209 protein-coding genes, 4 tRNA genes and 2 pseudogenes (2 of these 215 cut by a window edge) are annotated in these 230,686 nt (G+C 61.9%); 78 read left to right on the forward strand and 137 right to left on the reverse strand.

All coding sequences use genetic code 11. From position 1 onward, the window contains the following. Positions 1-843, forward strand: partial view of a Y-family DNA polymerase gene (locus HU736_RS08680; RefSeq protein ID WP_186699420.1) — the 3' portion only. Its footprint begins 438 nt before the window's first position; the window shows 843 of its 1,281 coding nt (coding positions 439-1,281); its start codon lies off the left edge, out of view; the stop codon is at positions 841-843. A gap of 2 nt (positions 844-845) precedes the next feature. Here HU736_RS08680 and HU736_RS08685 read toward each other — a convergent pair whose 3' ends face one another. Beyond that, positions 846-1,277, reverse strand: coding sequence for a LexA family protein (locus HU736_RS08685; protein WP_186699422.1), 432 nt, complete (start codon positions 1,275-1,277; stop codon positions 846-848). Positions 1,278-1,379: 102 nt separating this feature from the next. Between HU736_RS08685 and HU736_RS08690 the strand changes: the two genes are divergently transcribed. Then, positions 1,380-2,087 (forward strand): SOS response-associated peptidase family protein, encoded by a 708-nt coding sequence (locus HU736_RS08690; protein WP_186699424.1) that lies wholly within the window; start codon positions 1,380-1,382, stop codon positions 2,085-2,087. A gap of 41 nt (positions 2,088-2,128) precedes the next feature. Here the strand turns inward: HU736_RS08690 and HU736_RS08695 are convergent, their stop codons facing one another. The 8 genes from HU736_RS08695 to HU736_RS08730 all read right to left on the reverse strand — a co-directional run bounded on the left by HU736_RS08695 (position 2,129) and on the right by HU736_RS08730 (position 9,788). Further along, entirely contained in the window at positions 2,129-2,338 is a 210-nt protein-coding gene (locus tag HU736_RS08695) for a formate dehydrogenase subunit delta (protein WP_103438003.1), read from the reverse strand. Then, positions 2,335-5,220: a formate dehydrogenase subunit alpha gene (gene fdhF / locus HU736_RS08700; RefSeq protein WP_186699426.1), complete on the reverse strand. Its 2,886-nt coding sequence runs from the start codon at positions 5,218-5,220 to the stop codon at positions 2,335-2,337. Before fdhF ends, HU736_RS08695 begins: the two co-directional genes overlap by 4 nt. Beyond that, complete coding sequence (locus HU736_RS08705; RefSeq protein ID WP_186699428.1) at positions 5,217-6,770, reverse strand: formate dehydrogenase beta subunit; 1,554 nt, start codon at positions 6,768-6,770, stop codon at positions 5,217-5,219. The genes fdhF and HU736_RS08705 overlap by 4 nt, the downstream gene beginning before the upstream one ends. After that, entirely contained in the window at positions 6,764-7,249 is a 486-nt protein-coding gene (locus tag HU736_RS08710) for a formate dehydrogenase subunit gamma (RefSeq protein WP_103438819.1), read from the reverse strand. Before HU736_RS08710 ends, HU736_RS08705 begins: the two co-directional genes overlap by 7 nt. A gap of 485 nt (positions 7,250-7,734) precedes the next feature. Beyond that, positions 7,735-8,031 (reverse strand): DUF3077 domain-containing protein, encoded by a 297-nt coding sequence (locus HU736_RS08715; RefSeq protein ID WP_186699430.1) that lies wholly within the window; start codon positions 8,029-8,031, stop codon positions 7,735-7,737. Positions 8,032-8,055: 24 nt separating this feature from the next. Continuing rightward, on the reverse strand, positions 8,056-8,310 hold the full coding sequence (locus HU736_RS08720) for a hypothetical protein (RefSeq protein WP_186699432.1): 255 nt from the start codon (positions 8,308-8,310) through the stop codon (positions 8,056-8,058). 543 nt (positions 8,311-8,853) lie between these two features. Continuing rightward, positions 8,854-9,558 carry a hypothetical protein gene (locus HU736_RS08725; RefSeq protein ID WP_225912994.1) on the reverse strand — a complete coding sequence of 235 codons (705 nt, stop codon included), beginning with the start codon at positions 9,556-9,558 and terminating at the stop codon, positions 8,854-8,856. Continuing rightward, entirely contained in the window at positions 9,498-9,788 is a 291-nt protein-coding gene (locus HU736_RS08730) for a hypothetical protein (RefSeq protein WP_103438008.1), read from the reverse strand. Before HU736_RS08730 ends, HU736_RS08725 begins: the two co-directional genes overlap by 61 nt. Before the next feature lie 349 nt (positions 9,789-10,137). Here HU736_RS08730 and HU736_RS08735 point away from each other — a divergent pair, with 349 nt between their 5' ends. From HU736_RS08735 to HU736_RS08745, 3 genes are all read left to right on the forward strand, one after another. Further along, positions 10,138-10,701 carry a type 1 glutamine amidotransferase domain-containing protein gene (locus tag HU736_RS08735; protein ID WP_186699434.1) on the forward strand — a complete coding sequence of 188 codons (564 nt, stop codon included), beginning with the start codon at positions 10,138-10,140 and terminating at the stop codon, positions 10,699-10,701. Positions 10,702-11,446: 745 nt separating this feature from the next. Further along, positions 11,447-12,475: a ParA family protein gene (locus HU736_RS08740; protein WP_186699437.1), complete on the forward strand. Its 1,029-nt coding sequence runs from the start codon at positions 11,447-11,449 to the stop codon at positions 12,473-12,475. Between the two features lie 2 nt (positions 12,476-12,477). Beyond that, a complete protein-coding gene (locus HU736_RS08745) occupies positions 12,478-13,086 on the forward strand; it encodes a HEPN domain-containing protein (RefSeq protein ID WP_186699439.1) in 609 nt (202 codons plus the stop codon). A 144-nt stretch (positions 13,087-13,230) separates the two neighbouring features. On the opposite strand, the gene umuC is transcribed toward HU736_RS08745, so the two are convergent. Beyond that, entirely contained in the window at positions 13,231-14,505 is a 1,275-nt protein-coding gene (umuC, locus tag HU736_RS08750) for a translesion error-prone DNA polymerase V subunit UmuC (protein WP_186699441.1), read from the reverse strand. Then, entirely contained in the window at positions 14,495-14,923 is a 429-nt protein-coding gene (locus HU736_RS08755) for a LexA family protein (RefSeq protein WP_181107966.1), read from the reverse strand. The genes umuC and HU736_RS08755 overlap by 11 nt, the downstream gene beginning before the upstream one ends. Before the next feature lie 104 nt (positions 14,924-15,027). On the opposite strand from HU736_RS08755, the gene HU736_RS08760 reads away from it, so the two are divergent. Further along, on the forward strand, positions 15,028-15,732 hold the full coding sequence (locus tag HU736_RS08760) for an SOS response-associated peptidase family protein (RefSeq protein ID WP_186699443.1): 705 nt from the start codon (positions 15,028-15,030) through the stop codon (positions 15,730-15,732). Here the strand turns inward: HU736_RS08760 and HU736_RS08765 are convergent. The 30 genes and pseudogenes from HU736_RS08765 to HU736_RS08905 all read right to left on the reverse strand — a co-directional run bounded on the left by HU736_RS08765 (position 15,724) and on the right by HU736_RS08905 (position 41,335). Then, entirely contained in the window at positions 15,724-16,518 is a 795-nt protein-coding gene (locus tag HU736_RS08765; protein WP_186699445.1) for a DNA adenine methylase, read from the reverse strand. The two genes, HU736_RS08760 and HU736_RS08765, sit on opposite strands and share 9 nt — an antisense overlap. 156 nt (positions 16,519-16,674) lie before the next feature. Continuing rightward, a complete protein-coding gene (locus HU736_RS08770) occupies positions 16,675-18,375 on the reverse strand; it encodes a P-loop NTPase fold protein (protein WP_186699447.1) in 1,701 nt (566 codons plus the stop codon). A 13-nt stretch (positions 18,376-18,388) separates the two neighbouring features. Beyond that, entirely contained in the window at positions 18,389-18,907 is a 519-nt protein-coding gene (locus HU736_RS08775) for a lysis system i-spanin subunit Rz (RefSeq protein ID WP_186699449.1), read from the reverse strand. Continuing rightward, the gene (locus tag HU736_RS08780) at positions 18,904-19,455 is read right to left on the reverse strand and encodes a glycoside hydrolase family 19 protein (RefSeq protein ID WP_186699451.1); all 552 of its coding nucleotides are present in this window, start codon (positions 19,453-19,455) and stop codon (positions 18,904-18,906) included. Before HU736_RS08780 ends, HU736_RS08775 begins: the two co-directional genes overlap by 4 nt. Before the next feature lie 41 nt (positions 19,456-19,496). Beyond that, positions 19,497-20,543 carry a phage late control D family protein gene (locus HU736_RS08785; protein WP_186699453.1) on the reverse strand — a complete coding sequence of 349 codons (1,047 nt, stop codon included), beginning with the start codon at positions 20,541-20,543 and terminating at the stop codon, positions 19,497-19,499. Between the two features lie 62 nt (positions 20,544-20,605). Then, on the reverse strand, positions 20,606-20,812 hold the full coding sequence (locus HU736_RS08790; protein ID WP_181107960.1) for a tail protein X: 207 nt from the start codon (positions 20,810-20,812) through the stop codon (positions 20,606-20,608). Next, on the reverse strand, positions 20,787-21,632 hold the full coding sequence (locus HU736_RS08795) for a phage tail protein (RefSeq protein ID WP_186699456.1): 846 nt from the start codon (positions 21,630-21,632) through the stop codon (positions 20,787-20,789). The genes HU736_RS08790 and HU736_RS08795 overlap by 26 nt, the downstream gene beginning before the upstream one ends. 9 nt (positions 21,633-21,641) lie before the next feature. Next, entirely contained in the window at positions 21,642-24,599 is a 2,958-nt protein-coding gene (locus HU736_RS08800) for a phage tail tape measure protein (protein ID WP_186699458.1), read from the reverse strand. Between the two features lie 130 nt (positions 24,600-24,729). Next, complete coding sequence (locus tag HU736_RS08805) at positions 24,730-25,029, reverse strand: phage tail assembly protein (RefSeq protein ID WP_186699461.1); 300 nt, start codon at positions 25,027-25,029, stop codon at positions 24,730-24,732. A 33-nt stretch (positions 25,030-25,062) separates the two neighbouring features. After that, entirely contained in the window at positions 25,063-25,572 is a 510-nt protein-coding gene (locus HU736_RS08810) for a phage major tail tube protein (protein ID WP_186699463.1), read from the reverse strand. Between the two features lie 12 nt (positions 25,573-25,584). After that, entirely contained in the window at positions 25,585-26,751 is a 1,167-nt protein-coding gene (locus HU736_RS08815; RefSeq protein ID WP_186699464.1) for a phage tail sheath subtilisin-like domain-containing protein, read from the reverse strand. An 84-nt stretch (positions 26,752-26,835) separates the two neighbouring features. Further along, the gene (locus HU736_RS21835) at positions 26,836-27,234 is read right to left on the reverse strand and encodes a phage tail assembly chaperone (RefSeq protein ID WP_225912995.1); all 399 of its coding nucleotides are present in this window, start codon (positions 27,232-27,234) and stop codon (positions 26,836-26,838) included. Between the two features lie 10 nt (positions 27,235-27,244). Next, on the reverse strand, positions 27,245-28,468 hold the full coding sequence (locus HU736_RS22040; RefSeq protein ID WP_367615294.1) for a glycine-rich domain-containing protein: 1,224 nt from the start codon (positions 28,466-28,468) through the stop codon (positions 27,245-27,247). 90 nt (positions 28,469-28,558) lie between these two features. Beyond that, positions 28,559-29,773: pseudogene (locus HU736_RS08825) on the reverse strand (phage tail protein); the annotation flags it as partial. Next, entirely contained in the window at positions 29,766-30,374 is a 609-nt protein-coding gene (locus HU736_RS08830) for a phage tail protein I (protein WP_186699466.1), read from the reverse strand. The pseudogene HU736_RS08825 and the gene HU736_RS08830, both read right to left, overlap by 8 nt. Then, a complete protein-coding gene (locus HU736_RS08835; RefSeq protein WP_186699468.1) occupies positions 30,371-31,255 on the reverse strand; it encodes a baseplate assembly protein in 885 nt (294 codons plus the stop codon). The genes HU736_RS08830 and HU736_RS08835 overlap by 4 nt, the downstream gene beginning before the upstream one ends. Then, positions 31,252-31,578 (reverse strand): GPW/gp25 family protein, encoded by a 327-nt coding sequence (locus HU736_RS08840; protein ID WP_186699470.1) that lies wholly within the window; start codon positions 31,576-31,578, stop codon positions 31,252-31,254. The genes HU736_RS08835 and HU736_RS08840 overlap by 4 nt, the downstream gene beginning before the upstream one ends. 4 nt (positions 31,579-31,582) lie before the next feature. Then, entirely contained in the window at positions 31,583-31,786 is a 204-nt protein-coding gene (locus HU736_RS08845; protein ID WP_186699472.1) for a hypothetical protein, read from the reverse strand. A gap of 41 nt (positions 31,787-31,827) precedes the next feature. Then, positions 31,828-32,430, reverse strand: a complete 603-nt coding sequence (locus tag HU736_RS08850) for a phage baseplate assembly protein V (RefSeq protein ID WP_186699474.1) — start codon at positions 32,428-32,430, stop codon at positions 31,828-31,830. Continuing rightward, entirely contained in the window at positions 32,427-32,960 is a 534-nt protein-coding gene (locus HU736_RS08855; RefSeq protein ID WP_186699476.1) for a hypothetical protein, read from the reverse strand. The genes HU736_RS08850 and HU736_RS08855 overlap by 4 nt, the downstream gene beginning before the upstream one ends. Beyond that, positions 32,953-33,615 (reverse strand): hypothetical protein, encoded by a 663-nt coding sequence (locus HU736_RS08860; RefSeq protein WP_186699478.1) that lies wholly within the window; start codon positions 33,613-33,615, stop codon positions 32,953-32,955. The genes HU736_RS08855 and HU736_RS08860 overlap by 8 nt, the downstream gene beginning before the upstream one ends. Beyond that, positions 33,612-33,926, reverse strand: coding sequence for a head-tail joining protein (locus HU736_RS08865; protein WP_186699480.1), 315 nt, complete (start codon positions 33,924-33,926; stop codon positions 33,612-33,614). Before HU736_RS08865 ends, HU736_RS08860 begins: the two co-directional genes overlap by 4 nt. A 2-nt stretch (positions 33,927-33,928) precedes the next feature. After that, positions 33,929-34,924 carry a major capsid protein gene (locus HU736_RS08870; protein WP_186699482.1) on the reverse strand — a complete coding sequence of 332 codons (996 nt, stop codon included), beginning with the start codon at positions 34,922-34,924 and terminating at the stop codon, positions 33,929-33,931. A 62-nt stretch (positions 34,925-34,986) separates the two neighbouring features. Further along, positions 34,987-35,334: a head decoration protein gene (locus tag HU736_RS08875; RefSeq protein ID WP_186699484.1), complete on the reverse strand. Its 348-nt coding sequence runs from the start codon at positions 35,332-35,334 to the stop codon at positions 34,987-34,989. Between the two features lie 2 nt (positions 35,335-35,336). Beyond that, positions 35,337-36,494 (reverse strand): head maturation protease, ClpP-related, encoded by a 1,158-nt coding sequence (locus tag HU736_RS08880; RefSeq protein WP_186699486.1) that lies wholly within the window; start codon positions 36,492-36,494, stop codon positions 35,337-35,339. Then, positions 36,491-37,981, reverse strand: coding sequence for a phage portal protein (locus tag HU736_RS08885; RefSeq protein WP_186699488.1), 1,491 nt, complete (start codon positions 37,979-37,981; stop codon positions 36,491-36,493). The genes HU736_RS08880 and HU736_RS08885 overlap by 4 nt, the downstream gene beginning before the upstream one ends. After that, complete coding sequence (locus HU736_RS08890) at positions 37,978-38,184, reverse strand: phage head-tail joining protein (protein WP_181107941.1); 207 nt, start codon at positions 38,182-38,184, stop codon at positions 37,978-37,980. Before HU736_RS08890 ends, HU736_RS08885 begins: the two co-directional genes overlap by 4 nt. 1 nt (position 38,185) lies before the next feature. Continuing rightward, entirely contained in the window at positions 38,186-40,228 is a 2,043-nt protein-coding gene (locus tag HU736_RS08895; protein WP_186699490.1) for a phage terminase large subunit family protein, read from the reverse strand. A 4-nt stretch (positions 40,229-40,232) separates the two neighbouring features. Continuing rightward, positions 40,233-40,814, reverse strand: coding sequence for a terminase small subunit (locus HU736_RS08900; protein ID WP_186699492.1), 582 nt, complete (start codon positions 40,812-40,814; stop codon positions 40,233-40,235). A gap of 173 nt (positions 40,815-40,987) precedes the next feature. Further along, entirely contained in the window at positions 40,988-41,335 is a 348-nt protein-coding gene (locus HU736_RS08905) for a phage holin family protein (RefSeq protein WP_186699494.1), read from the reverse strand. 52 nt (positions 41,336-41,387) lie between these two features. On the opposite strand from HU736_RS08905, the gene HU736_RS08910 reads away from it, so the two are divergent. Next, the gene (locus HU736_RS08910; protein ID WP_186699496.1) at positions 41,388-41,750 is read left to right on the forward strand and encodes a hypothetical protein; all 363 of its coding nucleotides are present in this window, start codon (positions 41,388-41,390) and stop codon (positions 41,748-41,750) included. 127 nt (positions 41,751-41,877) lie between these two features. Here HU736_RS08910 and HU736_RS08915 read toward each other — a convergent pair whose 3' ends face one another. The 5 genes from HU736_RS08915 to HU736_RS08935 all read right to left on the reverse strand — a co-directional run bounded on the left by HU736_RS08915 (position 41,878) and on the right by HU736_RS08935 (position 46,474). Further along, a complete protein-coding gene (locus HU736_RS08915) occupies positions 41,878-42,339 on the reverse strand; it encodes a hypothetical protein (RefSeq protein WP_186699498.1) in 462 nt (153 codons plus the stop codon). 328 nt (positions 42,340-42,667) lie between these two features. Then, positions 42,668-45,433: a bifunctional DNA primase/polymerase gene (locus HU736_RS08920; RefSeq protein WP_186699500.1), complete on the reverse strand. Its 2,766-nt coding sequence runs from the start codon at positions 45,431-45,433 to the stop codon at positions 42,668-42,670. Then, positions 45,430-45,642, reverse strand: a complete 213-nt coding sequence (locus HU736_RS08925) for a TraR/DksA C4-type zinc finger protein (RefSeq protein WP_186699503.1) — start codon at positions 45,640-45,642, stop codon at positions 45,430-45,432. The genes HU736_RS08920 and HU736_RS08925 overlap by 4 nt, the downstream gene beginning before the upstream one ends. Further along, entirely contained in the window at positions 45,635-46,123 is a 489-nt protein-coding gene (locus tag HU736_RS08930) for a phage regulatory CII family protein (protein ID WP_186699504.1), read from the reverse strand. The genes HU736_RS08925 and HU736_RS08930 overlap by 8 nt, the downstream gene beginning before the upstream one ends. Before the next feature lie 126 nt (positions 46,124-46,249). Then, a complete protein-coding gene (locus tag HU736_RS08935; protein WP_186699506.1) occupies positions 46,250-46,474 on the reverse strand; it encodes a transcriptional regulator in 225 nt (74 codons plus the stop codon). A 97-nt stretch (positions 46,475-46,571) separates the two neighbouring features. On the opposite strand from HU736_RS08935, the gene HU736_RS08940 reads away from it, so the two are divergent. The 9 genes from HU736_RS08940 to HU736_RS08980 all read left to right on the forward strand — a co-directional run bounded on the left by HU736_RS08940 (position 46,572) and on the right by HU736_RS08980 (position 51,930). Further along, a complete protein-coding gene (locus tag HU736_RS08940) occupies positions 46,572-47,276 on the forward strand; it encodes an XRE family transcriptional regulator (protein WP_186699508.1) in 705 nt (234 codons plus the stop codon). Between the two features lie 136 nt (positions 47,277-47,412). Continuing rightward, positions 47,413-47,577, forward strand: a complete 165-nt coding sequence (locus HU736_RS08945; RefSeq protein ID WP_186699510.1) for a hypothetical protein — start codon at positions 47,413-47,415, stop codon at positions 47,575-47,577. After that, complete coding sequence (locus tag HU736_RS08950) at positions 47,574-48,083, forward strand: hypothetical protein (RefSeq protein WP_186699512.1); 510 nt, start codon at positions 47,574-47,576, stop codon at positions 48,081-48,083. Before HU736_RS08945 ends, HU736_RS08950 begins: the two co-directional genes overlap by 4 nt. Next, positions 48,080-48,316: a pyocin activator PrtN family protein gene (locus HU736_RS08955; RefSeq protein ID WP_186699514.1), complete on the forward strand. Its 237-nt coding sequence runs from the start codon at positions 48,080-48,082 to the stop codon at positions 48,314-48,316. Before HU736_RS08950 ends, HU736_RS08955 begins: the two co-directional genes overlap by 4 nt. An 84-nt stretch (positions 48,317-48,400) precedes the next feature. Next, a complete protein-coding gene (locus tag HU736_RS08960; protein WP_186699516.1) occupies positions 48,401-48,847 on the forward strand; it encodes a hypothetical protein in 447 nt (148 codons plus the stop codon). Next, entirely contained in the window at positions 48,844-50,523 is a 1,680-nt protein-coding gene (locus HU736_RS08965) for a DNA cytosine methyltransferase (protein ID WP_186699518.1), read from the forward strand. The genes HU736_RS08960 and HU736_RS08965 overlap by 4 nt, the downstream gene beginning before the upstream one ends. A gap of 207 nt (positions 50,524-50,730) precedes the next feature. Then, the gene (locus HU736_RS08970) at positions 50,731-51,009 is read left to right on the forward strand and encodes a hypothetical protein (RefSeq protein WP_186699520.1); all 279 of its coding nucleotides are present in this window, start codon (positions 50,731-50,733) and stop codon (positions 51,007-51,009) included. Positions 51,010-51,190: 181 nt separating this feature from the next. Continuing rightward, a complete protein-coding gene (locus HU736_RS08975) occupies positions 51,191-51,658 on the forward strand; it encodes a hypothetical protein (RefSeq protein WP_186699522.1) in 468 nt (155 codons plus the stop codon). Beyond that, a complete protein-coding gene (locus HU736_RS08980) occupies positions 51,655-51,930 on the forward strand; it encodes a pyocin activator PrtN family protein (protein ID WP_186699524.1) in 276 nt (91 codons plus the stop codon). The genes HU736_RS08975 and HU736_RS08980 overlap by 4 nt, the downstream gene beginning before the upstream one ends. 218 nt (positions 51,931-52,148) lie before the next feature. Here HU736_RS08980 and HU736_RS08985 read toward each other — a convergent pair whose 3' ends face one another. Both HU736_RS08985 and HU736_RS08990 read right to left on the reverse strand, forming a co-directional pair. Next, the gene (locus HU736_RS08985) at positions 52,149-53,231 is read right to left on the reverse strand and encodes a hypothetical protein (protein WP_186699526.1); all 1,083 of its coding nucleotides are present in this window, start codon (positions 53,229-53,231) and stop codon (positions 52,149-52,151) included. Between the two features lie 215 nt (positions 53,232-53,446). Then, positions 53,447-54,604: a site-specific integrase gene (locus tag HU736_RS08990; protein ID WP_186699528.1), complete on the reverse strand. Its 1,158-nt coding sequence runs from the start codon at positions 54,602-54,604 to the stop codon at positions 53,447-53,449. A 57-nt stretch (positions 54,605-54,661) separates the two neighbouring features. Between HU736_RS08990 and dusA the strand changes: the two genes are divergently transcribed. From dusA to HU736_RS09005, 3 genes are all read left to right on the forward strand, one after another. Next, positions 54,662-55,681 (forward strand): tRNA dihydrouridine(20/20a) synthase DusA, encoded by a 1,020-nt coding sequence (gene dusA / locus HU736_RS08995; RefSeq protein ID WP_186699530.1) that lies wholly within the window; start codon positions 54,662-54,664, stop codon positions 55,679-55,681. A 244-nt stretch (positions 55,682-55,925) separates the two neighbouring features. Next, the gene (tal, locus tag HU736_RS09000) at positions 55,926-56,852 is read left to right on the forward strand and encodes a transaldolase (RefSeq protein ID WP_101321150.1); all 927 of its coding nucleotides are present in this window, start codon (positions 55,926-55,928) and stop codon (positions 56,850-56,852) included. A gap of 102 nt (positions 56,853-56,954) precedes the next feature. Then, positions 56,955-58,832, forward strand: a complete 1,878-nt coding sequence (locus HU736_RS09005) for an alkaline phosphatase D family protein (protein WP_186699532.1) — start codon at positions 56,955-56,957, stop codon at positions 58,830-58,832. Between the two features lie 34 nt (positions 58,833-58,866). Here the strand turns inward: HU736_RS09005 and rssC are convergent, their stop codons facing one another. From rssC to HU736_RS09020, 3 genes are all read right to left on the reverse strand, one after another. After that, the gene (gene rssC, locus HU736_RS09010) at positions 58,867-59,349 is read right to left on the reverse strand and encodes an anti-sigma factor antagonist RssC (protein ID WP_101321154.1); all 483 of its coding nucleotides are present in this window, start codon (positions 59,347-59,349) and stop codon (positions 58,867-58,869) included. Further along, on the reverse strand, positions 59,346-60,530 hold the full coding sequence (rssB, locus tag HU736_RS09015) for a two-component system response regulator RssB (protein ID WP_186699535.1): 1,185 nt from the start codon (positions 60,528-60,530) through the stop codon (positions 59,346-59,348). Before rssB ends, rssC begins: the two co-directional genes overlap by 4 nt. A gap of 319 nt (positions 60,531-60,849) precedes the next feature. Then, positions 60,850-61,557 carry an MlaA family lipoprotein gene (locus tag HU736_RS09020; RefSeq protein WP_101321158.1) on the reverse strand — a complete coding sequence of 236 codons (708 nt, stop codon included), beginning with the start codon at positions 61,555-61,557 and terminating at the stop codon, positions 60,850-60,852. 190 nt (positions 61,558-61,747) lie between these two features. Here HU736_RS09020 and pcrP point away from each other — a divergent pair, with 190 nt between their 5' ends. Together pcrP and HU736_RS09030 are read left to right on the forward strand one after the other, a co-directional pair. Beyond that, positions 61,748-62,305, forward strand: coding sequence for an HAD superfamily inactivated hydrolase PcrP (gene pcrP / locus HU736_RS09025; protein ID WP_186699537.1), 558 nt, complete (start codon positions 61,748-61,750; stop codon positions 62,303-62,305). A gap of 122 nt (positions 62,306-62,427) precedes the next feature. Further along, complete coding sequence (locus tag HU736_RS09030) at positions 62,428-62,691, forward strand: DUF4404 family protein (RefSeq protein WP_101321164.1); 264 nt, start codon at positions 62,428-62,430, stop codon at positions 62,689-62,691. A gap of 46 nt (positions 62,692-62,737) precedes the next feature. Here HU736_RS09030 and queF read toward each other — a convergent pair whose 3' ends face one another. Next, positions 62,738-63,568: an NADPH-dependent 7-cyano-7-deazaguanine reductase QueF gene (gene queF, locus HU736_RS09035; RefSeq protein WP_186699539.1), complete on the reverse strand. Its 831-nt coding sequence runs from the start codon at positions 63,566-63,568 to the stop codon at positions 62,738-62,740. A gap of 66 nt (positions 63,569-63,634) precedes the next feature. After that, positions 63,635-64,126 (reverse strand): cupredoxin domain-containing protein, encoded by a 492-nt coding sequence (locus HU736_RS09040; RefSeq protein ID WP_186699542.1) that lies wholly within the window; start codon positions 64,124-64,126, stop codon positions 63,635-63,637. A 151-nt stretch (positions 64,127-64,277) separates the two neighbouring features. Here HU736_RS09040 and HU736_RS09045 point away from each other — a divergent pair, with 151 nt between their 5' ends. Next, positions 64,278-64,958 carry a heavy metal response regulator transcription factor gene (locus tag HU736_RS09045; RefSeq protein ID WP_103438017.1) on the forward strand — a complete coding sequence of 227 codons (681 nt, stop codon included), beginning with the start codon at positions 64,278-64,280 and terminating at the stop codon, positions 64,956-64,958. Next, positions 64,955-66,358, forward strand: a complete 1,404-nt coding sequence (locus HU736_RS09050) for a heavy metal sensor histidine kinase (protein WP_202883894.1) — start codon at positions 64,955-64,957, stop codon at positions 66,356-66,358. The genes HU736_RS09045 and HU736_RS09050 overlap by 4 nt, the downstream gene beginning before the upstream one ends. Here the strand turns inward: HU736_RS09050 and HU736_RS09055 are convergent. The 3 genes from HU736_RS09055 to HU736_RS09065 all read right to left on the reverse strand — a co-directional run bounded on the left by HU736_RS09055 (position 66,336) and on the right by HU736_RS09065 (position 69,583). Further along, positions 66,336-67,580: a lipoprotein-releasing ABC transporter permease subunit gene (locus tag HU736_RS09055; protein WP_186699546.1), complete on the reverse strand. Its 1,245-nt coding sequence runs from the start codon at positions 67,578-67,580 to the stop codon at positions 66,336-66,338. The two genes, HU736_RS09050 and HU736_RS09055, sit on opposite strands and share 23 nt — an antisense overlap. 61 nt (positions 67,581-67,641) lie before the next feature. Continuing rightward, entirely contained in the window at positions 67,642-68,325 is a 684-nt protein-coding gene (lolD, locus tag HU736_RS09060) for a lipoprotein-releasing ABC transporter ATP-binding protein LolD (RefSeq protein WP_178080783.1), read from the reverse strand. A gap of 7 nt (positions 68,326-68,332) precedes the next feature. Beyond that, positions 68,333-69,583, reverse strand: a complete 1,251-nt coding sequence (locus HU736_RS09065) for a lipoprotein-releasing ABC transporter permease subunit (RefSeq protein WP_101321174.1) — start codon at positions 69,581-69,583, stop codon at positions 68,333-68,335. Positions 69,584-69,676: 93 nt separating this feature from the next. On the opposite strand from HU736_RS09065, the gene HU736_RS09070 reads away from it, so the two are divergent. Further along, positions 69,677-70,261, forward strand: a complete 585-nt coding sequence (locus HU736_RS09070) for a PilZ domain-containing protein (RefSeq protein ID WP_101321176.1) — start codon at positions 69,677-69,679, stop codon at positions 70,259-70,261. A 31-nt stretch (positions 70,262-70,292) separates the two neighbouring features. After that, the gene (locus HU736_RS09075) at positions 70,293-71,009 is read left to right on the forward strand and encodes a glycerophosphodiester phosphodiesterase (RefSeq protein WP_103438019.1); all 717 of its coding nucleotides are present in this window, start codon (positions 70,293-70,295) and stop codon (positions 71,007-71,009) included. Positions 71,010-71,057: 48 nt separating this feature from the next. On the opposite strand, the gene sthA is transcribed toward HU736_RS09075, so the two are convergent. Continuing rightward, positions 71,058-72,452: a Si-specific NAD(P)(+) transhydrogenase gene (sthA, locus tag HU736_RS09080; RefSeq protein WP_101321180.1), complete on the reverse strand. Its 1,395-nt coding sequence runs from the start codon at positions 72,450-72,452 to the stop codon at positions 71,058-71,060. 349 nt (positions 72,453-72,801) lie between these two features. After that, entirely contained in the window at positions 72,802-74,265 is a 1,464-nt protein-coding gene (locus tag HU736_RS09085; RefSeq protein WP_186699548.1) for a glyceraldehyde-3-phosphate dehydrogenase, read from the reverse strand. A gap of 168 nt (positions 74,266-74,433) precedes the next feature. On the opposite strand from HU736_RS09085, the gene mfd reads away from it, so the two are divergent. Genes mfd through HU736_RS09100 form a run of 3 tightly spaced genes read left to right on the forward strand, consistent with a single transcriptional unit; the run spans position 74,434 to position 81,770 of the window. Then, entirely contained in the window at positions 74,434-77,883 is a 3,450-nt protein-coding gene (mfd, locus tag HU736_RS09090; protein WP_103438021.1) for a transcription-repair coupling factor, read from the forward strand. A 10-nt stretch (positions 77,884-77,893) separates the two neighbouring features. Continuing rightward, the gene (locus tag HU736_RS09095) at positions 77,894-78,466 is read left to right on the forward strand and encodes a CsiV family protein (RefSeq protein WP_103438022.1); all 573 of its coding nucleotides are present in this window, start codon (positions 77,894-77,896) and stop codon (positions 78,464-78,466) included. A 4-nt stretch (positions 78,467-78,470) separates the two neighbouring features. Beyond that, positions 78,471-81,770, forward strand: a complete 3,300-nt coding sequence (locus HU736_RS09100; protein ID WP_186699550.1) for a DEAD/DEAH box helicase — start codon at positions 78,471-78,473, stop codon at positions 81,768-81,770. Between the two features lie 43 nt (positions 81,771-81,813). On the opposite strand, the gene nagZ is transcribed toward HU736_RS09100, so the two are convergent. Both nagZ and HU736_RS09110 read right to left on the reverse strand, forming a co-directional pair. Then, the gene (gene nagZ / locus HU736_RS09105; RefSeq protein WP_178080835.1) at positions 81,814-82,812 is read right to left on the reverse strand and encodes a beta-N-acetylhexosaminidase; all 999 of its coding nucleotides are present in this window, start codon (positions 82,810-82,812) and stop codon (positions 81,814-81,816) included. Positions 82,813-82,893: 81 nt separating this feature from the next. Then, positions 82,894-83,607 (reverse strand): TetR/AcrR family transcriptional regulator, encoded by a 714-nt coding sequence (locus HU736_RS09110; RefSeq protein WP_101321193.1) that lies wholly within the window; start codon positions 83,605-83,607, stop codon positions 82,894-82,896. Between the two features lie 235 nt (positions 83,608-83,842). Here HU736_RS09110 and lexA point away from each other — a divergent pair, with 235 nt between their 5' ends. Further along, positions 83,843-84,451, forward strand: a complete 609-nt coding sequence (gene lexA, locus HU736_RS09115) for a transcriptional repressor LexA (protein ID WP_101321195.1) — start codon at positions 83,843-83,845, stop codon at positions 84,449-84,451. A 13-nt stretch (positions 84,452-84,464) separates the two neighbouring features. Next, positions 84,465-84,944: an SOS-induced cell division inhibitor SulA gene (gene sulA, locus HU736_RS09120; protein WP_103438024.1), complete on the forward strand. Its 480-nt coding sequence runs from the start codon at positions 84,465-84,467 to the stop codon at positions 84,942-84,944. A 51-nt stretch (positions 84,945-84,995) separates the two neighbouring features. Here sulA and HU736_RS09125 read toward each other — a convergent pair whose 3' ends face one another. The 7 genes from HU736_RS09125 to HU736_RS09155 form a co-directional block, all read right to left on the reverse strand. Beyond that, positions 84,996-85,229 carry a hypothetical protein gene (locus HU736_RS09125; RefSeq protein WP_101321200.1) on the reverse strand — a complete coding sequence of 78 codons (234 nt, stop codon included), beginning with the start codon at positions 85,227-85,229 and terminating at the stop codon, positions 84,996-84,998. A gap of 50 nt (positions 85,230-85,279) precedes the next feature. Beyond that, positions 85,280-85,801 carry a DUF6586 family protein gene (locus HU736_RS09130; protein ID WP_186699552.1) on the reverse strand — a complete coding sequence of 174 codons (522 nt, stop codon included), beginning with the start codon at positions 85,799-85,801 and terminating at the stop codon, positions 85,280-85,282. A gap of 173 nt (positions 85,802-85,974) precedes the next feature. Beyond that, positions 85,975-88,587 carry a type I DNA topoisomerase gene (topA, locus tag HU736_RS09135; RefSeq protein ID WP_186699554.1) on the reverse strand — a complete coding sequence of 871 codons (2,613 nt, stop codon included), beginning with the start codon at positions 88,585-88,587 and terminating at the stop codon, positions 85,975-85,977. Between the two features lie 101 nt (positions 88,588-88,688). Beyond that, the gene (locus HU736_RS09140) at positions 88,689-88,940 is read right to left on the reverse strand and encodes a DUF1653 domain-containing protein (protein WP_103438027.1); all 252 of its coding nucleotides are present in this window, start codon (positions 88,938-88,940) and stop codon (positions 88,689-88,691) included. A gap of 77 nt (positions 88,941-89,017) precedes the next feature. Further along, positions 89,018-90,193, reverse strand: a complete 1,176-nt coding sequence (gene fadA / locus HU736_RS09145; RefSeq protein WP_101321208.1) for an acetyl-CoA C-acyltransferase FadA — start codon at positions 90,191-90,193, stop codon at positions 89,018-89,020. Positions 90,194-90,224: 31 nt separating this feature from the next. Further along, positions 90,225-92,372: a fatty acid oxidation complex subunit alpha FadB gene (gene fadB / locus HU736_RS09150; protein ID WP_186699556.1), complete on the reverse strand. Its 2,148-nt coding sequence runs from the start codon at positions 92,370-92,372 to the stop codon at positions 90,225-90,227. Between the two features lie 501 nt (positions 92,373-92,873). Then, complete coding sequence (locus HU736_RS09155) at positions 92,874-93,311, reverse strand: hypothetical protein (protein ID WP_186699558.1); 438 nt, start codon at positions 93,309-93,311, stop codon at positions 92,874-92,876. A 109-nt stretch (positions 93,312-93,420) separates the two neighbouring features. On the opposite strand from HU736_RS09155, the gene HU736_RS09160 reads away from it, so the two are divergent. Further along, positions 93,421-93,861 carry a universal stress protein gene (locus HU736_RS09160; protein ID WP_101321214.1) on the forward strand — a complete coding sequence of 147 codons (441 nt, stop codon included), beginning with the start codon at positions 93,421-93,423 and terminating at the stop codon, positions 93,859-93,861. A 50-nt stretch (positions 93,862-93,911) separates the two neighbouring features. Here the strand turns inward: HU736_RS09160 and HU736_RS09165 are convergent, their stop codons facing one another. Further along, positions 93,912-95,837 carry an ATP-binding cassette domain-containing protein gene (locus HU736_RS09165; protein ID WP_101321216.1) on the reverse strand — a complete coding sequence of 642 codons (1,926 nt, stop codon included), beginning with the start codon at positions 95,835-95,837 and terminating at the stop codon, positions 93,912-93,914. Positions 95,838-96,053: 216 nt separating this feature from the next. On the opposite strand from HU736_RS09165, the gene HU736_RS09170 reads away from it, so the two are divergent. Continuing rightward, on the forward strand, positions 96,054-97,982 hold the full coding sequence (locus HU736_RS09170) for a transglycosylase SLT domain-containing protein (protein ID WP_186699560.1): 1,929 nt from the start codon (positions 96,054-96,056) through the stop codon (positions 97,980-97,982). A 58-nt stretch (positions 97,983-98,040) separates the two neighbouring features. On the opposite strand, the gene HU736_RS09175 is transcribed toward HU736_RS09170, so the two are convergent. Together HU736_RS09175 and HU736_RS09180 are read right to left on the reverse strand one after the other, a co-directional pair. Continuing rightward, entirely contained in the window at positions 98,041-98,844 is an 804-nt protein-coding gene (locus tag HU736_RS09175) for an MOSC domain-containing protein (RefSeq protein WP_186699562.1), read from the reverse strand. 63 nt (positions 98,845-98,907) lie between these two features. Then, positions 98,908-99,843 (reverse strand): chemotaxis protein CheV, encoded by a 936-nt coding sequence (locus HU736_RS09180; protein WP_101321223.1) that lies wholly within the window; start codon positions 99,841-99,843, stop codon positions 98,908-98,910. Positions 99,844-100,187: 344 nt separating this feature from the next. Here HU736_RS09180 and HU736_RS09185 point away from each other — a divergent pair, with 344 nt between their 5' ends. The 3 genes from HU736_RS09185 to HU736_RS09195 all read left to right on the forward strand — a co-directional run bounded on the left by HU736_RS09185 (position 100,188) and on the right by HU736_RS09195 (position 102,549). Continuing rightward, complete coding sequence (locus HU736_RS09185) at positions 100,188-100,628, forward strand: histidine kinase (RefSeq protein ID WP_103438032.1); 441 nt, start codon at positions 100,188-100,190, stop codon at positions 100,626-100,628. A gap of 375 nt (positions 100,629-101,003) precedes the next feature. Continuing rightward, positions 101,004-101,900, forward strand: a complete 897-nt coding sequence (locus tag HU736_RS09190; protein ID WP_103438033.1) for a sensor histidine kinase — start codon at positions 101,004-101,006, stop codon at positions 101,898-101,900. Continuing rightward, on the forward strand, positions 101,890-102,549 hold the full coding sequence (locus HU736_RS09195; RefSeq protein WP_103438034.1) for a response regulator: 660 nt from the start codon (positions 101,890-101,892) through the stop codon (positions 102,547-102,549). The genes HU736_RS09190 and HU736_RS09195 overlap by 11 nt, the downstream gene beginning before the upstream one ends. On the opposite strand, the gene yegS is transcribed toward HU736_RS09195, so the two are convergent. Then, the gene (yegS, locus tag HU736_RS09200; RefSeq protein WP_186699565.1) at positions 102,533-103,420 is read right to left on the reverse strand and encodes a lipid kinase YegS; all 888 of its coding nucleotides are present in this window, start codon (positions 103,418-103,420) and stop codon (positions 102,533-102,535) included. The two genes, HU736_RS09195 and yegS, sit on opposite strands and share 17 nt — an antisense overlap. Before the next feature lie 291 nt (positions 103,421-103,711). Here yegS and HU736_RS09205 point away from each other — a divergent pair, with 291 nt between their 5' ends. Continuing rightward, positions 103,712-105,166, forward strand: a complete 1,455-nt coding sequence (locus HU736_RS09205; RefSeq protein WP_186699567.1) for a mannose-1-phosphate guanylyltransferase/mannose-6-phosphate isomerase — start codon at positions 103,712-103,714, stop codon at positions 105,164-105,166. 57 nt (positions 105,167-105,223) lie between these two features. Next, on the forward strand, positions 105,224-106,471 hold the full coding sequence (locus tag HU736_RS09210) for a glycosyltransferase family 4 protein (protein ID WP_186699569.1): 1,248 nt from the start codon (positions 105,224-105,226) through the stop codon (positions 106,469-106,471). On the opposite strand, the gene HU736_RS09215 is transcribed toward HU736_RS09210, so the two are convergent. Together HU736_RS09215 and moaB are read right to left on the reverse strand one after the other, a co-directional pair. Then, a complete protein-coding gene (locus HU736_RS09215; RefSeq protein ID WP_103438038.1) occupies positions 106,460-107,647 on the reverse strand; it encodes a molybdopterin molybdotransferase MoeA in 1,188 nt (395 codons plus the stop codon). The two genes, HU736_RS09210 and HU736_RS09215, sit on opposite strands and share 12 nt — an antisense overlap. A gap of 22 nt (positions 107,648-107,669) precedes the next feature. Beyond that, entirely contained in the window at positions 107,670-108,209 is a 540-nt protein-coding gene (moaB, locus tag HU736_RS09220; RefSeq protein WP_103438039.1) for a molybdenum cofactor biosynthesis protein B, read from the reverse strand. A gap of 182 nt (positions 108,210-108,391) precedes the next feature. Between moaB and HU736_RS09225 the strand changes: the two genes are divergently transcribed. Next, positions 108,392-108,613, forward strand: a complete 222-nt coding sequence (locus HU736_RS09225; protein WP_103438040.1) for a YgdI/YgdR family lipoprotein — start codon at positions 108,392-108,394, stop codon at positions 108,611-108,613. A gap of 76 nt (positions 108,614-108,689) precedes the next feature. On the opposite strand, the gene HU736_RS22165 is transcribed toward HU736_RS09225, so the two are convergent. The 3 genes and pseudogenes from HU736_RS22165 to HU736_RS09235 all read right to left on the reverse strand — a co-directional run bounded on the left by HU736_RS22165 (position 108,690) and on the right by HU736_RS09235 (position 112,262). After that, the gene (locus HU736_RS22165) at positions 108,690-109,457 is read right to left on the reverse strand and encodes a methyl-accepting chemotaxis protein (RefSeq protein ID WP_371411615.1); all 768 of its coding nucleotides are present in this window, start codon (positions 109,455-109,457) and stop codon (positions 108,690-108,692) included. A 165-nt stretch (positions 109,458-109,622) separates the two neighbouring features. Beyond that, a pseudogene (locus tag HU736_RS22170) lies at positions 109,623-110,366 on the reverse strand (methyl-accepting chemotaxis protein); the annotation flags it as partial. A 132-nt stretch (positions 110,367-110,498) separates the two neighbouring features. Beyond that, entirely contained in the window at positions 110,499-112,262 is a 1,764-nt protein-coding gene (locus HU736_RS09235) for an ABC transporter transmembrane domain-containing protein (protein WP_186699573.1), read from the reverse strand. A 266-nt stretch (positions 112,263-112,528) separates the two neighbouring features. On the opposite strand from HU736_RS09235, the gene HU736_RS09240 reads away from it, so the two are divergent. Then, entirely contained in the window at positions 112,529-112,696 is a 168-nt protein-coding gene (locus HU736_RS09240; protein ID WP_181003811.1) for a PA1571 family protein, read from the forward strand. Between the two features lie 96 nt (positions 112,697-112,792). Here the strand turns inward: HU736_RS09240 and pdxB are convergent, their stop codons facing one another. The 5 genes from pdxB to HU736_RS09265 all read right to left on the reverse strand — a co-directional run bounded on the left by pdxB (position 112,793) and on the right by HU736_RS09265 (position 117,825). Next, positions 112,793-113,935, reverse strand: coding sequence for a 4-phosphoerythronate dehydrogenase PdxB (gene pdxB, locus HU736_RS09245; RefSeq protein WP_186699575.1), 1,143 nt, complete (start codon positions 113,933-113,935; stop codon positions 112,793-112,795). A 60-nt stretch (positions 113,936-113,995) separates the two neighbouring features. Beyond that, a complete protein-coding gene (gene tusA, locus HU736_RS09250) occupies positions 113,996-114,238 on the reverse strand; it encodes a sulfurtransferase TusA (RefSeq protein ID WP_101321253.1) in 243 nt (80 codons plus the stop codon). Between the two features lie 75 nt (positions 114,239-114,313). Further along, positions 114,314-115,717 (reverse strand): aspartate aminotransferase family protein, encoded by a 1,404-nt coding sequence (locus tag HU736_RS09255; protein ID WP_103438044.1) that lies wholly within the window; start codon positions 115,715-115,717, stop codon positions 114,314-114,316. A gap of 114 nt (positions 115,718-115,831) precedes the next feature. Continuing rightward, complete coding sequence (locus tag HU736_RS09260) at positions 115,832-117,154, reverse strand: ATP-binding protein (RefSeq protein WP_103438045.1); 1,323 nt, start codon at positions 117,152-117,154, stop codon at positions 115,832-115,834. Then, complete coding sequence (locus tag HU736_RS09265; protein ID WP_101321259.1) at positions 117,151-117,825, reverse strand: response regulator; 675 nt, start codon at positions 117,823-117,825, stop codon at positions 117,151-117,153. The genes HU736_RS09260 and HU736_RS09265 overlap by 4 nt, the downstream gene beginning before the upstream one ends. 182 nt (positions 117,826-118,007) lie before the next feature. On the opposite strand from HU736_RS09265, the gene dsbD reads away from it, so the two are divergent. The 3 genes from dsbD to dsbG are packed head-to-tail and all read left to right on the forward strand — an operon-like array spanning position 118,008 to position 121,316. Continuing rightward, positions 118,008-119,720 carry a protein-disulfide reductase DsbD gene (gene dsbD, locus HU736_RS09270; protein WP_186699581.1) on the forward strand — a complete coding sequence of 571 codons (1,713 nt, stop codon included), beginning with the start codon at positions 118,008-118,010 and terminating at the stop codon, positions 119,718-119,720. Further along, positions 119,720-120,556: a TlpA family protein disulfide reductase gene (locus tag HU736_RS09275; protein WP_103438046.1), complete on the forward strand. Its 837-nt coding sequence runs from the start codon at positions 119,720-119,722 to the stop codon at positions 120,554-120,556. Before dsbD ends, HU736_RS09275 begins: the two co-directional genes overlap by 1 nt. Before the next feature lies 1 nt (position 120,557). Next, entirely contained in the window at positions 120,558-121,316 is a 759-nt protein-coding gene (dsbG, locus tag HU736_RS09280) for a thiol:disulfide interchange protein DsbG (RefSeq protein WP_186699583.1), read from the forward strand. A gap of 13 nt (positions 121,317-121,329) precedes the next feature. On the opposite strand, the gene rlmM is transcribed toward dsbG, so the two are convergent. Beyond that, complete coding sequence (gene rlmM, locus HU736_RS09285) at positions 121,330-122,406, reverse strand: 23S rRNA (cytidine(2498)-2'-O)-methyltransferase RlmM (RefSeq protein ID WP_186699585.1); 1,077 nt, start codon at positions 122,404-122,406, stop codon at positions 121,330-121,332. A gap of 242 nt (positions 122,407-122,648) precedes the next feature. Between rlmM and acnA the strand changes: the two genes are divergently transcribed. Continuing rightward, the gene (gene acnA, locus HU736_RS09290; RefSeq protein WP_186699603.1) at positions 122,649-125,390 is read left to right on the forward strand and encodes an aconitate hydratase AcnA; all 2,742 of its coding nucleotides are present in this window, start codon (positions 122,649-122,651) and stop codon (positions 125,388-125,390) included. 119 nt (positions 125,391-125,509) lie between these two features. Next, positions 125,510-127,075 (forward strand): methyl-accepting chemotaxis protein, encoded by a 1,566-nt coding sequence (locus HU736_RS09295; protein WP_186699605.1) that lies wholly within the window; start codon positions 125,510-125,512, stop codon positions 127,073-127,075. A gap of 47 nt (positions 127,076-127,122) precedes the next feature. On the opposite strand, the gene HU736_RS09300 is transcribed toward HU736_RS09295, so the two are convergent. The 5 genes from HU736_RS09300 to HU736_RS09320 form a co-directional block, all read right to left on the reverse strand. After that, a complete protein-coding gene (locus tag HU736_RS09300) occupies positions 127,123-128,007 on the reverse strand; it encodes a pseudouridine synthase (RefSeq protein ID WP_103438051.1) in 885 nt (294 codons plus the stop codon). A gap of 50 nt (positions 128,008-128,057) precedes the next feature. Beyond that, complete coding sequence (locus HU736_RS09305) at positions 128,058-128,363, reverse strand: transcriptional regulator (protein ID WP_103438052.1); 306 nt, start codon at positions 128,361-128,363, stop codon at positions 128,058-128,060. 72 nt (positions 128,364-128,435) lie between these two features. Continuing rightward, the gene (locus HU736_RS09310) at positions 128,436-128,867 is read right to left on the reverse strand and encodes a D-Ala-D-Ala carboxypeptidase family metallohydrolase (RefSeq protein ID WP_186699607.1); all 432 of its coding nucleotides are present in this window, start codon (positions 128,865-128,867) and stop codon (positions 128,436-128,438) included. Positions 128,868-128,977: 110 nt separating this feature from the next. Beyond that, positions 128,978-129,214, reverse strand: coding sequence for a glutaredoxin family protein (locus tag HU736_RS09315; protein ID WP_101321279.1), 237 nt, complete (start codon positions 129,212-129,214; stop codon positions 128,978-128,980). Between the two features lie 56 nt (positions 129,215-129,270). Continuing rightward, positions 129,271-130,479 carry an ammonium transporter gene (locus HU736_RS09320; protein WP_186699609.1) on the reverse strand — a complete coding sequence of 403 codons (1,209 nt, stop codon included), beginning with the start codon at positions 130,477-130,479 and terminating at the stop codon, positions 129,271-129,273. A gap of 313 nt (positions 130,480-130,792) precedes the next feature. Here HU736_RS09320 and HU736_RS09325 point away from each other — a divergent pair, with 313 nt between their 5' ends. The 6 genes from HU736_RS09325 (at position 130,793) to HU736_RS09350 (ending at position 137,769) form a co-directional block, all read left to right on the forward strand. Further along, positions 130,793-131,107, forward strand: coding sequence for an ElaB/YgaM/YqjD family protein (locus HU736_RS09325; RefSeq protein ID WP_186699612.1), 315 nt, complete (start codon positions 130,793-130,795; stop codon positions 131,105-131,107). Positions 131,108-131,116: 9 nt separating this feature from the next. After that, positions 131,117-131,488 carry a phage holin family protein gene (locus HU736_RS09330; protein ID WP_186699614.1) on the forward strand — a complete coding sequence of 124 codons (372 nt, stop codon included), beginning with the start codon at positions 131,117-131,119 and terminating at the stop codon, positions 131,486-131,488. Further along, positions 131,485-131,814 (forward strand): hypothetical protein, encoded by a 330-nt coding sequence (locus HU736_RS09335; protein WP_101321288.1) that lies wholly within the window; start codon positions 131,485-131,487, stop codon positions 131,812-131,814. Before HU736_RS09330 ends, HU736_RS09335 begins: the two co-directional genes overlap by 4 nt. A gap of 77 nt (positions 131,815-131,891) precedes the next feature. Continuing rightward, positions 131,892-133,223: a deoxyguanosinetriphosphate triphosphohydrolase gene (locus HU736_RS09340; protein WP_103438058.1), complete on the forward strand. Its 1,332-nt coding sequence runs from the start codon at positions 131,892-131,894 to the stop codon at positions 133,221-133,223. 314 nt (positions 133,224-133,537) lie between these two features. Next, the gene (locus HU736_RS09345) at positions 133,538-134,158 is read left to right on the forward strand and encodes a response regulator transcription factor (RefSeq protein WP_186699616.1); all 621 of its coding nucleotides are present in this window, start codon (positions 133,538-133,540) and stop codon (positions 134,156-134,158) included. An 8-nt stretch (positions 134,159-134,166) separates the two neighbouring features. Beyond that, positions 134,167-137,769, forward strand: a complete 3,603-nt coding sequence (locus HU736_RS09350) for a response regulator (protein WP_437180457.1) — start codon at positions 134,167-134,169, stop codon at positions 137,767-137,769. A 51-nt stretch (positions 137,770-137,820) separates the two neighbouring features. On the opposite strand, the gene HU736_RS09355 is transcribed toward HU736_RS09350, so the two are convergent. Beyond that, entirely contained in the window at positions 137,821-138,165 is a 345-nt protein-coding gene (locus tag HU736_RS09355; protein WP_101321297.1) for a YggL family protein, read from the reverse strand. 184 nt (positions 138,166-138,349) lie between these two features. Here HU736_RS09355 and dacB point away from each other — a divergent pair, with 184 nt between their 5' ends. Then, positions 138,350-139,810 carry a D-alanyl-D-alanine carboxypeptidase/D-alanyl-D-alanine endopeptidase gene (gene dacB / locus HU736_RS09360; RefSeq protein WP_186699620.1) on the forward strand — a complete coding sequence of 487 codons (1,461 nt, stop codon included), beginning with the start codon at positions 138,350-138,352 and terminating at the stop codon, positions 139,808-139,810. A gap of 65 nt (positions 139,811-139,875) precedes the next feature. Here dacB and HU736_RS09365 read toward each other — a convergent pair whose 3' ends face one another. Both HU736_RS09365 and rlmKL read right to left on the reverse strand, forming a co-directional pair. Beyond that, positions 139,876-142,233: a diguanylate cyclase gene (locus tag HU736_RS09365; protein ID WP_186699623.1), complete on the reverse strand. Its 2,358-nt coding sequence runs from the start codon at positions 142,231-142,233 to the stop codon at positions 139,876-139,878. Positions 142,234-142,334: 101 nt separating this feature from the next. Further along, positions 142,335-144,536, reverse strand: coding sequence for a bifunctional 23S rRNA (guanine(2069)-N(7))-methyltransferase RlmK/23S rRNA (guanine(2445)-N(2))-methyltransferase RlmL (gene rlmKL, locus HU736_RS09370; protein WP_103438063.1), 2,202 nt, complete (start codon positions 144,534-144,536; stop codon positions 142,335-142,337). Positions 144,537-145,082: 546 nt separating this feature from the next. On the opposite strand from rlmKL, the gene rmf reads away from it, so the two are divergent. Then, positions 145,083-145,298 carry a ribosome modulation factor gene (gene rmf, locus HU736_RS09375; RefSeq protein ID WP_101321305.1) on the forward strand — a complete coding sequence of 72 codons (216 nt, stop codon included), beginning with the start codon at positions 145,083-145,085 and terminating at the stop codon, positions 145,296-145,298. 97 nt (positions 145,299-145,395) lie between these two features. On the opposite strand, the gene HU736_RS09380 is transcribed toward rmf, so the two are convergent. Continuing rightward, positions 145,396-146,421 carry a quinone-dependent dihydroorotate dehydrogenase gene (locus tag HU736_RS09380; RefSeq protein ID WP_101321307.1) on the reverse strand — a complete coding sequence of 342 codons (1,026 nt, stop codon included), beginning with the start codon at positions 146,419-146,421 and terminating at the stop codon, positions 145,396-145,398. Positions 146,422-146,559: 138 nt separating this feature from the next. On the opposite strand from HU736_RS09380, the gene HU736_RS09385 reads away from it, so the two are divergent. The 5 genes from HU736_RS09385 (at position 146,560) to cobA (ending at position 152,221) form a co-directional block, all read left to right on the forward strand. Continuing rightward, positions 146,560-147,774 (forward strand): CmpA/NrtA family ABC transporter substrate-binding protein, encoded by a 1,215-nt coding sequence (locus HU736_RS09385; RefSeq protein ID WP_186699625.1) that lies wholly within the window; start codon positions 146,560-146,562, stop codon positions 147,772-147,774. A gap of 11 nt (positions 147,775-147,785) precedes the next feature. Further along, positions 147,786-148,361 (forward strand): ANTAR domain-containing response regulator, encoded by a 576-nt coding sequence (locus HU736_RS09390; protein ID WP_103438824.1) that lies wholly within the window; start codon positions 147,786-147,788, stop codon positions 148,359-148,361. A gap of 192 nt (positions 148,362-148,553) precedes the next feature. Beyond that, positions 148,554-149,765 (forward strand): nitrate/nitrite transporter, encoded by a 1,212-nt coding sequence (locus HU736_RS09395; RefSeq protein ID WP_101321311.1) that lies wholly within the window; start codon positions 148,554-148,556, stop codon positions 149,763-149,765. A 9-nt stretch (positions 149,766-149,774) separates the two neighbouring features. Beyond that, on the forward strand, positions 149,775-151,445 hold the full coding sequence (locus HU736_RS09400; RefSeq protein ID WP_186699627.1) for a bifunctional protein-serine/threonine kinase/phosphatase: 1,671 nt from the start codon (positions 149,775-149,777) through the stop codon (positions 151,443-151,445). A 26-nt stretch (positions 151,446-151,471) separates the two neighbouring features. Beyond that, positions 151,472-152,221: a uroporphyrinogen-III C-methyltransferase gene (gene cobA / locus HU736_RS09405; protein WP_186699629.1), complete on the forward strand. Its 750-nt coding sequence runs from the start codon at positions 151,472-151,474 to the stop codon at positions 152,219-152,221. A 75-nt stretch (positions 152,222-152,296) separates the two neighbouring features. Here the strand turns inward: cobA and HU736_RS09410 are convergent, their stop codons facing one another. From HU736_RS09410 to ppsA, 8 genes are all read right to left on the reverse strand, one after another. Beyond that, the gene (locus tag HU736_RS09410) at positions 152,297-153,331 is read right to left on the reverse strand and encodes an OmpA family protein (protein WP_103438067.1); all 1,035 of its coding nucleotides are present in this window, start codon (positions 153,329-153,331) and stop codon (positions 152,297-152,299) included. A 110-nt stretch (positions 153,332-153,441) separates the two neighbouring features. Further along, the gene (gene sigX / locus HU736_RS09415; protein ID WP_101321319.1) at positions 153,442-154,008 is read right to left on the reverse strand and encodes an RNA polymerase sigma factor SigX; all 567 of its coding nucleotides are present in this window, start codon (positions 154,006-154,008) and stop codon (positions 153,442-153,444) included. A gap of 113 nt (positions 154,009-154,121) precedes the next feature. Continuing rightward, on the reverse strand, positions 154,122-154,946 hold the full coding sequence (locus HU736_RS09420; protein ID WP_101321321.1) for a mechanosensitive ion channel family protein: 825 nt from the start codon (positions 154,944-154,946) through the stop codon (positions 154,122-154,124). 2 nt (positions 154,947-154,948) lie between these two features. Next, positions 154,949-155,200, reverse strand: coding sequence for a CrfX protein (locus HU736_RS09425; protein WP_101321323.1), 252 nt, complete (start codon positions 155,198-155,200; stop codon positions 154,949-154,951). An 89-nt stretch (positions 155,201-155,289) separates the two neighbouring features. After that, positions 155,290-156,285, reverse strand: coding sequence for a divalent cation transporter CmaX (gene cmaX / locus HU736_RS09430; RefSeq protein WP_103438068.1), 996 nt, complete (start codon positions 156,283-156,285; stop codon positions 155,290-155,292). Positions 156,286-156,312: 27 nt separating this feature from the next. Continuing rightward, positions 156,313-156,804, reverse strand: coding sequence for a ribonuclease E activity regulator RraA (gene rraA, locus HU736_RS09435; protein WP_101321327.1), 492 nt, complete (start codon positions 156,802-156,804; stop codon positions 156,313-156,315). 47 nt (positions 156,805-156,851) lie between these two features. Then, a complete protein-coding gene (locus tag HU736_RS09440; RefSeq protein WP_186699631.1) occupies positions 156,852-157,871 on the reverse strand; it encodes an alpha/beta fold hydrolase in 1,020 nt (339 codons plus the stop codon). A 96-nt stretch (positions 157,872-157,967) separates the two neighbouring features. Further along, a complete protein-coding gene (gene ppsA / locus HU736_RS09445) occupies positions 157,968-160,343 on the reverse strand; it encodes a phosphoenolpyruvate synthase (RefSeq protein WP_101321331.1) in 2,376 nt (791 codons plus the stop codon). A 176-nt stretch (positions 160,344-160,519) separates the two neighbouring features. Here ppsA and ppsR point away from each other — a divergent pair, with 176 nt between their 5' ends. Both ppsR and HU736_RS09455 read left to right on the forward strand, forming a co-directional pair. Next, complete coding sequence (gene ppsR / locus HU736_RS09450) at positions 160,520-161,338, forward strand: posphoenolpyruvate synthetase regulatory kinase/phosphorylase PpsR (RefSeq protein WP_103438071.1); 819 nt, start codon at positions 160,520-160,522, stop codon at positions 161,336-161,338. 645 nt (positions 161,339-161,983) lie between these two features. Beyond that, complete coding sequence (locus HU736_RS09455) at positions 161,984-162,955, forward strand: IS110 family RNA-guided transposase (protein ID WP_217862381.1); 972 nt, start codon at positions 161,984-161,986, stop codon at positions 162,953-162,955. A 438-nt stretch (positions 162,956-163,393) separates the two neighbouring features. Here the strand turns inward: HU736_RS09455 and HU736_RS09460 are convergent, their stop codons facing one another. Then, positions 163,394-168,259 carry an NAD-glutamate dehydrogenase gene (locus HU736_RS09460; RefSeq protein WP_103438072.1) on the reverse strand — a complete coding sequence of 1,622 codons (4,866 nt, stop codon included), beginning with the start codon at positions 168,257-168,259 and terminating at the stop codon, positions 163,394-163,396. Between the two features lie 326 nt (positions 168,260-168,585). Here HU736_RS09460 and HU736_RS09465 point away from each other — a divergent pair, with 326 nt between their 5' ends. The 13 genes from HU736_RS09465 (at position 168,586) to HU736_RS09525 (ending at position 184,960) form a co-directional block, all read left to right on the forward strand. After that, positions 168,586-168,939 carry a hypothetical protein gene (locus tag HU736_RS09465; protein WP_101321337.1) on the forward strand — a complete coding sequence of 118 codons (354 nt, stop codon included), beginning with the start codon at positions 168,586-168,588 and terminating at the stop codon, positions 168,937-168,939. Between the two features lie 82 nt (positions 168,940-169,021). Then, positions 169,022-169,732: a FadR/GntR family transcriptional regulator gene (locus HU736_RS09470; protein ID WP_103438073.1), complete on the forward strand. Its 711-nt coding sequence runs from the start codon at positions 169,022-169,024 to the stop codon at positions 169,730-169,732. A 100-nt stretch (positions 169,733-169,832) separates the two neighbouring features. Beyond that, complete coding sequence (gene lhgO / locus HU736_RS09475; RefSeq protein ID WP_186700174.1) at positions 169,833-171,026, forward strand: L-2-hydroxyglutarate oxidase; 1,194 nt, start codon at positions 169,833-169,835, stop codon at positions 171,024-171,026. A 38-nt stretch (positions 171,027-171,064) separates the two neighbouring features. Beyond that, positions 171,065-172,393, forward strand: coding sequence for an MFS transporter (locus tag HU736_RS09480; protein WP_101321344.1), 1,329 nt, complete (start codon positions 171,065-171,067; stop codon positions 172,391-172,393). A 196-nt stretch (positions 172,394-172,589) separates the two neighbouring features. Further along, positions 172,590-173,549, forward strand: coding sequence for an AAA family ATPase (locus HU736_RS09485; protein WP_101321346.1), 960 nt, complete (start codon positions 172,590-172,592; stop codon positions 173,547-173,549). Between the two features lie 4 nt (positions 173,550-173,553). Beyond that, positions 173,554-174,498: a DUF58 domain-containing protein gene (locus HU736_RS09490; RefSeq protein WP_186700172.1), complete on the forward strand. Its 945-nt coding sequence runs from the start codon at positions 173,554-173,556 to the stop codon at positions 174,496-174,498. Beyond that, positions 174,495-174,989 (forward strand): DUF4381 domain-containing protein, encoded by a 495-nt coding sequence (locus HU736_RS09495; protein ID WP_103438076.1) that lies wholly within the window; start codon positions 174,495-174,497, stop codon positions 174,987-174,989. Before HU736_RS09490 ends, HU736_RS09495 begins: the two co-directional genes overlap by 4 nt. Then, positions 174,982-176,058, forward strand: coding sequence for a vWA domain-containing protein (locus HU736_RS09500; protein WP_103438077.1), 1,077 nt, complete (start codon positions 174,982-174,984; stop codon positions 176,056-176,058). The genes HU736_RS09495 and HU736_RS09500 overlap by 8 nt, the downstream gene beginning before the upstream one ends. Beyond that, on the forward strand, positions 176,055-177,779 hold the full coding sequence (locus HU736_RS09505; protein ID WP_186700169.1) for a vWA domain-containing protein: 1,725 nt from the start codon (positions 176,055-176,057) through the stop codon (positions 177,777-177,779). The genes HU736_RS09500 and HU736_RS09505 overlap by 4 nt, the downstream gene beginning before the upstream one ends. Beyond that, positions 177,776-179,413, forward strand: a complete 1,638-nt coding sequence (locus tag HU736_RS09510) for a BatD family protein (protein WP_186700166.1) — start codon at positions 177,776-177,778, stop codon at positions 179,411-179,413. Before HU736_RS09505 ends, HU736_RS09510 begins: the two co-directional genes overlap by 4 nt. 77 nt (positions 179,414-179,490) lie before the next feature. Beyond that, the gene (locus tag HU736_RS09515) at positions 179,491-180,729 is read left to right on the forward strand and encodes an exonuclease SbcCD subunit D C-terminal domain-containing protein (protein ID WP_186700164.1); all 1,239 of its coding nucleotides are present in this window, start codon (positions 179,491-179,493) and stop codon (positions 180,727-180,729) included. After that, positions 180,726-184,370 carry an AAA family ATPase gene (locus tag HU736_RS09520; protein WP_186700161.1) on the forward strand — a complete coding sequence of 1,215 codons (3,645 nt, stop codon included), beginning with the start codon at positions 180,726-180,728 and terminating at the stop codon, positions 184,368-184,370. Before HU736_RS09515 ends, HU736_RS09520 begins: the two co-directional genes overlap by 4 nt. Further along, on the forward strand, positions 184,367-184,960 hold the full coding sequence (locus tag HU736_RS09525) for a glutathione S-transferase (protein WP_103438082.1): 594 nt from the start codon (positions 184,367-184,369) through the stop codon (positions 184,958-184,960). The genes HU736_RS09520 and HU736_RS09525 overlap by 4 nt, the downstream gene beginning before the upstream one ends. Before the next feature lies 1 nt (position 184,961). Here the strand turns inward: HU736_RS09525 and HU736_RS09530 are convergent, their stop codons facing one another. The 10 genes from HU736_RS09530 to HU736_RS09575 all read right to left on the reverse strand — a co-directional run bounded on the left by HU736_RS09530 (position 184,962) and on the right by HU736_RS09575 (position 196,619). After that, a complete protein-coding gene (locus tag HU736_RS09530; protein ID WP_437180458.1) occupies positions 184,962-186,098 on the reverse strand; it encodes a lactonase family protein in 1,137 nt (378 codons plus the stop codon). Beyond that, complete coding sequence (locus HU736_RS09535; RefSeq protein WP_186700157.1) at positions 186,064-186,384, reverse strand: DUF5629 family protein; 321 nt, start codon at positions 186,382-186,384, stop codon at positions 186,064-186,066. Before HU736_RS09535 ends, HU736_RS09530 begins: the two co-directional genes overlap by 35 nt. A gap of 86 nt (positions 186,385-186,470) precedes the next feature. After that, positions 186,471-188,846 (reverse strand): efflux RND transporter permease subunit, encoded by a 2,376-nt coding sequence (locus tag HU736_RS09540; RefSeq protein ID WP_103438825.1) that lies wholly within the window; start codon positions 188,844-188,846, stop codon positions 186,471-186,473. A 20-nt stretch (positions 188,847-188,866) separates the two neighbouring features. After that, the gene (locus tag HU736_RS09545) at positions 188,867-189,877 is read right to left on the reverse strand and encodes a WD40/YVTN/BNR-like repeat-containing protein (protein ID WP_186700154.1); all 1,011 of its coding nucleotides are present in this window, start codon (positions 189,875-189,877) and stop codon (positions 188,867-188,869) included. A 240-nt stretch (positions 189,878-190,117) separates the two neighbouring features. Then, positions 190,118-192,775 (reverse strand): aminopeptidase N, encoded by a 2,658-nt coding sequence (gene pepN / locus HU736_RS09550; protein WP_186700152.1) that lies wholly within the window; start codon positions 192,773-192,775, stop codon positions 190,118-190,120. 12 nt (positions 192,776-192,787) lie between these two features. Then, complete coding sequence (locus tag HU736_RS09555) at positions 192,788-193,618, reverse strand: DUF2797 domain-containing protein (protein ID WP_103438087.1); 831 nt, start codon at positions 193,616-193,618, stop codon at positions 192,788-192,790. Beyond that, positions 193,615-193,875 carry a YeaC family protein gene (locus HU736_RS09560; protein ID WP_101321377.1) on the reverse strand — a complete coding sequence of 87 codons (261 nt, stop codon included), beginning with the start codon at positions 193,873-193,875 and terminating at the stop codon, positions 193,615-193,617. The genes HU736_RS09555 and HU736_RS09560 overlap by 4 nt, the downstream gene beginning before the upstream one ends. A gap of 13 nt (positions 193,876-193,888) precedes the next feature. Next, entirely contained in the window at positions 193,889-194,761 is an 873-nt protein-coding gene (locus HU736_RS09565; protein WP_186700150.1) for a rhomboid family intramembrane serine protease, read from the reverse strand. Then, a complete protein-coding gene (locus HU736_RS09570; RefSeq protein ID WP_103438089.1) occupies positions 194,758-195,729 on the reverse strand; it encodes a metallophosphoesterase in 972 nt (323 codons plus the stop codon). Before HU736_RS09570 ends, HU736_RS09565 begins: the two co-directional genes overlap by 4 nt. Then, a complete protein-coding gene (locus HU736_RS09575; protein ID WP_101321383.1) occupies positions 195,729-196,619 on the reverse strand; it encodes an NAD(+) kinase in 891 nt (296 codons plus the stop codon). Before HU736_RS09575 ends, HU736_RS09570 begins: the two co-directional genes overlap by 1 nt. Before the next feature lie 56 nt (positions 196,620-196,675). Between HU736_RS09575 and HU736_RS09580 the strand changes: the two genes are divergently transcribed. Together HU736_RS09580 and HU736_RS09585 are read left to right on the forward strand one after the other, a co-directional pair. Continuing rightward, positions 196,676-197,665 carry a DUF1853 family protein gene (locus HU736_RS09580; protein ID WP_186700148.1) on the forward strand — a complete coding sequence of 330 codons (990 nt, stop codon included), beginning with the start codon at positions 196,676-196,678 and terminating at the stop codon, positions 197,663-197,665. Positions 197,666-197,812: 147 nt separating this feature from the next. Continuing rightward, complete coding sequence (locus HU736_RS09585; RefSeq protein ID WP_103438091.1) at positions 197,813-198,358, forward strand: cytochrome b; 546 nt, start codon at positions 197,813-197,815, stop codon at positions 198,356-198,358. On the opposite strand, the gene HU736_RS09590 is transcribed toward HU736_RS09585, so the two are convergent. Further along, positions 198,349-199,248, reverse strand: a complete 900-nt coding sequence (locus HU736_RS09590; RefSeq protein ID WP_103438092.1) for a 1-aminocyclopropane-1-carboxylate deaminase/D-cysteine desulfhydrase — start codon at positions 199,246-199,248, stop codon at positions 198,349-198,351. The genes HU736_RS09585 and HU736_RS09590 overlap by 10 nt on opposite strands. A gap of 54 nt (positions 199,249-199,302) precedes the next feature. Then, positions 199,303-201,330: an oxidoreductase gene (locus HU736_RS09595; RefSeq protein ID WP_103438093.1), complete on the reverse strand. Its 2,028-nt coding sequence runs from the start codon at positions 201,328-201,330 to the stop codon at positions 199,303-199,305. A 191-nt stretch (positions 201,331-201,521) separates the two neighbouring features. Between HU736_RS09595 and HU736_RS09600 the strand changes: the two genes are divergently transcribed. After that, on the forward strand, positions 201,522-202,655 hold the full coding sequence (locus tag HU736_RS09600; RefSeq protein ID WP_186700145.1) for a nitrilase-related carbon-nitrogen hydrolase: 1,134 nt from the start codon (positions 201,522-201,524) through the stop codon (positions 202,653-202,655). 4 nt (positions 202,656-202,659) lie between these two features. After that, on the forward strand, positions 202,660-203,700 hold the full coding sequence (locus HU736_RS09605) for an AraC family transcriptional regulator (RefSeq protein WP_103438094.1): 1,041 nt from the start codon (positions 202,660-202,662) through the stop codon (positions 203,698-203,700). 252 nt (positions 203,701-203,952) lie between these two features. Here HU736_RS09605 and HU736_RS09610 read toward each other — a convergent pair whose 3' ends face one another. The 20 genes from HU736_RS09610 to leuC all read right to left on the reverse strand — a co-directional run bounded on the left by HU736_RS09610 (position 203,953) and on the right by leuC (position 223,105). Next, a complete protein-coding gene (locus HU736_RS09610; protein ID WP_186700144.1) occupies positions 203,953-204,804 on the reverse strand; it encodes a DUF2242 domain-containing protein in 852 nt (283 codons plus the stop codon). Between the two features lie 222 nt (positions 204,805-205,026). Beyond that, positions 205,027-205,103 (reverse strand) — tRNA-Asp (locus HU736_RS09615). Between the two features lie 141 nt (positions 205,104-205,244). Beyond that, positions 205,245-205,321, reverse strand: a tRNA-Asp gene (locus tag HU736_RS09620). A gap of 97 nt (positions 205,322-205,418) precedes the next feature. Beyond that, positions 205,419-205,495: transfer RNA gene (locus HU736_RS09625), tRNA-Asp, on the reverse strand. Positions 205,496-205,573: 78 nt separating this feature from the next. Beyond that, positions 205,574-205,649 (reverse strand) — tRNA-Val (locus tag HU736_RS09630). A 137-nt stretch (positions 205,650-205,786) separates the two neighbouring features. Then, a complete protein-coding gene (locus HU736_RS09635) occupies positions 205,787-206,560 on the reverse strand; it encodes an SDR family oxidoreductase (protein WP_103438095.1) in 774 nt (257 codons plus the stop codon). Continuing rightward, positions 206,557-207,768 (reverse strand): O-succinylhomoserine sulfhydrylase, encoded by a 1,212-nt coding sequence (locus HU736_RS09640; RefSeq protein ID WP_186700142.1) that lies wholly within the window; start codon positions 207,766-207,768, stop codon positions 206,557-206,559. The genes HU736_RS09635 and HU736_RS09640 overlap by 4 nt, the downstream gene beginning before the upstream one ends. Before the next feature lie 14 nt (positions 207,769-207,782). After that, positions 207,783-209,288 carry an amidophosphoribosyltransferase gene (purF, locus tag HU736_RS09645; RefSeq protein ID WP_101321405.1) on the reverse strand — a complete coding sequence of 502 codons (1,506 nt, stop codon included), beginning with the start codon at positions 209,286-209,288 and terminating at the stop codon, positions 207,783-207,785. Between the two features lie 42 nt (positions 209,289-209,330). Further along, entirely contained in the window at positions 209,331-209,885 is a 555-nt protein-coding gene (locus HU736_RS09650) for a CvpA family protein (RefSeq protein ID WP_101321407.1), read from the reverse strand. A gap of 120 nt (positions 209,886-210,005) precedes the next feature. Continuing rightward, the gene (locus tag HU736_RS09655) at positions 210,006-210,656 is read right to left on the reverse strand and encodes an SPOR domain-containing protein (protein WP_186700140.1); all 651 of its coding nucleotides are present in this window, start codon (positions 210,654-210,656) and stop codon (positions 210,006-210,008) included. Beyond that, positions 210,640-211,947, reverse strand: coding sequence for a bifunctional tetrahydrofolate synthase/dihydrofolate synthase (folC, locus tag HU736_RS09660; protein WP_103438098.1), 1,308 nt, complete (start codon positions 211,945-211,947; stop codon positions 210,640-210,642). Before folC ends, HU736_RS09655 begins: the two co-directional genes overlap by 17 nt. Further along, positions 211,947-212,846, reverse strand: coding sequence for an acetyl-CoA carboxylase, carboxyltransferase subunit beta (gene accD / locus HU736_RS09665; protein WP_103438099.1), 900 nt, complete (start codon positions 212,844-212,846; stop codon positions 211,947-211,949). The genes folC and accD overlap by 1 nt, the downstream gene beginning before the upstream one ends. Positions 212,847-213,084: 238 nt before the next feature. Next, positions 213,085-213,705, reverse strand: a complete 621-nt coding sequence (locus HU736_RS09670) for a phosphoribosylanthranilate isomerase (RefSeq protein ID WP_103438100.1) — start codon at positions 213,703-213,705, stop codon at positions 213,085-213,087. Between the two features lie 59 nt (positions 213,706-213,764). Continuing rightward, positions 213,765-214,619 (reverse strand): tRNA pseudouridine(38-40) synthase TruA, encoded by an 855-nt coding sequence (truA, locus tag HU736_RS09675; RefSeq protein WP_103438101.1) that lies wholly within the window; start codon positions 214,617-214,619, stop codon positions 213,765-213,767. Between the two features lie 119 nt (positions 214,620-214,738). Beyond that, positions 214,739-217,477, reverse strand: coding sequence for a motility hub landmark protein FimV (locus HU736_RS09680; RefSeq protein WP_186700138.1), 2,739 nt, complete (start codon positions 217,475-217,477; stop codon positions 214,739-214,741). A gap of 71 nt (positions 217,478-217,548) precedes the next feature. Continuing rightward, positions 217,549-218,553 (reverse strand): aspartate-semialdehyde dehydrogenase, encoded by a 1,005-nt coding sequence (locus tag HU736_RS09685; protein WP_186700136.1) that lies wholly within the window; start codon positions 218,551-218,553, stop codon positions 217,549-217,551. Positions 218,554-218,692: 139 nt separating this feature from the next. Next, on the reverse strand, positions 218,693-219,805 hold the full coding sequence (gene asd, locus HU736_RS09690; RefSeq protein WP_103438104.1) for an aspartate-semialdehyde dehydrogenase: 1,113 nt from the start codon (positions 219,803-219,805) through the stop codon (positions 218,693-218,695). A 64-nt stretch (positions 219,806-219,869) separates the two neighbouring features. Further along, positions 219,870-220,952, reverse strand: a complete 1,083-nt coding sequence (gene leuB / locus HU736_RS09695) for a 3-isopropylmalate dehydrogenase (protein ID WP_150572950.1) — start codon at positions 220,950-220,952, stop codon at positions 219,870-219,872. A gap of 78 nt (positions 220,953-221,030) precedes the next feature. Further along, positions 221,031-221,675, reverse strand: a complete 645-nt coding sequence (gene leuD, locus HU736_RS09700) for a 3-isopropylmalate dehydratase small subunit (protein ID WP_103438106.1) — start codon at positions 221,673-221,675, stop codon at positions 221,031-221,033. Continuing rightward, a complete protein-coding gene (gene leuC / locus HU736_RS09705; RefSeq protein ID WP_103438107.1) occupies positions 221,672-223,105 on the reverse strand; it encodes a 3-isopropylmalate dehydratase large subunit in 1,434 nt (477 codons plus the stop codon). The genes leuD and leuC overlap by 4 nt, the downstream gene beginning before the upstream one ends. 130 nt (positions 223,106-223,235) lie before the next feature. Here leuC and HU736_RS09710 point away from each other — a divergent pair, with 130 nt between their 5' ends. Together HU736_RS09710 and HU736_RS09715 are read left to right on the forward strand one after the other, a co-directional pair. Next, a complete protein-coding gene (locus tag HU736_RS09710) occupies positions 223,236-224,114 on the forward strand; it encodes a LysR family transcriptional regulator (RefSeq protein WP_186700134.1) in 879 nt (292 codons plus the stop codon). 61 nt (positions 224,115-224,175) lie between these two features. Beyond that, positions 224,176-227,472, forward strand: a complete 3,297-nt coding sequence (locus HU736_RS09715) for a PAS domain S-box protein (protein WP_186700133.1) — start codon at positions 224,176-224,178, stop codon at positions 227,470-227,472. A 49-nt stretch (positions 227,473-227,521) separates the two neighbouring features. Here the strand turns inward: HU736_RS09715 and HU736_RS09720 are convergent, their stop codons facing one another. From HU736_RS09720 to HU736_RS09740, 5 genes are all read right to left on the reverse strand, one after another. Continuing rightward, positions 227,522-227,965 (reverse strand): Hsp20 family protein, encoded by a 444-nt coding sequence (locus HU736_RS09720; RefSeq protein WP_101321435.1) that lies wholly within the window; start codon positions 227,963-227,965, stop codon positions 227,522-227,524. 127 nt (positions 227,966-228,092) lie between these two features. Beyond that, the gene (locus tag HU736_RS09725) at positions 228,093-229,067 is read right to left on the reverse strand and encodes a tRNA dihydrouridine synthase (RefSeq protein ID WP_186700131.1); all 975 of its coding nucleotides are present in this window, start codon (positions 229,065-229,067) and stop codon (positions 228,093-228,095) included. Between the two features lie 49 nt (positions 229,068-229,116). Further along, positions 229,117-229,551 (reverse strand): acyl-CoA thioesterase, encoded by a 435-nt coding sequence (locus tag HU736_RS09730; RefSeq protein WP_186700129.1) that lies wholly within the window; start codon positions 229,549-229,551, stop codon positions 229,117-229,119. Positions 229,552-229,594: 43 nt separating this feature from the next. Then, on the reverse strand, positions 229,595-230,428 hold the full coding sequence (locus tag HU736_RS09735) for an alpha/beta hydrolase (protein WP_186700196.1): 834 nt from the start codon (positions 230,426-230,428) through the stop codon (positions 229,595-229,597). Positions 230,429-230,450: 22 nt separating this feature from the next. After that, positions 230,451-230,686: the 3' portion of a TetR/AcrR family transcriptional regulator gene (locus HU736_RS09740; RefSeq protein ID WP_103438111.1), read on the reverse strand. Its footprint extends 304 nt past the window's final position; only the last 236 of its 540 coding nucleotides appear in the window; its start codon lies off the right edge, out of view; its stop codon occupies positions 230,451-230,453.

The following is a 230,686-nucleotide window of genomic DNA, read 5'->3' on the forward strand; positions in this document are numbered from 1 at the left end:
AAGACCCTGGCCAAGCTGGCCAATCACGCGGCCAAGCGCTGGACCGCGCAAACCGGCGGGGTCTACGACATGCGCGACCCGGTACGGCGCGACTGGGTGCTGAAAAAGTGCCAGGCCTCAGACGTCTGGGGTATCGGCCCGCGCATGGCGGCGCACCTGACCGCGCTGAACATCCGCAGCGCCTGGGACCTGGCCCAGGCCGACCCGTGGAGCCTGCGCAAGCAGTTCAGCGTGGTAGTTGAAAAAACCGCCCGCGAATTGTCCGGCACGCCCTGCCTGGAACTGCAGGCGCAGGAGCCGCCGCGCCAGGAAATCTGCTGCAGCCGCATGTTCGGCGAGCGGGTCAGCGAGTTGCAACCGATCAGGCAGGCGGTGGCGACCTACGTCATGCGCGCCACCCAGAAACTGCGCGCGCAACGCTCGCTGGCGCGCAAGCTGCGGGTGAGCATCCGCACCGGCATGTTCAACCCCGAAGAAGCCAAGTACGCCAGCGGCGTAGTGGTGCAACTGCCCTACCCCACCGACGACGTACGGCTGCTTACGCGCATGGCGCTGGAGGCCGTAGACACGATCTTTCGTCTAGGCTTTCGCTACAGTAAGGCCGAGGTGTTGTTGATGGACCTGTGCCAACCGGGAGAGTTTTCAGATGACCTGTTCGCCCCCAGACAATCGCCGACTTGTGATCGCCTGATGCAGGTGATGGATGACATAAACGGGCGCTGGGGCGCGGGCACCATGCGCGCGGCCAGTGTGCCAGCGGCACCGGATTGGGAGATGCGCCGAGAGTTGATGAGCCAGAGTTTCACCACCCAATTCAATGCACTCTGGCGTGCCCGATCTTGAACTCAAGCCTTGGGATCGTGGCTGCGCACGCTGAAGGTGACCACGCCCCAGATCGCCAGCTCGTCGCCCTCGAGGATATACCGCGGGGCAAAGCGCGGGTTGTCCGAGCGCAGCACCACCTGCCGGCCGACCCTGTGCAGCCGCTTGCACAATGGCTCGCCATTGACGGCGGCGATCACCACATGGCCGTGCTGGGCTTCGATCGAGCGATCGACCAGCACCAGGTCGCCATCGAAGATGCCCGCGTCCTGCATGCTGTCGCCGTCTATTCTCACCAGGTACATATGCGGCGCGCGCAGGTTGAACAGCTCGTCCAGCGAGATCGGCTGCTCCATGTGGTCCGCCGCAGGCGAGGGAAAGCCTGCCGGCACGCTGAACAGATAGCGTGACAGCGCGCCTGCGCTGGCTGCGATGGGGCCAAGGATGGTAGTCATGGGGCACGCCTTGCAATTAAACTGTACGGATATACAGTTAATCGGGCGCCACGGCTTTGGTCAATTTCGGCGTAGGAAATTTCGACAAGTGGGAGACCTGCAATGTGCGGACGCTTTGTTCAGTCGCAAGGCCTGGCCGATTATCTGCGCGAGCTGGACGCCGAGCAGGATGTCATCAGTGGCTACGACAACGTGCCGATCGACCGCTACAACGTCGCCCCGGGCAGCCGTGTACTGATCCTGCACAACGCCGCCGAAGGCCTGCGCATCGACCCGTGTCATTGGGGCTGGGCGCCGTTCTGGGCCACCGGCAAACGCCCAGCGCCGATCAATGCACGGGTCGAGACGGTGACTACCGGCAAGTTCTTTCAACCGCTGTGGCCGCAAGGCCGGGCACTGGTGATGGCCGATGGTTGGTATGAATGGGTGGTCGACCCGGCCGACCCCAAGCGCAAGCAGCCGTATTTCATCCGTTTGAAAAGCCAGGCGCCTATTTTCATGGCAGCGTTGGCGCAGGTGCAAGCCGGGCTTGAGCCGAACGAGGGCGATGGCTTCGTGATCATCACCGCGGCCAGTGATGAGGGCATGCTCGATATCCACGACCGCCGCCCGCTGGTGCTGGCGCCGGAACAGGCACGTGCCTGGCTCGACCCGCAATTGCCCGCTGAGCAGGCTGAACGGCTGGCCCGTGAGCAGTGCTTGCCGGTGGCTGATTTCGAGTGGTTTGCGGTCAGCAAAGACGTAGGCAACATGCGCAATGAAGGTGCCCAGTTGCTGGTGCTGGAAACAGTGCAAGGAACGCTGTTCTAGGCAGAAGGCAGCGGCTGGACGCCGCTGCCTGCCTCCTCTGGTCAACCCTCCGCGAGGGCCTCACGCACCAGACCGTCCACGCCCTCGTCGGGATGTGCCTGCATCCACTCGACGATCTGTTTGCGCATCAGCGGGGTCCAGAAGCTGTGAATATGCTGGCGTACCCCCTGCACCGCCAGCGTCCGGTTGGGCTCGCTGTCAAAGTAATGGGCGATCTGGTTGGCCATTTTGACCAGACTGTCGACACTCATCGGCGTACCTCGGCAGTTTCCTGTTGCTCGCTGTTGCGCCGCTCCTGCAGCAGGCGCCGTTGTTCGTCACTGAACGCCTGATAACGCTGCTGCCATTGCGACGGCTGCGATACACGCACCACCTCCACCGCCGTAACCTTGTACTCGGGGCAGTTGGTGGCCCAGTCGGAGTTGTCGGTGGTGATGACGTTGGCGCCCGACTCGGGGAAGTGGAAGGTGGTGTACACCACCCCCGGCGCAACCCGGGTACTGACCTGAGCACGCAGCACCGTCTGCCCGGCGCGGCTGCCAATACCGACCCAATCGCCCTCGACAATGCCGCGGCTTTCGGCATCGCTTGGGTGAATCTCAAGCCGGTCCTGGGCATGCCAGGCGACGTTTTCGGTACGCCGTGTCTGCGCGCCGACGTTGTACTGGCTGAGGATGCGGCCAGTGGTCAGCAGCAGCGGGTAACGGCTGTTGACCTTCTCGTCGGTGGGCACGTAGCCAGTCAGCATGAAGCGGCCCTTGCCGCGCACGAACTGGTCGATGTGCATGGTCGGCGTGCCGTCTGGCGCCGCTTCGTTGCACGGCCATTGCAGGCTGCCATGGCGCTCCAGTTCGCTGTAGCTGACGCGGTGGAAGCTCGGCGTCAGCCGGGCGATCTCGTCCATGATCTCTGACGGATGACGGTAGTTCATCGGGTAGCCGAGGGCATTGGCCAGGGCCATGGTGCCTTCCCAGTCGGCCTTGCCGGCCAACGGCTGCATGACCTTGCGCACCCGCGAAATACGCCGTTCGGCGTTGGTGAAGGTGCCATCTTTTTCAAGGAACGAACTGCCCGGCAGGAACACGTGAGCAAACTTGGCCGTCTCGTTGAGGAAGATATCCTGCACCACCACACATTCCATCGCCCGCAGCGCGGCCGTCACGTGCTGGGTGTTGGGATCGCTCTGGGCGATGTCTTCGCCTTGGCAGTACAGCGCCTTGAAGCTGCCATCCAGCGCCGCCTCGAACATGTTGGGGATGCGCAGGCCTGGGTCAGGCTGCAGGGTCACACCCCAGGCCTGCTCGAACTCGGCACGCACGGTGGCATTGGAGATGTGCCGATAACCGGGCAGCTCATGCGGGAACGAGCCCATGTCACACGAGCCCTGGACGTTGTTCTGCCCACGCAGTGGGTTCACCCCTACCCCTTCACGGCCGATGTTGCCAGTGGCCATAGCCAGGTTGGCGATGCCCATCACTGCGGTGCTGCCTTGGCTGTGCTCGGTCACGCCGAGGCCGTAGTAGATGGCCGCGTTGCCAGCGCCGGCATACAGCCGGGCTGCCGCACGGATCTGCTCGGCCGGTACGCCACAGGTCGGGCCAAGGGCTTCGGGGGCGTTCTCCGGCAGGCTGACAAAGTCGCGCCAGCGAGCGAACTCCGGCCCTTCACAGCGGGCATCGATAAAGCCCTGATCAAGTAGCCCTTCGGTAACGATCACATGGGCAAGTGCGTTGAGCATGGCCACGTTGGTGCCGGGGCGCAGTTGCAGGTGCAGCTCGGCGCGGGCATGCGGCGAGTCGACCAGATCGATCCGCCGAGGGTCGATGACGATTAGTTTGGCGCCTTCACGCAGGCGGCGTTTGAGCTGCGAGCCAAACACCGGGTGCGCGTCGGTTGGGTTGGCACCGATCACCAGGATCACGTCGGCCTGCATCACCGAGTCAAAGCTCTGGGTGCCAGCGGATTCGCCCAAGGTCTGTTTGAGGCCATAACCGGTCGGCGAATGGCAGACACGTGCACAGGTGTCGACGTTGTTGTTGCCGAACGCCGTGCGCACGAGTTTCTGCACCAGATAGGCTTCTTCGTTGGTGCAGCGGCTGGAGGTGATGCCGCCGATCGAGTCGCGCCCGTACTTGAGCTGAATGCGGCGCAGCTCGCTGGCTGCGTAGGTGACCGCCTCGTCCCAGCTGACCTCTTGCCACGGGTCGTCAATGTGCTTGCGAATCATTGGTTTGGTGATGCGGTCCGGGTGGGTCGCGTAACCCCAGGCGAAGCGGCCTTTGACACAGGCATGGCCATGGTTGGCACCGCCGTTCTTGTCCGGGACCATGCGCACCAGTTGGTCGCCTTTCATCTCGGCGCGGAATGAGCAGCCCACGCCGCAATAGGCGCAAGTGGTGATCAACGCACGTTCTGGCTGGCCAAGTTCGACCAGGCTTTTTTCAGTCAGGGTTGCGGTTGGGCAGGCCTGCACGCAGGCGCCGCACGACACGCACTCGGAGGTGAGGAAGTCGCTACCGCCAGCCGCCGCTACTCGCGAGTCGAAACCGCGACCGGTAATGGTCAGAGCAAAGGTGCCCTGAATGTCTTCACAGGCGCGCACACAGCGGCTGCAGACAATGCACTTGCTCGGTTCGTAATTGAAATATGGGTTGGACAGGTCCTTGGCGTCGGCAAGGTGGTTGGCGCCTTCATAGCCATAACGCACCTCACGCAGGCCAACCTGGCCGGCCACGGTCTGCAACTCGCAGTTGCCGTTGGCCGAGCAGGTCAGGCAGTCCAGCGGGTGATCGGAGATGTATAGCTCCATCACATTGCGGCGCAGGTCGGCCAGGCGTGGCGTCTGCGTGCGCACCACCATGCCCTCGGTGACCGGTGTGGTGCACGACGCCGGGTAACCGCGCATGCCGTCGACTTCAACCATGCACATGCGGCACGAGCCAAAGGCTTCGAGGGTATCGGTGGCACACAGTTTGGGGATGTTGGTGCCGAGCAACGCGGCGGCGCGCATCACTGAGGTGCCAGCGGGCACGCTGATGGCGCGGCCGTCGATATTCAGGCTGACCTGTACCTGGCTTTCACGCGCGGGGGTGCCGAGGTCGGCATCACTGGCGGGGTCGAAATAATTGATCATTGGGCGGCCTCCGGGCTGGCCAGACCGAAGTCGGCAGGGAAGTGCTTGAGGGCGCTGGCCACGGGATATGAAGTCATCCCGCCCATGGCGCATAGCGAGCCGTATTGCATGGTGTCGCACAGGTCGTGCAGCAGGTTGGCCTGGTCGGCGCGGTAGGCCGGGTCGCTGCTGGCGATCAAGCGGTCGACCACCTCCATGCCGCGGGTCGAACCGATTCGGCACGGGGTGCACTTGCCGCAGGATTCTTCAGCGCAGAACTGCAAGGCAAAGCGCGCCATATTGGCCATGTTCAGGGTGTCATCAGCGACGACCACACCGCCGTGGCCGATCATCGCGCCAAGCGCGGCGAACGCTTCGTAGTCCAGCGGCGTATCGAACTGGCTCGGCGGCACCCAAGCGCCCAATGGCCCGCCGACCTGAGCGGCTTTCAGCGGACGCCCGCTGGAAGTACCACCGCCGTAGCCTTCGACCAGCTCGCGCAAGGTCAAGCCAAATGCACGTTCGACCAGGCCGCCATAGCGCACATTACCCGCCAGCTGGAACGGCAAGGTGCCCAGCGAACGGCCCATGCCGAAGTCGCGATAGAACTGCGCGCCCTTGGCCATGATGATCGGCACCGAGGCCAGGGTGAGCACGTTGTGCACCAGCGTCGGCTGGCCGAACAGGCCTTCGAGCGCCGGCAGTGGCGGCTTGGCGCGGACGATGCCGCGCTTGCCTTCGAGAGATTCGAGCAGCGCGGTTTCTTCACCGCAGATATACGCGCCAGCGCCGACCCGCACCTCCAGGTCGAACGCCACACCGCTGCCGGTGGTATCCAGATAGCCCGCCTCACGGGCCAGCAACACCGCCTCGTTGAGCGCGTGGACGGCATCCGGATATTCCGAACGCACGTAGATGTAGCCCTTGCTGGCACCCACCGCCAGCCCGGCGATGATCATGCCTTCGATCAGCAGAAACGGATCACCCTCCATCAGCATGCGGTCGGCAAACGTCCCCGAGTCGCCCTCGTCGGCGTTGCATACCACGTACTTCTGCACCGCCGGAGCATCGCGCACCGTGCGCCATTTGATCCCCGCCGGAAACGCCGCGCCGCCCCGCCCGCGCAGGCCGGAATCGAGCACTGCCGCGACCACCTCTGCCTGCTCCAGCAACGCAGCTTTGGCCAGGCCTTCGAAGCCGCCGTGGTTGCGGTAATCGTCCAGCGACAGCGGCCGGGTGATACCGGCACGGGCGAACAGCAAACGCTGCTGACTGCTCAGATACGGGATCTGCTCGACCAGGCCCAGCGCCAACGGATGCTCAGCCGGCGCCGCCGTCAACGCATCGAACAGGCCCGCGACATCTTCGGCAGCCACCGGCCCAAAGCCCTGCCGGCCCTCAGCGGTTTCCACCTCAAGCAACGGTTCCAGCCAGTACAGCCCGCGCGAGCTGGTGCGGTGAATCTGTACCTCGACCTGCCGCCGTTGCGCCTCGGCGCTGAGCGCGTCGGCCAACTGATCGGCGCCCACTGCACGCGCCACCGAGTCGCAGGGAACAAAGAGCTTCAGCATGGCTTCACCTCCTGCAGGCAGCCGCTTACCAGTGCGCTCAAGCGCTCCGGCGTCAGCCGCGCATGCACCTGGCCATCCAGTTCCAGCGCTGGCGAACAGGCGCAGGCCCCCAGGCAATACACCGGTCGCAGGCTCACTGCGCCGTCGGCACTGGTGCCGTGATCATCCAGCCCCAACTGCTCGCGCAACTGCGCCGCCAGCGTCTCGGCGCCACGGCTCTTGCAGGATTCGGCCCGGCACAGGCGCAGGATATGCCGCGCTGGCGGCGCGGTACGGAAGTCATGGTAGAAGGTGATCACCCCGCGCACCTCAGCCTGGCTGAGGTTCAGTGCATGGGCGATATCCGGCACGGCGGCATCGGGGATATACCCAACGCCGGCCTGGATCGCATGCAGGATCGGCAACAGCGCGCCGGGGGTTTCACGGTGGTGATCCAGCACACGCTGGATCACGGGCAGGTCAAGCGTCTCATCAGACATACAGCGGACCTCGGCGTCGCGAGCGCAGGCAATACCTGCGCCCGACGTGTTCTGCTGCGGCGCACCGGCCACGTCACGGTTGCGTGGTCGCCGGGCACCTCCTTGCCCACGGCCGCGCATCTACGTGCACTGGCGTCGAGGGCATCCTGACAGCATGGCACTCCTGCCAGTACAGGGATGTGCGCCAGCGACCAGACGTATCCTGAAACCGACCTTATGACTGACAGCGCAACGCCAGCCCAACACGGTAGGTGTAGGAGCGGCCTCGTGTCGCGAAAGGGGCGCGTAGCGCGAGATCTTCACCCTGCGCAAAGACGACACCATCCCCCGCACGTCGGCCTAACACTTTCAGGAAAGCGACTCGATGCCCCAGGTGGATCCCGAGCTGTTCGACCGCGGCCAGCCTACCCGCACGACTGAACCTAGCGAACCTGTCTTTCTCCCTGACAAAAACCTTGAAAGGTTGCCCCGCAAACCGGCTTCACTCAGGCCGCTAAAAGTTTCTTGCTAATGCCCATATGCGCATCGTCCATCAGCGCTTTAGCCATTTCACCAAGAAAGTAGGAGGCCCAAATCAGTGCAGGCTCATTGTCCATAACGCCAATAAACGAGGCCCTACGAGCGCTATCCATCAACACCGATGCCTGCGCCAAGGCGTGGTCACAACAGTTACCCGCCTCTACCCGAAACAGCCGCTTGCCCATAATGGCGCCTTCCAGGCAAGTCGCTGAGCCGACTGTCAGGCCCAGCCTGCCGATGCGGTCTAGCGGTTCTTTGTCCATGTGTAATCCTCCGGCTTGGCTGATTCAGTGCAACGTCGGCTTGCTCGGCTCATCGAAGCGCTGTACCTGCGTGAGAGCCGTATCCACCAAAGCTCGGGCGGTTTCGAGCTCATGCATGATGGTCAGCATCATGATCGAGCCGGGCGTGCGCGGCAGGAGCAAGGCAGATTGATGGGCCACCGTCAGTGCGCACAGGACGTAATCTGCGGCTTGGATCAGGGTGTCTTCGAGGGCGTGGAGGGAGTTGGGATGGCGTGGGTCGGGGACGATTTTAATCATATCGACTTCTCCTGCGTGGGGAAAGCCAGACACCTGTCCTTTGCAGAGGATGGGTGGCGGCTACGTACAGGCTGCAAAGCCGGGGCAGAAGAAGGAAACCCGGTAGGTCCGAAAACCTCCCATACGCAGCCACCATAAAGCGCAACCGCCAGCATGAATTCATGCAGACAGCCTGGTGGTAACTCCTTCCTCTCTGGCTCGGGTTTGCAGACCCGTTCGCTGATTTCGCAGCGACAGGGCGAGACTAGGAGGTTGGAGATACCACCGCAATGGCGAAAAAGCGGTAATAGGATGATTCGGAAATGGACTACAGGGAAGAGCGAAAATCTGATTAATTCACGTAGGACCCAGACCGAAGATGAAACGAAATAAGACGAGAGTTCATCTGAGGCCCAGCCTGTCGATGAAAGTTGATGGTCCTTATCAAGGAAGGATTGATGGGTGGCAGCTACATACAGGTCTGCAAGACCGGAAGATGAGAGAACCGGCAGATCCGAAGACCTCCCGTAGGTAGCCGCCATTGACTGAGCGACATCAGCACCGTCAAACCGCGAGATACACGAGCTTGCGCAATTCCCCAATTACCTGCGGGTTTCGTACCTCGTGAACATCCGCCCAAATCCGCGCAATCACTGATTTGAGCAGCTCAGTCTGGCTCATCTGCGTGCGTTGCAGCAGCGCCAGAAAATCCTCGGCAATATGCGGGTTGATCTTCATCGACAGCCGACGCGTTGCCGCCGGAGCCGCCAGCGCCCGTTGACGCAGTTGCTCATCCAGCGCCAGAACAAACGCCTCATGAGCAGCCTGCAGCCCGGCGGCATCGTCAGCCTGCGCCAGCGCCTGAAAGTAATAGCCCAGAAAGAACTTGCGCAGATTCACCCCTGCATCGCTGCTCACCTCATGCATCGCCGCATCCAGCACATCCAGGTAAAACGCAGGCAAGCGCGCCTCGATAGACTTGAGCTGCTGCTTGCGCGCTTCACGGATAGCCGGCGTGGATTGCGGCGGGATCGCCACGACCGTTTCGCATCCGCTGCAGACACCCACAAGAATATCTCGCGCCTGGCCCTGGCCGTCGCTGAATGGCACGTCGCGACGCCCGTAAACAAACGCCACCAGCGCTTGGCAGTGCTCGCACAGCGCCCTGCCCGTGTCGCCTTCAAAATAGATCTGCATGATCTGGATACTCACTGATGAACGCTGAGGAACCAGGTGTCTGGCTCGATGAAATAAAACTTGATGTACCAACCGTGCCGCCTCAGCACATGAACGATGACCTCGGGGGCCATGTGGTGCGCGGTGCAGCTATGGTGAGCGCCGCTGCATGAACGGATCACCTCGATGACTGCACGTGCCGACACGGCCCCCATTGCCAGCAGATTTTTGATCGTGATGTCACCCCGCGCCGCATGCAGATAGTTGCCCGACTCGAGCGCCGCAATTAACGCGCGCTTTGCCGCTTTGAAACCGTTATCCATAGTCATCCTTGACTGGTACGAAAATCATCGTACATTTCTGCAGTTTGGTCCAGTCCGCCTGTAGAGCGGAGCGACCAATGGTCGTCCACCGCAAAAACAGATGCGCACACCTTGGAATGACTATGGCAGGCCCGCGTGCCAGAGCCCTTGCCGTACCGTTACCAGCCTTTACCCGGTTTGCACAATGTGTCCGGCTACTGATCGCCACCGCCCCATTCAGGCGCACCCGGTACCCGCGTGAATCCAGCTGAACTTTCGAAACCACCCTGCCCTCCCATTTTTACGTGTCGGGCAAAAGCATCGACCGAACCATTTCCATCACCTTGATCGAGAGGACCGAGAGACCACCATGAGTAATCAACTGGCAGGTAGAAAGGTACTGTTCATCACCGCAAACACCGGCATTGAACGCGATGAGCTGGTCAAACCGCTGGAAGCGCTGAAGGCTCACGGAGCTGAAGTCACCCACGGGTCGAGCGAAGGCGGCACCACCCAGACGTTCGTTGGCGACACCGAGAAAGACCGCACCGTCGAGTCCCAGACCTCCCTGGCTGGGCTCAAGGCGGCAGACTTCGATGCGCTTGTGATTCCAGGCGGCACGGTCAATGCCGATACGCTGCGATTGGACGAGAACGCTCAGCGCCTGGTGAAGGAGTTCGCCGATGCGGGCAAGGTAATCGCTGCGATCTGCCATGGCCCTTGGGTGTTGATCAATGCCGGGGTTATTCCGGGCAAGACCCTCACCTCGTACCCCAGCGTTAGGCTTGACCTTGAAAATGCCGGGGCTGAAGGTTGGGTTGATGCTGAGGTGAAGCAATGTAAAGCCAATGGCTGGACCTTGATTACCTCGCGGACGCCGAAGGACATTCCTGCCTTCAATGACGCTATCGCTGCGGCGATTGAAGGGAAATAAGGTACGCACAGATGGCAGCCCGCGCGGGTTGCCATCAATCCCTGCTCGTTTTCCCGCCATAGACGGCTGATAAAGTCATATGGCACTCGTCCGATCGGATGCATGCTCCAGCGCCCGTTGAACTGCCAAGGGCGCAAATGCCATTTTTCGTAATCACTTCACCTCTAGTCGCCTCGTTCGAGCCCTGTCAGGGTGATCGCGGGCGAAACTGCGGGCTTCTTGGTAGACTACGGCATCCTTCCAGGCTGGTAAGGGCGATGCAGCTAACCGATCCGTCAGCCTTATTATTTGCTCTCATTGTTGCCATCTCGACGGAGCCGGCGCGCCCAGCAGTGGAACCGCTCTCTCCGCTGTCATAACAAGGCGCCTACTCGTAGAAATGGTACGGACATGCGTAGACCAGAATGCCCCTAGAATCAGCCTCAAACCCACAAACCACGCGCTCTGAGCCGTCCCGCCGGTTCAGCGTTGCACCGATGATGGATTGGGACCATCTTCCCTGATCAACCCGTAAACACTGCCCTAAAAAGATCCACGCACTCTTCTTGTACCAATTTTGTACCATCCACACGTCCTCCGCCCGAGGTTTTTCCTCTAAATCTTTCCCAGCTTTTTTGCCTTTTACCTCAGACACAGAAGTCAATCTCACTGTCTATTGCTTATCACGATAGCATTCTGCTATACATTGTCGTTAGATTTTCCACTGCTAAGCCGGCCTTAGCACTTTTTCTATTAAGGGATTAAAATGGCTAAACGACTTGTATTGTTCAACCACAAGGGCGGCGTGAGCAAGACCACCACTGTCTATAACATTGGATGGATGCTTGCAGAGCAAGGGTACAAAGTCCTGCTAGTAGATGCCGACCCACAATGCAATCTATCAAGCCTAATACTCGGCGACGACTTTGACGAGTACTATATCAATGACGCCACCCGCGACCAAAATATCAAAGATGGTGTAGCACCTGCCTTTAAAGGCAAACCAACCCCTATTCAAGCGATAACATGCAAAAGTCCAGAGAGGCAACCCAACCTTAAGCTTCTTGCTGGGCACGCCACTTTATCCGAATATGACGCATCGCTTACCTTTGCACAAAACTCTAACGCACTGGCTACTCTTCAAAACCTACCAGGCGCATTCAACGAGTTAATTCAAAAAGTTGAAGCGGCAAACGATATCGACTATACAATCATTGACCTTAACCCAGGTCTAAGCGCTATCAATCAGAATCTATTTCTGAACGCAGACTTTTTCCTTATCCCAACAAACCCCGACCCCTTCTCGATTATGGCGCTTGAGACGCTACAAACGATCTTCCCGAGATGGGCATCGTGGAAGGTCCAAAACGAACAGGCCTTCCAAGACTCTGCCTATCCATTACGGCCTGGACTTCCCAAATTTTTAGGCACTTCCATCCAGCGCTTTAATGTCAGGAAGGGTCGACCAGCTGCGCCATACAGAGACAACATTGCAGAGATCAACGCCGTTACTCGGGACCGACTGTTCCCAACGCTTGAGGCTGCAGGCCTTACCCTTAAACCCACCGATTACCCACAACACCTTACTAATGACGGTTTCTGCTTAGGTCACATCCAAGATTTTGGCTCATTATTGCAACGTTCGCATATTGCAGGTGTTCCTGTATTTATCTTAAACAAAGAAGAATTGGCTGACACCGGCGTTGTGCTGGACAACGCAATGGCTAAACGAGATCAACTACATCAACAGTTCGTCCAGATCGCGCAAACTCTAGTTACATTGATGAACAATTAAATATGCGAAATGCTCAACTTGTTTTTCAAAAAAATATCAAACAAGCGAACGATCTAGGTGTAATTTACGACCACCTCACTGAGCTAGTTCATATTCGCGAGCCATTCGACGATTTATTGCGCTATCAGCTTGTCTACTCAGTGAGTGCATTTGACAAGCTAATACACGACTTAATCAGAATAGGGATGGTGCAGATCTTTGAAGGATCAAGACCCACCACACCTAAATATGCTAACGAAGGCATCGCACTTCAGCACCTAACGGACTTATCGCCCGGTGCAATACCTCCGCCAGGCGCTAAATTCGAAGAGCTAGTCCGAGAGAAACTCAGCATACTGTCGTTCCAAGACCCGACAAAAGTCGCTGAGGGCTTGAGCTTTATATGGAAAGAAACTCAAAAATGGCAAGTACTAGGGAACAAAGTCGGACTCACCGACAAAGATGCAAAGCTCAACCTTAAACTTATAGTGACCAGACGAAACGCTATAGTCCATGAGGCAGACCTTGATCCGATAACCAGCTTCAAACAGCCTATTACGAGAAACGAAGCCGCTGATGCTGCTGCTTACCTGCTCAATCTTGGGAACGCCATCTGCGACTTAGTCACATAAAGCAACAACCTGCCCCCCCCCAAAAAAAAGGCGCCCCTCTTCGGAAATGAGGTGTGGGCGTTTTTCAATATATATGGCTACCCTCACCGTCATCCACTGGGGCCGTGGACTGCCCTCGAGATGTATCAGCAGTTAACCGCTGACTCAACCTCTCACCGTCCAAAGTTGATCGATACGCGTGGTATACGATTGACTCATCATTTCCCGGCGCATCCCCCAATCGGGGGTGCGGGGGACAGTTGCTGCATGCAAGGTGCCTCTTCCATACTTGCCGTTGATCTCGTCCAGTACTGACATTAAGCGGTCGCTCGCCACCGGCTGCGTGACCGCAAATAGATCATCGCTGAATTCGCCAGGCTGTCGCAGATCCAGCAGAAGCACCTCTGCCTTGCTGTACCGAAAACCGGGCCTGTAGATCCGCGCAACTGCCTCCGTAGCAGCTCGCGTGAGTAGCAGCGTGTCGTTGGTAGGGTATGGCAGCTCAACCAAAACGCCCTGGGCATAGCGGGCTTCATCGGGATTGAACATGCCGGTGCGGATACTCACTCGAATGCGCTTGCACACTGATCCCTGAGCACGCAGCTTCTCCGCCGCTCGCCCTGCGTAGGTGGCCACCGCCTGCTTTATCGGAGCGATCTCGGTCAAACGCTTGCCGAACATCCGGCTGCAGCAGATCTCCTGCTTTGGCGGGTCAGCCTCCTCAAGCTCGAGGCAAGGTGTGCCGGCGAGCTCCCTGGCTGTCTTCTCGACCACAACACTGAACTTTTGGCGCAGCGTCCATGGATCAGCTTTGGCAAGATCCATTGCAGTGCGGATCCCCATAGCCTCAAGGTGTGCGGTCATCCGCTTGCCGATTCCCCACACCTCTTTGACCTCGGTATTGCGCAGCACCCAGTCGCGCTTGAACGGATCGCAGATATCAACCACCCCTCCGGTTTCCGCCTGCAGGCGCTTAGCGGTGTGATTGGCCAGCTTTGCCAACGTCTTTGTGCGTGCGATACCAACCCCTACAGGAATGCCGGTGCACCTAAGGATCTTGGCCCGCATGTCACGGCCGAACTGGGTCAGATTGCCAGGGATGCCGGTGAGATCTGCGAATGACTCATCGATCGAATACACCTCAGCTCCCGGAACCATCGCCTCGATCAGTGACATCACGCGCTCGCTGATGTCGCCATACAGGGCGTAGTTCGAGGAGAAAGCCACAATGCCATGCCGCCGCAGCTTTTCCTTGGCCTGGAAGAAAGGCTCACCCATTTTGACAAACGGCTTTGCATCGTAGGATCTGGCGATCACACAGCCGTCGTTATTGCTCAGGACGACTATCGGCGTCTTGGCCAGGTCAGGCCGGAATACGCGCTCGCAGCTCGCATAAAACGAGTTGCAGTCGATGAGGGCGAACACCTGATCATTGCGCATGGTCGCGCACGCTGTAGCGAACCACGCCCCAGATCATCAGGTCATCGCCCTCCATGACGTGGCGGGGCGGATAGGCTGGATTCTCCGACTGCAGGATCAGCGCGCCGTCACGGCGGTACAACCTTTTGCAGACAGGCTCAGCATTGATTGCAGCAATCACGATGTCTCCGTGTTCGGCTTCATTGCTACGGTCCACGATCAGGAGATCACCGGAATGGATCCCGGCGCCCTGCATGCTGTCACCCTCGACCTGCACCAGGTAGACGTGAGGGGCACGGAGGTCGAATAGCTCATCGAGGGAAATATGCCGCTCAAGGTGGTCCGCTGCTGGTGAGGGAAACCCCGCTGGCACGCGGAAGGAGTAGACGGGCAACAACGCAGGTCCGCCCGTGGGCGTCCCAAGAAAGGTGATGGTCATGGCAGGTCAGTCCAACTCAAACTGTATATTCATACAGTAAACTAGTAGGACTGATTCCGGTCAATACCAATACGATGAGAAGCCGATCAACGTCGAGGTGGGTTATGTGCGGACGGTACTCGATCTACGAGTCAATGGATCACTATCTCCAGCAGCTATCGCTGGATCTTGTGGTGATCAACGGCTACGACCATGAGCGGATCAACCGCTACAACGTGGCGCCGTCAACTCGCGTCGAGTTGATTCGCCCGAGCGAGGGCGGCGTCTGCGTTGACCGAGTGAAATGGGGATGGTCGCCCTTTTGGGCGAAGGGGAAGCGCCTCGACCCCATCAATGCGCGGGCCGAGACTGTGGTGACGGGAAAGTTTTTCAAATCGCTTTGGCCGGGTGGCCGGGCGTTGGCGCCTGCTAATGGGTGGTTTGAATGGATCCCAGACCCAAGTGACTCGAAGCGCAAGCAGCCCTACTACATCACTGCGGCAAACGATGAACCGTTGTACTTTGCGGCGCTGGCTGAGGTTCACCCCGGTCTAGAACCCGATGACCGAGATGGCTTTGTGATCATCACTGCTGCAGCTGATCAGGGTCTGCTCGATATCCATGACCGTAAGCCGCTCGTGCTGACGCCTGAGCTTGCACGCGAGTGGATCGCCCAAGGCACCACAGCTGAACGGGCCGAGGAGATCGTGCAGACCGGCTGCCGACCTGCTACGGACTTCAGGTGGTACCCAGTGAGCAAGCAGGTAGGGAATGTCCGCAACCAGGGCGAAGAGCTTATAGAGGAAGTCCCGGTGCGGTCGCTAGAATAGCTGCCCCAGTCCTGCCGGTTGCCAATTCATAATCACCAGCTCGCCTGTAACTTCAGCTTTTCCCTGCCGCTGGTTGGCCGTGGTATAGCGGATGTCGACGCACTCGAAGTGGAAGCCGTCAAAAGCTCGCCGGATGTCTGGGTGATCGTTGATGCTAACCATCACCCTACCCTTGCAACGGCGCATGAAGTCGGCCATGCGCTCGTATTCCACGAACGGAAAATCCACGCCATAGCCTGCGGTTTGCCAGTACGGCGGGTCCATGTAGAAGAACGTGTGCGCTCGATCATAGCGCTCGGCGCAGTCGAGCCAAGGCAGATTCTCGACGTAAGTCCCGGCGAGGCGCTGCCACGCGGCAGACAGGTTCTCCTCGATACGCAACAGGTTGATGGCCGGGCCGGTGGTGGCGGTGCCGAACGTCTGCCCAGTGACCTTGCCGCCGAATGCATGCTGCTGCAGGTAGAAGAAACGGGCAGCGCGCTGGATGTCGGTCAGCGTCTCAGGTCGGGTCATCTTCTGCCACTCGAAGATCTGCCGCGAACTGAGCGCCCACTTGAACTGGCGCACGAACTCCTCCAGATGGTTCTGCACAACACGGTACAGGGTGACCAGGTCACCGTTCAGATCGTTCAGCACTTCCACGGGCGCTGCCTGGGGGCGCATGAAGAACAACGCGGCGCCGCCGGCGAAGACTTCGACGTAGCATTCGTGAGGGGGAAAAAGAGGGATCAAGCGGTCGGCCAGGCGGCGTTTGCCACCCATCCAGGGAATGATTGGAGAGGTCATGGGTTCGCAAGTCTTTACTGTATGGATAGACAGGTGTTAGGCTCGCCGCGCTTTGTGCACGGAGCGAGAGCCTCGGCTGGACTTGCAGGAAGGGTCTGCGGGTTCGGCGGGCCGGCTGGGGTGTAGACGCACCCTCGCCGGCTCGCTCTTTTCAATTCAAAGAATGTTCTGGTAACTCTCGTACTGCTCATCCATCGTCATCAACGGCGCAAGTCGATGCTCATTTAATCGAGATTTAGATCTAATCATCCGAAGCGCCTCGTATGCATTCATAAATATTCCTTTTGCAGAACCAGGGACAGCGTCATCGAAGATATTAGACGAACCGCTAGCCGAGAGTAACAATTTAACTACCGCCTTAAAATCCGTGGTAGTGGGCGAAGTCAAGTAATCTAAAAAATCTGCCGAACTACTATTACACAATACGGCAACGGATGCGGCAGTCGATCTTTTAGTCAACAGATGCTCTAAAGCCACTTTCAAAGACATTGTCGAACCGAAGCCAGCGAAATAGTTATCCAGGGCGGCCCGAATCCGTTCATCTCTAGGTTCATCCCACAAGTCCTCCCGATCAGCCAGAGTACGAACACGGTTTAAATTCTCAAAAAACCGTATTATAAGAGCATTAGCCTCATCATTCATACCCATATCACGATATAGATGGACCACCCCATCTAAACGCTCGACAGACATATGCTCAAAGTAACTATCAAGAGCTAGCCTGAAGCTCTCGAAAATCGTTTCTTGGGTTTTAGAAAAGTTATTATGGTAGTCCATCCACGCCATACGATATTCGTATTCGGCATCAGCGATTCCAGCCTGATGCTCGGCAGCAGCAGCAATATTTGATATCAGTTCAGAGTCAACATATCCTTGACGCACTAAACTTATGACCGCCCTATCCAAATCAGACGTGAAGAAATACCCATAGTTCCGCAAGGTTTGAACCTGAGCCTGCTTAGCCTCGAGCTCTTCCAGTTCAGAGCCCGTGGCGCCACCAAGCGGCGTTTCTACTGTTCCCTCGAAATGCTCAAGCTCCTCCAATGTAATTGGACTCAATTCCCCGCCGTACCGGGCAAGTACCGCCAAGGCGATTGTGCTGCTAATATCCGACCATAACCGTGCGTTCTGAACCTTGACAGCATCGCGCAGATAATCGTAGTAAAACTTAATCTTCCGAATCAACCTTACATTCGTCAAACCTAGCTTAACCACCCTATCAATAATATCTTTCTGCTCGGCCCCATCACCAAACACAACCCTAACACTCTCCGCACTAGCCGGTTGATACTCCACCTCATATGAAAATACTTTTTCGCGATACTCAGAAAACTCCGAACCCTCACCCCCTAACTCATCCTCATTCAAAATGAGGATAACTTTACAGTTCCGCTTCTCTACAAGCATGGAAATAAGCCCTAAAACTTCGGCATCGGACAGCCCTTTGCTTTTTCTCTCAAAATCATCAATACATATCAGTGCATCATGAATCGCAGCTGCTTGGTAGGTATCAACAATTGCACCTGCTCCTTTAACTCCCGACAATAGCTTGGTATTGCGACGCAGGAAACCTGCAATACTTTCTAACCGATCCTCAACGGATCTCACACCACCTGAATCGGCGGCATGTTCCTTCTTTAGGAGATTTTCATATATCGTACGCTTCAACTCTTTGAGACTGCTCAAGCCAAATAAAGAGACATATGAATAATAAGTTGCACCCAGACTTTCTTTTTTCCTCTTAAGCACCCCTTCCCAAAGAAACGTCTTACCTACTCCCCACTTACCTTTAAGAACAATTGCAGACCGCTCTGAAGATACGGCAAAGTTCTCTAGTGCTTCCTTGACAACGGACATGCTGTGACCCCATTTATCTTTGTAAAGCTTTAATATAGTTCTGACACGCTTGTAACGCGATCAGTCCTCGATCGCCTTCGTCGGTGATGGCGATAATTCGTTGAGCATGCGCTGGGTCAAGGTAGGCTCGTACGGCTCCATGTACCACGCTTCCGGCGCTGGTGGCGGTTGGCACCCCAGAGCCACCACCCTCGGCTGTGGTTGCGGCGAGGATGACTGACAGCCGTAGATCAGCAGTAGCGAGCCTGTCACGCAGGCGAGCTTGAGTAGTTTGAGCATCGCTCATCTCCTTCCAGTGGTTGCCCGCAATGGACTTCAAACGATCTTCCAGACCGCGACGATGCTCCTGTTCTTCAGCCTGCCATTTAATGACCGCCGCAGCTGCGCCTTCACGCTCGAGCCGATACTCGCCAGCCTGGTCAGCCAGCGCTTTTTCGTAGTGGTTGTCCTGCCAAAGCCATGCACCACGAGCGCCGAGGTATGCGCCAAGCGACAGCGCGAGGACTGCTAAACGCCAACCCAGCGCGCTCACCGCAGCACCTCAAGCGCTCGCTTGTAGAGGGCCGATCGATCATCCAGGCCATTGATACCCCCGTTGATCCGCTTGGTGATGGTCAGGAAATCGCCCTTGTCGGCAAGGGTGTTCAGACCGGCTCGTTGCCAGAACCAACCTGCAGATAGCGCCGCATACACGGGCTGCTCCAAAAGCTCCGGGGTGTTCAGCAAACGACTGTCGCCGAACAGCGCCTCGCTGCAGGCTTCATAGTTGGCGCGCCCGGTTACTTGGATGAGCCCCCGGCCGCGATACCGCTGCCCATCACCGTCCGGCTCCGGCGTGTTGCCGAGGCGTTGAGCCAGACGCCCGATGTCGTACTTGGCTAGGTAGACATCATTGCCAAGCTCACGCACATGACGTAGCTGGCCGGATTCGTGGCCAAGCTGGGCGATGAAAGCAGCCATGCGCAACCGGGTGACGATGGCGTATTTACCCATGGTGGCATTGAGTCCAGGAATAAAAACGCCGGCTTTTGCGCCGGCGTTGGGGAGGATCTGCAGCAGTTGCTTCTCGGTGATAGCCATTACGGTTTGTCCTTGAACAGGTTGATTTAAAGGTCATGGGGTTACAGAGGCTCGATCCTGAGCGGCTGCTTGGCTTTCTTCGTTTTCTTGCCGGCGGCTTTCGCCTTGCCCTTCTTGCCGCCGTTGCACTCGACGGTCGTAGTCCAGCCGGACTGGGTGAAGACCTGCTCTACGCTTTCCACCAGGTACTCACCATCAAGCCCAACCTTGAAGGCCTGGGCGTTGATCTGTCGTTCTGCAAACAGGTCAGTTCGCCCGGCCATTTCAAGCCGCACGGCGGCGGTGCTGCGGTTGAATGCAGACAGCCGGGCCTTGGCGGCCTGCTTGGCGGCCGATTCGTTGGGGTAGATATGGCGGTCGGTGTGGACGGCCGGCAGGCCATCGGGCGATTCATCGTTGCCCAGCTCCACGACTTTCATGGCGCCGGTTTTGGGGTCTTGGTGCTTGGTCTTGACCGCCTGCTGCGTGCCTCGATCACCGAGCCGGAACGAATACCGGCTAACGTCCGCCCGGTTGATGGTCACGGCCGACAGCGTCTTGCCGCTTGCGCCTTGGTTGCCGTTCCTGGGCATGACCAACAACTTGCCGTCGCCCACCTTGGCCGTGCAGTCGTACTGCTTGGCCAGCCGGGTGATGAAATTGAAATCGGATTCGTTGTTCTGGTCGATGCGCGCCACCTTGGTCTGCACCGAACACACCGGGGTCCAGCCGTTACGCGCGGCTACGTCACGCACGATCTGGGCGAGCGGAACGTTTTCCCAACTGCCGCTGCGCGTGGTCTTGCCGCTGCCGCGCATATCGCTGGCCTTGCCGCGAATGGTGATGGTGTCCGGAGGGCCGGTCACTTCGACTTCATCGACGGTGTAACGGCCGAGGCGCGCCAGAGCCTGGCCGTCATAGCCCAGATAGACCTCGATCCCGCCGCCACGCTTGGGCAGGCTCACCTGCTGGGCGCGGTCGTCAATGCGCAACTCGAACTCGTCCGACTCCATGCCGGGCTTGTCCGTGGTGCGCAGCAACAGCAGGCGATCATTGATCAGCGCGGTAATGTCCTTGCCGTCCGCGACGATGCGAAACATCGGTTTCATGCGTGTGCTCCAGAAATAAAAAACCCCGCACTCGGCGGGGTTTCGTTACGCGTAACGCGGGATCAATCCCACAGCATGATTGACTCGGTTTGCGGCGCCGGCAGATCCGGAAAGTGGATCAGGACGCCCGCCCGGTACGGCTGCGGCTCGTCGGCCAGACCTTGGTTGGCCTCCAGCACCGTCTCGACCGTGCCGAGCAAGTGGCCGTAGACGTTGTGACAGAGAGTGTCCAGCAGATCCCCGTCAGACGTTCTGCATGTCATCGCCATACTTCACGAACTCCAGCGAGAACCCTTGTTTGCGCGGGATACCGCCGGGCAGCAGCGCCCCTTGGTCTTCGTCCACGTTCGTTAAGCACCAGTTGCCCAGCACCTCGCCATAGCCTGTGATCAGGCTGAGCGGCTGCAGGCGGCGGCCGATGGTGCGTAGCGTGTTCAGCTGGCCGATACCGCCCTTGAAGCCTGGGTAGATCGCGCCCTTGATCGTCAGCTTGTCTTCACCCTGGCCGACCGCCTGCTGCGCAATGTCCCGCGTCAGCCGCTCTTGGCCAGCCCACCGAAAGCCCGTCTGCCGGCGCAGCTCGTCAAAGCCGGCCGTGTCCATGTTGAAGTAATACGGCTCAAGCTTGGGATCGAGCGGCTGCATGATCAGCAGATGCGGGAACGGCTTCACCGCCTCGGCCGCCGGGGTGGCCTCAACGCCCAGGGCGCCGGTCGGCACGATGTTGCCCAGTGACGGGCTGATCTTGCCGGCGATGCGGTTGATCGCCGCCCCCGCCCGCGCGGCCTGCTCTTTGACGGCGCCGATTCGCTCCTGCACCTGACTGGCTGCAGTCACCACCCGGCTATAGGTCGCCGCCACCTGGCCAACAGCGGACTGGGCGGCGTTGATCGCCCGCATGGTCCGCTGCAGCTTGGCGCCGATGGCAGGCCCGATAAACGGGATGCCTTCCAGCTCCGAGGCCGCCCCTGTCATATCACTGACCGCCCCGTTGAGCGGCCCCAACATGCCGTCGAGGCTAGTCCGGCCAGCCTCCCCGGCCGCGATCAGTGACGACAGCGTCGACCCCATTAACTCCATGTAGGCCATATCGCCCCCTTACAGGTGTGCAGCATCATATAGTTGAGTTGAGGCCATGCGGGCGCCCTGCTCGCGCTGGAACGCCTCCCACTGGGCGCGCATGTGCGGCTCCAGCTCGCGGGCCAGCTGCGCAGGGTCTTTAACATCCCCCTGCACCGTGATTGTGCTGGTCGGCGAGAACGTGAAGGCTTGGTCAACCTTCGGCGCTTCACCCTTCGGCGCTGCCGCCTTGGCCAGCTCCGGGGCGCTCGCTGCAGGTGCTGCCGTTGCCGCCATATCCCGCACGACGTTGCCCGTTGGCGGCGCGAGGCCGGCACCAGGGAAGCGCACGCGATTGGCCGTCAGTGCGGGCACAAGGAACGGATCTTTCGAGTTGGGATCACGCGGATCATACGAAACAGCCGGCGCTGCAGGCGTTCCGGGCGCCGCCGCCGGCGGCTTGGCCAACGCGGCCCCAGGGAACCGAACCTTATCGGCCGTCAGTGCCGGCACGAGGAACGGGTCTTTTGAGTCAGGGTCACGCGGGTCATACGAAATCGCCGGCGCCGGCGGCACTGCAGTCGCGGCCAGTGAGACAGGCACAGGCGGCGGCAAAGACGCTGCCGGCGATACAGGCTCGGCGGGCGGATCTTCTTGCTTGACCGCCGGCGCCGGTTCCTCGGGCTTTTCCTCATCCTCGCCGAACCACTTCTTACCGAGGAACCCGCCCAGCGACTCGCCACCCATACCGCCGATGGCCGCACCAATGGCGCCGCCGATCACAGTACCGATCACCGGTACCACCGAACCAAGCGCCGCACCCATCGCGCCGCCGGCCATAGCCCCGGCCAAGCCGCCAGCGGCCCCGCCGTAGCCTTCGGCCTTCTCGTCCTGAGTTGTAGCATTCATCGCGGTATCAATCGCGCCCATGCCCGCGTCAATCACGTTGCCGCCCGGCAGGCGCTTGGCCAGCCGTGTGACGTTGCGAATGCTGCTGACGGTCTTGCCCAGGCCGGCCAGCTCGCCCGCACCTTCGGCCAGCGCCTTCGGCGCAATAGGTACGCTTGGCGCCTTGGCGGCCGGTCGAGTCGCCTTGGCCGCCGTCCGTGGCGCGGCGCGAGACGTTGCACCCTGCCGCCGGGCGCGGCGACGACTGCGGCGACTCCCTGCGCGCTCTCCGGCGCCCGTAGCAGCGCCGCCAACACCCCCACCCAATGCGCTGGCATTGACCACAAAGACGCGCTGCGGCTCGCTGCTGAGGCCTGAGCCGCCGTCATTGGCCGCCGCGCCGCCAAATACCTTGCCCAACGCACTCAGGCCGGTATCCACAACACGATTGCCCGTCTTGGGCAGCGCATCGCCGGTACTGCCTGCATTGCGCCCTCGGGTGCGCCCCATGATCGAGCCGCGCGCCACGTTGAAGACGCCGATACCGATCTTGGCTGCGCTAAACGTGGTGATCAGCGCCGCGACAGCGGCGGTCACGCCGGCAGCGCCCATTACCATGCCTGGGAACTTGTCCGACAGGCCGGCGATGCCCTTCGCCACCCACGTCAGGCCTTTGGCGGCCGCGTCCGTGGCGGGCCGGATGGCATCGCCAATGCTGCGCATCGAGTCATCGACCGATTGCGACAGCTCGGACCACTGCTGCGCCGATGTTTCGCGGCGCTCAGCCAGGTTCTTGTCCAGAATCCCCGACGAATTCTTGGAGTCGTTTTTAAGCTGCTCATACAGGTCTTTGTTTTGCGAGTAGGCCGTAAGCGCGGCCTTGACCTGCATGTCTGCAAACAGGTCGCCGGTGCGCAGGGATTTCTCCAGCGCATCGAGCGCCGCCTTGGCCTTCTCCGGGTCGACTTCGCTGCTGATCGTGGCCTTGGCGTCCTTGATCTTTTGCGCCTTCGCCGGGTCCGTGGCTTCCACATATTTCATCGCCAGGGCCATCGACGACTCAATGCTGCTCATGCCCTTTTGAATGCCGGTATTCAGCGAGCCTTGGTAGTCGATACCAACATCCGCATAGGCCTTGACCACATCCCCAGAACCGATTTTCTCTACCCAGTTCTTGAAGTTGTTGGCCGCTTCGTCCGAGCTGCCCGCCGTTTTCATCTGCACTTGCAGCATGGAACCAAGCGACGTCACCGCATCCAAGCCGGTGCTGCCGTTCTTTTCCATGCTGGCCAGCAGTTGCGGGAACCAGCGCGCCATGTCGCTGGCCTCGAAGCTGCCCGCCTGGCCTTGGTAGGCGATAGCCTCCAAAGCCTGCTGCATCACCTTCGGGTCGTTGATCTTGGCGTTCTGCTGCAGGGCCATGATCATGCTGGCCGTGTCGACGCCGGACGCGCCCTGACCAATCGCAAACTTGGCCGCTGTCGGCGCGTAGGCCATGGCCTTGTCCAGCTCCATGCCGGCACCAACCAACTGGTTGATCAGGTCCGCCACGTCATTGCGGGCCATGCCGGTGCTGTCGGCCGTGCCGATCACCGTCCGGCTTAGCTGCACTTCCTGCGGCGTGTTGACCGCATCCGCCTTGATCGCGATATCACGAATGATCGCCTGATAATCCGCGCTGATCTTGGTCGGGATCGCGGTAAGGCCAACGCCGACCGCCGCCTTGCCGAGGTTGGACGTTAGCGAGGCCTTGCCCGCGCTGATCTGCTGATGACCTTTAACCTGCAGATCGGCCGCCTTGGCCTCGCGCGCAAGGCGCTTGTACTCCTGACCGAGCCGACCGACCTCGACGCCCTGCTTGCGCAAGGCCGTCAAATTGCCCTCCAGCTTGCGCAGCAGCTTGTCGGCGCCGGCGGCGCCGGTGTCGTGCGCCCGCTTCCATTCCTCGCGCAGCTTGACCGTTTCGCCGATGGTGCTTTTCAGCACCTTGGCCTTGTTGCCTTTCTTCTCCAGCTTGCCAATACGGTCCTCGACCGTGTTGAACGCGGCGCCGACCGACGATGCGACGGCGCCCCCGATCACCAGCGATAACGCCAGCTTGCTTGCCATACGCTACCCCTCAACGGCTCAATCCGTGAGCCACCAGACCACATCCTCCCAAGGCATGGCCGCTATCTCAGCGGCCGAGAAACCCAGCTCAACAGCCAGCCGCTTGGCCAGCTGCTTTTGCAACTTGGGGTTAAAGCTCGTCGTCCTGCACCAGGCGAAAATAGCCAGTCTGCAGGCGGGTGTAATCTTTCAGGGCCATGCCTTCCAGTTCCTTGACGTTGACCTCGGCCAGGCTGGCAAACAGGTTGAGTTCTCGCTGCTCTTCGTCGCCGGCACCGGCCTGCGCGCTGCGGATATCGCGCACGGTCGGCGCGCGCAGCGACAGCTTGTCGACTTGAATGCCATTGGCCTCGATGGCCTTGGTCAGGGTGACGGTCACGCGGTCGCCGGTAACGATCAGCCAGGACGGGGTTTTGGTTGCTTGTGCCATGGGGAAAATCCTTATTTCAAAAAGGAGAGGGGGTTACAGGCCGAGGGCGGTGCGCTGTGCGGCGAGCTGGTCAACGCCGTTGATGACGCGCTTCATGCCCAGGGCGTCGATTTCGTAGATGACCCGGCCGTCGATTTCCAGCTTGTAATAGGTCAAGGCCACGTTGTGCTTGATCTCGGCCTTGTCGCCGGCCTTCCAATCGCCCATATCAACCTCTTTGAGGCTGCCGCGCAGGGTGACGACTGCGGGGGTAATTTTGCCCTTGAGGCCTTTGAAGGCGCCCCGGAACGTGCCGTTGAAGCCGGTACCGTCGGCCAGACCGAAGAACTTGAGCGACTCGCGGCGCACGCCGGTGGTGACAAAGCCGGCCTCTTGTTTCTCCATGCCTTGGTCCATTTCGACTGGCATGTCCATACCGCCTGGGCGGTGCTCTTCCATTTTCAGGGTGAGCTTGGGCAGGGTCAGGCTGGGCACGTCGCCCTGAAAGCTGACGCCATCGACAAACAAATTCATGTTGGTCAGGGTTTCGGGAATCATTGCCATGTGGTGCGCTCCTTAAGCGGCGGCCGACAGAACTTCTGTCAGCCATTGATTGGTGACTTCGACGCGGAAATTAGGGTTCTCAGCGGGCGGCACATCGGTAAAGCGGATGTTCCAATAAACCTTGCCCTGCTCCAGCTGGCTGGCCGTGTTCAACTCGGTGTCCGCGTAGACCTCGAAATTGATAATCGCGCCTTGGTTCTTGAGGTCGCGCATGAACGCCTGCAGGCCTTCGGTCACGTCCTTGACATAGGTTGCGGTGATCGAGCGGTCGACCGCCCACTTGTGCCCGTACAGGATCGCGTCCATGACGATATCCATCGTGCGCACACGGGTGACGAACGCCCATTTCGCATCGGCCGACAAGGTGCGGTTGCCCCACAGGCGGTAGCCGTCGTCGCGGATGATCGTCGCGATGTTGGCGTTATTGAGCAGGTTGGCCCGGCAGGTTTCGTCACCGTCGAGGAATTCAATCGGGCGACTGGTACCGGTGATCCCGACGAACTCCTTGTTCGACGGCGAGGCCCAAAAGCCGTACTCCGAGTCAGTCCAGGCGAACAGGCCGGCCACATAGGCCGAGCCAGGCGCGTCGACCGTAGCGTTTGCAGTGGTGTCCCAATACTGCACACCCGGATCGACCATGTAAGCGCGCTTGGCACCGAACTCGCCGGCGTAGGCCATGACGGCCTCGTCGGTGGTGTTGGGGCCGTCGATGATGGCGATTGCGCGCAGCTTGTCAGCCAACGCCACCAGGGCGGTACCGACCGCCTGGGTCGCGCTGTGCTTGGGCGTCACCAACAGTCGCGGCTGGGCGTTGAACCGGCTCTTACCATCAAGCAGCGCCTGCAAGCCGGTGCGCTTTCCGTCCAGCAGCGTGCCGCCGATGATCGCTGAGGTTTGCTCGGCCGCGTCCTCAAGCTTGGCCACGCCGCACGCGACAATGACCGCCTTGGCGCGGGTGTAGATCGCTTGGCAGGCCTTGGTGATCGCCGAGTCAGGACCGAACGCGGCGATGGCCTCGCGCTCGCTGGTGATCAGCACCAGGTCATTCGGCTGCGCACTGTAGGTCGGCGCCGGGGTAAAGGTGTCGACCAAGCCAATGATCGAGGACGAAGGCAGGGCGATGGTGCGCGCGCCGGTGTCGACGTTCGTTACGGTAACGCCGTGAAAGAAGCCAGACATAGACTCTCCAGATATGAAAAGGCCCCGCGTCAGCGAGGCCATAGGGATACAGCGGAAAAGAAAACGCCCCGTCAGTGCGGGGCGTCATAGGGCGTAAGTGTCAATCCAGCCCGGCAACGGCGGACGCTGCAGCGGATCAGGAAAGAACTCTGAAACAGGCCAGTCGCGCAGCTTCTGCAGGTAGGCCAGAAACTCGTCAAACCGCTCAGTGCTAAGGGTTGTTGGACGCCCCAGATCCTGCTCGTCCCGGTGACGATCACGAAGCCACTGACGGGCGGCAAGCTCGCCGTCTCGCCATTGCCGTTCGGCGCTCTTACGCTGCTCCAGCGTCTCCACCTTCTCGGCAAAAACGCCATTCTCGAAAACCCAGCCGGCCCGCGTCGGCGCCGGACAAGGCCGCCACTTGAGGTCGGGGTGAAAGCGCCCCTCAGGATCAACGTCGGTCGTCTCAAGCACCTGACCGTCTTGTATCAATGCCCACATGATCCGGCTCCTAGTAAGTGATGAATACGCAGCCGTCTGCGCCTGGCTGAGACTGGTTACTGGTGCGGCCACCGCCGCCCATGCCAGGCTGGCTTGGTGTGGTTGAGTTACTTGTGGCAAAGATGCTCTCACCACCCCCGCCAGCGCCGCCCAAGGCGTAAGTACCAGGAGCATTGCGCAGCGCCGGGCTACCGGAACCCATCGACATGTTTATGTCTCCGCCAGCCCCATAGCCGCCGGCTGCGCCGCTCCCCGAACTACCGCCCGCACCGCCCGTAGCAGAACAGAACGTCCCGAAGGCCGATGCAGTGCCGGCATTACCCGAAGCCCCTGCAGCGGATACCGCTGCGCCGCCGGCGCCGACAGTAATGGTGATCACGGAGCCGGGCACGACATTACAAAGGCGCTTGCTGATACCCCCACCGCCGCCACCGCCAGACCCAACTTCTTGGGTACCGAAACCGCCGCTACCACCAGCGCCCCGAACCTCTACATCAACTTTGTACACGCCAGCGGGCACAGTCCATTGATAGACCCCTGCCGACCTGTAATAAACCTTCGCCCGGTAAGGCAAGTGCCTATCCGTGACCACAAGCTCCCAAGCAGACCAGACGCCCGCCGTGTTCTTTGTGCGTGTAAACGACAATGGGTTGATGCTGCCGATCAACGAATCCCAACGCTGCGAAGCCATTTTGCTGCTGCCACGCTCGATATGCTCAAGCGTGCCATTCGGGATCTGCCCAACCCCTACCAGTGCCGGATACTCGGGCTTTGTGCCCGTAGTGCCGGCACTGATCATATAGAGGCCACTGACAGTGATAGCATCAATATCGCCCGCGAAATTTACCGCCGAAGCACCCCAGCCAAACGCGCCTACTGTGAGCATCGCCCCTGGGGTTACGTCCAAGGGAGTGGCCTGCTTCGGTGTGTTCAGGCTTGTCCAGAGCTGCGCCCAGTCACTCCAAACGCCAGCAGTATTGCGAGTGCGAATAAAGGTAAGCGGTACGACCGTGGTTACAAGAGAATCCCAGATCTGGGTGGCCATATTGCCACTCCAGCGCTCAAGGTGAAGGACGTTACCGTTCGGAATCGCCCCCACCCCCAGGCCTTCTGGAAAAACCGGCTTGGTGCCAATGGTGGTGCCGGTCACCATGTACGAGCCACCCTCAACGATATTGTTGATGTTGGCGGCCACGTTCTCGCCACTAGCCGCACCCCACCCATAACGCGCCATCGCCGCCCGTACAAATGCCGTGCTCGCTGCAGACGTATCGTTGTCGGTTGCTGCAGCTGTCGGCACCTTGGGATCGCCAGTAAAGACTGGGCTTGCCAATGGAGCCTTGAGCGCTAACGCGTTGGTGACGGTCGTAGCGAAATTCGGATCGTTACCCAGCGCCGCCGCCAGTTCGTTCAACGTATCCAGCGCGCCGGGTGAGGACGCTATCAGGGCGGCAATTGCGGACTGTACAAATGCCGCAGTGGCCAATTGGGCGGTATTGGTACCGGCAGCCGGCGTCGGCGCCGTTGGCACGCCGGTCAGGGCCGGGCTGGCCAGTGCCGCCTTGAGGGACAACGCTTGGTCAATCTGGGTCTTCGTGTACACATCGGTCAGGCCGTAGCCGGCAACCGTGGTCGGGTTGCTCGCAGCGGTTACGCGCCCGTAGGCGTCGACCGTCACGCTGCGATAAGTACCAGCGGCCACACCAGTGCGGCCAAAAGCCATTTCAAACACCAGCGCCGTGACGCCAAGGGTAATGGCGGCATCAGTCACCAGTTGCCAGGCGCTGTCACCATTGACCGTGCCCCGCTCAACTAGGACCAGTATGCCCGGCGTTACCTTGGTACTTGTGTCAGCGTCGGTGCAGCGCGTCCAGGCGCCGCCGGCGACAACCAGGTACAGGCCGTTATCCTTGGCGGCAGCCTGATTTTTCACCAGCACCCGCGCCCCAGCCGTGAGCGGCACGCCGTCGACCGTCTGCAGGCCGCTCAGTGTGATCGCGGCGGTGGTAGCAGCAAGAACAGAGTATTTGAAGTCCTGCCGGGCCAGTTCCTCTGTCACCCATTCCCGCGTGGCCAGCACAACGCTTGGGTCAATCTTTAGCTGCACGTTGCTGGCACTCTTGACCAGCAGATTCAGGCGCAGTACCTGCGTGCGCCCAGACCCCTGACTCATCAGCGGCTTGAAGGTAGGCGGGCAGTTGGCCACCGCCACCATGTCGCCGTCCGCATCGTAAAGAGCGATTTCGCGAATCCACTTACCGCCCACGTCGGCGGGAATGATCTGCTCAGCGATGATCACCGCCGCGTTGTTGGGGTCGACCTTCAACTGGTTCAGCGGCGCGCGGCGCCACTCGCTCAGCAGCGCCCTTTGACTTGAGTTCGGCATGGGCAGCGGCGGATTGTCCAAGCCGGCAGGGTTGCCGTCACCCACCCCCATCTGCGAAAAGGTCCAAGCAATGCCCAGGGCATCCGCATTGGCCTGCTTGGCGGCCCCGACGTCAGTCAGGATCGCGTAGAACTGCGAGGTCTGGTCAACCATAGTTAACGTCCAGATAGTCAATAGTGTGATCACGACCGCCACGCCCAATCTCGCCACTGACATCGAGGTCAACAGCTTGCGGCGGGTATATGTCGAGTTCTTCGCCGTCATAGACGGCCGTGGCCAGGCAAAAGCTGCCCGTGGCTTCCAAGCTGATGGCCAGGCCGACCATGTGCCGGCTGACTGGCCGGGCGTCATCGATCAGCGCGGTAAGCTCTTGATAGGTTTCCTCGCTGATGCCCTCATCAGCCACGCCGACCTTTAACGCGAAGGTGCCCGGCACCCCTTCGGGCACCGTCTGCCACCACTCCACAATCTCGATCAGGTAGCCGAACGGCTCCACCACGCGGCGCAGCGCGCCGATGGTTCCCTTGCGAGAGTGGACGAGGTACGCCGAGCGGATCACCGAGCGCTTGACCGCCTCCGGCCACTCGTCATCCCAACGATCCACCGACCACGCCCAAGCGAGCTGGTACAGCAGATGCGCTGGGCAGGTGTCGGGGTTGTACAAGGTGCGCAGGGTGATCTTGGTCCGGTCGATTGCAACCGAGCCGAGGGCGCGCTCCAGCGGCGTGCTGTTATTGGGCAGCAGCGCCGTCATGGCAGGACACCCCGCGTTACGGTAACGGCGGTGCACCAGGCGGCTTGTGCCTTGGTTGGGCGGATATCCACCCAGTCGTTAATTTCCACGCGCTTGACGCCGGCAACGTGCAACTGGGCGTCAATGGCCGACCGAGACACCTCCACACCGAGCCGCTTGCGCGGGTTCTTCCAGGCTTCCAGACGACTCTTGGCCTCAGACAGCACTGCCTCACCCTCCGGACCGTTGCCGGCGAGGTAAACCACGGCATTGATCTGGTAAGGCAGGATCTGCGCGCTACGCACGTTGACCCGATCCGCGACCGGGCGCACGTCGTCGTCGTTGACGGCAGCGGCGACCGTGGCCAGCAGCTCGGCGTCGGCACTGCCGTTTCCATCCAGGCTTAAGACTGTCAGGTCGACCACCGCAGGCGACGGGCTTTCGGCCGTGGCATCAGCCACCAACCCCGACGCGTTACGGGCGTGCAGGATGTAGCTGTTTCGGGGGCCGGCCGTGGTCAGGCCTTCATAGACCAGCTGCACCCGCTCGCGCAGGGCGTCGTCTTCCTCCAGCACCTCGGGCACCGGCGGTACCGCGGTCAAATCCTCGGCCTGCACCACCAGGCGACCAAGCTCGACGTTGGCCGCCAGATGATCCAGATCCGCACCCTTGGCGTAGGCCAGCAACAGCGCTTTGGCGGCGTCATTGACCCGCGCCCGGTCTTGCACGCGAAGATAGGCGATCAGCTCCAGCAGCTTGACCACCGGCTCACTCTCAAGCGGCGCCGTCCAGTTGTCGCCCAGGTACTCGCGAAACTGGACCAGCAGCCCCTCATAAGTGGCTTCGATATCGAGGCTTTCCAGCACCTGCGGCGCCGGCAGCGCCGCCAAGTCAATTGTCATGCGCTCACCTCAATGACGCTGCTGTCGCCCAGGTATGCCCCGGTCAACTGCATAGTGATTCTCCCATCCACAACGGCCGTCACCCGGACCCGCTCCAAACTAAAGCGCGGCTCCCAGCGGCCAAGGGCGCGAGCGACCTCGGCCTGTACAGCGCTTTTCCAACCGTCGTTTACCGGCAGGTCGACGTAACGACGCAGGCGACTGCCGTAGTCCGGGCGTATCCGGCGGCTGCCGATCGGCGTCGTCAGAATGTCTTCAATGGACTGCCGCAGATGGTCCAGGCCTGACAGCGGCGCCCCTGTGCGGCGATCCATTCCGATCATGGGGTTACGCCTCCAGGCGCTGGAAATCCTTGCGGGCGTCCAGATAGGCCTGTGCCTCGGTGTCGGCGCCGTCGACCTCGATCCGGGCGCGGATCACTTTCAGCTCGCGGCCGCCGTCCATGAACAGCGAGCGCGAGGCGTTGACCTTGTCGCAATAGACGACCGTCGCCAGCGCACCAGGCGCAGCGGTTTCTTTCTTGGTAGCCATGGTTTCCCCAGGTATGAAAAAGCCCGCTCAATGGCGGGCTGTCAGTGTTTGTGGTTTGCCGAGTTACCGCCGGCGTCCATGATCTTGCCGGCGCCGGCGATATCGCCCGTTACGGATAACGGCCCGACAATTTTTACGGCACCTTCAAGCGTGATGTTCGCGGCCTTGGCCGTGATGGCGGTCGCCTCGGCGGTCAACGTAACCGTCTTGGCCGTGATTGCATCGTCGGTCAGTGTGGCCGACGTACCGCCCACCTTGACCAACACGGTGCCCGTAGGCAGCGTGATGGTGTAGCTCTTGGCCTGCCAGTCGTAGACCAGCGAGCCGCCATCATCAAACCGCCAGACCTCCACATGATCGCGGCTGTCCGGCTGGCTGCCGGCGTTGCCGTACAGGCCCGGTATGAACGTGCCCTGCGCGGGGTCGCCGCTGGGACTGACCAGCGCGCCCTGCTCGTTCAAGCTGGGCGCCCGCCAGTGGCGCGCCTTGCCAGCGGCCTGGCTGTGCCAGCGCACCCAGGCACTAGTCCAGCCATCGCCATCGGACACACGCACGCGGGCGGCCTCCAGATCCACCGCGACCACGCGGCACGCCATCACCGTGCAAGCCAGCATGCGGTCATGCTGGGCGCTTGTGTAGCTCATCCCATGGCCTCCGGTGGATCATAGGCCCCTTCGCTGCCGGAACCCGTGTCGGGGTGAAACCCAAACACAAGCGTGCCGGGAGGCTGTATTGGCCAAGGCCACTCCTCCTCGCCGAGGTAAATGATCTGAGTCCACTCGACCACCCACACGGCGTAAGCATCCAGTTCGGGGCGCGTCCAGTCTCGTTCTGCACGAATGAACTGTGAGGGCTCGACCGCCAGCCCCCACGTTTGGATCCGCAGGAGTACGGCCAACTGCGCCGCGACGAACGCGGCAATATGCAAGCAGTTTTCTTCCTCGGCCCCGACGATCACACGCGCTTCAAAGCGAGCATCAACCGCTGTTTCCCCCGTGCCCGGATCCTTGTCGGCATCTTCAAACCCCGCCAGCTCAAGGATCACCGCAGGCGGCGTGACCACCTGAATCCCGGCAGGCATTGTTCCCACATACGCGAGGCCCGGAATTGCCTCGCTGATGTGCTGCTCAATGGCGGCGTAAATCTGGCTGAGAGGGATTGAGTCCTCATCCATTGCCTGTTCTCCCCAGGTACTTGTGCAGCTCATAGTTCAGCTCCTGCTCCATCACTTCCAGCAGGCGTTGGTGAGCGCGATTGGTCCAGGTCTCGAAGTGAGGACGGACGTTGTCCAGGGTGATCTTGGCCTTGGCTAACGGGAAGCGGCTGACGTTTTCCGAGACCCACCCTGACCGTGCACCACCCGCGCCCGACACCTGGCTGTCGGGGTAATCGCTCGCGTCAAAATGCTTGCTGGCTGTGCGGATCCAGATATCAGCCTTGCCACCGTACACTCGCTTGAAAAAAGCGCCTTCGTAGCGACGGCCGGCTACCGTTACCCCAGAGCGCCCTTGCCTTGCGCGACCAGCGCGACTGGCCTCGATGGGGTTGATGCCAAACCAAAGCCTGCCCTGCCCGTTGCCAGCGACGGGAAACGCTTTGAGCCGCTGCCTTACCGCTGCGATGGCGATACGCTCCTGACGGCCCACTTCCCGAGCCATGTGAGTGCGAAGCCAGCGCAGCGTTTTGTTGATCGCCCTGCGCTGGGCTGCAGCCATCGCCTTGGGTACGAGCCGGGCGAAGTCAGCGAAACGCTTGATGTCTACCGCGCTGGCTTGCAGCGTGATCAGCCCGGAGCTGGCCGATTGCTTGTGATAGCTACCCACGCTCATGGCGATTTCCTCAGCACCAGAGTGACCAGACCGTCACCGCCTGGCTCGATGTTGGTGATGGTGTAGTTCCCCCCGCCATCCTCAGCCGGCATATCGATGACCACCTTCTGCTTGACCTCGACACCCGCGTTGTCAGCGACGCGGATGACCAGGTGCGGCTCACGCAGGGCGGTGCGGATCTGGCCGAGCTTGGGCTGCAGCCAGGGCGCCGAGAACATGCCAATCACGTCGCGCCCCTCGATCTGCGCCGCATCGCCGAGCACCTCGAAAACCGTGTCGTCCACATCAGCAAGCAGCTCGCGGAAGCTCACGATCAGAGCTTCAGGTGGATGATCGCGCGGGGGCGCGTGACCATGTGCAATGGGTTGGACTGAGCTTCGCCCGCAACGCCTTTCTTGAACGGCAGGACTTCAACCTGGCCGTAGTACGGCAGGCCTTCGGTGTTCACCGTATCCATGTAGTCTGCCGGCGCAAACCGCGAGATGCAGAGGCCAGGCACGCCTTCGGGCACCAACCGAGCTTCGTCGTCCGGGATGAAAGAGGTGCCGTTGACCTTGCCGCGATACCGCTCCCACAGGATCCCGCCGAACTCGAATGCCTCCCGGCCGTCTGCGCGTAGTGCCGAGGCGTACTGGCTTCCTTCGTAGGTCTTGGCGACGCTGCGGTGATCGATCAGCGCGCGCCAGAAGTTCTTGCCACAGAACGCACGTGCCCCGCTGGTGGTGGTGGCCCCGAGTGCTTCTTCCTGCGCGTCCAGCGCCTCGACGCATTTCACGCGAACCTTAGTTTCAGCGTTCGCCAGCTCCATCTGCACCACCACGGGCTGCAGGCCGAACCGTTCAAAGATGTTCAACAGGATGGTCGTGCCGTCAGCATCAAGCACATGACCGCTCAAAGCTCCCATGCGGTGAAACTCGTGCGTCGCGTCGAGCTGCCGTCGGGCTTTGGCCAAACGCTTGTTTACAACATCCTGCACCGCCTGCAGCTCGGTTTGTGAGCCGAACGCGCGGATGCCTTGAATCTCATCAGCACGAATGGTGAACGTCTCGGGCAGATGCACCGTGTTGAACGGCAGCAGGATCCGCTTGCTGCCATTGACGATGTGGCCAGTGGTACCGCGCTCACCTGCCGGGACCAGCGCCAGGGTGTCGCCGTCTTTTTCAACCTGGACGGTCACGGTGTTGACGCCCTCTTCTTCAAACAGCCCCAGCTCAGCCAGTCGGCCTGGCACAAAGGGCTGCTCGTTGATCGCGGCGGTCAGCGCGGGCACGGTAAAGGCGTTTTCTTCAAAAATCTCGATGGCAGCCATGAAGGCCCTCCAGTAATGCAAAACCCCGCACAGCGGCGGGGTTTGGTTGGGTTCTGCTCGCCTCAGCGAACGATGATGAAGTGGCTGGCCAGCGCCTTCTCGGCATCCAGATCCAGTCCGGTGAGCAGTGACGCGGTAACCTCTGCCAAGCGCACAACGGCGCGTCCTCGGCGCTCCTCATCGGAGGCCGGGACGCCGGCAAACAAAATGCACTTGGCGGCCTCGCTGCCATCCTCGGCGTTCGGATCGTAGGCAGTCAGCAGCCCACTCGCGGTGATCTGGCCGAGGACCTGCCCAGCCGGCAGTGCCACACCAGCCGCCAATGCGATGGCCTCGCGCGAGATCTTGCCGGCTCCCTCGGACAGGAGAAATTCACCGGCATGCACCGGTTCTACATAGGTCTTGCTCATGTTCAGGCTCCTTTGCCAGGGTGTTGTCGAGTCGCCTGCCGCCGAGCGGCGTAGGTACTTGTGGGTGTGGGGATCTTGGCCTGGACCGGCTCAATCTCGTCGTCAGCAGGCGGCAGGCTGTTGTCGATCTCGAAGCCCTTGCCAGAGCCAACCAGCTTGTCGAACAACCTCGCACGTACCGCACCGGCGTCCAGCCCGGCCTGCACGAACTCAGCAGTCATTTCAGGAAGGCGAGCAGCGACACATAGGTCTCGCACCGATTTGGCACGGGTCAACGCAGCCTGCACGGTCGCTTCATCTGCCAGCTTGGTGGACGCAATCAACGGCGCGACCAAGTTGCTAATGCCGGCAGTGGCGCAGGCCTTGGTGATCATCAGGGCCAATGCCGTTGAATCGGCCTCTGTCGGCGCAGGCGGATCATCAACTGCCGGCGGATCGTCTTGAACCAAAGGCTCGGCCTGGCTGGCAGTGAGCTGATCGAGCAGCGCTTGCGGCGTCTGCCGATATCGCGCCATGGCAGCCCCCTGCCCCAGGCAGGCTTGAACCTTGACGCCATTGCCGATCTCGTCAGCCAGCCCCAGGGCGAGTGACTCCTGAGCCGTGAGCCAGGTCTCGTCGTTGACCATGCGCCGCAGTTCAGCATCATCGATGTCCGGCGCTTTGGCCTTGTAGGCCGCAATGATCGCCTCGAAGGTCTGGTCGAGCACATCCGCCACCCGGCGAAGATCCTCGGCATCCCCACCCGCCAACGTCCATGGGTTGTGGATCATGAACATCGCGTTCGAGGCCATGACGATCCGATGCGCACCGCAGGCCGCTACGCTGCCGGCGCTCGCGGCCAGCGCGTCGATCCGGGCAGTGCATCGCTCACCCAGCCGGCTGAGCGCGTTATGAATGGCGAGGCCGTCGAAGAGGTCACCGCCGATGGTGTTGAAGGCGACGACAACTGGCGAAGCTCCATCGTCAGCGGCTTTAAGATCCTGAATGAACTGGCTGGCCGTGATGCCCCAGGTGCCAATCTCGCCGTAGATGAAGATCTCGATGGTTTTTGATTCAGACTCGCCGTCAGCCGTGGCATTGATCTTGTACCAGCTCTCGTCCTCCACCTGCAGGGCGGTTTTGGCCTTGTTGAAGATGCGAAACGGCATCAACTTTTTCATTTCGTTTCCTTTTGATCGGACTCGTCGGCATCGTCATCAATCGCGGACAAGGTGCTGTAGTTGAGGCCCAGTGCCTGTGCACGGGCGATGTCGGCGGCGTTCTCTTCGTCTACGATTTCAGCGTCGGTGCCCGCGCGCAGACACATCTCGCTGCGTGAGGTGAAGCCGGCTTTGACTTCGAGCATGCGGGCTTGAACATCCTGTACTGGCTGGATGTAAGCCCAGCCCTGCGGTACCCATCGCGTGCGCAGGTATTCGCGGCGCCGTTGGGTGTAGTCATCCAGATCGAGGGCGCCTGACAGAACAGCCATGTCCATCCAGGCACGCCGCACCGGGCGGCACAGCTGGTGGACGTACACCGAAAACTGGAGCTGCTCGAGCCGGCGGCGGAACTCGTTCAGCACAACCCTGATCACCCGGTCGTTGACCCCGCGCATATCGCCCGTCATCAGCTCGTAAGGCAGGCCCGCGCCCGCCGCTGCAGCGGTGAGCTGCTGCCGCATGAAGTCGGGGTAGTTGTTGCCGCCGTCCGGCGGGTCCGAGAACTCGACCTGCTCACCCGGCAGCAGCTCCTGCATCGTGCCCGGCTCCAGCCCTACCATCGGCGTGAAGCCGTCGCGGTCGTAGCTGACTGGTGCCCCGGTCACCATGTCGATCTGCGGCGGGCCTTCCGGTGCGGGCTTGCGGATGAAGCCTGCGAACAGATTGGCCACCTCTTGCCGAAACAGGACCGCATCGTCGTAACTGTCCAGGCTGCGCAACCGCTTCAATACCGGCGCCAACCGGGGAACGCCACGCAATTGACCTGGTTCAAGTGACTCGAAGATGTGCAGCATCTGCTCGGCAGGCACACGCACCAGGGCGTTGTACCCAGCATTGAGCGAGGTCTTGTCACTGGGATGGTTGCGATAGCACCAGTAAGCCACGCGCCGCCCGAGGCTGTTGATCTCAATGCCGGCACGGATCACATTGCCGGATCGGGTCACTTCAAACTTATCGTGTGGCACGAACTCGGGCGAGAGACATTGCAGCTGCAGCGGCACCGCCAGGTCATCTTCGAGACGCCGAGGACGCAGCCGCACGAAACACTCGCCCGACTGCTCGACCGTTCGCGCCACCAACGCCTGCTGGCCGTAAAAGTCGGTCAGCTCATCGGCGTCGGACTCGTCTACCCAGTCCTCCCACAGCACCTGCATGACCTTGCGCAGCGCCTTGTCGATGAGCCTCGGCTGCGGCGTGATGCCTGTACCGATGAGGTTGCTGACCCGCTTGTCGATGACATTGGCTGCATATGGATCATTGCGCACAGCCGCTCGCGAACGCGAGCGCAGGTTGCGCAGGGCCGGCATGATCAGACTGTTAGGCCCCGTGTCCGGTGCATCCCAGTTAGATGAGCGCCGTCCCTCGGCAGCGCCTTCGTAGCTGGCCTTGATCCGCTCGGGAACCAGTACGCCAGAACGCGTAAGGGAAATGTAACGGCCGCTCACAGGCCCTTACCTCCGTGGTAAAGCCGGACAACGCGGGAACGCGGCCCCGCAGCTTTGGCCAGTTCGGTACGGATCAGGTCACGTGCCTTGATCAGCTCGTCGACCGACCGATACTCAACCGTGCGGTCGCTGTATCGAACGACCTTTTCGCCGCGCGCAATCGCACGCTCGACAGCGGCGAGGTGTGCTTGTGTGTATGCCATGTCAGCGTCTCTTCAGGTAGCCGCTACTCGAGCTGCGGCGTTGCATTGGTTTCGGTGCCGGTCGCGGCGGCGGTGGAGGCGGCGAAGCAGGCCGGGCTGGCGGCGGCGTGGTGTCACGTGGGGTGGCCGAGTCGGATGGATCATCGTCATCGTCATGGTCATCTGCCTCGGTGACTGGCGGCTGCACAGCCACCGGTTCATCGAACAATCCAGCCTGTGCCAGGGCCTGCCGAAGCTTGTCCCAGTCGTGCTCGCCGTAGCGATGCAAGTTGAGGTAATAGGCCATGGCGAGGTTGTACACCATCAGGTCAAGCGCTTCGTTTCGGTCTGCCTTGCCCTTCACCCACTCAATCCGCTTGTAACCTTTGACGTAGCGAGCAACCTTGCGCTCGGCGACGCACTGCTGAAAGAACTCATCGGGAAGGTCCTTGGCAAAGTGCACCGCACCTGGTCCAGCCTCGAAGCTGTAGCGGTTGTAGATCCAATCCTTGGCGGTGTCGGTGCCGATCATCCACAGCTCGGCGCCATGGCGTTCGGTCTGACCTTTCCAGGTCACATCCACCAGCGAGGGGCGCTGGGCAATAACCGGTCGCCCCGGTTTGCTCGCGCCCTTGATCGCGAAGATGTTGCGCCAACGTCGCACTCGGCAGAACTGATAAACCTCATGGGTGTGGTGACCACCAGAGTCGATGCCCGTTGCCAGAATGCCGAGGCCAACGCCGCAGGGATGGCGGTACCGCACCTTCAGCCGCTCATCAAGCAAAGCCCAGGTGCGGTCGTCGGCTGGGTCGCCGGGGATGACCTGGTGATCGACCACCCACCGTTCCATACCGACGCCCCAGCCGATCACCATCAGCTCGAGGCGGTTGGCCTGCACATCGACAGCGGCAGTCAGCACCAGCACGCCGACGGTCAACGAACCGAGGACATAGTTCTCCTGAAGCGCGCGGGCTTGCAGTACATCGGCCTTGGTCTGCTCGACCGCACTGTCCCAGACCTTGGCCAAGCGGGTGTTATAGAACACCTGCATGGGTTCGAGATCGCCTCGATCCTGCGCCCGCTTGGCTTTCTGAAACTGCTTGGCCAGCGCGGACCATGAGGTCCAGCCCAACGGCGCATACAGGGCGTTGAGGTGAAAGCCGACTGTTTCGCCGTCGCCTTGGGCGTGGCCACGCCACTCGCCTTTGGCCAGCATCTCACCCTTGTGGTGTTCTTCGATCAGCACGTCGCATTCAGGACCGGCGCACTGGTAGTGAACGGTAGCGAAGTCAGCCGAATACAGAAGGCGCTCCCACTCCAGCGTTTGCATGTGCCCGCAGGACGGACACGGCACGTAGAAGTGTCGCTGATCGCTGGCCTGGAACAGGTCATCGATCCGGGACGCGCCCTTGATGGTCGGCGAGCTGGAGAAGTAAAACTTGGCGTTGCGGCCGAAGGTACTGCCACGGGTCTCCGCCAGTTCGATGGGGTCGCCCTCCTCGTCCACGTCGACATCCCAACGATCCACCTCGTCGCCGTAGACGTAGCGCGCGGACAGCTCTGCCAGGTTGGAGGCCGAGCCAGCCGTGGTCGCATAAAGGGTACCGCCCTCAAACTCCTTGGTGTCCATGGTGTTGCGTGCATCGCGCGAGCGGGACGTGGCGACACGTTCGCGCAGCACTGGGGTCGCGGCAATGGTTTTGCCCATCCGACCAGAAACACGCTTGGCCAGGGTAAGGCTCGGCAGCAGTGTCAGGATGTTGGATGGCGACATGTGGATCAGCGCGCCGATCCAGTTGAGCGCGATCTGCGTTTTCATCAGCTGCGATGCAACCATCGTCACCACCCGTTTGCACGGATGGGCAGGTGACAGGCAGCGCATGGGTTCACGGGCGTATGGGGTCCGGGCAGTGCGGTATTGACCTGGCTCGGCTGCACCGGTGTCACGCGGGATCCGCATGTACTCGTCAGCCCACTCATCCACCCACAACTCTGGGTCGGGCTGTAGCCCACGGCAATACCCAGCGCGGTACACCTTCGCACCGTCTGCGTATCCGGTGGGCATAGGCTCAGCTCTGTGTCATAGCTTGCTCAAGGTCGGCACCGTTCAATCGGATCGCGTCTTCAAAGACACGCCGGAAGGCGCCAGTGAGATGTTTTTCTATCTGCCAAGGATCGGTCATCGCGGCCAACTCGGCGGCGAGCTGGGGAGCGAGACCAAACATCAGGTCTCTGACCATCCGGCCTGCGGAATAGGCCGCGTCCTCAACGGACTTACGGTCCACCAAATTGCCTTGAGTCTTGTGAAATTCAGACTCGGCTAACTGAGCCAGGTAGTACTCGCGGTGGGCTTTGGATCGCTGAAAATTGAAACCACTGCCCGGAGCCAGATCCGGTTGCTGCACCGCAGGTGTGTCGGCCGTCGGTTGGAGCTGGCTACGGACATCCCGATCAATTCGGTTTTCTTCGTGCCGAGCTGCGACAGCCGCTTTGCTCGGATCAGCCGATTCAGCTAGCAGCAACTCTGTTGCTTTCACATCCACCTTGCCGTCGACGGTGAGTACAAGGCGGTCCTGTTTAGTTAGCTTTGAAACGTAGGATTTCGACCATCCATTGCGGGCGGCGAACTCCGACTTGGTCAGGTAAAGCATGTCGATTCTTCCAGTTTACCCAATGATTTCAGGGGGGTTAACCAGTTCACCGCAGTTCACTAAGCTGGTGAACCAGCTGCTAACACAGAAGCGCGGGTTTCCCGTCCCGTAACCCGGCCATATCGCCAGGGTCCCCTGCCTTTTCCGAAGTGATCGGCACCGATTCTTAGCGGTCATCTCCCATTCTCACCGTTCTGTGGTGGTACTTCGCAAAGACCCAGCCGCTTGGCTGCCCATCGTTCGTATAAACCGATAGCGACATCTGCACCGGCCATCGCTGTTAAGCATCCGATGGCTCCAGCAGACCAAATAGACATACCCGCCGAGTAGAGGAGCAAGATGGTCGACAATCCACAAACGACGCATGCTCCTGACCGTAGGACGATCCGACGAACTAAGGACCAACCACTTACACCTGCTTTATCTGCTCGCCACATTTCTCCAGACACACCACCGACAAGGGACATGATAATTACCATCCAAATAGGCATCTCGATTAACGTCTGTTGCTCATGGGTCATGAATCGCTCCAAGATGTCGATTGAGATCAATCGCACAAGTTAAAGGGGCTGTATGGAATACTTTAATAACATCCTCGCCACAGTGGGATCTGTGGCTGCAATTCTCAGCGGATGGGTCACGTGGATCAGGACCACCGCAGATGAGCGCGAAAAGCTCAAACAGACGCTAATTTCTCTGTGCTCTAACTCAGTCAAGAGTCTGACCGTGGGAGTGGCGTTCGGCGCGGGGCTAGTGAACTGGTGGGAGGTTTATCAATTTGGACAGATGGAATCTGCACCTTCACGCAAAGACATCCTCGTTCTCCTCATGACTGGATGGAATGGGATGTTTTATACGTTCGCCGCCTTACTTGTGGCAGCGCTGTGGGCGAAACAGGCACGGGACAAAAAATACCCTATTCACTCACAGACCTAACAGAGTGAAGCCCCGGTATTCGGGGCTTTTTGAGGAAGGGACCAAGCGCACTTTTCATATCGTGGCGCCTTTTTACCGGCTAACTGCAAAACCGAACAGAGGCTATTTTCGGTTCGCCGCCACGACGCTACTTCGGCGCACCCTCGGCGCAGCCACGGCGCATTCCGACCCGACGAACGGTATTGCTTCGATACGGCCCGGAACGCGCAATGATGATCCTGACCACCTGCAGGTGCAGCGCATCAAGCCAGTTCCAGTAGGTGCGCTCAGCATCCTCCGCCAAGCCCACTTCCCTCATCTGCTCGCGAATGGGAGCACCATGCAGGTAGCGAAATCTGGCCAACCGTGCCAATACCTCACCCCGATCATCACGGCGCTCCAGCTCAGCAACCGCAGCGTCGACTTCGGCGGCGGCGCGATCCATACCTAAACCACCTGCCGGGATACTGGACCCAGTAGCACCGCCGCGAGGGGCAGCGCCTTTCCACTGCATGATCGTGCCCATCTGGCTACCCACGCCGGCCTCCAGGCCAAAGCGTGCCCGCTGCTCGGCCCAATGGCGCATGAGGTCATCAACATCCTTTTTCATGAGTCAAATACCCCGCAAACCGCAACCCAACACATATTCAGCCAACCCAACACAAACCCAACACAATTAAAAACCAATGAAATCAATGTATTAATAAAAAGTGTGTTGAGTGTGTTGGGTTTGTTGGGTATTTCAGTCCTCGCATAGAGTTTTTTTCTGGCAGTGATGGAGGGTTGAGAATTCACGCGCATGCGCGCGCGCGCGAAAAAACCCAACACACCCAACACACATTGCCGCCAAGCCAGTGATTCCGGGACTTCTGGATGTGTTGAGTTGGCCAACCGAACCCGACACAAACCCAACACACCCAACACACTTATTGATGTAGTCATGCTGCAAGCACCCTTTTCACATGGTCCCAGCCATCCACGTTCCACCCAGCCAGCTTTGCCCTGGCGCGCCACTCGACGACGTTCTTGCCCAGCTCGGCCGACTTCATGGATGGGGGCAGGGAAGGATCGCCATCGCTCGGAAAAAAGAACGCAGCGAACCGCCTTTGATTGCCATCAGTCCACGGGATGGCCCGCGTCTTCTCAACCTTGGCACTCACCATCAACGAGAATTTTGTTTGGCTCATAGCATTCTCCCGATTGTGCGAGCACCACTCGATGAACATCGCGTAGATGTCCGTGGTCAGGGCGCAGCCCCACAGGCCGTTGCCAAGCTCGCCAGCGCGCCACAGGTAGAAGAAGGTCTGCCAGGCTGTGCGGCTCAGCTCCACCAGTCGTTGCCGCGCCTCAGTCTTGGGTGGTCGAGTGCGCTGGTTGAACTCGCCTAGGTCAACTTCCAACAACCAGCCGTACAGCGCCGCAACGCCGCCATTGGCCAGCTCTTTACTGATCGCCTTCTGCCGGTCAGGCGGCAGCGTCTCCAAAGGCCACATGACCAGCATGCGGCGGTCGTCTTCGCTGATCGGCCAGGGCATGATCTCGTTGCTGAGGAACGCCGAGTTCATGTGGTTGGCTTCTTCCCAGCCGTTGATGAACTTCGATTCCATACGCACCGTCTTGCCGGTGATCATGTGCTTGATCTTGCCCACCTGGTTGTAGCGCTGGTCGCGACTGACCACTTCCTCAAAGACCGCCCACAGCTTCCTGCTCTGCCAGGCGTTGAAGTTGCCCTCAAGCTGCGTCTGTCCGACCGTCGCACCGTACTGGCCGTAGAGCTCCCCGATAACATCGGCAAACATCAGGCTTTTGCCCGAGCCTTCCATCGTGGAATGGAACAGCACCGCGGTATCCATCTTCGCGCCCATGTTCTGCAACGGGTAGGCCAGCCACTTGATCAGCCAGTCCAGCGCCTCGGCATCGTGGTTGCACAAAAAGCTGATCAGCCAGCGCAGGTTCTCGCACGCCCCGTCGTTGCGAACAGGCTCGAGCGGCAAACCCTCAAACGTGTTGATGTACACGGCTGGGTCTTTGGTCATGGTCGGGTCGAAGACGATATGGTCGACATCTACCACACGTCGGTCCTGGCTGTTCAACCACCACTTGTACTCATCGCCCAAGGCCATCTTCACCGCGCCCTCGGGAATCCGCCGCTTCTTTTCCCGGTCCCACACATCCTTGGTGCCGTCGATGTAGACATACCGCTCGATGGGGTCCAGCTTGAGCGCCCCGCCCTTTTTCGCTGCCAGGCGCTTTACCTGCTCCAGCTCTTTGACCTGATCGAGGGACACCAGCTTTTTGTCGGTGCGATCAATCCACTGCTTCGCCAGAGGCTTGCCCACCAGCGCTTCAAACCCGGCCCGCTTCATCGACTGCGCCTTGTCGAGGTCCCACACGTTGGTTGAGCCTTCAACCAACGCGAACCGCCGCAGCGCAGCTTTCAACACCAATCCATCCGCCCCCTCACCCCCTGAGGCCGAGGAGCCGGCCGAGCTGGCCGCTGCTTCGTCCGATGGGGTACGGGGAAGCTCATCGACTTCACCAGCCGGGTCCGTCGCCGCGTCTGCTGGCTCATCGATTGATGGGTCATGGGGAAGCTCACCTTGCGGCGGCGGTGTGGGTGGCCGCGACTTCGCATCGATGCCGAGAATCCGCGCCGCCTCTCGGGTAGCCACCCGGCGATCACCGTCATGCACCAAGATGCAGTAGACGTCGAATGCGTCATTCTTGTGGCCGTTGCCCAGCGGATCAGAGCTGTGGTGCGAGTACAACTTGCCATCGCTGATGGTGACGCCAGGCAGGCCACTGCTGCTCTGCGGGGAGAGCCACTTGCCATCGATCCGCTGATACCCATGCGCCTCGATCAATGTGGCAATGTCGTGCCGGCGATTGAATTCCGGGATCACCTCGGGCAACGGCTGCCCGGATCGGACCAGCATGGGCTTTGAGCGCTCAGGTGCACGAGCTGCAGGCACGACTGGCTGAGGTCGCCACGGGCAAACCGCGTCGGCCTGCTGCTTGAACGCATCCCACCCCTGCCAAATGGCCAGGAGTTCAGCGGGTAATTCCGGGAGGCCTTCTGCTGAGGGTGGATTGCGCCAAGTGTAAGGTTTGCCAGTGTCGGGGTGAATCGAAGGTGGTAGGACGTCCTGCACCAGACCGCCGCGCAGCTCGAAGACGGTGATTTTCTTGAACGGCTCTGCCGCCATGCGAAACGCCGCCTCTCGGGCGGCATCACCATCATCCTTAGCTGCTTTGACCTGGACCATCAAACCTTTGTAGATCTTGCCGTCAGGGTCATTCTGGTTAGGCCACACCAACGAGTGGCGACTCAGTTCAACGCCTGCCGGCACCCTGAACAGGATGCGAAAGCGCAGAGGGTTGCCCACTGCCGTCGGATACGCAGCCGCGAGGGCGTCAACGTCCAGACCCAGCGTCTGCTGCAGGGCCAACCGAGTCAGCGGGACATCATCAACATCCAGCGAACAGACCCGGCTCGGCCCCAGCACAACGCCCAGGTTATGGCTCGGGTGCTGCTGCCAGAAGCCCTCGGCCTCGGCGGCGTCAGTGAAGTAGCCACCCGGCTTGTTCCAACCGCTGCCTTTGGGTGCCTTCTCGCCCGGTTCAATAGGTACCAGCGCGAGACCGAAAGCGTCGACATAGCGCCGCGCCCACTCGGCCATTGTTGGTGTAGGGCGGTCGGTCATCTGCGCCGCTCCCTCAGCTCTTGGCAACTGATACAGGTTTCGCAGCCTTGGACGAGTTGCTGACGCAGCAGCGGGATAGCATCGTCGCAGTCCTCGCAGAACTGAGCGCTGGCTTTGATCGGGCGTTGGGTATGGCGCTGCAGAGCCATCTGCAGGAAGTACTCGGATTGCTCAGCGGCCATGTCGAGCGGATCAGGAACGTTAGCCATTGACCTGATCCTCCATGGCATTGCGGGCACCCGCAGTAATCGCGAGTACCTGCCGGATCACGTCCAGGCCGCACGCTTCCAGTCTCTGGACTTCGTGCCGCTCCCATACGTTGTCCGCTGCGCCTTCATGCATGCTGCTGACGAACTGAGCGGCTTCCTCGAGTAGATGAGCAACCGCCTTCAACTGCTCGTTGGTCGCGGGTACGGGCTGCGGACGGTACCAGACCACCCCTGCCGCCCTGCCCAACGCATCCAGCACACGCTTGTCAGAGGTCCACTGCAACACTTCTTCAAGCTCGTCTGGGTTCAACCAGCGCCGCTCTTCATCATGCTTGAGCTTCTTTTGTAGGGCATCCAAGTCCATGCCCATGTCAAACGCCAGAGTGGTGATGCCGCCTCTGTATTCGCGCCCTGCGCGGTAAAGCGCATGGCGCAGGGAAAGGGCCGGACCTGAGTCCGGTAAAGTGTCGATGCGACTCATAAACCGTTAAACCTCGATTAACGGTGTAGTCACGGGACAGGGTAAGACCTATCCTACAACCACGACCGTACTGTGCTGTGCGTCGTCGTAGCTGGACTGGGGAGGTGAGAGGCCCCAGTCCAGCACCTATTGTTTCCCCTGTCTCAAATACGCCCAGTCGATGTCTGGTCGAAGCGTTTCACAACGAATCACCCCTCCCGTTTCTCGATCCAGACAAACAGCAAGACCTGCGCTAGCGCGTCGGTTGCCGTAAGCCACCTGTTTCAGTTGGCCAACCGACGTTCCACAGCGATGCGCGAAAGCCTCTAGCCCCTCCTTGTTCATCGTTTTCAAGCATTCGCTAAGCGTCATAGACACCTCCAATGGCGGCAAGATTAGCAATTGCTAATTATCAACGCAATAGCATCTTGTAATTTACTGTTTGCTAACGGAAAGCAATCATCACCGCATGGATATCAACGAAAGGCGTATCGCCTCCCTCCGCAAGATCATGGGTGCCTTGAGCCAAAAGGAATTCGCCGAGGCGCATGACCTGGACGCGTCGTACCTATCACAACTGTTGAACGGCCATCGGAAGCTGGGGGAAAAGGCTGCGTTGAATCTGGAGCTCAAGATCGGGCTCCCGGCAGGGACGCTGACATCTCCTCCCTCGGAGGAGTCCTCAACTAAAGCCCCAGACAACGTGGTTCGCCTGCCAACCCGATTGGCCAAGGACAAGAATTACGTGTTGATTCCGCATCTCGACATTGCGGCGTCAATGGGGTCAGGCAAGGTAGCCCCCAGCATGTACATTGAAGTCATCCGCGACATGACGGTTCATCTCGACTGGCTCAGGTTGCAGGGCCTGACGTTTTCCAAGCTCGATAACCTCGCGATCATTACCGGTGACGGCGATAGCATGTCGGCGACATTCGCGGATGGTGATGCGCTGCTGGTGGATCGCGGGATTACCGAAGTCAAGACAGACGCGATCTACGTCTTCACATTGGACGGTGATCTGTACATCAAACGCCTCCAGCGACTGACTGGCGGCCAGCTTCGAATGATCTCGGACAACCCCATTTACCCGCCAATTGTCATTGATGAGTCGATGATCGATCGTATGCACATTCAAGCGCGGGTTCTGCTCGCCTGGAACGCCAAGAAGCTGTAATTCCCTTCGCGCTGTGCTCTACCGGCTCTGGCTGGGGAACAGCCACGCCCAAATGAATTAGCATTTGCTATTGATCATGCAATTAGCTTTTGCTAATTTAGCTCCGTGTCACCCTCTCACTCAAAGGACACGGAACATGAAATCAGCACAGTACAAAGAGCCGGGAGTGGTCTTGATCCACCCCACGACCTGCAGCAGTCTGACCAAGATCCGGGCGTTTCAGCAGAACACCGGCCTGCAGGTTGTCGTCTCCAACACAGGAAAAGCACATGCCATTCCATGCTCCGGGGGTGCGGTATGAGCGACTACAACATTTCACTCCGTCAGGTGATGCTGCTTCAGAACACCCTCGAACATGGCGGTACGGCCAGCTGCCAACTGCGCCGGCCCGAGACATGCTTAGAAGCCAACATCAGTGTGGAAAACGACGAGGAGACTCACCACATCAAGGTGAGCCTCGGGCCGCTTGCCAGCTCGATCACACTGGCCCGCGATCCATCGACCAAATATCAGTCCTTACGTGACTTCCTGCAGGACTTGGCCAATGGCCGAGCCGAGTCGGGATCTCTATCAGAAGAAGCTATCGCCCTGATCGAAGCGCAGGAGTCGGTGGACGAGGTGATCCAAGCTGGCCAGATCGCCTACGTCATCAATACCACCAACCCTAGGCTCCCCTATGGCGCCGTTGTCACCAATGACGATGGAGAGGTCTGCGCGGCCGCGACCGGATCAAGCAAGGAACACCTCGCTGAGAATGTTCGCGCGAAGCTCTGGATTTACCAGGAGGGGTTCGAGGAGTGCGCATGAACACGCTGGAACAACTGCGTGCTCAGTGGACGACGCCCTGCCCGACGCTCACCGCAGTGAGGGAGCAGTACTTCCCCCATATCAGATCGGATCGCCGGTTCAGGGAGCTGATCCAGAAAGGCGTAATCGACCTACCGCTGAAGAAGCTGCACAACTCGGCGAAGGCTCAGCACGTGATTTACCTGCATCACCTCGCTGACTACCTCGACGCACAAGCGCAGCATTCAGCCTGATCCAGGCGCCCCCGGCCAACAGGGGGAAATTCGCCCGCCGACGCCCTCTCACACAGCGTTGCCGGGCTTAACGGAGCACAGCACATGCAACCGCACCAGTACGCACTCGCCGCCGGGGTTATCTGGCTGGTGACCCTGACCATTCTCCCCTTCCTTATCGCCACGGCACGCCGCCGCGCTTACGCCCTTGGCTTCGAGGCAGGAAAGGTGTACAGCGACCAAACCCTGAACCTGCAGCTTAAGGAGGCGAGGCAGTCGCTGGAGCTATTACGCGCAGACAATACACACGTAGCGAAGCACGCCAAGAATCCTGCAGACGCCCAGGTACTCCAGGTCAATCACCGACAAACACTGCTGGAGATCGCGGAAACCCTGCGTGTAGCTGCAGAGACGTGGAGCGCCTTCAAAACGGGTAAGAAACTTGAGCGTGACGCCATCCGACTACGTGGAAAGGCGCTGGTCATTGCGACTGCACTGAGTCCCGCCGGCACGGCCATGAAGCTCGTGCAGCGACAGGAGACAGTGGCATGAGTCCTCGCAAGCACTTGCTCAAGCATTTCCATATGTGCTGTGGCCTAGGCGGTGGCGCCAAGGGGTTCAACCGCTCCAAGCCCATCGTCGGCAACCTGCAGGCTGACTGGCAGTGCATTGGGGGCGTCGACGTTGATCCAGCCGGGCTGGCTGACTTCGAACGCTTGTCCGGTGTGAAGGGCACGCTGATCGATCTGTTCACCCGCGACCAGTACATCCGGTTCCACGGCAAGGAGCCGCCCCCGGGTTGGCGGGAGGCCACGCCGGAGGACATCCGACGTGCTGCCGGCGGACAGCGCCCCGATGCCGTTTTCATCAGCTCTCCATGCAAGGGAGCAAGCGGCCTGCTGTCCGAGACGATGAGCCTGACCCCGAAGTATCAGGCACTGAACGAGCTGACACTACGCTGCATCTGGCTGTTCTGCGAAGCCTGGGCAGATGACCCGGTACCACTGCTGGTTTTCGAGAACGTCCCACGCCTCGCCACCCGTGGCCGCCACCTGCTCGACCAGATCAACAGCCTGCTGTCCAGCTTTGGCTACGCAGTTGCTGAGACCACCCACGACTGCGGTCGGATCGGTAATCTGGCACAGAGCCGTAAGCGCTTCCTATTGGTCGGCCGCCATGTCGAGAAGGTCCCGGCTTTCCTCTACGAACCTGAGCAGAAGTCTCTACGGGCTGTGGGGGACATCCTCGGCCGCATGCCGCTCGCCGGAGATATTGAGGCCGCAGGCCCAATGCACCGAGTACCTGCACTGCAGTGGAAGACCTGGGTACGCCTCGCGCTCGTCGAAGCGGGCAAGGACTGGCGAAGCCTGAACGACCTCGCAATCGAGGACGGCTACCTGCGCGACCTGATCATCGTGCCGGAGTATCACCGGGGCGTCTTGGGCGTGAATCAATGGCAGGATTCGTGTGGTGTTGTCGCCGGCGCGAGTCGGCCAATGAACGGATCGTTCTCAGTAGCCGATCCCCGCGCCAAGACTGGCGCACTTCAGTATCAGCAGTACGGCGTACGGCGCTGGCAGGACACCAGCGGCGCAGTGATCGGGGTCAAGAGCCCAGGACAAGGCACGTTCAGCGTTGCCGACCCACGACGCAGCGGTGCAGGCTTCGGCAAGTACCAGGTCACGCCTTATGGCAGCGCCGCAGGCACCGTCATCGCCGGGAGTACCACAGGTCAAGGCGCATTTGCAGTGCAAGATCCTCGGCCAGGCATGCGGCGCACCAAGGGTGACGCATACCTTACAGGCGGTCATTACGGCGTGGTGCCGTGGGGCGGCCCAGCCGGGGCCGTGTCTGCAAGCGCTATGCATGACAATGGTCGCTGGAGCGTAGCCGACCCGCGCCTGCCCGCAGCGAATGACCGCCTGACCTGCGTCATCGAGTCGCTGGACGGAACATGGCACCGTCCTTTCACCACCTTCGAGCTTGCCGCCATCCAGAGCCTCGTTGAACCCGAGGAGCAACTGGAGCTGGACGGCTTGAGCGACCAAGCATGGCGCGAACGGATCGGCAATGCCGTCCCACCAGCTGCTGCCGAGGCCGTAGCCGATGTGATGGGCACCACCCTGCTGCTGGTCGCCCAGGGCGAAACCTTCGTGTTGAGCAGCATGCCGATTTGGGTGCGCCCAGTTGCCGTTGGCCTGAGCGTGGCTCAGCGGGAGGCCGCATGAGCATGCATCCCCACAATTGGTACGCATCCGAGGGTTATGACGGCGGGCTGCATCACTGCAGAAAATGCAGTCGAGACCACCAAGGCCCCCGCCCCAAAAACCACGACTGCCCAGTGTCGGACGCCGAACAGAGCGCCGCCGCGTGGCTAGGCCCGGCCGGGCTTTACCGCACTCGCCTAGAAGCCGTTCAAAACGGCGAGCAATGCCTTGAGCCCGTATCTGCAGACCAACTCTTTGCATACGCGCGAGCCCTTGTCCAAATGCAGATCGAGGGACGCCGCGATGTGTAAACCAGAACGCATTTGGCAGCTCATCAGCCTGGTATTGGCCGGCGCCATGATCGCGACGCTGATCCAATTGCGCCACGCCACCACAGCCACTCGGTCGGCCACTGGCACGTTACCGACTGTTAACAAAATGTCCGGCTACGAGCATCTGGCGCTGAGCCCGAACGCGCGCCGCGCCCATGAGAGGTACTCGCTGTGAACATCACACCGACCTATCACCCGGCAACCCGATTGCCTAAAGGCTTCCAGCCGCTGGTAAGGCCAGCAATGTCCGCAATTTGCGATGTATGTGGCAAGTCACGTACCCGCCGTGGCGGCCACGATAAATGCTCCAAGATCCGCCAAGCAGCTGGCTTCATCATCAGCCGGAGGACCACGGCATGACCATCGACCTCTCGAAATTGAAGGCGCTCGCCACTGCCGCCGCCGCGAACCAGTACGACGCCGTGGCACTGAACGATTACGGCATCGCTGTGCCGCCAGAGACGGTGCTAGGCCTGATCGCCGAAATCGAGCGCCACCGCCTGGTGAACGCCGAGGGCTGTAAGCCCGACAGCAACATCCAGCTATCCGGCCTCCCCTGCGCCGGCGTAGCGTCTTGCCACAGCCTCGACAAAGCGGAGGGCTGCAAGCCCGACCTCACCAATCAGCCCTTCAAGAGCATCAATTCTGACGATGTACAGCAGCTGATTCAGGTGATCGAAACCCTGGTCCCGTACGCAGAAGCCGAGGCATCCAATACATACTGCGAAGAAAATGCAGAAAAAGGCTGGACCTTGGCTGAGGATGCGCGCGCACTGCTGGATGAGATCAACAGCAAAAATGGTGGAGGAGTGAGGTCAGCATGAACACGGCCTTCGTACTGATGGCGCAATACAACGGTCTGGCAATCATCTCGCTCGAGCAAGTGTGCGCCGATTACTTCACGCACCTAACTCCGCTGGTGTTCCAACGAAAAGTGCTGGCAGGCGAGATAAAGCTGCCCATCACCCGACTTGAACCGAGCCAGAAGAGCGCTCGAGGCATCCACATTGCCGATCTGGCTCTCTATTTAGATCAACAGCGGGAAGCTGCACGCAAAGAGTGTGCGCAACTGAATCGAACGCTTCGGGCAGGCTAACAGGGAAACTGCAGCGCTCTCGATACACGTTTTACCTAGCCAACTGCTCCCATTGCACTCAGATCCGGCCAGTCAACTTCGGTTCTCTCCTTAATGCGTCGATGGTCGCCTACAATAGGCGGCCATCGGTCAAAAACAGACGACCGTAAATAATTGTACTCGACCCAGCCATTACTAGGACTAATACCTTTATGACACCCGATTGGGTTGCCAGCTTTCTATCTGCTAGATTTTTCATTGCTTGTGTTTTCGATGAAGTCAGGTACAAGCCTTTCGCTGAAGCCAGCAATAAGTGCCAACACTAGCAGCCGACTATTACTTTCATTCATAAAATTCAGAAACAAGCCTGCCTTGCATGCGATTAAAGCAATAACGCCGAATGCACAACCGAGCCCAACTCGAACTAGCCCTTGAAGAACTACCGTTCCATTGTGCTCATAGAGACTGACTTGCAGTTTTTGTGCGCGCTGAAGCACTGATATTACTGCGCCACACACCCCACCAAACAAACCAATTAAGAACAAATTAAGATTGAGCGTAAGGGCGGTCGAGTAAAAGTAGTAAATTACTCCTGAACCCAGCATGACAACGAGCGATGCAATCGCAACAAAAAGCACGAGATAATAAGCCGCAACACTATTTGCCGCCTTTGCAATGTACATAGAAACCGGATTGAAAATCTGACAGGTATCGACATCATCACCTTTTAATTTGGATCTCAAGCCAACGGTTAGGCATGTTGCAAGTTTTAAGTTTAAGAAGTCAGTTTTTTTCGAATGAACCGCGACCGCCCCCCACGCTCGCAACTTATAAAACTCGTCAAGGATATCCGAGTTGTAGAGCTGTAAATTCCTCACCCGATGCTTCACTTGCTTATCATGATCAATATATACAGTGAAGTCATTATTCGTAGCGATTATTAATTCCGGCCTTGGAAGAACATCTATGCGCGAGGACAACCTATCAAGCTCCGCATCGACGCTTAATTGGTCTGCCTCACTTAAGCAGCTAGTAGCAAAAATTCTCGACAAGACTGCGACGACATTACTCCTCAGGGAATCAATATAGATATTTCCAAACTCATCAAAAGATCTAGCCCTGAGCAGCTCAAGCTGACTTAATTTTGCGACCATAGCGCTATTGTTATTAGCCGACAAGTACTGCAAGCAACCACCACCTTCAAAAATAATATAATTACTACCATTTAGCACGAGCGCATCGACGATTTGTCCATCTACAGAGTCACCAACACGAACCGTAGTGAAGTCCGAGATATTGTTGCACGATAGTAATCTCGACAAGTGAAGCCCCTCATGATATTCAGCTTATATTTTATGGGTTTATAGTATTTCTATTGGAAAATTCGCTTTTAACCTGCCTGGTCGCTAAGGTCTGAGCGCAGCCCTTAACCACTGGTCGCTTCGCATCGTAACCAGCCGGTGCGCCACTCAACCCGGATGTGGAGGAATCGTACAAGCAATCTTAAGAGAGGGAATCCTGCGCACTCCCCTGTCAATTACGATATCCGAGCGCCGAGTGTAACTGGCGCGCGGGTAATCTGCTCTAACCACCTCCAGCCCTTATACCGATCATCGCGACCACGGAGATGGGTATAACGCCGCAATGAGTTCCAGTCACGATGCCCGGAAACACTCGAGACTCTGGGGATATCCCAATCCATTTCGAACAACCTGCTCACACCTTCATGGCGCAGATCATGAAAGTGTAAATCCTCCACACCAACCACCTTGCACGCCCTGGACCAGGCCGTACCAATTGAATCGGTGTTGTAGGGGAAGATCTCAGCGCACTGACGAGGCATGCTTTGAACAATCGCCCACGCCTCATCTGGCAGATGGCACCAAACATCGTTGCCAATCTTCTGCCCTGGATTTTTCATGTCACGCACTTTCACCGCCTGGCGATGCTCATCTAGATCCTCCCACCTGATGCGGGCGATCTCGTCCATACGGCGTGTAGAGAAGATCGCAAATGCCACGACTTTCGGCATGTGAATCACAGTGGGACGACGTGCAAGCATCTCGAAGAAATGCTCGAGCACCTTATCCAACTCTTCAAGGGTAGGCCGGCGATCCCGCTCCCGACTTTTCATATTGTAGCCGAGCCGCTTCAGTACCAACCGTGCGTCAGGCATGGCTTGAGGGTTGATCTCGTACTCCCAGGCCGCCCTGGCCAGCGACAATACTGAGCCAAGGTGAGCCAGATCATTGCCGGCTGTCTGCGGCTTGATTCCCCCGCCTTCAGTGCTCATACGCCACAGGGCGTAGTCCACCAACACCTGCTGAGAGATATCGGAGTCGACCACCTCGCCGAGGTAACTGTTCTTGATGGCCAGCAGGGTCTGCCGCTTCGTCTTACCCAGCGGCCGGGCTTTCTCGGCTTCAATCAGATAGCGATCAATCATGTCTTTTATGGCGTGACCACAACGATTGGCCCGTTCTATGGCACCAGGTACTGATAGCTCAGTCTCTCGTCGCTTTACCCAGGCCACCGCTGCCTGTTTACGTACGAAGGTCTGGCTCTCTTGGTAGACTGTGACCTTGTCGCGGTTGATGCGAATCTGAGCGGTGTAGCTGGTGGTGCCATCGGCTTTCTTGCGCGGTCTGATCGTTGCCATAGGAAATTGGTACACGTCGTTGGTCAGTTGGTACATTGTACCAAGCGCTTGGTAAAAACGCCTTAAAACCCCCGAAAATCGGTACGAAACACGTTGAACGCAAACACTGACAAAACAGCCTCAAAGCCACAAACCACGCGTCCTGAGCCGTCCCGCCGGTTCAGCGTCGCACCGATGATGGACTGGACCGACCGCCACTGCCGGTACTTCCTGCGCCTGCTCTCCCAGCACACCCTGCTCTACACCGAAATGGTCACCACCGGCGCTCTGCTGCACAACGACGCCGACCGTTTCCTACGCCATGACGTCTCCGAGCACCCGCTCGCCTTGCAGCTCGGCGGCAGCAACCCGACCGACCTGGCCGCATGCGCAAAACTCGCGCAGGCAGCAGGCTACGATGAGGTCAACCTCAACGTCGGCTGCCCAAGCGACCGGGTGCAGAACAACATGATCGGCGCCTGCCTGATGGCCCATCCGGCGTTGGTCGCCGATTGCGTCAAGGCAATGCGCGATGCGGTTTCGACGCCGATCACGGTCAAGCACCGGATCGGCATCAACGGCCGCGATAGCTACGCCGAGCTGTGCGACTTCGTTGGCCAGGTGCGTGACGCCGGCTGCCGCAGCTTTACCGTACACGCGCGGATCGCGATTCTCGAGGGCCTCTCGCCCAAGGAAAACCGCGATATCCCGCCGCTGCGCTATGACGTTGCCGCGCAGCTCAAGGCTGACTTCCCCGACCTGGAAATCATCCTCAACGGCGGCATCAAGACGCTGGATGAATGCCGCACTCATCTGCAGACGTTCGATGGTGTGATGCTCGGCCGCGAGGCCTATCACAACCCGTACTTGCTGGCCGAGGTCGACCAACAGTTGTTTGGCAGCACCGCGCCGGTAGTCACCCGCAGCGAGGCGATGGTGCGCCTGCGGCCTTACATCGTCGCGCACATCGAAAGCGGCGGCGCGATGCATCACATCACTCGGCATATTCTCGGCCTCGGCCAGGGCTTCCCGGGAGCGCGGCGGTTCCGTCAGTTGCTGTCTGCAGACATCCACAAGACCGACCAACCGCTGGCGGTGCTGGATCAGGCGGCCGAGCTGCTGCAGGGCCGTTGAACCGTCGGGCGGGAATGGATGGAACCCTGAGCACGGCTACGACTCGAATGTGCACACTTTCTTCAGCGCTGGGGCTGCGGTTCGCCGTCGGCCCCTGAGCTAACCCGCCGTCCCTCGTGTTTAGCCCTGCCTGATCAAGGTTTCGCGCTATTTCACGAGGGGCATGCTCGGCCTGCCCTGACGCCCCTTGAGCGCTGCTCCGGGCTCGGGTAATGTCGAGCCATTGCACAGGACAGAGCACGCCATGACTTCCAAGCTGGAACAACTCAAGCAGTTCACCACCGTGGTCGCCGACACTGGCGATCTGGATGCCATCACCCGGCTGCAGCCGGAAGATGCCACCACCAACCCTTCGCTATTGCTCAAGGCTGCTGGTATTGCTGGCTATGCCGACTTGCTCAAGCAGGTGAAGGCGGATGCCAAAGGCGATGTTGGCCTTGCCTGTGACAAGTTCTCGGTGGCGGTAGGTAGCGGGATCCTTAAAGTCATCCCGGGGCGGATTTCGACCGAGGTCGATGCGCGCTTGTCGTTTGACGAAGATGCGCTGCTGGCCAAGGCGCGCCAACTGATTGCGCTGTATGACGCAGCCGGTGTTGGCCGTGATCGGGTGCTGATCAAGCTGGCGTCGACCTGGGAAGGTATCCGTGCTGCCGAGAAGCTGGAGAAGGAAGGCATCCAGACCAACCTGACCCTGCTGTTCTCCTTCGCTCAGGCGCAGGCCTGTGCCGACGCTGGGGTATTCCTGATTTCGCCATTCGTTGGGCGTATCTACGACTGGTACAAGAAGAGCACCGGCAAAGAATATGTCGGCGCTGACGATCCGGGCGTGCAGTCGGTAACCCGTATCTACGACTACTACAAAACCAACGGCTACAACACCGTGGTGATGGGCGCGAGCTTCCGCAATATCGGCCAAATCGAGCATCTGGCCGGCTGCGACCGGCTGACCATCAGCCCTGAGCTGCTGCAGCAGTTGAGCGAAGACCACGGCGAGCTGCCGCGCATCCTCAAGCCTGGCAATGCCGGTGAAGCCAAGCAGCAGCTGAACGAAAGCCAGTTCCGCTGGGCGATGAACGAGGACGCCATGGCCACCGAGAAGCTGGCCGAGGGTATTCGCCAGTTCGCCCGCGATCAGGAGAAGCTGGAAGCGCTGATGGCCGACAAGGCTTGATACAAATCTGCGCGTAAGCAACAGGCGGGAAATGCCGAGCATTTTCCGCCGTTTTTTTGCCTGTGAGATAATCCCCGGCTTGACCGAGCTGTTGAGTTGTCGATGACGCCCTCCCCCGAATCGTTACCCCTTGTCCTCGCTGGCCCGGTACTGCGCCGTCTGGAGCCTCAGCGCCTGGCGATCTGGCTGGTTGGATCGCAACCGCTGCAGCTGGACTTCGTCCTTGAACACCCCGGTGTCACTGCTCAAATTAATTGCCAGACCGTGCCCATCGGCAGGTCGGCTTTTATCCACCTGCTGGATATCCGTTTCGACACCGCGCTGCCGTTTGACGTGACCCTCGAATACGACTTGCTGCTCGATTCGGGCGAAGGCATTGCCAGCTGGGCGCCGCACCTGCTCTACCCGGGCGCCAGCCGACCGAGCCTGGTGCTGCGTGAGCGCATCGACCAACTGCTGCATGGCTCCTGCCGCAAGCCTCATCACCCGGCGGCCGATGGCCTGCTCTGCGCCGACCGTTTGCTGCAAGCGAACCCAAATCCGGAGCAGCGGCCTGCGGTACTGATGATGACCGGCGACCAGGTTTACGCCGACGATGTCGCCGGGCCGATGCTGCGTGCGATTCACAGTTTGATCGAGCGCTTGGGGTTGTTCGAGGAAAGCCTGGAAGGTGCGCTGGTCGCTGACAGCGCCGAGCTCTACGGCCACCCTGCCTGTTATTACCACCGCGCCGATCTGCTGCCCGCACAGGAAGGTAACGAGACCCTGCGTGAGCGCTTCTTTGGCGGCAAGCGCAAGCCGATTTTCTCCTCCAGCAACGCTGACAACCATCTGGTGACCTTCGCCGAGGTGATGGCGATGTACCTGCTGGTGTGGTCACCAACGCCTTGGAGCCTGGTGCAGATGGACATGCCGGCGGGGCTGACCGACAAGCGCCAGGCGCGCTATCAGGAAGAGCTGCCGCTGATCGAGGGCTTTGCCGCAGGGCTCGGTCAGGTCGCTCGGGTCATGGCGCACTTGCCGTGCCTGATGATTTTCGATGACCACGACATCACCGATGACTGGAACCTGTCGGCGCAGTGGGAAGAGACCGCTTATGGCCATCCGTTCTCGCGGCGGATCATCGGCAACGCCCTGCTCGGCTACCTGCTCTGCCAGGGCTGGGGCAACGACCCGGACAGTTGCACGCCACTGCTGGAACAGTACTGCAGCCTGGCCGAGCAACATCTGGCCAAGCAAGCGCAGGATGCACTGATTGGCGAGCTGCTGCGCTTTCAGGGCTGGCAGTTCAGCCTGCCGACCACCCCGCCGCTAGTGGTGCTGGACACCCGCACCCGGCGCTGGCGTAGCGAGAACAGCCTGAGCAAGCCTTCTGGCCTGCTCGACTGGGAAGCGCTGTGCGAGCTGCAGCAGGCATTGCTTGACCACCCTTCGGCGATCATCGTGTCACCGGCGCCGATCTTCGGCGTCAAGCTGATCGAGGCGGTGCAGCGGGTGTTCAGCTGGCTGGGTTATCCGCTGCTGGTCGACGCTGAAAACTGGATGGCGCACCGCGGCGCGGCGCAGGTCATCCTGAATATCTTCCGCCACTCGCGCACCCCGGGGCATTACGTGGTGCTGTCAGGCGACGTGCATTATTCGTTTGTCTATGAAGTGATGATCCGCCATCGCCAGCACAACCCGCACCTGTGGCAGGTCACCAGCAGCGGCATCAAGAACCAATTTCCGCAGCGTTTGCTGGATGTGCTCGATCGGCTCAACCGCTGGCTGTATTCGCCGCGCTCGCCCCTGAACTGGTTTACCAAACGGCGCCTGATGGAAGTCGCACCACGCCTGCCGAGCCGCAGCAAGGCCGGCGAGCGGGTGTGGAACAGCGCGGGGCTGGGGCAGGTATTTTTCACCGCTGACGGCCAGCCGGAGCGAGTGTTCCAGCTCAATGCGGATGGCTCAGAGGCTAATGAGTTCTTGCGCGATCAGTGAGCGGCTGCGCTGATCAGTTCACCGCAGTCGAGGCTCAGGAGCGCTCGAGCGCGCTGACCAGGTCATGGAAGGCTTCACGATTGGAGTCGTTCAGGCCCATGAGGATGCGGTGTGCCTCAAGCACCTTGGAGCGTACAACCTCTTCGCTCTGGTCTTGCGACGGCAGGTCGGTCAGGCACTCTGGGCAGGGGATCGGCCGACCCACAATGTTGAACACCTGATCGAAGCCCATCGACTGCAGCAAGCGCGAGATATCCGGATTGGTGGTGACCACGGTCGGCAACAGACCCACCTTCTGCCGGGACAGAATGGACAATTTGGCCAACAGCCCAAGGGTGGTGCTGTCGATGCTTTCGGTTTCGGTCAGATCGATGACGATGGCCGAGAAATTCAGCGCAGTGAAGATTTTCTCGATCGTCGCATCCAAAGCCGAACACAAGGTCAGGCGTACTTCACCGACAAACTTCAGTACAAAGGTACCGCTTTGCTCGGCGAACTGGATTCTACCGGTACTCATTGAAGGTTCCTGCTTAACACCAATAGGGCGATATCATCCGGCATCTCCCCAAGCGTAGCCAATCCGAAACGTTGGCGCAGCCCATCCAGGCTACCCCCTGCTGCTTTGACGACCTCCGGCAACGCAGCCTCTTTATCTTTGAGCGTGTTACCGGGCAAAAGGTCCAGAATACCGTCCGACATCAGGCTGAGGCTGAACTGCGCGGGCAACTCGACCACCAGATCCTGATAGGTGGCCTCTTCGAACAACCCCACCGGCAAGCCGCGGCCTTCGAGGTAGCGCGTGTGCTCCGGGGTATACAGCACCGGCATTGGCAGGTGGCCGCCGACGGCGTAGGTCAAAAGGCCGGTGTCTTCGTCGATGACGCCACCGACCATGGTCACATGCTTGCCCAGCTTGCAGTTGATCAGGCCACGGTTGATGTGACTGAGCACTTCCGAAGGCTTGAAATCGCGCATCTTGCCGCCACGCTTGAATTCGAACATCAGGCGGGTGGTCATGAATTTCAGCAGTACGGTCACGAACGCCGATGAAGCACCATGGCCGGATACATCGGCCAGGTAGAACGCGATACGCCGCTCATCCACGCGGAAGTAGTCGGCAAAGTCGCCCGACAGGTACAGCGACGGGATGATCTGGTGCTCGAAGGAGAACTCGCCGGCTACCCACGGGCTCTCGGGCAGCATGTTCATCTGCACCTGGCGCCCTGCGGTCTGGTCTTCCTGCAGCAGGTGCAGGCTGGCCTCGAGCTCGCGATTGGCGGTTTCCAGTTTGTCGCGATAGCGCTGGTTTTCGACCAGCAGGCGCGAGCGGTCAAGCGCACGGTGCACCGAGTGCTCCAGCACTGCCAGGTCCTCGAGCGGCTTTATCAGGTAATCGTCGGCGCCCAGGCGCAGAGCCTCGACAGCGTCGCTCATGACACCGGCACCCGACACCACGATCACCGGCAACTGCGGGGCCACTTCGCTGATCCGACGGATCAACTCAAGGCCGCCCATCTGCGGCATGCGCAGATCGCAGATCACGAGATCGGGCTGGTGTTGTTCGAAGACCTGAAGCCCCTGCTGGCCATTGCCGGCCTGGAGGACGCTAAAGCCGCTGTCTTCGAGATACGCGGCGAGGCTCGCACGGACCACGTCGTCGTCATCGATAATCAGCAGCGTTGCACTGGTTTTCTGCATGTGGGCGAACGGCGCCGGATTAGGTTTGCGTAGGATCGTCGCAATTGCGCCTATCACTACTGGAATACTGTTTGGCTGCTCTACCTATAGAGTTGTAGGACAAGAACTCTTGTCCGGCAACAGCAGAGGTGCCCTGTCAGGCGCAGACGGTACTCCCATCCGCCGGGGGTTTCAAGCATGCGCGAGTCGGCTTGATTACACAGCGTTTGGCAAATTGCTGGTAGTTATAAGAAATGTGTTTGAGGTAACCCGATGGATGGTTGCAAGGCCCGTTGCGGGCCCAGCTTTGGGGCTGCTTTGCAGCCCCAGCTACCCGGATTCAGAAGTCGTCTTCGACTTCGCCATCCTTGACCTTGAACTCGCGGTTCTGCAGGTAGGCGTTGCGGATGAACACGTACTTGTCGCCACTGATCAGCTTTTCAGCCGAGAGCAGGCTGGCACGGGTGTCAACCAGGTCTACCCCCAGCGTAGTGTTGCGGGTCGGTACATGATCGATGTAGCGGTACGGCTTGGTGTAGCTGTCCGGGTACTTGGCCAGGCCGTCACGCACGGTGCTCGGGCCGAGCAGCGGAATGACCACGTAAGGGCCACTGGCGACGCCCCAGTAACCGAGGGTCTGACCGAAGTCTTCGTCGTTGCGCTGCAGGCCCATGCGGGTACCCACATCGAACAAGCCGCCAATACCGAAGGTGGTGTTGACGATCAAGCGGGCGGTGTCTACGCCAGCAGCGTGGGGCTTGAGCTGCAGAATATTGTTGGCCAGGTTGGTGACATCGCCGATGTTGCGGAAGACGTTGTGAATGCCGTCTTCGACGAACTGCGGGGTGATCGCCTGGTAGCCTTGGGCCAACGGCTTGAATGCATAGGTGTCGATCGTATCGTTGAACCGGAAGATCGGCCGGTTGACCGCCTCCCAGGGATCTTCTTCGGTAGCTGCCTGCGTAGCAGCCACGGGCGCCAGCAACAGACTGGCGCAGACACAGGCCTGGGTGATTCGCTCGATCACACTGGCGCCGATCCTATGCATAGATGTTTCTCCATCAAGATTCACGGTCGCAGATGCGCGTTTGCTCTGCTGAGTTTGGGCGACAGTATAAAGCGTCGACGGCTGATAAACAGCTTTGCTGAGTATTGCTCAACATTTTGTCAGTAACTGTTGCTACGTCATCTACATGTAACAGTCGCTACTTAGTCTGACTATTTTCAGGGAAGTTGCCATGCACGACGCACCCGCCTTCACCGCTGTGCTTTTCGGGCTGCGTGGCTGCCTGGTGGAAACCGCCAATGACGTGTCTGCGCCAGCGCCTGGCGCGCTGGCCATGCTGGCTGACCTGCATAGCCAGCAGGTGCCTTGCATCTGGCTGGATGAGCCCGGCACCGGCGGGTCATTGACCAGGGTGCTGCCGAGCTGGCTGCCGGGGCATTCGACCCCTTCCCTGCCCTGGCCGGCACCGAATGCCTGCTGGCAGGCGCTGATGCAGCTCAACAGCGCGAAGCTCGATGGCAGCGTGCTGGTCAGCGGTGATCCGCGCTTGCTTGAATCTGCGCTCAAAGCCGGTTTGTGGACTATCGGCCTGGCGGCATGCAGCCCCCGCTGCGAGGCCTCGGCGAAGCGCTGGCAGGCGATGACCGCCCAAGCCCAGCAAGCGAATCGCGGCAAGGCCACCCTGGAGCTGTTCAGGCTCGGCGCGCATTCGGTGATCGATCATCTGGAAGCGCTACAACCGTGCCTGGCGGATATCGCCCAACGCCGCCGCAAAGGTGAAAAACCCTGATACAGGCGGCTTGATGCGGATCATGCAAAGCCGTGGCGAGTGGATTACGCTTGAGGCATGCGCGAACCTTTGCCCAATGGCCGAGGTCCATGCTTTGCCAAGTCATAGAGGGAGAACACCTGATGCCTGCCCGCGAATTGCAAGAGCAGCTCGATAGCCTGCGCGATCAACTGGATCGCAACCCGCCGCTCACGCTGGAAGAGCGCGACAACCTGCACAGCCTGATGCAACAGATCGAGGCGCAGATCAAACTGGAAGAAGCCACCCAGGACACCAACCTGGTCGACGGCGTCAACCTCGCCGTCGAGCGCTTCGAGGTGGCCCACCCCGACCTCACCGCCACGCTGCGCAACATCGCCAACAGCTTGCACAGCATGGGCATCTGAATCAGGCGGGGCCGACGCGGCACTCAGATGCCCCGTCGGCCAACTATTACTGCCGAACCAGACGCAGGTTTTGCGGGCTGATCGGCCCGTTGCTGCGGTACGGGTTGATATCCAGCCCACCGCGACGCACATACCGCGCGTACACCGTCAGGTGCTCAGGCTGCAGCAAGCGCTTGAGGTCCAGATAGATCCGCTCGACACACTGCTCATGGAAGTCAGCGTGCTGGCGGAAGCTCACCAGATACGTCAGCAAGCTGGCGTGATCCAGCGCCAGGCCCTTGTACTTGACTACCACCGTGCCCCAGTCAGGCTGGCCGGTCACCGGGCAATTGGACTTGAGCAGGTGGCTGTGCACCGTCTCTTCCACTACTTGGGTTGAATCGCACTGCAACAGTTGCGGCTGCGGTTGCTCGTAGTTGCTGATCGCGACATCGAGTTCGTCAATGCACACCCCAGGCAATGCCACTACACCTTCATCCTGCACTTCTGCCAGGCTGCGCACGCGCACCGTCACCGGCGCGCCCGCAGCGGCAGACAAGTCTTTCTCCAGGCAAGCCTGCAGCTCAGCGCTGCTGGCAAAGGCCGTCTGGTTAAGCGAGTTGAGGTACAGCTTGAACGACTTCGATTCGATGATATTCGGTGACTGTGCCGGGATGGCGAACTCACCGATGGCCACCACCGGCTTGCCGGACGGCAACAGCCAGGACAGCTCAAAGCAGTTCCAGTAATCAACGCCCTGCCACGGCAGGGCGTCGCCACTGACACCAAGCTCGTCCCACTTGGCCAGGCGCGGAATCGGGAACAGCAGCGACGGGGTGTAGGTTGAAATGTATTCACTGGATTTACCCAGCGGAGAGTCTTCGGCAGCGGGATGCATGGTCAGGACCTGGAAAAAACGGATGCGCCCAGTTTACCGGTTTTGCAGCCCGCCTTGGGTCCGAACTCACTCGATGGTCAGCGGCCCGACCATCCCGGCCTGATAATGCCCCGGCACGTTGCAGGCAAACTCGATCGGCGCAGCGCTACGGAAGGTCCAGGTCAGCTCGCCGCGCTGGCCGGGCTGCAGCAGCACGGTGTTGCCGCTGTCGTGGCCGTGTTCACCATGGCCCATCTGGCTGTGATTCATGCCCCCGCTGAACAGTTTGCCCTGCATCGCCACCATCTGTTTCTGATGCTCTGCGTGCATGGCCTTGTCGCCCAGATTGAACTCGTGGGGCAACTGGCCCTGGTTGATCAGCACAAAACGCACGGTCTCGCCGGCCTTGACCTGCAAACTGCTGGGCTCAAAGGCGATGTCCTTGAGCACCACCTCAACCGTGCGAGTGGCCTTGGCCGCTGGCGCTGGCTCACCGAAAGCGAAGCTGGTGTGCTCGGCGTCAGCCCAGCCCGACGTGCTGAACAGCGCGAAGGCAGCAGCGATGAACAGGTGTTTCATATCTACTCCGATAATGACGGCAATGTCGTGCCACTCTGCGCTGGCGCAGCTGGCAACTGGCTGACCGCAAGATTACAACTTTGTCAGCTTGGCTTGAGAGCGGGTTCGTCACGTATCATTTCCACTACTCCCTGACCGACGCAAAAACCTGATGAAACTGCTGATCGTCGAAGACCAGGTCAAGACTGGCCAATACCTGCAACAAGGCCTCACCGAGGCCGGCTTTGCCTGCGAGCTCAGCGCCGACGGCGAAACCGGGCTGCACCTGGCGCTGACCGGCGATCATGCACTGCTGATTCTTGATGTGATGCTGCCAGGCCGCAGCGGTTGGGAGATTCTGCAGGCGGTACGCCAGGCAGGGCTCGCCACCCCAGTATTGTTCCTCACCGCCCGCGACGCCGTGGAGGACCGCGTGCATGGCCTGGAACTGGGCGCAGACGACTATCTGGTCAAGCCGTTCGCCTTCTCCGAGCTGCTGGCCCGCGTGCGCAGCTTGCTGCGCCGAGGCGCCGCCGGGGTGCAGGACACCACCCTGGCCTTGGCGGACCTGCGCCTGGACTTGATCCGCCGCCGCGCCGAGCGTGCCGGCCAACGCGTCGACCTTACCGCCAAGGAGTTCGCCCTGCTGGAATTGCTATTGCGCCGCCAGGGCGAGGTGCTGCCCAAGTCGTTGATTGCCTCGCAGGTATGGGACATGAACTTCGACAGCGACACCAACGTCATCGAAGTGGCCATCCGCAGGCTGCGGCTGAAGATCGACGACGGTCACGCCAGCAAGCTGATACACACGGTGCGTGGCATGGGTTATGTACTCGAAGAGCGCCAGGACTGATGCGCCGGATATCCCTCGGCAGCCGCCTCGCTCTGCTGTTTGCTGCCTGTACCGCGGCGGTTTCGCTTGGCGCCGGCGTGCTCTTCACCCAAGCCAGCGAGCAGCATTTCATCGAGTTGGATGAGCAACTGCTCGACACTCGCCTGACGCAGTTACGCGAGCAACTTACCGGTCTCCAGACACGGCAGCAGGTGGTCGACAGGCTCCCCGAGCTACGGAGCCAATTCAACCTCCAGACCGATGTCGCACTGCGCATCAGCAGCGGCACGGGCCAAGCCTGGTTCGAAAGCCGGCAAGGTTTGCCCGATGCCAACCAGTCTGCACAACTGAAGACACTGCAGGCCGGCGGCGTCGACTATCGCGGCTTGTCGGCGCCATTGATCGAGCATGATCCACAGTCACCGCAACTGACCGTGTTGCTCGACATCACCCATCACCAACATTTCTTGCAGAGCATGCAGCGCTTGATCTGGCTAACGGTGGGCCTGTCGGCACTAGCCACGGCATTGCTCGGCGCCTGGGCGGTACGCCGCGGCTTGCGCCCGTTGCGCCAGATCGGCGCGGTGGCGGCGAGCGTCAACGCTCGTTCGCTGACCACACGCCTGCCAGTGGCGCAGATGCCCGAGGAGTTGGCTCAGCTGGCAGAAAGCATGAATGCCATGCTGCAGCGGCTGGACGATGCGTTTCAACGGCTGTCGGCGTTCTCCGCAGACATCGCCCATGAACTGCGCACGCCGTTGTCGAACCTGCTGACCCACACTCAGGTGACGCTAACCCGCCCACGCAGCCTGGACGAATACCGCGAGGCCTTGCATGGCAACCTGGAGGAGCTGCAATGGATGGCGCAGCTGGTCAACGACATGCTCTACCTGGCCAAGGCTGAGCACGGCCTGCTGGTGCCTGAACAGCAGGTGCTGGACCTTGCCTCGGAAGTGGATGCACTGCTGGAGTATTACGCGCCACTGGCTGAGGACGCTGGAGTGACCCTGCTCCGCGAAGGTGAGCTGGTGATCGAGGGCGATCGGCAGATGTTGCGGCGGGCGTTTTCCAACTTGCTGGAAAATGCGCTGCGGTTTGCTGGAGCAGGTGGCGTGGTGAAGGTGGGTTTACAAGCTGGAGGCCAAGTTACGGTCGCCAATACCGGTGCGGCGATTGAAGCAGCGGCTGCGCAGCGCTTGTTTGATCGATTCTACCGCGGGGATTCGGCACGGGCCGAAGGAGGCGCTGAGCACGCCGGGCTGGGCCTGGCAATTACCCGTTCGATCGTCCTCGCCCATGGTGGCGGGATTCAGGTGGAGTGCGAAGCAGGATGGACGCGGTTTGTGATTGATTTCGGCAAGGGGCCGCACAGCGGCCCCAAAGATACCAGCGCCGGTCTCACTCGTAACGCAACGCCATAGCCGGCTCGATCTGCGAAGCCCGGTAAGCCGGATACACGGTCGCCAGGAAGCTCATCACCAAGCCCGCCGTACAGATCATCAGCACATCCCCCCACTGCAACTGCGAGGGCAAGCTGCTGATGAAATACACATCGGAGGTGAAGATGTGCTGGCCGCTGACCCGCTCCAGCCAGCCAACGATCTGACTCACGTTGATCGCCGCAATTACCCCCAGCACCCCGCCAATCAGCGTGCCGACCACACCGATCAAGCTGCCCTGAACCATGAACGTGCCCATGATCTGCATCGGCGTGGCGCCAATGGTGCGCAGGATGGCGATATCCGCGCCCTTGTCGTTCACCACCATCACCAAGGTGGCGATGATATTGAACGCCGCCACCGCGATGATCATCATCAGCAGCAAGCCGATCATGGTCTTTTCCATCTTCATGGCGCTGAACAGGCTGCCCTGGGTGTGCGACCAGTCATCGGCGTGATAGGCATCGCCCAACTGCCCGGCAATGGCCTTGGACACCTGCGGCGCCGCGTACAAGTCCTGCAATTTGAGCCGCACGCCCTGCACGCTGCCCGGCGCCCAGCGCTGCATCTCGGCGGCGTCGGCCACGTTGATATAAGCCTGCGAGCCATCCAGCTCGGCACCAACCTTGAAGATGCCGACCACGGTCAGGCGCTGCATGCGTGGCGTGATACCACCCGGGGCCTTGCTGATTTCCGGCACGATCAAAGTCAGCTTGTCACCGGTGTTGAGCCGGAAGCGCCGCGCCGTCAGCTCGCCGATCACCACCCCGTATTCACCCGGGACCAGATCCTGCAAAGCGCCCTGGACGATATGCTGGCCGACGATCGACACCTTGCCCTCTTCGGCCGGCTCGATCCCGCTGACCTGAATCGGCTGCATCGCACCTTTGTACGAGAGCATGCCTTCCATTTCGGTGACCGGCGCCGCAGCGACCACTGCCGGGTTCTTCAGCGCTGCGTCAGCCACGCTGCGCCAGTCGCTCAGCGGCTGCACGCCAAGGATGCTCGCATGCGGCACCAGGCCAAGAATGCGTGAGCTCATTTCGCGCTGGAAGCCGTTCATCACCGACAGCACCACGATCATGGCCAGCACGCCCAGGGACAAGCCGATCATCGAAGTCATCGAGATGAACGAGATGAAGTGATTGCGGCGCTTGGCACGGGTGTAGCGAGCACCGATGAACAAGGGCAAGGGTCTGAACATGTACGAGAACACCCAATGAACAAAAGTTGCGGGGTGGATCATTCCACCCCGGGCAGTCGACTCAGATCGCCACCAGGTGGCCATCTTCCAGCTTGAGCACGCGATCCATCTGCCGCGCCAGGCTCAGGTCGTGGGTCACCACCAGGAACGCAGTGCGCGATGAGCTGGAAAGCTCTTGCATCAGTTCCTGAATGCCCTGCGCAGTGTGATGGTCGAGGTTGCCGGTCGGCTCATCGAGCATCACCAGCCCCGGCCGATTGACCAGAGCGCGGGCGATCGCCACACGCTGGCGCTCACCACCGGACAGCTCGGCCGGTTTGTGGCTCAGGCGATGGCCGAGGCCAACCCGCTTGAGCAAGGCCTCGGCACGCTCGCGCGCTTCCGGGATCGGCGTGCGCCCGATCAGCAGCGGCATGCACACGTTTTCCAGCGCCGTGAACTCGGCCAGCAGGTGGTGAAACTGATACACGAAGCCCAGCGCTCGGTTGCGCAGCAGGCCACGGGCGCGCTCGCCCAGTGCCGACAACTCTTCGCCAGCCAGCCACACGCTGCCCTGGCTCGGCGTGTCGAGGCCGCCCAGCAAGTTGAGCAAGGTACTCTTGCCGGAACCGGAGCTGCCGACAATCGCCACCCGCTCACCCGGCAGCAGTTCAAGCTGCAGATTGGCCAGCACCTGCACCGACTCCGGGCCCTCGTCGTAGGACTTGCCCAGGTTGCGGCAACTCAGAACGGCTTTATCACTCATGCGCGACTCACTCATAACGTAGCGCCTCTGCAGGCTGGGTGCGCGCCGCACGCCAGGCCGGATACAGGGTGGCGAGGAAACTCAGGATCAATGCCGCGCCGCAGACCATCCACACGTCCTGGGCGATGATCTGCGAAGGCAGGTAGTCGATGAAGTACACATCGGCGTTGAGGAACTTGTGCCCGATCAGCTTCTCGATGCCGGCAATCGCCGCGCTGACATTGAGCGCAGCGAGAATGCCGACTACCGCACCAATCAAGGTGCCGACCACGCCGATCACCGTACCCTGGACCATGAAGATGGCCATGATCTGCCCGGGCGTAGCGCCCAGGGTGCGCAGAATGGCGATGTCGCCGCGCTTGTCATTGACCACCATCACCAGGGTAGAAATGATGTTGAACGCCGCCACCGCCACGATCAGCAGCAGGAGCAGACCAATCATCGCCTTCTCCATGCGGATGGCCTGATACAGGTTGCCGTGGGTGCGGGTCCAGTCACGCGAGTAGAACTCCTGCTCGCCCAACTGCTGGGCGATGCTCCAGGCCACGCGCGGGGCTTCGAACAGGTCGTCGAATTTCAGCCGCAGGCCCTGCACCTGATCCGCTTTCCAGCGGTGCAGGCGCGACAGGTCGGCAATGTTGGTCAAGCCCAGGAAGCCGTCGATCTCGCCCGCACCGACATGAAAAGTGCCGACCACGGTGAAGCGCTTCATGCGCGGGAACATGCCCGCCGGCGTGACGCTTACCTCTGGTGCCACGAAGGTCAGTTTGTCACCGACTTTGACGCCCAGTTTGGCCGCGGCCTTGTCGCCGATCATGATGCCCCACTCGCCGGGCGCCAGCTTGTCGATGCTGCCTTCGCGGATAAAGTTGTCGATGATCGACACCTCCCGCTCACGCGCAGGATCAATACCGTTGAGCAGCACCTTGCTGACCTTGCCATCGAAGGTCAGCAGACCCTGCATCTGGGTGAAGGGCGCGACCGCCACGACTTGTGGATTCTGCTTTACTTGTTGAGCAAGGGCAGGCCAATCATTGATCGGCTGGCCGCTCTCAAGCGTGGCGTGAGGGATCATGCCAAGCACGCGGGTACGCATCTCGTGGTCAAAGCCATTCATCACCGAGAGCACCACGATCATCACCACCACGCCCAGGGCGAGGCCGATCATCGAGGTCAGGGAAATGAACGAGACGAAATGGTTGCGGCGTTTGGCACGGGTGTAGCGAGTACCAATAAATACGAAAAGAGGTCTGAACATGTCGGGGCTTGTTCGGATGAAAGGGAACGTCCTTGTGGCGAGGCGCCTACGGCGGCTTTACACTCGGACCACCGCCGTAACCTTGGGTTCGCCATGACGACAATAGACGATGAAGATCGCCGCGAATACTACCGCATCGAAGACAGGATCGCACTGGAAATCACCCCGCTTAGCGCGGCTGAGGCCCTGGAGCCAGAACTGTTGCAGGATGATTCGCCGCTGTTCAACCTGCTCAGCGAACTGCATCTGTCCGACTTCGAATCGCAACATCTGCTGCGCCAGTTGAGCGACAAGGACCGCACCCTGGCAGCGTTTTTACGGGCCCAGAACAAACGCCTCGACCTGCTCAGCGCAGTGGTCGCGCACAGCCTGCTTGGCGAGATCGGCGCACCACATCGGGTGATCCTCTCCGAGGGCGGCATCGAGTTCAGCCAGACCAGCGCGATCGCCGCCGGCACCCGAGTCAAGGTCAAGATGGTGTTGATGCCCCGCGCCCATGGTTTGCTGCTGCGCGGCCGGGTTACCCACTGCGACGCCCGCCCCGGCGGCGACTATGAAGTCGGCACCGAATTCACCGACATGACCGACGCCCAGCGCCAGTTGTTGGCGCGGTATATCCTGCAGCGCCAGCAACAGCAACGTCGGCAGGCGCTGGAACAGAACGACCCCGCCTCCTGAGCTCCGCTCTTATTGATTTGAAGGAACGAACGTGACCCTGATCTACGGCCATCGCGGCGCCAAGGGCGAAGCACCTGAAAACACCCTGACCAGCTTCCGTCAGTGCCTGGAGCACGGCGTCAATCGCTGTGAACTGGACCTGCACCTGTCGGCCGACAACCAGCTGATGGTGATCCACGACCCAACGCTCAAGCGCACCACCGGCCGCCGCGGCAAGGTAGTCGAACACAGCGCAGCTGACCTGAACACCTATGACGCCCGTGCCGGCGGCCCCGGCCATGTACAGCCCTGCCCTATTCCACGGCTTGAAGAGCTGTTCGAGAAATGCGCATTCGAGCACTGGCAGCTTGAGGTCAAAAGCGCTTCGCGCACTCGCGCCGCCAGTACCGTGCTGGCCATCCGTGAGCTGGCGCAGCAATATGGCCTGCTCGACAAGGTCACCATCACCTCAAGCTCGCGCGAAGTGCTCAGCGCTGCGGTTGAGCTGGTGCCGGATGTGTCGCGTGGGCTGGTAGCAGAATATGCCTGGCTCGACCCACTGAAGGTCGCGCAGAACTACAACTGCCAGATGCTCGCCCTGAACTGGACGCTATGCACCCCCGAGCGCCTGATCAAGGCACAGCGCCAGGGTTTGCACGTGTCGGTATGGACGGTCAACGAGCCGGCGCTGATGCGCCGACTCGCCGACTTTGGCGCTGACAGCCTGATTACAGACTTTCCCGGTTTGGCCAAGACCACCCTTGGGTAGGATTGAAACCGAGCTCCCCGACCGGCTCAGGCCACCGGTCGGAGCCGCTCAAAAAAGCCGGTTGAGGCCGTCGTAGGCCGCTACGCGATAGGCTTCGGCCATGGTCGGGTAGTTGAAGGTGGTGTTGACGAAGTACTTCAGGGTATTGCGCTCACCCGGCTGATCCATGATCGCCTGGCCGATGTGCACGATCTCCGAAGCCTGGTAACCAAAGCAGTGTACGCCAAGGATCTGCAAGGTCTCGCGATGGAACAGGATCTTCAGCATGCCTTGCGGCTCACCGGCGATCTGCGCACGCGCCATGCTCTTGAAGAATGCCTTGCCGACTTCGTACGGCACCTTGGCCTGGGTCAGTTCCTGCTCGTTTTTGCCGATCGAGCTGATCTCGGGAATGGTGTAGATCCCGGTCGGCACGTCGTTGACGAAGCGCCAGCTGCCATTGTCGACAATGCTGCCCGCTGCCGAGCGGCCCTGGTCGTGGGCGGCACTGGCCAGGCTCGGCCAGCCGATCACGTCACCGGCGCCATAAATGTTCGGCACGGTGCTGCGGTAGGCTTCGTCGACTTCGATCTGACCACGGCTGTTGACCTTGATGCCGATGTTTTCCAGGCCCAGCTTGTCGGTGTTGCCGGTACGGCCGTTGCACCAGAGCAAGGCGTCGGCCTTGATCTTCTTGCCCGATTTCAAATGCAGGATCACGCCGTTGTCGAGGCCTTCGACCCGCTCGTAGTCCTCGTTATGACGCACGGTGATGTTGTTGTTGCTGAAGTGGTAGCTCAGTGCCTGGGAGATTTCCGAATCGAGGAAGCTCAGCAGCTGCCCACGGTTGTCGACCAGCTCGACCAGTACACCCAGGCCACTGAAGATCGAGGCGTACTCGCAGCCGATCACGCCAGCACCGTAGACAATCAGTTTGCGCGGGGTGTGGCTGAGGCTGAGGATGGTGTCGCTGTCATATACACGCGGGTGGTTGAAGTCGATATCAGCCGGGCGGTACGGGCGCGAACCGGTGGCGATGATGATGTGCTTGGCCACCAGCTTTTCGACCACGCCATTGGCGCAGACCACTTCGACCGTTTGCTCGTCGGCAAAGCTGCCGGTACCGACAAATACATCGACGCGGTTACGGGCGTAGTAACCGGTGCGCGAAGCGACTTGCTTGGAGATCACCTTCTCGGCGCTCTTGAGCACGTCCGGGAACGAGAACCAGCGCGGCTCGCCAATGGCACGGAACATCGGGTTGGTGTTGAACTGCATGATCTGCCGCACCGAGTGACGCAGTGCCTTGGACGGGATGGTGCCCAGGTGGGTGCAGTTGCCGCCAACCTGGCGACGGCTATCGACCATCGCCACCTTGCGCCCTGCTTTGGCGGCGTTCATTGCCGCACCTTCTCCGGCCGGGCCGGAACCCAGCACCACTACGTCGTAGTTGTAGACAGCCATGCGTACTCCTTCAAAACTGGCCCGCCGGCCGGTTGGCCGCGGGGCGCGATCATGTCGCCGCGGCGCCATGGAAAAATTCGGGTGCAGTCTAATCAAGCGTCAACGCCGCGCACATTAACCCTTGGTCGCGTCGTAGGCGAATTTTGCCTTCACTACATATCGTGCAAGGCAAGCCTGCGCTAGCCGGCCATTGCCTTTCAAATGCCGATCAGTTAAGCCAATTGGGGCCGCTCTGCGGCCCTTCGCGGGTGAACCCGCTCCCACAGATAGGCCAATCCTGTGGGAGCGGGCTTGCCCGCGAAGGGCTGCAAAGCAGCCCCAAAATCAGCAATACAACGCTATCGGCGGATCAGCGCGGGAAGGCTGGCGGGTTGACCCCGGCCATGTCTTCCATCACGCGCACTACCTGGCAGCTGTAACCGAATTCGTTGTCGTACCAGACGTACAGGACAACACGGTTTTCGTTGCAGATGGTCGCTTCGGCATCAACCACACCGGCGTGGCGCGAGCCAACGAAGTCGGTCGAAACCACTTCCTGCGAGTTGACGTAGTCGATCTGCTTGTGCAGCTCGGAGTGCATGGCGACCTGGCGCAGGTACTCGTTGATCTCTTCGCGGCTGGTGCCGTTTTCGAGGTTCAGGTTGAGGATGGCCATGGACACGTTCGGCGTCGGTACACGGATCGCGTTGCCGGTCAGTTTGCCCTTGAGCACAGGCAGCGCCTTTGCAGCAGCGGTGGCGGCACCGGTTTCGGTGATGACCATGTTCAGCGGCGCGGCGCGGCCACGACGGCTGCCCTTGTGGAAGTTGTCGATCAGGTTCTGGTCGTTGGTGAACGAGTGAACGGTTTCGACGTGGCCATTGATGATGCCGAACTTGTCGTTGACTGCCTTGAGCACCGGCACGATGGCGTTGGTGGTGCAGGAAGCCGCGGAGATGATCTTGTCATCGGCGCTGATTTCACCGTGGTTGATGCCGTGCACGATGTTCTTCAGCGCGCCTTTGCCAGGTGCGGTGAGGATTACGCGGGAAGCGCCTGGGCATGCCAGGTGCTGGCCGAGGCCGTCGGCGTCACGCCATACACCGGTGTTGTCGACGATCAGCGCATCTTTGATGCCGTACTGGGTGTAGTCGACTTCGCTCGGGCTCTTGGCGTAGATAACCTGGATCAGGTTGCCGTTGGCGGTGATGGTGTTGTTGGCTTCGTCGATGGTGATGGTGCCATCGAACGGGCCGTGCACCGAGTCACGACGCAGCAGGCTGGCGCGTTTGACCAGGTCGTTTTCAGCACCCTTGCGGACAACGATGGCGCGCAGACGCAGGCCGTCGCCACCACCGGTTTTTTCGATCAGGATGCGTGCCAGCAGACGGCCGATGCGACCGAAGCCGTACAGCACAACGTCGGTGCCCTTGCGCGCCGAAACGTTTTGCTGACCAACCACGTCGGCCAGTTCTTCGCGGACGAACTGCTCGGCGCTGCGGCCATTGCCTTCAAGCTTGAACTTGTTGGCCAGCTTGCCCAGGTCGACCGAAGCGGCGCCCAGTTTCAGCTCGCTCATCGCCTTGAGCAAAGGGAACGTCTCGTGGACAGACAGTTCGGTCTCGTCGGTCTGACGATGACGCGCAAAGCGGTGCGCCTTGAGGATCGAGATCACCGAACGGTTGATCAGACTACGGCCATAGATCGAGCTCACCACATTGTTGTTGCGGTAGAGCTGACCGATAAGCGGGATCATGGCTTCAGCCAAAGCTTCACGATCAATCCACTCACCAAGACACTGGTCGGGCTTCTGAGTCACGGGAACCTTCCACATGTAGGGGTAGAAAAAAGGGGCTACATTATGACGCCCCACGGCGTATCGAGCAATGAGCGCCTGTCGTTAACGCTGCACACCGCTGCTTGAGCCCTCGCGAGCCTGACAGCTGGCACCGGCGTCGGTACAATCGACCTCTTTGCCGCAACGCTTGGAGTGCATTCTCCCGTGTCAGTTCTGCGCTTACCGCAATTGTCGGCCCAGGCCGGCAAACAAACCTGGGGCAACTTGCCCGGTGCCGCCCTCAGCCTGGCCATCGCCGAGGCCGCCAGTGGCGCCCGGCGCTTCACCCTGCTGCTGACCGCCGACAGCCAGGCCGCCGACCGTCTCGAGCAGGAGCTGCGCTTCTTTGCCCCGGACCTGCCGGTGCTGCCGTTCCCCGACTGGGAAACCCTGCCATACGATCTGTTCTCGCCGCACCAGGACATCATCTCGCAGCGTATCGCCAGCCTGTACCGGCTGCCGGAACTGGACCACGGCATTCTCGTGGTGCCGATCACCACCGCCCTGCACCGCCTGGCGCCAACGCGCTTTCTGCTCGGCAGCAGCCTGGTCCTCGACATCGGCCAGACCATTGATGTCGAGCAGATGCGCAGCCGCCTCGAAGCCAGCGGCTATCGCTGCGTCGACACGGTCTACGAGCATGGCGAATTTGCCGTGCGCGGCGCGCTGATCGACCTGTTCCCGATGGGTAGCAAACTGCCGTTTCGGATCGACCTGTTCGACAACGAAATCGAGACCCTGCGCACCTTCGATCCAGAGACCCAGCGCTCGATCGACAAGGTCGAATCGGTACGCCTGCTGCCGGCACGCGAATTCCCGATGCAGAAGGAAGAAGTCACCCGCTTCAAGGCACGTTTCCGCGAGCGCTTCGACGTGGATTTTCGCCGCAGCGCGATCTTCCAGGACCTCGCCAGCGGGATCATCCCCGCCGGCATCGAGTACTACCTGCCGCTGTTCTTTGAAGAAACCGCGACGCTGTTCGACTACCTTCCAGCTGACACCCAGGTGTTCTCGATGCCCGGCGTCGAGCAGGCTGCCGAGCATTTCTGGAACGACGTGCGCGGGCGTTATGAAGACCGCCGCGGCGACCTGACCCGACCACTGCTGCCGCCGGCTGAACTATTCATGCCAGTGGAAGACTGCTTCGCCCGCCTCAAACAGTGGCCGCGCGTGGTGGTCAGCAGTGACGACCTCGAACCCGGCGCTGGCCGGCAGAGCTTCCCGGCGCGCGAGCTGCCCAACCTGGCCATCGAAGCCAAGGCCAATCAACCGCTGGCGGCGCTGTCGACGTTTCTTGAGCAGTTCCCGGGCCGGGTGCTGTTCACTGCCGAATCTGCCGGCCGCCGCGAAGTGCTGCTGGAGCTGCTCGAGCGGCTCAAGCTGCGCCCGCAGACCGTTGACGGCTGGACCGATTTCATCACCGGCAAAGAGCGCCTGGCGATCACCATCGCGCCGCTCGACTACGGCCTGCTGCTGGACGACCCGGCACTGGCATTGATCGCCGAAAGCCCGTTGTTCGGCCAGCGCGTGATGCAGCGCCGACGCCGCGAGAAGCGCGGCGAGGCGGCCAACGATGCGGTGATCAAAAACCTCACCGAACTGCGCGAAGGCGCACCGGTGGTGCATATCGATCACGGGGTCGGCCGCTATCTGGGCCTGGCCACACTGGAAATCGACGGCCAGGCCGCCGAATTCCTCACCCTTGAGTACGCCGAGAACGCCAAGCTGTACGTGCCGGTCGCCAACCTGCACCTGATCGCCCGCTACACCGGCAGCGATGACGCCCTGGCGCCGCTGCACCGGCTCGGCTCGGAAACCTGGCAGAAGGCCAAGCGCAAGGCTGCCGAGCAGGTCCGCGACGTGGCTGCCGAACTGCTCGACATCTATGCCCGTCGCGCCGCACGCAAGGGCTATGCCTTTGCCGACCCTGCAGCCGATTACGCCACCTTCAGCGCCGGCTTCCCGTTCGAGGAAACACCCGACCAGCAGAACGCCATCGACGCGGTGCGCGAGGACATGCTCGCTGCCAAGCCGATGGACCGTCTGGTCTGCGGCGACGTCGGCTTCGGCAAGACCGAAGTGGCCATGCGCGCGGCATTCATCGCCGTGCACAGCGGCCGCCAGGTGGCCGTGCTGGTACCGACCACCCTGCTCGCCCAGCAGCACTACAACAGCTTCCGCGACCGCTTTGCCGACTGGCCGGTAACCGTCGAGGTGATGAGCCGCTTCAAGTCGGCCAAGGATATCGCCGCTGCCGCCGCCAATCTGGCCGAGGGCAAGATCGACATCCTGATCGGCACGCACAAGCTGCTGCAGGATGACGTGCGCTTCAAAGACCTCGGTCTGGTAGTGATCGACGAAGAGCACCGCTTTGGCGTGCGGCAAAAAGAGCAGCTCAAGGCCCTGCGCAGCGAAGTCGACATCCTCACCCTGACCGCCACGCCGATCCCGCGCACCCTGAACATGGCCGTGGCCGGCATGCGCGACCTGTCGATCATCGCCACCCCGCCGGCGCGCCGGTTGTCGGTGCGCACCTTCGTCATGGAGCAGAACAACAGCACGGTGAAGGAAGCTTTACTGCGCGAACTGCTGCGTGGCGGCCAGGTGTATTACCTGCACAACGACGTCAAGACCATCGAGAAGTGCGCCGCCGACCTCGCCGAACTGGTACCTGAAGCGCGCATCGGCATCGGCCACGGGCAGATGCGCGAGCGCGAGCTGGAACAGGTCATGAGCGACTTCTATCACAAGCGCTTCAACGTGCTGATCGCCTCGACCATCATCGAAACCGGTATCGACGTGCCCAGTGCCAACACCATCGTCATCGAGCGCGCCGACAAGTTTGGCCTGGCCCAGTTGCACCAGCTGCGCGGCCGGGTTGGCCGTAGCCACCACCAGGCCTATGCCTACCTGCTCACCCCTGCCCGGCAGAAGGTCAGCAGCGACGCCGAAAAACGTCTGGAGGCGATTGCCAATACCCAGGACCTCGGTGCCGGCTTCGTGCTGGCCACCAACGACCTGGAAATCCGCGGCGCCGGCGAGTTGCTTGGCGATGGCCAGAGCGGCCAGATACAGGCGGTCGGCTTCACTCTGTACATGGAGATGCTCGAACGCGCAGTCAAGGCGATCCGCAAGGGCAATCAGCCAAACCTGGAACAACCACTTGGCGGCGGCCCGGAAATCAACCTGCGCCTGCCGGCGTTGATCCCGGAAGACTACCTGCCCGATGTGCATGCGCGGCTGATCCTGTACAAGCGCATCGCTTCGGCGGCCGACGAAGAAGGCCTAAAGGACCTGCAGGTCGAGATGATCGACCGCTTCGGCCTGTTGCCGGAGCCGACCAAGAACCTGATCCGCATCACCCTGCTCAAGCTGCAGGCAGAAAAACTCGGCATCAAGAAAGTCGACGGCGGCCCCAACGGCGGCAAGATCGAATTCGAAGCCGAGACCCCGGTCGACCCGCTGACCCTGATCAAGCTGATCCAGGGCCAGCCCAAACGCTACAAGTTCGAAGGCGCTACCCAGTTCCGCTTCCTGGTGCCGATGGAACGCCCGGAAGAACGCTTCAATACAGTGGAGGCGCTGTTCGAGCGCCTCACCCCACAGCCTGCTTGAAGGAAGTTACATGCGTGCCATTCGTTGCCTGACCTTGCTGTTGACGCTGTGTGCGCCGACGGCGTTTGCTGATGGCTTGTATCAGGTGGAAATGCTGCTGGTGCGGCAAAACGATGTACCGGCGGTGACCAGCCAGTTCGCCCCGGAAGACTGGCGCGCCGGCGCGCCGCGCCTGAGCAAGGAAGCCGAACGGCCACCGGTGCTGACCGACGAAGCGACCCGCCTGGAGGCCACGCCGAGCTACACCGTGCTGCTGCACAAGGCCTGGCAGCAACAGCTCGGCAGCGAGCCCAGCAGCATTGCTCTGGGCGCTGGCGAGGAGCAGTTCGGTCACTTCCCGATCGAGGGCAACCTGAGCCTGGCCGACGGCCGCTTCATCGCTGTGCAGGCGAGCTTCTGGGTCAACCAGCTCGATGGCAACGGTAACGTGCTGCGCAGCGAGCACTTCCAGCAGAGCAATCGCAACATGAAAAGCGGCCAGCTGACCTTCCTCGACGGTGGCCACCTGGCACTTCTGCTCAAGGTCGCACCCGTCGGCGCGCGCAAACTGCCGGAGATGACTCCGGAGATGATGGAGCAGTGACACCGTGACCTCCGACGCAGTCGCCCTGGTGCGCAGCAACATCAGCTGGAAACGCGCCTTCTCCGCTGCGGTTTTGCAACGCGGCCAGCGCTACGCCGAAGAAGACCGGGTACAGATCCTCGACCATGACGACAGGCGGATCGAAGCCACCTGTCGCGGCAGCGGCAGCGGCATCTATACCCAGCGCATTTTCATCACTGCGGCAGCTGGCCAGTGCCATGTGCGCGGCCACTGTTCATGCCCGGTCAGAGAGAACTGCAAGCACTGTGCTGCGGTGCTGTTCGCCCTGCTCGACAGCAGCGCGCCGGCTGAAAGCGACGCCCTGCCCCATCATTTACAGCACTGGCTGCAAGGGATGCAGCAACCGGCCACAGTCAGCCTCGGCGCAGATGACAAACGCGGGCGGATGGTCTGCTATCAGCTGGTGCTCCATGAAGACCGCAGCTGCAGCCTGCGCGTGCGCAAAGGCACCGACGATGAGCGTGGCCTGCGCTTCAGCCGGGTGCAGTCGCTGTATGACTTTTTGTATGACACGCCACGCTTCGTCACAGCTGAAGACCTGCGCATCCTGCGCCAGTTGAATGGACAGAACATCCCTTACGGCCAGGACCGCGGCTACGCACTCAAAGGCCAGGAAGGCGGCGAATTGCTGCAGCGCGCACTGGACACCGGCCGCGTCCTGTACAGCGACGACCGGCCACTGCTGCGCCAGGGCCCGGAGCGCGAGGCCGAGTTCCGCTGGGTGCGCCAGAGCGACGCCACCTATTGCGGCAGCTGGTTCAGCGGCGAGGAGAAGCTGTTCGTGCTGGCACTGGCGCCGCTGTTCTGGCTGGATGTACGCGCCGGTGAAATTGGCCGTGTCAGCCATTCACTCGCCCCGCATATAGCCCTGCAACTGTCACTGGCACCACCGGTACCCGAGCATCTGGTAGTGCCGCTGAGTCACAAGCTCAACGCCCTCAACCATCAAGTGCCGACCCCGACCGAGGTCAAGCAGCAACTGCTCGAAGATATCCAGCCGACCCCGCGCCTGACCCTGGGCAGTCTCGAGTTCAGCGCTTACACGCCCAAGACCGGGCGCATGCAGCGGCAGATGCAACACCGCGCCGCGCTGGCGTTCGACTACGACGGCGTGCTGGCAATCGGCAACGACGACAAGCCCCTGACCCGCCTGGTTGGCGCCACCAGCCAGCGCATCCGTCGTCAGCCACAGGCCGAGCAAGCCATGCGCAAGACCCTGCGCGAGCTGGGCTTCAAGCTGGCCACCCGGCAAAGCAAAGCGTTGCCCGACAGTGCCGGCGACATGCATCAGCTTGCCGACGACGAAGCGTGGCTGACATTTGCCCGCGACGGCTTGCCGCGACTGCGTGAGGCCGGCTGGCACATCGATGTGCACCGCGACTTTGCCTTCAACTTGCAGGAGGTCGAAGACTGGTACGCCAGCGTCGACGAAGCGCCGGGGCATGAATGGTTCGATCTTGAGCTGGGCATCGTTGTCGATGGCCAACGTCACAGCCTGCTGCCAATCGTGCTGCAACTGCTGCGCAGCAATCCGGAAATGCTGCGCCCCAGCGAACTGGCCCGGCGCGGTGACGATGAGCACTTGCTGCTGGACCTCAACCGCGGCCGCCTCGATAGCCCGCCGCTGCGCGTCGCCCTGCCCTATGGCCGGATCAAGGTCGTGATGGCGACGCTGGGCGAGCTGTATCTGCACGAACACGCAGGCGGCCCGGCGCTGCGCCTGGACCGCGCCGATGCTGCGCGCCTGAGCGACATGGAACACATGCCGCTGCTGTGGGAAGGCGGCGAGCACGTGCGCGGCCTCGGCCGGCGCCTGCGCGATGCACGGGATATCCAGGTCGAGCCGCCGCTCGCGCTCAACGCCACCCTGCGCCCGTATCAGCAGCAGGGCCTGAACTGGCTACAGGCGTTGCGCGAGATCGGCACGGGCGGGATTCTGGGCGACGACATGGGCCTGGGCAAGACTCTGCAGACCCTCGCCCATCTGCTGCTGGAGAAACAACATGGTCGCCTGTTGCAGCCAGCCTTGGCGGTGATGCCGACCAGCTTGATCCCCAACTGGATCGACGAAGCCCAGCGCTTTGCCCCCGACCTGCGCGTGCTGGCCCTGCATGGGCCGGCGCGCAGCAAGCACTTCGCCAGCCTTGACCAATACGACCTGGTCCTGACCACCTACGCGCTGGTGCCGCGCGATATAGAGCAGCTGCGCGGGCAGCACTGGCACACGCTGGTGCTGGATGAAGCGCAGAACATCAAGACCAGTACCAGCAAGGCCGCCGTCGCCGTCTGCGAGCTGCAGGCAGGCCAGCGCCTGTGCCTGACCGGTACGCCGATGGAAAACAACCTCGGCGAGCTGTGGTCGCTGTTTCACTTCCTCATGCCCGGCTGGCTGGGCGACAGCAAACGCTTCAATCAGGAATACCGCACCCCCATCGAGCGCCACGGCGATCAGGACCGCCTGGCCCACCTGGCTGGGCGCATTCGCCCGTTCCTGCTGCGTCGTACCAAAGAGCAGGTGGCCAAGGAGCTGCCAGCCAAGACCGAGATGGTGCACTGGGTCGAGCTCAGCGACGCCCAGCGCGACACCTACGAGGCGGTGCGGGTGGCGATGGACAAGAAGGTCCGCGACGAACTTGCCCGTAACGGCGCAGCGCGCAGCCAGATCGTGATTCTCGACGCCCTGCTGAAGCTGCGCCAGGTGTGCTGCGACCTGCGCCTGGTCAAGAGTGTCGAGAGCAAGGGTAATCAAGCCGACAAGGGCAAGCTGGGCAGCCTGCTGCAGATGCTCGAAGAGTTGCTCAGCGAAGGCCGCCGGGTCCTGTTGTTTTCCCAGTTCACCTCGATGCTGGCACTGATCGAGCAGGAGCTGATCAAGCGCGACATCCGCTACAGCCTGCTGACCGGCGACACTCGAGATCGGCGCGCACCGGTGCAGCAGTTCCAGCAGGGTGACAGCGAAGTGTTCCTGATCAGCCTCAAGGCCGGCGGCACCGGGCTCAACCTGACCGCTGCGGATACGGTGATCCACTATGACCCATGGTGGAACCCGGCAAGCGAAAACCAGGCGACCGACCGTGCCTACCGGATTGGCCAGGACAAACCAGTGTTCGTCTACAAGCTGATCACTCGCGGCACCGTCGAAGAGAAGATTCAGTTGCTGCAGCAAGAGAAGGCAGCACTCGCCGCCGGCCTGCTCGATGGCGGCCAGAGCGGCCAGTGGCGTCTGGGTGATGAAGAGATTGAAGCGCTGTTCGCGCCGCTGCCGGGCAAGCGCAGCCGTTAGGTGAGCCGGGCTGACCTGTCACCTAGGTCAGCTCGGCATTTGTTCAGTCGATCAACTGTGCTTCTTTCAAAGCGCCAAGCGCCTCCAGCCAGCGTGGCTGCTGGCGATAATCGGTGCTGGCAAAACCCTGCCCGCGCATGCCGGCAACCCGTGGCGAAGGCTTGACCTTGAGCCGCTGCGCTGCACTCAAAGCCAGCTCTGCCGCGGCGCGGTCATTACACACCAGGCCCATGTCACAGCCGGCGCTCAAAGCCGCTTCGATCCGGTTGGCGGCATCGCCGACCACATGCGCACCGGCCATCGACAGGTCGTCACTGAAGATAACCCCGGTAAAGCCCAGCTCGCCACGCAGAATGTCCTGCAACCAGCGACGCGAAAAGCCAGCAGGCTGATTGTCGATCTGCGGGTAGATCACATGCGCGGGCATGACCGCAGCCAACTGACCGCGCAGACGGGTGAACGGCACCAGGTCAGCCTGGCGCAACTGCTCGAGGCTGCGCTCGTCGGTGGGGATGGCCACGTGCGAGTCGGCCTCGGCCCAACCATGCCCCGGGAAGTGTTTGCCGCACGCAGCCATGCCGGCTGAGTTCATGCCGCGGATGAACGCGCCGGCCAGTTGCGTGGCCCGCTCCGGATCGCCTTCGAAGGCGCGGCTGCCAACCACTGCGCTGCGCTGATGATCAAGGTCGAGCACCGGCGCAAAGCTCAGGTCCAGACCGACCGCCAGCACTTCAGTGGCCATCAACCAGCCACATTGCTCGGCCAGGTACTCGGCATTGCGGTTGTCGGCTATCGCGCGCATGGCCGGCAGGCGCACAAAGCCCTGACGCAAGCGCTGCACGCGCCCGCCCTCCTGATCGACAGCCAGAATCAGGTCAGGCCGGATCGCCCGAATCGACGCACACAACTCTCGCACCTGACGCGGGCTGTCGATATTGCGGGCGAAGATGATCAGGCCAGCTACTTCAGGCTGGCGCAGCAACTGCCGGTCCTCGGCAGTCAGCCAGGTACCGGCGATGTCGATCATCAGGGAGCCTTGCAGGCTGGCAGTCATGAAAAGTCCTTCAGGGAATGTCGTGCGGTGAATTATCTGCGAAGCCTGTGCCCGCGCGCCAGTGCCGGCTCAGGCTTTGGCAGGCGTGCCAGCAGGGCTGGTCTTGCTGCGCGGGCGCAGTTGCGCGGCAGCCATGGCCTGGTCGGTGACGCCGCTGTCGGCACGCATACCGGCTGCGAGGAACGGCACCATCAGGCGCATGACCTGCTCGATCGAGGTGTTGATACCGAAGTCGGTTTCGGCGATAGCGCGCAAGGCCTTGATCCCGGACATGCTGAACGCCGCCGCGCCAAGCATGAAGTGCACCCGCCAGAACAGCTCGATCGGCGGGATTCGCGGCGCGGCATCATTGACCAGCAGCATGTAGCGGCGGAACACCTTGCCGTACATGTCTTCAAGGTAGCGGCGCAGGTGGCCCTGGCTCTGGCTGAACGCCAGGCCGAGCAGGCGCATGAAGATCGACAGATCATTATTGCTGCGCGGCTGCACCACCAGCGCTTGCTCAACGAGCATCTCCAGCAGTTCTTCAAGGCTCGGCTTGAGTTCCGGGCGGCCCTGGCGACGCTCGAGTTCACGCTCAAGGCTTGCGCAGAACGGCCCGAGGAAGCGCGAGAAGACCGCCTGGATCAGCGCCTTTTTCGAGCCGAAGTGGTAGTTCACCGCTGCGAGGTTGACGCCAGCCTTGCTGGTGATCAGGCGCAACGAGGTTTCCGCGAACCCCCTTTCCGCGAATAGCTGCTCGGCAGCATCGAGAATGCGTTCAACGGTTTCCGATTGGGCCATGACTACTCGCTACTCCGGGGTGGGGGCCTGACAAACAGTTGTTTGAAACATACGTTTCAGGCTTCTATCTGTCAAGGTTGGCTGACTCACCGGTCGCCATTAAAACACAGCCTCGCGTACAGAGCTTCAGGCCACGCCGTGCGTCAGCCCGAGCATCTTCTGCGGCAAGATGCTTGCAGCCAGCCTTCTACTGTATATAATCCCAGTCACTGTATAAAAAGACAGAGCGATCGCCATGTTGAAACTGACGCCACGCCAAGCCGAAATCCTGGCTTTCATCAAACGCTGCCTCGACGACAACGGCTATCCGCCGACCCGCGCGGAGATCGCCCAGGAGCTGGGCTTCAAGTCGCCCAACGCCGCTGAAGAACACCTCAAGGCCCTGGCGCGCAAAGGCGCCATCGAGATGACCCCGGGCGCATCCCGCGGTATCCGCATCCCTGGCCACGAAGCCAAGGCCGAAGAGAGCGGTTTGCCGATCATTGGCCGCGTCGCTGCCGGTGCGCCGATCCTGGCTGAACAGCATATCGAGCAGTCGTGCAACATCAACCCGACTTTCTTTCACCCGCCCGCTGACTACTTGCTGCGCGTACACGGCATGAGCATGAAGGACGTCGGTATCTTCGACGGCGACCTGCTGGCCGTGCATACCTGCCGCGAAGCACGCAATGGCCAGATCGTGGTCGCGCGCATTGGCGACGAAGTCACCGTCAAGCGCTTCAAGCGTGAAGGCAACAAGGTCTGGTTGATGGCCGAGAACCCCGAATTTGCCCCGATCGAAGTCGACCTCAAGCAACAGGACTTGGTGATCGAGGGCTTGAGCGTCGGCGTCATTCGTCGCTGATCCAGGAGGCGTCATGCAGCAAGCAATCCACGTACCGCAGTCAATTCAGTTGCCATTATTCGAAGCGTTTCTGGCCGAACCGGTGTTGCCTGGCCTCAAGGCCAGCGCCCAGGCACGGCAAAAAAACAGCGACCCCGAGCGGTTCAGCGAACTGTCCCTGCGCGGTACGCCGGGACATTGCCAAAGCCTGCTGGCGCCGGTACTGCGCGACCTGAGCGAAGAAGTGGATGCGCGCTGGCTGACGCTGATCGCCCCGCCGACCAGCCTGACCCAGGCCTGGCTGCGCGATGCCGGGCTTAACCGCGAGCGCATTCTGCTGCTGCACCCCAGCAGCAACAAAAGCGCCTTGCAGCTCACCTGCGAAGCCCTGCGCATGGGCCACAGCCATACCGTAGTCAGCTGGCTGGGTAGCCTCAATGTCACCCTGCGTCAGCAGTTGATCCGCGCCGCCACGGTCGGAAACGCACAAAGCCTGAACATCCGCCTCGGCTGATGTTCAGGCTTCGCCTGTTCTCATCGTGATCGTATAGGGGTCTGGCACTACTCAGTGCAGAACGCGCGGCCCTTCGTCACGCTCCAACTCGCCTTCCACCAGCTTGCCAGCCATCTGCACGCCGACGCTGAGCATGGCCTTGGCCACTTCGACGTGTTGACCCTGCAAAAACACCTTGGCGTCCTCGGAGAAATCCAGGGTTACCAATGAGCCTTCATCTTCGGCGCGACGCAGCTCGATCCGGCCATCAGGCAACTCTACAATTTCAAGAAAGGACGTCGACATAAAAGGCTGTTCTCCACGAAAGGGGAACATTGTACCAGCCAAGTGCCTGCTCAGCACTCACTCAACGCGTCACGAAAGCGCCTGGCCAGGTCTTTCAAATTGCTCCGCCACTGCTCGAGCTCTGCGCGCGAAAGCGCAGGCTGCTCGGGCTCGTCGAGGTTGATGGCCTGAATCAACGGCTGGGTGACGTCAGTTTTAGCAGTTTTTTTCGCGACAGGTGGTCGGAACAAATCTGCATAAGCGGTCAACATCTGCGCCAGCCAGGTTTGTCGACTGTCTGCCAGTTCGATGAGCTCGGCCAACTCCGGGATGGCAATGCCGGCCAGCACTTCGGCGTCCAGTAGCTGTTCAGCGCGAGCAGCGCCCGCCTGAGGCAGGCGGTAGAAGCCGGCGATTTCGTGACATAACCCAAGCAGCGCACCGTACAGGTGAAACTGCACCGCTTCGCGCTCGGCCTGCACCAGCCCCTGGGCGTTCATGGCCTGGCTTTGCTCAGCCTTGGCCATGGACTCCAGCGCGAGGCCGGCGAAGAACAGTTTCTGGTTGGTGCGGGTATAGAGTTCCTGGGCCATGGCGGTTGGCCTCCTGAGGGCAGCGTGGCGATCAGCAAGTTTCAGCTATCGCCGGGCACTCTCGCAAGCACAAAAGCCGCAAGCGCAAAAGCAGCGCGGGGCAAGCCTGCTGCTGCGCCTCACCCTGAGGACACAACAGCGGGCTTGCCCCGCGCAGGTGCTGCGGCGCCGGATCAGCGCTTGTCTTCGACCTTCCAGGCCTTGCCGTCGTAGAACGCCTTCCAACCGGTCGGCTTGCCGTCAACTTCGGACTGCACGTACTGCTCCTTGGTCTTGCGGCTGTAGCGGATCACGGTCGGGCGGCCGTCCGGATCCTTGGCAGGCGCTTCACAGAGGAAGTGGTACTTGGGATCGATCTCATCCTTGTGCGGGATGATTTCTTTCACCAATGGCGCGCGAGTTTCGCGGTTTTTCGGGAACTGGCTGGCCGCCAGGAACAAGCCCGAGGCACCGTCACGCAGCACGTAAGTGTCGTCGACCTTCTCGCACTTGAGCTCCGGCATTTCCACCTTGTCCATCTTCGGTGGCGCTGCTTCGCCGTTCTTGAGCAGCTTGCGAGTATTTTTGCAGGCCGGGTTGGTGCAACCGAAGAACTTGCCGAAACGGCCGGTCTTGAGCTGCATCTCGCTGCCACACTTGTCACACTCAAGGCTCGGGCCTTCGTAGCCCTTGATCCGGTAGCTGCCCTGCTCGATTTCGTAGCCAACGCAATCCGGGTTGTTACCGCAGATGTGCAGCTTGTGCTTCTCGTCCAGCAGGTAGGCGTCCATCGCCGTGGCGCAGATCGGGCAACGGTGCTTGCCGAGCAGCACGCGCGATTCGGACTCCCCCTCGTCGTCGGCCGCAATTTCGTCGCCGGGGACCAGATTGACGGTCGCCTTGCAGCGCTCTTTCGGCGGCAGGGTGTAACCCGAGCAGCCGAGGAACACGCCGGTAGAGGCGGTACGAATCATCATCGGCCGGCCACATTCCTTACAGGCGATGTTGGTCATGGTCGGCTGGTTGGCGCGCATGCCGTTCTCGGCAGACTCAGCGGTTTGCAGCTTTTTGCTGAAATCGCCATAGAACTCGTCGAGTACGTTTTTCCAGTCACGTTCGCCCTGGGCGACGTCGTCGAGGTTCTCTTCCATGCCGGCGGTGAAGCCGTAGTCCATCAGGTCGGAGAAGCTCTCGGACAACCGCTCGGTAACGATGTCGCCCATCTTCTCGGAGTAGAAGCGGCGGTTGTGCAGGGTGACGTAGCCGCGGTCCTGGATGGTGGAAATGATCGCTGCATAGGTCGACGGGCGACCGATACCGCGTTTTTCCATTTCCTTGACCAGGCTGGCTTCGGTGAAGCGTGCCGGCGGTTTGGTGAAGTGCTGGCTTGGATCAAGTTTGATCAACTTGAGCACTTCGCCCTGGCTCATGTCAGGCAGCACGTCATCTTCGCCTGGCTTGCTCTGCTGCGGCAGGACGCGGGTATAACCGTCGAACTTGAGGATGCGGCCCTTGGCGCGCAGCTCGAAGTCACCGGCCTTGACCGTGACGCTGGTCGACAGGTACTGCGCGGGCGGCATCTGGCAGGCCAGGAACTGGCGCCAGATCAGCTCGTACAGGCGCTCGGCATCGCGCTCCATGCCAGTCAGCTTGCTTGGATGGGTCGCCACATCGGACGGACGAATCGCTTCGTGCGCCTCCTGTGCGCCGGCCTTGCTGCCGTAGACGATCGGCGCTTCCGGCAGGTACTGCTTGCCGAACTCGCGCTCGATGTAGCTGCGGGCCATTTCTACGGCATCGGCCGAGAGGTTGGTCGAGTCAGTACGCATGTAAGTGATGTAGCCGGCTTCGTACAGACGCTGGGCCATCATCATGGTCTTCTTCACGCCGTAGCCGAGGCGATTGCTCGCCGCTTGCTGCAGGGTCGAAGTGATGAACGGCGCCGACGGCTTGCTGCTGGTCGGCCGGTCTTCACGCTTGGCGACGGTGTAGCTCGACGACTTGAGCTGATCCAGGGCAGCCATGGCCTGGGCTTCGTTGAGCGGCTTGAAGGCTTCACCCTTCTCGCGCGCTACTTCAAAGCGGACCTTGGCGTCCTTGGCGGTGCCGAGGTCGGCGTGTACTTCCCAGTACTCTTCAGGGTTGAACGCACGAATCTCGCGCTCACGCTCGACCACCAGCTTGACCGCTACCGACTGCACACGGCCGGCAGACAGGCCACGGGCAATCTTCGACCACAGCAGTGGCGAGACCATATAGCCCACCACGCGGTCGAGGAAGCGCCGCGCCTGCTGGGCGTTGACCCGGTTGATGTCCAGCTCACCTGGCTGCGAGAACGCCTCCTGGATGGCCTTTTTGGTGATCTCGTTGAACACCACGCGCTTGTAGCGGGTGTCATCACCACCGATGGCTTCACGCAGGTGCCAGGCGATTGCCTCCCCTTCGCGGTCCAAGTCGGTCGCGAGATAGATGGTGTCGGCATCTTTGGCCAGGCGGCGCAGCTCTTCGATGACCTTTTCCTTGCCGGGCAAGATCTCGTACTTGGCTTTCCAGCCAGCGTCCGGATCGACACCCATGCGCGAGACCAACTGGCGGCGAGCCTTTTCTTTCGGCGTCAGTACCGGTGCCTCAGCCGCAGCTGCCTTGCCACGTTTGGCCGCCGGCTCCTTATTGGCGCTGGCCGAACCGCTGGTGGGAAGGTCACGGATGTGGCCGATACTCGACTTCACCACGTACTGGTTGCCCAGGTACTTGTTGATGGTCTTGGCCTTGGCCGGGGATTCCACAATGACCAGCGATTTGCCCATGGATCGGTGTATTCCTGAATCTGAAAATTAAAAATCGCGTCAGGTGCCGCACGCGGCACCGCTATATATAGTGGCTACAGGGTCAGGTCAAGCGCGCTCGACTAACCGCTGGCCTGTTCGGACGGGCCAAAAGGCCCCTCCTCGGCCGTGACCAGAGCAAAGCGCGGGACCTGCTCGCCGTCAACTTCGACCGATTCTACAAACATTGCCAGGGGTCGCACCCACAGCCCGTAATCACCATACAGGCATTGGTAGAACACCATCCACTCTTCGCTTTCAGAATGGCGGGCTGCGCCGAACACACGATACTCAGGCCCTTTGTAATGCCGGTACACGCCTGGCTGTATGTGCATGTTGCTGACCCTCGTGATAAATCCTGTAAAAAACAAAAACCGGGGCACATGGCCCCGGCTGCTGTCTTGCGCCGCGATCAGACGCGTTCGAAGACAGTGGTGATGCCTTGGCCCAGGCCGACACACATGGTGGCGACGCCGAGGGTACCGCCATTCTGCTTCATGACGTTGAGCAAGGTGCCGGAAATTCGCGCACCAGAGCAACCAAACGGATGACCCAGGGCAATGGCGCCGCCGTGCAGGTTAACCTTCTCATTCATCTTGTCGAGCACTTTCAAATCTTTCAGCACCGGCAGGGCCTGTGCAGCGAAGGCTTCGTTGAGCTCGATGAAGTCTATATCGGCCATGCTCAGGCCGGCACGCTTGAGCGCTTTCTGCGTCGAAGGCACCGGGCCGTAACCCATGATCGCCGGGTCGACACCGGCCACCGCCATCGAGCGAAGCACCGCCAGCGGCTGGATGCCCAGGTCCATGGCGCGCTGACCGGACATGACGATCATGCACGAAGCGCCATCGGTAATCTGCGACGAGGTACCGGCAGTGACGGTACCACCTTTGGGGTTGAACGCAGGCTTTAGTGAGGCCAGGCCTTCTAGGGTGGTTTCCGGACGAATGGTTTCATCGAAGTCAAAGACCTTGAGGAAGCCGTTCTCGTCATAGCCCTGCATCGGGATGATCTCGTCCTTGAACTTGCCCTCGACCGTGGCCTTGTGCGCCAACTGGTGCGAACGCACAGCGAAAGCATCCTGTTGTTCGCGGCTGATGCCGTGCATTTTGCCGAGCATCTCTGCAGTCAGGCCCATCATCCCGGAGGCCTTGGCAGCGTGCAAGGACATGTGCGGGTTGGGGTCGACACCGTGCATCATGCTGACGTGACCCATGTGTTCGACACCGCCGATGACGAATACGTCACCGTTGCCGGTCATGATCGCCTGGGCAGCCGTGTGCAGTGCGCTCATCGACGAGCCGCACAGGCGGCTGACGGTCTGCGCCGCCGAGGTGTGCGGAATCTGGGTCATCAGCGAGGCCATGCGGGCAATGTTCCAGCCCTGCTCCAGGGTCTGGTTGACGCAGCCCCAGATCACGTCCTCGACTTCTTTCGGGTCGACCTTGTCGTTGCGCTCGAGCAACTTGCTGATCAGGTGCGCCGACATGTCTTCGGCGCGGGTGTTGCGGTGCATGCCACCCTTGGAACGACCCATCGGGGTCCGACCGAAGTCGACAATCACCACGTCTCTTGGATTCAGGCTCATATCAATACTCTCGCTCTAACTCGTTGGGCGCTCAGTTGAAGAAACGCTGGCCGGTCTTGGCCATTTCGCGCAGCTTCGCGGTGGGGTGGTACAGCGGCCCCAGGTCGGCGTACTGGTCAGCCAGGGCGACGAACTCGGCAACCCCGATCGAGTCGATGTAGCGCAATGCACCACCGCGGAAGGGAGGGAAGCCGATGCCGTAGACCAGGCCCATGTCGGCCTCGGCTGCGGTTTCGACAATGCCGTCTTCCAGGCAGCGGACGGTTTCCAGGCACAGCGGGATCATCATCCAGTTGATGATGTCCTCGTCACTGACTTCACGCTGTTCGAAGACAATCGGCTTGAGCACTTCGAGCACGCTCTCGTCGGCAACCTTTTTCGGCTTGCCGCGCTTGTCGGTCTCGTACGCATAGAAACCCTTGCCGTTCTTCTGGCCCAGGCGCTTGGCCTCGTACAAGGCGTCGATGGCGGTGCGGCGATCGTCCTTCATGCGGTCCGGGAAGCCTTCAGCCATGACGTCGCGGCCGTGGTGGCCGGTGTCGATGCCGACCACGTCCATCAGGTACGCAGGACCCATCGGCCAGCCGAATTTCTCCATGACCTTGTCGATGCGCACGAAGTCGACACCGGCGCTGACCAGGCGAGCAAAGCCGCCGAAATACGGGAACAGTACGCGGTTGACCAAGAAGCCTGGGCAGTCATTGACCACGATCGGGTTCTTGCCCATTTTCTTGGCATAGGCAACGGTGGTGGCCACGGCCACTTCGCTGGACTTCTCGCCACGGATCACTTCCACCAGCGGCATCATGTGCACCGGGTTGAAGAAGTGCATGCCGACGAAGTTCTCCGGACGCTTGAGGGCCTTGGCCAACAAGTTGATGGAGATGGTCGAGGTATTGGAGGCGAGAATCGCGTCCTCTTTGACCTGGCCTTCGACTTCGGCCAGAACGGCTTGCTTGACCTTGGGGTTCTCGACTACAGCTTCGACCACGATGTCGACATTGGCGAAGTCGCCGTAGGACAAGGTCGGGCGAATCGCATTGAGCGCCTCGGCCATTTTCGCCGGGGTCAGGCGACCCTTCTCGACACGATTGCCGAGCAGCTTGGAAGCTTCGTTCAGGCCCAGCTGGATGGCATCCTCGCGGATATCCTTCATCAGGATCGGGGTGCCTTTGACCGCCGACTGGTAGGCGATACCACCGCCCATGATGCCAGCGCCGAGTACGGCAGCCTGCTTCACGTCATTGGCGATCTGGTCGTGCGCCTTGGCCTTGCGCTTGAGCTCCTGGTCATTCAGGAACAAGCCGATCAGGCTGGCAGCGACGGGCGTCTTGGCCAGTTTGGCAAAGCCTGCAGCTTCCACTTCCAGCGCTTTGTCACGACCGAAGTTGGCGGCTTTCTGGATGGTCTTGATCGCTTCGACCGGCGCCGGGTAGTTAGGCCCGGCCTGGCCGGCAACAAAACCTTTGGCGGTTTCGAAGGCCATCATCTGCTCGATGGCGTTGAGCTTGAGTTTTTCCAACTTGGGCTGGCGCTTGGCCTTGTAGTCCAGTTCACCGCTGATGGCGCGCTTGATCAGGTCCAGCGCTGCAGCCTGCAGCAGCTCCGGGGTGACCACGGCATCGACGACGCCAACCTTGAGGGCGTCTTCGGCGCGGTTTTCCTTGCCCGAGGCAATCCACTCGATGGCATTGTCCGAGCCGATCAGGCGCGGCAGGCGCACGGTACCGCCAAAGCCTGGGTAGATGCCCAGTTTGACTTCCGGCAGGCCGATCTTGGCGGTGTTGGACATCACCCGGTAATCAGCTGCCAGGCACATTTCCAGGCCGCCACCCAGCGCGATGCCGTTGATCGCGGCAACAGTAGGTACGCCGAGGTCTTCGAAATCACTGAAGATGCGGTTGGCCTCCAGGTTGCCAGCGACCAGCTCGGCCTCGGGCAACTTGAAGTTGTCGACAAACTCGGTGATGTCGGCGCCGACGATGAACACATCCTTGCCACTGCTGACGATGACGCCCTTGACCGAGGCGTCGCTCTTGATGGCGGCCACGGCCTGACGCAGATCGTCCAGGGTCAGGCGGTTGAACTTGTTGACGGACTCACCCTTGAGGTCGAACTTCAGTTCGACGATGCCGCTTTCAAGAGCCTTAACCGTGATGGCTTTACCTTCGTAAATCATCAACTGATCTCCACGATATGGAAGCTAAACTGTACACGCCGGACGCTGGCTAAACCCTGTCACAACAGCGGCTTGGTCAGGCACACCCGTCAGCGCGATAGTCGGGATTGGCATGAACGGCGCAACATACAAACGCTCAATTCATACGCCCGTTTGATTTGGGTACGCACACATTCTCCGAAAAGGTCGGCGTTGTCAAATCCTCCCTGAAGAGGTGAAAACGCGACTTTCCGGTCATTTTGTAGTGACTAGGTATCAACCTTGATGACAGTGATCGCCAGCCATTCATGCCAGCGATAAAGCCTTGGCGGGCAACAGAAGCTGCGGCAGGCACCCGGCAAAAACTACGCAGCAGGCTATAGTCAGTCTCTCAAGCAAAGTATCCCGGCCTGCCTGGCCTTTCTGCGGCAGCAGAACGCATCGCGGGGCACACCTGCCGATCCGCCACCTGAGCATGGGTGGCGGATCGGCAGGTATGCCCCGCGATGTCGTTATGAAGGGTTAAGCGAGGTCTTCGAGGGTTTGCGCAATGTTCTGCAACACAGATTCATCACCGCGCTCGCCCCAGTACAAGGCAACCATTTGCGTGGTGGCTTCAATCATGTAGACATTGCCAGGCAACGCCGCCAAGGCCTTGGCCAGACACGGATCTTCGCAAGGTTCACGCCACTTGTTCCACCACACCCCAGGGCTGACCTGCCAATACGCCCAGCAGTCATCCCGGCCCTTGCGCCGCGGCCGGTGGTACTGCGGGCACGGGCTTGGTGGCTGCTGCTCGAGCCAGTGCGGCCACTGCTGTGGCGCCAGCTGCATGGCCAGACCAATGCGCCTGCCGGCCAGGCGCAGGCTCATCTGCTCGCTCTGTTTACGTGATGGACGCAGCCAGGCAAGTGGGCTGAGAATCAGCGCAAGGATTGACACCACCAGCCATACCGTCATATCTGTAGATCCCATAAAGCGTTGCAAATGAGCTGGTTAGCCAGGTTTCACGGTAAACCGCCACAAAGCGACCATACTTCTACTATCGCGATTGTCAGGAGCACCTCCAATGTCCTACGAACATCTTCTGGTTGCTGTCGACCTCACCGAAGAATGCGATCCGGTGATCAAACGCGCCAAGGCAATCGCTTCGGCGAGCGGCGCCAAGGTATCGCTGGTGCATATCGTCGAACCGATGGCCATGGCCTTTGGCGGCGACGTACCGATGGACCTGTCGCAGCTGCAGCAGCAGCAGTTCGACCAGGCCAAGGAACGCATGGATCGCCTGTTCAACAAGTATCCGGATATCAACCGCGGTGACTCGCACCTGGTCTACGGCCAGCCGCGCCAGGAAATCCACCAGTTGGCCAAGGATCAGAAGTGCGACCTGATCGTGGTCGGCAGCCACGGACGCCACGGCCTGGCACTGCTGCTAGGCTCCACCGCCAACGATGTGCTGCACGGCGCGCCGTGTGATGTGCTGGCAGTACGCCTGCTGAAGAAAGACTGAAAAATGCACTGACGCCATCGCGGGCAACCCCCGCGATGGCTGATGGCCGCTTAGCCTTCCAGCTCTGCCCAGCGCTCGACCAGGACATCCAGCTCGCCCTGTAGCTTCTCGAGCTTGGCCAGCACCTCGGACGTCTCGCCGATCGGGCGCTGGTAGAAGTTCGCCGAAGCCACTTCTTCCTGAAGCTTGGCCATGGCTTTCTCGATCACGTCGATCTGCCCTGGCAACGCCTCCAGCTCACGCTGCAGCTTGTAGCTGAGCTTCTTCTTGCTCGCCTCTACCGGTGCAGCAGCAACTGGCGCGGCCACATCGGCAGCCTTTTCGACCACGGCGCTGTTGAGCTCGGACTTGCCACCCTTGCTTTCGGTGACGCCCAGCAGCTTCGGCGAGCCGCCCTGACGGATCCAGTCTTCGTAGCCGCCGACGTATTCCTGAACCTTGCCGCCGCCTTCGAACACCAGCGTACTGGTCACCACGTTATCGAGGAAGGCCCGGTCATGGCTGACCATCAGCACGGTGCCCTTGTAGTTGCACAGGACTTCTTCGAGCAGCTCAAGGGTTTCCACATCGAGGTCGTTGGTCGGTTCGTCCAACACCAGCAGGTTGGCTGGCTTGCTGAACAGCTTGGCCAGCAGCAAACGCGCACGCTCACCTCCGGACAAGGCCTTGACCGGCGTCCGGGCACGCTGCGGGCTGAACAGGAAGTCGCCCAGGTAGCTCAGCACGTGACGGTTCTGGCCGTCGATTTCGATGAAGTCGCGCCCCTCGGCGAGGTTCTCGATCACAGTCTTTTCCAGGTCGAGCTGGTGGCGCATCTGGTCAAAATAGGCCACTTCCAGCTTGGTGCCGCTCTCGACCTTGCCCGACGTCGGCTGCAAGTCACCCAGCATCAGTTTGAGCAGGGTGGTCTTGCCGGTACCGTTGGCGCCGAGCAGGCCAATCCGATCCTGACGCTGCAGGACCATGGAGAAGTCCTTGACCAGCATCGGCCCGTTCGGGTGCGAGAAGCTGACGTTCTCCAGCAGCATCACTTGCTTGCCGGATTTTTCCGCGGTGTCGATCTGGATGTTGGCCTTGCCCTGACGCTCACGGCGCTCACCACGCTCGACGCGCAGCTCCTTGAGCGCACGGACGCGGCCTTCGTTACGGGTGCGGCGGGCCTTGATGCCCTGGCGAATCCACACTTCTTCCTGGGCCAGGCGCTTGTCGAACAGCGCGTTGGCGGTCTCTTCGGCCGCCAGCGCGGCCTCCTTGTGCACCAGGAAGCTGGCGTAGTCGCCGTTCCAGTCGATCAGCCCACCGCGGTCCAGTTCAAGGATGCGGTTGGCCAGGTTTTGCAGGAAGGAGCGGTCGTGGGTGATGAACAGCACCGCTCCGCCAAAGCCGCTCAAGGCCTCTTCCAGCCAGGCAATCGCACCGATGTCCAGGTGGTTGGTTGGCTCATCGAGCAGCAGCAGGTCAGGCTCGGAAACCAGCGCCTGGGCCAACAGCACACGGCGACGCCAGCCACCGGAGAGCTCGGCCAGGGTCTTGTCGGCAGGTAGTTGCAAGCGGCTCAGGGTGCTGTCGACCACTTGCTGCAAACGCCAGCCATCGCGCGCTTCGAGCTCGTGCTGGACGTGCATGAGCTTGTCCAGATCTTCGTCGTTATGGATGTTCTGGCTCAGGTGGTGATACTGCGCGAGCAGCTCGCCTACGCCGTCCAGGCCAGCCGCGACCACGTCGAACACGGTCCGCTCGTCGGCCACCGGCAGTTCCTGCGGCAGCTCGCCGATTTTCAGCGCGGGTGCGCGCCAGACCGAGCCGTCATCAGGCTTTTGCTCGCCCTTGATCAGGCGCAGCATGCTCGACTTGCCGGTACCGTTGCGGCCGATGATGCACACCCGCTCACCTCGGGCGATCTGCCAGGAAACCTTGTCCAGCAGCGGCATCGCGCCGAATGCAAGGGACACATCGCTTAATTTGAGCAGGGTCATGATCATCTCCAAAAACTGGGCGCGTATTCTACCTGACTTGACCCTCGCCAGCACTACGTCAGCGTGTGTATCAAGGCTTTGCGATATCCGGTCGCCGATAACACCCCGATACAACCGCAGTGCTTTCGCCGGTAGCCGGCAACCGGCTAAGCTAACGCCATACAACAGTGCTGGCACCGCCGTCACTTTCCCATGGTTCAACTGCCCGGACGTATCATGCGCAGCCGCCTGTTACAGATTGCTTCATGCCTGCTGCTGACTGCCGCCACCGCGAGTGCGGCACAGGCCATCGACCTTAGCCAGCAGCGTCAGTACTACGACGAAGCCAAACGCGCCCTGGCCAAGGGCGACAAAGGTCCCTACCTGCGCTACTCGCAGGCCCTCAGTGACTATCCGCTGACCCCGTATCTGGCGTACGACGAACTCACAGCTCGCCTGAAGAGCGCCAGCAACGAAGAGATCGAGGGCTTTCTGGCCCAGCACGGCGACCTGCCGCAAGCCAACTGGATGAAACTGCGCTGGTTGCGCTGGTTGTCCGAGCGCGGCGAGTGGGCCACCTTCGCCAAGTACTACGACCCCAAGCTCAACTTCACCGAGCTGGACTGCATCAACGGCCAATACCAGCTCAGCACCGGCAAACGCGCCGAAGGCTTTGCCAGCGCTGCGAAGCTGTGGAACGTGGGCAAGTCGCAACCTGCTGCGTGTGACACGCTGTTTGCGATGTGGGCGGCCGAAGGTCAGCTCACCGAAGCCAGACGCTGGGAGCGAGCCAAACTGGCAGCACAGGCGCGCAACTACCCATTGGCGAACAATCTGGTCAAGACCCTGACCACCCTCGCCCCCCAGGGCCAATTGCTGATCGATGTGGCGCAGAAGCCCGAGCTGCTCAACCAGCCGTCGCGTTTCACCCCGGTCAACGAGGCAATGTCCGACGTGGTCAGCCTAGGCCTGCGCCGGCTGGCACGCCAGGACCCAGAGCGGGCCATGGCGCTGCTCGATGACTATGCCCAGCGCATGCATTTCTCGCGCGACGAAAAGGTTGCCATCGCCCGCGAGATCGGCCTGACCCTGGCTCGCCGTTACGACCCGCGCGCGCTCGACCTGATGACCCGTTACGATCCGGAGCTGCGGGACAACACCGTCAGCGAATGGCGCCTGCGCCTGCTGCTGCGCCTGGGCCGCTGGGAAGATGCCTACGAGCTGACCAAGCGCCTGCCGCAGGAGTTGGCCACCAGCAGCCGCTGGCGCTATTGGCAGGCGCGCAGCCTGGAACTGGCGCAGCCGAACAACGCGCAGATCCCGTTGCTGTACAAAGCGGTCGCGCGTGAACGTGACTTCTATGGCTTCCTGGCCGCAGACCGGGTGCAGACGCCCTACCAGCTGAACAACAAACCGCTGATGCTCAGCCCGCAGCTGGTCAACAAGGTGCGCAACACCCCGGGCGTGCGCCGCGCACTGGAATTCCATGCCCGCGGCCAGATCGTCGAGGGCCGCCGCGAGTGGTACCACGTCAGCCGCCACTTCAACCGCGACGAAATGGTCGCCCAGGCCCGGCTGGCCTACGACCTGCGCTGGTACTTCCCGGCGATTCGCACCATCAGCCAGGCGCAGTACTGGGACGACCTGGATATTCGCTTCCCGATGGCGCACCGCGACACCCTGGTGCGCGAAGCCAAGATCCGCGGCCTCCACTCCAGCTGGGTGTTTGCCATCACCCGCCAGGAAAGCGCGTTCATGGAAGACGCCCGCTCGCCGGTGGGCGCCAGCGGCCTGATGCAGCTGATGCCAGCCACCGCCAAGGAGACTGCACGCAAGTTCAGCATCCCGTTGGCGTCACCGGCTCAGGTACTCAACCCGGACAAGAACATCCAGCTCGGCGCCGCCTATCTGAGCCAGGTACATGGTCAATTCAACGGCAATCGGGTGCTGGCATCGGCCGCCTACAATGCCGGGCCAGGGCGCGTGAGGCAGTGGCTCAAAGGCGCCAAGCACTTGAGCTTTGATGTCTGGGTCGAGTCGATCCCGTTCGATGAAACCCGCCAGTATGTGCAGAACGTGCTGTCGTACTCGGTGATCTACGGGCAAAAGCTCAATTCACCGCAGCCGCTGGTGGACTGGCACGAGCGTTACTTCGACGACATGTAATCGAGCCACCCAAGCTCAAGCCCGCCGCCATCGGCTGCAGCGGGCTTGAGCTGGCGGCTTACTCCAGCACTTCTACCGGCATGCCCACGGCAATCTCACCCGCCCCATCCACCGCCAGATTCTGCCCGAACAGCACATCGCCATCACGCTCACGAAACGTCTTCAGGGTGACCAGCGGTTCGCGGTCAGCACTGCGCTCGCCCGTGTGCGGGTCAAGGGTAGTGAATATGCAACGAACGCTCGGTTTGAGGATGCGATAAGTCAGCACACCGATGCGGATCCGCTTCCAGCCGTCTTCGGCAAACGCTGCGCTGCCCTGCACCACCAGATTGGGTCTGAAGCGCAGCATCTCCATCGGCCGGCCAACCCGCCGGCTCAGCTCATCCAGTGAACCCTGGCCGATCAACAACAACGGAAAGCCATCCGGAAATGCCGCACGGTCGCTGTTCAAGCCATAGCCGCTGGGCAGGTAACGCGCGCGCGGCTCGGGGCAATACACCAGTCGCACCGGCTTGCCGAGCAGTTGGCTCAACCACTGCGCAGCAGCGTCGCCTGCGTCTGGCACGCGCAAGGTGTCGCGCCAGATGGTCACACCGCGCAAGTCTTCGTCGTCCGCCGGCACGGCGACCAGCAGCGGCGCCTGCCCTGGCGTCTCCAGCAGCAGATCGCCACTGGCAGCGACCGTGGCACTGAGCTGACTCAGCAGTGGCCAGGCGCGCTGGGTCAGGAAGCGTCCGTTGTCCTCCTCTACCACCAGCCAGCGGCGGTCGCCTTCCAGGCCGAGCAGACCTACCGGCGAGGCCTGCAGGCTTTGCGCCCGACACGACTTCACCGGATACCGATACAACTCACTTACAAACATCCCTGCCCGCCTCATGCCAGTGCAAAAACGCCTAGCTTATACCCAGCAGGACGCGCGCAGGTATCAGGCCGGCGCGTGATCAAGCATCAGGCGCTGCCGCACCACCTCTACCAGACGGTCTGGCTGGAATTTGGACAGGAAGTTGTCACAGCCGACTTTTTTCACCATCGACTCGTTGAAGCTACCCGACAACGAGGTATGCAACACTACGTACAGGCCACGCAGACGCGGATCGCTACGGATCTCGGTGGTCAGGCGGTAGCCGTCCATTTCCGGCATTTCAGCGTCGGTGAAAATCATCAGCAGTTTTTCACACAGGTCTTCACCGGCATCTGCCCAGGCCTTGAGCATGCGCAAGGCCTTCAGGCCATCGCTGGCCACATGCAGTTTGACGCCCAGTTGCGACAAGGTATCGCGCAACTGCGCCAGGGCCACGGTGGAATCGTCTACCAGCAATATTTCGCGGCCACGCGCCTTGGCCAGTACCGGATCGGCAAGCTTGTCGCCGGATACCTTGGCGTTGTATGGCACGATTTCGGCCAGCACCTTCTCGACGTCGATGATCTCGACCAACTGTTCTTCGACCTTGGTGATCGCCGTCAGATAATGCTGGCGACCGGCACTGGTCGGCGGCGGCATGATGGCTTCCCAGTTCATGTTGACGATGCGATCGACACCTCCAACCAGAAACGCCTGCACCGAGCGATTGTACTCGGTGACGATGATGGTGCTGTCCGGACCTGGCTGCAGAGGGCGCATGCCAATCGCCTGGGACAGGTCGATCACCGGCAAGGTCTGCCCGCGCAGGTTGACCACCCCACACACATAAGCGTGACGCTGCGGCATCAAGGTCAACTTGGGCAGCTGCAGCACTTCCTGCACCTTGAACACGTTGATGGCGAATAACTGACGGCCCGCCAGACGGAACATCAGGATTTCCAGGCGGTTCTCACCTACCAGTTGCGTACGTTGGTCTACAGTGTCGAGAATGCCAGCCATTGGAAGCCCCCAGGCGCGTATCGGGAAAATGTAATCATCTGCTCTGTATCGGCGGGTCAACCGGCAGCTTGACCCTCGTCAGCAAATCCAGATCAGGCGATTGATATCATTTTACCATCATGCTTTACTGCTTCGACACTTTCAGCAACACCTGTTACGGCGGGGTAACCAGCAACGCCACTCAGGGTTTCCCCTATGCCGCAATCAGGCCTAACCTGATGTTCGCGATATCCATTAGCCATTAATGTGACGCCATTCTCATTGCATGAATGGAGTCAGGCTTTTGCTAGCAATCGTTTCGGTGTTGCCCAGCCCGCTCCAGCCCACCGTGCTGGAGGCTCAGGATGGATAGCTGCGTGCCGCCCGGCGCCGAGCTGCCGGAATTCCTGCGGGATGCACAGCGCTTGTTGAGCCAGGCGCAGGAGTGCCTGCTACACCTGCAACTGATCGACAATGATCCAGATGCCTGCCGGTGCCTCAACGACACCCTTACCAGGCTGGCCAAGCGCGCCGAGCAACTGGGCCTTGACGAGGTCGCCCATTACAGCTCCGCGCTGCACCATCTGCTCGCACCTGCCTGCGGCCAGCGACACCTGCACAGCACAGCACTGCCGGCAGTCGAAGCCTGCCTGAACCTGCTGGACTGGCAACTGGAGCTGATCGATGCCCAAACCGGACAACTGAACCTGGACCGCAGCGAGCAGGCAGTGCTTCTGGATGATCTGGCCAGCGCCCTGCAAGGGTCAGCCAGGTCGCCATCCGAATCACCGCCAAACGTACAGTAAGTTCGGCATTCGTCTGCAACTAACTCAATCACGCTGCATTTATCAGCCAGACACTTGGCAAGTTTCGACTGGCCGCTTGAGTAATAGTTGTTAGTTGCAGTACTCGATTATGCACGCACTTGCCAATGCTGGCTTTTTGATAGTTAGGCCAGACCCGGCCAGATCGTTTCGAGCCCGTGAATACGGCGGTTTGAGACCCCTGAGCAAGGCGACCAAACACAACTTAAGTGATACCATGCGCGCCAATGAATGCAGCCCATGCAGATAGCCGTCAATTGAACAGATGCTTTTAATTGATTGTGAGCAGGACGCCAAAGCCGCTGACTAGACACGTGCAAGGCCTCCAATAGCATTAACTCAGTGGCTTTCCAATTTATGTTCCCACGTTTGAATCTTACCCCGCGCCACTGCTCTCGCAACGCCGTGGCTCGCTGGACGACCGCGGCGCTATGCGTGGCGTCACTGAGCGCTAACGTGGCACTGCACGTAAAAGCCGTGCCGATGCCGATCGGCCTGATCCTGCTGCAGATGGCGGCCCTGCTTGGCGCCGCCTGGCAATGGCACCAGTGGGCCCGCTCGATCAGCCTGCGCCCCGCAGAACTGGCCGAGCGCATGCTCAAGGTCCAGGAGAACGAACGCCAGCGTCTGAGCCGCGAATTGCATGATGATATCGGCCAATTGCTCACAGCAGCGAAGCTACAGTTGGACTGGCTCCAGCGGCGCCTGCCAAGCGAGCTGCTGAGCCATGCCAGCAGCTTGCGCAGCACCCTGGATGAGGCCTTGAACAGCGTGCGTGATGTTGCCGCCCTGCTTAATCCGCGCCAGCTGGCCAGCCTCGGCTTGGAAGCCAGCCTGCGCGAGCACCTGCTGCGCACGCTGAACGATAGCGAGGTGCAGTGGAGCCTGGAGTGCAAACAGCGCCTGACCGGGATCAACGACGACATCAGCATGGCTGCGTTTCGCATCACCCAGGAGGCTGTCACCAACATGCTGCGCCACGCCGGCGCGCGCAATCTGCGGGTACTGTTGCAGCGCACCGCTGCGGGGCTGGCCTTGACCATCGAGGATGACGGCTGCGGTTTCATCCCCAACAGCGATCCGGCTGCGGCCGGTCAGCGCGGCATGGCCGGCATGCATGAACGCGCCCGGGCGTTGCACGGTAGCCTGAGCGTTTACAGCCAACCGGGACGGGGCGCCCGGATCGAGGCCATGCTGCCGTGGCCAGCCCGCACCCAAGAACGCGCCAGGACCTTTGCCAGCCATGACCTGTAGATTACTTCTGGTCGATGACCATTCGCTCATTCGCGCGGGTGTGCGCGCGCTCGTGGCGGACATCGCTGGCTATACGGTGGTTGGTGAAGCGGATGACGGCGGCCAGCTCAACGCGCTTGTCGCACAGCTGCAGCCGGACATCGTCCTGCTGGATATCTCCATGCGCTCCACCAGCGGCCTGGACGCACTGACCCAACTGCGTGCCAGCGGGCATCCCTGTAAAGTACTGATTCTGTCGATGCACACTGATCCGGAGCTGATCATGCGTGCGCTCGAATGCGGTGCGCATGGCTACTTGCTCAAAGACACCAGCGCTGTTGAACTGGAGCAGGCGCTGAGCGCCTTGCGTGGGGATGAACGCTATCTCAGCCCAGCGATCGCTCACACAGTGATCAACCAGGCCTTACTGCGCGCGCAGAACAGCCGCCAAAGCATCAACGACCGACTTAACCTCACTGCACGCCAGCTGGAAATCCTGCGCTTGATCGTACGCGGCAAATCAACTCGGGAAATAGCCGGCGGCCTGGGCCTGTCGATCAAGACCGTGGAGACCCATCGCTCTCAGATCATGAAGCGCCTGCAGATTTACGACGTCGCAGGCCTGGTGCTGTTCGCCGTGCGCGAGAAGATCATCAGCCTGGACGACTGAGCAGCGGTGAATCGGCTGGCAGGTGCACACGCAGTGCTGCCGGGACCGCTTCGAAGCGCAGACTTTCGCCGTGCATCGGCTCACCATCCAGGTTGATATCCAACCCCTGCGCACTTTTTACCTCGACCCACGGCAGGCGAGCACGCACGTACAAGCCCTCACCACCGATCAGCTCTTTCAGCGCACCGACCACCTCCTGCGGTGCGGGCAAGATGCCGATATCGAGCAGACCGTCGTCAGCCAGCGCCTCGGGGCACAGCTCATGCCCACCTCCGGCCTGGCGGCCATTGCCGATACCCAACGCCAGCACCTCGCCTTGCCAGTGAAAATCCGGCCCGGTCAGCTCGACTGCAGCGGCCTGCAGCTCAGTGAAGCGTGACAGCCCGGTGAACAGGTAAGCCGCAGCACCGAGAACCTTCTTCAGGTCCTCAGAGGTGTTGGCGGTAACCTGGCTACCGAAGCCGCCGGTGGCCATGTTCAGAAACAACTGATCACCGGCCCGCCCCAGGTCGATGGCGCGTGCGGGCTGGTCCAGCAAGGCCAGCGCCTGGGCTGGTTCCAGCGGTATTCCGGCCGCTTTGGCGAAGTCATTGGCAGTGCCCAGTGGCAACAGCACCAGGCTGGCCTCTGTCGCGGCCAGGCCCATGGCTTCGGCGATATCGCGAAGGGTGCCATCACCACCACCGGCGATGATGTGGCTGTACTCTGCTGCCAGGGCTTCAGTGACCAGCCGCTGGGCGTCGCCGCCCTCCCAGGTCAGGCGCACATCGATCTGCCAGCCTTGCTCGCGCATGATGCCCACAGCGGCTCTGACATCCTCGTTCATGGCTTGCTTGCCATGCAGCACCAACATCGCCTTGCGCTCGCTCATCCGTTCCACTCCGCAAAAATACCTATCCCAATCTCGACCATGGCCGAGGGCAAAGTGCTGCATACAAAGAGCGCTTGCGTCAGAAAATAAACGGGTTTAACACAAATGCCATTGAAAGCCGGGGCGAGCAAGCGCATCATCGACAAATAATTGGCCATCACGGATGAGGTCACTAATAAATGTCGGTTTTTTGACTTATTGCCTCGCCGTACATCTGACAGATCGCCTGATTCTATGGCGAAGTCCCTTTGATCGCGCTGCCCCCAGCGCCCCCGCTTCGAGGCTGTGATAATGAGCGTTCTGATCCCTTGCATCATTGCTGGCGGTGCCGGCACCCGATTGTGGCCGGTTTCCCGTGAAGCCATGCCCAAACCGTTCATGCGCCTGGCCGATGGTGAAAGCCTGCTGCAGAAGACCTTCGTGCGTGCCAGCGCCCTGCCGGGTGTCGAGCGCGTGCTGACCGTGACCAACCGCGACGTGCTGTTCCGCACCCAAGATGAATACAACCGGGTCAACAGCTTCAATGTCGCGCTGGACTTCATCCTCGAGCCATGTGGGCGCAACACTGCGCCGGCCATCGCTGCCGCTGCGCTGCACTGCGCCAAGCAGTACGGTGAGGATAGTCTGCTGCTGATCTTGCCGGCAGATCATTTGATCGAAGACATCCCAGCCTTCGAACAAGCGGTCGCCCAAGCGGCGCAGCTGGCCCATGACGGCTGGTTGAGCACCTTCGGCCTGGTGCCCAGCCGTGCTGAGACCGGCTTTGGCTATATCGAGCAAGGCGAGACATTGGGTGAGCGCGCGTACAAGGTCGCACGCTTTGTCGAAAAACCGGACGCCGCGACCGCTCAGGGCTACCTGGACGGCGGCCGCCATCTGTGGAACGCCGGCATGTTCTGCCTGCGCGTCGACGCCGTGCTGCGCGAGTTGCAGACCCACGCGCCCGAGGTGCTGGAAACCGTCGCCCATTGCCTTGAGCAGAGCGTCAGCAAACAAGGTGAGCGTGCCCTTCAGGTAGAACTGGACCCGGACACGTTCGTTCTGGCGCCGGACATCTCCATCGACTACGCGTTGATGGAGCGTTCCAGCCAGGTTGCAGTGGTACCGTGCGAGCTGGGCTGGAGCGATATCGGCAGCTGGGAAGCAGTACGCGAACTGCGCCAGACCGACGCTCAGGGCAACTACGCCAACGGCGAGACCGTACTGCATGATGTGAGCAACTGCTACATCGACTCGCCGCGGCGCCTGGTCGGCGGGGTGGGCCTGGACAACCTGATCGTCATCGACACCCCCGATGCGCTGCTGATCGCCGATGCGGCGCGCAGCCAGGAAGTCAAGATCATCGCCCAGCAGCTCAAGCGCCAGGGCCACGAAGCCTATCGCCTGCACCGGACCGTGACCCGGCCATGGGGCACCTACACCATCCTCGAGGAAGGTGCGCGGTTCAAGATCAAGCGAATCATGGTCCGCCCCGGCGAATCGCTGTCGCTGCAAATGCACCATCACCGCAGCGAGCACTGGATCATCGTCAGCGGCATGGCCTGCGTGACCAACGGTGACGAAGAGTTTCTGCTCGACACCAACGAGTCGACGTTCATCAAGCCAGGCCGTACCCACCGCCTGACCAACCCAGGGGTGATCGACCTGGTGATGATCGAGGTGCAGAGCGGCGAGTATCTGGGCGAAGATGACATCGTCCGCTTTACTGATATATACGGACGCGTCCCGGAAACAGCCATCGGCTGATACCGTGCGGGCGCGCCTTGCCATCCATGACCCAACCGTCAGCGAGGATTTGGGGCGATGCGCATACTTTGGACCTTGCCCTACCTGCCCTGGCCAACCACCAGTGGCAGCAAGACCCGGCAATACCACCTGCTGCGCGAACTAGCGCAGCGTGGTCACCGGATTACCTTGTTGGTGCAGTCCAAGGTGCCCCTCGGCGACGCCGCCCGCACTGCCCTTGAACCGCTGCTCGAGCGGCTGATCGTGCTGCCCAGGCGCGCGCTGCACAGCCCGCTCAACCTGCTTGCCTCACCGATCATCGATTACCCCATGCGGGCGATCATCCATGGCCTGGCACCTGCCCTGCGTCATCAATTCGAACAACTGCTGGACGAACCCTGGGATGTGATCCAGATCGAGCACAGCTACAGTTTTCAGCCTTTCGAAAAAGCCCTGCAGGCCCGCGGCCTGCCCTACATGCTCAGCGAACACACGCTCGAGTCGGTGATGGGCGCAGCCTGTCACGACCGTCTGCCGCTGTGGCTGCGGCCTCTGAACGCCTTCGACCGCTGGCGCTACCGGCGCTGGGAGCAGCGGGTGCTGCGCCAGCCCACAGAGGTGGTAGCAGTAAGCCCGCACGATGCCGAGCTGATCAGCCAGATCAGCGGCAGGCCGGTCGATGTCGTGGTCAACGGCGTTGATTGCGACTACTTCGAACAGGTGCGCCCCGCCACGCACAGTCAGCGCCTGCTGTTTGTCGGCAATTTCGAGTACGGCGCCAACCTCGAGGCTATCGAGTGGGCGCTGGAAGAAATCCTGCCGCAGGTCTGGCAGAGCAACCCCGCCGTGCGCCTGGCGATTGCCGGGCATGCCCTGCCAGCGAGCTGGAAGCTGCACTGGAACGACCCGCGCATCGAATGGATCGGCTACCGCCCCGACCTGCGCGAACTGCAGCGCCGCTCCGCGCTGTTTTTTGCCCCGCTACGGTATGCCGGCGGCTCCAAAGTGAAGATTCTCGAAGCCATGGCGGCCGGCCTGCCGGTGATCACTACCAGCAAGGGTGTGTCGGGACTGGCGGTCAACAACGGCGAGCATTATCTGGGCAGCGATGACAGCGGACAGTTGGCGTTGCAGATCACCCAGTTGCTCAATCAGCCGTGGCGGATGTGTCAGCTCGGCGAAAGCGGCCGCCAGTTCACCCGCCAGCGGCATGACTGGAGCGTCGTCGCGCAGCAGCTGGAGAACGTACACACGCGCTTGACCCAGACGCTGCCAAGCACCGCCCCAGCGCCAACGGCGGTGATTCTGAGGCGCTCAGCCAAGTAGTTCGCTTAGGGGAATGAAATTGACGTTGTCGCCCTGTTGCGGGGTGCTGCCTTCGCGCACTTCGACCAGACCTTCAGCCCACGCCGCGCTGCGCAGCACACCCGAACTCTGGTTCTTGTAAATGCGCACGCGGCCGTCTTCGATACGGGCGCGCAGGTACTCGCGGCGCGTCCCGGCCTTGGGCCAATCGAACCCGGCCGGCACGCTGAACTGCAGCGGTGTGACAGTTGCCACGCCCTGGCGACGCAATAGATAAGGTCGCGTCAGCAGGCCAAAGGTGACCAGGGTCGAGGCCGGGTTGCCAGGCAAGCCGATCACCGGCACACCGCGATAATGGCCAAAGGTAAGCGGTTTGCCGGGTTTGATCGCCAGCTTCCACAGCGCCAGCTCGCCGGCTTCACGCAGGGCGATGCCGAGATAATCAGCCTCGCCTACCGAAACCCCGCCTGTCGAAAGAATCAGATCAACGTCAGCCAACCGCGCCAGGCAGTCGCGGGTCAGTTGCAGGTCGTCAGCCAGGATACCGGCATCAACCACTTCGCAGCCCAGCCGCTGCAGCCAACTGGCGAGCAGGCGACGATTACTGTTGTAGATCTGCCCCGGCCCCAGGGGCAAACCCGGCTCGACCAGTTCGTCACCGGTCGACAGCAGCGCCACGCGCACCTTGCGCACCACTTCAAGGCGCGCATGGCCAAGCGTCGCCGCCAGGCCAAGTTCAATCGGCCCAAGCCGAGTGCCAGCGCTCATGACCTGCTCGCCAACGCGGGTTTCCTGGCCCTGCGGGCGAATATTCTGGCCCACCCGCAACGGCTCGCTGAAGGTTACCCGGCCGTCATCCAGCACTTGGGCGTTTTCCTGCATTTCGACACAGTCGGCGCCCTCGGGTAGCGGCGCGCCGGTGAAAATCCGCGCACAGGACCCGGCCTGGAGCGGCTGCGGCGCATGCCCTGCAAAGATCCGCTGGCTGACCGCCAGCGGCTCGCCGTGCCAGTCGGCCAGGCGCAGGGCGTAGCCGTCCATGGCGCTGTTCGGCCAGGGCGGCAGGTCCAGGGCGGCCACCAGCTCGGTGGCCAGCACGCGACCTTCAGCGTCCGCCAAGGCAACCCACTCGGTGTCCTTGATTGGCGCAGCTTCGGCCAAGGCCAGCAGACGTTGCAGGGCCTCTTCGACCGGCATCAATGGCCGGCTCGGGGCGGGTTCAACCACGGCTGTCACAGGCCGCTGCCTGCTTCAGATGAGGGACAAAGTTGCACGGGCGATGACGCGCGTCGAGCTGTTCGGCAAGAATGCCGTCCCAGCCGGTGCGCACGGCATTGGTCGAACCCGGCAGGCAGCACACCAGCGTGCCATTGGCCAGACCAGCCAAGGCCCGGGACTGGACGGTCGAGGTGCCGATGTCGGCAAGCGATATCTGCCGGAACAATTCGCCAAAGCCATCGACCTGTTTATCCAGCAGGCAGGCGACCGCCTCGGGCGTGCTGTCACGGCCGGTGAAGCCGGTACCGCCGGTGATCAACACCACCTGCACCTGGTCGTCAGCAATCCAAGTCGCAACCTGAGCGCGAATCCTGTACAGGTCATCCTTGAGCAGCACCCGCGCGGCCAATTGGTGACCAGCCTCGGTGAGACGGTCGACAAACACCTGGCCAGAGGTGTCGGTTTCAAAAGTGCGGGTATCGCTGACCGTGAGCACGGCAATGTTCAGCGGCACGAACGGGGTGTCTGCCTTGGCTTTCATAGGGGCTCCAGCGCAGGGAAGGAAGAAGATGGCGCCTGTTATATCACAGCCCGCACAGCGCCGAACGCGACGCTTGTTCTCGGTCAATGTCAGCCTGCTGTGACTATGCTGCACTGGCTGAGGAACTTGCGCGGACACACCGCGTCATAAAACCATCAAGCACCATCGACAGGAGAGACACGATGATTCAACGGACCCTTCCCGCCTTTATTCTTGCACTTGGCCTCGGCGCCCTCGCTGGCTGTGCCTCGCCAACGGTCATCACCTTGAACGACGGCCGCGAAATTCAAGCGGTAGACACCCCAAGCTATGACGAAGATGCCGGCTTCTACGAATTCGAGCAGCTCGACGGCAAGCGCGCCCGGATCAACAAAGACCAGATCCGCACGGTCAAAGAGCTCTGATCTGAGCTTGGTATCCAAGGCCGCCCGCGCACCCTGTGCAGGGGCGGCCTTTTGTCACTTGGATCTGTAACCTGGATCACACCCCCAGTTGCGCCGTGACCTGGCCCAACTGCCCGGACAACCCATGCAAGCGCTGCCCAGCCTGCTCGGTATGCTCGACCGCCTGCTGATTGGCCGTGGCGATGCGAGTGATTTCGATCAAGTTGCGCGAGATGTCCTCGGCCACGCTGGTCTGTTCCTCGGCTGCCGTTGCAATCTGCCGATTCATATCGCGAATCGCCTCGACCGCCTGGGTAATCCGCTGCAGCATCTGCCCCGCATGCTGGACTTGTTCGGCGCCCTCCTCGCTGCGCCGCTGGCCGCTCTCGATAGCCTTGACCGCCTCCACCGCTCCTGACTGCACCGCGTCGATGATCTGATTGATCTCGGCAATCGAAGCCGCCGTGCGCTGGGCCAGGCTGCGTACTTCATCGGCCACCACGGCAAATCCGCGCCCGGCCTCTCCGGCACGAGCCGCTTCAATCGCGGCGTTGAGTGCCAGCAGGTTGGTCTGTTCGGCGATCCCGCGGATGACTTCAAGCACTTTGCCAATACGCGTGCTGTCGTGCTCCAGGTCGCGAATCACTGCAGCGGTACCGGCAATCTCGCGGTTGACCCCGGCAATGGTGTCGATGGTTGCCTGCATCACCTGCTCGCCCGCCTGGGCACTGTGATCGGCATCGTCGGCAGCGTGGGCGGCCTGGGCAGCATGGCGCGCGACATCCTGCGCAGTCGCCGACATTTCATGCATGGCCGTGGCCACCTGATCGGTGCGCTGGAACTGATCCTGGGTGCCCCGCGCCATGTCGCCGGCAAGGTTGCGCAGCTGGCCACTGGCGCCTTCCAGTTCTTCGGCGTTGTCCTTGAGCCGGCCGATGGACTCGGCAAGAAAATCACGCAAGGTATTGGCCGCACGCGCCAGGCGCCCGAGCTCATCTTTACGGCGATCATCAACACGGGCGGCGAAACGTCCTTGGCTGAGCTGGGCCACATAGTCGATCAACTGGCGGATTGGCTCGATCAGGCTGCGGTTTACCAGCCACAGGCTGAGCAACCCCACCAATATGGCTGAGCCAAGCATGACCAGCAGACCGATCCACACGGTACGCTGGGCGCTGTCATTGATCATCGCCGCACGCTCGCGGGCCTCACTGCGCAGTTGCTCAACCAACGCGCTCATCTGCTCACTGGCGGCGCGGTCGACACCCTTGACTGCAGCATCGCCTGCCACCGGGTCGCCGCCGGCGGCCAGAAACGCCTCACGCCCTTTGCTGTAGGCCTGGCCCAACTGGCGATGGCTGTCGCGCAGCTGCCGCAGTGGCGCCGTCAGCTCGCCATCGCTGTCTGCCAGCAACTGCGCCAGCAGGGTCTGCACCTGCTGCTCGCGGCTCTGAAACTGCTGCCAGTACTTGTCCAGCTCGGCCGGTTGGCGGCCGCGCAGCAGCACGTTCTTCCACTCCTGCACCTGGATCTTGAATTGCAGATTGGCCTCGTCGATCAACTGTGACGCGCGCAATGGCCCATCGACCAGCTCGGCATAGCTGCGCACGCTGGACGACAGGAACTGGAAGCAAACCAGCGCGATCAGCAGCATGGCGATCAGGCTGCCGCCCAGCAGAGAGAGAATTTGCACGCGAAGGGATGTACGCAACATGCGGGTCTCGAGAACAAGGAGAGAAGAAAACGGCGCTGCAGGCAGCACCACGACAGACATCCATGTCCTCGTTCGCAGGGCAAAAAAAAGCTGCCATCAGTCGATAGCAGCCAGGTCGAGCACTTACGCTGAAGCAGATAATCTCAGGCCATTGCTACAGAAATGTGACAGATCAGCGACGTGCCTCCAATTTCAGCTCGAGGTGAACTGCAACTGCGCCAACCGCGCATATAGTGGGCTTTCTTCGATCAACTGGCGATGGCTGCCCACCGCCACGATCTGGCCCTTGTCGATCACTGCGATACGATCAGCATGCTGCACGGTGGCCAAGCGGTGCGCGATCACCAGGGTGGTACGGCCCGCCATCAGCGCGGGCAGCGCCTGCTGGATCAGGTGCTCGCTCTGGGCGTCGAGGGCACTGGTGGCTTCGTCGAGCAACAGGATCGGCGCATCCACCAGCAGCGCCCGGGCAATCGCCAGGCGCTGGCGTTGACCACCGGACAAGCCGACCCCGCCTTCCCCAAGCAAGGTCTGATAACCCTGCGGCAGCTGCTGGATAAACTCCTCGGCATGCGCCCCGCGGGCCGCGGCCTGCACCTCGGCGAAGCTGGCATCGGGGCGGCCATAGCGAATATTGGCCTCAACCGAGCCGCGAAACAGCGCAGGGTTCTGCGCCACCATCGCGAACTGGCTACGCAACAACAGTGGGTCGAGACTGGTCAATGCCTGGCCATCGAGGAGGATGCTGCCTTGTTGCGGGTCATAGAAACGCAGCAACAGGTCAAACAACGTCGACTTGCCGGCGCCGGACGGACCAACCAGCGCCAAGGTCTGGCCCGGTTCGATCAGCAAGCTAAGGCCATCGAGCGCCGCCACGGTCGGCCGCGACGGGTAGGCAAAGCGCACCTCGCGCAGCTCGATGCGACCGCTGGCGCGCGTGTCAGCCAGGCCCGCGCTCAGCGCCGGCGGCAGGATCGTACTCTGCGCTGCCAGCAACTCGGCGATCCGCTCTGCCGCCCCAGCCGCGCGTTGCAGCTCGCCGATCACCTCGCTGAGGGTGCCAAACGCGCTGCCGACGATCAGGCTGTAGAACACGAATGCGGCCAGCTCGCCACCGGTGATACGCCCGGCGATCACATCCATGCCGCCCACCCAGAGCATTACCCCGACAGCGCCGAGCACCAGCACGATGACCAGCGTGATCAGCCAGGCCCGCTGGGCAATCCGCTGCCGCGCCACATCAAAGGCCGCCTCGACCGTGTCGGCAAACCGTTCACGGTCGAGGTTTTGGTGGTTGTAGGCCTGCACGGTCTTGATCTGGCCGAGGGTCTCTGCGACATAACTGCCGACATCGGCGACCCGGTCCTGGCTCTGCCGCGACAGGCTACGCACCCGTCGGCCAAACAACAGGATCGGCGCCAGCACCAGCGGCAGTGCCAGCACGACGATGCTGGTGAGCTTGGGGTTGGTGATGAACAGCAACACCACGCCGCCAATCACCATCAAGGCGTTGCGCAGGAACATCGACAACGACGAGCCGATCACCGATTGCAACAAGGTGGTGTCAGCGGTCAGCCGCGACTGGATTTCCGAACTGCGGTTGTCCTCGAAAAAGCCCGGATGCAGACCGACCAGGTGATCGAACACGGCGCGGCGGATATCGGCCACGCAGCGCTCGCCGATCCACGACACGAGGTAGAAGCGACTGAACGTGCCGATCGCCAGTGCCAGCACCAGCAACATGAACAAGCCGAGGGTCTGGTTGAGCTGGTGCGCAGAACCGGTCATGAAGCCTTGATCGACCAGCAGGCGAATGCCCTGGCCCATCGACAAAGTGATCGCAGCGGTGACGACCAGCGCGAGCAGTGCCAGTACCGCCTGCTTGCGGTAGGGACGCAGAAACCGCCAGCTGAGGCGCAAGGCGCGGCGCTGACGTGAGGAGACAGGTTCGGTCATGACTCAGATCATTCAGGCGAAGAAGCAGCAAGCCTACCATCCATCTGCACAGTCTGAACTTTGCAGCGGTTGTCAGGATCGCAGAAAAGGACATGCCATTGGCCAGCACAGCAGAGCACAGTAGCAATAGCTTATGGTTCTAAGGTGGTAGTGGAGCTTTGCCGAGCTTTCTGTTGGACTAGAGCAGTCGTGGCGGCACAGACAATGTCATACGTCAGTCACGACCCGTGGATAGGCTTGGTTTGAACCTGATGAGGAGACAGCACATGCAGCAACACAGTGAAACGCTCGCCAACCAGCAAGCGCAACCGCAGCCGATTTGCGGTTCGATCATCGACGACCAGGGCCGCGAAGTGGCAATTACCCCTGAGATGATCAAACAAGCGTGTGAAGAGCTGGAAAAGAGCCGAGTGGCGCTTGCCGAGAAGAATTGATTGGATCACAGCAGCGCGGCGCTCAGTTAGCTAATTGGAGCGCTGCGCGGGCTGGATTGGGGCCGCCAAGCGGCCCCTGCTTTACTACACGACTGGCTAAACCAGCACCGCCCCCAGCGCACTGATCATCTGCGCCAACTGCGCCGACTCGCCGCGCACCTTCACTGCCAACCCTTCGATTTCCCTGCGCACCGGGTAATGCTTGCGCAGCAGGTCAAAGGTTGCTCGCTGTTCGATCGGATCCTCGCTCAAGCTACGGCGCATGTCGGCATCGTCGCGGCGCGGGTCGTAGACTGCTCGGCAGACCGTCGCCAAGGCCAAGGCCGGATCACTGGCCGCATTCAGTTCTATCTGGACCAGGTCGCGTTCCGGCAGCAGATCGGCCAACTGCACAGGCGCCGGCACGCCGCGCCACTGGCAAAATGCCTGATAGATCTGCGCCGTACCGCGCTGCTTGCCGTCGAGGCTGTAACCGGCAATGTGCGGCGTCGCCAGCGTGCACAGGTCGGCCAGTTGCAGGTCAACCTGAGGTTCACCCTCCCACACATCCAGGACCGCGTGCAGATCGTCGCGCTGCAGCAGCAACTCACGCAGCGCCTGGTTATCCACCACCGGCCCGCGACTGGCGTTGATCAGCCACGCGCCCGGGCGTAACCGCGCCAGTTGCGGGGCGCCGAGCAAGTGCCAGGTGGGGTGTTCGCCGCCGCGCTGCAGCGGGGTATGCAGGCTGATCACATCACACTGCTCGAGAACGTGATCGCGGCTGACGAAATCGCCGCCTTCCGCCGCCTGTCGCAGTGGGTCACACACCAGTACTTTCCAGCCCAGGCCATGCAGCACCCGCACCAGACGCTCACCAACCTGCCCGGCACCGACCACGCCATAGACCCGCTCGGCGAGGTTTTCACCCTCGAGCTCGGCCAGGGTCAGCAAGCTGCCCAACACATAGTCGACCACGCCACGGGCATTGCAGCCAGGGGCGCTGCTCCAGCGGATACCGGCCTCGGCGAAGTAGTCCAGATCCAGGTGATCGGTGCCGATGGTGCAGGTACCGACAAAGCCGACCTTGCTGGCTTGCAGCAGTTGCCGATTGACATCGGTTACCGAGCGCACCAGCAGCACGTCGGCATCTTGTACGCACTGAGCATCGATGCTGCGGCCAGGGTAGCGGCGGATCTCGCCGAAACCGGCAAAAAACGCGTCGAGCAGCGGGATGTTTTCGTCGGCAACTATCAGCATGGCGCTCTCCTGTCAGGGGTCCGCAGTGTAGGCCCTGCGCCGGGCGCGATCCAGCGCGGCTCAATCGGCCTTCTTGCGAATCCAATACAGATAAGTGCCAGCCTGTTCCTGCTGCTCAAGCAACTGATGGCCGAGGAAGGTGCAGAACTTGGGGATGTCACGCTGGGTCGACGGGTCGGTGGCGATGACCTTGAGCAGGCCGCCGGCAGCCAGTGCGCGAACCTGTTGATGCAGCATCATCACTGGCTCCGGGCAGTTCAGGCCGCTGGCGTCGAGGACGGCGTCGGGGGTGTAATCGGTCATGGGCTACTCCGTGAATGGCCGACCATTGTCGCTCAAGCCCGCCCCCAGAACCATCCTCGACGCCTTTTCGGCGAATTAGCCGCAGCTCCCCAGCGCAGCCTGCAAGGCCTCGGCAAAGCGCTGCGCGACCTCGTCGACCTGCTCGGCACTGATGATCAGTGGCGGCAGGAAGCGCACCACCGCGCCATGCCGACCGCCGAGTTCGAGAATCAAACCGCGCTTGAGGCACTCGCGCTGCACCTTCGGCGCCAGCTCGCGGGCCACCGGCGGATGCCCGCAGGTGTCGAGTGGCCCATTCGGCTCGACCAACTCGACGCCCAGCATCAGGCCACGCCCGCGGATATCGCCAAGCTGCGGGTAGCTGCGCTGCAACTGCTGCAGGTGGCCACGCAGGCGTTGGCCCATGGCCTCGGCGTGGTCTGCCAGGCGATGCTCGAGCAAATAGTCGATGACTGCCGAGCCCGCCGCCATGGCCATCTGATTACCACGGAAGGTGCCGGCATGGGCGCCCGGTTTCCACGTGTCGAGCCAGTCGCGATAGACCACCACGGCCAACGGCAGGCTGCCACCAATCGCCTTGGACAGGGTCACCACGTCGGGCACGATGCCGGCATGTTCAAAGGCAAACATCTTGCCGGTGCGGGCAAAGCCGCTCTGGATCTCGTCGACGATCAACGCCACGCCGACCTGCTCGGTGATGCGCCGCACGCCCTGCAGCCATTCGATATCGGCCGGGATCACGCCGCCCTCGCCCTGTACCACTTCAAGGATCACCGCTGCCGGCAGCGGCACGCCGCCCTCCGGGTCGAGCAGCAGATTCTCCAGATAATGCAGGTTGGCGCGCACGCCTGCGGCACCGCCGAGGCCAAACGGGCAACGGTAGTCATACGGATACGGCATGAACTGCACACCGTTGCCCAGCAACGCGCCCAGCGGTTGCTTGGGCCCGACGCTGCCCATCAAACTCAGCGCCCCCTGCGACATGCCGTGGTAGGCACCCTGGAACGCCAACACCGTGCTGCGACCGGTCGCCGTGCGCACCAGTTTCAGCGCAGCTTCCACCGCGTCGGTGCCGGTCGGGCCACAGAACTGGACCTTCGCCTCACGCCGCAAGGCTTCGGGCAGAATGGCAAACAGGTCCTGGACAAAGCGGTCCTTCACCGGTGTGGTCAGGTCGAGCGTATGCAGGGGCAGTTCATCGGCCAGCACACGCTGGATCGCCGCCACCACCACCGGGTGATTGTGGCCCAGCGCCAGGGTACCGGCCCCGGCCAGGCAGTCGATGAACTGCCGCCCTTCGACGTCCTCGACATAGATCCCGCGGGCGCGCTTGAGCGCCAGCGGAATCCGCCGCGGATAGCTGCGCGCATTGGACTCCTGTTGCTGCTGGCGCAGCAGCAACGGTGATTCGGCGAATTCATATAACGGCTGCGGCGTGGCAAGCGGCAGGATCTGGGCAAGGCTGGAAGCGGTCGACATTGAAGAGTCCCTTGCAAGCGAAAGGTGGCATCGCTTGAAATACGCTTCAGCCCGGCACGGATTTACAAACATTTTGCGCTTGGGCCTACCCAGGCCAAGGCGCCGCCGGCAAACTCAGTTGTCCGCCCGAGTCGGCACCTGCAGCCAAACCCGCAAACCATCGCTGCGGCTGTCAAAGCGCAGGCTGCCGGCACAGCGCTGGACAATCGCCTGCACGATCGCCAGGCCCAGGCCGCAACCGCCACTCTGGCTGTTGCGCCAGAAACGCTCGGTCATATGCTGCAAATCGCCTGCGCTGATGCCCGGGCCATGGTCACGCACCAGGAACCCAGCCTGGCCGTCGGCCATCTGCACTTCCAGCTCCACGGCGGCATCACCGCCATGGCGCAGTGCGTTGTCGAGCAGGTTGCGCAACGCCGCCACCGCCAGCGGGCCGGGCATGCTCAGGTAAACCTCGGTGGCATCCTGCGGCAGGCGTACGGTGATCCGCCGACTGTCACCGGCGCCGACATCCTGCACGGCCTGGCGCGCCACTTGCTCGGCAGTGCACTGCACCCCGTCGTCAAACGACAGGCTGCCCTCGACCCGCGCCAGCATCAGCAACTGCTCAAGGGTGCGATGCATGCGGTCGGTGCCCTGCTCGGCGTGCTCGAGTGCCTGCTCGCGTACCGCGCCGTCGGTCATGCGTGCCACCTGCAGGTGCGTCTTGATCGCGGTCAGCGGGCTGCGCAGCTCATGGGCAGCGTCGTCGGTCAGGCGCCGCTCGCGCTCAAGGGTCTGGGCGATGCGCTGGAACAGCTGATTCTGGGTTTCCACCAACGGCTGCAGTTCACTCGGTATGCCACTGACCTGCAGCGGCTCGACGCTGTCGACACGACGCTTGCGCAACGCATCGCGGATCCGATTGATCGGCTCAAGCCCTTTGCCCAGACCGATCCACAACAAGCCCAGGCTGCCCAGCAAGGCCATCAGCACCGGTGCCGAAGCCGCCAGCAGGATCGATTGATTGAGCGCCTCGCGCTCTTGATGGCGGTCCGCCGTGGTGATGCGGATATCACCGCGGTGGTAGGTGAACGTGCGCCAGCTTGCACCGTCGATGGTCTGGTCACGAAAGCCGCTGTACTGGTCGTCCATGGTGCCTTCGTGCTTGTGGTTGCTGGCGATGATCTCGCCGCGCAGCGAGCTGACCTGGCAGGCCATGCCATCCGGCACGCTGAGCTGATCAGCGGCAAAGCGAGTTTCTTCACCCTTGCCCGCCAGGGGCTGGGGCAACTGGTCGATCAGCCCGGCAACCATCCGCGCGGAGGCCACCAGGCGCTGGTCAAGGGAGAACATCATCTGCTGACGCAGGTCGCGCAGCATCCAGGCGGCGGCAAGCGCCCAGATGACGATGAAGGCGCTGCCCAGAATCAGCGACAGGCGCACACGCAGGCTCATGGTGCGGGCACCTGCGCCGGGCCCAGCCGATAGCCGAGGCCGCGCACGGTCTCGACGATGCCGTTGCCCAGCTTGCGCCGCAGGTGATGGATATGCACGTTGAGGGCATTGCTCTCGACTTCATCGCTGAAGCCGTAGACGCAGTCTTTGAGTTGTTCACTGGAGAGCACCCGCCCCTTGTTCTGCAGCAGTGCCTGCAGGAGCGCCTGTTCACGCCGGGACAAGTCAACAGGCTGGTCGCCCAGATAGGCTTCGCAGCTACTCGGGTCGTAGCGCAGCGGCCCGTGCTCGATCATGTTCACGGCGCGCCCGGCCATGCGCCGCAGCAAGGTGTGCAGGCGCGCCGCCAGCTCGCGCAGGTCGAACGGCTTGAGCAGGTAGTCGTCGGCGCCCGCCTCTAGGCCGGCAACGCGATCGGTGATCGCATCGCGGGCGGTCAGTACCAGCACCGGCAAGCTCTCGCCCTGCTGGCGCAGCCGCCGTAGCAACTTGAGGCCGTCTTCGTCAGGCAAGCCAAGATCGAGAATCATCACGTCGAACTGTGCCGCCTGCAGCAGCGCGCGGGCGGCCGAGGCACTGGCAACCCGATCCACGGTCAGGCCCTGGGCGGTAAGCCCGGCGCAGATGCCGCTGGCGATCAGGTCGTCGTCCTCGCAGAGCAGTACGTGCATGGTCAATCTCCAATAGGCGATGAGCTATTGCGCCATGGCCTGATTAAGTCAGGATTATGGACTGTGCGGCTGGATTAGTCGCCTGCGCCTGGCTGTAGGACGACCCGTGTAGGGCTGGGTTAACCCTCGGTTAATCAGGCCGATCCAGCATGGCCATTCTTCTGCACTGCCAAGGCCCAGACATGCGCGTTTTTCTGTTGCTGCTGACATTCTTCATGAGCGGGCCATTGCTGGCCAATCCATTCGAGGTCAAGCCTGACTTTCTCCCGGTGGAACAGGCGTTCATGCTCACCCACGAGCGCTTGCCGTCAGGCGAACTGCGCGTGCAGTTTCAAATCAAGGACGGCTATTACCTGTACCAGAAGCGGCTGAAATTCGACGGCCTGGATGCAACGCAGCACCCGCCGCTGCCAGCGGCACTCAACCATCACGATGAATTCTTCGGTGACAGTGCGGTGTACCGCAGCGAGCTTGAGCTGCTCATCCCGGCGACAGCCAGTGGCCAGCTGCGGCTGGGCTGGCAGGGCTGTGCCGACGCCGGCCTGTGTTACCCGCCGCAAACCACCGTTATCGACCTTGGCGGCAGCACGCCTGCTACGAGCGCAGACCAGGCGGATGACCAGGCGCTGGCAAGTGATCTGCAACAGGGCCAGTTGGCCTGGGGCCTGCTGGCATTCTTTGGCCTGGGTCTGCTGCTGGCCTTTACCCCCTGCTCGCTGCCCATGCTGCCGATCCTGGCTGGACTGGTGTTGGGCAACGGCGCCAGCGCTCGCCGCGGCTGGCTGCTGGCGGGCGTCTATGTACTGAGCATGGCTCTGGTCTACGCCGCACTGGGTGTGATCGCCGCACTGCTGGGCGCCAGCTTGCAAGCCTGGCTGCAGCAACCATGGTTGCTCGGCAGCCTGGCGGGGCTGTTCATTTTGCTGGCGCTGCCAATGTTCGGCGCCTTCGAGCTGCAATTGCCTGTCGCCGTGCGCGACCGCCTCGACCGGGCCGGCCAGGGCACCCGCGGTGGCAACCTGTACGGTGCAGCCCTGCTCGGTGCGTTGTCCGGGCTGTTGATGGGCCCATGCATGACCGCGCCGCTGGCCGGTGCACTGCTGTATATCGCGCAGAGCGGCGATGTCGTGCAAGGCGCTCTGGTGCTGTTCAGCCTTGGCCTGGGGATGGGCGTGCCACTGCTGTTGCTGGTCACCCTCGGTAACCGCTTCCTGCCGCGCCCCGGCGCCTGGATGAACCGGGTCAAGGGCCTGTTTGGCTTTGTCTTCCTGGCCATGGCCCTGTACACCCTCCGCGGCTTGCTGCCAGCGCCGCTGCTGCTGGGTCTGGCCGGCAGCTGGCTAATTGCCCTGGCCTGGGCCGCCTGGCCCGCCCTGCAACGCTTGCCGGCGCTGCGCGTGCTGCCGCTGCTCGGCGCGCTGTGGGGTGGCCTGCTGCTGGTGGGCGCCGCTGCTGGTGGCAGCGAGTTATGGCAGCCGCTGCATCCGTTTACCGCCGGTGCGCCGAGCTCAGCGGGTAAAACCGAAGACGCCTTCATCACCGTCAGCCAGCCGCAGGACCTGCAACGCGAGCTGCAAGCCGCCAAGGCCCGTGGCCAGTGGGTGCTGGTCGACTACTATGCCGACTGGTGCGTGTCGTGCAAGGTCATGGAAAAACAGGTATTCGCCCGCGCTGATGTACAAGCCAGCCTAGCCGGCGTGCACCTGCTAAGGCTGGATGTCACCGCTGACTCGCAAGCCAGTCGCGAGTTGCTGCAACACTACAAGGTACCGGGCCCACCCAGCCTGATCTGGGTCGGCCCAGAGGGTGACGAACGCCGTCCACGGCGCATCACCGGTGAAGTCGACGCGGCGACATTCTTGCAACACTGGGCACAGACAAGGAGCCAAGGCTGATGCTGAGCGTGACCCTCGGGCCATTGACCATGGCCCTGAACCATCTGCTGATGCTGGCGGCGCTGGCGATTGCCTGCGTGGTTGGCTGGGCCGTCGCCCGACGTGGTGGCCAGAGCCCGGAGTCGGCACTATTCAACCTGTTCTTGCTGGGGGTACTGGGTGCACGCGTGACCTTCGTGCTTGCCTACTGGCCGATGTACCGCGATGAGCTGCTGCAGATCATCGATATCCGCGATGGCGGCTTCTTGCTCTGGGGCGGCTTGCTGGCGATCGTGCTCGGCACCCTCTGGCAGGGCTGGCGCCAACCCGGGCTGCGCCGGCCGCTGGGCTGGGCGTTGGCCAGCGGCGGTGTGTTCTGGGTGCTGGCCAGCCTGGGCAGCCACCTGTACAGCAAGGGCACCGAACTGCCGCAGCTGGCCTTGCGCACCGCCAGTGGCCAGTCGATGGCGCTGCACGACTACCGCGGCAAGCCACTTGTGATCAATATCTGGGCGACCTGGTGCCCGCCTTGCCGGCGCGAGATGCCGGTGCTGCAACAGGCCCAGCACGAATACCCACACGTGACCTTCCTGTTCGTCAACCAAGGGGAAACCCCGGAAAACGTCAGCACCTTTCTTGCTACCACCGGCCTCAGCCTGACCCATGTGCTGTTCGACGGCGCTGGCCAACTGGCCCAACGGGTCGGTTCGATGGCCTTGCCCACCACCCTGTTCTACAGCGCCGACGGCAGGCTGGTCGGCAGCCACCTGGGCGAGCTGTCCCGGGCCAGCCTGAGCCACGCGCTGCAATCATTCGAGCGGGACGATGTGCCCGCCTCCGCTGCAAAAGGAAATTGACATGCGTTTGACCGCACTCCTGCCATTGACCCTCGCTCTGCTCGCCGCGCCCTTGCTGCAGGCCGAAGAACTGCCAAAAGCCATCCAGCAACTGCAGGCCAAGGGCGCCGTGATCAAGGGCAGCTTCGCCGCTCCAGACGGTATGCGTGGCTACGCAGCCGAGTACCAGAACAACGGTATTGCCCTGTATCTCACACCAGACGGCAAGCATGTGCTGGTCGGCAGCCTGTTTGACGAGCAAGGCCAGGATCTGAGCGCTGAACCACTGGAAAAACTGGTCTATGCGCCGATGAGCAAGGCGATCTGGGCAAAGCTGGAAAAATCGGCGTGGATCGCCGACGGCAAGGCCGATGCACCGCGCACGGTGTATCTGTTCAGCGACCCGAACTGCCCCTACTGCAACATGTTCTGGCAGCAGGCACGGCCGTGGGTCGAGTCTGGCAAGGTGCAGCTGCGGCACATCATGGTCGGCATCATTCGTGAAGACAGCCCCGGCAAATCGGCAGCCCTGCTGGCCGCCAAGGACCCGGCCAAAGCACTGCTGCAACACGAGAGCGCAGGCAAGGCCAGCACCCTCAAGGCGCTGGACAAGATCCCCGAGAACATCCAGCAACAGCTCGACAGCAACCTGGTGGTGATGGAAGAACTCGGCCTATCGGCAACCCCGGCGATCTTCTACCAGGACGCGCAAGGCCGCCTGCAAAGTCAGCAAGGCGCACCACGGCCGGACAAGCTCGGCGAAATTCTCGGCAAGCGTTGATCCCGGCAGAGCCTCAGCCGCGCGTGTTGCGCGGTTTGAGGTCAAGCCGGCGCAAATGGCAGGTGACTTCTTCGCGGTCGTGATAGAGCTGCTTGCAGGCGATCGAGACCCTGACCTTGCGCTCCTTGAAGCCCGCTTCGATGCGGTCCAGCAGGCGCCGGACTTCGGCGTAGCGCTGCTTCATCGGCAATTTGAGGTTGACCACCGCCTCACGGCACAAGCCCTCGCCCAGCCACGTCTCGATCAAGGCCGCACTGCGCGCAGGCTTTTCGACGATGTCGCAGACCATCCAGTCCACGGTGTGCTTGGGCTTCCAGGTGAAGCCATCGGCCATCAGGTGCTGCACCAGGCCGGTATCCATCAAGCTTTCGGCCATCGGCCCGTTGTCGATCGCGGTAACCAGCATGCCGCGCTTGACCAGCTGATAGGTCCAGCCACCCGGTGAGGCACCCAGGTCGACACCGGTCATGTCATCCTGCAAACGCTCTTCCCACTGATCGCGCGGGATGAACTGATGCCACGCCTCTTCCAGCTTGAGGGTCGAACGGCTGGGCGCCTCGCGGGGGAATTTAAGGCGCGGAATACCCATCGGCCACAGCGCCGAGTTGTCTGCTTCGGCAAGGCCGACAAACACCCGTCGACCACTGATGAAGCTCAACAACAGGCGCGGCCGCTGAGCGTCTTCGACCAACCGGCCAGCCTTCTCCAAAGCCTTGCGCAACGGCCCTTCGAACTTGCGGCAGAACGTCGACAGCTCTTTGCCGTCATTGGTATCAAGCACCTCCAGCCACAGGCTGCCGGCGACCGGCAGTGCCGCCAGATGCTCGAGCAACACGCTGATGCGGTCGGTTTCGGGCAACTCGACAAATTCACCGCGCGCCCATTGGCGAGGGAAGATCAGTTTGTCGAAGCGCAGTTCACGCATCAGGCGCTCGGCGGCACCCGGCTCGCTGCAGACGAACTCGGCACTGGCGCTCTGCGCTTTACCTTTGGCATAGCCGGCCACCCCAAGCTGAGCGGCGTGTTCGCTGATTTCGGCGCAGACCTCGCCTTCGAAACCAGGCCGGCAATGCATGAACAGGGTATTCATTTGTCACTCCACATCGCTGACGGCGATCGTCAGCCTTGATCCAGCGCACAACACGCACCGGCACGGCGGCGATGATAAAGGAAGATCGGAACCAGCGACATGCCCCGCCTGTCCAGTACAGGGTCATGGCCGCAATTTCGGCCTAACCTGACTACTCAGCCAGGTCCGTGCCGTGCGGACCTACTCAGAGCGGTGACACCGGCATTCACGAGAGGCCGGGCACCGGCGCAAAGGAGTTGGCAATGCCCTCGCTCGATAGCCTGAACACCCTCAAGACCCTGCAGGTAGGCGACCGCGCCTATCAATACTTCAGCCTCGACGAAGCCGCACAGCAGCTAGGCGACCTGCAACGCCTGCCAATGTCGCTCAAGGTTCTGCTGGAAAACCTGTTGCGCTGGGAGGACGGCAAGACCGTCACCGGCACCGACCTCAAGGCGCTGGCGCAATGGCTGGACACGCGCAGCTCCGACCGCGAGATCCAGTACCGCCCGGCCCGGGTATTGATGCAGGATTTTACCGGCGTACCGGCCGTGGTCGACCTGGCAGCCATGCGCGCGGCGATGGCCAAGGCCGGTGGTGACCCGCAGCGGATCAATCCGCTGTCGCCGGTGGACCTGGTCATCGACCACTCGGTGATGGTCGACCGCTACGCCAGCGCCGATGCATTCGAAGAAAACGTCGATATCGAAATGCAACGCAACGGCGAGCGCTATGCCTTCCTGCGCTGGGGCCAGAATGCGTTCGATAATTTCAGTGTGGTGCCACCGGGTACCGGCATCTGCCACCAGGTCAACCTGGAATACCTCGGCCGCACCGTCTGGACCCGCGAGGAAGACGGCAAGGTCTACGCATTCCCCGACACCCTGGTCGGCACCGATTCGCACACGACCATGATCAACGGCCTCGGTGTGCTTGGCTGGGGCGTGGGCGGCATCGAGGCGGAGGCAGCCATGCTTGGCCAGCCAGTGTCGATGCTGATCCCTGAAGTGATCGGCTTCAAGCTGACCGGCAAGCTGCGCGAGGGCATCACTGCAACCGACCTGGTGCTTACCGTCACGCAGATGCTGCGCAAGAAGGGCGTGGTCGGCAAGTTCGTCGAGTTTTATGGCGACGGCCTTGCCGAATTGCCCTTGGCCGACCGCGCGACGCTGGCCAACATGGCACCGGAATATGGCGCCACCTGCGGTTTCTTCCCAGTGGACCAGGTGACCCTCGACTACCTGCGCCTGTCAGGCCGGCCGCAAGCCACGGTCGACCTGGTCGAAGCCTATTGCAAGGCCCAGGGCCTATGGCGTATGCCAGGCCAGGAGCCGCTGTTCAGCGACAGCCTGGGGCTCGACATGGACACCGTGGAAGCCAGCCTGGCCGGCCCGAAACGGCCGCAGGACAGGGTCGCTTTGGGTCAGGTCAGCCAAGCCTTCGATGACTTCCTCAAGCTGCAGGTCAAACCTGCCGCCAAGGAAGTCGGCCGGCTCGAAAGCGAAGGTGGTGGTGGCGTTGCAGTGGGCAATGCCGACCAGACCGGGCAGATCGACTACAGCCACGAGGGCCAGAACTACACCCTGCGCGACGGCGCGGTGGTGATTGCCGCGATCACCTCCTGCACCAACACCTCCAACCCCAGCGTGATGATGGCCGCCGGCCTGGTGGCGAAGAAGGCGATCGAGAAGGGTTTGAGCCGCAAGCCTTGGGTCAAGAGCTCGCTGGCGCCTGGGTCCAAAGTCGTCACCGATTACTACAATGCTGCCGGCCTCACCCCATATCTCGACCAACTGGGTTTTGCCCTGGTCGGCTACGGCTGCACCACCTGCATCGGTAACTCCGGGCCGCTCGATGAAGCTATTGAAACGGCCATCGGCACCGCTGACCTGAGCGTCGCCTCGGTGCTCTCGGGCAACCGCAACTTTGAAGGCCGGGTGCACCCCCTGGTCAAGACCAACTGGCTGGCCTCGCCACCCTTGGTGGTGGCTTACGCGCTGGCTGGCAGTGTGCGCGTCGACCTTACCCAAGAGCCTCTGGGTGTCGGCAAAGATGGCCAGCCGGTGTACCTGCGCGACATCTGGCCCAGCCAGCAGGAAATCGCCGATGCGGTAGCCAAGGTCGATACCGCGATGTTCCACAAGGAATACGCCGAAGTATTCGCCGGCGATGAACAATGGCAGGCCATCGAAGTGCCCCAAGCGGCAACCTATGTCTGGCAGGCTGACTCGACCTACATTCAGCACCCGCCATTCTTCGAGGACATCGGCGGGGCGCTGCCCGAGATCGCTGATATTCAGCAGGCCCGTGTGTTGGCGTTGCTCGGAGACTCGGTCACCACTGACCACATCTCCCCTGCCGGCAACATCAAGGCTGACAGCCCTGCCGGTCGCTATCTGCGCGACAAAGGCGTGCAGCCCAAAGACTTCAACTCCTATGGCTCGCGCCGCGGCAACCATGAGGTAATGATGCGCGGCACCTTTGCCAACATCCGCATTCGCAACGAGATGCTCGGCGGCGAAGAAGGCGGCAACACCGTGCATATACCCAGCGGCGAAAAACTCTCGATCTATGATGCCGCCATGCGCTATCAGGCCGAAGGTACCCCGCTGGTGGTGATCGCCGGGCAGGAGTACGGCACTGGCTCCAGCCGCGACTGGGCAGCCAAGGGCACCAACCTGCTTGGGGTCAAAGCCGTGCTGGCCGAGAGCTTCGAACGCATTCACCGCTCGAACCTGATCGGCATGGGCGTGCTGGCGTTGCAGTTCATGGCCGGTGACAGCCGCAAGACGCTGAACCTGACCGGCACTGAACGCATCGACATCCTCGGCTTGAGCGACGCGCAGATCCGCCCGGGCATGACCCTGACCCTGCGCATCCACCGTGAACACGGCGAGCAACAGGACATCCAGGTGCTGTGCCGGATCGACACCCTCAACGAGGTCGAGTACTTCAAGGCAGGCGGCATTCTTCACTATGTGCTGCGGCAACTGATCGCCAGCTGATCGCCATCTTACCAAGGGGCGCACTGCGCCCCTTCCCTCACCCGCCGCTGGTTAAATAATCATTCAATAAAACCGCAGCCATGCCGATAGCCATGGAAAGCCTTGCGGACCGAGCAGCCATGCGTAACAACCAGCCGATTACCCAGAGAGAACGGACTTTCCCTGCCCAACAGCGGTTGATCTCCACCACCAATGCCAAGGGTGTGATCAGTTACTGTAACGATGCCTTCGTCGAAATCAGCGGTTTCTCACGCGAGGAATTGATCGGCGCTGCGCATAATCTGGTCCGCCCCCCCGATGTCCCCGCAGCAGTGTTTGCCCACATGTGGCAGACCCTCAAGCAAGGCCTGCCGTGGATGGGTATCGTCAAGAACCGCTGCAAGAGCGGCGATCATTACTGGGTCAACGCCTACGTAACACCGATTTTCGACAACAACCAGGTAGTCGGTTACGAATCGGTGCGGGTCAAACCTACCGCTGAACAGATTCGCCGTGCCGAAGGCCTGTACCAGCGCCTCAATCAGGGCAAGTCGGCGATCCCCCGCCGCGACCGCTGGCTGCCGGTGCTGCAGGACTGGCTGCCGTTCATTCTGGTCAGTCAGGTCGGTTTCCTGATCGGCAACTGGCTGGGCCATTCCTGGGGCTTCGCCCTCGCTGCCGGCCTGTCGGTACCGTTGGGTCTGCTCGGTTTGAGCTGGCAGCAACGCGGCCTCAAGCGCCTGCTCGGTCTGGCTGAGCAAACCACCTCCGACCCGCTGATCGCCCAGATGTACACCGACAGCCGTGGTGTACAGGCGCGTCTTGAGATGGCCATGCTCAGCCAGGACGCGCGGATGAAGACCTGCCTTACCCGCTTGCAGGACAGCGCCGAACACCTGAGCGATCAGGCGCGTCAGTCCGATGTCCTGGCTCACCAGAGCTCATCGGGCCTGGAACGCCAGCGCGTGGAAACCGAGCAGGTCGCAGCTGCCGTCAACCAGATGGCCGCGACCACCCAGGAAGTTGCCAACCACGTGCAGCGCACTGCCGATGCCACCCAGGAAGCCAATCGCCTGACCAGCCAAGGCCGGCAGATCGCCGGGGAAACCCGGGATGCAATTGCTCGCTTGTCTACCGCCGTCGGCGAAACCGGGCAAACCGTGACCCAACTGGCCAAGGACAGCGACGAGATCGGCGGCGTGGTCGATGTGATCAAAGGCATTGCCGATCAGACCAACCTGCTGGCCTTGAACGCTGCCATCGAAGCCGCCCGCGCCGGCGAAATGGGCCGCGGTTTTGCCGTGGTGGCTGACGAAGTGCGTCAGCTGGCGCAACGCACCGCCGAATCCACCGGGCAGATCCACGGCCTGATTGCCAAGCTGCAACAGACGGCAAGCAGCGCCGTGTTGACCATGGAAAGTGGCCATCGCCAGGCGCAGGAAGGCGTTGCCCGGGTTATGGAAGCGGACCAGGCGCTGATCGGCATTAGCGAAGCGGTGGCCAACATCACCGACATGGCGACCCAGATCGCAGCGGCAACCGAAGAGCAAACCGCCGTGGCTGACGAAATCAGCCGCAACATCAGCACCATTGCCAGCCTTGCTGACGAAACCGCCGAACAAGCACAGCACTCGGCTTTGCTCAGCGAAGAGCTGACCAGCACGGCGGGGACTCAGTACTCACTGGTGGAGCGCTTCAACCGTTGATGTGCTGACGGAGCCGTTATCGCTGGGGAACCTGCGATGACGGCCGTTTACCAGTCCAGCGCCAGCCGAGTTTCGAAACAGCGCTCGCTGCCGTCCAGCGGATCGGCAAAGCGCAGACTCTGCGCCAATAATTTCAAGGGCCGCTGATAGTCATCCTCGACCGCCTGCAGTTGCGGGTAAAACGGGTCGTTGCAGATGCCCGCCCCCAACGCGGCCATGTGCACGCGCAACTGGTGTGTCTTGCCGGTTACCGGCGACAGGCCATAGCGCCAGCAATCACCATTTTTCTCGATCACATGCGCCAGCGTCTCGCTGTTCTCTGCGCCGGGGACCTCGTGCATGCGGAAAAACGGTTCGCCGTGCACCAGCCTGCTGCGTCGCACCAGCGGAAAGGCGAGTTCAGGCAGTGCAGCGGCAATCGCCTGATACTGCTTGTCGATACGCCGTTCGGGGAACAGGCGCTGATAGGCGCTGCGGGTCTCAGGGTTGGCCGAGAACATGACCAGTCCTGCCGTATGCCGGTCGATGCGATGCAAGGGCACCAGGTGCGGGTTGCCCAGCCGGCGGATGAGCCGACGGAGCAAAGTCTGCTCAACGTATTCTCCTGTGGGTGTCACCGGCAGAAAGTGCGGCTTGTCGGCGATCACCAGATGCTCGTCCATGTGCACAATCGATTCGTGCACCGGGATCGGTTTCTCGTTGGCCACTTCACGAAAATAATGCAGGCGCATGCCGCGTCGGTAAGGCAAATCTGCGCCGATTGCACGCCCTTCAGCGTCCAGTACCCGACCACGGGCAAAACGGTCAAGCCATTGCTCGCGATCAATCGCCTTGAAGTGCTCACACAAGCAATCAAGCACCGTCTTCCACTCACCAGGCGGCAGGCATACCGTGCTGGCTTGTTGATGTGCAGGATCGAAAGGTGCGCTCATGTCAGGCTCAGGCAGTCAGTAAGCCGGCATTATCACCGATGGCCTGCGGCTCAGCCAGCTTCGACCGTCTCGCAGCGCACCTTTAGCCAGCGCAGTACCTGCACGGCGTCCCAGCGGCCAGGATCGTACAGCGCATAAACCAGGCCTTGATAGCCGACGACATCCAGCGGTCGGTGAAAACCGGCCCGTTGAAACAACGCCTCGACTTCAGCGAAGCAGGTATTGAAGTGGACCTTGCCAAAGGGCGTCCGGTCATCCGTGACCAGGCCCTCGAGACGCAGCTCCAGAACGGCGTCGGCTACACGCTCGGGCGCCATCCTGTTGATGCTGTATTTCAGTTGCTCGACATTGAGCATCGCTTCACCCTGACACTGTATTTATATACAGCATACGAAGTTGTTCCGGCTTTCGTCAAATGGCGGGCGTTGTCAGTGGACGCCCGGTAGGTAGCCGCCGCCTCGTTGAATAGTCAGTACCTGACGGCGTGGCTGCTCGGTCGAGACAGCCAGGTGGACCCAGCTGTCGAACTCGAGAATCAACTGATCGAACATGATGTCACTGTCGCGAATCCGTATTGCAACTTGGCGTGCGGGAATGTTCAAAGCCGTGAAGTCAGCCGCCAGCCCCAGTACATGAGCGCTTTGCGGTGTGCCGCCGACCTTCTGGTTGAGCGCCTGGCTACGAAAGCCGCTGGTAATCGTCAGTGGCACCTGGAGCAGACTACGCACCTGCTCGAGTACGCCGCATAACAGGCCCAGGTTCGCCAACGCGGCGGGTGGCGGCGTGTTATCCAGACCTGCAAGCGCTGCTGTGCTGGAAGCGGTCATTTCGGCTAGCGTGAAGTGGGGGGTGATGAACATCACGGACCTCTGCGTGGCTGATGGCAAGGCTCGCTCATGGCGGGCCAGGGCCGATCATCTGTCACCACACAGGTTTGCACACGAGGGACGCGCCGCCGCTGGTGCGATCATTACCTGAGGAAAGCCACCACCTGTTCGCTATCGAACGGCCAGTGCAACTCATCGCCTGAATCGCACCGACGCAGCACCGGGATAATCAATCCATAGCGCTCGAACAAGGCCTGCTGCTCGCTGATATCGACCAACTCCACCAGCAGGCCGCGCTCGACGAATGGCATCAGCACGGCTTCGGCGACTTCGCACAGGTGGCACCCAAGGGTGCCCAGCAGTTGGCATTCCGGAAGCATGGCGGGCCTGCGCACAATGGGGAGGTGGACTTATTGTAAAGTCCCGCCCGCACGCGTCAATCCTGGCTGGTGGCACCGATTCGATGCAGCGACAGGTCTGCCCCCTGAAACTCCTGCTCATGGCTCAGACGCAAGCCCAGCGTAGCCTTGAGCAAGCCATACACGACCAGGCCACCGGTCAATGCCACGAGTACACCGCCGAGGCTGCCGATCAGCTGACTGATCATGCTCACCCCGCCCAGGCCACCCAGGCTCGGCTGGGCAAAGATCCCGCAGGCGATCCCGCCCCACACTCCGCAAACGCCATGCAGTGGCCAGACGCCGAGAACGTCGTCGATTTTCCAGCGGTTCTGCGCAGCGGTGAAACACCAGACGAACAGCCCACCAGCCACTACGCCGGTGAGCAGCGCGCCAAGGGGATGCATCAGGTCGGAGCCGGCACAGACGGCTACCAGTCCTGCCAACGGACCGTTATGCAGAAAACCCGGGTCATTGCGTCCGGCCAGCAGCGCTGCCAGGGTGCCGCCCACCATTGCCATCAGCGAATTGATCGCCACCAGGCCACTGATCCCTTGCAGGCTCTGCGCGCTCATGACGTTGAAGCCGAACCAGCCGATGATCAGGATCCAAGAGCCCAGCGCGAGAAACGGAATGCTCGAGGGAGCAAAGGCGATAAGTCGCCCGTCACGATAACGCCCACGCCGTGCGCCAAGCAACAACACCGCTGCCAGGGCTAGCCAGCCGCCCATGGCATGCACTACCACCGAGCCAGCGAAGTCGTGAAACGGCGCACCGAAGCGCTGTTGCAGCCAGTCCTGCAAGCCAAAATTGCCGTTCCACACAACGCCTTCATAGAACGGGTAGACGAACGCCACAATCAGCGCTGTCGCGCATAACTGCGGGGCGAAGCGAGCACGTTCGGCGATACCGCCAGAGATGATCGCGGGAATGGCCGCTGCGAAGGTGATCAGGAAAAAGCACTTCACCAAGGCGTAGCCATGATCGCTGGCCAGCGTCGCTGCCGGCTGCAGGAAGGTCACCCCATAAGCAACCCAGTAACCGACGAAAAAGTACACCAGCGCCGAAATGGCAAAGTCGCTGAGGATCTTCGACAGTGCGTTGACCTGATTCTTGTGGCGAACCGTACCTACTTCCAGAAAGGCAAAACCGGCATGCATCGCAAGCACCAGAATGGCGCCCATCAGTAAGAAAAGCGTGTTGGAACCGTGGACCAGAGAGTCCATTGCGCTGTGGGTGTTTTCCATGAAGTTGGCAGACCTGCTGAAAAAGGCACCATGACAGTTCAAAAACCGGCATCCCTGCACCGAATCGGTGCCCGCCCCGCTGCCCTGTTTTGGTGAGGCCTGGCGGAACGTGCGTGGTTTTTTCTTGGGTTTGTCGTGGATTGGGTTAAGGTTTATCGGTATGTGCAGACGTGATGCGCGAAATCGTCGCAGCCGCTGCTGGCACGCCCCAATACTTAACAAACACTTAGCAAACGCCATACCAGCAACTGCAGTGAACCTTCACAACAGCCATCACTCGAATTATCCACATACCTCAACAGGGAGAGACCCAATGGCCAGCAAATCGGCAAAGAATGCTCAAGAGATATTGATGGCTGACTTCCAGGCGCTAGTACGCGACACTGAGCGGCTGCTGGCGGACACGGCCAATCTGGCGGGTGATCAGGCTGACGAATTGCGCGAACAGATCCATGCGCGCCTCGAAGAAGCTCGTGCCAACCTGCAGGTGACTCAGGAATCGGTGCGCGCCCGCAGTCAGGAAGCGGTTGTTCAAGCTGAAGCCTATGTCCAGGAAAACCCTTGGCAGGCTATCGGCATTGCTGCAGGTGTCGGCCTGCTGATCGGGCTGCTGGCCAACCGCCGCTGAGGTAACTTCATGGAAAATGACGCCTCCACTGGCGCAACCGGCAAGCGCCTCGGCGCTGCCGTGCTTGGCTTGCTGCACAGCCACATTGAGCTGTTCGGCATCGAGCTGCAGGAGCAGAAAGGCCGTACATTGAAGCTGCTGCTGTTCGCAGGCATGGCATTGGTATTTGCCCTGCTGTTGTTGTCGGCATTGTCTGGTCTGCTGCTGGTACTGGTCTGGGACAGTTATCGCCTGGCCGGGATCATCGGTCTGTGCGTGTTCTACTGCCTCGCCACGCTGTACTGCGCTGTTCGCCTGAAAGCTGCGGTATTCGATGACTCTTCACCGTTCAGCTCCACACTTGAGGAACTTGCCAAGGATCGGGAGCGACTGTTGCCATGAGCCTGCCTGAACTTCCCAATACGCGTAATCCGCGCGAGCTGCGCAAGGCGCTGTTGCGTCTGCGCCTCGAAATGCACCGCCAGGAAATCCGCCAGGAATCGGCGCAACTGCTCGAGCCAGTCCGTCGCCTGCGCGGCATAGGTAGCTCTGTGCAGCAAGGGCTGGGGATCAAGCATGCGCCGTTATGGGGCATCGCCGGCGTGGTTTTGATGGGCTTTCTGACTGGCAAGGGTGCCCGCGGTGGTGGCCTTACCCGCTTGCTGCGCCTGGGCGGCACGTTGCTGCCCTTGGCCAGACTGTTCCTGCATAACGGTCGACGCCGCTAGCAGCGACTGCGCCTGCCCCTTGCGCAGGCGCAGCGCTACCCTGAAGCTATGGCGATTATCCGATCGGAGAGCGAGCATTGGACTGGGATACCCTGCTGACCCGTGAGCGCCTGGGCAAGGCCCTGTACAGCCCTGAAGAACTAGGGCGCAGTCCTTTCCACAAGGACCACGACCGGATCATCTTTTCCGGTGCGTTTCGCCGGCTTGGACGCAAGACTCAAGTCCACCCGGTGTCGAGCAACGACCATATTCATACCCGCCTGACCCATTCGCTGGAAGTGAGCTGCGTCGGCCGCTCACTCGGCATGCGTGTGGGCGAGACCTTGCGCGACGAGCTGCCGGCCTGGTGCGAGCCGAGTGACCTGGGCATGATCGTGCAGTCGGCGTGCCTGGCCCATGACATCGGTAATCCGCCATTCGGCCACTCTGGCGAAGATGCTATCCGCTCATGGTTCCAGCAGGCGGCAGGCCGCGGCTGGCTGGACGGCATGAGCGACGAGCAACGCGCTGACTTTCTCAATTTCGAAGGCAATGCGCAGGGCTTTCGGGTGCTCACACAGTTGGAGTATCACCAGTTCGATGGCGGTACCCGGCTGACCTACGCCACCCTCGGCACCTACCTTAAATACCCGTGGAGCTCGCGTCACGCCGATGCCCTGGGCTACAAGAAGCACAAGTTCGGCAGCTATCAGAGCGAGCTGCCGTTGCTCGAGCAGATCGCACGCAAGCTGGGCCTGCCGCAGCTCGAGGAGCAACGCTGGGCACGCCATCCGCTGGTGTACCTGATGGAGGCTGCCGACGATATCTGCTACGCCTTGATCGACCTTGAAGACGGGGTCGAGATGGAGCTGCTGCAATATGCCGAAGTCGAAGCGCTGCTGCTGGACCTGGTCGGTGACGACCTGCCCGAGACCTACCGCCAGCTCGGCGCCAACGATTCGCGCCGGCGCAAGCTGGCGATCCTGCGCGGCAAAGCTATCGAACACCTGACCAATGCCGCCGCCGAAGCATTCGTCGAGCAACAACGGGCGTTGCTCAGCGGGCAGCTGGCCGGCGATCTGGTCGAGCACATGCACGGCCCTGCCAAGCGCTGTGTACTGCAGGCCAAGGACATGGCGCGAAAAAAGATCTTCCAAGACAAGCGCAAGACGCTGCACGAGATTGGTGCCTATACCACGCTTGAGATCCTGCTCAACGCGTTTTGCGGCGCGGCCCTGGAGCAGCATGGCGGGCGTACACCGTCATTCAAAAGCCGGCGCGTGCTCGATCTGATCGGTAATCACGCGCCTAGCCCTGATGACACGCTGCACAGTGCCTTTCTGCGGATGATTGATTTCATCGCTGGTATGACTGACAGCTATGCCAGCGAGATGGCTTGTGAGATGACTGGGCGTTCCAGCCCGACTTGAATACGGCAAACTTAGGCAGATTTCAGCCAGTATTGGGGCCGCTGTGCGGCCCCGGCTAAGTGAAGGTTAGCAGTGTATATAGATGAACCAATCTTACGCATATCGATTAACCAACCCCAACTAACAGCCACACACCACGTTACTAATTTCTTGGCACATATAAACATCTCGTTTCAATAATCATCGACCATGTAGTCTCTTGCTGTAGTCCATTTCCCATATACGACTGACAAACGCTTGTTGCCTGCTTCCTGCCGCCCATCTGGGTTAAAGTGCGTGCTGTTCACGCCATCTGTCCCAATGGAATGTAAACTATGCAATCCGTATTTATTGTCGACGACCATCCGGTTATTCGCTTGGCCGTACGCATGCTACTGGAAAACCAGGGTTACAAGATCGTCGGTGAGTCTGACAACGGCGTCGACGCCATGCAGATGATTCGCGAAACACGCCCTGATCTGGTCATCCTTGACATCGCTATCCCACGACTGGATGGGCTCGAAGTGCTGGCGCGCTTCCAGAGCATGGCCCTGCCCATGAAGGTGCTGGTACTAACTGCCCAGTCACCCGCGCTGTTCGCCATTCGCTGCATGCATTCGGGAGCCTCGGGCTATGTCTGCAAGCAGGAAGACTTGAGCGAGTTGATCAGTGCAATCAAGGCCGTACTTGCCGGCTACAACTATTTCCCCAGCCAGGTACTACAGGGCGAGACCGAAAGCAGCAAGTCAGAGATAAGTCTTTTCCGACAGGTCAATGATCGAGAACTGATGGTGCTGCAACTTTTCGCGCAAGGTCGAAGCAACAAGGAAATCGCTTCAGGCATGTTTCTCAGCAACAAGACCGTGAGCACTTACAAGAAGCGCCTGATGCAGAAACTCAAAGTAGGCACTCTGGTCGACCTGATTGACGTGGCAAAGCGGAACGCGCTGGTGTGATGCTGCGCGTGGGACGTTACCTGACGTGTTTGTGCCTTGCCCTCGCGGCACCTGGCTTGTCGGCAGTGGCCGAGGAACATGGGCCTACGGCCCTGACCATGCTCAAACGCGCATCAGCCCAGCCAAGTCGCCCCAAGCTCAGCGTCGAGCAGCGCAACTGGCTCGAGAAGAAACAGCGACTGACACTTGGCACCTCCTTCCCCGATTACGCCCCGTTCGATATCACCAGCGGTGGCCGTGACTACCAGGGCATTACCGCTGAGTATGCGGCGGTGATCGGCACCGCCCTCGGGCTACCGGTGACTGTATTGCGCTTCGACAATCGTCTGGATGCCGTCGAGGCGCTCAAGCAGGGTCGGATCGACCTGCTGGGCAGCGCCAACGGTTTCGAAGCCGCAGCACAAGGGCTGGGGCTGTCGGCCCCCTATGCGGTCGACCAACCGGTGCTGGTGACCCGCGAAGACGAGGTACGCCCGTTGAACAAGGGTCTCAACGGCATGCGCCTGAGTATGCTGTATCACTACCTGCCACCCAAGGATGTACGGCAGACCTACCCCAATGCCTCCCTGCTGACATTCGGCTCGTCGACACAGGCCCTAAACGCGGTTGCCTTTGGGCAGGCCGACGTGTTCATAGGCGATACCATTTCCACCTATTACCAACTCAATCAGGGCCACCTGCCGCGCCTGCGCATGGCCAATTTCGGCCAACATGAAGCCGTGGGTTTCAGCTTCGCCATGCGCCGCGACGACGAAATGCTCAAAGGCCTGGTCAATCTCGCGCTGCAAAGCCAGCCGCTGGTAGTGCAGACCAATATTCTCAAGCGCTGGAGCTCCGGTAGCGACGTTCTGCTGAGCGAGCGCAAGTTGCAGTTGAGCGCCGCCGAAGAGCAGTGGCTGAGGCAACATCCGTTGTTGCGGGTGGTCATCGACGAAACGGCCGCTCCGGTGTCCTACTTCGACGCGGCCGGGCAGTTTCGCGGCATTACCGCGGACCTGCTGGAGATGCTCCGACTGCGCACAGGCCTGCATTTCGAAATTCAGCGTGCGGGCAGTGTTGGCGACATGCTCACGCGCCTCGCCGACGGTCGTGCCGATGTCATCGCAGCACTGCCGATGCAAGAGCAGCGCAACACTCAATTGCAGGTGACCCGCCCCTATCTGGAGAGCTCGCTGGTGCTGGTCACGCGGCACAGCGAAACCGCCAGCTCATTCGAGCAACTCAAGGGCAAGCGGGTTGCCGTCACACGCGGCAGCGCAGCCGCGCAATTGCTCGCCCAACAGTATCCGGAGGTCATGGCTATCCACACCGAAAGCCCGTACTACTCCGTGACGCTGCTCAGCAGCAGCGCAGTCGACGCCGCCGTCAGCACGTTGATCGATGCCAATCACGCGCTGGCCAGCGACCCGGATCTGGTGATTCGCAACACGGTGGGCACCGAACCGGCCAGCTTTGCGATGGCGAGCGCGAGCAATGCGCAGCCGCTGGCAGCCATCCTCGACAAAGCCTTGCTGAGCATCTCTCCAGAAGAACTCGGGGTGATCTACAATCGCTGGAGTGGCCTCACTGCAAAGGACGATGCCTACTGGCGGCAAATGCGCCAACTTGCCCTGCAGATTACATTGGGGATCGGCTCGCTGCTGTTGCTGGCACTGATCTGGAACGCCTATCTGCGTCGGCAGATTCGTCATCGGCAACGCGTAGAACGCGCCCTCAGCGATCAGCTCGAATTCATGCGGGTAATGCTCGATGGCACGCCTCATCCGCTGTTTGTGCGGGGTCGTGATGGCAAGTTGCAAAGCTGCAACGACAGTTATCTGAAAGCGATGGACGCCTGTGCGCAAGACGTCATTGGCAAACGCCTGGAAGAGAGCCTGGGCAGCCAGCATGCCTCTACGCATCAGATCGAAGCCGACTATCAGCAGGTCATGGCCGCCGGCGAGCCGTTGATCCTTGATCGCCAGCTCCGCCTGAAAGACCGCGAGTTGACCGTGTACCACTGGGTCTTGCCTTATCGCGACTCCCTGGGTGAAGTGCAGGGCATCATTGGCGGCTGGATCGATATCAGCGAGCGCCGCCAACTGGTGCAGGAGCTGCGCCTGGCAAAACAGCAGGCCGATGATGCCAACCGTGCCAAGAGCACCTTTCTGGCAACCATCAGCCATGAAATTCGCACCCCGATGAACGCAGTCATCGGCATGCTCGAACTCGCCGTCAGGCACGCCGACCAAGGCCGCGTGGACAAACCGGCACTGGAAGTCGCCTACCATTCTGCCACCGACCTGCTGGGCCTGATCGGAGATATCCTGGATATCGTGCGGATTGAATCCGGGCACATGAGCCTGGCGCCAGAGCCGGTCGAGCTGGCCACTCTGATCAAATCCGTGGCCCGGGTATTTGAAGGCCAGGCACGTGAAAAGGGCCTGGCGCTGGAAGTCCAGATCGAGCCGAGCGCACAACGTCACGTCCTGCTCGACCCACTGCGTTTCAAGCAAGTACTGAGCAATCTGCTCAGCAACGCGATCAAGTTCACCGACGTTGGCCAGGTCCGCGTACACGCACAGCTGCACCAGTCAGCTTCTGCGCCAACCACTCAACTGGAACTTGAGGTGCGCGACAGCGGCATCGGCATTCCCGAGCACGAAATACAAGGTCTGTTCAGTCCCTTCGTGCAGGCCAACACCCAGAGCGACGGTGCACGCTGCGGCACCGGGTTGGGCCTGACCATCAGCCGCACCCTGTGCGAAATGATGGGTGGCACACTGACCCTGCGCAGTTTGCAGGGGGTAGGCACCCAGGTCCGCCTGAGCATGCCGGTCTGCCCAGCCGGTGCGCCGGTGGCAGCCGAGGCGGCGATACGCCAGGTCGACGCGCTCAATCCCGACTTGCGCGTACTGGTCATCGACGACCATCCTGCCAACTTGATGCTGATGGCGCAGCAGTTGAATTTCATGGGGCTGCGCCACACCAGTGCCCGGGATGGCAATGAAGCCTTGCAATGTTGGTACAGCGATACGTTCGATGTGCTGCTGCTCGACTGCAACATGCCCCACATGAACGGCTATCAGGTGACGCGAGCCATCCGCGCTGAAGAGCGCGCCAGCGACCGGCCACCCTGCGTCATTTTTGGCTACACCGCCAATGCCCAACCCGAAGTTCGCCAGCGCTGCCTGGATGCGGGCATGAACGACTGCCTGCTCAAGCCGATAAGCCTGCGTACGCTGAGTGAGCACCTCGCCAACGTCACTCCATTGCCCGAATCCGCGGCGCTACAGCCCCGCCGAGCGGCGTTCGACGTCGCCAGTGTGAGGAGGGTTGCTGGCGACGACCCGGCAGATCAAAAGCGTTTTCTGCAGCTGTTGCAGCAGAGCCTGAAGGATGACTGCACAGTGCTGATGAGCCTTGATCCAGAGCAGCAAGCCCTGGCCATCGTCGAGCAGGCACACAAAATCCTCAGCGCCGCACGGATGCTGGATGCCCAGGCAATGATGGAGGTGTGCGAGCTGCTCGCCAGTGGCGAACTGACGCTGCACGAGTTGAAGCTGAAGCGGCAGGCCTTGGCCAGGCACATGCGCAGAAGTGAAAAAGCCCTGAGCCGTCAGCTGGGCTGAGCGTTCAGGGCTTTGGCATGGCGGCGCGCCGACAGCGCCCGCCAGGCTGGATCAGGAAGCCGAGTTGATCGGCTTTTCCGGATACCAGGCGTCGAGCAGCGGGCTGACTTTGACTTCGGTCAGCTCGTTACGGCCCTTGAGCCACGCTTCCACAGCAGCACGCTGCTCTTCGCTGACCGAGCCACGCTCGGCCAGGCAGACCAGACCGAAGTCATCGCCGCCGACGTAGTCCAGGCCGTTGGCGTCCATGGCTTCTACCAGGAAGGCGTCGAGGAAGGCATCGATGGCTTCTTCAGACAGGTCTTCCTTGAAACCAAGGTTCAGTTCGAAGCCCAGCTCCTGGAATTCATCTACGCAGAGTTTTTTGCGCAGACGGCGGGAACGGTTGGTAGCCATGAAACAATCCTCTTAAGTAATTACGGGCGGCACTTTACCAGTTTCCGGGGCGCAGCGGCGCTTTTGTGTCGAACCCGGCACATACAGGACGCGCTTGGGGCATAATGCCCGCTATATTTCGATCTGGGGCCACCATCTTTTACAGCCCCGTTATTTCCCCCTCGCCCGCAGGGTTTTCGTACTTATGATCAAAGTGCTCCGCCCACTGCTGCTCGCCGGCCTGATGCTGCCTCTGGCCATGCCCACTCAGGCCGCCGTCAACACCACCTTGCCGCCCAAGGTGCAACAGGCTCTCAAGACCAACAAATTGCAGGACAACGCCCTGTCGCTGGTCATGCTGCCCCTCGATGGCCCCGGTACGGCAACGGTGTTCAACGCCGATGTGTCGGTCAACCCGGCCTCAACCATGAAACTGGTTACCACCTACGCCGCCCTCGAGCTGCTTGGCCCGACCTTTCAATGGAAAACCGAGTTCTACACCGATGGCACCCTGAACAATGGCGTGCTCAACGGCAACCTGTACCTCAAGGGTGGCGGCGATCCCAAACTGAACATGGAAAAGCTCTGGCTGCTGATGCGTGACCTGCGCGCCAACGGCGTGCGCACCGTCACCGGTGACCTGGTGCTGGACCGCAGCCACTTCGTGCAGCCCAACCTGCCCCACTTCGACGATGACGGCGGCGACACCAACAAGCCGTTTCTGGTCAAGCCAGACTCGTTGCTGGTCAACCTCAAGGCGCTGCGTTTCGTTGCTCGCAATGACGGCGGCAAGGTCATGATTGCAGTCGAACCGCCGATTGCCAGTATCCGCATCGACAATCAGGTCAAGGCTGTCGCCTCCAAGCAGTGCGCCGGTGAGGTCCGCTATAACCCGCAGGTCAGACCAGACGGTGTCACCGTAGTGGTCAGCGGCCAACTGGGCGAAGGCTGCAACTCGCAGACCTATCTGGCCCTGCTCGACCACCCTGCCTACGCGGCAGGTGCCGTTCGCGCAATCTGGAACGAACTGGGCGGCACCATCCAAGGTGGCGATCGCATCGAGAACGTGCCGAAAAGCGCCCGAGTACTGGCGCGGGCATTCTCGCCCGACCTGGTCGAGGTGATCCGCGACATCAACAAATACAGCAACAACACCATGGCTCAGCAGCTGTTCCTGAGCCTGGGCGCGCAGTTCCGTACCGATGCCGATGGCGATGACGCGCGCGCCGCACAACGGGTCGTGCGTCAGTGGATGGCGAAAAAAGGCATCACCTCACCGCACCTGGTGATGGAGAACGGCTCTGGCCTGTCCCGCGCTGAGCGTGTCAGCACACGTGAAATGGCCACCCTGCTGCAGGCGGCCTGGAACAGCCCTTACGCTGCTGAATTCATCAGCTCGATGCCGCTGGTGGGCATGGACGGGACCATGCGCAAGCGCCTTAAACGCACTGCCATGACCGGCCAGGCGCATATCAAGACGGGCACTCTGAATACCGTGCGCGCAATCGCCGGGTTCAGCCGCGACAGCAACGGCCATACCTGGGCAGTAGCGGCGATCCTGAATGATCCCAAGCCATGGGGTGCGTCACAAGTGCTTGATCAGGTGCTGCTTGAGCTGTATCGCCAGCCGAAGCTGAACACTGGTACCGCCGCATCGGGGCTCTGAACCAAGCAGTCTGAGCAGCGCGTGCCAGCCGCCGCAGCGCTGCTCGGCAGGCAGATCAGGCCGACTTATGGCTGCACTACTTCAACTCGGTCGCGGCCACCCTGCTTGGCCGCGTACACCCCGGCATCGGCGCGCAGCAGCAGCGCATCGGCGCCCTCCCCCGGGTGCCAGGCAGCCACGCCGAAGCTTGCCGTGACCTCGCCGACCCCGTTGATCACCAGACTGCGTACACCCTGCCACAGCTCCAGCGCCAGGGTGCGCGCCTGCGCGATATCGCTACCTGGGCACAGCACCATGAACTCCTCGCCGCCGAGCCGGCAGAACACGTCCGTACGGCGCAGACGATGGCTGATGTGCTGGCACAGGCTGCGCAGGACATCGTCACCTACCGCATGCCCGTGCTGATCGTTGATGCGCTTGAAGTGATCGACATCAAGCATGATCACCGCCAGCTCCAGGCCATCACGCGCGGCGCGATCAAGCTCGATCTTCAGCCGCTCCTGGAAGTAGCGGCGGTTGTGAATACCGGTCAACACGTCGGTAATCGATAGCGCGCGCAGCTCGTGCTCGACCCGCTTGGGCTCGGAAACGTCGGTCAGATAGCCATGCCACAAAGTGCAGCCCGCCTCGCCCAGTTCAGGCGTGGCCTCACCGCGTACCCAGCGCAGACCGGCCTGCGGCAGAATCACCCGATACTCTTCGCGCCACGGGGCAAGATGCTCTGCCGAGTAACGGATCGAGCGCAGCACCCGCTCCAGGTCATCAGGATGAATCCGCTCGGTAATCAGCGCCGCATCCTCGCGCAGCTGATGCAAGTCGATCTCGTAGATGTCGAACAAGCCCTGGCTAGCGTAGGGGAAACATGTATGTCCAGACGCATCCAGACGGTATTGATAGATGCCTCCGGGCACTTCAGCACTGAGTTTCTCCAGCAGCCGATCACGCACCGCCAGTGCTTCATGCACGCGGCGCCGTTCGGTGACATCAATGCAGATTGCCAGGTAGCCGACCCAACGGCTGTGCTCATCGAGCACCGGGCTGACCAGCATGGTCGCCAGCAGCTGGCTGCCATCGCTACGTTGCAGGGTCCATTCGCCAGGCTGGTTGTCCGCGGCCTGCGCCGCATCGGCAAAGATTGCCTGAGCGCAGCTGATGTCGCGGCCGTGCTGCTGGCTCAGGGCCTGGGCGCGCTGGTGCAACTCGTCCGCCTGAATCAGCGCGGGCAGATCAAGCCGGCCGACCACTTCGCTGGCGGCATAACCCAGCATGCGCTCGGCGCCAGCATTGAAGGTGATGATCCGGCCCTTGAGGTCAGTGGCGATAATCGCCACCTGAGTTGCCGCATCGAGCACGCTGCGCAGTTGGTTATGGGTGCCCCTGAGGGACTGCTCACTGATGCGCAATTCGGCCGTGCGCTGCTCGACCAGCTTCAATGCGCGCTGGCGCTGGCTGAGCACGCTGTACAGCAAAGCGCCGAGCAGCAGGCTCAGCAGCGCCCCAAGTAGCGCCACCGCCGGCACAAACGATGAACGATTGGCGTGCACGAAGCTTTGGCTGGGACGAATCAGCATCTGATAGGGATACCCAGCCAGCTGCAGTTGACGGGCACTGCTCATTGCCAGCGGCGCTGCCGGGTTGAGCGACTGGTACAGCAGGTTTTGCCCGCTGCCATCGCTGATGCGCACCACCAGGTCGTCGTCCGTTGCAGCTGACACGCCCTCGCTGACCAAGCGCTGCAAGTCGAGCAGGACAATCACATAGCCACTGGGTACACCGTCACCTGCAACATTGGCGAAGACTGGAGCAAGCATCATCAGCACTACCGCCGCCGGCTGCTCTGGCAGCTGCCATGGGGCGGACACCGCCATGCTGCCTGGGGTAGTCGCGCGCACCAAAGTGCTTTGCACGCGTCTCAGGTTGAACAGCTCCAGGGCAGAAGGCAGCCCGGGCAGATTGGAAGTTTGCACAAAGCGTATGGGGTAGGCGTGGCCGCGCAATGCCAAGGGCTGTACCTGCGCCTGGCCGCCAGCATCACTGGACGCATCGTGGACAGCCAGTTCGGCACTCGCCCCCCACCTGGCGGTGGCAACGGCGGGCGCCCAGGCGTAGGCCAAAGTGCGCTGCAACAGCGGTTTGACGTAACCCTGAAATTCGCCTGCGGTGACATTATCGGAATAACTGAAAAAGCGCCGCAGGCTATCCAGGCGCTGTTGCTGGTCTGCCAGGCGTTCGGCAATGCGGCTGTAGCGGTCTGCGGCCAGCAGCTCGAAGCGCTGGCGCAGTTGCTGTTTGGAGAAGCTGTACGCGGCGGTCGTCAGCGCCGCCGTGAACAAAGCGCCGCTGATTACCGCCAGCAGCGCCAACGCCCAGGCCGGTAATGCCTGATAGAGCAGGCCAAACACATTCGCACGCACCTTCGACATAGAGCGATCTCGTCACGTCAGCGTCCTGCGAATTGTTCAGCCCTGACTATTTATAGCTATTGGCCACTAGCGGCGCAACTCCGACATTACCCAGTGCTACTTCAGCGCAGCTGCAAGCGCCAGGCACGGTGGATCTTGCTGTTGCGAGCAAAGTCCGGATCAACCGTCTGCGCGCTTATTTCTTCCACGGCATACCGCGCGCTCACGCTCTCGTCGAGCTGGAACTTGCGGAAGTTGTTGGAGAAATACAGCACACCGCCAGGCGCCAACCGGGCCAGGGCCAGGTCAAGCAACTGCACGTGGTCGCGCTGCACGTCGAACACCCCTTCCATGCGCTTGGAATTGGAGAACGTCGGCGGGTCGATGAAGATCAGGTCGTAGCTCTCGCGGCAGCTCTCCAGCCAGGCCATGACGTCACCCTGCTCCAGGCGATGGCGATCGGAGTAGCCATTGAGCGAGAGGTTGCGCCGCGCCCAGTCCAGGTAGGTCTTGGACAGGTCGACGCTGGTGGTCTCGCGTGCGCCGCCCTTGGCCGCATGCACAGTCGCCGTGGCGGTGTAGCAGAACAGGTTGAGAAAACGCTTGCCGGCCGCCTCGCGCTGGATGCGCATGCGCATCGGGCGGTGATCGAGGAACAGCCCGGTGTCGAGATAGTCGGTCAGGTTGACCAGCAACTTGACGCCGCCTTCGCTGACTTCCTGGAAACGCCCTTCAGTCGCTTGACGCTCATACTGGCGAGTACCGCTCTGACGCTGACGGCGCTTGAGCACAATACGCTGCTGATCGATGCCCAGTGCCTGCGGGATCGCTGCAAGCACATCGAGCAGACGCCCTTGGGCCTTTTCTGGATCGATGGTACGCGGGGCGGCGTACTCCTGAACGTGCACCCAATCCTGGTAGAGGTCGATCGCCACAGCGTATTCGGGCATGTCGGCGTCATACAGGCGGTAGCAGTCGATCTGTTCGCGGCGGGCCCACTTGCCCAGCTGCTTGAGGTTCTTCTGCAAGCGGTTGGCAAACATCTGCGCACCTTCGGAAAGGCGCGCCGGCTCATTGACGACTGCTACCGGGCGATCGCTTTCAGCTTCCTTGGCCTCGACAGAACGACGCTCGCCGGAGACACCCGTGACGAACTGATCAGGCTGGATCTTGAACAGCAGCAGTTTGCACGGCAACGCGCCGTTCCAGAACGCGTATTGTTTGTGGCTGCGCACACCCATACGCTTGCCCAGTTCAGGCGCGCCGGTGAACACCGCCGCCTCCCAGCCCAGACACGCCTGGCGCAGACGCTCGCCCAGGTTCTGGTAGAGGTAGAGCAAACTGGCCTCGTCGCCCAGACGCTCGCCGTAAGGCGGGTTGCTAATGACCAGACCTTTCTGGTTCTGGTCCGGACGCGGTTCAAACGTGCCGACCTCACCCTGGTAGATCTTGATCCAGTCGCTCAGGCCGGCCCGTTCGACGTTGTTGCGACCCGGCTGAATCAGCCGTGGGTCGGCTTCGTAACCGCGAATCCACAGCGGCGGCTTGGCCAGGCCGGCTTCGGCGCGCTGGGTTGCTTCGTCATGAACCTTGCGCCACAACGCCGGCACGTGGCCAAGCCAGGCGCTGAAGCCCCAACGCTCGCGCTTGAGGTTGGGCGCAATATCGGCGGCGATCATCGCGGCCTCGACGAGGAAGGTACCGACACCGCACATCGGGTCAGCCAGCGCGCCGCCTTCGGCAGCAATGCGCGGCCAGCCGGAACGAATCAGCACCGCTGCGGCGAGGTTTTCCTTGAGCGGCGCGGCGCCCTGCTGCAGGCGATAGCCGCGCTGGTGCAGGCTGTGCCCAGAGAGGTCGAGCGAGAGGATCGCTTCACCACGATCCAGGCGCAGGTGCACACGCATGTCCGGATTCAGCTTGTCGACTGACGGGCGCAGGCCGTCTTTGTCGCGCAGCTTGTCGACGATGGCATCCTTGACCTTCAGCGCACCAAAGTGGGTGTTGTCGATGCCCGAACCATGCCCGCTGAACTCCACGGCCAGCGAGCCATCGGCGAGCAGATGATCCTGCCATTCGACGGCATTGACGCCGTCGTAGAGGTCATCGGCATTTTTCATCGCAAAGCGTTTGAGCACCAGCAGTACGCGGTTGCCCAAGCGGGACCATAGGCACAAGCGGTAGGCGGTTTCCATGTCGGCCTCGCCACGAATGGCCGAGGTGTGCTCACGCACGTCCTCAAGGCCGAGGCCTCGGGCCTCATCGGCAAGCAGGCCTTCAAGGCCCTTGGGGCAGGTGAGGTAAAGTTCGAAACGGTCCGACATGAGTATTCCAGTGCCTATGGCTATTTGAGTGACGGGACGACGCATCGTCCGTCAGGGTTTTCCCGAGCGCCCTTTTCAGGCGCTCGGGTGGCCTTGCGTGATTCGCGAAGGCCTGGCCGCCCGACAATTGTGCATGCACCCAAGGGTGAAAGCAGCCTTTGATCGTCGAGCAGTACGAAAAATTCTTGCGCCAGGTCATTAAAATGACCCTTCGTCGCATTTCAAATTAATTCAGCCGTTTTTTGACGACGCTGGCTAAATAGCGGCCAGTGCGGCTAAACCCCGATCACAGCGGGCATTTGCTCAAACAAGGTTGAGTCGCATTTATTTACTTATCACTTCACCTACAGAAACGTTACGTCCTTATGACAAAACGATCATTCACACTGTGACTTTCATTGGTTAGAACTGATCACAGGCCGCTTCGCAACGAAACGGCACTTCAAGCTCGCCACGCCGGCAGCGAGCGCAAACCGGCAGAAAGATTCTGCCCGGCCTCTGTGAGGCCGACGGGACATTACAGTCAACAAGTGAGGGCAACACCCTATGAGAAGACTTAAGCGTGATCCGTTGGAAAGAGCATATTCACGTGGCTACCAGTATGGGGTCACCGGCAAATCTCGCGAACTTTGCCCTTTCACCCTAGCATCCGTACGTCAGGCCTGGATAAACGGCTGGCGGGAGGGTCGCGGAGATAACTGGGACGGCATGACCGGCACTGCTGGCATCCATAGACTCAACGAAAATCACGCCGTTGGCTGATCAGGGAATCTGAATTCGAGTCACCATGCACGCCCCATCCGGGCGGCGGGCTACGGCCCAGGGGCCCCTTAAAGGGGCCCTTTTTTATACCCGCTGATCAGCCCCGTGGCATTGCTGCAATGGCATCGACTGCTTCGCGAATCAGCGCCGGGCCCTTGTAGATGAAGCCCGAATAGATCTGTACCAAGCTGGCACCGGCAGCGATTTTCTCAGCTGCGTGACGGCCTTCGGTGATCCCACCTGCGGCGATGATCGGCATCCGCCCGGCCAACTCCCCTGCCAGCACCTTGACCGTATGGGTACTTTTGGCCAGCACTGGCGCACCCGACAGGCCACCGGCTTCAGCACCATACGGCAGGCTCTCGACGCCTTCACGGGACAGCGTGGTATTGGTTGCGATCACTGCATCCATGCCCGACTCCAGCAGCGCCGCAGCTACCAGCGCGGTTTCTTCGTCGGTCATGTCCGGGGCAATCTTGATCGCCAGCGGCACACGCTTGGCATACTCAGTGGCAAGCTGCTCGCGGCGCACCGCAAGCGCATCCAGCAACTGCTTGAGCGAGTCACCGAACTGCAGCGAGCGCAGGCCCGGGGTATTCGGCGAGCTGACATTGACGGTGATGTAGCTGGCGTCGTTGTAGACCTTCTCCAGGCCAATCAGGTAATCGTCCACCGCGCGCTCGACCGGCGTGTCGAAGTTCTTGCCGATGTTGATCCCCAGCACGCCATCGAAGCGCGAGGCACGCACCCGCTCCAGCAGATGATCGACGCCCAGGTTGTTGAAGCCCATGCGGTTGATGATCGCCGTTGCCTCAGGCAGACGAAACAGCCGCGGCTTGGGGTTGCCCGGCTGCGGGCGTGGCGTCACGGTACCGATTTCGACAAAGCCGAAGCCCAGCTGGGCAAAGCCATCGATGGCCGCGCCGTTCTTGTCCAGACCCGCCGCCAGCCCGACCGGGTTGGCGAAGTTCAAGCCCATCACCGTTACTGGCGATGGCGCCGGCTGCTTGCATAGCAAGCCATTGAGCCCCAGCCGGCCACCGGCTCCAATCAGGTCCAGGGACAGGTCGTGGGAGGTTTCCGGAGAAAGCTTGAACAGCAGCTGGCGGGCCAGGTTATACATGGGCGGGCAAGACTCGGGGATGAGTGAGGCGGCGATTATAGCCAGCACGCCGCTGGCGCGACAGGCCTTTGCTGACCGTCTGGCATATGCCTTGCTTCAACAGCAGGCAAAGCCTACTCGGTACAGGCGAGGATTTTTGTGAATACAGCTCCCCACGCAACACCTCTGGCCTGGGTCAACGGTAGTGACGCGCCGGAAAAACCCAGCCTCGATATCGGTTTCATGCCCCTTACCGACTGCGCTTCGGTAGTGGTAGCCGCCACTCAGGGCTTCGCCCAGCAGCAAGGCCTGACCCTCAACCTCAAGCGCCAGGCCTCCTGGGCCGGCATGCGCGACAAGCTGGTCAGTGGCGAGCTGGATGCAGGGCATTGCCTGTATGGCCTGATCTACGCCGTGCACCTGGGCATCGGCGGCAGCGCCCGCCGCGATATGGCCGTGCTGATGGGCCTGAACCAGAACGCCCAGGCTATCAACCTGTCCCCCGCCCTGCAGCGCAAAGGCGTGACCAGCCCTGAAGCACTGGCAAAACTGGTGCACCAATCAGGGGCGAAGCTGACCTTTGCCCAGACATTTCCTACCGGCACCCACGCCATGTGGTTGTATTACTGGCTGGCCAGCCAGGGCATTCATCCGCTGCATGACGTCGCCAGCGTCGTGGTGCCGCCCGCGCAAATGGTCGCCCATGTACAGGCCGGTCGCATCGATGGCTTTTGCGTCGGCGAACCCTGGTCAGCCCAGGCGGTGGCCGAGGGCCAGGGTTTTACCCTCGCCACCAGCCAGTCGATCTGGCCGGACCACCCGGAAAAGGTCCTTGGCTGCGCGCGAGCGTTCGTCGAGCGGTACCCCAACAGCGCCCGTGCACTGATCAAGGCGATATTGGCCGCCAGCCAGTTTATCGAGCAGAGCCAGGAGAATCGCCGTAGCACGGCTCATCTACTGAGCGGCAGTGCCTACCTGGATACCGCAGTGGCGACGATTGAACCGCGCCTGCTCGGCGACTATCAGGACGGGCTGGGCAATCACTGGCAGGACCCCCACGCACTGCGCTTTCATGACCAGGGCCGGGCCAACCAGCCCTATCTGTCCGATGGCATGTGGTTCATGACCCAGTTCCGCCGTTGGGGTTTGCTGCGCGAAGACCCCGACTACCTGGCGGTTGCCAACCAGGTGCAGCAGCTAGCCCTGTATCGCGCCGCTGCCGCTGAGCTCGGCTTGCCAGGCGACGTATCAGCGATGCGCAGCAGCCTGTTGATCGACGGCATCCGCTGGGATGGCAGCGACCCGCATGGCTACGCCCGCAGTTTTCACCTGCACGCCATGACACCGGCGCCTAGCGCCCATCTCGCTCGGTGAAGGGGCTGAACATGCTACGGATCCTGTTGATCGACGACACAGAGAAAAAAGTCGGCCGGCTCAAGCTGGCACTGATCGAGGCCGGCTTCGAGGTCATCGAGGCCACGGGCCTGACCATCGACCTGCCTGCCTGCGTCGAAACGGTGCGCCCGGACGTGGTCTTGATCGATACCGAGTCACCGGGGCGTGATGTCATGGAGCAGGTGGTGCTGGTCAGCCGCGATCTGCCGCGGCCGATTGTCCTGTTCACCGACGAACACGACCCGGATGTGATGCGCCAAGCGATCCACGCCGGGGTCAGTGCCTACATCGTCGAGGGCATTCAGAGCAGCCGCCTGCAGCCGATTCTGGATGTAGCGATAGCCCGCTTCGAGAGCGACCAGGCGCTCAAGGCTCAGCTGTTGGCGCGCGACCAGCAACTGGCCGAGCGCAAGCGTGTGGAGCATGCCAAGGGCTTGCTGATGAAGATGAAGGACTGCAATGAAGAGCAGGCCTACACCCTCATGCGCCGCCAGGCCATGAGCAAGCAGCAGAAGCTCATCCAGGTGGCGGAGCAGATCATCGCCATGCACGAGTTGCTCGGCTGAAGCGGAGCCGCCTAAGGGGTTGGCCCGGCTTTTGCTCTGCAATGACTACAGGTAGCCAACGGCGGTTGCCACAGTTTCCGACAAAGACGTCGCTCACCCCTCCATCAAGATGGATCGGGTAGCGGCGTCTTTCTCGTTCCAGCCCGGCACAGCCTGGGCATGACAACCGTTGCAAGCCGCGTGAGGTGTTCGATGAATACGAGCTTCTGGAAATCCGGGCATGTGCCTACCCTGTTTGCTGCATTCCTGTATTTCGACCTGAGTTTCATGGTCTGGTACCTGCTCGGCCCGATGGCGGTGCAGATTGCCACCGACCTGCAGCTGACCCCACAAGAGCGCGGCCTGATGGTCGCCACGCCCATCCTGGCCGGCGCCCTGCTACGCTTTGGCATGGGTCTGCTGGTCGATCGTCTGTCGCCCAAAACCGCTGGACTGATGGGCCAGGTGGTGGTGATCGTGGCGTTGGCCTGCGCCTGGCACTGGGGCGTGCACAGCTACGAACAGGCCTTGCTGCTGGGAGTATTTCTCGGATTTGCCGGCGCTTCGTTCGCCGTGTCACTGCCGCTGGCCTCGCAGTGGTACCCGCCGCAGCATCAGGGCAAAGCGATGGGCATCGCTGGCGCAGGCAACTCCGGCACCGTCTTCGCGGCGCTGCTGGCGCCGGCCCTGGCCGCAGCCTATGGCTGGAACAACGTGTTCGGCTTCGCCCTGATCCCGCTGCTGCTGACCCTGCTGGTGTTTGCCCTGCTGGCCCGCAACGCGCCGCAACGACCAAAACGCAAAGCCATGGCCGACTACTTCAAGGCGCTTGGTGATCGCGACAGCTGGTGGTTCATGTTCTTCTACAGCGTCACCTTCGGCGGCTTCATTGGCCTGGCCAGCGCCCTGCCGGGCTACTTCAGCGACCAATATGGCCTGAACCCGATCACTGCCGGCTACTACACCGCGGCCTGCGTGTTTGGCGGCAGCATGATGCGCCCGCTGGGCGGCGCTCTGGCCGACCGCTTTGGCGGCATTCGCACCCTGCTCGGCATGTATGGCGTAGCTGCGGTATGTATCGCCGCGGTCGGCTTCAACCTGCCTAGCGCCACCGCTGCGCTGGCTCTTTTCGTCAGCGCCATGCTTGGCCTGGGCGCTGGCAATGGCGCGGTGTTTCAGCTGGTGCCGCAGCGCTTTCGCCAGGAAATCGGGGTAATGACTGGCTTGATCGGCATGGCCGGCGGCATCGGTGGCTTCCTCTTGGCCGCAGGGCTAGGCATGATCAAGCAGCACACCGGCGACTACCAGTTAGGTCTGTGGCTGTTCGCAAGCCTGGGCCTGCTGGCCTGGTTTGGCCTGCATGGGGTCAAACTACGCTGGCGCACCACCTGGGGCTCGGCTGCGGTTACCGCAGCGCGGGTATAGGGCAAACCCATGAGCCTGCAATTGCGCTTTGCCCAAGCCAGCGCCACCGGTCCGCGCAGCGAGAACCAGGACGCTCTGCGGCTGGTGACACCGGCGCCGGAATTGGCAGCGAGCAAAGGCTATCTGGTCGCACTGGCCGACGGCGTCAGTCAGTGCGCCGATGGCGGCTTGGCCGCGCGAGCCAGCCTGCAGGCGTTGGCGCTGGACTACTACGCCACGCCGGCCACCTGGCCGGTCGCGCAGGCGCTGGATCGCCTGCTGCTGGCGCAAAACCGCTGGCTGCGCGCCCAAGGCAGCGGCCAGCCGCTGCTGACTACCCTCACTGCACTGGTCCTGCGCGGGCGGCGCTTCACCCTCGCCCACGTCGGTGACTGCCGCGCCTATCGCTGGGATCAGGGCCGCTTGCTGTGCCTGAGCGAAGACCATGTCTGGGATCAGCCGGGCATGCAGCATGTCCTCAAGCGCGCGCTGGGCCTGGACCAGCATCTGTTGGTGGACTATCTGGACGGTGAGCTGGTTGCCGGCGAAACTCTGCTGCTGCTCAGCGATGGTGTCTGGGCCTGCCTTGGCGAGCAAGCGATTGCCGCCATCCTCAAAGATCAACCTGACCTGCAGAACGCCGCCGACATCTTGGTCGCTAGCGCCCATCATGCCGGTAGCCAGGACAACGCCAGTGCCGTGCTGGTGCAGGTCGAACAGCTCGGCCCGAGCAACTTCAGCGACACCCTGGCGCAACTGCAGCAATGGCCAGTGCCCGGGCCGCTGCGCCCCGGGCAAGCCATCGATGGCTGGCAGGTCGATGCTCAGTTAGCCCGCAGCCGCCAGTCGCTGCTGTATCGGGTGCATGACAGCCAGGGCCAGGCGTGGCTGCTCAAGACCCTGCCCGGCGTCGCCGAAGCAGATCCGGGCGCCGCTCAGCGCTTGCTGCAGGAAGAATGGTTTCTGCGGCGGGTGGCCGGTCGGCACTTCCCTGAGGTGCATGCGGCCAATCACCGTCAGCATGTGTACTACCTGATGCGCGAATACCCGGGCCAGACCCTCAGCGCCCTGTACAACGTGCAAGGCCCGCTACCCCTGGCGCAGTGGCTGGAAATCGCCCGTCAGCTGCTGCAGGCAGTCGGCGTGCTGCACCGGCGCAACCTGCTGCATCGGGATATCAAGCCCGAGAATCTGCACCTGGGCACAGACGGCCAGTTGCGCCTGCTCGACTTCGGTCTGGCCTATTGCCCAGGGCTTTCTGAAGACGCCCCCCATGACCTGCCCGGTACGCCGTCGTTCATTGCCCCGGAGGCGTTCGACGGGCAACCGCCGCAGGCGCGCCAGGACCTCTATGCCACGGGTGTAACACTTTACTACCTGCTCACCGGGCACTACCCCTACGGTGAAATCGAGGCCTTCCAACGGCCGCGCTTCACCCACCTGGTCAGCCCCGGCCGTTATCGCCCGGACCTGCCTGAATGGCTGCAACGCAATTTGGAGCAAGCCGTCGCGGCCGATTCCCGGCAACGTTTCGAAACCGCCGAGCAATGGCTGCTGTTGCTCGAGCGTGGCGACCGCCAGGAACTGAGCGAGCGGCCACGGCCATTGCTGGAGCGCGAGCCGCTCAAGGTCTGGCAGACGCTTGCCGTGCTGTCTCTGCTGTTCAACCTGATATTGCTGTTCAGCCTGTTCAAGGGCTGAGCGCGCTGCTTGATGAGGAACATCTGATGAATGCAAAAATCTGGTTGGTTGGTGCCGGCCCCGGCGACCCTGAACTGCTTACGCTGAAAGCGGTGCGGGCCTTGCGCGAGGCGCAGGTGGTGATGATCGATGACCTGGTCAATCCGGCTGTGCTTGAGCATTGTCCAGGGGCACGGGTGATTGCCGTGGGCAAACGCGGCGGTTGTCGCTCGACGCCGCAAGCGTTCATTCAGCGCCTGATGTTGCGCCATGCCCGCCAGGGGCGCTGCGTGGTGCGCCTGAAAGGCGGCGACCCATGCATCTTTGGCCGTGGCGGCGAAGAAGCATTGTGGCTGCAGCAGCGCGGTATCGAGGTGGAGTTGGTCAACGGCATCACCGCTGGACTGGCCGGTGCCACTCAGTGCGGCATCCCCCTCACCCTGCGCGGGGTCAGCCGTGGCGTGACCTTGGTGACAGCACATACCCAGGATGACAGCGAGCTGAACTGGGCGGGCCTGACCCAGGGCGGCACCACCTTGGTGGTGTACATGGGCGTTGCTCGGCTGGGGGACATTCGCCGGGGTTTGCTCGAGGCCGGCATGGCGGCAGACACGCCCGTCGCCATGATCGAAAACGCGTCGCTACCGAGCCAGCGCGAGTGCCGCAGTACGCTGCTGGAGATGGCCATGGATGCGACCGCCTTCGCCCTGCGCAGCCCAGCAGTGCTGGTGATAGGCGAAGTGGCGCGGCAAGGCGCGGTGGTCGAACTGGTGACCGCAGCCGTAGGCGTTGCCTGAACACAGCGCAGCGGATTTTTTTACAGGCAAAGAAAAACCCGGCCTAGGCCGGGTTTTTCGTGAATCTCAGACCAATTACTTGGCTTGAGCTTCTACTTGCGCTTCAACGCGACGGTTAACAGCGCGACCTTCTTCGGTGGCGTTGTCAGCAACCGGACGGGTTTCGCCGTAGCCAACCGAGTCAACACGGCTCGATTCTACGCCGTACTGCTGGGTCAGAACTTGCTTAACGGCGCTAGCGCGACGCTCGGACAGCTTCTGGTTGTAAGCGTCTGGACCTACGGAGTCAGTGTGACCTTCGACAGTGGTAGTAGTCGATGGGTACTGCTTCATGAAGTCAGCCAGGTTCTTGATGTCGCCGTAGCTGTTAGGCTTGACAACCGACTTGTCGAAGTCGAACTTGACGTCCAGCTCAACACGTACGACTTCGGCAACTGCTGGGCAGCCGTCGGCGTCAACGGTAACGTTGGCTGGGGTGTCTGGGCATTTGTCGACGTTGTCGCAGACACCGTCGTTGTCGCTGTCGGAGCACACTTCAGCAACTGGAGCTGGAGCGACTTCAGCAGTCTTCGGGCTACCGCCGAAGTTCAGGCCGATACCAACGCTTGGCGCCCACTCGGTGTCGCCTTGGTCGATGTTGTACTGAGCTTCAACGCCAGCACGAGCGTAGAACATGTCGGTGATGTACCACTTGGCACCAGCGCCAACGTTGGCGAAGGTGGACTGGTTACGACCACCACGGCCGGTCTGGCCCAGGGACTGGTGGGAGAAACCAGCCGACACGTACGGACGGATTGCGTCGTACGGGTTGTTGAAGTGGTACAGAGCGTCCAGGGCGGTGTTCGAGCCCTTGATGTTCTTGCCATCTTCGCCACGAGCGTTGTGGACTTCGTCGTAGCCCAGACGCAGTTCAACGTCGTCGGTCAGGAAGTAACCGATCGAGCCGCCGAACAGGTTGCCGTCGTTCTTGAAGTCACGCTGGCTGTCGAAGAATTCTTTCTTGTAGAAGCCTTCGACTTCTACAGCGCCTGTGCCTTGTGCCAGTGCGCCGAACGAAGCAGCGGCAACGAGCGAGCCAATGGCCAAGCCCAAAGTGTTTTTCAATTTCATCCGTTAAATCCCCATCGTGTGATAGATAAGCAGTCCCACCAAAAACCGGGGGACAACTCGACGGCAAGTCTAGCAGAACTCACCGGTGGTTTAGAGACATTTGCTGGCCACTAAGTTTCAACCTCGCCAGCAAATTTCTCTCTGAGCTTGTCGAGCGCACGCTTGTAGCGCATTTTCGTTGCGCTCAAGCCCATGTGCATGATATCGGCGATCTCTTGAAATTCCAGCTCTGCGACAAAACGCAGCACCAGGATCTCGCGGTCAATCGGGTTCACATGCACCAGCCACTTGTCCAGGCCGCCCTTTTCTTCAGGTTTTGGTGCCTTGTCCTCTGACGCCTCTTCTATAGGGTCAAGGCTCAAGGCATCCATCAGCCTGCGTTTGCGTCGCTCCTTGCGGTACTGGGTGATGCACTCGTTGTAGGTGATGCTGTAGAGCCAGGTCTTGAACTTGGATTTACCTTCGAAGTTCTTCAAACCGTACAGCACTTTTAGCATCACCTCCTGACAGACATCGTCAGCGTCGCGGTCGTTCCCCAGATAACGTGCACAAACGTTGAACAGGGTCCGTTGGTACCGGCGCATGAGTTCCTCATACGCTCGGGTAACGTGAAACAGCTCCTCATGCGAACGCGCCACCAACTCCTCATCGGTGAGTTCGTGTGGGTCATAGCGCATGGGCGGCGAATGAACTTTATTCAAAACGAATCTGGCCGACAGTCAGGTCAAGTCGCCGCACGCACCCTCAGGGCGCGTTTTCGCGGCGACATACAGTAACAGCTTTTACCCGGTTAGCGGCTATCGACACGCTGTTCGAGCAAGCTGCGGTTGGCCAACGACACCAATTCGCCATCGTCGGTCAGCACTGTCGTCTTCACCGTGCCGATCTCTTCGATCTGCCCTTCAACCTCTCCAATCCGGACCTGTTGGCCGACCTGATACAGCTCGCGCACGTAAATCCCAGCCAGAATCTGCCCGGCAATTTCGCGGCTGCCCAAGCCCATCGCCAGGGCAATTGCCAGACCAACGGTAATCAAGCCAATGACGATTACATGGTTAAGCAGGTCGGTCTTGACCTCCAGCTGGCTGATAGCCACCGAGATCGCGATGATGATCACCAGGCCCTGGGCGATGCGCCCGACGCCTGCAGCGTACTCCAGGCCGATGCCTTCGGCAGCGCCGCGGACCAGGCCATTGACCAGTTGCGCAAGCATGACCCCGGCCAGCAGCACCAGGGCCGCGCCAAATACCTTGGGCAGATACAGTGCGAGCATGTCCAGCGTTGCCGAGACCCGCTCAAGGCCGAGTGACTCAGCCGCAGAGACGAGGAAGATCAGCAGCACGAACCAATACACGATCTTGCCGATCAGGGTCGATATCGGCACCTGAATGCCGCCGCGGCTGAGCATCTTGGTCATGCCGGTACCGGCCATCAGGCGGTCCAGGCCGAACTTGGCGAGCAACTTGGACAACAGCGTATCGAGCAGCTTGGCCACCACGAAACCGAGCAGCACCACGACCAGCGCGCCGAACAGGTTGGGGATGAAGTTCGCCACCTTGGTCCAAAGGGCAGTCATGGCGGTGACCAGGCTCTGGGTCCAGAGATCGAGTTCCATATTCAATCAGCCTTATCAGCTTTGCTGCCAGCGGCAGGATTACGGCGCACCGGCGCAACATGCGCCGAGCCATTGTTGACGGCAATCATCAGCGCCTGGCTCCAACGGCCAAGCAAGCTGAACAGATCGCCCGCACCAACCTGACGGTTGGCGGTTTTCAGCACGCGACCCAGACACGCTGCGTCGTCTCGGTCCTGACCGGACGGCGACGCATTGAGCAGGTCACGCAAGGATTGTTCAAACGGATCGTGCATGGGCACCTCGCGTAATGTCAGTCAAAGACGAGGGCGCCGGGCAACGGGTCACAACTTCACCGCAGGCGAATGGTTCAAAATGCACCGGATCACACCCAGCGCAGGCGGCGGAACAACAACCACTGCCCTGCCGCCAGCGCCAGTACCAGCAGGCTGGCGAACAGGAATCCATAGGGGCTGTCGGCGCCCGGAATGCCGCCGACGTTGATCCCCAGCAGGCCGGTGACAAAGCTCATCGGCAAGAAAATGCAGGTGATGATGCCGAAGCGGAACATGGTCCGGTTCATCCGCTCGCTGCGCCGCCGGTCTTCGCTCTCGAGCACCAGGGCGGCGCGCTCGCGGGTCAGTTCCAGCTCCTCGAGGTAGCGGATCAGGCTGTTGTTGAGTTCATTCCAGTAATCGGCATCAGCGTCGGCGAACCAGCTCCACTTGTGCCGAGTGAGTTGTACGTAGATTTCCCGCTGCGGCGCCAGAAACCGGCGCAGGCCAGCAGCGCGGCGGCGAATCTGCTGCAGCACGCCGTCTTCCGGAGTGTACCGTTCGTCGGATTCCACCTTCTCTTCTTCGAAGTCGACCAGTTCAGACAGATCGCTGACCAGCGCCTGGACCTTTTCGGTCAGCAGTTCGCCCATCAGCAAGAGCAACTCGGAGGCCGATTTGGGTCCCCTGCCCTCGCTCAGCAGCTGCAGGATTTCGTCACTGGCACGCAGTGGCCGCAAGCGCAGCGAGATGATTCGTTGCGCCTGGGCAAATATGCGCACCGAGACCATGTCTTCAGGCTCGGCACCAGGATTGAGATTGACCCCGCGCAAAAACAGCAGCAACTGCTCATCCGCCAACGGCAACAGCCGTGGTCGGGTGTTTTCTTCAAGCAGCAGCTCGCAGCTGAACTCGCTCAGCCCGCTTTCGCGCAGCAACCAGCTGCGGGTCTGCGGATGGCTGCGGTCCCAGTGCAGCCAAAGGCTCTGCTCTGGCTGCAACTGCAGGTCATCCAGTTCGGTCCGAGCGATAGAACGCGCGCCACCTTTGCCATCGAGCACCAGGGCATGCACCAGCCCCCACTGCGCGTTGTCTTCCTCGAACATTCCAGCTCCATCAGCGCGCGCGGCGCATCACTCGGGCATTTGCAGCGGTTGCGGCGAAACGATCACGCCGTTGTTGTCGGCGTACACGTACTCACCCGGGCGGAAGGTCACGCCGGCAAAGGTCACCACCACGTTGAGGTCGCCAAGGCCACGCTTGTCGGTCTTCAGCGGATGCGCGGCCAGCGCCTGCACACCGACGTTGGTCTGCACCAGCACGTCGACATCGCGCACGCAGCCATAGATGACCAGGCCTTCCCAACCGTTTTGCGCAGCCTTGGCGGCAATCATGTCGCCCAGCAGCGCACATCGCAGCGAGCCGCCCCCGTCGACCACCAGCACCTTGCCGCGGCCATCAAGCTCGGCCTGGGCCTTGACCAGCGAGTTGTCTTCAAAACACTTGATGGTCACGATCTGGCCACCGAACGAGTCGCGGCCACCGAAGTTGCTGAACATTGGTTCCAGCACCTGGACCAGGTCTGGGTTGGCGTCGCACAGATCGGGCGTTACGTAATGCTGCATGGGAAGGCTCCTGTCAGGCACAACGAAAGCGGAAAGTCCGGCCAAGGCTACACCGTGCGAGGTGGTGCAGTCATCTGCGACTGCTCAGTCAGGCTGGCCGCCAGTTCGGCGCCACGTACCGGCGCGACAGGATCACGCAACCAGCCTTCGATCAGCGGCCACACCTGGGTCTGTGCGGCCTTGCTTACCAACATGTCGACATGGCCAAAGGCATCGAAGCCCTGCTCCCGGCCCAGGCAAAGAAACTGCTTGCGCTCGGCGCCGTATTGCTCGAACAGCTTGCGGCAGGCCCACACCGGGTCCTGCAGATCACCCGCGCCCGCCACCGCCAGCAGTGGCACGTCGACCTCGGTCAGCCCCGCCCACCAATCCTTGCCCTTCTCGCCGAAGCGACCGAACAGGCCATGCCAACGCATGCTTTCCAGCGCCAGGCCGATCGGCTCATCTTCCGGCCCGCGCTTGAGCCGGGAGCCAGAAATATGTGCAAAGCGTTTGAGCAGCAAGCGCGCGCCCCACTCCACTGTCGGCACCTTCAACGGCCAGTACACGCGGCTGATCTGGGTGCCAAACAGGGCCACGCTGGCCACCTGTTCAGATGGCAGGTAAGCGCCACCCAGCGCTGCCGTAAGCGTGGTCCCGCCCAGCGAATGGCCGATCCAGTGCGCAGCCCGGCCGGCTTGTTCATGGACAAATGCAGCAATCACTGGCAAATCGTAGCGCGCGTAGTCGGCTACGCGGTTTTGCCGCCACTGGCGATTACGCGGTGACAGGCCATGACCGCGCATCTCCGGGATCCACACATCAAAACCGGCCCGCGCCAGAAACGCGCCCAAGCCGATGCCTTTGGGCGAAAACCAGAACCGTCGATTGGAGAAGCTACCGTGCAGCAGAATCACCGGTATGCCATGAACGCCGCCGTGATCGGCAAGGCCAAGACGCGTGACCGCCAGCTCGACGCTGGGGTCGGGGCTGTTGCCAGCCTTGATCCGGTACACGTCTTCACTGAGGTCACCGCGGCGTTCGGCGCTTTGCAAGGCCACGGGGAAGAGAGCGCTACTGCTTTGCATAGAATACTTGTATGAAAAAGGGCGGGAACCATCGCTGGAACTCGCCCCGAAGAATACGCGCGCAGGCACGTTGGACGTGCCTGCGCAGTGGTTGGATCAGGCCGGGGCTTGACCTTCGGCCAGGAAGAACCAGGTCTCGAGTACCGAATCCGGGTTCAACGACACGCTCTCGATACCCTGTTCCATCAGCCACTTGGCCAGGTCTGGGTGGTCGGAAGGGCCCTGACCACAGATGCCGATGTACTTGCCGGCCTTGTTACAGGCCTGGATGGCGTTGGCCAGCAGCTTTTTCACCGCAGGATTACGCTCATCGAACAGGTGCGCGATGATACCCGAATCGCGGTCCAGGCCCAGGGTAAGCTGAGTAAGGTCGTTGGAGCCGATCGAGAAGCCGTCGAAGTACTCGAGGAACTCTTCAGCCAGAATCGCGTTGGACGGCAGCTCGCACATCATGATCACACGCAGGCCGTTGTCACCACGAGCCAGGCCGTTTTCGGCAAGCAGGTCGACAACCTGGCTGGCCTCACCCAGGGTACGCACGAACGGCACCATGATCTCGACGTTGGTCAGGCCCATCTCGTTGCGCACGCGCTTGAGCGCACGGCACTCGAGCTCGAAGCAGTCACGGAACGACTCGCTGATGTAGCGCGAAGCACCGCGGAAGCCCAGCATCGGGTTTTCTTCTTCCGGCTCGTACAGCTTGCCGCCGATCAGGTTGGCGTATTCGTTGGACTTGAAGTCCGACAGACGCACGATGACCTTTTTCGGGTAGAACGCCGCAGCCAGCGTGCTGATGCCTTCGACCAGTTTCTCGACATAGAAGCCGACCGGATCGGAATAACCGGCGATACGCTTGTCGACACTGTCCTTGAGCTCAGGTGGCAACCCGGCGTAGTTGAGCAGCGCCTTGGGGTGCACACCGATCATGCGGTTGATGATGAACTCCAGACGCGCCAGGCCGACACCGGCGTTGGGCAACTGGGCAAAATCAAAGGCGCGATCCGGGTTGCCGACGTTCATCATGATTTTGAACGGCAGGTCGGGCATGGCATCGACCGAATTCTGCTTGATGTCGAAGCCCAGCTCACCTTCGAAGATGAAGCCGGTATCGCCCTCGGCGCAGGACACGGTCACGCCCTGGCCGTCCTTGAGCAGCTGGGTGGCGTTGCCACAACCGACTACGGCCGGAATACCCAGCTCACGAGCGATGATCGCCGCGTGGCAGGTACGCCCGCCACGGTTGGTGACGATGGCGCTGGCGCGTTTCATGACCGGTTCCCAATCCGGGTCGGTCATGTCCGAGACCAGCACGTCGCCCGGCTGGACGCGGTCCATTTCCGACACGTCGTTGATGATCCGCACCTTACCGGCGCCGATGCGCTGGCCAATGGCGCGGCCTTCGACCAGTACCGTGCCCTTCTCTTTAAGCAGGTAGCGTTCCATGACATTGGCGCTGGCGCGGCTTTTTACCGTTTCTGGGCGGGCCTGAACGATGTACAGCTTGCCGTCGTCACCGTCCTTGGCCCACTCGATGTCCATCGGCCGCTGGTAATGCTGCTCGATGATCATGGCCTGCTTGGCCAGCTCGTTGACTTCGTCATCGCTCAGGCAGAAGCGCGCACGTTCGGCACGGTCGACTTCGACGGTCTTGACCGAACGACCGGCCTTGGCTTCGTCGCCGTAGATCATCTTCAGCGCCTTGCTGCCCAGGTTGCGGCGCAAGATCGCCGGGCGGCCGGCTTGCAGGGTGTGCTTGTGGACATAGAATTCGTCAGGGTTGACCGCGCCCTGAACCACGGTTTCGCCCAGGCCGTAGGCGCCGGTAATGAACACCACGTCGCGGAAGCCCGATTCGGTGTCGAGGGTGAACATCACCCCGGCAGTGCCGGTTTCGGAACGGACCATGCGCTGCACGCCAGCCGACAGGGCGACCAGTTTGTGGTCAAAGCCCTGGTGCACGCGGTAGGAAATGGCGCGATCGTTGAACAGCGAAGCGAATACTTCCTTGGCCGCGCGGATCACGTTTTCGACGCCACGGATATTGAGGAAGGTCTCTTGCTGGCCAGCAAAGGAGGCGTCTGGCAGGTCTTCGGCGGTGGCCGAAGAGCGCACGGCCACGGCCATGTTGTCGTTGCCCTGGGCCATTTCGGCGAAGGCAGCGCGGATTTCGGCATTCAGGCGCTCGGGGAACTCGGCTTCCATGATCCACTGACGGATCTGCGCGCCGGTCTTGGCCAGGGCGTTGACGTCATCCACGTCCAGTGCGTCGAGCGCGGCATGGATCTGCGCGTTCAGCCCGCTCTGCTCGAGAAAGTCACGGTACGCCTGAGCCGTAGTGGCAAAGCCGCCCGGCACCGAGACGCCGGCACCTGCGAGGTTACTGATCATCTCGCCGAGGGATGCGTTCTTGCCCCCCACATGCTCTACATCATGGACGCCGAGCTTATCGAGGGAAACTACGTACTCTACCAAGGTGATCTCTCCACTAACGGTGTTGGAAAAGCTCAGAGCGCCCGCCTGACGGTTCAGACTGGGCCGGGCGCTTATGGCCGGGACCTGGAAAATAAGTGAGAATGCCAAAAGCCGCATTCGGCAAAGCGAACTTATCATATCCAAGAAACGTCATCAGCTTAAGGCCTAGGGTGCAAATGAAACGAACCGCGTTTTTCATCTCCGACGGCACCGGCATCACTGCCGAGACCCTGGGTCAAAGCCTGCTTGCACAATTCGAGAGCATTCCGTTCAATAAATTCACCCGCCCGTACATCGACAGCCCGGACAAGGCGCGCACGATGGTGCTGCAGATCAACGCAGCGGCGGAGCGTGACGGGATGCGGCCGATCATCTTCGACACCATCGTCAACCAGGACATTCGCGAGATTCTGGCGACTTCCAACGGGTTCATGATCGATATCTTTTCGTCGTTCCTGTCGCCCTTGGAGCAGGAGCTGACCGCGCATTCGTCGTATTCGGTGGGCAAGTCGCACTCGATTGGCGGCAACTCCAACTACATGGAACGGATCGAGGCGGTGAACTTTGCGCTGGACAACGATGATGGTGCGCGCACGCATTACTACGACAAGGCCGACCTGATTCTGGTGGGGGTGTCGCGCTGCGGCAAGACGCCGACCTGTCTGTACATGGCGATGCAGTTCGGGATTCGTGCGGCAAACTATCCGTTGACTGAGGATGACATGGAGCGGCTGCAGTTGCCGGCGGTGCTGAAGAAGCATCACAGCAAGCTGTTTGGCTTGACCATCGACCCGGACCGGTTGACGGCTATTCGCCATGAGCGCAAGCCTAATAGCCGGTATTCGAGCTTTGCGCAGTGTGAATTCGAGGTGCGTGAGGTGGAGAACCTGTTCCGCCGGGAGAATATTCCGAATATTGATTCGACGCATTTTTCGGTTGAGGAGATTTCGGCGAAGATCTTGGTTGAGAAGGGGGTTGAGCGGCGGTTCAAGTAGGTTGGCATTATTGGATGCGGGCTTATCCGTTTGATTTAGTGGCAGTTTTGGCCCCTTTCGCCCTTACGGCGAGTCACTTTTTGGCAAACGCCCCAAAAAGTAACCAAAAAGGCCTGGCTCCCACATACGGCCCCTGCGCTACGCTCCGGGGTTCCCTCACTCCGGCCTTGCTCCCGGAAGGACCGCGCTGGACGGGCCATCCTGGCCCGCAGCGCTTGCCGGCCATCCATGGCCGGCACCTCCCTTCGCAAGACCTGCGTTCGGCCTCCTGAGGTCGCTGGTAGATCAAGATCAAGAGCACGCCTCGCTGCGCTGGCGCAGAGCGGGATTGGTGTGGCTGCCTGATTTTTACTTGGCTTGAGATTGCCGGGGCTGCTGCGCAGCCCTTTCGCGACACAAGGCCGCTCCTTGTATCTCGACTTTCGCTTCCAAAGAAGCGAAAGTTCTCGACTGATCATCGAGGGAAGGTCATGAAGCCGAGCCGCTCCTAGGGCATCGAGCCCGCATTGTAGATGGCGCTCTGACCTTCCAACCCCACTCGACAAGTCCGAACGGTATCTAGTGCCCGCCTCCGGCGTGAGCACGCATTCACAAGGTAGAACAGAGTGCTGGGTGATCGACTTTCGTAGTTTGAAGGAGAGGATCATGTCCATTTTTGTTGGCGTTGATGTTGCCAAAAGATCTTTCGACATTGCCACCACGTTGACCAACGGGAAGAAGCGCACCAAGGCAAAGCTTCCCAATGATTCCGCAGGGTTTGCCCAGTTCAGCGACTGGCTTGAGCGTCACGCAGGACCCGGAACCTGGATTGTCATGGAGGCCACGGGCACCTATCACGAAGCGCTTGCCGAGCACTGCCACGACCAAGGCTATCGGGTGTGCATTCTGAACCCGGCGGTGATTGCGAAATTCGCTGATGTGGAGCTTCGCCGCGTCAAAACCGATAGGGCTGACGCGAAGGTGATTGCTGCCTACAGCCAACAGAACGCCGACTCGCTTCGCCAGTGGGAGCCTGAGCCGCCAGCACAGCGCCGCTTGCGTGCTCTGGTGCGCCGACTGGACGACCTCAAGGAAATGCGCCAGATGGAGCAGAATCGCTTGGATGTCGCACAAGATGCGGTGAAGCAATCGATTCAAGACGTGATCGGGCACATCATCAAAGAGCTGGAAAAGACCAGAAAAGCCATTGAGCAGACGATCGATGACGATCCAGATCTGCGCGGGCGGCGCGACCTGATTACCTCGATCGACGGTCTGGGCGAGACCACCGCCGCGTTGCTGTTGGCCGAGCTGGGCGATCCCCTGAAATACCAAAGCCCATCTGCAATTGTCGCCTTCTCAGGCCTGAACCCCGTGATGCAACAGTCGGGCGAGTTCACAGGCCAGAGCACCATTTCGCGCACAGGCGCCTCAAGGTTGCGAGCGGGCCTGTGGATGTCGGGCACCGTCTCGATCAGGCATAACCCAGTCGTAAAGGCACTGGCAGAGCGTTTGAGCAGCCGGCACAAGGCCTACAAGCAGATCGTGTGTGCGGCAATGCGCAAGCTGCTGCATCTGGTTTACGGGGTGGTGAAGTCGGGAAAACCATTTGACCCCCAAATCGCCCTTGCGGGGTGAGGGTCAAGACGGTATCTACAGGGACCGCGTTTGTCGATACTACGCGGTCCACTGTGGAGCGGCCTTGTGTCGCGAAAGGGCCGCAAAACGGCCCCAGCAATCCAACGACCAACCACCTTCGAGAAACCCACACTGCCCCCGCTCTGCGCCAGCGCAGCGAGGCGTGCTTTTGATCTTGATCTGCTTTTGATCTTGATTCACCGGCGACTCAGGAGGCCGGAGCGAGGGAACCCCGCAGCGCAGCGAAGGGGCCGGATGTGGAGCCAAGCATTTTTTTGGTTACTTTTTTGGGGCGCGGCGTTTGCCAAAAAAGTGACTCGCCGTAAGGGCGAAAAGGGGCCGCAAACCCACCACAAAATCCGGATAAGCCCCAAAAGCAAAAAACCCCAGCACCAAAGGCACCAGGGTCTCTCACTCACAAACCAACCAAATCAGCTATCAGGAAGGCACAACCACAGCCTGCCCACTCATAGCCAGATCAACCAACTCTCGGTTAGCCACCGCATACATCGCATAGTCATGCCCCGAAGCACTGCGCAGATCATCCAGCATCGCGCGCCAGCGCTCCACCATCACCCGCCGCTGCTCAGACCACAACGCCACCCGCGCATCCATGTCCTGCGGCGCATCGGCCATCTGCAGCACAGAAATGGTGATCGCCCGCTGCTGCAGGTCGATGTCATCACGGAACGCCTCCCGCGCCAGCGCCTGCCAGTTGTTCTCCACCGGCAAGTTGCTGATCTCCTGCAGGTACCAGGTCAGATCCAACGCACTGCCCACCGCGAAGAACGCCTTGGCCACCTGCGCTGGGTCATGCCCGGTCACATCCGAAGCCTCGATGATCGGCAGCAGCGTGTACAAATGCGTGGTCCCGGCAACCATCCGCGCCAGCAACTCGGGCACACCAGCCTCGACGAAGCCCTGATAACGCACCTGCCAGCGCTCACGGGTCGGCCCTTCCAGCAGCTCGTCCAGTTTCAGCCCAAGCTGGGCGATCTTCGGCCCGAAGTGGGCGACATCACGGCCTGCATCCTGCTCGTTGCGACGGCTACGCAGGAACCAGCGCGTGGCGCGGCGGCCCAGACGCATCAGCTCATCCATCAGGGTCAGCTGAATCTCGGCCGGAACCTGATAGTCCAACGCCTCGATCTGGCGGAACCAATGCGGCAGATGGAAGATATCGCGCACGATCACATAGGCCCCGGCGACGTTGGCCGGGCTCATGCCAGTCGACTCCTTGAGCCGCTGGACAAAGGTGATGCCCATGTTGTTGACCAGGTCGTTGGCGATCTGGGTGCTGACGATCTCGCGCTTCAGACGGTGACGGCGCATGGACTCGCCGAACTGGTTGAGCAGTGACGGCGGGAAGGCCGTCTCCATGTCGCGGGTCAGATAGTCGTCATCCGGCACCTGCGATTTCAGCAGTTGCTCTTTGAGGTCGATCTTGCTGTACGAAATCAGCACCGACAGCTCGGCCCGGGTCAGGCCCTGGCCTGCGGCCAGACGCTCGGCCAGTTGCTCTTCGGACGGCAGGAATTCGATCGCCCGATCGAGCTTGCCGCGCGCTTCAAGGTCGGCCATCAGGCGCTTGTACTCGGCAATCCGCTCGCGTACGCGACGGGCCGCCAGCGACAGCGCCTGGGTCTGCTTGTAGTTGTTGCCCAATACCAGCGCGCCAACTTCCTCGGTCATGCTGCCGAGCAGCTGGTTGCGCTGCTTCTCGGTCATGTCGCCACCCTGCACCACTTCGTTGAGCAGGATCTTGATATTGACTTCGTGGTCGGAGCAGTCGACGCCACCGGCGTTGTCGATGAAGTCGGTGTTGGTCGCGCCGCCGTTGAGGCCGTACTCGACCCGGCCAAGCTGGGTCATGCCCAGGTTGCCGCCCTCGCCCACTACCTTGCAGCGCAGCTCGTTGCCGTTGACGCGCAAGGCGTCGTTGGCCTTGTCGCCGACGTCGGCGTGGCTTTCGGTGCTGGCTTTGACGTAGGTACCGATACCGCCGTTCCAGAGCAGATCGACCGGCGCCTGCAGCAGCGCGTGCAGCAGCTCGGTCGGCGTCAGACGGTCGGCTTCGATGGCGAAGCGTTCCTTCATCTGCGGGCTGATGCTGATGCTCTTGGCGCTACGCGGGAAGATCCCGCCGCCTGCGGACATGATGCTGGTATCGTAATCGGTCCATGCCGAACGTGGCAGGTCGAACAAGCGCTGGCGCTCGGCGAAGCTGCTGGCCGGGTCCGGATTAGGGTCGATGAAGATGTGCAGGTGGTTGAAGGCAGCCACCAGCTGCAGCTTGTCGGACATCAGCAAGCCGTTACCGAAGACGTCACCGGCCATGTCGCCGACGCCAACCACCGTGATCGGATCTTGCTGGACGTTGATGCCGCGCTCACGGAAGTGACGCTGCACGCCCACCCAGGCGCCGCGGGCAGTGATACCCATCTTCTTGTGGTCGTAACCAGCCGAGCCGCCCGAGGCGAACGCGTCTCCGAGCCAGAAGCCGTAGTCGATGGCAATGCCGTTGGCGATGTCGGAGAAGGTCGCGGTGCCTTTGTCGGCCGCCACCACCAGGTACGGGTCGTCATCGTCATGCCGCACCACGTTGGCCGGTGGCACGACGCCGCCGTCCTTGAGGTTGTCGGTGATGTCGAGCAGGCCCGAGATGAAGATGCGGTAGCAGGCGATACCTTCAGCGGCGATGTCGTCACGGCTGCCGCCCAGCGGCAGGCGCCGTGGCAGGAAACCGCCCTTGGCGCCGACCGGCACGATCACCGAGTTCTTCACCTGCTGCGCCTTGACCAGGCCGAGCACTTCGGTGCGGTAGTCTTCCTCACGGTCCGACCAGCGCAGGCCGCCACGGGCGACATTGCCGAAGCGCAGGTGGACGCCTTCGACACGCGGCGAGTAGACGAATATCTCGAACTTGGGCACCGGCTTGGGCAGTTCGGGGATCAGCTTGGGGTTGAACTTGAAGCTGAAGTACGACTTGGCCTGGCCGCTGCTGTCCGGCTGGTAGAAGTTGGTACGCAGGGTGGCTTTGATCAGGTCCAGGTAGCGACGCAGGATGCGGTCTTCGTTGAGCACCTGAACGTCATCCAGGGCGCTATTGATGGCCTGCTCCAGACGCAGCTGCTTGTCTTCCAGATCATCCTGGGTGAGCTTGCGTGCCAGGTAGAAGCGGGTCTTGAACAGCCGGGTCAGCTCGCGCGCGATGTCGGTGTGGTTGTTCAGGGTGCTGGCGATGTAGCCCAGATCGAAGCCCAGACGAATCTGCTTCATGTAGCGGGCGTAGGCGCGCAGCAGCGCCACATCACGCCATGGCAGGCCGGCGGTCAGTACCAGGCGGTTGAAGGCGTCGTTTTCAGCGTCGCCCTTGACGATATGGATGAAGGCATCCTGCAGAGTGTCGTTGAGCTGCTGGATATCCAGACTCAGGTCTTCGCTGTAGGTGAAGGCAAAGTCGTGAATCCAGTACTCGCGGCCATTCGCGTGGCGCAGGCGGTACGGGAACTCACCCAGCACACGCAGGCCAAGGTTTTCCAGGATCGGCAGCACGTCCGACAGCGCCAGCGGGGTATCGGCGTGGTACAGCTTGCAATGCAGCTGGCGCTCGCCGTACTGGCCCAGGGGCTGATAGAAGCTCATCGCCAGCGGCTTGGCTTCGTTCAGGGCCAGCACATGTTGCAGGTCGACGACCGCCGAATGGGCGCCAAAGCGCTCGCGGTAGCCCGCCGGGAAGCCCTTGGGGAAGTCCGCCAGGATATTGGTGCCCTGAGCTTCGCCGAAGTTTTCCACGACCAGGGCGGAGTAATCGTCCTGCCACGAACGGCAGGCCTGGATCACTTCGTTTTCCAGCTGCTGCGGGTCGATGTCGATGCGGTTCTTCGGGTCTACCCGCAGAATCAGTTGCACGCGCGCCAGCACCGACTCGGAGAAGAACGTCCAGAATTCGCAATCGCTGGCCTTCAGGCGCTCCATCAGCACTTGCTGGATTTTCTGGCGCACTTCGGTCGAATAGACCTCGCGTGGCACATAGGCCAGGCAGTAGCAGAAGCGGCCGTAAGGGTCTTTGCGCAGGAACACGCGGATCTTGTTGCGCTCCTGGATCTGCACGATCGACATGACAGTGCTGGACAGCTCGTCGATCGGGGTCTGGAACAGGTCGTCGCGCGGCAGCACTTCGAGCACCTGCGCCAGCTCCTTGCCCAGGTGGGCCTTGGCATCGAAGCCGGAGCGGCGCTCGACTTCGGCTACCTTGCCGCGGATGTACGGAATGGCATGCACGCTCTCGCCATACACCGACGAGGTGTACAGGCCCATGAAACGGCATTCCTTGATGACCTTGCCGTCGGCATCCAGCTGGCGGATCGACACATAGTCCGGGTAGGCCGGGCGGTGCACACGGCTCGGGAGTGCAGCCTTGGCGAAGGACAGCAGCAGCGGCTCGTTGAGGTAGGCCACAGCGTAGTCTTCGATGCGCAGCTCTTCGGCAGTCAGGCCGATGCGCAGGCGACGTGGCAGGCCGAGGAAGGACTGCTCGTCGTAGTTCATGCGCCCGCCATCGGCGCCGCCCTCGACGGTGAATTCTTCATAGCCGAGGAAGGTGAAGTGGTTATCCAGTAACCATTCGAGGAACGCCTTGACCTCGGCCTTCTCGTGCTGGGCTTGCGGGTACGGGGTCTGCTCAACCAGCGCCGCCACTTCGCGCAGCTTGGCTTTCATCGGTTCGAAGTCGGCAACCGCAACGCGTACTTCAGCCAGGACCTGTTCGATTTCCCGGGCCAGCGAGCTCAGCTCGGCTGCGTTGGCACAACGGTCGATTTCCAGGTACATCAGCGATTCATGTTGAACGCCGTCACCGTGGGTGCCTTTGGGCAGCAGCTCGAGCAGTTCGCCCTTGGCGCCGCGGCGCACACTGAGCACGGTGGTCTGCAGGGTGTGGATGCTGTAGCCGCGGCGGTTCAGCTCGGTGCGTACCGAGTCGACAAGGAACGGCAGGTCATGGTGCAGGACTTCGACCACACTGTGGGTCGACTGCCAGCCATTGCGCTCGTAGTCGGGGTTGTACACCCGCACCAGCGGGGTTTCAGGGTCGAAGCGCTCGATGATGCGCCAGGCAGACAGGGTGCAGCCAGCCAGGTCGGAAAGCCGCCGCTGGGTAAGTTCGTCCAGAGAGATGATGCCGAAGAACTGTTCGGCGAACAGTGCCACTTGTGGCAGTGACTGTTCGCTGATGTGCTGCGCCAGGGCCGCTTGCAGTTGGTGCTGGAAGTCGGCTTTGCTGGCTGCGGTGAAAAACGCCATCTGTGGTACTCCGCTTGGGCTTTGTTTTGTAGTGAAGCGTCGTGCATGTGCGTGTTGCCTGGGATCAACAATAGCAACCCGGGGCAAAACAGGCCGATGAAACCAGGCGCTGAGCGTGTTTGCCACGCTCATCTGTTGGGTACCTGCAAAAGCGACTGCCTGTGGCTGTGCCTTTACGGGGACCCATCGACTGCGCAGCTTAACGACTGAGCGGTCACCGCGGCTTGCAGCGCTGCGACATATTCGGTCAAGGCCCGGCAACATTCGTTTATGGAACGGCCCAAGACTGGCAGAATTCCATTTCATTTCGTCAATTCGAGCCGACCATGCAACTGACCACCCCCCTGCTGTTCGCCACCCCTTGCGATGATGAAGAAGACAACATGGCGACCCTGTGCTGCCACAGCGACCAGGGCCAGATGTTCCTGCTGACCCGCTACCCGGACGAAGACACCGTCGACCTGACCCTGGACGATGAGCCGTCGACCCTGGACGGCATCAAGATCACCTTCAGCGCCAAGCGCCTGCTGCTGGAAGTTGCCGCTGGTGACACCGACGCCCTCAAGGGCGATGAGACCCTGGAGATCGTATTGACCAGTGACGGCAATGACCTGGCCGAAATCGACGAGACCTTGCGGATCATTCTTAACGGCACCGGCACTTACGTCAGCGAGCTGTAATCTGGCTGAGCTGGAGAAATAATTGACAGACACAGCGGGTAACGGGCATTGTCTGACAACCTGATCAATAGGCAATCCGTCCATGCTAGAGCTACAGCGCCCAGACACCCTGGTAGAAAGGGTTGTCGGCGCCATCCGTGCGGAAATCGACAGCGGCCGTCTGGCTGCCGAAGCGCGCCTGCCCACCGAACAGCAACTGGCCGAGCAACTCAACGTCAGCCGCTCGGTGGTGCGCGAGGCAGTGGCTCAGCTCAAGGCCGACGGGGTGCTGATCGCCCGTCGTGGCCTGGGCTCGTATATCTCGCAGACACCCCATGGCACGGTGTTTCGCTTCCCCGGCAGCAACGGGCGCAAGCCTGATCTGGTGCAGATGTTCGAAATGCGCCTGTGGATCGAAACCCAAGCGGCCGCCATCGCTGCCCGTCGCCGCGATGCCGGCGACCTGAGCAACATCGCTGCAGCGCTGGAGCAGATGCTCGACCCGCGCAATGACCTGGCCGCCGCCGCGGCCGCCGACGTGGCCTTTCACCGGGCCATCGCCGAGGCGAGCAAGAACGACTACTTCGTCGCCTTTCATGACTTTCTCGGCAGCCAGTTGGCCGCCGCGCGGCAGCGTGCCTGGGAAAACTCGGCGTCGCCTGCAGTGGGCGGCCCGGCAGACGCCAACCGGGAACATCAGGCGTTGTACCAGGCCATCGCCGATGGCGACCGTCACGCCGCTGCGAGCTGTGCCGAAGCGCATCTGCGGGCCTCGGCCAAACGCCTGAAAATCGAGCTTCCTGAACTGAACTGAGCAAACCGACCCTGCCCAATCAAGGCAGGGTTTTTAACGCACCACCTAGTCTGACAACCTGATAAGCAGATCCACTGACAAGAATGCCAAGGTACCCTGCATGACTTACGACTACTTGATCATCGGCGGCGGCATCGTCGGCCTGGCCACAGCGATGGCACTGCTCGAGCAGCGCCCCGGCGCTTCGTTGCTGATCGTGGAAAAAGAGGCCAGCCTCGGTCGCCACCAGACAGGCCACAACAGCGGCGTGATCCATGCCGGGATTTACTACGCGCCTGGCAGTCTCAAGGCCGAGCTGTGCAAACGCGGCGCGCAAGCGACCAAAGACTTCTGCAGCGAACACGGCATCCATTTCCAGGTCTGCGGCAAACTGCTGGTTGCCTCCAACGAACTGGAGATGCAGCGCATGCAGGCGCTGTATCAGCGCTCGCAGGAAAACGGGTTGAAGGTCGAGCAGCTCGACGCCGCTGAGCTCAACCGCCGCGAACCCAACATCGCAGGGCTGGGCGCGCTGTTCGTCGATGCCACCGGGATCGTCGATTACCGCCAGGTGTGCCAGGCAATGGCCAAGGTAATCGAACGCGCTGGCGGCGAGCTGCGCTTGTCGACCAGCGTCCGCTCGATCAAGGAATACCCCGAGCATGTCGAAGTATGCAGCGACGAGCACCGCTGGCAGGTGCGCCAGTTGGTGGCCTGCGCGGGTTTGCAGTCCGACCGCCTGGCACGCCTGGCCGGCGTGCGCATCGATCACCAGATCATCCCGTTCCGTGGCGAGTACTACCGCTTGCCTGCGAGCAAAAGCCAGATCGTCAACCACCTGATCTATCCGATTCCGGATCCGCAACTGCCGTTTCTGGGGGTCCACCTGACCCGCATGATCGACGGCAGCGTCACCGTCGGACCAAACGCGGTACTCGGCTTTGCCCGCGAGGATTACCGCAAGTTCGCCCGCAACTGGGCCGATATCGGCGAATTCGCGCGCTTCCCTGGCTTCTGGAGAACCCTCTGGAACAACCTCGGCTCGGGCACCGCCGAGATGAAGAACTCGCTGTTCAAACGCGGCTATCTGCAGCAGTGCCGCAAATACTGCCCGTCGCTCGAGGTCGACGACCTGCTGCCCTACGAAGCCGGCATCCGTGCCCAGGCAGTGATGCGTGACGGCAGCCTGGTACATGACTTTCTGTTCGCCGAGACACCGCGCATGGTGCATGTCTGCAATGCGCCCTCGCCCGCTGCCACCTCGGCCATCCCCATCGGTCAGATGATCGCCGAAAAAATCCTCAACGCCCGCTGAGCTGCACCCCTAACTACAAAGACAATAAGGACCATCAGATGTCGGTACATCAAGCAGCAGTGACCGCAAGTGAAACGCCAGAACAGACACGCAAACGCCTGCGCAAAGTGGCCGCGGCGACCATTTTCGGCTCGATGCTGGAGTGGTACGACTTTTACCTGTACGCCACCATGGCCGCGATCGTCTTCTCGAAGATCTTCTTCGATGCCAGCAACCCTGCCGTAGCATCGCTGCTGGCGTTCTCGACATTCGCCATCGGCTTCATCGCCCGGCCCTTCGGCGGCGTCCTGTTCGGCTACCTGGGCGACCGGTTCGGACGCAAACACGTACTGGTGATCACCTTTTGCATGATGGGCGTATGCACCGCGCTGATCGGCTTGATTCCAAGCTATGCAACGATCGGCGTATGGGCGCCGATCCTGCTGGTGGTGATCCGGATCATTCAAGGCCTGGGTGCGGGCGCAGAGCTGTCGGGGGCGGCCGTTACTTCCTATGAACATGCCAGCGAAGGCAAGCGCGGCAGCCAAGGCGCCTGGCCGGCACTGGGCTTGAATCTGGGCCTGCTGCTGTCGTCGCTGACCGTCTACCTGCTGACCATGAATGGCAATGACTTCCTGCTCGCCGGTGGCTGGCGCATACCGTTCATTGCCAGCATCGTGCTGGTGGCCGTGGGCCTGTGGGTGCGCAAGAGCATTCCGGAAACCCCAGACTTCAAGGAACTCGATCGCTCCGACGCCAAGCCGCAGATATCACCGCTGAAACTGCTGTTCAAAAATGACCTGAAAGGCCTCGCCGTGGTGTTCTTCGTCGCCATCGGCTACAACGCCCTGAGCTACATCTTCAAGACGTTCTCGCTGGCCTACCTGACCCAGTTCAAGGGTGTAGAGGCGCACGTTACGTCGCTGTCGGTGACCATCGCCAGCCTGGTTGCGATCTTTGCCGTGCCGTTCTTCGGTTGGCTGTGCGACCGTTGGAGCAGCAAGACCGTGCTGATGCTGGGTGGCGTGCTGTCTGCCCTGTTCGCCTACCCATTCCTGCAGTTGCTGAGCACCGGCGAGCCGAGCATGATCTACCTGGCGATCGGGATCGGCACCGGGATTCTGGCACCGATGATGTTTGCCCCGCAGGGCTCGTTCCTCAGCCGCCAGTTCCCGACCCAGACCCGCTCATCCGGGTTTGGCACGGGCCGCGAAGTCGGTACCGCCGTGGCCGGCGGGCTGGCGCCGTTGGGCGGGCTGGCCCTGGTGGCCAGCTCGGCGACGCATTCCACCGACGGCGTCGCGCTGATGCTGACCATTGCCGGGATACTGGTAGTGGTGTTTGCATTCTTTGATCAAGGCCGCAAGCACTCCAGCTCGAAAAACTGACGGCCGCCCAGCGCCACCGCCCTGTTGGCGACCTCACCGCAAACAGGGCAGTGGCCCGTGACGCCCAACAGCCTGTGCCAGCGATAAATTTCGCCTCTGCCATTGGTCCTCACCACCCCGGATGGATTAAAGTAGCAGGCCCTGCCCGGGCTGCCTGCTGGCAACGTCCCCGGCCCCTCTCCAGGAACCGTCGCCGATGGAACACCGTGAAGCGCTGAACGCGCTACGCACCTTTCTTTCCTCCCAGATCCTGGGTCAGGAAAAACTGGTCGAACGCCTGCTGATCGTCCTCCTGGCCGACGGCCACATGCTGGTCGAAGGCGCCCCGGGGCTGGCCAAGACCAAGGCGATCAAGGAGCTGGCCGAGGGCGTCGAGGCGCAGTTCCACCGCATCCAGTTCACCCCCGACCTACTCCCTGCCGACATCACCGGCACCGAAATCTACCGCCCGGAAACCGGCAGCTTCGTCTTCCAGCAAGGGCCGATCTTCCACAACCTGGTACTGGCCGACGAAATCAACCGTGCCCCGGCCAAGGTCCAGTCAGCGCTGCTCGAAGCCATGGCCGAGCGCCAGGTCAGTGTCGGCCGCAGCACCTACGACCTGTCGCCGCTGTTTCTGGTGATGGCCACGCAGAACCCGATCGAGCAGGAAGGCACCTACCCGCTGCCCGAAGCTCAGCTCGACCGCTTCTTGATGCACGTCAAGATGGGCTTCCCCGACGCGGCAGTCGAACGGCGCATTCTGCAGCAGGCCCGCGGCGAGGCGCTGAACGGCGAGACCAAACCCGAGCGGCGGGTCAGCCAGCAGGCGATTTTTGCTGCGCGCAAGGAAATCCTCGGCTTGTATATGGCCGATGCAGTGGAGGAATACCTGGTGCAACTGGTGATGGCCACGCGCACCCCGGCCAAGTTCGACAGCGACCTGGCCGACTGGATCGCCTACGGCGCCAGCCCGCGTGGATCGATCGCGCTTGACCGTTGCGCCCGCGCGCACGCCTGGCTGGCCGGGCGCGACTTCGTCAGCCCCGAGGATATCCAGGCAGTGCTGTTCGATGTGCTGCGCCACAGGGTGATCCTGTCGTTCGAGGCGGAAGCGGCCGGGGTCGATCAGGACCGCGTGGTCCAGCGTATCCTCGACGTCGTCGCAGTCGCCTGAAGCCATGCCTGCCGCCCCGTTGGCCGAACCCGGTATCCGTACCAATCTCAGCGAGCTGATCGACATGCGCCACCGCGTGCGTGAGATTCAGCTGTTCTCGCGGCCCGGCCAGCGCAGCCCGCTGGTGGGCCTGCACCTGTCGAAGCTGCGCGGGCGTGGAGTAGATTTCGACCAGGTGCGGGTCTACCAGGCCGGCGACGACGTGCGCAACATCGACTGGCGGGTGACCGCGCGCACCCAGGAGCCGCACACCAAGCTGTTCCATGAAGAGCGCGAGCGGCCGATCTTCATCATGGTCGAGCAGAGCCAGCGCTTGTTCTTCAGCTCCGGGCTGACCTTCAAATCGGTGCTGGCCGCTCAGGCGGCGGCGCTGTTCGGTTGGGCGGCACTGGGCCACAACGACCGCATCGGCGGGCTGGTGTTCGGCGATAACGAGCACTATGAAGTCAAGCCAAGGCGCAGCAAGCAAAGCCTGTTGCAGCTGCTCAACCGCCTGGCCAAGGTCAATCAGTCACTGCACCCCGAGGCCGTGCCTCAGGCCGACAGCCTGTCGCTGGCCCTGCGCCGGGCGCGCGAAGTGCTGCGCCCGGGCAGCCTGGCCATCGTCATCTGCGATGAGCGCGCCCTCAGCGAAGGCATCGAGCAGCACCTGTCGATGCTCTCACGCCATTGCGATGTGCTGCTGATGCCGGTTTCCGACCCACTCGATCATGCCCTGCCTGCCGCCGGCCTGCTGCGCTTCGGCCAACGCGGCGCGCAGTTGGAGCTGGATACCCTCGACAGCAATCTGCGCCAGGCCTACCGCCAGCAAGCCGAAGCGCGGATCGAGCGTTGGGAGCTGCTGGCGCAGAAGCTGCGTGTGGTGCTGATGCCGCTGAGCACCCAGAGCGAGATGGTCGAGCAACTGCGTGAATACCTCAACGCGCAGCGCCCGGGGCACCGCAAGTGAACCCGCTGGACGAGCTGCAGCCGTTGCTGGCGCCGCCAGCGATCAGCCTATGGCCACCGGCGCCCGGCTGGTGGCTGCTGCTGGCACTGCTGCCGGTGCTCGCCTGGGGCCTGTGGCGACAGCGCCACTGGCGCCCGGGCAAGCGCCGCGTAGTGCGCGCCGAACTGCCGCTTGACCCGGTCCGCGAAGCAGCCCTGGCCGAACTCGCGCGCCTGCCGCGCCCCTACGACGGCGCGCCGGCCGGTGCCTGGCTGCAGCAGATCAACGCGCTGCTCAAACGCCTGTGCCGCAACCATTATCCGGGCGCTAACAGCCATACCCTGAGTGGCCGGCAGTGGCTGGCGTTTCTCGACAACCGCTGCCCGGCGGCAGGCTTGACCCGCTGGATGGTGCTGGTCGAAGGCACCTACAAGCCCGAGTGCAAGCTCGACGACAAAGCCATCGTTGGCCTCAGCCAGGCGGTCGAAACCTGGATTCGCAAGCATGTTTGAACTGGCCTGGCCGTGGATCTTCGTGCTGCTGCCGCTGCCGTGGCTGGCGCGGCTGGTGCTGCCGGCTGCCGACAGCGGCGAGCCGGTGCTCAAGGTCGGCTTCATGAACGAACTCGAAGGCCTGGCCGGGCGCCGTGCCCGTCTCAATCTGCCCACTTGGCGCCAGCAGGCGCCGTTCGTGCTGATCTGGCTGCTGCTGCTGTTGGCAGCGGCGCGGCCGCAGTGGCTGGGCGAACCGGTACCGGTGGAAGCCAGCGGTCGCGACCTGCTGGTGGCCGTTGATGTGTCCGGCTCGATGGACTTCCCCGACATGCAGTGGCAGAACGACGAAATCAGCCGGCTGGACCTGGTCAAGGCGCTGATGGGCGACTTTCTCCAGAATCGCCAGGGCGACCGGGTCGGCTTGATCCTGTTCGGCAGCGAGGCCTACCTGCAAGCGCCGCTGACCTTCGACCGACGTACCGTGCGCACCTTCCTCGACGAAGCGCAGATCGGCATCGCCGGCAAAAATACCGCCATCGGCGACGCCATTGGCCTGGCCGTCAAGCGCCTGCGCCAACGCCCGGCGCAGAGCCGGGTGCTGGTGCTGATCACCGACGGCGCCAACAACGGCGGGCAGATTCATCCGCTGACCGCGGCCCGCCTGGCGGCCCAGGAGAACGTGCGCATCTATACCATCGGCATTGGTGCCAACCCCGAAGCCAGCGGCACCCCCGGTTTACTCGGCCTCAACCCAAGCCTGGACCTGGACGAAGCGTCGCTGCGCGAAATCGCCGACATCACCCACGGCAAATACTTCCGCGCCCATGATGGTGCTGAACTGGATGCCATCGGCGACAGCCTCGATCAGCTTGAACCGGTCGCTCAGCAACCGACCCAGACCCGCACCGCGAAAGAACTCTACGCCTGGCCGCTGGCTCTGGTGCTGCTGCTCAGCGTGTTGTTGGTGATTACCACGCTGTGGCCAGACAACCTGCTGCAGCGCGCCCTGCGCCGGCCACGTTTTCTACAACCGCACCCCGAATGGCGCCAGCGCCTCAAGCGTCTGCGCCTGCGGAGGCGGCGATGATCGATCTGTGGCCCCAATGGCTGCGCCCGCTGTGGTTGCTGGCCGTGCCGCTGCTCGTCTGGCTGCTGTTCAAGCTGTGGCATCGGCGCAAGCGCGCGGGCCGCTGGCAGATGATTCTGCCGGCGCAGTTTCATGCGGTATTGCTCGGTGGCGGCAGTGGCAGCAACAGCAAGCTGCCATGGATCGCCCTCGGCGGCGCTTGGCTACTGATCGTACTGGCCCTGCTCGGCAGCAGCTGGCAACGCGTCGAGGAAACCCGCCAGCGCCCGGCCGACCCGCTGGTGATCATGCTCGAGCTGACCCCGCAGATGCTCGCCGAGGACAGCACGCCGAATCGCCTCGAACAGGCCCGACGCAAGATCCTCGATCTGCTCGAGCACCGCCGCGACAGCCAGACCGCGCTGGTGGTTTACGCCGGCAGTGCGCACACGCTGGTGCCGCTGTCGGATGACCTTGGCACCACGCGTAACCTGCTGGAAGCGATCGATCCGTCGATCATGCCGCAACCCGGCCAACGCGCCGACCTCGCCGTGCAAAAGGGGCTGGCCCTGCTCGCCCAGAGCGGCCTCGGCCAAGGCCGCCTGCTATTGATCGGCTCATCCCTGAGCAACAGTGAACGCGATGGCATTCTGCGTGCCCTGGGCCGGCAAGGACCAAACCTGTTGATGCTCGGCATCGGCAGCAGCGAAGGCGCGCCGGTCCGCCAGGCCAACGGTGAGTTCCTCAAGGATGAGCAAGGCGCAATCCTCTTGCCACGACTGGACAGCGCCAGCCTCAAGGCTTTCATCAGCAGCACCGGTGGCCGCTACCGCCACGCCCGCATCGACGACCTCGACCTGCGCGGCCTGGGCCTGTACGACAATCCACGCGCCCTGCGCAGCGACGGTCAGACCGTGCAACTGGACAGCTGGGCTGATCAGGGTTACTGGTTGCTGCTGCCGCTGCTGCTGTTGGCCGCCTGCGCCGGGCGGCGTGGCTGGCTGTTCTGCCTGCCGCTGCTGTTCTCCCTGCCGCAGCCCAGCCAAGCCTTTGAATTCAACGACCTGTGGCTGCGCCCCGACCAGCAAGGCCAGCGCCTGCTGGAACAGCAGCGCCCCGCCGCTGCCGCGCGCCACTTCGAAGACCCGCAATGGCGCGGCATGGCCCTGTACCAGGCCGGCGACTATGAAGGCGCGGCCAAGGCCTTCGCCCAAGGCAGTTCCGCCGCCGCGCACTACAATCGAGGCAACGCACTGGCTCGCGCCGATCAGCTGGAAGCCGCCCTGGACGCCTACGAGCAGGCGCTGGAACGGCGCCCGGATCTGCAAGCGGCGCTGGATAACCAGGCGCTGGTCCAGCAATTGTTGCTGCAGCGCCAGGCCAAGGCCAAAGCCGAGGAGCAGCAAGCCAAGGAAGATGCACAGAGCGCCCCGGGCAAGGACACCGACGGCAACAGCAGCTCTGCCAGCGATCAGGCCCCCGGCGATGCCGACCAGCCGCAAGCCAAGGCCGGCCAGGAGCAAGGCGACAACGCCAGCAACACCCCGCCCCCCGCCGGCAATCAGGCAGGTGACGACGACAACCTAACCCAACCACCGCAACGCCCGGTTTCCACCAGCCTCGATGGCGAACAACGCCAGGCCCTGGAACAGTGGCTGCGGGAGATCCCGGACAACCCTGCGCAGCTGCTGCGGCGCAAATTCTGGTATGAACAGCAATTGCATCAGGAAACCCCACGATGAGTCGCTGCGGCGTCTTGCTTGTCAGTCTGTTCTGGATGCTTCAGGTCCAGGCCCAACCGCCGCTGCAGGCCAGCGTCGATCGCACCCGCCTGGAAGCCGGCGAAACCTTGGAGCTGATCCTCGAAAGCGAGGACGTCACCCAGTTCGGCAAGCCCGACCTGCGTGCGCTGGAAGGCGACTTCGATGTGCGTGGCACGCGCCAGCTCAACAGCCTGCACACGCTGGATGGCGAGACCCGCGCCAGCACCCGCTGGATCATCACCCTGCTGCCAAGGCGCAGCGGCAGCCTGAGCATTCCCGCGCTGCAACTGGGCCAGTCGTTCAGCCAGCCGATCGATGTGCAAGTGCTGCAGGCCGGCGACAACCGCCCGGAAAGCGCCTCGCAGGTGTTCGTCGAGGCGACCCTGGACAGCAACGATGTCTACGTTCAGGCCCAGGCCGTGCTGACCCTGCGCATCTATCATTCAGTGTCGCTGTATGACGACAGCAGCCTCAGCCCATTGCAACTGGACAACGTCAAGGTCGAGCCGCTGGGTGAGTCGCGCACCTATGAGAAAGAGATCAACGGCGTGCGTCATGGCGTGATCGAAACGCGCTATGCGCTGTATCCGCAGCAAAGCGGCACGCTCGATATTCCACCGATGACCTTTACCGCCACCGCTGCTGCCGCTGCCGCTGATACCGGCGAGCAGCCATCTGCTGCCCCGCGCGCAGGCCGCCAGGTCCAGGTCAGCTCGTTGCCGCTGCGCCTGAACGTGCGGCCGATACCGGCCAATTACCCAGCCGGCGCCGCCTGGCTGCCAGCGCGCAGCCTGACCCTGGAAGAACACTGGAACCCGGACCCGAGCAAACAGACCGTGCAGATCGGCGACTCGCTGACGCGCAGTATTACCCTGCGCGCCGACGGCCTCTCCAGCACCCAGCTGGCGCCGCTGCCGGCCACCGAAATCCTTGGCCTGCGCCGCTACCCGGACCAGCCACTGCTGCGCAACGAGCTCACCGAGCGCGGCCTGACCGCCAACCGCGAAGAGCGCGAAGCGCTGGTGCCGACCCACAGCGGCGAGTTGACCCTGCCGGCGCTGGAAGTCACCTGGTGGAACACCCGCGAAGACCATCTGGAAAACACTAGCCTACCGGCGCGCAGCCTAAGCGTGCAGGACAACCCAGCCCTGAGCGCCGAGACGCCGGTGGGTGACAGCAGTTCATCCAGTCGCCTGCTCTGGCCGTGGCAACTGGCAACCCTGCTGCTGGCCCTGAGCACCGTGCTCGGTTTCACCCTGTGGTGGCGAGCCCGCTCGCAGCCGGCGGTGCTGCGTGCGGCGCAGACCGGCCCGAGCCCGCGGACCTTGCTCGATGACCTTAAACGCGCGTGCCAGGCCAACGACCCGCAGGCGACCCGCCAGGCCCTGGATGCCTGGGCGCGCCAGCATCCGGAGACGCTGGCCGAGATGGCGGCGCGCTTCGTGCCGCTGTCGGACGCGCTGGATGGCTTGAACGGCGCGCTGTACAGCGAGAGCGGCCAGCACTGGCAGGGCGACGACCTGTGGCGCGCGATCAATGCCATTCCGCCGGCCGAGCAGTTGCTCGACCCGGTCGGCGATGGCGGCAGCTTGCCGCCGCTCTATCCGAAGTAGCCCGGCGCGACTGACCCGTTGAGTTACCATACGCCGCGACCACTGCTTCCCTCGAATTCACTTCAAACAGGTTATTCATGCGTCTGTTCCACACCTCCGACTGGCACCTTGGCCAAAGCCTGCATGGCCAGGAACGCGACTTCGAACACGCCTGCTTTCTCACCTGGCTGCTGGGCCAGCTGCACTTGCGCCAACCCGATGCGCTGCTGATCGCCGGCGATATCTTCGACACGGTCAACCCGCCGGTCAAAGCCCAGGAGCGGCTCTACCAGTTCATCGTCGAGGCCCACGAGCAACAGCCCAAGCTGGACATCGTGATGATCGCCGGCAACCACGACTCCGGCTCGCGCATCGAGCTGCCCGGCCTGCTCATGCGCCGCCTGCGCACCCACGCCCTGGGCCGGGTGCACTGGCTCGATGAGGGCCAGCTCGACGCTGAGCGCTTGCTGATCCCGCTGACCAACAGCCGTGGCAAGGTCGCCGCCTGGTGCCTGGCCCTGCCGTTCCTGCGCCCGGCCGAAGTCACCGGCCCGCAGCTGGGCGACGACTACGTGCAGGGCATCACCCAGGTGCACCAGCAACTGATCAAAGCCGCCATGGCCAAGCGCAAGAAAGACCAGGCGCTGGTCGCCATCAGCCATGCGCACATGGCCGGTGGCTCGATCTCGGAAGACTCCGAACGCAGCCTGATCATCGGCAACGCCGAAGCGCTGCCGGCCAAGCTGTTCGATCCCGCCATCAGCTACGTTGCCCTGGGCCATCTGCACAAGCCGCAGAAGGTCAGCCGCGAGGAGCGCATCCGCTACAGCGGCTCGCCGATTCCGTTGTCGTTTGCCGAGATCGGCTATCCGCACCAGGTGCTGGAGATCGAGCTTGAAGGCAGCCAACTGGTCAGCGTCGAGCCGCGCCTGGTCCCACGGGCCGTGGCATTGCAGCGGATCGGCCCGGCGCCGCTGGCCGAGCTGCTCGAGCAACTGGCCGAGCTGCCGGTGATCGACCTGCTGGAAGACCCCAACCGCCAACCCTGGCTGGAGGTGCGCGTGCGCCTCGACGAACCGCAGCCCGACCTGCGCCAGCAGATCGAGAGCGCCCTGCAAGGCAAAGCGGTGCGGCTGGTGCGGATCAGCGCCGAGTACGCCGGCCGCAGCGCGCTGGACGAGGACCAATTGCAGTTCGTCGAACTCAGTCAGATGACTCCGCAAGACCTGTTCAGCCGCGTCTGGGAGCAGGCCTACGGCAACCCGGTCGATGAGCAGACCCTGAGCGACTTTGCCCTGCTCCTGCAGGATGTACAGCTCGAGGAGCAGCAGCCATGAAAATTCTGGCCATACGCCTGAAAAACCTGGCCTCGCTGGCAGGCCCGATCGACATCGACTTCACCGCCGAACCCTTGGCCAGTGCCGGCCTGTTCGCGATTACCGGCCCCACCGGCGCCGGCAAGAGCACCCTTCTCGACGCCCTGTGCCTGGCACTGTTCGGCAGCGTGCCGCGGCTCAATGACATCGGCCGTGAGGCCAAGGTGCCGGACGCCGATGGCGACATCCCCACCTATGACCCGCGTAACCTGCTGCGGCGCGGCACCGGCAGCGGCTATGCCGAAGTTGACTTCGTCGGTATCGACGGCAAGCGTTACCGCGCCCGCTGGGAGGCCAACCGCGCCCGCGACAAGGCCAATGGCAAGTTGCAGATGAGTCGCCAGAGCCTCTACGACCTGGATGGCGAGCAACTGCTGGGCAGCGGCAAAAACGAATACAAGCAACTGGTCGAGGCACGCCTGGGCCTGAACTTCGAGCAGTTCACCCGCGCCGTGATGCTCGCCCAGAGCGAGTTCAGCGCGTTTCTCAAGGCCGATGACCGCGAGCGCAGCGACTTGCTGGAAAAGCTCACCAACACCGCCATCTACACCCGCCTCGGCCAACGGGCGTTTGCCAAGGCCAAGCAGGCCGGCGAGATCTATCAGGGCTTGCAAGAGCGCGCCAGCCACCTGTTGCCGATGGTCGAGACCGAGCGTACCGAGCTTGACCAGCGCCTGGAGCAGGCGCAACAGCTGCTCAAGGCCGAGCAGGCGCGCGAACGCGAACTGGACCAGCAACGCGTCTGGCTGCGCGACCAGGTGCAGCTGCAGCAGCAACTCAGCGCGGCTCGCGAGGCCTTGCACAGTGCCGAACACGACTGGCAGCAACTGGCCGGACAGCGCCTGGACCTGCAACACCTCGAGCGCCTGGCGCCGCAGCGTCATCAGTTCCAGCGGCAACTGGCGCTGGCCGGCGAGCTTACCCCGCTGGCCGCAGCGGTCGCGGCGCAACTGGTTGAGCAGCACAACCTGCACAGCCATAGCGAGCAGTTGCAGCAGGCCCTGCAAGCCGCCCGCGAGGCGCTGGCACAAGCGCAGGCTAAACACACCGACAGCGCCGCGAACCTGCGCCAGGCGTTTGCTGCTCAGGACAACCTGGCCCGCCTCGACACAGAGATGGCGCAGTTGGGCATTGTCGGTGCCCAAGCCGATCAGGCCGTCAGCGAAGGCCAGTCGCAGCTGCAGCAGCTTGAGCAACAACAGCAGCACAGCCAGCAGCAGCTCGCCGCCATCGACGCCGCGCTGGCCGACAGCGCCGCACTGGCTGCTATCAGCAGCGCCTGGCAGGCCTACCGCGGCCAGTTGCAGCAACTGCTGCAGATCGGCAACCGCCTCAGCCAAGGCCGCGACGAGTTGCCAAGCCTGCAAGCCCAGGCCAGCCAGGCCAATGCCCTGCTGCAGGAGCAACGCGCCGCCATCGAGCTGCTGTTCCACGAAGCCGGCGCCGAACCGCACGCCCTGGCCGAACAGCTGGACCTGCTCGGCACCTTGCTCCAGGAGCAGCGCAAGCAGCAGCGCGCGGTCGAGCAATTGTCCCGCCTGCACGCTCGCGAGCAGGAACTGCAGCACACCCTGCACAGCGTGCGCGAACGTCAGCAGCAAGGCTTGCAGCAGCGTCAGCAACTGATCAGCGAAGGCCAGGCGGCCAAGGCCGAACTGGACACCGCCGAGCAGGCTCTGACATTGACCCGGCAACTGCTTGAACGCCAACGCCTGGCGCGCAACACCAGTGTCGAGGAGCTGCGCGGGCAACTGCGTGATGGCGAGCCGTGCCCGGTGTGCGGCAGCGCCGAGCACCCGTTCCATCAGCCTGAAGCCCTGCTGCAAAGCATGGGCCGGCATGACCAGGTCGAAGAGGCTGCAGCGCTGGCTCAGGTCGAGGCGCTCAATGCCCGCGTGGTCGAGTTGCGCACCCAGGTCGGCATGCTCAACACTCAGGGCAAGGAGTACCAGCAGCAACAGCTACAACTGAGCGAACAACTGCAACCGCTGCAGCAGGAACTGCAAGCGCACGCCTTGTGGCCATCGCTCAGCACCCAAACCGACAGCACCCGCAGTGCCTGGCTGGACGGCCAGCTGCGCCGCCTCGAAGAAGAAATCAACCGCGACGAGCAGCGCCAGAGCGCCCTGCTCACCCTGCAGAAAGACGCCGCCCGACTGACCCAGCAAGTGCAGGCCGCCAGCGACGCGCAGCAGCAAGCACAGCAGCGCCTGGATCAGCAGCACCAGGCCATGGCCGCAGATCAGCAACGCCTGGAGCAGACCCTGGCCGATTTTGCCGAGATCCTTCCCGGCGATATCCTCAAGGCCCTGCGCGACGAGCCAGCCCATGCGTTTCTCGCCCTCGATCAACAGGTGGCCCAGCGCCTGCAACAGCTGGAGCAGCAAAAGGACGAGCAAAACCAGCAGCAACAACGCCTGCAACAGCAGCAGCGTCTGGCCGACCAGCAGCAGAGCCGGCTGCAACGCCAGAGCGAGCTGCACAGACAACTCGCAAGCCTTGCCGAGCAGCAGCAACAGGCGCGCAGCGTGCTCGCCGAACTGCTTGGCGAACACGCCAATGCCGGTGCCTGGCAGCAGCACCTTGAGCAGCAGGTCGAGCACGCGCGCGGCTTTGAGGCCAGCACCGCGCAGGCGCTGCAGGACGCTCACAGCCAAAGCGTGCAACTGGCTGCTGAACTCAAGGCCAATCAGCAACGCCAGCAGGCCTTGGAGCAGGAACAGCAGACGCTGCAGGGCCAGATCAGCCAATGGCGAGCGGCCCATCCAGAACTCGATGATGCGGGCCTTGAGCGCTTGCTCAGTGTCGATGAAGCCACGCTGGACGCGCTGCGCCAGCAACTGCATAGCGTCGACAAGGCCATCGAGCAAGGCCGGGTACTGCTGCAGGAGCGCGAGCAGCGCCTGCAACAGCACAACCAACAGGCTCGGACCGAGCTGTCCAGCGAGCAAATCGAGCAGCACCTCGCCGACTTGCAGCAACAGCTGGTCGGGCACGAGCAACAATGCGCCGAGCTGCGCGCGCAGCAGGCCGACGACCAACGCCGGCAACACGCGCACAGCGCCCTTGCCGCTGAAATCGAGCAGGCCCAGCAACAGTGGCAACGCTGGGCGCGCCTGAACGGCTTGATCGGCTCGGCCTCGGGCGATGTGTTCCGCAAGATCGCTCAGGGCTACAACCTCGACCTGCTGCTGCACCATGCCAACAGCCAACTGCGCCAGTTGGCCAAGCGCTACCGCCTCAAGCGTGGCGGCAGCGCACTGGGCCTCTTGGTGCTGGATACCGAGATGGGCGACGAACTGCGCTCGGTGCACTCGTTGTCCGGCGGCGAGACCTTCCTGGTGTCGCTGGCCTTGGCCCTGGGCCTGGCCTCGATGGCCTCGAGCACCCTGCGCATCGAATCGCTGTTCATTGACGAAGGTTTCGGCAGCCTTGACCCCGAGTCACTGCAACTGGCGATGGATGCGCTGGACGGCCTGCAGGCGCAAGGGCGCAAGGTGGCAGTGATCTCCCACGTCCAGGAGATGCACGAGCGCATCCCGGTGCAGATCCAGGTCCGGCGCCAGGGCAATGGCCTGAGCGAGGTGGAGGTCTGCGGATGATCCTCTACTCGTTTCGCCGCTGCCCCTGGGCCATGCGCGCGCGGCTGGCGCTGGCGTATGCCGGCTGCACCGTCGAGGTGTGTGAAGTGTCGATGAAGCACAAGCCGGCCGAGCTGCTGGCGTTGTCGCCCAAAGGCACGGTGCCGGTGCTGGACACCGGCGCCGGGGTGCTGGAAGAGAGCCTGGATATCATGCGCTGGGCCTTGCTTCAGCATGACCCGCAGGACTGGCTACTGCGCGCTGATCCAGCGGCAGCTGTGCAGGCGCACGCCCTGATTGCTCGCAATGACAGCACCTTCAAGGCGCAGGTCAACCTGTACAAGTATGCCGAGCGTTACCCCGAGCACACTCGCGAGGAGTACCGCCTGCAGGCCGAATCATGGCTTGAGGAGCTGGAAGCGCTGCTGCAAGGCAGGCCGTACCTGCTGGCCCAGCACCCAAGCCTGGCCGACGCCGCGTTGTTGCCGTTGCTGCGTCAGTTCGCCGGGGTCGAGCCTTTATGGTTCGCCCAGGCGCCCTACCCCCAACTGCGTGACTGGTTGCAGGGCTGGCTTGCGTCAGACCTGTTCAAGGCCGTGATGGCGCGCTGACTCAGTCGAGAAACTTCAGGTGCGACGGGGCCGGCTGGTCGAACTTCTGCAGCGTTTCACCCAGTTGGCCGGTGCGTGGGTCGCGGTGCATGACCACGATCTGGTTGCTCTTCTGATTCGCCACCAATAAATATTTGCCGCTTGGATCGATAGCGAATTCACGTGGGTGGTCGCCCTCAACCGAACGCCGCTGCAACAGGCTCAACTGGCCATCTTGCTTGCCGATCGCAAACACCACGATCTGATTGGCCGTGCCGCGATTGCTGACATAGAGGAAACGCCCATCGGCCGATAGGTGCAAGCCGCCGCCGGCCTTGGCGGCAGGGTCTTGGCTGTCGGTCAGCGGCAGACGCTGGCGCTCGATCAGGGCATCGTCACGCACATCGAACATCACCACTTCAGCGCTCATCTCGAGGGTCAGATAGGCGTGCTTGCCCAGCGCGTCAAACAACAGATGCCGCGGGCCGCTGCCCGCCGGCAGGCTCACCGAAGCCGGCGTTGCCGGGCTCAGCGGCTGCGTCGGGCTGGCGCCGTCGTAGGCGTAGACAAACACCCGGTCGGCGCCCAGATCGCTGGCGTACAGACGCAGGCCTTCGGCCGAAGGCACGACCGAATGCACATGGGCGCCGGCCTGGCGCTCCGGGTTGACCTTGCTTGGCGTGTGCACCAACTGCTGCACCTTGTCGCCGAGCTTGCCGTCCTTGGCTACAGGTAGCACCACCAGGCTGCCACCTGGGTCGGGCGTGACCGCGTAGTTGGCGACGAACAGGTAGCGCTGGTCCTGGCTGAGGCTGGCGTGGGTCGGCTCATCGCCGGCGCTGGACACCTGGTTCAGTGGCGTGATCACGCCCTTGCTGCTCAGCGCAAAACTGCTGACATGGCCCTGCGGGGTTTCATTGACGGCGAAAAGTAGGCGCTGATCAGCCGACAGCACCAGCCAGGACGGGCTGACCGTCTTCACCACCTGCAGCGGGGTCGGCTCGATACGGCCCTTGGCTGTGTCGAACTGATATCGATAGATACCCTCGCTGGCGGTGCCTTCGGTGTAGCTGCCAACAAGCAGGGTGGCGGCCTGCGCAGTGCCGAGCACCGCGCTCAGGGCACTAGCGCTCAACAGGGTTTTCCAGGTGCGGCTGATCGTCTTCTTGGTCGTCATCGTCTTGCTCGTCATCGTCTTCGTCCGAGCCGTACACGGCACTCATGCAGACTAGCTCATGCTCGCCCTGGTCATCGTTGAGGCGCCACTCTTCGCCCGCGCCAACCGCGGCCGCGACCTGTTCAGCAGTGAATTTCCAGCGTTTGAGGTTGCGCCCGTCCATGCATTCGATCACCAGGCCGCTGGCGTCGAAGGTGAAACCGAAGGCGTGCAGGCCATCGATCAGGAGCATGTCGCTGGTGGCGAGGGCAGTGGCGAGGGTGGTCATGGGGCTACCTTGATGCGCAAAGCGTCCAGTATAACCAAACCTGGGCCAGGCCCGCTGCTCACCGCAGCGGCCTGACCGCACAAGCGTCAATGGGCGAAGATCGAGCCGCCCTGCTTGCCTGCCAGTTTTTCTGGCTTGATCAGGAAGCGCGCCAGTGCCGGCAGCAGCCAGAGTGCACCGAACATGTTCCAGAGCAGCATGAAGGTCAGCATCAGGCCCATATCGGCCTGGAACTTGATCGCCGAGAAGATCCAGGTGCACACGCCGATTGCCAGGCACAAGCCGGTGAACAGCACCGCCTTGCCGGTCGAGCGCAGGGTCTGGTAGTAGGCCTCCTGCAACGGCAGACCAGCACGCAGGAAGCTCTCCAGACGGCTGTAGATATAGATACCGTAGTCGACTCCGATACCCACGCCAAGCGCTACCACCGGCAAGGTCGCGACCTTGACGCCGATGCCCATGAACGCCATCAGCGCGTTGCCCAGCACCGAGGTCAGCACCAGCGGCAGGACGATGCACAGCATCGCGGCAAACGAACGGAAGGTAATCAGGCACATGATCGCCACGCATAGGTAGACCAGAATCAGAATGGTCAGCTCGGCCGACTTGATCACCTCGTTGGTGGCCGCCTCGATGCCGGCATTGCCCGCCGCCAGAAGGAACTGCAAGCCGTCACGGTTGTGCGTATCTGCAAAGGCCTTGGCTGCGGCGGTGACGCGCTCAAGGGTTTCTGCCTTGTGGTCGTTGAGGAACACCAGCACCGGCGCCAGCGAACAGTCAGCGTTGTACAGGCCGTCGGCGCGGGCCACCGAGCTGTTGAGCACATCCGGGTTGCGCGAGAGGGTTTCCCATTTCAGGTTGCCCTCGTTCATGCCGCGGATCATCTGCTTGGACACACTCACCAGGGAGATTGCCGACTGCACCCCGGGGGTGTTCTGCATGGTCCACATCAGCTCGTCGATGGGGGCCAGGGTCGAGTGGATCGAGCAGCTCTCAGAGGGCGTCTTGACCATGATCACCAGCACATCGGAACTGGTCGAGTAGTTGCTGATGATGAAGTGGTTGTCCTGGTTGTAGCGCGAGTCCGGGCGCAGCTCCGGGGCACCCGGGTCGAGGTCGCCGATCTTCAGGTTCTGGCTGTACCAGAGGCCGCCGCCAAAGGCCACCAGCGCCAGCGCAACCGACACCGGTGCCACTTTAGGGCTGGCAAAGTTGGCCAGCAGGCGCCAGAACGGGTGCTCGCGGGTGGCGTCACGCTTGGAGCGCTCGACGGCCTTTTTGCTGATGCCGACATAGGAGATCGCCACCGGTAGCAGGATCAGGTTGGTGAAGACAATCACCGCCACGCCGATCGAGGCGCCGATGGCCAGCTCGCGGATCACGCCAATGTCGATGATCAGCAGAGTGATGAAGCCCACCGCGTCGGCCAGAATCGCGATCATCCCCGGCAGGAACAGCTGGCGGAAGGTCCGCCGCGCAGCGGTCAGGGCATTGTCGGCGCCACTGGACTGCAGGGCGATGCCGTTGATCTTCTGCACCCCGTGGGAAATACCGATGGCAAAGATCAGGAACGGCACCAGCATCGAGTAAGGGTCGAGGCCAAAGCCCACCGCGTGCATCAGGCCCAACTGCCAGACCACCGCCACCAGGGTGGTGATCAACACGGCAATGGTGCTGCGGATACACCAGGTGAACCAGTACAGCAGGACCCAGGTGATCGCCAGCGCCACGCCGAAGAACAGCACCACCATCACCAGGCCGTCGATCAGGTCACCGACTTTTTTCGCAAAGCCGACGATGTGGATCTTCACATTGGGGTTCTGCGCCTGGAACTTGTCGCGGATCTTCTCTTCCAGCTGGTGCGAGAACTGCTGGTAGTCGAGCTTGACCTGCTTGCCCGGGTCCTGCGGATCGGGGTAGCTCTCCAGCAGCGGCACGTCGACGATGCTCGACTTGAAGTTGTTCGCCACCAGGCGCCCGACCTGGCCGGACTTGAGCACGTTGTCGCGCAGCTGATCGAGGCTTTGTGCGGTGCCATCGTAGGTGTTGGGGATCACCTCGCCACCGGCGAAGCCTTCTTCGGTGACCTCGGTCCAGCGCACGCTGGGGCTCCACAGCGACTTCAAGCCGGCGCGGTCGACACCCGGGATATAGAACACCTCGTCATGGATCTGGCGCAGGGTCTCCATGTAATCCTTGTCGAAGATGTCGCCGTTGACCGCCTCGACCGAGATGCGCACGGTGTTGCCGAGGTTGGCCAGGTCATTGCGGTGCTCGAGCATCTGTTCGATGAACGGGTGCTGCAGCGGGATCATCTTCTCGAAACTGGTCGAGGGACGAATCTGCGTGGCCTGCCAGAACAGCAGGATGCTCACCAGCAGGCAGAGGCCGATCACTACCGGGCGGTTGTTGAAGATCATCCGCTCGAGCAGGGTGGGTTTGTCCTGATGATGCTGGGGCATGTCGAAGCGCTCCGGGCCGGTCATGGTTGCTGCTCCTCGGCGCCTTGGCCGTTGGCCAGGTGGATGCCGCCCTGCCCGACCAGCAGCAAGCCGCCGTCGGCCAGGCTGGTGACGCTGGCCAGAGCGATGCGGTCGGCGCGGTTGAATACGCTGAAGGTCAAGCCATCGTCACGGCTGCGCAGCACACTGCCGCCGTTGCCGACCAGGACGATACTGCCGTCCTCGAGCAGCGCCGCGCTGGCCAGGCCGAACTGCAGCGAGCCGCGACTGGCGGTCAGGGCGATCTGCTGCCAGCTGTCGCCGAAGTCACTGGAGCGGTAGAGGTTGCCCCGCAGTCCGTAGGCCAACAAGGTGTGCGCCTGGGCAGTGCCGAGTACGCCGAACAACGAGCCCTGGTACGGGCCCTCGACGCGCGACCAAGTGGCACCGTTATCGCCGGAGCGGAACATGCTGCCCTGCTCGCCGACGATGAACAGGCCGGAGTCCTTGATCGCGGCGATGCCATTTAGGTGCAATTGATCGGGGTTGTCGAGGCGCTCGGCGACGTCCTGCCAATGCTGGCCGCCGTCGGTGGTCTCGAGCAGCGCGCCGTAGGCACCGACGGCAAAGCCATGCTGGGCATCGACAAAGCTGACGTCGAGCAATGGCGCTTCGCGGGCGAGGTCTTCGAACTGCTTGCTCCAGGTGGCGCCGCCATCGCTGCTGGCGAGGATCTGCGCGTCGTGACCGACTGCCCAGCCGCGCTTGTCATCGATGAAGAACACCGCAGTGAGCAGTTGCCGGGTCGGCACGCGCGCCTGGCTCCAGGTCTTGCCCTGGTCGTCGGAGAACAGGATATGGCCACGATCACCAACCACCACCAGGCGCTTGCCGGCGTGCGCGGCGTCGATCAGCAGGTTGTCGACTGCCTTGGCCGATTCGGTCGAGTACTCCTCGGCGGCGGCAGCGACAACAGTGCCGCTCCAGATACCCAGCAGCAACAGTGCGCCCGCGGCCAGTGGCCTGGCGTGCGCCATCACCCGTTCCCTCATGCCCTTCCCCTATTGTATTTTTCTTGGTGGGTCATCCAGTGCAGGCACTGCAAGAAGCCTGATTCAAAGGCCTGCAACAGCTTTGAGCCATCCTAGCGGGGAGTTCTGCGGCAATACAATTGGCGGGACGTTATGTTTTGTTAACGGCCATAAACGGCACGGGGCAAGTCTGCTGCCACGCTACCTTGGGTCAAGGTAACGTCGCAGCAGACTTGCCCCGCGCTGAGTTAAGTCTGAGCTTTATGCCAGGCTCTTGCTGACCACCTCATAGACGTCGCTGGACAAGGTGCCCGACGCCAGAATCCGCTCCAGCTCGGCCTTCATCAGCGCCTGACGCGCGCTATCGTACTTGCGCCAGCGGGTCAGCGGAGCGAGCTGGCGCGAGGCGATCTGCGGGTTGAGCGCATTAAGCTCGATGACCAGATCCGCCAGGAAGCGATAGCCGGAACCGTCGGCCGCGTGGAAGTTGACCAGGTTCTGCCCGGCAAACGCGCCGATCAGTGCGCGCACCTTGTTCGGGTTCTTCAAGGTGAATGCCGGGTGCTGCATCAGCGCCTTGACCCGCGCCAGGCCGCCCGGCAACGAGCTGGCTGCCTGCACGCTGAACCACTGGTCCATGACCAGCGGGTTGTCCTTGAAGTGCTCGGCGAAGGCTTGCAGCACTTCGGCGCGCTCGGCCTCGAACGGCGAGTTGACCACCACCGCCAGCGCGGTCAGGCGCTCGGTCATGTTGTCGCTGTCCTTGAACTGCTCAAGGGTCGCCGCCAGCACCTGCGGCTTGCCGCTGAGCATCAGGTACGACAGGGCGATGTTCTGCAGGCTGCGCCGGGCGAAGTGCTCGGCAGCCGCCACATATGGCGTGCGCCGCGACACTTCACGGTTGGCCTGATAGCGCGACCACAAGGCGTCGAACAGCTGCTCGGCGATCTGCTTGCGGGCAAATTCGCGGGCTGCGTGGATCGCGTCGACGTCGGCCACCTGGCTGATCTCGGTCAGGTAGGCCTCACCTGGCAGCGAGAGCATTTCTGCGACCATGGCCGGGTCCAGCGCGTCATTGCCGATGACCGTGGCCAGGGCCGTGATCAAACGCGGATCGAGGCTCAACGGCTGGCCAGCCTGATGCTGGCCGATCAGCTCCTGCAGCACTTGCACCGACAATTGCTGGCCGGCTTCCCAGCGATTGAAACCGTCGCTGTCGTGCTGCATGAGGAACATCAGCTGGTCGCGGTTGTACGGGAAGCTCAACTTGACCGGCGCACTGAAGCCGCGCAGCAGCGACGGCAATGGCTTGGCGGCGATATCGAGGAAGATGAAGGTCTGCTCAGCCTCGGTCAGCGACAGCACGCGGCTGCTGCCCTGGGCGCTGGCTTCGCCGTCCAGGCGCAGCGGCAGGTCGTTGCCGTCGGCGTCGAGCAGGCCCAGCGCGACCGGAATCACGAACGGCAGTTTCTCGCGCTTGTCCGGCGTCTGCGGGCAGCTCTGGCGGAAGGTCAGGCTGTAGCGCTGCGCTGTGCTGTCATAGTCTTCGCTGACCTCGAGGCGCGGCGTGCCGGCCTGGCTGTACCAGCGTTTGAACTGGGTCAGGTCAACGCCGTTGGCGTCTTCCATGGCCTTGATGAAGTCATCGCAGGTAACGGCCTGGCCGTCGTGACGCTCGAAGTACAGGTCACTGCCCTTGCGGAAGCCCTCGGCGCCGAGCAGGGTGCGGACCATGCCGACCACTTCTGCGCCCTTCTCGTAGATGGTCAGGGTGTAGAAGTTGGAGATTTCAATGAAGCTGTCCGGGCGCACCGGGTGGGCCATAGGGCCTGCGTCTTCGGCAAACTGATGGGTGCGCAGGTACGCCACGTCCTCAATGCGCTTGACCGTGCGCGAGTTCATGTCGGCGCTGAACTCGGCATCGCGGAACACCGTGAAGCCTTCCTTGAGCGACAGCTGGAACCAGTCGCGGCAGGTGATGCGGTTGCCGGTCCAGTTGTGGAAGTACTCGTGGGCGACCACCCCTTCGACGCGCTGGTGAGCGGCGTCGGTGGCCGTTTCGGCACGCGCCAGCACACAGCTGGAGTTGAAGATGTTGAGGCCTTTGTTTTCCATGGCGCCCATGTTGAAGTCGTTGACCGCGACGATCATGAAGATGTCCAGGTCGTACTCGCGGCCGTAGACTTCTTCGTCCCAACGCATCGACTTCTTCAGGCTGACCATCGCGTGCTGGCACTTGTCGATGTTTTCTGGCTCGACATAGATGCGCAGCGCCACGTCACGGCCGGACTGGCGAGTGAAGGTGTCTTCGACGCACCAGAGGTCGCCCGCCACCAGCGCGAACAGGTAGGCCGGCTTCTTGAATGGGTCTTCCCAGGTTGCCCAGTGGCGGCCGTCGTCAGCCGGGCCGCTGCCGATCGGGTTGCCGTTGGATAACAGGATCGGATAGCGATGCTGCTCGGCGATCACCGTGGTGGTGAACGTGCTCATCACATCCGGGCGGTCGAGGTAGTAGGTGATCTTGCGAAAGCCCTCGGCCTCGCACTGGGTGCAGTACATCGAGCCCGACTTGTACAGGCCCTCCAGAGCCGTGTTGCTCTCTGGGTGGATCTTCACCGTGGTGTCGAGGGTGAACGTCTGCGCTTTCGGATGCAGGGTCAGGCTGTCGTCATCTAGCTGGTAATCGCCCGCGCTCAGGGCCTGGTCATCCAGTTGCACACTGACCAGTTGCAGCTGTTGACCGTTCAGCACCAGCGGCGGCAAGCCTTCGCCACGCGCCGGGTTGCGGCGCATCAGCAGTTGCGCATGGACCAGGCTGTGGTCCTCGAACAACTCGAAGGTCAGGTGCGTCTCGTCGATCAGGTACTCGGGCGCCTGGTAATCCTTGAGGTAGATCACTTGCGGTTGTTCGGTGCGCATGTGGCTGTCCTTTTACTGATGCACGGCCAACTGGTAGGCCGTGTACTTGCGAATATTGATCACGCCGGTATCGAAGATCAGGTACTGGCCCTTGATCCCGAGCAGAGTGCCTTCGATGACCGGGGTCTTGTCCAGGTTGAGGCTGACGATCTTTTTCGGATAGGCCTCGACCGGGTAACGGATCTCGACCACTTCGGCATCGGGCAGCGGCTGGATTGCCTGAAGGCCAAATCGTTCGTGCAGGGTGCGGATACCGTTAGCGCAGGCGTCGAAGATCTGCTCGCGAATCGCCGCCAGGTCGAGCACCTCGGCATCGCCCTTGAGCAGGTTGCGCCAGTTGGTGCGGTCTGGCACCTGGCTGCGCAGTACATCCTCGACCAGGCCCGACTGCTGCCGAGTGGAAACGCGCATGATCGGCAGGGCCTGGATGGCGCCCTGATCGAGCCAGCGGGTTGGCAGTTGGGTAGCGCGGGTGATACCGACCTTGACCCCCGACGAGTTGGCCAGGTAGACCACGTGATCGGTCATGCAGAACTGCTCGCCCCAGGACGGCTCGCGGCAGGTGCCGGCGTCGTAGTGGCAACGTTCCGGGGCCATGATGCACAGGTCGCACTGGGCCAGCTTGGTCATGCATGGGTAGCAGTAGCCCTGGCTGTAACTGGTCTTGGTGCGCTTGCCGCAGTGGCTACAGTGGATGGCGCCAAGGTATTCAAGGCGCAGGGTCTTGCCGATCATCGGGTTGACCGGCACCAGCGAATCACCCAGGCGAAAGCTGTATTGCACAACCGGTGCCTGCAATTGCACCGACATCTTGCTCAAAGAGCCACGAGCGAGTTCGATCAATGTACCGAGTCCGACTTGAACAGAATATTGGCGATGGGCGCCGACTTCGAGGCGCACTCTTGCGGGCCCATGTAACCGGTACGCTGGTCTTCCGGCAGGTTCTGCAGCTCCCAGGCGATGACCGCCTGCAGCGACAGCTCTTTCTGCTCGACGGTGAGCTTGCGCCCGTCGGACCATTTGCCCAGCTCGACCGCAAGCTTGAGGCTCTGGTAGATCTCGGGGGTGATGTTTTCAATCATTTGGGCGAACGTGGACATTGTCTCTCCTCAATCAAGCCGACAGTTTACGCCGCGCCAGCGCTCCACCCAAGAGCCCAGTCAGGCATCCGATGAGCAGGCCACCGACATGCGCGGCATTGGCGATCTGGCCGAAGCCGAGCTGGCCGACCACGCCGGTCAGGCACACCACCAGCCAGATCAGCATCATCACCAGTACGCCCTTGGGCAGGCGGTAATGCGGGTTGGGTGCCAGCCACTGGTACAGCCAGACGTAGCCGAGCAAGCCGTACAACACGCCGGACAGCCCGCCGAACAGGCTCGGGCCGCCGACCAGGTGCTGGGCCAGGTTGGAGATCAAGCTGAACAACAGCGTCAGCAACAGCAGCAACCATGGCCCCTGGCGCAGCTCGATGCGCTTGCCCAGCTCCCAGTACCACATGCCATTCATGGCCAGGTGGAGGAAGCCGAAGTGCAGCAGCATTGGCGATATCAGGCGCCACCACTGACCGTCGCTCAGGCCTTGCGCCAGCGAGATGAAGTACAGATATTCACCCTGCACGCGAAAATCGAGAAAGGTGAACCAGCTTAGGGTCGACAGGTTGTCGCCCAGCCCGGTGATTGCCGCGACCACCACGCACAGCAGCAGTACGCCAGCCGTGACCTTGCACGCGCTGGCCTGCTGGGCCAGGGACAGTTGCCTGGGCAGGCTGGCCTGGGCAGCCGCCGGCAGTTCGATCTGGTCGTTGCCTTCGGGGTAGCGCTCATACAGCTGGCGGACATCCTCGAGCAAGGCCTGCGGCGCCCACAGCACCTGCTCTTCGCCCTCCTCGCTGACCCGGTGCGGCACCTGCAGGCGGCGCAGCAGGCTGACAAAACCACTGAGGTCGACGGTCAACGGCAGGCGCAGCACTTCGATCACATTCATTGAGTGTCCTGTGGGCGCTCGACATCGACCCAGACGAACTTGTGCGGGTCGATGCCGGTTTCGTCATCCAGGCGATAGGCCGCCAGTTTGCCGTAGAGCACGGCGCTGTAATCCAGGCAGGCCAGATTTGGCCGGATCGGCGCCGGGCGACCGCTGCGCCAGTAATGGCCGACGAATAGCATCGGTTGCGCTTCGTCATAGCGCAGCAAGGCGTTTTTCTGCGTGTGGCTGAGCGGCGCGCTGGCTACCTCGTCCGGTAAGGCATCGGGCTGGAACACGATGTCGCCGTAGGTCTGCGGGTCTTCTTCCCAGAACTTGGTGCGGAAGAACGCCCGCGTCAGCCCATCGCCACCGGTCAGGGTGAGGCCATCCGGCAGGCGCATGTCGGTGCCGCGCAGGAGCCGATTACACACGGTCGAGGCAAAGCTGCCGGACACACCCGAGGCCTGAATGAAGTGCTCGTCGATGCAGCCGCTTGGGTACTGCGGGCGCAACTGCTCGATCAGGCTCGGGTCCCAGCAGGCGTGCACCAGCCGGAAGCGCCCGGCATCGACAAACAGCGGCAGCTCGTAGAACCAGGCCAGGAAGTCGTGCCAGTCGCCCGGGTGCTGGGCGAACTGGGTCAGGGTTTCGTCGATCAGACGCGCGTTACGCGGCGTGTGCTCACGGACAAATGCCTTGCCACTGCCGGGCAGCGCCGGCGTGACCCAGGCCAAGGCGTTGTACTCATGGTTACCCATGATGCAGAACGCCTGACCGGCCACGACCATGTCGTGGACGATATGCAGCGCCTCGCGAATACGCGGGCCGCGATCGACGATATCGCCGAGGAACAGTGCCTGGCGCCGTGGATGCCGCCAGACCCCGCCCACGCGCTTGTAGCCGAGGGTATCGAGCAGGCGTTCGAGGGTATGTGCACAACCGTGCACGTCGCCGATGATATCGAAACTGCGCGCCGGATCGAGCATCAGTCGCCCCCACCCCCCAGGCGGCTGCCCCAGCCGAGCTTGGTGCGGCAGACTTCGTAATAGTTGTGATCGAGCGGGTGGATCAGGCGCAGTTTCTGCGGCTTTTTGCTCACCGTGATGGTATCGCCGGGGGCGCAGGTGAAGTGGTTCTGGCCGTCACAGGACACTTGCGGATAGATCTGCAGGTCCTGCGAGACGACGATCTTCAGCTCGCTGTTGCCATCGACCACGATCGGCCGGCCCGACAGGGTGTGCGGGTACATCGGCACGATGACGATGGCGTCGAGCTTGGGATGCATGATCGGCCCGCCGGCCGACAGCGCATAGGCGGTCGAGCCGGTGGGGGTGGCGACGATCAGGCCGTCGGCCTTCTGGCTGCAGACGAACTGGCCATCGATGTAGATTTCGAACTCGATCATCCGCGTCGACTTGCCCGGGTGCAGGACCACGTCGTTGAGCGCGTCGCCCTGGCCAATGGCTTCACCGTGACGGCGCACTTCGGCCTGCAGCAAGAAGCGGTTTTCGACCAGGTAGTGGCCGTCGAGCACTTCGGCGACCTTGACCTCGAGCTCATCCGGGCGGATGTCGGTGAGAAAGCCCAGGTTGCCGCGGTTGATACCGAGCACCGGTACATTGTGCCGGGCCAGTGCGCGTGCGGCGCCGAGCAGGCTGCCATCGCCGCCGACCACGATGACCAGGTCACAGACCTCGCCGAGCAGCTTGCGGGTCGAGGTCTGCAGGCCATGCCCTGGCAGCACTTCGGCAATCGTGTCCTCGAGGATCACGTGCATATGGCGATCGAGGAGGAACGTTTTCAGTCGGCGAATGGTGTCGAGCACCTGTGAGCTGCCCAGGCGGCCGATGATACCGATATTGCGAAATTGCTCCATGGTGCTCCTGCAAGGCCGTACGGCGGGTAACGATAGCGGGTAACGATAGACGGATTATGGTCGAAACGACCGTCCAGCGGCAAACCGGCTATGCTCGCAGGATGACGCCCTTCACCGAGCTGCGCGACCTGCCCCGCCGTTTGCGCCGCCCTGCGGTGCGCGATCTGGCCTGGGCGCTGCTGTCGCCACCGCTGATGCGCGACTTGCCCGCACCACAGCGCCACCCGTTGACCGCCAGTGACTGGGCTGCCGACCCACAGCAGCTGCAGGACTGGTTACTGGCGCTGGATGGCGATGATCAACCGCTGCGCGATTGGCTGGCGAAGATGACCAGCCGGCGCCTGGGCCTGTATTACGAGGCCCTCTGGCAGTTCGCCTTGAACCACGCCAGCGGGGTCGAACTACTCGGCGCCAATCTGCCGATCCGCGAAGGCGGCCGCACGCTGGGCGAGCTGGATATCCTCCTGCGCGACCGCGACGGTGTGCATCATCTGGAACTGGCGATCAAGCTCTATCTCGGCCCGGCCAATGGCGCTGGCCCAGACTCCATGCACTGGCTGGGGCCTGGTTGCCATGATCGGCTCGACCTGAAACTGGCACACCTTGTCGGTCATCAGTTGCCGATATCTGCTCGCCCAGAGAGCCAGGCGCTGCTTGCGGAGCTTGGCCTGGATCAGCCCCAGGCGCACCTGTGGCTGGGCGGCTATCTGTTCTACCCAGGCATGCTTGCAGTCCATCCTCCAGCCGGCGCAGAACCTGCGCACTTACGCGGTGACTGGCTGCATCGGCGCGACTGGCTCGGCTACCGCTGCAGCGCAGCAGAGGGCCGCTGGCAGATACTGGCGCGCCAGCAATGGCTAGCACCCGCGCGTATTGCAGACAGCGAATGCTGGACGCCAGCGCAGTTCGAGCAATGGCTGATGCAGCTGGACCCGTTCGCACCCGCGCAATTGCTGGTCAGGTTGACGCAGGCCGAAGACGGCGGCTGGGAGGAACAGCAGCGGTTGTTTCTGGTGGCGGACAGCTGGCCACACTTGCCGACCTGAGCAACAGGCCGCCAGGGTTTTCGACAGATTCACGCAAATATCCGCGCAGCCTTCGACCTGTAGCAAAGAAATCTGTCAGCCATTGATTAGAGTTAGCGATACGCGCCAGCAAGAGCGCCTTTTCGACCTGATAAGTGAGGAGTGACCATGGTTCCAACCAACCCGCCGGCGCATTACGCGCGGATCTCGATTGCCCTGCACTGGCTGATGCTGGTGTTGCTGGCAAGCGTCTACGCCCTGATCGAACTGCGCGGCCTGTTCCCCAAGGACAGCGCCGAACGCAACCTGATGAAAGACCTGCACTTCATGTTCGGCCTGACCGTGTTCGTACTGGTGTGGCTGCGCCTGGCCATGCGCCTGATCAACCCGACGCCGCCCATCACGCCCAAGCCGCCGGCCTGGCAGACTGGCCTGGCGCACCTGGTGCACCTGCTGCTGTACCTGCTGATGATCGGCATGCCGCTGGCAGGCTGGCTGATCCTCAGCGCTGCCGACAAGCCGATCCCGTTCTACGGCCTCGAACTGCCCGCGCTGGTCGGGCCTGATTCGGACTTTGCCAAGTTCATCAAAGGCTGGCATGAGCGGGTTGGCGGCTGGGGCTACTGGCTGATTGGCCTGCATGCACTGGCCGGGCTTTACCATCACTACATCAAGCGCGATAACACCCTGGTGCGCATGCTGCCCTACAAGTAACCGCGTCGGCCCTGCAGCCCGCCTGTGTGCACGAACAGCAGGCGGCTGCCGGGCCTGAAGCGCCCCGCCTCGACCTCATCGCGCAGCGCCAGCAGGGCCTTGCCGGTGTACACCGCCTCCAGCGGCAGGCCACTGTGCTGTTCGCTGTCGGCGATAAACGCCAGCAGCTCATCATCCATGCGCGCAAAGCCGCCACGGCAAGCGTCATGCAATTGGTAGCCCCGCTCTCCTGCCAACGCTGCAACCGTCGCCGCTACGCCGTGGTCTGCTGGAACTGCAAGGGCGCCATGCACCGGGCGCGCACCGGCTTCAGCGAGCACCAGCCCCGCCAGGGTGGTGCCGGTACCGACGGCCAGCCACCAGCCATCGTAGTCATCCCAACCCAGCTGCGGCAGCTGCTCGCGTGCCTGCTCGACGATCAATCGGCAACCCTGTGCGCCGGCCATGCCGCCACCGCCCTCGGCGATGCACTGCCAGCCGGGGTAGCGGGCTTGCCACTCAGCCCAGAACTGCGGCTCATGTCGCGCCCGGTAGCCGCCATAGCCGAGCCAGTGCAGTTGCATGCCCAAGGCTTGCAGGTCGCGCACAGTCGGGGTGTCCTGCGCATGGCCACGCAGCAGGCCGGCGGTGGCAAAGCCAAACCGTTTGCCGGCAGCGGCCAGCGCGTGCAAATGGTTGGAGTGGTTGCCGCCCAGGCTGATCAAGCCGGGCGCGTTGCACCGCCAGGCTTCGACCAGATGGTCGCGCAGCTTGAACCACTTGTTGCCGCTGATCAGCGGGTCGATCAGGTCCAGGCGCAACACTGCGAGCTGGACCTCAGCGCGCTGAGTCCAGGGCAAGCACAGCGGTTGTAGAGGTGCCTGAGGCAGGCAGGAGAGTTCGGCAGACATCGGCCGAGTCTACCAGCTTGGGCCGGGGCCGCGCTGCAGCCCCAACCCATGCCGTTACAGCTCGGCGGCCAAGCGCGAACCTTGGTTGATGGCGCGCTTGGCATCCAGCTCGGCGGCCACATCGGCGCCGCCGATCAGGTGCACCGACTGCCCCGCTGCGATCAGCCCGTCCTGCAGTTCGCGCAGTGGATCCTGGCCTGCACAGATCACCACGTTGTCCACCGCCAGCAACTGTGGCTCGCCATCAGCGATGCGTACATGCAAACCAGCGTCGTCGATCTGCAGGTATTCGACGCTGTTGAGCATCTGTACCTGCTTGTTTTTCAGGCCAGTGCGGTGAATCCAGCCGGTAGTCTTGCCCAGACCGTCGCCGACCTTGGTCTTCTTGCGCTGCAAAAGGTACACCTGCCGCGCCGGCGCATGCGGCTCGGGCTTGATCCCGGCCACGCCACCACGCGCTTCGAGCGCAGTGTCGATGCCCCACTCTTTCCAGAACGCATCGCGATCCAGGCTGGTAGCGACGCCCTGGTGCACCAGGTACTCGGACACATCGAAACCGATGCCGCCCGCGCCGATCACCGCAACCCGCTGGCCGACCGGCTTGCGCTGCAACAGTACATCCAGATAATTCAGCACCTTGGCGTGCTCGATGCCGGGGATAGCCGGGTTGCGCGGGACAATCCCGGTGGCCAGGATGATCTCGTCATAACCGCCGGCAATGAGCTGCTCGGCGCTGACTCGGCTATTCAGGCGCACGTCCACGCCCGTGAGCTGCAGCTTGTTACGGAAATAGCGTAGGGTTTCGGAGAACTCTTCCTTGCCCGGCACGCGCTTGGCCACGTTGAACTGGCCACCGATCTCGCCAGCGGCGTCAAACAGGGTTACCTGATGGCCGCGCTCGCCGGCCACGGTCGCCGCAGCCAGGCCAGCCGGGCCAGCACCCACCACCGCGATACGCTTGGCCTGGGTCACCGGCAGATAATTCAGTTCGGTTTCATGGCAGGCGCGCGGATTGACCAGGCAACTGGTCAACTTGCCGCCAAAGGTGTGATCAAGGCAGGCCTGGTTGCAGCCGATGCAGGTATTGATCTGCTCGGCCTGATCGGCTGCGGCCTTGTTGACGAACTCTGGATCGGCCAGGAATGGCCGGGCCATCGACACCATGTCGGCATCGCCGGCAGCCAGCACGGCCTCGGCAACTTCGGGTGTGTTGATGCGGTTGGTGGTGATCAATGGGATGTTGACGTGCCCACGCAGCTTGGCCGTGACCTTGCTGAAGGCCGCCCGCGGTACTTTGGTGGCGATGGTCGGGATGCGCGCTTCGTGCCAGCCGATGCCGGTATTGATCAGCGTTGCCCCGGCCTGCTCGATGGCCTTGGCCAGTTGCAGGATCTCTTGCCAATCGCTGCCCCCTTCGATCAGGTCGAGCATCGACAGGCGGAAGATGATGATGAAGTTCGGCCCCACTGCCGCACGCACGCGGGTGACGATTTCGACCGCTAGGCGCATGCGGTTGGCGTAGCTCCCACCCCAGCGATCGGTGCGGTGGTTGGTGTGAGCGGCGAGGAACTGGTTGATGAAGTAGCCTTCCGATCCCATGATCTCGACGCCGTCATATCCCGCGCGCTGGGCCAGTTCGGCACAGTTGACGAAGTCGGCGATCTGCTTCTCGATGCCGGCTTCGTCCAGCTCCTTGGGCTTGAACGGGTTGATCGGCGCCTGAATCGCGCTCGGCGCCACCTGGCGTGGGCTGTAGGCGTAACGGCCGGCGTGGAGGATCTGCAGACAGATCTTGCCCCCAGCGGCGTGCACCGCCTCGGTGACGATACGGTGCTGGTCGGCTTCTTCAGCGGTGCTCAGCTTGGCAGCGCCGGAGTACACGCCACCCTCATCGTTTGGCGCAATGCCACCCGTGACCATCAGGCCAACACCACCGCGTGCTCGCTCGGCGAAGTACACTGCCATGCGCTCGAAGCCGCCTGGGCGCTCTTCCAGGCCGGTGTGCATGGAGCCCATAAGGGTGCGGTTGCGCAAAGTGGTGAAGCCAAGATCAAGCGGGGCCAGCAGGTTCGGGTAAGCCATGGAGCAACTCCACATGGGCAAAATCACGGGATGCGGGCGCCTCGCTGCGAGGCGGGGCCCGTCGGTTATCTGCCATCGACATTAAACAGCCGTTTGAACCGGCTCAATGATCGAAACTGACAACTTATTGATCCTGCTGCACAGCAGGTCTACCCTAAGGCTCCTTACATTCGATGGTGCCGCAGCGGTTCATGCGCAAACTTCTCGCAAGCGCCCTGGCGCTGGTAATGATCGCCGCGTTGTGTGGCTATGGTTTCTGGACGCAACAGCGCCCTGAAGGCCACTACCTGTCTGACCTGCGTATCGAGCTGGCGCTCAATCAGGGTAGCCCTGGCGAGCGCGGCAACCTGCTCGGCATCGAGCCGCTGCTCTACCCCAGCGACTATCAAAACCTGCAACGGCTGCGCCTCAAGCTTGCCGCCTACCTGCAGCAGGCCCGCGAGCAGGGGCTGGTGAATCCGCGCACGGTAGTGGTATTGCCTGAGCACATCGGTACCTGGCTGTGGGCGCGCGGTGAAAAAAACGAGCTGTATCAAGTGACCCAGCGGCGCGAGGCCGAGCAATGGCTTGAGCTGAGTAACCCGCTGCGCTACGGCCTGGCAATGCTCTGGGCGACCGGCGACGACCGGCGCGCAGATGCGCATCTGCGCATGAAGGCGGCGCAGATGGCCGCCGACTATCAGGCCCTGTTCAGCGGCCTGGCGAAGGAATTTGGCGTGACTCTGGTGGCCGGCTCGATTGTCCTGCCCGCGCCCTATGTGGAGAACGGCGTGCTGCACGCCGGCAGCGGCCCACTGTTCAACAGCAGCCTGGTATTCGCCGGCGACGGCAGTGTGCTGGGGCAGCCGCAACGCCAGCAGTTTGCCGACAGCGAAGTACGCCGGTACATTCAGGACGGTCGCGGGCAGGACGGTCGCGAGCAGCCCCTGCACGTCGTTTCGACCCCCGCTGGACGTCTTGGCGTGTTGATCGGCAGTGACAGCTGGTACCCGGAAAATTATCAGCAGCTGGCGCAGCAGTCCGCACAGCTGATCGCCAACCCGGTATTTCTCAGTGGCAAGCACAGCTGGGACGCACCCTGGCGCGGTAATCGCCATCAGGATGCCGCCGCCGAGCTGCCACTGCAGCGTGGTCAAGTCAGCGAACAACAGGCCTGGCGGCAACTGACCCTGGCCGCCAATCCCGGCCTGACCAGCATCAGCGTGTTCATGCGTGGCCAATTCTGGGAACTTGGCGCTGACGGTCAAGGCTTTGCCAACCACGCTGGCGGCCAGTTGGGCGGCACCTCGCAGCATGGCGCCCGCCTGCTCAACGTGTGGTTGTAAGGCCATGCCCAGGCCGCGTGTGCGCCTCGGTGAATTGACTGTAGGGTTCGTCCAGTCTCTGGCTGAGGCCCTGCAACAGCTGGGGCATGATCCTACGCCGTTGCTCGAGCGTTACGGCCTGACCAGCAGCCGCCTGGCCCAGCCCGGCGCGCGCTTGTCGATACCGCGCTACATGCACCTAGGCCATGCAGCAATCAAGCTCAGCGGCGAGCCGGCGTTGGGCCTGCGCATGGGCAGCTTGAGCCGGCTGGCACAGACAGGTTTGGCCGGAGTCACCGCAGCTCAAGCACCGACGCTCGGCGAAGCTGCCCGCACCTTGCTGCGCTTCGAGCCGCTGTATGCGGCCAACTACCGTGGCAGCTCGGTGTTTGTCGAAGACACGCAAGGCGCCTGGCTGCGCTTCTATTCGATCAGCCCCTACAACGACTACAACCGCTTCGTGGTCGACTCGCTGCTGTCGGGCTGGCTTGCGCAGTTAGGCCAGCTTGCGGGGCGGCCGGTGCAGGCAGAGCGAATGGAGATCGAATTTGCAGCGCCAAGCTACGCAGCGGGCTATCAGGCACTTTGTGCCACGCCGATACACTTCGCGGCCGAAGGTAATCAGCTGCGCCTGAGCCGGGCTACGCTTGAGCAGGCCAACCCGCAGCACTGCCCCAGCACCTGGCAGCATCTGCTCCAGCTATGTGAAGTGGAGCTCGCCCAGCACACCCGTGTACGCAGCCTTGGCGAGCGCATCACACATCTGCTCGGACCGTTGCTTAACGGCGGGCGCGAGCCTGACCTGGAGGAAATCGCCCGCCATTTGCAATTGCCGACCTGGACCCTGCGCCGCAAGCTTGCCGAAGAAGGCACGCGCTTTCGCAGCCTGCTCAACGACACCCGTCAGGATCTGGCCGAGACCTACATCCGCGACACGGAGCTGGCCTTCGGCGAGATTGCCTATCTGTTGGGGTTTGCTTCAGCAGAAGCTTTTCAACGGGCGTTCAAGCGCTGGACCGGGCTTACACCGGGGGAGTTCCGGCGTAATCAACGGCGCACCGGTTAGAGCTCGGTGGCGTCGTCTGGCTCGGGGGCGTCCAGTTCATAGGCCTGATATTCGAGCAGCTCTTCCTGATAGTCGTCCATCGCCCTGCTTCCTCTTCACTCATGATGTTGGCTCATGTCGCCACGCTAAAGCGGGCGCATGACGCATTGATGACAAGCTTATGAGTGATAAACGTAGCAGGGGTTCGAATGATTACCCTGGGCAAGCTGTAACAACAAACTGCAAGGCCAATCGAGGCCTTGCAGAGGCCGTTTACATCGAGGCTGGAGCAGCCTCGCTGGCCGGAGCCTCCTGCTGCACCTGGATCGGCGAAGCCTCGTTGGGTGGCGCGATCGGCTGCGAGCTGCGGCTGTCGTCTACCACCGGCGCGGCAGGTGCCTCGCTGACGGGAGCAACGGCCGCTGGGGCGACTACAGGTGCTTCGAGAGCCGCTGGGGCCGCTGCCGGCGCCACCGCTGCAGCCGGAGCCAATGCGGCCGGCGCTGGCGCTTGCTCTGGCAGGCCCAGATCTGGCGCTGGCTGCTCAGCCTTCGGCGCCTCGACCTTGGCTTCAGCCTTTTTCGCCTTCTTCGGTTTGGGCTTGGGCAGGAAGCTCTCGACCAGCGCGAAGTAGCGCTCATAGAACTGCGGCGCCGTGACGGTTTCGCTGGCCACCTTGACCATCGAATCATCGCTCGAACCGATTGGCATCGACACCGAACCGAGAATCCCTACACCAAGGCTGGCCGAGGTATTGGACTTTTTCAGCGCGTAGCGATCCTGCAGGGCGTTGGCGAACATCGTCGAACGCTGGTCATCGCTGCTGTCGGGCGCACAGGTGACGCTGAAGCTGATCTGCAAATGGTTGTCGCTGTTCTGCTGAAAGCTCTTGTTGCCGGCGATCTGGTTCTCGCCCGTGCTGGTGATGATATAGCCCTGGCTGAGCAACGCACGCCGGGCCGCTTCGCAGGAGCCGGCGTCACTGACCGGGAAGCTGCGCGAGTAGGTGCCCGAGTCATCGAAGTTCTCGTGCTCGTAGACCGCAGGTTTTTTCGAGGAGCAACCGGATACGCCCGCCAGCACAAGGGCCAGCCCGAGCGCACCGAAGACGGATGATCTGGACATCATGAATACCGGATTGGTCGAATGGCGCCTATTGTGCAACACATGCCCGCTGACTTAAACCGTTGATCTGTGAAGAAGGTGTTCTGCAAGGCCGCTCTTACAGGGGACCGCGTTAAGCAGCCGGTAATTTTTTCGCGGTTTCTACCGCAGAAACAAAAAAAGCGACCCGAAGGTCGCTTTCTCTGTGTGCTTCAAGGCGTTCAAGGGGCCTCGAAGCGAAGATGGCGCAGCGGACGGGACTCGAACCCGCGACCCCCGGCGTGACAGGCCGGTATTCTAACCGACTGAACTACCGCTGCGTATCATTCAGGCTTACGCCTGTTTGAAACTGGGATCTGACCTACAGCAACCTGTGCTGGCGGTTCAGGCACAAAAAAAGCGATAACGTGATCGCTTCTTTTGCGTTGCTTCGAGGCGTTCAAAGGGCCTCGAGGCGAAGATGGCGCAGCGGACGGGACTCGAACCCGCGACCCCCGGCGTGACAGGCCGGTATTCTAACCGACTGAACTACCGCTGCGTATCGTTCAGGCTTGCGCCCGATTGAAACTGGGATCTGGCACAAAGGCTTGGCCTTTGAACCTCAGACCGGTGACAAGCACCCATCTGGAGAAAAGTGGCGCAGCGGACGGGACTCGAACCCGCGACCCCCGGCGTGACAGGCCGGTATTCTAACCGACTGAACTACCGCTGCGCATAGTGGACTTGCGTCCTGTTCCTCTCTACCGATTTGCTTCTTGCGAAGCTGACCAGTCAGGAACATCTCAGAAAGTGGTGGGTGATGACGGGATCGAACCGCCGACCCTCTGCTTGTAAGGCAGATGCTCTCCCGGCTGAGCTAATCACCCATATTCGCTTCAAGTGTTGCCTAGTTTTACCTAGCCTTGCTTGTTACGTTTACTTCGCTGAGGCCGCGAAATTTACGCAGGTACCGATGCTAAGTCAATACCCCCATTGAATTTTTTTTCAAAAAGGGCAAAACGGATCAGGTATAGATCATCTTGCGGCTCATGCCGCCGTCCACTACAAATTCCTGACCGGTAACGAACCCGGCCTGACGCGACAGTAACCATGCCACCAGCGCCGCGACGTCTTCCACTGTTCCTACCCTGCCGGTCGGATGCTGGGCGTGGTCGGCATCGGTCAACGGCTCAGCCCTACGCTGGGCCGGGTCACGTGCGTCGATCCAGCCCGGGCTCACCGCATTGACGCGAATCTCCGGGCCCAGGCTCATGGCCAGGGCATGGGTCAGCGCCAGCAGCCCGCCCTTGCTCGCCGCATAAGCCTCGGTATCAGGCTCGGATTGGCGTGCACGGGTCGAGGTCAAGTTGACGATGGCGCCGCCATGGGCACGCAGATACGGCGCACAGTGCTTGGCCAGCAGCATCGGGCCATTCAGATTGACCGCCAGCACCCGGTTCCACTGGCTCAGGCTCAAGCTCTCGAGGGTATGGTTGTGCGGGTTGGCGATGGCGGCGTTGCACACCAGCGCATCGAGGCGGCCAAATTGGCCAAGCAGCTCGGACACCCCGGCACTGACCTGGGCTTCATCGGCAACGTCCATGGTGATGAACCAGGCATTGTCGCCAAGTGCCTTGGCCACCTTGGCACCACGCGGGCGGTCAAGGTCGCTGAGGACCACTTGCCAGCCCTCGCAGATCAGCCAGGCGGCAATGCCCAGGCCGATGCCGCGGGCGGCACCGGTAACCAGGGCGACCCGACCGTTATGATCGGGCTCGCCGCCCTTCCAGTCGATCACAGCGCTGCCAGCCCACGCGCCAGGTCGGCTTGCAGGTCAGCAACGTCTTCCAGGCCAACCGCAATGCGGATCAGGCTGTCACGGATACCCGCCGCCTCACGCTCCTGCGGCGACAGACGGCCGTGGGAAGTGGTCGCCGGGTGGGTGATGGTGGTCTTGCTGTCACCCAGGTTGGCCGTGATCGAGAGCAAACGGGTGGCATCAATGAAGCGCCAGGCGCCGTCTTTGCCGCCTTTGACCTCAAAGCTCACCACCGCACCGAAGTCACTCATCTGCCGTTTGGCCAGTTCGTGCTGCGGGTGGCTGGCGAGGCCAGCGTAGTGGACTTTCTCTACCCCATCCTGCTGCTCAAGCCACTGCGCCAGCGCCTTGGCACTCTCGCAATGGGCGCGCATACGTAGCTTCAGCGTCTCCAGGCCTTTGAGGAAGACCCAGGCGTTGAACGGGCTGAGGGTAGGCCCTGCGGTACGCAGAAAGCCCACCACTTCCTTCATCTGCTCGCTACGCCCGGCCACCGCACCGCCCATGCAACGGCCTTGGCCATCGATGAACTTGGTTGCCGAATGCACGACGATGTCGGCACCCAGCTTCAGCGGTTGCTGCAGCGCTGGAGTGCTGAAGCAGTTATCGACCACCAGCAGCGCGCCGCGGGCATGGGCGATCTCGGCCAGCGCGGCGATATCGACCAGTTCGGCCAGCGGGTTGGACGGCGACTCGACGAACAGCAGTTTGGTGTTGGCCTTGATGCCCTGCTGCCAACCGCTGAGCTCGGCCAGTGGCACGTAGTCCACCTCGACGCCAAAGCGCTTGAAGTACTTCTCGAACAGACTGATGGTGGAGCCGAACACGCTTTGCGAGACCAGCACATGATCACCGGCGCTGCACAGCGCCATCACCGTCGACAGGATCGCCGACATGCCGGTAGAGGTGCCAACTGCCTGTTCGGCGCCTTCCAGGGCCGCCAGGCGCTCTTCAAAGGCGCGCACGGTCGGGTTGGTATAGCGCGAATAGACGTTGCCCGGTGTTTCACCGGCAAACCGCGCAGCTGCATCGGCAGCCGTGCGGAACACGTAGCTGGAGGTGAAGAACAGCGCGTCGCTGTGCTCAGCCTCCGGCGTGCGGTATTGACCGGCGCGCACCGCCAGGGTGTCGAAAGCGACACCCTCGAGGTCGCTGTCCAGTCGCCCGGCATCCCATTGATCCGTCATGCCATCACTCCCAATCAGTTGTTGTAGAGGTCGATGATTGCGCTGACAGCCTGAGTCTTGACCTTCGCCGCATCGTTGCGATTTTGCTCGATACGGTCCAGGTAGGCGTCGTCGATGTCGCCGGTGACGTATTCACCGTCGAACACTGCGCAGTCGAAATGCTCGATCTTGATCTTGCCGCCACCGACCGAATCGATCAGGTCTGGCAAGTCCTGATAGATCAGCCAGTCGGCGCCGATCAACTCGGCCACCTGGTCGGTGGTACGGTTGTGGGCGATCAGTTCGTGGACACTCGGCATGTCGATGCCGTAGACGTTGGGGTAACGCACTGCCGGGGCAGCGGAACAGAAGTAGACGTTTTTCGCGCCGGCCTCGCGGGCCATCTGGATGATCTGCTTGCAGGTGGTGCCGCGCACGATCGAGTCGTCGACGAGCATCACGTTCTTGCCGCGGAATTCCAGCTCGATGGCGTTGAGCTTCTGGCGCACCGACTTCTTGCGGGCGGCCTGGCCGGGCATGATGAAGGTACGGCCGATGTAGCGGTTCTTGACGAAGCCTTCGCGGAACTTCACGCCCAGACGGTTGGCCAGCTCCAGCGCTGCGGTACGGCTGGTGTCCGGAATCGGGATAACCACGTCGATGTCATGCTCAGGACGCTCGCGCATGATCTTGTCTGCGAGTTTCTCGCCCATGCGCAGCCGCGCCTTGTACACCGAGACGCCATCCATGATCGAGTCAGGACGCGCCAGGTAGACGTGCTCGAAGATGCACGGCTTGAGCATTGGGTTATGCGCGCACTGCTTGGTGTGCAGCTGGCCTTCCTCGGTGATGTACACCGCTTCGCCCGGTGCCAGGTCACGGATCAGGGTGAAGCCGAGCACATCGAGAGCGACGCTTTCGGAGGCGATCATGTACTCCACGCCCTCGTCGGTGTGACGCTGGCCGAACACCACCGGGCGAATGCCGTTGGGGTCACGGAAGCCGACGATGCCATAGCCGGTGATCATCGCTACTACCGCGTAACCACCAACACAACGGCTGTGCACGTGGGAGACCGCCGCGAACACGTCTTCTTCGGTAGGCTGCAGCTTGCCGCGCACGGCCAGCTCGTGGGCGAATACGTTGAGCAGCACTTCCGAATCGGAGTTGGTGTTGACGTGGCGCAGATCGGACTCGTAGATCTCCTTGGCCAGCTGCTCGACATTGGTCAAGTTGCCGTTGTGGGCCAAGGTGATGCCGTACGGCGAGTTGACGTAGAACGGCTGGGCCTCGGCCGAGGTCGAGCTGCCCGCAGTCGGGTAGCGCACGTGGCCAATCCCCATGTGGCCGACCAGGCGCTGCATGTGCCGCTGCTGGAACACGTCGCGCACCAGGCCATTGTCCTTGCGCAGGAATAACCGGCCGTCATGGCTGGTGACGATACCGGCAGCATCCTGGCCGCGGTGCTGGAGGACCGTAAGCGCATCATACAGCGCCTGATTGACGTTCGACTTACCGACAATACCGGTGATGCCACACATGCGACGCAACCCCTACTTTGATGAAACTTGAGTGAATAGCGCTCAAGGCCGCGATGGCCCCAGCAACTGTTCCTTGAACGGAAGATCAGCAGGTGCGCTGATCCCACTGGACATCCACTGGCTGGTGAAACCCAGGATAAGGTTTTTCGACCAGTCAGCGACCAATAGAAATTGAGGTATCAGGCGCGACTCTTGCCACCATGGGTCCTGTTGTACAGGGCCAAGGCTGAGCAGACCGACTGCCACGACAACCAAAAGGGCTCCACGGGCGGCGCCGAAGGCCATGCCCAGAAAGCGATCGGTGCCGGACAGCCCGGTCACGCGGATCAGCTCGCCTATCAGGAAATTGAGCATCGCCCCGACAATCAGCGTGGCGACAAAAAGAATGGTACAGCCGGCGATGACCCGTGCCGAAGGCGTCTGGATGTAGCTTTCCAGGTACTGCGCCAACGAGCCGCCGAACATCCAGGCAACCGCACCTGCGGTAATCCAGATGACCAGCGACAGGGCCTCCTTGACGAAGCCGCGTGTCAAACTGATCAATGTGGAGACGGCGATAACAGCGATGATCGCCCAATCAACCCAGGTAAATGCCACGGTGCCGCCTGCATACGTTTGAGGCGGCGCATTTTACCAGAGCAACGGGCTGGGAGTAAGCGGAATGTCAGGGTGTTGCTTCACCAGCGCTGACGACGCTGGCAAAGCCACATTCCGGACTCAGTTGCGCTCCGGCTGGAAGCGGGTGACAAAGCCCTTGAGCTTCTGCTGGCGGTTGATCACATCACGCAGGCGCTCGGCCTCGGCGCGCTCGATCAACGGCCCCACGTAGACTCGGTTCATGCCATCGGCTGAGCGGATGTAGGCGTTGTAACCCTGGCTGCGCAGGGTCTTTTGCAAGTTGTCGGCACCGGCCCGGTTGGACAGACTGGCCAACTGGATCGACCAACTGACTGGCAGACCGTTGGTGTCGATCTTGGAGGCGGCGGCAGGCTTGGTGGCGGCGACGCTGGCGGTGGCTGGCGCGGTGACCGGCGCACGGTTCTCGATCTTCGGCGCAGGCGCTGGCGCAGTTACCGGCGCTGGCGACGGTGCAGCACTGATCGGCTGGCTCGGCGTGGACGGTGGCGCGGTCGACTCATCGACCACCACCGGTGGCTGCTCGACAATCGGCTGCTGCTCGGGCACCTGGATCGTCTCGACCTGCACCTGCGGCAAGCTCGGCATAGCCGGGGCCTCGGGCGCATCGACCCGGACCTGGCGCATCTCGTCTTCGCGGGTGAACAGCATCGGCAAGAAGATCACCGCCAGTGCAACCAGCACCAACGCACCGACCATGCGCTGTTTCATTCCCTTATCCAGCACTGCCATTTACTCCGCCCTCAGGAGCCTGCTGCGCAAGCCATTGCAAGGCCTGGGCAACACAGAAAAACGAACCGAACAGCACGATCTGATCATCGCCGGTCGCGTGTGCGCACTGGCCCTGCAAAGCGGCCTCGACGCTGGGGTAAGACTTCACCGACTGGCCAAGGTTCGTCAAGGCCTGCGCGAGCTCGCCAGCCGGGCGACTGCGCGGGGTGTCGAGCGGCGCCACGGCCCAGCTGTCGAACAGCCCCTGCAGCGGCGCGAGCACGCCGTCGAGGTCCTTGTCTGCGAGCAGGCCGAACACCGCCAGGCGTTTGCCCAGTGGTGGCCTGGCAGCCAGCCGTCGTGCCAGGTACTCGGCCGCATGCGGGTTGTGGCCGACATCCAGCAGGACCTCGACAGGTGTACCCTGCCAGGTCAGCGAACGCCGGTCGAGGCGACCGGTCATGCGCGTGTCCAGCAGTGCCCGACGTACCTGCGCCGCGTCCCACTCCAGCCCCATCAGCAGATAGGCCTGCAACGCGAGCGCGGCGTTTTCCATAGGCAGATCGAGCAACGGCAGGTCATGCAGCTCGACCGCCGCGCCATCCAGGGTCCGACCCCGCCAGTGCCAGCTATCGGCACCCAGGCTCAGGTCAAAATCGCGGCTGCGCAGGAACAACGGGCAGCCCAGCTCGCGGGCTTTATCCAGCAACGGCTGCGGCGGCTCGAGATCACCACACAGGGCCGGTTTGCCCGGACGGAAGATACCCGCCTTCTCGAACGCCACCGCCTCACGCGTGTCGCCCAGGTATTCGACGTGATCGACGCCGATACTGGTGACCAGCGCCAGATCGGCATCGACAAGATTGACGGTATCCAGCCGCCCACCGAGGCCGACTTCGAGCACCACGGCATCCAGCGCCGACTGCTCGAACAGCCAGAACGCCGCCAGGGTGCCCATCTCGAAATAGGTCAATGAGGTGTCACCGCGTGCAGCCTCGACGGCCACAAACGCCTCGCACAGGCGCTCATCGCTGGCATCGACGCCATCGATGCGCACCCGCTCGTTGTAGCGCAGCAGGTGCGGCGAGCTGTACACGCCAACGCGCAGGCCCTGGGCCTTGAGCAACGTTGCGACAAAGGCACAGGTCGAGCCCTTGCCGTTGGTGCCGGTAACCGTCACTACCCGCGGCGCCAGCTTGCCCAGCCCGAGCCGCTGCGCCACCTGTTGCGAACGCTCCAGGCCCATGTCGATGGCTGAAGGGTGCAACTGCTCGAGATAGGCGAGCCATTCGCCGAGGGTACGCTGGCTCATCAGGCGACGGCCGCCACTTCCTGCACCAGGGCCTGGGCAGGCGTTGGCTGACCGGTCATCTGCGCCAGCAGACGGGCCAGACGTGGACGCAGATCAGGACGCGAGATGATCAGGTCGATGGCACCGTGCTCCAGCAGGAACTCGCTGCGCTGGAAGCCTTCTGGCAGCTTCTCGCGAACGGTCTGCTCGATTACGCGCGGACCGGCGAAGCCGATCAGCGCCTTGGGCTCGCCAACGATCACGTCGCCGAGCATAGCCAGCGAAGCAGAAACGCCGCCATAAACCGGGTCGGTCAGCACCGAAATGAACGGGATGCCTTCTTCACGCAGACGCGCCAGCACTGCCGAGGTCTTGGCCATCTGCATCAGCGAGATCAGCGCTTCCTGCATGCGCGCACCGCCGGAAGCGGAGAAGCAGATCATCGGGCAGCGATGTTCCAGGGCATAGTTGGCAGCACGCACGAAGCGCTCACCGACCACGGCCCCCATCGAGCCACCCATGAACGAGAATTCGAAGGCGCTGACCACGACCGGCATGCCCATCAGGGTGCCGCTCATGGAGATCAGGGCGTCTTTCTCGCCGGTCTGCTTCTGCGCGCCGACCAGACGGTCCTTGTACTTCTTGCCATCGCGGAACTTGAGGCGGTCGACCGGTTCCAGATCGGCACCCAGCTCGGCACGGCCTTCGGCGTCGAGGAAGATGTCGATGCGCGCACGGGCACCGATACGCATGTGGTGGTTGCACTTGGGGCAGACGTCGAGAGTCTTTTCCAGCTCCGGGCGATACAGCACGTTCTCGCAGGCCGGGCACTTGTGCCAAAGGCCTTCAGGCACCGAGCTTTTCTTCACCTCGGAACGCATGATCGAAGGGATCAGTTTGTCGACTAACCAGTTGCTCATGCTTCGTCTCTCCAGTATTTGACGGACGGGGACCGGTCACGCCGGCCAAGCCCTGCCCTTGAGCTCAATTTTTTCAAATGATTCGCTACCAGCTCGGTTCCGTGGCCCGCGGTAGTGCGGTGCCGGCCGGACGACCGGGCCGTGTTCAATATGTTCGACTGCGCCACAGCGCGCGCCGGGCAGCACCAGGCTGCGAAAGCTATGGACGATGGCGCGCGGCCAGCCGTCACATCTGCACTCATGCCTGGCGCACTGCGCGCATGAACGCTTCGATCCTGGCCGCGTCCTTGATGCCCTTGGCCTGCTCGACGCCGCCGCTGACATCCACCGCATACGGCTGCACCTGGGCGATCGCCTGGGCGACGTTGTCTGCGCTCAGGCCGCCGGCAAGGATGATCGGCTTGCTTAACCGCGCCGGCACCAACGACCAGTCGAACGCCTCACCGGTGCCACCAGGCACGCCGGCGACGAACGTATCCAGCAGAATTCCGCTGGCGCCCGCGTAGTGCTGGCAAGCCGCCTCCAGATCATCCCCCGGGCGCACCCTCAGGGCCTTGATATATGGCCGGTTGAAGCCCACACAGTCGCTCGGGGTTTCGTCGCCGTGGAACTGTAGCAGGTCCAACGGCACCGCCTCGAGGATCTCGTTGAGTTCGCAGCGTGAGGCATTGACGAACAAGCCGACCGTGGTCACGAACGGCGGCAGCGCGGCGATGATCGCCCGCGCCTGGTGCACGTCGACCGCGCGCGGGCTCTTGGCGTAGAACACCAGACCAATGGCATCGGCGCCTGCGTCGGCGGCAGCCAGGGCATCCTCGATGCGGGTAATCCCGCAGATTTTGCTGCGCACGCTGCTCATGGACGGCGAACCCTCTGTAATCGGTAAGGGGCGGATGGTAGCAAACGCTGGATGCCGCGTCAGTCCGCCAAGGTATCGAAACCGCTGAGAAAGTGTGGGCCGATGTAACGCTGAGGCAGCACGAAAGGCTCGGGATATTCGACCTGGACCAGGTACAGCCCATACGGATGCGCGGTAACTCCGGCTTCGCGCCGGTCGCGGCTTTCCAGCACTTCACGAGCCCAGGCCACTGGCCGATCACCGCTGCCGATGCTCATCAACACACCAGCGATGTTACGCACCATGTGGTGCAGAAAGGCGCTGGCGCGGATGTCGAGCACGATCATCTGGCCGTGCCGGGTCACGCGCAGGTGGTACATCTCCTTGACCGGCGACTTGGCCTGACACTGGCTGGCGCGAAAGGCGCTGAAGTCGTGGGTACCGAGCAGGTATCGAGCGGCCTCGGCCATGCGCTCGACGTCGAGTGGGCGGTGATTCCAGGTGACTTCCTCGGCCAGGTGCGCCGGGCGGATCGGGTCGTTGTAGATGACGTAGCGATAACGCCGGGCGTTGGCCTTGAAGCGGGCATGAAAATCCGCCGGCATGACCGTCGCCCAGGTCACGCTGATGTCGTGGGGCAGATTGAAATTGGTACCCATGGTCCAGGCACGCTCGTCGCGCAGCGCATTGGTATCGAAATGCACAACTTGACCACTGGCATGCACACCGGCATCGGTGCGCCCGGCGCAAGACACGGTAATGGGGGCATTGGCCACCTTCGACAGGGCCTGCTCAAGCGCCTGCTGAACACTCGGTACGCCACTGGTCTGGCGCTGCCAGCCACGGTAGCGGGCGCCCTTGTATTCCACGCCCAGGGCAATCCGGGAGAAGCCTTCGGCCGCCGATTCGGCCCGGTCGATGTCGATGATGTCCAAGTAACTGAAACCTGTGGATGGAACAAAAGGCGGCAGTATAACGACAACGGCAGCCGATAGGGCTGCCGTTGCCGGGCAGGCGCCATGCCGGCCCTGCCCCGTTCTGCTGAACTGGCTGACTAGACCAGACGCGAGAGCATGTCCTCAGCTTCGCTGCGCTGAGTGTCGTCGCCGTCCTTGACCACTTCATCAAGGATATCCCGCGCGCCTTGATGGTCACCCATGTCGATGTAGGCACGCGCCAGGTCAAGCTTGGTCGCGACCTCATCGGCGCCGGAGAAGAAGTCGAAGTCCAAATCGTCCAGCGGCTCCAGCTCCTGCTCGGCATCGGCGGCCGTGAACTGCGGCTCGAGCGGCGGGGTTTCCAGACTCTGCGACAGCTTGTCGAGTTCGGCGTTGACGTCGTCCAGCTCGGAGGCGAAGTTCTGCGCTGCCGGCGAGTCGTCATCCAGCGACAGCGACAGGTCGAAGTCATCCGGCAGCTCCAGCTCGGAGATCGGATCGAACTCGGGGATTTCGTCGAATGCGGCAAGTTCCGCCGCGACATCTACCGGTGGCTCTGCTGGCGGCGGCTCGACTGCTACGTCGCCGACGTCAAGGTCGAAGTCAGCCAGGTCATCAACGGCCTGCGGCTCGGCCTGGGCTTGTGCCTGTGCCAGCAGCGCTTCGAAATCATCGTCCGCGTCGGTAGCGGCAGCGACAGGTTCAACCGGCTCGCTCAGCTCGGTTTGCGGATTATCGTCAAGCGTTACCGTGAGGTCGTCCTGGGGCTGCGCCTGCAGTGGCTCATCCAGCAACAGGTCATCGTCCAGACTGAGGTCGAAGGCAGTGTCCAGATCGTCTTCGGCAACCGGTTCGATATCGGCCAGTGCGGCCGGCTCGGGCTCAGGCTCTGCTGCAGGTGCGGGCTCGGTGATTACCGGCTCGGGCTCGAAAGACAGATCGTCAAGCACCGGCTCCGGCTCGACAGCGGCCGGGATGTCCTGTTCGTCCTGCAGCAGCTCCTGTACGTACTGCTCGTCCAGCTCAGCGGCCAGCGCCGCAGCACCGAGGCCGGCAGCTGCCACTGCAACCATGGCCGGGAAGCGCTCGCGCAGCGATTCGACTTCGGTTTGATTGGCTGGGTTGGCGGGCAACTGGCGTTCCTGCTCGACAAAGGCGTTTTGATCACCCTGGCGCGCGTAGACTTCCATCAGTTTGAGGCGCAGATCGCTGCGTTCCGGCTCGGCTGCAACCGCAGGTTCGAGCAGGTCGGCGGCGTGATTCAGGCGACCACGAGCCAGGCTCAGGTCGACTTGAGCGAGCAGTGGATCAGTCGTATCGGCTTGAGCTGCGGGCTCAGCCTCCACCACTGGCACCACCGGAGCAACCGGCACCACCGGCTTCTCGGCCGCTGTCGCCGCTGCTGCCGACGCTGCTACCACCGCTGGTGCAAGGGTCACGCTCGGCGCCGACATGTCCAGACCGTCGAAGCTGCCAGGTGGCAGATCCAGATCAGGGTTGCGCTCGCCCTCCTCCGACAAGGCACGGGCCATGCGCAGGTGTTTTTCGGCCTCTTGGTCGGCTTTGCGCTTACGCGCCAGCAAAAGCAGGAGCAACAGCAGCACGAGCAGCGCGGAACCGGCGATCAGCGCAAGCAACAGCGGGTTGCCGAGCAACTGGTCCAGAGCGCTCTGCTCCGGCTTGACCTCGTCTGCAGGAGCGACTTGCGGAGCAGTATCCACAGCAGCTGGCGCAGGTGTAACCACCGGCTCGGCCGGGGCCAGTTGCGCATCGACAGCAGGTACAGCAGGCTGAGCAGGCGTCTCTGCACCAGGCAGCGCAGCTGCAGCGGCCGGGTCTGGCTCGGCCGCGCCTTGGGCTTCAAGGCGGGCCAGCTGGTCGTTCTTCATCTGGATCAGACGCTGCAGCTTGTCCAGCTGGCTCTGCAGGTCGGTCATGCGGCTTTTCAATTCGTCGTTGTCACGACGGCTGGTGTCCAGGCTTTCCTGGGCCACGGCCAGCTTGTCACTGACCGCCTTGGCATCGTTCCTGGCGGTCTTGCCGCCAGGGGTCACCAGCCGCAGGTTGTCGCCTTGAGCGATCTGCGCGGGCGTGGCTTCAGCGGCACCGCGGCGAGTGGCATCGAGCTGGCGGGCGCGCGGCCCGAGCCTGCGTCCTTCGCGCCAGGCGGCATATTGCTCGGCCACATCGCGATTGGCCTCACCCTGCGGGATGCTCTGGATCTGTTGCTGATCAGGCAGGCGCAGCACCTGACCGACCTTGAGCTGGTTGATATTGTTGCCGATGAACGCGTCCGGGTTGAGCGCCTGGATCGCCAGCATGGTCTGCTGCACCGAGCCACCCTGGCTGTTGCGCGCAGCAATCTGCCAGAGGGTGTCGCGGCGCTTGGTGGTGTAGTTGGCGGCACCACTCACGGCCGGGTTGATATTGGCTGCAGCAGGCTGCGCGCCTTGGGCCTGGGCCTGGTCGAGGAGGACGCTGTAGTCACGCAGCAAACGCCCCTGCGGCCACATTACCTGCACCAGGAACTTGACCACCGGCTCCGGCAACGGCCGGCTGGAAGTAACCCTTAACACGCTCTTGCCGTTGGGGCTGAGCACCGTGGTGAAGGTCAGGTCCTCGACGTAGGATGGATAGGCCACCCCGGCCTTGGCGAACTCTTCACGCGAAGCGAGGCTAGGTGCCACCTCGGCAGCGGTGAGGTCGCGAACGTCGAGCAGTTCGATCTCAGCGTCCAGCGGTTGGTTTTGCGCCGACTTCAGTGTCAGCTCACCCAACCCCAGAGCATTGGCCATGCCAGACGACAGCGCCGAAGCTGCCGCCATGGCCAGAACCAGTTTGCGAATTCGAAGCATGACCTCTTCCCTTGTATGAATCGTCCCGAAACCTACATGCGGTGCAGGACAAAAGTGCTCAGCAGTATCTTTTACAGCCTGTGTTTAAGCAACAATTGGCCGACCTGCACGGCGTTGAGTGCCGCACCCTTGCGCAGGTTGTCGGTGGTCAGCCAAAGGTTGAGCTGCTCTGGCTCATCAATTCCGTGCCGTACACGACCAACATAGACCACGTCTTGGCCGACTGCGTCACCCACCGGTGTCGGATAATCATCCGCTTCGACCAATTCGATGCTCGCCGCCGCCTCCAGCGCCTGGTTCACCGCACCCAGATCCACCGGGCGCCGGCTTTGCACGGCCACACTCAAGCTATCGCCGAAAAACACCGGGACTTGAACGCAGCTCACAGAAATCTTCAGCGCTGGCATATCCAGCAGCGCGCGCAGCTCCTTGACCAGGCGCCGCTCTACCGCGCTGTGGCCGTGCGCATCAACGGCGCCGACCTGGGCCAATACGTTGAACGCGATCTGCCGATCGAAGAAGCGCGGCTCCAATGGCCGCGCATTGAGCAGCTCGGCGGTCTGCCGGGCCAGCTCGCCCACCGCTTCCTTGCCTTGGGCCGACACCGCCAGGCTGGCCATGACCTGCACCCGCTCGATATCGAGCAGGCCCTTGAGCGGCGCCAACGCCACCGCCAGGGCCACGGCACTGGCACTTGGGCTGGTGATCAGCGCGGGCAGGCTCAGGCCGGCCACCTGCTCGGGATTGGCTTCTGGTACCAGGGCAACGGCGTGCTCAAGCTCGCCGGACAGGTCGATCACGCTGCAACCGGCAGCATGGGCCTTGCTGGCGAAGCTGCGGCTGACCGCCGGGCCCGCAGCAAAGAAGGCCAGCTTGACCTGGCTGAAGTCGAAGCTGTCGACCTCACGCACGCGCACCTTTTTGCCGGCGAACATCACACTGCTGCCAGCCGATTCCATGCTGGCCAGCAGATGCAGCTTGCCCACCGGGAATTCGAGCTCTTCGAGGATCTGCACGAGAGTTTCACCGACACTGCCGGTGGCGCCGATCACGGCGATATCTAGGGGTTGGCTCATGGGGAGTCCTCTGCTGAAACGGCGGGAGCGGCACTTTACTTGGATTCTCAGCCTGGGGGTACCTTGGCCGCGCCATCTACCGCCCATAAAAAAACCCGCGCTGGGCAACAGCGCGGGTTTTTCTTCAGTGCAAGCGCAATCAGCGCTCCAGCAGAATCCGCAGCATGCGGCGCAGCGGCTCGGCAGCACCCCACAGCAGCTGGTCACCGACGGTGAACGCGCCCAGGTACTGGCTGCCCATGTTCAGCTTGCGCAGACGACCAACCGGCACGTTGAGGGTACCGGTGACGTTGGTCGGGCTCAGCTCTTGCATGCTGATTTCACGCTGGTTCGGCACCAGTTTCACCCATGGGTTGTGCTGGCTGATCATGCCTTCGATATCGGCCAGCGGCACATCCTTGTTGAGCTTGATGGTCAGCGCCTGGCTGTGGCAACGCATGGCACCGATGCGCACGCAGATGCCGTCGACCGGGATCGGGCTCTTGAAGCGGCCGAGGATCTTGTTGGTCTCGGCCTGGGCTTTCCATTCCTCACGGCTCTGGCCGTTGGGCAGCTCTTTGTCGATCCACGGGATCAGGCTACCGGCCAGCGGCACACCGAAGTTCTCGGTAGGGAAGGCTTCGCTGCGCATGGCCTCGGCAACCTTGCGGTCGATGTCGAGGATGGCGCTGGCCGGGTTGGCCAGGTCTTCGCTGACGGCCGCGTTGATGCCGCCCATCTGCTTGATCAGCTCGCGCATGTTCTGCGCGCCAGCACCGGAAGCGGCCTGGTAGGTCATGGCGCTCATCCACTCGACCAGACCCGCTTCGAACAGGCCACCCAGGCCCATCAGCATCAGGCTGACGGTGCAGTTGCCGCCGATGTAGTTCTTGGTACCGGCATCGAGCTGCTGGTCGATCACCTTGCGGTTCACCGGATCGAGGACGATCACCGCGTCATCCTGCATACGCAGCGAAGAAGCAGCGTCAATCCAGTAACCCTGCCAGCCAGCTTCGCGCAGCTTGGGGAAGACCTCGTTGGTGTAGTCGCCGCCCTGGCAAGTCAGAATGACGTCGAGGGTCTTCAGCTCTTCAATGCTGTAGGCGTCCTTCAGCGGAGAGATATCCTTGCCCACGTTCGGACCCTGGCCACCGACATTGGAGGTGGTGAAGAACACCGGCTCGATCAGGTCGAAGTCCTGCTCTTCCAGCATGCGCTGCATGAGCACGGAACCGACCATTCCACGCCAACCGATCAGACCTACACGTTTCATCGCAACTACACCTTTGCTAAAAAGTGGGCCGCCACCGAGAGATATTGGCAGCGGGCCAGAGAGATTACAGATTCCGCAGCGCCGCGACTACTGCATCGCCCATTTCCTTGGTGCCAACCTTGTTGCAGCCGGTCGACCAGATATCACCCGTGCGCAGGCCTTGATCGAGCACCTGGCTGACCGCCTGCTCGATGGCCTCGGCAGCAGCGTGCTGATTGAAGCTGTAACGCAGCATCATCGACACCGACAGGATGGTCGCCAACGGGTTGGCTACGCCCTGGCCGGCGATGTCTGGCGCCGAGCCGTGGCATGGCTCGTACATGCCCTTGTTGTTGGCATCCAGCGAGGCCGAAGGCAGCATGCCGATGGAACCGGTGAGCATCGACGCTTCATCCGAAAGAATGTCACCAAACATGTTGTCGGTAACCATTACATCGAACTGCTTGGGTGCCCGCACCAGCTGCATGGCGGCGTTGTCGACGTACATGTGGCTGAGTTCGACGTCTGGGTAATCCTTGGCAACCTCTTCAACCACTTCACGCCACAGCTGGCTGGACGCAAGTACGTTGGCCTTGTCGACCGAGCACAACTTCTTGCCACGCACGCGGGCCATGTCGAAGCCGACCCGGGCAATCCGGCGCACTTCGCTTTCGCTGTATGGCAGGGTGTCGTAGGCCTGACGCTCGCCGCCTTCCAGCTCGCGCTGGCCACGCGGGGCGCCGAAGTAAATGCCGCCAGTGAGTTCACGGACGATGAGGATGTCCAGGCCCGAGACGATTTCCGGCTTCAGCGAAGAGGCGTCGGCCAGTTGCGGGTAGAGAATCGCAGGACGCAGGTTGGCGAACAGGCCCAGTTGCGCACGAATCTTCAGCAGGCCGCGCTCTGGACGAATGTCCCGCTCGATCTTGTCCCACTTCGGCCCGCCGACGGCGCCCAACAGCACCGCATCAGCGTTGCGCGCACGCTCAAGGGTGGCATCCGCCAATGGCACGCCATGTGCGTCGATGGCAGCGCCACCGATCAGATCGTGCTCCAGGGCGAAACCGAGCTGGAACTTGTCGTTGGCCAGCTCCAGCACCTTGACCGCTTCGGCCATGATTTCCGGGCCGATACCGTCACCTGGGAGAATCAGAATCTGCTTGCTCATGCTTTTCTTTATCCGTTCAAACGGCGTGGCCGCCATGGCCGCGCCGAACAAAAATTAATACCCGACCTGCGCGCTGCTTCAGGCTTCGCGGAAGAGCCATGGCTGGCTGGCGCGGTGCCTGGCTTCGAACGCCTGGATCGACTCGCTATCCTGCAAGGTCAAGCCAATGTCGTCGAGACCATTGAGCAGGCAATGCTTGCGGAAGGCGTCGATCTCGAAGTGCAGGACCTTGCCGTCAGGACGGGTAACGGCCTGCGCCTGCAGGTCGACGGTCAGCTGATAGCCTGGAATGGCTTCGACCTGCTTGAACAACTCGTCGACTTCTTCGTCGCTGAGGATGATCGGCAGCAAGCCGTTCTTGAAGCTGTTGTTGAAGAAGATATCTGCAAAGCTTGGCGCGATGACGCTGCGAAAGCCATATTCGTCGAGGGCCCATGGGGCGTGCTCACGGCTCGAGCCGCAACCGAAATTTTCCCGGGCGAGCAACACACTGGCACCTTGGTAACGTTCGTGGTTGAGTACGAAGTCCTTGTTCAACGGGCGCTTGCTGTTGTCCTGGTATGGCTGGCCAACGTCCAGGTAGCGCCATTCATCGAACAGGTTCGGACCGAAGCCGGTGCGCTTGATCGACTTGAGAAACTGCTTGGGGATGATCTGGTCGGTATCGACGTTGGCGCGATCCAATGGCGCAACCAGGCCGGTGTGTTGGGTAAAGGCTTTCATGCTGCGCTCCCTTGAATCAACTCGCGGACATCGATGAAGTGGCCAGTCACCGCGGCAGCGGCGGCCATTGCCGGGCTGACCAGATGGGTACGACCACCGGCGCCCTGCCGACCTTCGAAGTTACGGTTGGAGGTCGATGCGCAATGCTCGCCGCTTTCCAGCCGATCCGGGTTCATCGCCAGGCACATCGAACAGCCCGGTTCACGCCATTCAAAGCCGGCTTCGATGAAGATCTTGTCCAGCCCTTCCTTCTCGGCCTGAGCCTTGACCAGGCCCGAGCCCGGTACCACCATCGCCTGCTTGACGGTAGCGGCGACCTTGCGGCCCTTGGCGATTTGGGCGGCAGCGCGCAGGTCTTCGATGCGCGAGTTAGTGCACGAGCCGATGAACACCCGATCGAGACGAATATCGGTGATCGCCTGGTTGGCACTCAGGCCCATGTACTTGAGCGCGCGCTCGATCGAGCCACGCTTGACCAGATCCGGCTCGGCAGCTGGATCCGGTACACGCTGGTCAACGGCCAGGACCATCTCCGGCGAGGTGCCCCAGCTGACCTGTGGCTTGATCTGTGCGGCGTCGAGCTCGACCACGGTATCGAATACCGCATCGGCATCGGATACCAGCCCTCTCCAGGCGGCAACCGCTTGCGGCCACTGGCCGACAGTCGGCGCGTAGGGACGGCCTTCGACGTAATCGATGGTGGTCTGGTCGACAGCGACCAGGCCAACTCGGGCGCCGGCCTCGATGGACATGTTGCAGATGGTCATGCGGCCTTCCATCGACAAGTCGCGGATGGCGCTGCCAGCAAATTCCATGGCATGGCCGTTACCGCCGGCGGTGCCGATCTTGCCGATCACGGCAAGGACGATGTCCTTGGCGGTCACGCCTTCGCCCAACCGGCCCTCGACACGGACCAGCATGTTCTTCATTTTTTTCGCGACCAGGCACTGGGTGGCGAGCACGTGCTCGACCTCGGAAGTGCCGATGCCGTGGGCCAGTGCGCCGAAAGCGCCGTGAGTCGAGGTGTGCGAGTCGCCACAGACCACGGTCATGCCCGGCAAGGTGGCGCCCTGCTCTGGGCTGATGACGTGAACGATGCCCTGGCGAATGTCGTTCATCTTGAATTCGACGATGCCGTATTCGTCACAGTTTTCATCGAGGGTCTGCACTTGCAGACGCGACACCTGGTCAGCGATGGCCTCGATGCCGCCCTTGCGCTCAGGGGTAGTCGGCACGTTGTGATCGGGCGTAGCGATGTTGGCGTCGATCCGCCACGGCTGCCGCTTGGCCAGACGCAGGCCTTCGAATGCCTGGGGCGACGTCACTTCGTGAATGATGTGGCGATCGATGTAGATCAACGACGAACCATCGTCGCGTCGCTTGACCTCATGCGCATCCCAGAGCTTGTCGTAAAGCGTTTTGCCGGCCATCAGACTGTTCCTCATCAGCGTCTTTCTATGCCAATAACCCCTTGGCTTGTACGGACGATGCTATGGGTTTAGATTGAATAACTCAAATTGATAATTTTTATGCTTTGGATAACCAAAAGGAATACCAGCAGTGGACCTGGCCAACCTCAGTGCATTTATCGCCATCGCCGAGACCGGCAGTTTTTCTGGCGCAGGAGAACGCCTGCATTTGACCCAGCCCGCCATCAGCAAACGCATCGCCGGCCTTGAGCAGCAACTTGACGTTCGCCTGTTCGATCGACTGGGCCGCGAAGTGACCCTGACCGAGGCTGGCCGCGCTCTGCTCCCGCGTGCCTACCAGATACTCAATGTACTCGACGATACACGACGCGCTCTGAGCAATCTGACCGGTGAAGTCACGGGGAGGCTGACCCTGGCGACCAGCCACCATATCGGCCTGCACCGCCTGCCACCGTTATTGCGGGCTTTCACCCGTCAGTACCCGCTGGTTGCGCTGGATATTCAGTTCCTCGATTCGGAAGCGGCCTACGATGAAATACTCCACGGCCGGGCTGAAATCGCTGTAATTACCCTGGCCCCCGAACCGCACAACCTGGTGCGCGCGGTGCCGGTCTGGGACGATCCGCTGGATCTGGTGGCTGCCCCCGAGCACCCGCTGGCCAGCAGCGAGGCAGTAAGCCTGGCTGACGTCGCCCGCCATCCGGCAGTGTTTCCCGGCGGCAACACCTTTACCCACCACATTGTTCAGCGCCTGTTCGAAAGCCAGGGCCTGACACCCAACATCGCCATGAGCACCAACTACCTGGAAACCATCAAGATGATGGTCTCGATCGGCCTGGCCTGGAGCGTGCTGCCACGGACCATGCTCGATGATCAGGTGGCGCCCATCGTTTTGCCCGGCGTAAAGCTGAGGCGGCAGCTAGGCTACATTCTGCACACCGAGCGCACCCTTTCGAATGCCGCCAAGGCATTCATGGCCCTGCTCGACAGTCACGCCGGCAGCGCCTGACGGTTCGTCGGGGCGGCACACCACTCTCAGGGACAGGTCACTCGCCAAAGGTCTGGTATCGATGCCCAAATCAGCTAACCGTTTTCCGCGCTTGCCGCGTATTCCTGCTGTCGACCCGCAGGACTCGGAGTTGGCCTGGCAGAACGCCCCGCAGTTGTTGGCGGCGCTCAATGGCGCGCAATTGGGCGCTTGGCTGTGGGATATCGACAGTGGCCGAATCAGTTGGTCGCGAGGCACCCAGGCGCTGTTCGGCTTCGATCCGCAGCAGCCTTTGCCCAGTGATATCGACTACCTTGAACTGCTCCCGGAGGAAGACCGCGCGCGTACCCGCCTGGCGTTTCAGGCGGTGGTCAATGGCGAGCCCATCGAGCAGGCCATGCGTCATCGGATTCGCTGGCCCGACGGCAGCCTGCACTGGCTGGAAGTCAGCGGCAGCCTGACCCACGACCGTAATGGCCGCCGGCAGATGATCGGAGTGATACGCGAAATCACCCGCCAGCGCGACCGCGAAACGGCCTTGATCAACTCGGAAAAACGCTTTGCCAGCCTGTTTCACATGAGCCCCAATGCGATTCTGCTCAGCCGGCGTAAAGACGGCATGCTATTCGAGGTCAACCAGCATTTTGAAGACATGTTCGGCTGGCCCGGGGCGCAGATCGTCGGTAAGACCAGTATCGAACTGGGCCTGTGGGTGCATCCGGAACAGCGCCAGCAGGTACTGGAGGCGACCCGCTACAGCACCGGCCCGATCACCATGGAAGTGCAGTTTCGCGGCAGCGGCGGCAAGGTCCACGACGGCATCCTGTGCACCCAGAGCATCGAGCTGGAAGGCGTGACGTTTCTGCTCACCACTTTTGTCGACACCAGCGAGCGCAAGCGCGCCGAGCTTGCCCTCAAGGACAGCCAGGAACGCCTCGACCTGGCACTGGACTCTGCCCAGCTGGGCACCTGGGACTGGCATATCCCCAGTGGCATGCTCTACGGCTCGGCGCGCGCCGCGCAGCTGCATGGGCTGGAGCCGGTGCCGTTTCATGAATCCTTCGAAGCGTTTTTCGAAGGTGTGCCTGAACATGAGCGGGAGGCCATGCGCGAGTCTTATCGCAGCTTGCGCGAAGGCCCGGCGGGCAGTTACCAGATCACCTACCGGGTGCAGCTGGAAAATGGCGCAGCGCGCTATATAGAAAGCCGCGCCCGTCTCTACCGTGACGAGCAGGGCAATCCGTTGCGCATGGCTGGCACCCTGCTCGACATCACCGATCAGGTCGAGCGCGAGCAGCGCCTGAGCGCCTCTGAAGAAAAGTTCGCCAGCCTGTTCCAGGTCAGCCCCGACCCAATTTGCGTAACCCGTCAGGACAACGGCCAGTTCATCGAGATCAACCCGGCCTTCAGCCAGACCTTTGGCTGGAGCGCGCAACAGGTGCTCGGCCGCACCGCCGAGCAGATCGGCCTGTGGGCAGAAACCGCAGAGCGCGCCCAGCGTATCGAACACGTGATTCGCGAGCGGGCGCTGAGCAACGTCGCAGTGGTGGTCAACCATCGTAGTGGCGCGCCCATGACCTGTGTCATTTCCAGCCGCCTGATCATGGTCGACAACCATACCTGCAGCGTGACCTCACTGCGTGACATCACCCAGCAGCAGCGCGCCGAAGCGGCAATCAAGGCCAGTGAAGAGAAATTCGCCAAGGCGTTTCACTCCAGCCCCGACGCCATCACCATAACCGTGCGCGCCAGCGGCCTGTACCTGGAAGTCAACGACGGCTTCTGCCGCCTGACGGGCTACAGCATTGACGAAGTGATCGGGCGTACCGTGCACGAGCTCGGCATCTGGGCCGACGACACGCAACGGGCGACCTTGCTCAGCGAGATCAAACTGCGCGGGCGGGTGCACCACCGCGAGATGCTCGGGCGCAACAAACGCGGCGAGCTGCTGACGGTGGAAGTGTCGGTCGAGCCGATTACCCTGAATGCCACCGAATGCCTGCTGCTGACCGCGCGCGACGTCAGCCAGCTGAAAAACGCCCAGGCGCAGATTCGCCACCTCGCTTACCACGACCCCCTTACCAACCTGCCCAACCGCGCCCTGCTGATGGACCGCCTGAGCCAGCAGATCGCCCTGCTCAAGCGGCACAACCTGCGCGGCGCGCTGCTGTTTCTCGACCTCGATCACTTCAAGCACATCAATGACTCACTCGGTCACCCGGTCGGCGACATCGTGCTCAAGGTCATCACCGCCCGGCTCGAGGCTAGCGTGCGCCTGGAAGACACGGTGGCGCGCCTGGGCGGCGACGAGTTCGTGGTCTTGCTCAGCGGTCTGGAAGGCAGCCGCGAGGCGGTTGAAGGCAAAGTCCGCGAACTGGCCGATACCCTGCGCGAATTGCTCGCCGAGCCGATGTCTCTGGACGGCCAGCGCCTGCAAGTCACCCCCAGCATTGGCGTTGCCTTGATCCCCGATCATGGGACAACGCCCGCCGACTTGCTCAAGCGCGCCGACATTGCCCTGTACCGGGCGAAGGACTCTGGGCGCAACACCACCCAGCTGTACCACACCACCATGCAAAAGGCCGCCAGTGAACGCCTGCGCATGGAGAATGACCTGCGCCAGGCGTTGGCCCGCGGCGAACTGGCACTGCACTTTCAGCCGCAGGTGGATGCCCGCGACAATCGCATTGTCGGCGCTGAAGTACTGCTGCGCTGGCATCACCCGCAACTGGGGCAGCAACCGCCCTCGCAGTTCATCCAGGTGCTGGAAGAAAGCGGGCTGATTCTGGAGGTGGGTAGCTGGATTCTCGACGAGGCCTGTGATGCCTGCGCCGGGATGCTCAGCGACGGCCTGATCAAGGCGGACGAATTCAGCCTGTGCGTGAATATCAGCCCGCGGCAGTTCCGCCAGAATGACTTTGTCGGCAGAGTGCTGCGCACCCTGGACGACTATCGCCTGCCCCGACACATGCTCAAGCTGGAGATTACCGAGGGCATCGTGATTCAGAATCTGGAGGACACCATCGCCAAGATGCGTGAACTCAAAGGCTACGGCGTGAGTTTTGCCATGGATGACTTCGGCACCGGTTACTCATCGCTGACCTATCTCAAGCGGCTGCCGGTGGATACCTTGAAGATCGACCAGTCATTCGTGCGCGATGCGCCGATAGATCCAAACGATGCCGAGATCGTCCGCGCCATCGTCGCCATGGCCCGCAGCCTTGAGTTGACGATCATTGCCGAGGGCGTCGAGCTGAGCGAGCAGTTGGCGTTTCTGGAGCGGCTGGGTTGCCATTTGTATCAGGGGTATTTGCATAGCCGACCGTTGCCGCTGAGCGAGTTCAGGCAAATGTTGCTTGAGGCACCGGCGGATTATTGATCAGGCGGGGGATAGAGGAATGGGGCCGCGAGGCGGCCCCAGCCAATCGTCAGTTCAACGCTGGCTTGTCAGCACTGATCGGGATCCGCTTGGCTTTGGCTTCTTCCGGCACGACGCGCAGCAGTTCGACGCTGAGCAGTCCGTTGGCCAGGCCTGCGGATTTCACTTCGATGTGGTCGGCCAGGCGGAACGACAACTTGAAGGCACGCTGAGCGATGCCCTGGTGCAGGTAGGTCACTGCGTCGTTGCTGGCGTCGCGTTTGCCGCCAGTAACTGTCAGCACACCCTTCTCAACCTGCAGTTCAAGGTCTGATTCCTGGAAGCCTGCTGCTGCAACCACGATGCGATAGTGATCATCGCCATGTTTTTCCACGTTGTAGGGCGGGTAGCTGCTACCGGCCTCATTACGCGCCGCGGATTCGAACAGGTCGTTGAAACGGTCGAAACCAACGGAATGGCGGAACAGTGGTGCAAGGGAGAAAGCGGTAGTCATGGTCATAAACTCCTGAAAATCAGCAAGTGAGTCAATCCGCGACCCGAACTCGGCATCGCGTACTAAATAGATATGGCCCGACCAACCGCTTTCAAGAGCTCAACCAAAAAAATTTCTTAAAATTTGCTCAGGCTACTGCTTCACATGGCAGTTGGCTGATGTCGGCACCCAGCAAATGGGTGATCCGCTGACAATCATCGACCCGGCGCAGTTCGGCAAACAACAGCACCGCTTCCGGATAGCTGCGAGTCAGCATTGCCACCCACTGCTTCATCCGCCCCGGCGCATAGCGCGGCGACAGCTTGGCCTGGGCCTGACGCCAAAACTCGCGCAGCAACGGCAACAGCGCCTGCCAGGCAAGCGGCTGATACTCGAGCCCCGCCCGTGCAGCAGCAATCTGCAGGCCCAGATCAGGCCGCGACACCAGGCCACGGCCGAGCATGATGTCTTCAGCGCCGCTGACCTCGCGGCACCGTCGCCAGTCGTCCACGGTCCAGATCTCGCCATTGGCGAACACCGGCACCTTGACCACATCCTGCACCCGCGCCACCCACTCCCAGTGCGCCGGCGGCTTGTAGCCCTCGACCTTGGTCCGTGCATGTACCACCAGGTGCGCCGAGCCACCTTCGGCCAACGCGGTAGCGCAATCGAGAGCGCCATCCGGGGTATCGAAGCCCAGACGCATCTTGGCCGTGACCGGGATGTGGGCAGGCACCGCCCGGCGCACTTCCCGCACGATCGCGTGGAGCAACTCCGGCTCCTTCAGTAACACCGCACCGCCGCGGGATTTGTTCACCGTCTTGGCCGGGCAGCCGAAATTCAGGTCGATCACCGGCGCGCCCAGCTCGCAGGCCAATGCAGCGTTTTCAGCCAGGCACACCGGATCGGAGCCAAGCAACTGCACGCGCATGGGCACACCTGCCGTAGTACGCGCGCCGTGGCGCAGCTCAGGGGCAAGCTTGTCGAACTGGGAAGGTGGCAGCAGGCGGTCGCAGACGCGAATGAACTCGGTCACGCACCAGTCGACACCGCCGACCCGCGTGAGCACGTCGCGCAGGATGTTGTCGACCAGCCCCTCCATGGGGGCCAGGGCAATTTGCATGGATGGCTCTCGCGAAAAAGGCGGCAGTCTAGCAAACAATCATGCGGGCTCAGACACCGATCAGCGCCTGCCCATAACCTTCAATGAATTCGCCCGGCATACGCTTGGGCTTGCCGGTCGACAGTTCGATACAGACAAAGGTGGTTTGCGCGCGCAGCAGGGTCACGCCGTCGCTCGGGCGCTTGAGCTGAAACCGGCGGGTCATGCGCAGGCGCTGGTCCCAGTCGACGATCCAGGTGGCCAGTTGCAGCTCGTCATCTTCGTAGCCGGCAGCCAGGTAATCGATTTCGTGGCGAACAACGGCCATGGCCCGGTCAAGACGGCGGTATTCTGCCAGGTCCAGACCCAGACGCTGCGAGTGGCGCCAGGCGCAGCGCTCCAGCCAGGTGACGTAGACCGCGTTGTTGGCGTGGCCGAGGCCGTCGATGTCGTCACCGCCAACGCGTAGGTCGATGATGAATGGCGATGCCAGATCCCAGCTCATGCGCGCTCCGAAGGTCATTGAACGCGTTGAGTGTACCGGATGCTCACGCGCTTTGGCGTGCTGGTGTAGCAGCGCGCGCCAGCAGCTCAAGCACGCCTTCGACCAGGAGCGGGTCTGCCAGCACACGCTGGTGGCCGCCGTCTTCGAGCATCAGCAAGCGGCTGTCGAACCAGGCCTTGTGGATCAATTGCGCTTCGCTGGCAGCGACCAGAGGATCATCACTGGCGTGCGCTATCAGACCCGGCAGCTCGAGTTGATAGCCGTTGACGTCAAGCCGGGCGACTTGCAGGCCGACTTCCTGCTCGACCTGGCGAATAAACGCCGCCCGCGCCCGCGCCGGCATGCCCAGCCTCTGGGCAAAACCGCGCAATACCCCGAGCAGTTGCGCCGGCGCGGCAATGCTGACCGCAGCCTCGGTGCGCAAGCCCCATTGCAGCGCCAGCAAGACACTGGCGCCACCCATGGAATGGCCAATCACGGCGCGCAGCGGTGGTAGTTCGGCAGCGGCTTCGAGCAGCGCCCGGGCAAACAGCGCCACATGCGCCTGGCGCCCCGGAGAACGTCCGTGGGCCGGCCCTTCCAGCGACACCACGGTATGCCCGGCCGCCACCAGCGCTTCAATCAACGCGGCAAACTGGGTTGCGCGCCCTTCCCAACCGTGCATCATCAGCACTGTCGGCCCCTGGCCCCAGCGCAGCGCTGACAGGCCGAAGCGCAAGGTGATGCGTTCAGCTGTCGCCAGCAAGGGCAACTCCCATTGCCGCGGCGGCAGGTTGCGCGGGGTCATGAAGGCGCGACGCATCTTGCCCGCTATATGCTCGGGGGCCAGCCGGCCCAGGGTACCGTTGACGCCGCGAATCCAGCTCAGGGTAGTCATCATCAACACTCCAGTCAGGCCCCTAGATGACCGCCGACTTGGCGGCGCGCAGGATTCGGTCGGACAGCTCACTGGTGCCCAGCGCCCGGGCCAGCGCCAGGCCGCCGATCATCAGCGCCAGGTCGGCCAACGCCTTGTCGGCGTCTTCAGGGCGGTCGACCATCTGCGCGGTCATCAGCTCCAGGTGCTCGGCCAGCGCCTCGCGAAACGCCTCCGGCAGGCGCTGCATCTCGCTCAGCGAGGTGGGCAACGGGCATG

It is taken from the genome of Pseudomonas shirazensis, from assembly GCF_014268785.2.
GTDB classification, from domain to species: Bacteria; Pseudomonadota; Gammaproteobacteria; order Pseudomonadales; family Pseudomonadaceae; genus Aquipseudomonas; species Aquipseudomonas shirazensis.

Bases quoted from the DNA above. Each gene is read 5' to 3' on its own strand.
- HU736_RS08780 (WP_186699451.1), bottom strand. From the start codon at position 19,455: ATGGCTATCACCGAGAAGCAACTGCTGCAGATCCTCCCCAACGCCGGC.
- ppsR (WP_103438071.1), top strand. From the start codon at position 160,520: ATGAAACGAACCGCGTTTTTCATCTCCGACGGCACCGGCATCACTGCC.
- HU736_RS09520 (WP_186700161.1), top strand. From the start codon at position 180,726: ATGAAAATTCTGGCCATACGCCTGAAAAACCTGGCCTCGCTGGCAGGC.
- HU736_RS08950 (WP_186699512.1), top strand. From the start codon at position 47,574: ATGAGCGACTACAACATTTCACTCCGTCAGGTGATGCTGCTTCAGAAC.
- HU736_RS09070 (WP_101321176.1), top strand. From the start codon at position 69,677: ATGACGACAATAGACGATGAAGATCGCCGCGAATACTACCGCATCGAA.
- HU736_RS09330 (WP_186699614.1), top strand. From the start codon at position 131,117: ATGGAAAATGACGCCTCCACTGGCGCAACCGGCAAGCGCCTCGGCGCT.
- HU736_RS09240 (WP_181003811.1), top strand. From the start codon at position 112,529: ATGCAGCAACACAGTGAAACGCTCGCCAACCAGCAAGCGCAACCGCAG.
- HU736_RS08805 (WP_186699461.1), bottom strand. From the start codon at position 25,029: ATGGCACAAGCAACCAAAACCCCGTCCTGGCTGATCGTTACCGGCGAC.
- HU736_RS09410 (WP_103438067.1), bottom strand. From the start codon at position 153,331: ATGAAATTGAAAAACACTTTGGGCTTGGCCATTGGCTCGCTCGTTGCC.
- HU736_RS09640 (WP_186700142.1), bottom strand. From the start codon at position 207,768: ATGACGGATCAATGGGATGCCGGGCGACTGGACAGCGACCTCGAGGGT.
- rssB (WP_186699535.1), bottom strand. From the start codon at position 60,530: ATGCAGAAAACCAGTGCAACGCTGCTGATTATCGATGACGACGACGTG.
- HU736_RS08930 (WP_186699504.1), bottom strand. From the start codon at position 46,123: ATGAGTCGCATCGACACTTTACCGGACTCAGGTCCGGCCCTTTCCCTG.
- HU736_RS08830 (WP_186699466.1), bottom strand. From the start codon at position 30,374: ATGACGGCGCTGCTGCCCAATAACAGCACGCCGCTGGAGCGCGCCCTC.
- HU736_RS08790 (WP_181107960.1), bottom strand. From the start codon at position 20,812: ATGGCGATGACATGCAGAACGTCTGACGGGGATCTGCTGGACACTCTC.
- HU736_RS09655 (WP_186700140.1), bottom strand. From the start codon at position 210,656: ATGGCAGTGCTGGATAAGGGAATGAAACAGCGCATGGTCGGTGCGTTG.
- HU736_RS09175 (WP_186699562.1), bottom strand. From the start codon at position 98,844: ATGTTTGTAAGTGAGTTGTATCGGTATCCGGTGAAGTCGTGTCGGGCG.
- HU736_RS08685 (WP_186699422.1), bottom strand. From the start codon at position 1,277: ATGACTACCATCCTTGGCCCCATCGCAGCCAGCGCAGGCGCGCTGTCA.
- HU736_RS09320 (WP_186699609.1), bottom strand. From the start codon at position 130,479: ATGGAAAACACCCACAGCGCAATGGACTCTCTGGTCCACGGTTCCAAC.
- HU736_RS09065 (WP_101321174.1), bottom strand. From the start codon at position 69,583: ATGTTCAGACCTCTTTTCGTATTTATTGGTACTCGCTACACCCGTGCC.
- HU736_RS08905 (WP_186699494.1), bottom strand. From the start codon at position 41,335: ATGACCCATGAGCAACAGACGTTAATCGAGATGCCTATTTGGATGGTA.
- HU736_RS21835 (WP_225912995.1), bottom strand. From the start codon at position 27,234: ATGTGGGCATTGATACAAGACGGTCAGGTGCTTGAGACGACCGACGTT.
- HU736_RS08765 (WP_186699445.1), bottom strand. From the start codon at position 16,518: ATGACCTCTCCAATCATTCCCTGGATGGGTGGCAAACGCCGCCTGGCC.
- HU736_RS08730 (WP_103438008.1), bottom strand. From the start codon at position 9,788: ATGGATAACGGTTTCAAAGCGGCAAAGCGCGCGTTAATTGCGGCGCTC.
- fadB (WP_186699556.1), bottom strand. From the start codon at position 92,372: ATGATTTACGAAGGTAAAGCCATCACGGTTAAGGCTCTTGAAAGCGGC.
- HU736_RS09325 (WP_186699612.1), top strand. From the start codon at position 130,793: ATGGCCAGCAAATCGGCAAAGAATGCTCAAGAGATATTGATGGCTGAC.
- asd (WP_103438104.1), bottom strand. From the start codon at position 219,805: ATGAAACGTGTAGGTCTGATCGGTTGGCGTGGAATGGTCGGTTCCGTG.
- HU736_RS09195 (WP_103438034.1), top strand. From the start codon at position 101,890: ATGACCTGTAGATTACTTCTGGTCGATGACCATTCGCTCATTCGCGCG.
- HU736_RS08690 (WP_186699424.1), top strand. From the start codon at position 1,380: ATGTGCGGACGCTTTGTTCAGTCGCAAGGCCTGGCCGATTATCTGCGC.
- HU736_RS09300 (WP_103438051.1), bottom strand. From the start codon at position 128,007: ATGAGCGCACCTTTCGATCCTGCACATCAACAAGCCAGCACGGTATGC.
- HU736_RS08705 (WP_186699428.1), bottom strand. From the start codon at position 6,770: ATGCTGAAGCTCTTTGTTCCCTGCGACTCGGTGGCGCGTGCAGTGGGC.
- HU736_RS09730 (WP_186700129.1), bottom strand. From the start codon at position 229,551: ATGAGCTGGGATCTGGCATCGCCATTCATCATCGACCTACGCGTTGGC.
- HU736_RS08715 (WP_186699430.1), bottom strand. From the start codon at position 8,031: ATGGACAAAGAACCGCTAGACCGCATCGGCAGGCTGGGCCTGACAGTC.
- HU736_RS08945 (WP_186699510.1), top strand. From the start codon at position 47,413: ATGAAATCAGCACAGTACAAAGAGCCGGGAGTGGTCTTGATCCACCCC.
- HU736_RS09210 (WP_186699569.1), top strand. From the start codon at position 105,224: ATGCGCATACTTTGGACCTTGCCCTACCTGCCCTGGCCAACCACCAGT.
- HU736_RS09215 (WP_103438038.1), bottom strand. From the start codon at position 107,647: ATGCCGGTCGAAGAGGCCCTGCAACGTCTGCTGGCCTTGGCCGAAGCT.
- HU736_RS09590 (WP_103438092.1), bottom strand. From the start codon at position 199,248: ATGTCTGCCGAACTCTCCTGCCTGCCTCAGGCACCTCTACAACCGCTG.
- HU736_RS08860 (WP_186699478.1), bottom strand. From the start codon at position 33,615: ATGAGCGTGGGTAGCTATCACAAGCAATCGGCCAGCTCCGGGCTGATC.
- HU736_RS09190 (WP_103438033.1), top strand. From the start codon at position 101,004: ATGTTCCCACGTTTGAATCTTACCCCGCGCCACTGCTCTCGCAACGCC.
- HU736_RS09685 (WP_186700136.1), bottom strand. From the start codon at position 218,553: ATGAGCCAACCCCTAGATATCGCCGTGATCGGCGCCACCGGCAGTGTC.
- cmaX (WP_103438068.1), bottom strand. From the start codon at position 156,285: ATGTTCGAGGAAGACAACGCGCAGTGGGGGCTGGTGCATGCCCTGGTG.
- HU736_RS08815 (WP_186699464.1), bottom strand. From the start codon at position 26,751: ATGTCTGGCTTCTTTCACGGCGTTACCGTAACGAACGTCGACACCGGC.
- HU736_RS09345 (WP_186699616.1), top strand. From the start codon at position 133,538: ATGCAATCCGTATTTATTGTCGACGACCATCCGGTTATTCGCTTGGCC.
- lolD (WP_178080783.1), bottom strand. From the start codon at position 68,325: ATGAGTGATAAAGCCGTTCTGAGTTGCCGCAACCTGGGCAAGTCCTAC.
- HU736_RS09540 (WP_103438825.1), bottom strand. From the start codon at position 188,846: ATGCCCCAGCATCATCAGGACAAACCCACCCTGCTCGAGCGGATGATC.
- pepN (WP_186700152.1), bottom strand. From the start codon at position 192,775: ATGCGCACCGAACAACCGCAAGTGATCTACCTCAAGGATTACCAGGCG.
- queF (WP_186699539.1), bottom strand. From the start codon at position 63,568: ATGCATCCCGCTGCCGAAGACTCTCCGCTGGGTAAATCCAGTGAATAC.
- HU736_RS08920 (WP_186699500.1), bottom strand. From the start codon at position 45,433: ATGACCGACCGCCCTACACCAACAATGGCCGAGTGGGCGCGGCGCTAT.
- HU736_RS09355 (WP_101321297.1), bottom strand. From the start codon at position 138,165: ATGGCTACCAACCGTTCCCGCCGTCTGCGCAAAAAACTCTGCGTAGAT.
- HU736_RS09510 (WP_186700166.1), top strand. From the start codon at position 177,776: ATGAGTCGCTGCGGCGTCTTGCTTGTCAGTCTGTTCTGGATGCTTCAG.
- HU736_RS08840 (WP_186699470.1), bottom strand. From the start codon at position 31,578: ATGATCGGAATGGATCGCCGCACAGGGGCGCCGCTGTCAGGCCTGGAC.
- moaB (WP_103438039.1), bottom strand. From the start codon at position 108,209: ATGAAAGCCAAGGCAGACACCCCGTTCGTGCCGCTGAACATTGCCGTG.
- HU736_RS09485 (WP_101321346.1), top strand. From the start codon at position 172,590: ATGGAACACCGTGAAGCGCTGAACGCGCTACGCACCTTTCTTTCCTCC.
- leuC (WP_103438107.1), bottom strand. From the start codon at position 223,105: ATGGCCGGCAAAACGCTTTACGACAAGCTCTGGGATGCGCATGAGGTC.
- leuB (WP_150572950.1), bottom strand. From the start codon at position 220,952: ATGAGCAAGCAGATTCTGATTCTCCCAGGTGACGGTATCGGCCCGGAA.
- HU736_RS09525 (WP_103438082.1), top strand. From the start codon at position 184,367: ATGATCCTCTACTCGTTTCGCCGCTGCCCCTGGGCCATGCGCGCGCGG.
- HU736_RS09670 (WP_103438100.1), bottom strand. From the start codon at position 213,705: ATGAGCAGCGTGCGCAGCAAAATCTGCGGGATTACCCGCATCGAGGAT.
- HU736_RS08850 (WP_186699474.1), bottom strand. From the start codon at position 32,430: ATGAGCTACACAAGCGCCCAGCATGACCGCATGCTGGCTTGCACGGTG.
- HU736_RS08990 (WP_186699528.1), bottom strand. From the start codon at position 54,604: ATGTACCAACTGACCAACGACGTGTACCAATTTCCTATGGCAACGATC.
- HU736_RS08745 (WP_186699439.1), top strand. From the start codon at position 12,478: ATGCGAAATGCTCAACTTGTTTTTCAAAAAAATATCAAACAAGCGAAC.
- HU736_RS09395 (WP_101321311.1), top strand. From the start codon at position 148,554: ATGAATACGAGCTTCTGGAAATCCGGGCATGTGCCTACCCTGTTTGCT.
- HU736_RS08855 (WP_186699476.1), bottom strand. From the start codon at position 32,960: ATGGATGAGGACTCAATCCCTCTCAGCCAGATTTACGCCGCCATTGAG.
- HU736_RS09020 (WP_101321158.1), bottom strand. From the start codon at position 61,557: ATGCATAGGATCGGCGCCAGTGTGATCGAGCGAATCACCCAGGCCTGT.
- HU736_RS09180 (WP_101321223.1), bottom strand. From the start codon at position 99,843: ATGGCTGGCATTCTCGACACTGTAGACCAACGTACGCAACTGGTAGGT.
- accD (WP_103438099.1), bottom strand. From the start codon at position 212,846: ATGAGCAACTGGTTAGTCGACAAACTGATCCCTTCGATCATGCGTTCC.
- sulA (WP_103438024.1), top strand. From the start codon at position 84,465: ATGCAGCAAGCAATCCACGTACCGCAGTCAATTCAGTTGCCATTATTC.
- HU736_RS09380 (WP_101321307.1), bottom strand. From the start codon at position 146,421: ATGTATAACCTGGCCCGCCAGCTGCTGTTCAAGCTTTCTCCGGAAACC.
- HU736_RS08880 (WP_186699486.1), bottom strand. From the start codon at position 36,494: ATGAAAAAGTTGATGCCGTTTCGCATCTTCAACAAGGCCAAAACCGCC.
- HU736_RS09725 (WP_186700131.1), bottom strand. From the start codon at position 229,067: ATGCAAATTGCCCTGGCCCCCATGGAGGGGCTGGTCGACAACATCCTG.
- HU736_RS08975 (WP_186699522.1), top strand. From the start codon at position 51,191: ATGACCATCGACCTCTCGAAATTGAAGGCGCTCGCCACTGCCGCCGCC.
- HU736_RS08710 (WP_103438819.1), bottom strand. From the start codon at position 7,249: ATGTCTGATGAGACGCTTGACCTGCCCGTGATCCAGCGTGTGCTGGAT.
- HU736_RS08810 (WP_186699463.1), bottom strand. From the start codon at position 25,572: ATGGCAATGATTCCCGAAACCCTGACCAACATGAATTTGTTTGTCGAT.
- HU736_RS09225 (WP_103438040.1), top strand. From the start codon at position 108,392: ATGATTCAACGGACCCTTCCCGCCTTTATTCTTGCACTTGGCCTCGGC.
- HU736_RS08845 (WP_186699472.1), bottom strand. From the start codon at position 31,786: ATGGCTACCAAGAAAGAAACCGCTGCGCCTGGTGCGCTGGCGACGGTC.
- HU736_RS08800 (WP_186699458.1), bottom strand. From the start codon at position 24,599: ATGGCAAGCAAGCTGGCGTTATCGCTGGTGATCGGGGGCGCCGTCGCA.
- HU736_RS09470 (WP_103438073.1), top strand. From the start codon at position 169,022: ATGCTAGAGCTACAGCGCCCAGACACCCTGGTAGAAAGGGTTGTCGGC.
- HU736_RS08980 (WP_186699524.1), top strand. From the start codon at position 51,655: ATGAACACGGCCTTCGTACTGATGGCGCAATACAACGGTCTGGCAATC.
- HU736_RS09165 (WP_101321216.1), bottom strand. From the start codon at position 95,837: ATGACCCTGCTCAAATTAAGCGATGTGTCCCTTGCATTCGGCGCGATG.
- HU736_RS09125 (WP_101321200.1), bottom strand. From the start codon at position 85,229: ATGTCGACGTCCTTTCTTGAAATTGTAGAGTTGCCTGATGGCCGGATC.
- HU736_RS09535 (WP_186700157.1), bottom strand. From the start codon at position 186,384: ATGACCACCCTCGCCACTGCCCTCGCCACCAGCGACATGCTCCTGATC.
- HU736_RS22040 (WP_367615294.1), bottom strand. From the start codon at position 28,468: ATGGCGCGTTATGGGTGGGGTGCGGCTAGTGGCGAGAACGTGGCCGCC.
- folC (WP_103438098.1), bottom strand. From the start codon at position 211,947: ATGAGCCAGCGTACCCTCGGCGAATGGCTCGCCTATCTCGAGCAGTTG.
- HU736_RS09185 (WP_103438032.1), top strand. From the start codon at position 100,188: ATGGATAGCTGCGTGCCGCCCGGCGCCGAGCTGCCGGAATTCCTGCGG.
- yegS (WP_186699565.1), bottom strand. From the start codon at position 103,420: ATGAGCGAGCGCAAGGCGATGTTGGTGCTGCATGGCAAGCAAGCCATG.
- HU736_RS09335 (WP_101321288.1), top strand. From the start codon at position 131,485: ATGAGCCTGCCTGAACTTCCCAATACGCGTAATCCGCGCGAGCTGCGC.
- HU736_RS09040 (WP_186699542.1), bottom strand. From the start codon at position 64,126: ATGAAACACCTGTTCATCGCTGCTGCCTTCGCGCTGTTCAGCACGTCG.
- HU736_RS09465 (WP_101321337.1), top strand. From the start codon at position 168,586: ATGCAACTGACCACCCCCCTGCTGTTCGCCACCCCTTGCGATGATGAA.
- HU736_RS08760 (WP_186699443.1), top strand. From the start codon at position 15,028: ATGTGCGGACGGTACTCGATCTACGAGTCAATGGATCACTATCTCCAG.
- HU736_RS08960 (WP_186699516.1), top strand. From the start codon at position 48,401: ATGCAACCGCACCAGTACGCACTCGCCGCCGGGGTTATCTGGCTGGTG.
- HU736_RS09400 (WP_186699627.1), top strand. From the start codon at position 149,775: ATGAGCCTGCAATTGCGCTTTGCCCAAGCCAGCGCCACCGGTCCGCGC.
- HU736_RS09110 (WP_101321193.1), bottom strand. From the start codon at position 83,607: ATGGCCCAATCGGAAACCGTTGAACGCATTCTCGATGCTGCCGAGCAG.
- HU736_RS09715 (WP_186700133.1), top strand. From the start codon at position 224,176: ATGCCCAAATCAGCTAACCGTTTTCCGCGCTTGCCGCGTATTCCTGCT.
- HU736_RS08895 (WP_186699490.1), bottom strand. From the start codon at position 40,228: ATGCCCACCGGATACGCAGACGGTGCGAAGGTGTACCGCGCTGGGTAT.
- HU736_RS09305 (WP_103438052.1), bottom strand. From the start codon at position 128,363: ATGCTCAATGTCGAGCAACTGAAATACAGCATCAACAGGATGGCGCCC.
- pcrP (WP_186699537.1), top strand. From the start codon at position 61,748: ATGCACGACGCACCCGCCTTCACCGCTGTGCTTTTCGGGCTGCGTGGC.
- HU736_RS09275 (WP_103438046.1), top strand. From the start codon at position 119,720: ATGCTGAGCGTGACCCTCGGGCCATTGACCATGGCCCTGAACCATCTG.
- HU736_RS08720 (WP_186699432.1), bottom strand. From the start codon at position 8,310: ATGATTAAAATCGTCCCCGACCCACGCCATCCCAACTCCCTCCACGCC.
- HU736_RS09295 (WP_186699605.1), top strand. From the start codon at position 125,510: ATGCGTAACAACCAGCCGATTACCCAGAGAGAACGGACTTTCCCTGCC.
- HU736_RS09030 (WP_101321164.1), top strand. From the start codon at position 62,428: ATGCCTGCCCGCGAATTGCAAGAGCAGCTCGATAGCCTGCGCGATCAA.
- HU736_RS09575 (WP_101321383.1), bottom strand. From the start codon at position 196,619: ATGGAGCAATTTCGCAATATCGGTATCATCGGCCGCCTGGGCAGCTCA.
- HU736_RS08915 (WP_186699498.1), bottom strand. From the start codon at position 42,339: ATGAAAAAGGATGTTGATGACCTCATGCGCCATTGGGCCGAGCAGCGG.
- leuD (WP_103438106.1), bottom strand. From the start codon at position 221,675: ATGAAAGCCTTTACCCAACACACCGGCCTGGTTGCGCCATTGGATCGC.
- HU736_RS09390 (WP_103438824.1), top strand. From the start codon at position 147,786: ATGCTACGGATCCTGTTGATCGACGACACAGAGAAAAAAGTCGGCCGG.
- rlmKL (WP_103438063.1), bottom strand. From the start codon at position 144,536: ATGTCGGACCGTTTCGAACTTTACCTCACCTGCCCCAAGGGCCTTGAA.
- HU736_RS08785 (WP_186699453.1), bottom strand. From the start codon at position 20,543: ATGAAACCGATGTTTCGCATCGTCGCGGACGGCAAGGACATTACCGCG.
- sthA (WP_101321180.1), bottom strand. From the start codon at position 72,452: ATGGCTGTCTACAACTACGACGTAGTGGTGCTGGGTTCCGGCCCGGCC.
- tusA (WP_101321253.1), bottom strand. From the start codon at position 114,238: ATGACCGATTACACCCCCGACGCCGTCCTCGACGCCAGCGGCCTGAAC.
- HU736_RS09680 (WP_186700138.1), bottom strand. From the start codon at position 217,477: ATGCTTCGAATTCGCAAACTGGTTCTGGCCATGGCGGCAGCTTCGGCG.
- purF (WP_101321405.1), bottom strand. From the start codon at position 209,288: ATGTGTGGCATCACCGGTATTGTCGGTAAGTCGAACGTCAATCAGGCG.
- HU736_RS08835 (WP_186699468.1), bottom strand. From the start codon at position 31,255: ATGACAATTGACTTGGCGGCGCTGCCGGCGCCGCAGGTGCTGGAAAGC.
- HU736_RS09565 (WP_186700150.1), bottom strand. From the start codon at position 194,761: ATGAATGTGATCGAAGTGCTGCGCCTGCCGTTGACCGTCGACCTCAGT.
- HU736_RS09420 (WP_101321321.1), bottom strand. From the start codon at position 154,946: ATGGAACTCGATCTCTGGACCCAGAGCCTGGTCACCGCCATGACTGCC.
- HU736_RS08740 (WP_186699437.1), top strand. From the start codon at position 11,447: ATGGCTAAACGACTTGTATTGTTCAACCACAAGGGCGGCGTGAGCAAG.
- HU736_RS08795 (WP_186699456.1), bottom strand. From the start codon at position 21,632: ATGGCCTACATGGAGTTAATGGGGTCGACGCTGTCGTCACTGATCGCG.
- HU736_RS09505 (WP_186700169.1), top strand. From the start codon at position 176,055: ATGATCGATCTGTGGCCCCAATGGCTGCGCCCGCTGTGGTTGCTGGCC.
- HU736_RS08935 (WP_186699506.1), bottom strand. From the start codon at position 46,474: ATGACGCTTAGCGAATGCTTGAAAACGATGAACAAGGAGGGGCTAGAG.
- HU736_RS09500 (WP_103438077.1), top strand. From the start codon at position 174,982: ATGTTTGAACTGGCCTGGCCGTGGATCTTCGTGCTGCTGCCGCTGCCG.
- HU736_RS09170 (WP_186699560.1), top strand. From the start codon at position 96,054: ATGCGCAGCCGCCTGTTACAGATTGCTTCATGCCTGCTGCTGACTGCC.
- HU736_RS09055 (WP_186699546.1), bottom strand. From the start codon at position 67,580: ATGTTCAGACCCTTGCCCTTGTTCATCGGTGCTCGCTACACCCGTGCC.
- HU736_RS09720 (WP_101321435.1), bottom strand. From the start codon at position 227,965: ATGACTACCGCTTTCTCCCTTGCACCACTGTTCCGCCATTCCGTTGGT.
- HU736_RS09425 (WP_101321323.1), bottom strand. From the start codon at position 155,200: ATGCACGATCCGTTTGAACAATCCTTGCGTGACCTGCTCAATGCGTCG.
- HU736_RS09560 (WP_101321377.1), bottom strand. From the start codon at position 193,875: ATGTCCACGTTCGCCCAAATGATTGAAAACATCACCCCCGAGATCTAC.
- dacB (WP_186699620.1), top strand. From the start codon at position 138,350: ATGATCAAAGTGCTCCGCCCACTGCTGCTCGCCGGCCTGATGCTGCCT.
- pdxB (WP_186699575.1), bottom strand. From the start codon at position 113,935: ATGCTGATAGTTGCCGACGAAAACATCCCGCTGCTCGACGCGTTTTTT.
- dsbG (WP_186699583.1), top strand. From the start codon at position 120,558: ATGCGTTTGACCGCACTCCTGCCATTGACCCTCGCTCTGCTCGCCGCG.
- HU736_RS09255 (WP_103438044.1), bottom strand. From the start codon at position 115,717: ATGTCGACCGCTTCCAGCCTTGCCCAGATCCTGCCGCTTGCCACGCCG.
- HU736_RS09600 (WP_186700145.1), top strand. From the start codon at position 201,522: ATGCGCAAACTTCTCGCAAGCGCCCTGGCGCTGGTAATGATCGCCGCG.
- HU736_RS08870 (WP_186699482.1), bottom strand. From the start codon at position 34,924: ATGGCTGCCATCGAGATTTTTGAAGAAAACGCCTTTACCGTGCCCGCG.
- HU736_RS09205 (WP_186699567.1), top strand. From the start codon at position 103,712: ATGAGCGTTCTGATCCCTTGCATCATTGCTGGCGGTGCCGGCACCCGA.
- HU736_RS09605 (WP_103438094.1), top strand. From the start codon at position 202,660: ATGCCCAGGCCGCGTGTGCGCCTCGGTGAATTGACTGTAGGGTTCGTC.
- HU736_RS08925 (WP_186699503.1), bottom strand. From the start codon at position 45,642: ATGGCTAACGTTCCTGATCCGCTCGACATGGCCGCTGAGCAATCCGAG.
- HU736_RS09610 (WP_186700144.1), bottom strand. From the start codon at position 204,804: ATGTCCAGATCATCCGTCTTCGGTGCGCTCGGGCTGGCCCTTGTGCTG.
- sigX (WP_101321319.1), bottom strand. From the start codon at position 154,008: ATGCGCTATGACCCACACGAACTCACCGATGAGGAGTTGGTGGCGCGT.
- HU736_RS09310 (WP_186699607.1), bottom strand. From the start codon at position 128,867: ATGTTCATCACCCCCCACTTCACGCTAGCCGAAATGACCGCTTCCAGC.
- HU736_RS22165 (WP_371411615.1), bottom strand. From the start codon at position 109,457: ATGGCGCGGGGCACCCAGGATCAGTTCCAGCGCACCGATCAGGTGGCC.
- HU736_RS08770 (WP_186699447.1), bottom strand. From the start codon at position 18,375: ATGTCCGTTGTCAAGGAAGCACTAGAGAACTTTGCCGTATCTTCAGAG.
- HU736_RS09045 (WP_103438017.1), top strand. From the start codon at position 64,278: ATGAAACTGCTGATCGTCGAAGACCAGGTCAAGACTGGCCAATACCTG.
- cobA (WP_186699629.1), top strand. From the start codon at position 151,472: ATGAATGCAAAAATCTGGTTGGTTGGTGCCGGCCCCGGCGACCCTGAA.
- HU736_RS09460 (WP_103438072.1), bottom strand. From the start codon at position 168,259: ATGGCGTTTTTCACCGCAGCCAGCAAAGCCGACTTCCAGCACCAACTG.
- HU736_RS09595 (WP_103438093.1), bottom strand. From the start codon at position 201,330: ATGGCTTACCCGAACCTGCTGGCCCCGCTTGATCTTGGCTTCACCACT.
- HU736_RS08910 (WP_186699496.1), top strand. From the start codon at position 41,388: ATGGAATACTTTAATAACATCCTCGCCACAGTGGGATCTGTGGCTGCA.
- HU736_RS09545 (WP_186700154.1), bottom strand. From the start codon at position 189,877: ATGAGGGAACGGGTGATGGCGCACGCCAGGCCACTGGCCGCGGGCGCA.
- HU736_RS09155 (WP_186699558.1), bottom strand. From the start codon at position 93,311: ATGACGGTATGGCTGGTGGTGTCAATCCTTGCGCTGATTCTCAGCCCA.
- HU736_RS09480 (WP_101321344.1), top strand. From the start codon at position 171,065: ATGTCGGTACATCAAGCAGCAGTGACCGCAAGTGAAACGCCAGAACAG.
- HU736_RS09140 (WP_103438027.1), bottom strand. From the start codon at position 88,940: ATGCACATACAGCCAGGCGTGTACCGGCATTACAAAGGGCCTGAGTAT.
- HU736_RS08940 (WP_186699508.1), top strand. From the start codon at position 46,572: ATGGATATCAACGAAAGGCGTATCGCCTCCCTCCGCAAGATCATGGGT.
- lhgO (WP_186700174.1), top strand. From the start codon at position 169,833: ATGACTTACGACTACTTGATCATCGGCGGCGGCATCGTCGGCCTGGCC.
- HU736_RS08965 (WP_186699518.1), top strand. From the start codon at position 48,844: ATGAGTCCTCGCAAGCACTTGCTCAAGCATTTCCATATGTGCTGTGGC.
- lexA (WP_101321195.1), top strand. From the start codon at position 83,843: ATGTTGAAACTGACGCCACGCCAAGCCGAAATCCTGGCTTTCATCAAA.
- HU736_RS09580 (WP_186700148.1), top strand. From the start codon at position 196,676: ATGGTCGAAACGACCGTCCAGCGGCAAACCGGCTATGCTCGCAGGATG.
- HU736_RS09440 (WP_186699631.1), bottom strand. From the start codon at position 157,871: ATGCAAAGCAGTAGCGCTCTCTTCCCCGTGGCCTTGCAAAGCGCCGAA.
- HU736_RS09235 (WP_186699573.1), bottom strand. From the start codon at position 112,262: ATGACCGAACCTGTCTCCTCACGTCAGCGCCGCGCCTTGCGCCTCAGC.
- HU736_RS09585 (WP_103438091.1), top strand. From the start codon at position 197,813: ATGGTTCCAACCAACCCGCCGGCGCATTACGCGCGGATCTCGATTGCC.
- rssC (WP_101321154.1), bottom strand. From the start codon at position 59,349: ATGAGTACCGGTAGAATCCAGTTCGCCGAGCAAAGCGGTACCTTTGTA.
- HU736_RS09515 (WP_186700164.1), top strand. From the start codon at position 179,491: ATGCGTCTGTTCCACACCTCCGACTGGCACCTTGGCCAAAGCCTGCAT.
- HU736_RS08755 (WP_181107966.1), bottom strand. From the start codon at position 14,923: ATGACCATCACCTTTCTTGGGACGCCCACGGGCGGACCTGCGTTGTTG.
- fdhF (WP_186699426.1), bottom strand. From the start codon at position 5,220: ATGATCAATTATTTCGACCCCGCCAGTGATGCCGACCTCGGCACCCCC.
- tal (WP_101321150.1), top strand. From the start codon at position 55,926: ATGACTTCCAAGCTGGAACAACTCAAGCAGTTCACCACCGTGGTCGCC.
- acnA (WP_186699603.1), top strand. From the start codon at position 122,649: ATGCCCTCGCTCGATAGCCTGAACACCCTCAAGACCCTGCAGGTAGGC.
- umuC (WP_186699441.1), bottom strand. From the start codon at position 14,505: ATGCGCAATGATCAGGTGTTCGCCCTCATCGACTGCAACTCGTTTTAT.
- HU736_RS08900 (WP_186699492.1), bottom strand. From the start codon at position 40,814: ATGCTTTACCTGACCAAGTCGGAGTTCGCCGCCCGCAATGGATGGTCG.
- HU736_RS09005 (WP_186699532.1), top strand. From the start codon at position 56,955: ATGACGCCCTCCCCCGAATCGTTACCCCTTGTCCTCGCTGGCCCGGTA.
- HU736_RS09160 (WP_101321214.1), top strand. From the start codon at position 93,421: ATGTCCTACGAACATCTTCTGGTTGCTGTCGACCTCACCGAAGAATGC.
- HU736_RS09455 (WP_217862381.1), top strand. From the start codon at position 161,984: ATGTCCATTTTTGTTGGCGTTGATGTTGCCAAAAGATCTTTCGACATT.
- rlmM (WP_186699585.1), bottom strand. From the start codon at position 122,406: ATGAATACCCTGTTCATGCATTGCCGGCCTGGTTTCGAAGGCGAGGTC.
- HU736_RS08890 (WP_181107941.1), bottom strand. From the start codon at position 38,184: ATGGCATACACACAAGCACACCTCGCCGCTGTCGAGCGTGCGATTGCG.
- rraA (WP_101321327.1), bottom strand. From the start codon at position 156,804: ATGCAGCATTACGTAACGCCCGATCTGTGCGACGCCAACCCAGACCTG.
- HU736_RS09260 (WP_103438045.1), bottom strand. From the start codon at position 117,154: ATGAGCCTGCGTGTGCGCCTGTCGCTGATTCTGGGCAGCGCCTTCATC.
- topA (WP_186699554.1), bottom strand. From the start codon at position 88,587: ATGGGCAAATCGCTGGTCATTGTGGAATCCCCGGCCAAGGCCAAGACC.
- HU736_RS08735 (WP_186699434.1), top strand. From the start codon at position 10,138: ATGAGTAATCAACTGGCAGGTAGAAAGGTACTGTTCATCACCGCAAAC.
- HU736_RS09315 (WP_101321279.1), bottom strand. From the start codon at position 129,214: ATGCTTCCGGAATGCCAACTGCTGGGCACCCTTGGGTGCCACCTGTGC.
- fadA (WP_101321208.1), bottom strand. From the start codon at position 90,193: ATGAGCCTGAATCCAAGAGACGTGGTGATTGTCGACTTCGGTCGGACC.
- dsbD (WP_186699581.1), top strand. From the start codon at position 118,008: ATGCGCGTTTTTCTGTTGCTGCTGACATTCTTCATGAGCGGGCCATTG.
- HU736_RS09365 (WP_186699623.1), bottom strand. From the start codon at position 142,233: ATGTCGAAGGTGCGTGCGAATGTGTTTGGCCTGCTCTATCAGGCATTA.
- HU736_RS09735 (WP_186700196.1), bottom strand. From the start codon at position 230,428: ATGACTACCCTGAGCTGGATTCGCGGCGTCAACGGTACCCTGGGCCGG.
- HU736_RS09490 (WP_186700172.1), top strand. From the start codon at position 173,554: ATGCCTGCCGCCCCGTTGGCCGAACCCGGTATCCGTACCAATCTCAGC.
- HU736_RS09085 (WP_186699548.1), bottom strand. From the start codon at position 74,265: ATGTGGAAGGTTCCCGTGACTCAGAAGCCCGACCAGTGTCTTGGTGAG.
- HU736_RS08955 (WP_186699514.1), top strand. From the start codon at position 48,080: ATGAACACGCTGGAACAACTGCGTGCTCAGTGGACGACGCCCTGCCCG.
- HU736_RS08695 (WP_103438003.1), bottom strand. From the start codon at position 2,338: ATGAGTGTCGACAGTCTGGTCAAAATGGCCAACCAGATCGCCCATTAC.
- HU736_RS09130 (WP_186699552.1), bottom strand. From the start codon at position 85,801: ATGGCCCAGGAACTCTATACCCGCACCAACCAGAAACTGTTCTTCGCC.
- HU736_RS08875 (WP_186699484.1), bottom strand. From the start codon at position 35,334: ATGAGCAAGACCTATGTAGAACCGGTGCATGCCGGTGAATTTCTCCTG.
- HU736_RS09265 (WP_101321259.1), bottom strand. From the start codon at position 117,825: ATGCACGTACTGCTCTGCGAGGACGACGACCTGATCGCCAGCGGCATC.
- rmf (WP_101321305.1), top strand. From the start codon at position 145,083: ATGAGAAGACTTAAGCGTGATCCGTTGGAAAGAGCATATTCACGTGGC.
- HU736_RS09570 (WP_103438089.1), bottom strand. From the start codon at position 195,729: ATGCTCGATCCGGCGCGCAGTTTCGATATCATCGGCGACGTGCACGGT.
- HU736_RS09095 (WP_103438022.1), top strand. From the start codon at position 77,894: ATGCGTGCCATTCGTTGCCTGACCTTGCTGTTGACGCTGTGTGCGCCG.